The organism is Tissierella sp. (assembly GCF_031460495.1).
Classification (GTDB): domain Bacteria; phylum Bacillota; class Clostridia; order Tissierellales; family Tissierellaceae; genus JAVKTS01.
The window spans coordinates 57,672-288,357 of the sequence record NZ_JAVKTS010000004.1 but is presented as its reverse complement, the minus strand read 5'-3'; the positions used below and the strand labels follow the sequence as shown (position 1 = coordinate 288,357).

The 230,686-nt window shown below is 30.8% G+C and carries 234 protein-coding genes, 1 tRNA gene, 2 other RNA genes, 1 riboswitch and 2 other annotated features (2 of these 240 only partly in view); of the genes, 35 read left to right on the top strand and 202 right to left on the bottom strand.

Annotation, left to right across the window (positions count from 1 at the left end):
• Both RIN63_RS12000 and RIN63_RS11995 read left to right on the top strand, forming a co-directional pair.
• Positions 1-1,240: the 3' portion of an ABC transporter ATP-binding protein gene (locus RIN63_RS12000; RefSeq protein ID WP_310444971.1), read on the top strand. It extends 512 nt beyond the left edge of the window; the window shows 1,240 of its 1,752 coding nt (coding positions 513-1,752); its start codon lies beyond the left edge, outside the window; the stop codon is at positions 1,238-1,240.
• 11 nt (positions 1,241-1,251) lie between these two features.
• Complete coding sequence (locus RIN63_RS11995; RefSeq protein WP_310444970.1) at positions 1,252-3,270, top strand: ABC transporter ATP-binding protein; 2,019 nt, start codon at positions 1,252-1,254, stop codon at positions 3,268-3,270.
• A gap of 88 nt (positions 3,271-3,358) precedes the next feature.
• Here RIN63_RS11995 and ssrS read toward each other — a convergent pair.
• The 3 genes from ssrS to RIN63_RS11980 form a co-directional block, all read right to left on the bottom strand.
• Positions 3,359-3,535: non-coding RNA, 6S RNA (ssrS, locus tag RIN63_RS11990), on the bottom strand.
• Positions 3,536-3,597: 62 nt separating this feature from the next.
• Complete coding sequence (locus RIN63_RS11985) at positions 3,598-5,343, bottom strand: ATP-dependent metallopeptidase FtsH/Yme1/Tma family protein (RefSeq protein ID WP_310444969.1); 1,746 nt, start codon at positions 5,341-5,343, stop codon at positions 3,598-3,600.
• Between the two features lie 131 nt (positions 5,344-5,474).
• A complete protein-coding gene (locus RIN63_RS11980; protein ID WP_310444968.1) occupies positions 5,475-5,759 on the bottom strand; it encodes a hypothetical protein in 285 nt (94 codons plus the stop codon).
• 130 nt (positions 5,760-5,889) lie between these two features.
• Between RIN63_RS11980 and RIN63_RS11975 the strand changes: the two genes are divergently transcribed.
• The gene (locus RIN63_RS11975; protein WP_310444967.1) at positions 5,890-6,525 is read left to right on the top strand and encodes a hypothetical protein; all 636 of its coding nucleotides are present in this window, start codon (positions 5,890-5,892) and stop codon (positions 6,523-6,525) included.
• Between the two features lie 4 nt (positions 6,526-6,529).
• On the opposite strand, the gene RIN63_RS11970 is transcribed toward RIN63_RS11975, so the two are convergent.
• A complete protein-coding gene (locus tag RIN63_RS11970; protein ID WP_310444966.1) occupies positions 6,530-7,432 on the bottom strand; it encodes an RluA family pseudouridine synthase in 903 nt (300 codons plus the stop codon).
• A gap of 103 nt (positions 7,433-7,535) precedes the next feature.
• Here RIN63_RS11970 and RIN63_RS11965 point away from each other — a divergent pair, with 103 nt between their 5' ends.
• Positions 7,536-8,348 carry an NAD(+)/NADH kinase gene (locus RIN63_RS11965; RefSeq protein ID WP_310444965.1) on the top strand — a complete coding sequence of 271 codons (813 nt, stop codon included), beginning with the start codon at positions 7,536-7,538 and terminating at the stop codon, positions 8,346-8,348.
• A gap of 43 nt (positions 8,349-8,391) precedes the next feature.
• Here the strand turns inward: RIN63_RS11965 and pepF are convergent, their stop codons facing one another.
• From pepF to RIN63_RS11945, 4 genes are read right to left on the bottom strand one after another with little or no spacing between them, the layout of a single operon-like run.
• A complete protein-coding gene (gene pepF / locus RIN63_RS11960) occupies positions 8,392-10,194 on the bottom strand; it encodes an oligoendopeptidase F (protein ID WP_310444964.1) in 1,803 nt (600 codons plus the stop codon).
• A 14-nt stretch (positions 10,195-10,208) separates the two neighbouring features.
• Entirely contained in the window at positions 10,209-11,615 is a 1,407-nt protein-coding gene (locus RIN63_RS11955) for a penicillin-binding transpeptidase domain-containing protein (protein ID WP_310444963.1), read from the bottom strand.
• Positions 11,599-12,846: an FtsW/RodA/SpoVE family cell cycle protein gene (locus tag RIN63_RS11950; RefSeq protein ID WP_310444962.1), complete on the bottom strand. Its 1,248-nt coding sequence runs from the start codon at positions 12,844-12,846 to the stop codon at positions 11,599-11,601. Before RIN63_RS11950 ends, RIN63_RS11955 begins: the two co-directional genes overlap by 17 nt.
• 9 nt (positions 12,847-12,855) lie before the next feature.
• Positions 12,856-13,287: an FHA domain-containing protein gene (locus RIN63_RS11945; RefSeq protein WP_310444961.1), complete on the bottom strand. Its 432-nt coding sequence runs from the start codon at positions 13,285-13,287 to the stop codon at positions 12,856-12,858.
• A 170-nt stretch (positions 13,288-13,457) separates the two neighbouring features.
• On the opposite strand from RIN63_RS11945, the gene RIN63_RS11940 reads away from it, so the two are divergent.
• From RIN63_RS11940 to RIN63_RS11915, 6 genes are all read left to right on the top strand, one after another.
• Positions 13,458-13,859, top strand: coding sequence for a PspC domain-containing protein (locus RIN63_RS11940; protein WP_310444960.1), 402 nt, complete (start codon positions 13,458-13,460; stop codon positions 13,857-13,859).
• 154 nt (positions 13,860-14,013) lie between these two features.
• Positions 14,014-15,021, top strand: coding sequence for an alpha/beta hydrolase (locus RIN63_RS11935; protein WP_310444959.1), 1,008 nt, complete (start codon positions 14,014-14,016; stop codon positions 15,019-15,021).
• A 17-nt stretch (positions 15,022-15,038) separates the two neighbouring features.
• Positions 15,039-16,052, top strand: coding sequence for an alpha/beta hydrolase (locus RIN63_RS11930; protein ID WP_310444958.1), 1,014 nt, complete (start codon positions 15,039-15,041; stop codon positions 16,050-16,052).
• The gene (locus tag RIN63_RS11925) at positions 16,033-16,650 is read left to right on the top strand and encodes a RecX family transcriptional regulator (protein WP_310444957.1); all 618 of its coding nucleotides are present in this window, start codon (positions 16,033-16,035) and stop codon (positions 16,648-16,650) included. Before RIN63_RS11930 ends, RIN63_RS11925 begins: the two co-directional genes overlap by 20 nt.
• An 8-nt stretch (positions 16,651-16,658) precedes the next feature.
• A complete protein-coding gene (locus tag RIN63_RS11920; RefSeq protein ID WP_310444956.1) occupies positions 16,659-16,898 on the top strand; it encodes a GIY-YIG nuclease family protein in 240 nt (79 codons plus the stop codon).
• Positions 16,899-16,937: 39 nt separating this feature from the next.
• Positions 16,938-17,501 (top strand): glycerol-3-phosphate responsive antiterminator, encoded by a 564-nt coding sequence (locus RIN63_RS11915; protein WP_310444955.1) that lies wholly within the window; start codon positions 16,938-16,940, stop codon positions 17,499-17,501.
• A 1-nt stretch (position 17,502) separates the two neighbouring features.
• Here RIN63_RS11915 and RIN63_RS11910 read toward each other — a convergent pair whose 3' ends face one another.
• The 7 genes from RIN63_RS11910 to RIN63_RS11880 all read right to left on the bottom strand — a co-directional run bounded on the left by RIN63_RS11910 (position 17,503) and on the right by RIN63_RS11880 (position 24,733).
• Positions 17,503-17,799: a hypothetical protein gene (locus RIN63_RS11910; RefSeq protein ID WP_310444954.1), complete on the bottom strand. Its 297-nt coding sequence runs from the start codon at positions 17,797-17,799 to the stop codon at positions 17,503-17,505.
• An 11-nt stretch (positions 17,800-17,810) separates the two neighbouring features.
• A complete protein-coding gene (locus tag RIN63_RS11905) occupies positions 17,811-19,316 on the bottom strand; it encodes a hypothetical protein (protein ID WP_310444953.1) in 1,506 nt (501 codons plus the stop codon).
• Complete coding sequence (locus RIN63_RS11900) at positions 19,313-20,713, bottom strand: ATP-binding protein (protein WP_310444952.1); 1,401 nt, start codon at positions 20,711-20,713, stop codon at positions 19,313-19,315. Before RIN63_RS11900 ends, RIN63_RS11905 begins: the two co-directional genes overlap by 4 nt.
• 17 nt (positions 20,714-20,730) lie before the next feature.
• Positions 20,731-21,420 carry a response regulator transcription factor gene (locus RIN63_RS11895; protein WP_310444951.1) on the bottom strand — a complete coding sequence of 230 codons (690 nt, stop codon included), beginning with the start codon at positions 21,418-21,420 and terminating at the stop codon, positions 20,731-20,733.
• Positions 21,421-21,439: 19 nt separating this feature from the next.
• Entirely contained in the window at positions 21,440-22,393 is a 954-nt protein-coding gene (locus RIN63_RS11890; protein WP_310444950.1) for a polysaccharide deacetylase family protein, read from the bottom strand.
• Positions 22,394-22,622: 229 nt separating this feature from the next.
• A complete protein-coding gene (locus RIN63_RS11885; RefSeq protein WP_310444949.1) occupies positions 22,623-22,943 on the bottom strand; it encodes a hypothetical protein in 321 nt (106 codons plus the stop codon).
• Positions 22,944-23,008: 65 nt separating this feature from the next.
• Entirely contained in the window at positions 23,009-24,733 is a 1,725-nt protein-coding gene (locus RIN63_RS11880; protein WP_310444948.1) for an ABC transporter ATP-binding protein, read from the bottom strand.
• Positions 24,734-24,866: 133 nt separating this feature from the next.
• On the opposite strand from RIN63_RS11880, the gene RIN63_RS11875 reads away from it, so the two are divergent.
• Positions 24,867-26,009, top strand: coding sequence for an MFS transporter (locus RIN63_RS11875; RefSeq protein WP_310444947.1), 1,143 nt, complete (start codon positions 24,867-24,869; stop codon positions 26,007-26,009).
• Between the two features lie 2 nt (positions 26,010-26,011).
• Here the strand turns inward: RIN63_RS11875 and RIN63_RS11870 are convergent, their stop codons facing one another.
• From RIN63_RS11870 to RIN63_RS11835, 8 genes are all read right to left on the bottom strand, one after another.
• A complete protein-coding gene (locus RIN63_RS11870) occupies positions 26,012-27,814 on the bottom strand; it encodes a hypothetical protein (RefSeq protein WP_310444946.1) in 1,803 nt (600 codons plus the stop codon).
• A 15-nt stretch (positions 27,815-27,829) separates the two neighbouring features.
• On the bottom strand, positions 27,830-28,033 hold the full coding sequence (locus RIN63_RS11865) for a hypothetical protein (RefSeq protein WP_310444945.1): 204 nt from the start codon (positions 28,031-28,033) through the stop codon (positions 27,830-27,832).
• Between the two features lie 17 nt (positions 28,034-28,050).
• On the bottom strand, positions 28,051-31,326 hold the full coding sequence (locus tag RIN63_RS11860; protein WP_310444944.1) for a UvrD-helicase domain-containing protein: 3,276 nt from the start codon (positions 31,324-31,326) through the stop codon (positions 28,051-28,053).
• Positions 31,326-34,430: a PD-(D/E)XK nuclease family protein gene (locus tag RIN63_RS11855; protein ID WP_310444943.1), complete on the bottom strand. Its 3,105-nt coding sequence runs from the start codon at positions 34,428-34,430 to the stop codon at positions 31,326-31,328. The genes RIN63_RS11860 and RIN63_RS11855 overlap by 1 nt, the downstream gene beginning before the upstream one ends.
• A gap of 24 nt (positions 34,431-34,454) precedes the next feature.
• Positions 34,455-35,687, bottom strand: coding sequence for a beta-N-acetylhexosaminidase (nagZ, locus tag RIN63_RS11850; RefSeq protein ID WP_310444942.1), 1,233 nt, complete (start codon positions 35,685-35,687; stop codon positions 34,455-34,457).
• 124 nt (positions 35,688-35,811) lie between these two features.
• A complete protein-coding gene (gene glsA / locus RIN63_RS11845; RefSeq protein WP_310444941.1) occupies positions 35,812-36,726 on the bottom strand; it encodes a glutaminase A in 915 nt (304 codons plus the stop codon).
• 14 nt (positions 36,727-36,740) lie between these two features.
• A complete protein-coding gene (locus RIN63_RS11840; protein WP_310444940.1) occupies positions 36,741-38,405 on the bottom strand; it encodes a nucleoside kinase in 1,665 nt (554 codons plus the stop codon).
• Between the two features lie 16 nt (positions 38,406-38,421).
• Positions 38,422-39,390, bottom strand: a complete 969-nt coding sequence (locus RIN63_RS11835; RefSeq protein WP_310444939.1) for an RluA family pseudouridine synthase — start codon at positions 39,388-39,390, stop codon at positions 38,422-38,424.
• Positions 39,391-39,488: 98 nt separating this feature from the next.
• On the opposite strand from RIN63_RS11835, the gene RIN63_RS11830 reads away from it, so the two are divergent.
• On the top strand, positions 39,489-40,001 hold the full coding sequence (locus RIN63_RS11830; RefSeq protein ID WP_310444938.1) for a hypothetical protein: 513 nt from the start codon (positions 39,489-39,491) through the stop codon (positions 39,999-40,001).
• Positions 40,002-40,072: 71 nt separating this feature from the next.
• On the opposite strand, the gene RIN63_RS11825 is transcribed toward RIN63_RS11830, so the two are convergent.
• On the bottom strand, positions 40,073-40,627 hold the full coding sequence (locus tag RIN63_RS11825; RefSeq protein WP_310444937.1) for a DUF6648 family protein: 555 nt from the start codon (positions 40,625-40,627) through the stop codon (positions 40,073-40,075).
• Positions 40,628-40,675: 48 nt separating this feature from the next.
• Positions 40,676-41,392 carry a pseudouridine synthase gene (locus RIN63_RS11820; protein WP_310444936.1) on the bottom strand — a complete coding sequence of 239 codons (717 nt, stop codon included), beginning with the start codon at positions 41,390-41,392 and terminating at the stop codon, positions 40,676-40,678.
• Positions 41,393-41,525: 133 nt separating this feature from the next.
• Here RIN63_RS11820 and RIN63_RS11815 point away from each other — a divergent pair, with 133 nt between their 5' ends.
• On the top strand, positions 41,526-41,693 hold the full coding sequence (locus tag RIN63_RS11815; protein WP_310444935.1) for a DUF1540 domain-containing protein: 168 nt from the start codon (positions 41,526-41,528) through the stop codon (positions 41,691-41,693).
• Positions 41,694-41,736: 43 nt separating this feature from the next.
• Here the strand turns inward: RIN63_RS11815 and RIN63_RS11810 are convergent, their stop codons facing one another.
• From RIN63_RS11810 to RIN63_RS11715, 20 genes are all read right to left on the bottom strand, one after another.
• On the bottom strand, positions 41,737-42,171 hold the full coding sequence (locus tag RIN63_RS11810; RefSeq protein WP_310444934.1) for a hypothetical protein: 435 nt from the start codon (positions 42,169-42,171) through the stop codon (positions 41,737-41,739).
• A gap of 79 nt (positions 42,172-42,250) precedes the next feature.
• Positions 42,251-43,204: a TIGR01212 family radical SAM protein gene (locus RIN63_RS11805; RefSeq protein WP_310444933.1), complete on the bottom strand. Its 954-nt coding sequence runs from the start codon at positions 43,202-43,204 to the stop codon at positions 42,251-42,253.
• A 120-nt stretch (positions 43,205-43,324) separates the two neighbouring features.
• Positions 43,325-43,732 carry a DUF1292 domain-containing protein gene (locus RIN63_RS11800; RefSeq protein ID WP_310444932.1) on the bottom strand — a complete coding sequence of 136 codons (408 nt, stop codon included), beginning with the start codon at positions 43,730-43,732 and terminating at the stop codon, positions 43,325-43,327.
• 84 nt (positions 43,733-43,816) lie between these two features.
• Positions 43,817-45,271, bottom strand: coding sequence for an aminoacyl-histidine dipeptidase (locus RIN63_RS11795; RefSeq protein ID WP_310444931.1), 1,455 nt, complete (start codon positions 45,269-45,271; stop codon positions 43,817-43,819).
• Positions 45,272-45,361: 90 nt separating this feature from the next.
• A complete protein-coding gene (locus RIN63_RS11790) occupies positions 45,362-45,859 on the bottom strand; it encodes a GAF domain-containing protein (protein WP_310444930.1) in 498 nt (165 codons plus the stop codon).
• A gap of 14 nt (positions 45,860-45,873) precedes the next feature.
• Positions 45,874-46,344, bottom strand: coding sequence for an anaerobic ribonucleoside-triphosphate reductase activating protein (nrdG, locus tag RIN63_RS11785; protein WP_310444929.1), 471 nt, complete (start codon positions 46,342-46,344; stop codon positions 45,874-45,876).
• A gap of 10 nt (positions 46,345-46,354) precedes the next feature.
• Positions 46,355-48,682, bottom strand: a complete 2,328-nt coding sequence (locus tag RIN63_RS11780; RefSeq protein ID WP_310444928.1) for an anaerobic ribonucleoside triphosphate reductase — start codon at positions 48,680-48,682, stop codon at positions 46,355-46,357.
• A gap of 110 nt (positions 48,683-48,792) precedes the next feature.
• A complete protein-coding gene (locus RIN63_RS11775; RefSeq protein ID WP_310444927.1) occupies positions 48,793-49,686 on the bottom strand; it encodes a radical SAM/SPASM domain-containing protein in 894 nt (297 codons plus the stop codon).
• Between the two features lie 44 nt (positions 49,687-49,730).
• Positions 49,731-50,207, bottom strand: a complete 477-nt coding sequence (gene msrA / locus RIN63_RS11770; RefSeq protein ID WP_310444926.1) for a peptide-methionine (S)-S-oxide reductase MsrA — start codon at positions 50,205-50,207, stop codon at positions 49,731-49,733.
• A gap of 107 nt (positions 50,208-50,314) precedes the next feature.
• Positions 50,315-50,806 carry a ferritin family protein gene (locus RIN63_RS11765; RefSeq protein WP_310444925.1) on the bottom strand — a complete coding sequence of 164 codons (492 nt, stop codon included), beginning with the start codon at positions 50,804-50,806 and terminating at the stop codon, positions 50,315-50,317.
• Between the two features lie 55 nt (positions 50,807-50,861).
• Complete coding sequence (locus RIN63_RS11760; RefSeq protein WP_310444924.1) at positions 50,862-52,628, bottom strand: DUF4153 domain-containing protein; 1,767 nt, start codon at positions 52,626-52,628, stop codon at positions 50,862-50,864.
• 75 nt (positions 52,629-52,703) lie between these two features.
• Positions 52,704-54,050 (bottom strand): (p)ppGpp synthetase, encoded by a 1,347-nt coding sequence (locus RIN63_RS11755; RefSeq protein WP_310444923.1) that lies wholly within the window; start codon positions 54,048-54,050, stop codon positions 52,704-52,706.
• A 110-nt stretch (positions 54,051-54,160) separates the two neighbouring features.
• Entirely contained in the window at positions 54,161-55,261 is a 1,101-nt protein-coding gene (locus RIN63_RS11750; RefSeq protein WP_310444922.1) for a 2Fe-2S iron-sulfur cluster binding domain-containing protein, read from the bottom strand.
• 11 nt (positions 55,262-55,272) lie between these two features.
• The gene (locus tag RIN63_RS11745) at positions 55,273-55,863 is read right to left on the bottom strand and encodes an Rnf-Nqr domain containing protein (protein WP_310444921.1); all 591 of its coding nucleotides are present in this window, start codon (positions 55,861-55,863) and stop codon (positions 55,273-55,275) included.
• Entirely contained in the window at positions 55,860-56,495 is a 636-nt protein-coding gene (locus tag RIN63_RS11740; RefSeq protein ID WP_310444920.1) for an NADH:ubiquinone reductase (Na(+)-transporting) subunit D, read from the bottom strand. The genes RIN63_RS11745 and RIN63_RS11740 overlap by 4 nt, the downstream gene beginning before the upstream one ends.
• Entirely contained in the window at positions 56,496-57,101 is a 606-nt protein-coding gene (locus RIN63_RS11735) for an FMN-binding protein (RefSeq protein WP_310444919.1), read from the bottom strand. It abuts the gene before it with no gap.
• Positions 57,098-58,081, bottom strand: a complete 984-nt coding sequence (locus RIN63_RS11730) for an RnfABCDGE type electron transport complex subunit D (protein WP_310444918.1) — start codon at positions 58,079-58,081, stop codon at positions 57,098-57,100. Before RIN63_RS11730 ends, RIN63_RS11735 begins: the two co-directional genes overlap by 4 nt.
• Positions 58,082-58,234: 153 nt before the next feature.
• Positions 58,235-58,984, bottom strand: a complete 750-nt coding sequence (locus RIN63_RS11725) for a peptidylprolyl isomerase (protein WP_310444917.1) — start codon at positions 58,982-58,984, stop codon at positions 58,235-58,237.
• A 125-nt stretch (positions 58,985-59,109) separates the two neighbouring features.
• Positions 59,110-59,307: a cold-shock protein gene (locus RIN63_RS11720; protein WP_310444916.1), complete on the bottom strand. Its 198-nt coding sequence runs from the start codon at positions 59,305-59,307 to the stop codon at positions 59,110-59,112.
• A 239-nt stretch (positions 59,308-59,546) separates the two neighbouring features.
• Positions 59,547-59,981: a methylglyoxal synthase gene (locus RIN63_RS11715; protein WP_399324848.1), complete on the bottom strand. Its 435-nt coding sequence runs from the start codon at positions 59,979-59,981 to the stop codon at positions 59,547-59,549.
• Positions 59,982-60,216: 235 nt separating this feature from the next.
• On the opposite strand from RIN63_RS11715, the gene RIN63_RS11710 reads away from it, so the two are divergent.
• Positions 60,217-60,714, top strand: coding sequence for a hypothetical protein (locus tag RIN63_RS11710; RefSeq protein WP_310444914.1), 498 nt, complete (start codon positions 60,217-60,219; stop codon positions 60,712-60,714).
• A 34-nt stretch (positions 60,715-60,748) separates the two neighbouring features.
• On the opposite strand, the gene RIN63_RS11705 is transcribed toward RIN63_RS11710, so the two are convergent.
• From RIN63_RS11705 to RIN63_RS11690, 4 genes are all read right to left on the bottom strand, one after another.
• Positions 60,749-61,492 (bottom strand): acyl-ACP thioesterase domain-containing protein, encoded by a 744-nt coding sequence (locus RIN63_RS11705; RefSeq protein ID WP_310444913.1) that lies wholly within the window; start codon positions 61,490-61,492, stop codon positions 60,749-60,751.
• A 32-nt stretch (positions 61,493-61,524) separates the two neighbouring features.
• Positions 61,525-62,877 (bottom strand): MATE family efflux transporter, encoded by a 1,353-nt coding sequence (locus RIN63_RS11700; RefSeq protein ID WP_310444912.1) that lies wholly within the window; start codon positions 62,875-62,877, stop codon positions 61,525-61,527.
• 145 nt (positions 62,878-63,022) lie between these two features.
• Positions 63,023-63,295: a hypothetical protein gene (locus RIN63_RS11695; protein WP_310444911.1), complete on the bottom strand. Its 273-nt coding sequence runs from the start codon at positions 63,293-63,295 to the stop codon at positions 63,023-63,025.
• 222 nt (positions 63,296-63,517) lie between these two features.
• Complete coding sequence (locus RIN63_RS11690; protein ID WP_310444910.1) at positions 63,518-64,888, bottom strand: sodium-dependent transporter; 1,371 nt, start codon at positions 64,886-64,888, stop codon at positions 63,518-63,520.
• Between the two features lie 259 nt (positions 64,889-65,147).
• On the opposite strand from RIN63_RS11690, the gene RIN63_RS11685 reads away from it, so the two are divergent.
• Positions 65,148-65,459 (top strand): hypothetical protein, encoded by a 312-nt coding sequence (locus RIN63_RS11685; RefSeq protein WP_310444909.1) that lies wholly within the window; start codon positions 65,148-65,150, stop codon positions 65,457-65,459.
• Between the two features lie 59 nt (positions 65,460-65,518).
• On the opposite strand, the gene RIN63_RS11680 is transcribed toward RIN63_RS11685, so the two are convergent.
• The 12 genes from RIN63_RS11680 to RIN63_RS11625 form a co-directional block, all read right to left on the bottom strand.
• Positions 65,519-66,205 (bottom strand): P-II family nitrogen regulator, encoded by a 687-nt coding sequence (locus RIN63_RS11680; protein ID WP_310444908.1) that lies wholly within the window; start codon positions 66,203-66,205, stop codon positions 65,519-65,521.
• A 5-nt stretch (positions 66,206-66,210) separates the two neighbouring features.
• Positions 66,211-67,674 carry a DUF1538 domain-containing protein gene (locus RIN63_RS11675; RefSeq protein ID WP_310444907.1) on the bottom strand — a complete coding sequence of 488 codons (1,464 nt, stop codon included), beginning with the start codon at positions 67,672-67,674 and terminating at the stop codon, positions 66,211-66,213.
• 147 nt (positions 67,675-67,821) lie between these two features.
• Positions 67,822-68,895 (bottom strand): DNA polymerase IV, encoded by a 1,074-nt coding sequence (locus RIN63_RS11670; protein WP_310444906.1) that lies wholly within the window; start codon positions 68,893-68,895, stop codon positions 67,822-67,824.
• 7 nt (positions 68,896-68,902) lie between these two features.
• Complete coding sequence (locus RIN63_RS11665; protein WP_310444905.1) at positions 68,903-69,727, bottom strand: metallophosphoesterase; 825 nt, start codon at positions 69,725-69,727, stop codon at positions 68,903-68,905.
• Positions 69,728-69,888: 161 nt separating this feature from the next.
• A complete protein-coding gene (locus RIN63_RS11660) occupies positions 69,889-70,593 on the bottom strand; it encodes an ABC transporter ATP-binding protein (RefSeq protein ID WP_310444904.1) in 705 nt (234 codons plus the stop codon).
• Positions 70,587-71,369, bottom strand: a complete 783-nt coding sequence (locus RIN63_RS11655; RefSeq protein WP_310444903.1) for an ABC transporter ATP-binding protein — start codon at positions 71,367-71,369, stop codon at positions 70,587-70,589. Before RIN63_RS11655 ends, RIN63_RS11660 begins: the two co-directional genes overlap by 7 nt.
• The gene (locus RIN63_RS11650) at positions 71,347-72,297 is read right to left on the bottom strand and encodes a branched-chain amino acid ABC transporter permease (RefSeq protein ID WP_310444902.1); all 951 of its coding nucleotides are present in this window, start codon (positions 72,295-72,297) and stop codon (positions 71,347-71,349) included. The genes RIN63_RS11655 and RIN63_RS11650 overlap by 23 nt, the downstream gene beginning before the upstream one ends.
• Before the next feature lie 13 nt (positions 72,298-72,310).
• Positions 72,311-73,195 carry a branched-chain amino acid ABC transporter permease gene (locus RIN63_RS11645; protein ID WP_310444901.1) on the bottom strand — a complete coding sequence of 295 codons (885 nt, stop codon included), beginning with the start codon at positions 73,193-73,195 and terminating at the stop codon, positions 72,311-72,313.
• Between the two features lie 71 nt (positions 73,196-73,266).
• The gene (locus tag RIN63_RS11640) at positions 73,267-74,439 is read right to left on the bottom strand and encodes an ABC transporter substrate-binding protein (protein ID WP_310444900.1); all 1,173 of its coding nucleotides are present in this window, start codon (positions 74,437-74,439) and stop codon (positions 73,267-73,269) included.
• Positions 74,440-75,020: 581 nt separating this feature from the next.
• Positions 75,021-75,500, bottom strand: coding sequence for a superoxide dismutase family protein (locus tag RIN63_RS11635; RefSeq protein ID WP_310444899.1), 480 nt, complete (start codon positions 75,498-75,500; stop codon positions 75,021-75,023).
• A gap of 152 nt (positions 75,501-75,652) precedes the next feature.
• Positions 75,653-76,051: a hypothetical protein gene (locus RIN63_RS11630; RefSeq protein WP_310444898.1), complete on the bottom strand. Its 399-nt coding sequence runs from the start codon at positions 76,049-76,051 to the stop codon at positions 75,653-75,655.
• Positions 76,052-76,135: 84 nt separating this feature from the next.
• Positions 76,136-76,450 carry a hypothetical protein gene (locus RIN63_RS11625; RefSeq protein WP_310444897.1) on the bottom strand — a complete coding sequence of 105 codons (315 nt, stop codon included), beginning with the start codon at positions 76,448-76,450 and terminating at the stop codon, positions 76,136-76,138.
• A gap of 456 nt (positions 76,451-76,906) precedes the next feature.
• Here RIN63_RS11625 and RIN63_RS11620 point away from each other — a divergent pair, with 456 nt between their 5' ends.
• The 4 genes from RIN63_RS11620 (at position 76,907) to RIN63_RS11605 (ending at position 80,574) form a co-directional block, all read left to right on the top strand.
• The gene (locus RIN63_RS11620) at positions 76,907-77,629 is read left to right on the top strand and encodes a LysM peptidoglycan-binding domain-containing protein (RefSeq protein ID WP_310444896.1); all 723 of its coding nucleotides are present in this window, start codon (positions 76,907-76,909) and stop codon (positions 77,627-77,629) included.
• A gap of 377 nt (positions 77,630-78,006) precedes the next feature.
• Positions 78,007-79,572, top strand: a complete 1,566-nt coding sequence (locus RIN63_RS11615; RefSeq protein ID WP_310444895.1) for an FAD-dependent oxidoreductase — start codon at positions 78,007-78,009, stop codon at positions 79,570-79,572.
• A gap of 313 nt (positions 79,573-79,885) precedes the next feature.
• Positions 79,886-80,362, top strand: a complete 477-nt coding sequence (locus tag RIN63_RS11610) for a DUF2975 domain-containing protein (protein ID WP_310444894.1) — start codon at positions 79,886-79,888, stop codon at positions 80,360-80,362.
• Between the two features lie 35 nt (positions 80,363-80,397).
• Positions 80,398-80,574 carry a helix-turn-helix transcriptional regulator gene (locus tag RIN63_RS11605; protein ID WP_310444991.1) on the top strand — a complete coding sequence of 59 codons (177 nt, stop codon included), beginning with the start codon at positions 80,398-80,400 and terminating at the stop codon, positions 80,572-80,574.
• Between the two features lie 179 nt (positions 80,575-80,753).
• Here the strand turns inward: RIN63_RS11605 and RIN63_RS11600 are convergent, their stop codons facing one another.
• From RIN63_RS11600 to mraZ, 39 genes are all read right to left on the bottom strand, one after another.
• Positions 80,754-81,707 carry an acyl-CoA dehydratase activase gene (locus RIN63_RS11600; protein WP_310444893.1) on the bottom strand — a complete coding sequence of 318 codons (954 nt, stop codon included), beginning with the start codon at positions 81,705-81,707 and terminating at the stop codon, positions 80,754-80,756.
• Positions 81,688-82,785 (bottom strand): acyl-CoA dehydratase activase-related protein, encoded by a 1,098-nt coding sequence (locus tag RIN63_RS11595; RefSeq protein WP_310444892.1) that lies wholly within the window; start codon positions 82,783-82,785, stop codon positions 81,688-81,690. Before RIN63_RS11595 ends, RIN63_RS11600 begins: the two co-directional genes overlap by 20 nt.
• Before the next feature lies 1 nt (position 82,786).
• A complete protein-coding gene (locus RIN63_RS11590; RefSeq protein ID WP_310444891.1) occupies positions 82,787-83,677 on the bottom strand; it encodes an acyl-CoA dehydratase activase-related protein in 891 nt (296 codons plus the stop codon).
• 180 nt (positions 83,678-83,857) lie between these two features.
• Complete coding sequence (locus RIN63_RS11585) at positions 83,858-84,679, bottom strand: DegV family protein (RefSeq protein ID WP_310444890.1); 822 nt, start codon at positions 84,677-84,679, stop codon at positions 83,858-83,860.
• Between the two features lie 259 nt (positions 84,680-84,938).
• The gene (leuS, locus tag RIN63_RS11580) at positions 84,939-87,350 is read right to left on the bottom strand and encodes a leucine--tRNA ligase (RefSeq protein ID WP_310444889.1); all 2,412 of its coding nucleotides are present in this window, start codon (positions 87,348-87,350) and stop codon (positions 84,939-84,941) included.
• 85 nt (positions 87,351-87,435) lie between these two features.
• Positions 87,436-87,640, bottom strand: a binding site (T-box leader).
• Positions 87,641-87,723: 83 nt separating this feature from the next.
• Positions 87,724-89,787, bottom strand: a complete 2,064-nt coding sequence (locus RIN63_RS11575) for an S-layer homology domain-containing protein (protein WP_310444888.1) — start codon at positions 89,785-89,787, stop codon at positions 87,724-87,726.
• A gap of 429 nt (positions 89,788-90,216) precedes the next feature.
• On the bottom strand, positions 90,217-90,339 hold the full coding sequence (locus tag RIN63_RS11570) for a hypothetical protein (protein WP_310444887.1): 123 nt from the start codon (positions 90,337-90,339) through the stop codon (positions 90,217-90,219).
• 77 nt (positions 90,340-90,416) lie between these two features.
• On the bottom strand, positions 90,417-91,805 hold the full coding sequence (asnS, locus tag RIN63_RS11565; protein WP_310444990.1) for an asparagine--tRNA ligase: 1,389 nt from the start codon (positions 91,803-91,805) through the stop codon (positions 90,417-90,419).
• 56 nt (positions 91,806-91,861) lie between these two features.
• Positions 91,862-92,094 (bottom strand) — a binding site (T-box leader).
• Positions 92,095-92,259: 165 nt separating this feature from the next.
• Positions 92,260-93,915 carry a M20/M25/M40 family metallo-hydrolase gene (locus tag RIN63_RS11560; protein ID WP_310444886.1) on the bottom strand — a complete coding sequence of 552 codons (1,656 nt, stop codon included), beginning with the start codon at positions 93,913-93,915 and terminating at the stop codon, positions 92,260-92,262.
• An 84-nt stretch (positions 93,916-93,999) separates the two neighbouring features.
• A complete protein-coding gene (locus RIN63_RS11555; protein ID WP_310444885.1) occupies positions 94,000-95,304 on the bottom strand; it encodes a replication-associated recombination protein A in 1,305 nt (434 codons plus the stop codon).
• Positions 95,305-95,456: 152 nt separating this feature from the next.
• On the bottom strand, positions 95,457-96,521 hold the full coding sequence (gene orr, locus RIN63_RS11550) for an ornithine racemase Orr (RefSeq protein ID WP_310444884.1): 1,065 nt from the start codon (positions 96,519-96,521) through the stop codon (positions 95,457-95,459).
• 21 nt (positions 96,522-96,542) lie between these two features.
• Complete coding sequence (locus RIN63_RS11545; RefSeq protein WP_310444883.1) at positions 96,543-97,904, bottom strand: GlmL-related ornithine degradation protein; 1,362 nt, start codon at positions 97,902-97,904, stop codon at positions 96,543-96,545.
• Complete coding sequence (oraE, locus tag RIN63_RS11540) at positions 97,894-100,110, bottom strand: D-ornithine 4,5-aminomutase subunit OraE (protein ID WP_310444882.1); 2,217 nt, start codon at positions 100,108-100,110, stop codon at positions 97,894-97,896. The genes RIN63_RS11545 and oraE overlap by 11 nt, the downstream gene beginning before the upstream one ends.
• Positions 100,110-100,475, bottom strand: a complete 366-nt coding sequence (locus RIN63_RS11535; RefSeq protein ID WP_310444881.1) for an ornithine aminomutase subunit alpha — start codon at positions 100,473-100,475, stop codon at positions 100,110-100,112. The genes oraE and RIN63_RS11535 overlap by 1 nt, the downstream gene beginning before the upstream one ends.
• A gap of 14 nt (positions 100,476-100,489) precedes the next feature.
• Positions 100,490-101,908 carry a 2-amino-4-oxopentanoate thiolase subunit OrtB gene (ortB, locus tag RIN63_RS11530; protein WP_310444880.1) on the bottom strand — a complete coding sequence of 473 codons (1,419 nt, stop codon included), beginning with the start codon at positions 101,906-101,908 and terminating at the stop codon, positions 100,490-100,492.
• Positions 101,909-101,910: 2 nt separating this feature from the next.
• Positions 101,911-102,216 carry a 2-amino-4-oxopentanoate thiolase subunit OrtA gene (gene ortA / locus RIN63_RS11525; protein WP_310444879.1) on the bottom strand — a complete coding sequence of 102 codons (306 nt, stop codon included), beginning with the start codon at positions 102,214-102,216 and terminating at the stop codon, positions 101,911-101,913.
• A 159-nt stretch (positions 102,217-102,375) separates the two neighbouring features.
• On the bottom strand, positions 102,376-103,425 hold the full coding sequence (ord, locus tag RIN63_RS11520; protein ID WP_310444878.1) for a 2,4-diaminopentanoate dehydrogenase: 1,050 nt from the start codon (positions 103,423-103,425) through the stop codon (positions 102,376-102,378).
• Between the two features lie 199 nt (positions 103,426-103,624).
• Positions 103,625-105,037 (bottom strand): sigma 54-interacting transcriptional regulator, encoded by a 1,413-nt coding sequence (locus RIN63_RS11515; RefSeq protein WP_310444877.1) that lies wholly within the window; start codon positions 105,035-105,037, stop codon positions 103,625-103,627.
• 15 nt (positions 105,038-105,052) lie between these two features.
• Positions 105,053-105,790 (bottom strand): peptidoglycan editing factor PgeF, encoded by a 738-nt coding sequence (gene pgeF / locus RIN63_RS11510; protein WP_310444876.1) that lies wholly within the window; start codon positions 105,788-105,790, stop codon positions 105,053-105,055.
• Complete coding sequence (gene nrdR, locus RIN63_RS11505; RefSeq protein WP_310444875.1) at positions 105,787-106,263, bottom strand: transcriptional regulator NrdR; 477 nt, start codon at positions 106,261-106,263, stop codon at positions 105,787-105,789. The genes pgeF and nrdR overlap by 4 nt, the downstream gene beginning before the upstream one ends.
• A 63-nt stretch (positions 106,264-106,326) precedes the next feature.
• On the bottom strand, positions 106,327-106,572 hold the full coding sequence (locus RIN63_RS11500) for a YlmC/YmxH family sporulation protein (protein WP_310444874.1): 246 nt from the start codon (positions 106,570-106,572) through the stop codon (positions 106,327-106,329).
• A gap of 261 nt (positions 106,573-106,833) precedes the next feature.
• Entirely contained in the window at positions 106,834-107,607 is a 774-nt protein-coding gene (gene sigG, locus RIN63_RS11495; protein WP_310444873.1) for an RNA polymerase sporulation sigma factor SigG, read from the bottom strand.
• 97 nt (positions 107,608-107,704) lie between these two features.
• Positions 107,705-108,421: an RNA polymerase sporulation sigma factor SigE gene (gene sigE / locus RIN63_RS11490; protein ID WP_310444872.1), complete on the bottom strand. Its 717-nt coding sequence runs from the start codon at positions 108,419-108,421 to the stop codon at positions 107,705-107,707.
• A complete protein-coding gene (locus RIN63_RS11485) occupies positions 108,411-109,298 on the bottom strand; it encodes a sigma-E processing peptidase SpoIIGA (RefSeq protein ID WP_310444871.1) in 888 nt (295 codons plus the stop codon). Before RIN63_RS11485 ends, sigE begins: the two co-directional genes overlap by 11 nt.
• A gap of 169 nt (positions 109,299-109,467) precedes the next feature.
• On the bottom strand, positions 109,468-110,568 hold the full coding sequence (gene ftsZ / locus RIN63_RS11480) for a cell division protein FtsZ (RefSeq protein ID WP_310444870.1): 1,101 nt from the start codon (positions 110,566-110,568) through the stop codon (positions 109,468-109,470).
• A 62-nt stretch (positions 110,569-110,630) separates the two neighbouring features.
• The gene (locus RIN63_RS11475) at positions 110,631-110,993 is read right to left on the bottom strand and encodes a small basic family protein (RefSeq protein ID WP_310444869.1); all 363 of its coding nucleotides are present in this window, start codon (positions 110,991-110,993) and stop codon (positions 110,631-110,633) included.
• Positions 110,977-111,702, bottom strand: a complete 726-nt coding sequence (locus RIN63_RS11470) for a DUF881 domain-containing protein (protein WP_310444868.1) — start codon at positions 111,700-111,702, stop codon at positions 110,977-110,979. Before RIN63_RS11470 ends, RIN63_RS11475 begins: the two co-directional genes overlap by 17 nt.
• A gap of 14 nt (positions 111,703-111,716) precedes the next feature.
• Complete coding sequence (locus tag RIN63_RS11465; RefSeq protein ID WP_310444867.1) at positions 111,717-112,445, bottom strand: DUF881 domain-containing protein; 729 nt, start codon at positions 112,443-112,445, stop codon at positions 111,717-111,719.
• Between the two features lies 1 nt (position 112,446).
• Positions 112,447-113,208: an FtsQ-type POTRA domain-containing protein gene (locus RIN63_RS11460; RefSeq protein ID WP_310444866.1), complete on the bottom strand. Its 762-nt coding sequence runs from the start codon at positions 113,206-113,208 to the stop codon at positions 112,447-112,449.
• A 49-nt stretch (positions 113,209-113,257) separates the two neighbouring features.
• Positions 113,258-114,511 (bottom strand): UDP-N-acetylglucosamine 1-carboxyvinyltransferase, encoded by a 1,254-nt coding sequence (gene murA, locus RIN63_RS11455; RefSeq protein WP_310444865.1) that lies wholly within the window; start codon positions 114,509-114,511, stop codon positions 113,258-113,260.
• Between the two features lie 66 nt (positions 114,512-114,577).
• On the bottom strand, positions 114,578-115,690 hold the full coding sequence (murG, locus tag RIN63_RS11450) for an undecaprenyldiphospho-muramoylpentapeptide beta-N-acetylglucosaminyltransferase (RefSeq protein WP_310444864.1): 1,113 nt from the start codon (positions 115,688-115,690) through the stop codon (positions 114,578-114,580).
• 4 nt (positions 115,691-115,694) lie between these two features.
• Positions 115,695-116,822 carry a putative lipid II flippase FtsW gene (ftsW, locus tag RIN63_RS11445; RefSeq protein ID WP_310444863.1) on the bottom strand — a complete coding sequence of 376 codons (1,128 nt, stop codon included), beginning with the start codon at positions 116,820-116,822 and terminating at the stop codon, positions 115,695-115,697.
• Between the two features lies 1 nt (position 116,823).
• Entirely contained in the window at positions 116,824-118,185 is a 1,362-nt protein-coding gene (gene murD / locus RIN63_RS11440; protein WP_310444862.1) for a UDP-N-acetylmuramoyl-L-alanine--D-glutamate ligase, read from the bottom strand.
• 18 nt (positions 118,186-118,203) lie between these two features.
• Complete coding sequence (gene mraY / locus RIN63_RS11435; RefSeq protein WP_310444861.1) at positions 118,204-119,169, bottom strand: phospho-N-acetylmuramoyl-pentapeptide-transferase; 966 nt, start codon at positions 119,167-119,169, stop codon at positions 118,204-118,206.
• A 21-nt stretch (positions 119,170-119,190) separates the two neighbouring features.
• A complete protein-coding gene (locus RIN63_RS11430; RefSeq protein WP_310444860.1) occupies positions 119,191-120,651 on the bottom strand; it encodes a UDP-N-acetylmuramoyl-L-alanyl-D-glutamate--2,6-diaminopimelate ligase in 1,461 nt (486 codons plus the stop codon).
• 90 nt (positions 120,652-120,741) lie between these two features.
• Positions 120,742-122,904 carry a penicillin-binding transpeptidase domain-containing protein gene (locus tag RIN63_RS11425; RefSeq protein WP_310444859.1) on the bottom strand — a complete coding sequence of 721 codons (2,163 nt, stop codon included), beginning with the start codon at positions 122,902-122,904 and terminating at the stop codon, positions 120,742-120,744.
• Between the two features lie 12 nt (positions 122,905-122,916).
• Positions 122,917-123,384, bottom strand: a complete 468-nt coding sequence (locus tag RIN63_RS11420; RefSeq protein ID WP_310444858.1) for a hypothetical protein — start codon at positions 123,382-123,384, stop codon at positions 122,917-122,919.
• A 1-nt stretch (position 123,385) separates the two neighbouring features.
• Complete coding sequence (gene rsmH, locus RIN63_RS11415) at positions 123,386-124,345, bottom strand: 16S rRNA (cytosine(1402)-N(4))-methyltransferase RsmH (RefSeq protein ID WP_310444857.1); 960 nt, start codon at positions 124,343-124,345, stop codon at positions 123,386-123,388.
• Between the two features lie 15 nt (positions 124,346-124,360).
• Positions 124,361-124,792 (bottom strand): division/cell wall cluster transcriptional repressor MraZ, encoded by a 432-nt coding sequence (gene mraZ, locus RIN63_RS11410; RefSeq protein WP_310444989.1) that lies wholly within the window; start codon positions 124,790-124,792, stop codon positions 124,361-124,363.
• Between the two features lie 291 nt (positions 124,793-125,083).
• Here mraZ and RIN63_RS11405 point away from each other — a divergent pair, with 291 nt between their 5' ends.
• Both RIN63_RS11405 and RIN63_RS11400 read left to right on the top strand, forming a co-directional pair.
• Positions 125,084-125,761, top strand: a complete 678-nt coding sequence (locus tag RIN63_RS11405; protein ID WP_310444856.1) for a helix-turn-helix domain-containing protein — start codon at positions 125,084-125,086, stop codon at positions 125,759-125,761.
• On the top strand, positions 125,719-126,645 hold the full coding sequence (locus tag RIN63_RS11400) for an IS3 family transposase (RefSeq protein ID WP_310444988.1): 927 nt from the start codon (positions 125,719-125,721) through the stop codon (positions 126,643-126,645). The genes RIN63_RS11405 and RIN63_RS11400 overlap by 43 nt, the downstream gene beginning before the upstream one ends.
• A gap of 119 nt (positions 126,646-126,764) precedes the next feature.
• Here RIN63_RS11400 and lgt read toward each other — a convergent pair whose 3' ends face one another.
• From lgt to RIN63_RS11335, 13 genes are all read right to left on the bottom strand, one after another.
• On the bottom strand, positions 126,765-127,502 hold the full coding sequence (gene lgt, locus RIN63_RS11395; protein WP_310444855.1) for a prolipoprotein diacylglyceryl transferase: 738 nt from the start codon (positions 127,500-127,502) through the stop codon (positions 126,765-126,767).
• Positions 127,503-127,565: 63 nt separating this feature from the next.
• Complete coding sequence (gene yfmH, locus RIN63_RS11390) at positions 127,566-128,855, bottom strand: EF-P 5-aminopentanol modification-associated protein YfmH (RefSeq protein WP_310444854.1); 1,290 nt, start codon at positions 128,853-128,855, stop codon at positions 127,566-127,568.
• Positions 128,856-130,136: an EF-P 5-aminopentanol modification-associated protein YfmF gene (gene yfmF, locus RIN63_RS11385; protein ID WP_310444853.1), complete on the bottom strand. Its 1,281-nt coding sequence runs from the start codon at positions 130,134-130,136 to the stop codon at positions 128,856-128,858.
• Between the two features lie 117 nt (positions 130,137-130,253).
• The gene (locus RIN63_RS11380; RefSeq protein WP_310444852.1) at positions 130,254-130,715 is read right to left on the bottom strand and encodes a YhcN/YlaJ family sporulation lipoprotein; all 462 of its coding nucleotides are present in this window, start codon (positions 130,713-130,715) and stop codon (positions 130,254-130,256) included.
• Positions 130,716-130,787: 72 nt separating this feature from the next.
• Complete coding sequence (gene deoC / locus RIN63_RS11375; RefSeq protein WP_310444851.1) at positions 130,788-131,450, bottom strand: deoxyribose-phosphate aldolase; 663 nt, start codon at positions 131,448-131,450, stop codon at positions 130,788-130,790.
• A gap of 28 nt (positions 131,451-131,478) precedes the next feature.
• The gene (pduL, locus tag RIN63_RS11370) at positions 131,479-132,051 is read right to left on the bottom strand and encodes a phosphate propanoyltransferase (RefSeq protein ID WP_310444850.1); all 573 of its coding nucleotides are present in this window, start codon (positions 132,049-132,051) and stop codon (positions 131,479-131,481) included.
• Positions 132,052-132,114: 63 nt separating this feature from the next.
• A complete protein-coding gene (gene aroA, locus RIN63_RS11365) occupies positions 132,115-133,365 on the bottom strand; it encodes a 3-phosphoshikimate 1-carboxyvinyltransferase (RefSeq protein WP_399324795.1) in 1,251 nt (416 codons plus the stop codon).
• Between the two features lie 22 nt (positions 133,366-133,387).
• A complete protein-coding gene (gene aroB, locus RIN63_RS11360) occupies positions 133,388-134,413 on the bottom strand; it encodes a 3-dehydroquinate synthase (protein WP_310444848.1) in 1,026 nt (341 codons plus the stop codon).
• Between the two features lie 4 nt (positions 134,414-134,417).
• The gene (gene aroC / locus RIN63_RS11355) at positions 134,418-135,539 is read right to left on the bottom strand and encodes a chorismate synthase (protein WP_310444847.1); all 1,122 of its coding nucleotides are present in this window, start codon (positions 135,537-135,539) and stop codon (positions 134,418-134,420) included.
• A 104-nt stretch (positions 135,540-135,643) separates the two neighbouring features.
• Positions 135,644-136,204, bottom strand: coding sequence for a folate family ECF transporter S component (locus tag RIN63_RS11350; protein ID WP_310444846.1), 561 nt, complete (start codon positions 136,202-136,204; stop codon positions 135,644-135,646).
• A 68-nt stretch (positions 136,205-136,272) separates the two neighbouring features.
• Positions 136,273-136,366, bottom strand: a riboswitch (THF riboswitch).
• A 30-nt stretch (positions 136,367-136,396) separates the two neighbouring features.
• Positions 136,397-136,999 (bottom strand): hypothetical protein, encoded by a 603-nt coding sequence (locus RIN63_RS11345; protein ID WP_310444845.1) that lies wholly within the window; start codon positions 136,997-136,999, stop codon positions 136,397-136,399.
• Positions 136,956-137,642 carry a TIGR01906 family membrane protein gene (locus RIN63_RS11340; RefSeq protein ID WP_310444844.1) on the bottom strand — a complete coding sequence of 229 codons (687 nt, stop codon included), beginning with the start codon at positions 137,640-137,642 and terminating at the stop codon, positions 136,956-136,958. Before RIN63_RS11340 ends, RIN63_RS11345 begins: the two co-directional genes overlap by 44 nt.
• Positions 137,643-137,742: 100 nt before the next feature.
• Positions 137,743-137,916 (bottom strand): hypothetical protein, encoded by a 174-nt coding sequence (locus RIN63_RS11335; RefSeq protein WP_310444843.1) that lies wholly within the window; start codon positions 137,914-137,916, stop codon positions 137,743-137,745.
• Positions 137,917-138,137: 221 nt separating this feature from the next.
• Between RIN63_RS11335 and RIN63_RS11330 the strand changes: the two genes are divergently transcribed.
• From RIN63_RS11330 to RIN63_RS11315, 4 genes are read left to right on the top strand one after another with little or no spacing between them, the layout of a single operon-like run.
• Complete coding sequence (locus tag RIN63_RS11330) at positions 138,138-140,483, top strand: xanthine dehydrogenase family protein molybdopterin-binding subunit (protein ID WP_310444842.1); 2,346 nt, start codon at positions 138,138-138,140, stop codon at positions 140,481-140,483.
• Positions 140,470-141,306, top strand: coding sequence for an FAD binding domain-containing protein (locus RIN63_RS11325; RefSeq protein ID WP_310444841.1), 837 nt, complete (start codon positions 140,470-140,472; stop codon positions 141,304-141,306). The genes RIN63_RS11330 and RIN63_RS11325 overlap by 14 nt, the downstream gene beginning before the upstream one ends.
• Positions 141,306-141,776 carry a 2Fe-2S iron-sulfur cluster-binding protein gene (locus tag RIN63_RS11320; protein WP_310444840.1) on the top strand — a complete coding sequence of 157 codons (471 nt, stop codon included), beginning with the start codon at positions 141,306-141,308 and terminating at the stop codon, positions 141,774-141,776. Before RIN63_RS11325 ends, RIN63_RS11320 begins: the two co-directional genes overlap by 1 nt.
• A complete protein-coding gene (locus RIN63_RS11315) occupies positions 141,776-142,351 on the top strand; it encodes a nucleotidyltransferase family protein (RefSeq protein WP_310444839.1) in 576 nt (191 codons plus the stop codon). Before RIN63_RS11320 ends, RIN63_RS11315 begins: the two co-directional genes overlap by 1 nt.
• A 77-nt stretch (positions 142,352-142,428) precedes the next feature.
• Here RIN63_RS11315 and RIN63_RS11310 read toward each other — a convergent pair whose 3' ends face one another.
• The 3 genes from RIN63_RS11310 to nadE all read right to left on the bottom strand — a co-directional run bounded on the left by RIN63_RS11310 (position 142,429) and on the right by nadE (position 145,022).
• Complete coding sequence (locus tag RIN63_RS11310; protein ID WP_310444838.1) at positions 142,429-143,328, bottom strand: DMT family transporter; 900 nt, start codon at positions 143,326-143,328, stop codon at positions 142,429-142,431.
• Positions 143,329-143,487: 159 nt separating this feature from the next.
• Positions 143,488-144,225, bottom strand: a complete 738-nt coding sequence (locus RIN63_RS11305; protein ID WP_310444837.1) for a YebC/PmpR family DNA-binding transcriptional regulator — start codon at positions 144,223-144,225, stop codon at positions 143,488-143,490.
• A 71-nt stretch (positions 144,226-144,296) separates the two neighbouring features.
• Positions 144,297-145,022 carry an NAD(+) synthase gene (gene nadE / locus RIN63_RS11300; protein WP_310444836.1) on the bottom strand — a complete coding sequence of 242 codons (726 nt, stop codon included), beginning with the start codon at positions 145,020-145,022 and terminating at the stop codon, positions 144,297-144,299.
• A 122-nt stretch (positions 145,023-145,144) separates the two neighbouring features.
• On the opposite strand from nadE, the gene RIN63_RS11295 reads away from it, so the two are divergent.
• Complete coding sequence (locus RIN63_RS11295; protein ID WP_310444835.1) at positions 145,145-145,504, top strand: sulfite exporter TauE/SafE family protein; 360 nt, start codon at positions 145,145-145,147, stop codon at positions 145,502-145,504.
• Entirely contained in the window at positions 145,495-145,851 is a 357-nt protein-coding gene (locus tag RIN63_RS11290; protein ID WP_310444834.1) for a TSUP family transporter, read from the top strand. Before RIN63_RS11295 ends, RIN63_RS11290 begins: the two co-directional genes overlap by 10 nt.
• A 28-nt stretch (positions 145,852-145,879) precedes the next feature.
• On the opposite strand, the gene RIN63_RS11285 is transcribed toward RIN63_RS11290, so the two are convergent.
• From RIN63_RS11285 to hflX, 4 genes are read right to left on the bottom strand one after another with little or no spacing between them, the layout of a single operon-like run.
• Positions 145,880-146,281: a CoA-binding protein gene (locus RIN63_RS11285; RefSeq protein WP_310444833.1), complete on the bottom strand. Its 402-nt coding sequence runs from the start codon at positions 146,279-146,281 to the stop codon at positions 145,880-145,882.
• 50 nt (positions 146,282-146,331) lie between these two features.
• Positions 146,332-146,979: a YigZ family protein gene (locus tag RIN63_RS11280; protein WP_310444832.1), complete on the bottom strand. Its 648-nt coding sequence runs from the start codon at positions 146,977-146,979 to the stop codon at positions 146,332-146,334.
• Between the two features lie 51 nt (positions 146,980-147,030).
• On the bottom strand, positions 147,031-147,474 hold the full coding sequence (locus RIN63_RS11275; protein ID WP_310444831.1) for an NUDIX hydrolase: 444 nt from the start codon (positions 147,472-147,474) through the stop codon (positions 147,031-147,033).
• Between the two features lie 46 nt (positions 147,475-147,520).
• Complete coding sequence (hflX, locus tag RIN63_RS11270; protein WP_399324845.1) at positions 147,521-148,780, bottom strand: GTPase HflX; 1,260 nt, start codon at positions 148,778-148,780, stop codon at positions 147,521-147,523.
• A 258-nt stretch (positions 148,781-149,038) separates the two neighbouring features.
• Here hflX and RIN63_RS11265 point away from each other — a divergent pair, with 258 nt between their 5' ends.
• Positions 149,039-151,984, top strand: coding sequence for a PBP1A family penicillin-binding protein (locus RIN63_RS11265; RefSeq protein WP_310444829.1), 2,946 nt, complete (start codon positions 149,039-149,041; stop codon positions 151,982-151,984).
• Between the two features lie 9 nt (positions 151,985-151,993).
• Here the strand turns inward: RIN63_RS11265 and spoVAE are convergent, their stop codons facing one another.
• From spoVAE to gpr, 54 genes are all read right to left on the bottom strand, one after another.
• A complete protein-coding gene (spoVAE, locus tag RIN63_RS11260) occupies positions 151,994-152,350 on the bottom strand; it encodes a stage V sporulation protein AE (RefSeq protein WP_310444828.1) in 357 nt (118 codons plus the stop codon).
• 11 nt (positions 152,351-152,361) lie between these two features.
• A complete protein-coding gene (gene spoVAD / locus RIN63_RS11255; RefSeq protein ID WP_310444827.1) occupies positions 152,362-153,381 on the bottom strand; it encodes a stage V sporulation protein AD in 1,020 nt (339 codons plus the stop codon).
• Between the two features lie 4 nt (positions 153,382-153,385).
• Positions 153,386-153,835 carry a stage V sporulation protein AC gene (gene spoVAC / locus RIN63_RS11250; RefSeq protein ID WP_310444826.1) on the bottom strand — a complete coding sequence of 150 codons (450 nt, stop codon included), beginning with the start codon at positions 153,833-153,835 and terminating at the stop codon, positions 153,386-153,388.
• Positions 153,836-153,848: 13 nt separating this feature from the next.
• Positions 153,849-154,262 carry a stage V sporulation protein AB gene (locus RIN63_RS11245; protein WP_310444825.1) on the bottom strand — a complete coding sequence of 138 codons (414 nt, stop codon included), beginning with the start codon at positions 154,260-154,262 and terminating at the stop codon, positions 153,849-153,851.
• Positions 154,263-154,276: 14 nt separating this feature from the next.
• Entirely contained in the window at positions 154,277-154,900 is a 624-nt protein-coding gene (locus RIN63_RS11240) for a stage V sporulation protein AA (protein WP_310444824.1), read from the bottom strand.
• Positions 154,893-155,057 (bottom strand): hypothetical protein, encoded by a 165-nt coding sequence (locus RIN63_RS11235; RefSeq protein ID WP_310444823.1) that lies wholly within the window; start codon positions 155,055-155,057, stop codon positions 154,893-154,895. The genes RIN63_RS11240 and RIN63_RS11235 overlap by 8 nt, the downstream gene beginning before the upstream one ends.
• 64 nt (positions 155,058-155,121) lie before the next feature.
• Positions 155,122-155,880 (bottom strand): RNA polymerase sporulation sigma factor SigF, encoded by a 759-nt coding sequence (gene sigF / locus RIN63_RS11230; protein WP_310444822.1) that lies wholly within the window; start codon positions 155,878-155,880, stop codon positions 155,122-155,124.
• Between the two features lie 5 nt (positions 155,881-155,885).
• Positions 155,886-156,323, bottom strand: a complete 438-nt coding sequence (gene spoIIAB, locus RIN63_RS11225; RefSeq protein WP_310444821.1) for an anti-sigma F factor — start codon at positions 156,321-156,323, stop codon at positions 155,886-155,888.
• Between the two features lie 13 nt (positions 156,324-156,336).
• A complete protein-coding gene (gene spoIIAA / locus RIN63_RS11220; protein ID WP_310444820.1) occupies positions 156,337-156,672 on the bottom strand; it encodes an anti-sigma F factor antagonist in 336 nt (111 codons plus the stop codon).
• A gap of 123 nt (positions 156,673-156,795) precedes the next feature.
• Positions 156,796-157,641, bottom strand: a complete 846-nt coding sequence (locus RIN63_RS11215; protein ID WP_310444819.1) for a bifunctional 5,10-methylenetetrahydrofolate dehydrogenase/5,10-methenyltetrahydrofolate cyclohydrolase — start codon at positions 157,639-157,641, stop codon at positions 156,796-156,798.
• 111 nt (positions 157,642-157,752) lie between these two features.
• Entirely contained in the window at positions 157,753-159,249 is a 1,497-nt protein-coding gene (locus RIN63_RS11210; RefSeq protein WP_310444818.1) for a Na+/H+ antiporter NhaC family protein, read from the bottom strand.
• Positions 159,250-159,423: 174 nt separating this feature from the next.
• Positions 159,424-160,458: a C40 family peptidase gene (locus RIN63_RS11205; protein WP_310444817.1), complete on the bottom strand. Its 1,035-nt coding sequence runs from the start codon at positions 160,456-160,458 to the stop codon at positions 159,424-159,426.
• A gap of 337 nt (positions 160,459-160,795) precedes the next feature.
• Positions 160,796-161,041 carry a TIGR03905 family TSCPD domain-containing protein gene (locus RIN63_RS11200; RefSeq protein ID WP_310444816.1) on the bottom strand — a complete coding sequence of 82 codons (246 nt, stop codon included), beginning with the start codon at positions 161,039-161,041 and terminating at the stop codon, positions 160,796-160,798.
• A 63-nt stretch (positions 161,042-161,104) separates the two neighbouring features.
• A complete protein-coding gene (locus RIN63_RS11195) occupies positions 161,105-162,982 on the bottom strand; it encodes an Eco57I restriction-modification methylase domain-containing protein (RefSeq protein ID WP_310444815.1) in 1,878 nt (625 codons plus the stop codon).
• Positions 162,983-163,107: 125 nt separating this feature from the next.
• Positions 163,108-163,447, bottom strand: an RNA gene (gene rnpB / locus RIN63_RS11190) — RNase P RNA component class A.
• A 57-nt stretch (positions 163,448-163,504) separates the two neighbouring features.
• Positions 163,505-164,209 carry a C4-type zinc ribbon domain-containing protein gene (locus RIN63_RS11185; protein ID WP_310444814.1) on the bottom strand — a complete coding sequence of 235 codons (705 nt, stop codon included), beginning with the start codon at positions 164,207-164,209 and terminating at the stop codon, positions 163,505-163,507.
• An 18-nt stretch (positions 164,210-164,227) separates the two neighbouring features.
• Positions 164,228-165,022 carry a Nif3-like dinuclear metal center hexameric protein gene (locus RIN63_RS11180; RefSeq protein WP_310444813.1) on the bottom strand — a complete coding sequence of 265 codons (795 nt, stop codon included), beginning with the start codon at positions 165,020-165,022 and terminating at the stop codon, positions 164,228-164,230.
• A complete protein-coding gene (locus RIN63_RS11175) occupies positions 165,012-165,707 on the bottom strand; it encodes a class I SAM-dependent methyltransferase (RefSeq protein ID WP_310444812.1) in 696 nt (231 codons plus the stop codon). The genes RIN63_RS11180 and RIN63_RS11175 overlap by 11 nt, the downstream gene beginning before the upstream one ends.
• A 73-nt stretch (positions 165,708-165,780) precedes the next feature.
• Positions 165,781-166,908 carry an RNA polymerase sigma factor RpoD gene (gene rpoD / locus RIN63_RS11170; protein WP_310444811.1) on the bottom strand — a complete coding sequence of 376 codons (1,128 nt, stop codon included), beginning with the start codon at positions 166,906-166,908 and terminating at the stop codon, positions 165,781-165,783.
• Positions 166,909-166,914: 6 nt separating this feature from the next.
• Positions 166,915-168,765 carry a DNA primase gene (gene dnaG, locus RIN63_RS11165; RefSeq protein ID WP_310444810.1) on the bottom strand — a complete coding sequence of 617 codons (1,851 nt, stop codon included), beginning with the start codon at positions 168,763-168,765 and terminating at the stop codon, positions 166,915-166,917.
• An 81-nt stretch (positions 168,766-168,846) separates the two neighbouring features.
• The gene (locus RIN63_RS11160; RefSeq protein WP_310444809.1) at positions 168,847-169,863 is read right to left on the bottom strand and encodes a deoxyguanosinetriphosphate triphosphohydrolase; all 1,017 of its coding nucleotides are present in this window, start codon (positions 169,861-169,863) and stop codon (positions 168,847-168,849) included.
• 129 nt (positions 169,864-169,992) lie between these two features.
• Complete coding sequence (locus RIN63_RS11155) at positions 169,993-170,820, bottom strand: pyruvate, water dikinase regulatory protein (RefSeq protein WP_310444808.1); 828 nt, start codon at positions 170,818-170,820, stop codon at positions 169,993-169,995.
• Positions 170,821-170,833: 13 nt separating this feature from the next.
• Positions 170,834-171,478: a helix-turn-helix transcriptional regulator gene (locus tag RIN63_RS11150; protein ID WP_310444807.1), complete on the bottom strand. Its 645-nt coding sequence runs from the start codon at positions 171,476-171,478 to the stop codon at positions 170,834-170,836.
• Between the two features lie 34 nt (positions 171,479-171,512).
• The gene (glyS, locus tag RIN63_RS11145) at positions 171,513-173,591 is read right to left on the bottom strand and encodes a glycine--tRNA ligase subunit beta (protein WP_310444806.1); all 2,079 of its coding nucleotides are present in this window, start codon (positions 173,589-173,591) and stop codon (positions 171,513-171,515) included.
• Entirely contained in the window at positions 173,584-174,471 is an 888-nt protein-coding gene (gene glyQ / locus RIN63_RS11140; protein ID WP_310444805.1) for a glycine--tRNA ligase subunit alpha, read from the bottom strand. Before glyQ ends, glyS begins: the two co-directional genes overlap by 8 nt.
• Before the next feature lie 306 nt (positions 174,472-174,777).
• A complete protein-coding gene (gene recO, locus RIN63_RS11135) occupies positions 174,778-175,518 on the bottom strand; it encodes a DNA repair protein RecO (protein ID WP_310444804.1) in 741 nt (246 codons plus the stop codon).
• 13 nt (positions 175,519-175,531) lie between these two features.
• On the bottom strand, positions 175,532-176,416 hold the full coding sequence (era, locus tag RIN63_RS11130) for a GTPase Era (protein ID WP_310444803.1): 885 nt from the start codon (positions 176,414-176,416) through the stop codon (positions 175,532-175,534).
• Positions 176,409-176,828: a cytidine deaminase gene (locus RIN63_RS11125; RefSeq protein WP_310444802.1), complete on the bottom strand. Its 420-nt coding sequence runs from the start codon at positions 176,826-176,828 to the stop codon at positions 176,409-176,411. Before RIN63_RS11125 ends, era begins: the two co-directional genes overlap by 8 nt.
• 94 nt (positions 176,829-176,922) lie before the next feature.
• Complete coding sequence (locus RIN63_RS11120) at positions 176,923-177,963, bottom strand: DUF3048 domain-containing protein (protein ID WP_310444801.1); 1,041 nt, start codon at positions 177,961-177,963, stop codon at positions 176,923-176,925.
• A gap of 12 nt (positions 177,964-177,975) precedes the next feature.
• On the bottom strand, positions 177,976-178,680 hold the full coding sequence (locus tag RIN63_RS11115; RefSeq protein ID WP_310444800.1) for a diacylglycerol kinase: 705 nt from the start codon (positions 178,678-178,680) through the stop codon (positions 177,976-177,978).
• Positions 178,681-178,684: 4 nt separating this feature from the next.
• Entirely contained in the window at positions 178,685-179,149 is a 465-nt protein-coding gene (gene ybeY / locus RIN63_RS11110) for an rRNA maturation RNase YbeY (protein ID WP_310444799.1), read from the bottom strand.
• A complete protein-coding gene (locus RIN63_RS11105; protein WP_310444798.1) occupies positions 179,149-181,203 on the bottom strand; it encodes an HDIG domain-containing metalloprotein in 2,055 nt (684 codons plus the stop codon). The genes ybeY and RIN63_RS11105 overlap by 1 nt, the downstream gene beginning before the upstream one ends.
• Before the next feature lie 19 nt (positions 181,204-181,222).
• On the bottom strand, positions 181,223-182,194 hold the full coding sequence (locus tag RIN63_RS11100) for a PhoH family protein (protein WP_310444797.1): 972 nt from the start codon (positions 182,192-182,194) through the stop codon (positions 181,223-181,225).
• A gap of 2 nt (positions 182,195-182,196) precedes the next feature.
• A complete protein-coding gene (yqfD, locus tag RIN63_RS11095) occupies positions 182,197-183,399 on the bottom strand; it encodes a sporulation protein YqfD (RefSeq protein ID WP_310444796.1) in 1,203 nt (400 codons plus the stop codon).
• Between the two features lie 11 nt (positions 183,400-183,410).
• Entirely contained in the window at positions 183,411-183,689 is a 279-nt protein-coding gene (gene yqfC, locus RIN63_RS11090; RefSeq protein WP_310444795.1) for a sporulation protein YqfC, read from the bottom strand.
• Positions 183,690-183,761: 72 nt separating this feature from the next.
• Positions 183,762-184,235 carry a hypothetical protein gene (locus tag RIN63_RS11085; protein ID WP_310444794.1) on the bottom strand — a complete coding sequence of 158 codons (474 nt, stop codon included), beginning with the start codon at positions 184,233-184,235 and terminating at the stop codon, positions 183,762-183,764.
• 13 nt (positions 184,236-184,248) lie between these two features.
• Positions 184,249-185,232 carry a flotillin-like protein FloA gene (gene floA / locus RIN63_RS11080; RefSeq protein ID WP_310444793.1) on the bottom strand — a complete coding sequence of 328 codons (984 nt, stop codon included), beginning with the start codon at positions 185,230-185,232 and terminating at the stop codon, positions 184,249-184,251.
• Positions 185,233-185,235: 3 nt separating this feature from the next.
• Complete coding sequence (locus RIN63_RS11075) at positions 185,236-185,952, bottom strand: NfeD family protein (RefSeq protein ID WP_310444792.1); 717 nt, start codon at positions 185,950-185,952, stop codon at positions 185,236-185,238.
• Between the two features lie 114 nt (positions 185,953-186,066).
• Positions 186,067-186,510: a GatB/YqeY domain-containing protein gene (locus RIN63_RS11070; protein ID WP_310444791.1), complete on the bottom strand. Its 444-nt coding sequence runs from the start codon at positions 186,508-186,510 to the stop codon at positions 186,067-186,069.
• 16 nt (positions 186,511-186,526) lie between these two features.
• A complete protein-coding gene (gene rpsU / locus RIN63_RS11065) occupies positions 186,527-186,709 on the bottom strand; it encodes a 30S ribosomal protein S21 (protein ID WP_310444790.1) in 183 nt (60 codons plus the stop codon).
• Between the two features lie 109 nt (positions 186,710-186,818).
• A complete protein-coding gene (locus RIN63_RS11060; RefSeq protein WP_310444789.1) occupies positions 186,819-187,160 on the bottom strand; it encodes a histidine triad nucleotide-binding protein in 342 nt (113 codons plus the stop codon).
• Between the two features lie 73 nt (positions 187,161-187,233).
• Complete coding sequence (mtaB, locus tag RIN63_RS11055; protein ID WP_310444788.1) at positions 187,234-188,538, bottom strand: tRNA (N(6)-L-threonylcarbamoyladenosine(37)-C(2))-methylthiotransferase MtaB; 1,305 nt, start codon at positions 188,536-188,538, stop codon at positions 187,234-187,236.
• Positions 188,539-188,548: 10 nt separating this feature from the next.
• Positions 188,549-189,283 (bottom strand): RsmE family RNA methyltransferase, encoded by a 735-nt coding sequence (locus RIN63_RS11050; RefSeq protein ID WP_310444787.1) that lies wholly within the window; start codon positions 189,281-189,283, stop codon positions 188,549-188,551.
• Positions 189,284-189,292: 9 nt separating this feature from the next.
• Entirely contained in the window at positions 189,293-190,228 is a 936-nt protein-coding gene (prmA, locus tag RIN63_RS11045) for a 50S ribosomal protein L11 methyltransferase (RefSeq protein ID WP_310444786.1), read from the bottom strand.
• Between the two features lie 93 nt (positions 190,229-190,321).
• Positions 190,322-191,443, bottom strand: a complete 1,122-nt coding sequence (gene dnaJ, locus RIN63_RS11040) for a molecular chaperone DnaJ (RefSeq protein WP_310444785.1) — start codon at positions 191,441-191,443, stop codon at positions 190,322-190,324.
• Positions 191,444-191,527: 84 nt separating this feature from the next.
• Positions 191,528-193,345, bottom strand: a complete 1,818-nt coding sequence (gene dnaK, locus RIN63_RS11035) for a molecular chaperone DnaK (protein WP_310444784.1) — start codon at positions 193,343-193,345, stop codon at positions 191,528-191,530.
• Positions 193,346-193,369: 24 nt separating this feature from the next.
• The gene (gene grpE, locus RIN63_RS11030) at positions 193,370-193,894 is read right to left on the bottom strand and encodes a nucleotide exchange factor GrpE (RefSeq protein ID WP_310444783.1); all 525 of its coding nucleotides are present in this window, start codon (positions 193,892-193,894) and stop codon (positions 193,370-193,372) included.
• A gap of 29 nt (positions 193,895-193,923) precedes the next feature.
• Positions 193,924-194,970, bottom strand: coding sequence for a heat-inducible transcriptional repressor HrcA (gene hrcA / locus RIN63_RS11025; RefSeq protein ID WP_310444782.1), 1,047 nt, complete (start codon positions 194,968-194,970; stop codon positions 193,924-193,926).
• A 129-nt stretch (positions 194,971-195,099) separates the two neighbouring features.
• Positions 195,100-196,236, bottom strand: coding sequence for a radical SAM family heme chaperone HemW (gene hemW, locus RIN63_RS11020; protein WP_310444781.1), 1,137 nt, complete (start codon positions 196,234-196,236; stop codon positions 195,100-195,102).
• An 89-nt stretch (positions 196,237-196,325) separates the two neighbouring features.
• On the bottom strand, positions 196,326-198,137 hold the full coding sequence (gene lepA / locus RIN63_RS11015) for a translation elongation factor 4 (RefSeq protein ID WP_310444780.1): 1,812 nt from the start codon (positions 198,135-198,137) through the stop codon (positions 196,326-196,328).
• A gap of 39 nt (positions 198,138-198,176) precedes the next feature.
• Positions 198,177-198,476, bottom strand: coding sequence for a hypothetical protein (locus tag RIN63_RS11010; RefSeq protein ID WP_310444779.1), 300 nt, complete (start codon positions 198,474-198,476; stop codon positions 198,177-198,179).
• A gap of 50 nt (positions 198,477-198,526) precedes the next feature.
• The gene (gene lepB / locus RIN63_RS11005; protein ID WP_310444778.1) at positions 198,527-199,075 is read right to left on the bottom strand and encodes a signal peptidase I; all 549 of its coding nucleotides are present in this window, start codon (positions 199,073-199,075) and stop codon (positions 198,527-198,529) included.
• 64 nt (positions 199,076-199,139) lie between these two features.
• The gene (gene spoIIP, locus RIN63_RS11000) at positions 199,140-200,198 is read right to left on the bottom strand and encodes a stage II sporulation protein P (protein WP_310444777.1); all 1,059 of its coding nucleotides are present in this window, start codon (positions 200,196-200,198) and stop codon (positions 199,140-199,142) included.
• 98 nt (positions 200,199-200,296) lie between these two features.
• Entirely contained in the window at positions 200,297-201,271 is a 975-nt protein-coding gene (gpr, locus tag RIN63_RS10995) for a GPR endopeptidase (RefSeq protein WP_310444776.1), read from the bottom strand.
• Positions 201,272-201,394: 123 nt separating this feature from the next.
• On the opposite strand from gpr, the gene rpsT reads away from it, so the two are divergent.
• Positions 201,395-201,667 (top strand): 30S ribosomal protein S20, encoded by a 273-nt coding sequence (rpsT, locus tag RIN63_RS10990; protein WP_399324769.1) that lies wholly within the window; start codon positions 201,395-201,397, stop codon positions 201,665-201,667.
• 39 nt (positions 201,668-201,706) lie between these two features.
• On the opposite strand, the gene holA is transcribed toward rpsT, so the two are convergent.
• Both holA and RIN63_RS10980 read right to left on the bottom strand, forming a co-directional pair.
• On the bottom strand, positions 201,707-202,738 hold the full coding sequence (gene holA / locus RIN63_RS10985; protein ID WP_310444774.1) for a DNA polymerase III subunit delta: 1,032 nt from the start codon (positions 202,736-202,738) through the stop codon (positions 201,707-201,709).
• Positions 202,735-205,164: a DNA internalization-related competence protein ComEC/Rec2 gene (locus RIN63_RS10980; protein WP_310444773.1), complete on the bottom strand. Its 2,430-nt coding sequence runs from the start codon at positions 205,162-205,164 to the stop codon at positions 202,735-202,737. The genes holA and RIN63_RS10980 overlap by 4 nt, the downstream gene beginning before the upstream one ends.
• 208 nt (positions 205,165-205,372) lie before the next feature.
• Between RIN63_RS10980 and RIN63_RS10975 the strand changes: the two genes are divergently transcribed.
• Complete coding sequence (locus RIN63_RS10975; protein WP_310444772.1) at positions 205,373-206,575, top strand: DHHA1 domain-containing protein; 1,203 nt, start codon at positions 205,373-205,375, stop codon at positions 206,573-206,575.
• A 27-nt stretch (positions 206,576-206,602) separates the two neighbouring features.
• Here the strand turns inward: RIN63_RS10975 and RIN63_RS10970 are convergent, their stop codons facing one another.
• Both RIN63_RS10970 and RIN63_RS10965 read right to left on the bottom strand, forming a co-directional pair.
• On the bottom strand, positions 206,603-207,664 hold the full coding sequence (locus RIN63_RS10970; RefSeq protein WP_310444771.1) for an ATP-binding protein: 1,062 nt from the start codon (positions 207,662-207,664) through the stop codon (positions 206,603-206,605).
• A gap of 174 nt (positions 207,665-207,838) precedes the next feature.
• Positions 207,839-208,324 (bottom strand): pyridoxamine 5'-phosphate oxidase family protein, encoded by a 486-nt coding sequence (locus RIN63_RS10965; protein WP_310444770.1) that lies wholly within the window; start codon positions 208,322-208,324, stop codon positions 207,839-207,841.
• 480 nt (positions 208,325-208,804) lie between these two features.
• Here RIN63_RS10965 and RIN63_RS10960 point away from each other — a divergent pair, with 480 nt between their 5' ends.
• The 4 genes from RIN63_RS10960 (at position 208,805) to RIN63_RS10945 (ending at position 210,679) form a co-directional block, all read left to right on the top strand.
• The gene (locus RIN63_RS10960) at positions 208,805-208,927 is read left to right on the top strand and encodes a hypothetical protein (RefSeq protein ID WP_310444769.1); all 123 of its coding nucleotides are present in this window, start codon (positions 208,805-208,807) and stop codon (positions 208,925-208,927) included.
• A 207-nt stretch (positions 208,928-209,134) separates the two neighbouring features.
• Entirely contained in the window at positions 209,135-209,287 is a 153-nt protein-coding gene (locus tag RIN63_RS10955; RefSeq protein ID WP_310444768.1) for a hypothetical protein, read from the top strand.
• 293 nt (positions 209,288-209,580) lie between these two features.
• Positions 209,581-209,709, top strand: a complete 129-nt coding sequence (locus RIN63_RS10950) for a hypothetical protein (protein WP_310444767.1) — start codon at positions 209,581-209,583, stop codon at positions 209,707-209,709.
• 622 nt (positions 209,710-210,331) lie between these two features.
• Positions 210,332-210,679: a YmaF family protein gene (locus tag RIN63_RS10945; protein ID WP_310444766.1), complete on the top strand. Its 348-nt coding sequence runs from the start codon at positions 210,332-210,334 to the stop codon at positions 210,677-210,679.
• 153 nt (positions 210,680-210,832) lie between these two features.
• Here RIN63_RS10945 and RIN63_RS10940 read toward each other — a convergent pair.
• From RIN63_RS10940 to RIN63_RS10915, 6 genes are all read right to left on the bottom strand, one after another.
• Positions 210,833-210,929: transfer RNA gene (locus RIN63_RS10940), tRNA-Sec, on the bottom strand.
• Positions 210,930-210,989: 60 nt separating this feature from the next.
• Positions 210,990-211,682, bottom strand: coding sequence for a response regulator transcription factor (locus RIN63_RS10935; protein WP_310444765.1), 693 nt, complete (start codon positions 211,680-211,682; stop codon positions 210,990-210,992).
• 26 nt (positions 211,683-211,708) lie between these two features.
• Complete coding sequence (gene selB, locus RIN63_RS10930) at positions 211,709-213,619, bottom strand: selenocysteine-specific translation elongation factor (RefSeq protein WP_310444764.1); 1,911 nt, start codon at positions 213,617-213,619, stop codon at positions 211,709-211,711.
• Positions 213,620-215,044 carry an L-seryl-tRNA(Sec) selenium transferase gene (gene selA, locus RIN63_RS10925; protein ID WP_310444763.1) on the bottom strand — a complete coding sequence of 475 codons (1,425 nt, stop codon included), beginning with the start codon at positions 215,042-215,044 and terminating at the stop codon, positions 213,620-213,622.
• Positions 215,045-215,063: 19 nt separating this feature from the next.
• A complete protein-coding gene (gene selD / locus RIN63_RS10920) occupies positions 215,064-216,098 on the bottom strand; it encodes a selenide, water dikinase SelD (protein WP_310444762.1) in 1,035 nt (344 codons plus the stop codon).
• A gap of 13 nt (positions 216,099-216,111) precedes the next feature.
• Entirely contained in the window at positions 216,112-216,738 is a 627-nt protein-coding gene (locus RIN63_RS10915; protein WP_310444761.1) for a helix-hairpin-helix domain-containing protein, read from the bottom strand.
• A 154-nt stretch (positions 216,739-216,892) separates the two neighbouring features.
• Here RIN63_RS10915 and RIN63_RS10910 point away from each other — a divergent pair, with 154 nt between their 5' ends.
• A complete protein-coding gene (locus RIN63_RS10910) occupies positions 216,893-218,155 on the top strand; it encodes a D-alanyl-D-alanine carboxypeptidase family protein (RefSeq protein WP_310444760.1) in 1,263 nt (420 codons plus the stop codon).
• Positions 218,156-218,217: 62 nt separating this feature from the next.
• Here RIN63_RS10910 and RIN63_RS10905 read toward each other — a convergent pair whose 3' ends face one another.
• From RIN63_RS10905 to minD, 18 genes are all read right to left on the bottom strand, one after another.
• The gene (locus tag RIN63_RS10905; protein WP_310444759.1) at positions 218,218-218,598 is read right to left on the bottom strand and encodes a RidA family protein; all 381 of its coding nucleotides are present in this window, start codon (positions 218,596-218,598) and stop codon (positions 218,218-218,220) included.
• A 13-nt stretch (positions 218,599-218,611) separates the two neighbouring features.
• Positions 218,612-218,959: a ribosome silencing factor gene (rsfS, locus tag RIN63_RS10900; protein ID WP_399324843.1), complete on the bottom strand. Its 348-nt coding sequence runs from the start codon at positions 218,957-218,959 to the stop codon at positions 218,612-218,614.
• A gap of 16 nt (positions 218,960-218,975) precedes the next feature.
• The gene (yqeK, locus tag RIN63_RS10895) at positions 218,976-219,545 is read right to left on the bottom strand and encodes a bis(5'-nucleosyl)-tetraphosphatase (symmetrical) YqeK (RefSeq protein WP_310444757.1); all 570 of its coding nucleotides are present in this window, start codon (positions 219,543-219,545) and stop codon (positions 218,976-218,978) included.
• A gap of 10 nt (positions 219,546-219,555) precedes the next feature.
• Complete coding sequence (gene nadD / locus RIN63_RS10890; protein WP_310444756.1) at positions 219,556-220,155, bottom strand: nicotinate-nucleotide adenylyltransferase; 600 nt, start codon at positions 220,153-220,155, stop codon at positions 219,556-219,558.
• A gap of 71 nt (positions 220,156-220,226) precedes the next feature.
• Entirely contained in the window at positions 220,227-220,517 is a 291-nt protein-coding gene (gene yhbY, locus RIN63_RS10885) for a ribosome assembly RNA-binding protein YhbY (protein WP_310444755.1), read from the bottom strand.
• 15 nt (positions 220,518-220,532) lie between these two features.
• A complete protein-coding gene (locus tag RIN63_RS10880; RefSeq protein WP_310444754.1) occupies positions 220,533-220,715 on the bottom strand; it encodes a hypothetical protein in 183 nt (60 codons plus the stop codon).
• Between the two features lie 18 nt (positions 220,716-220,733).
• Positions 220,734-222,005, bottom strand: a complete 1,272-nt coding sequence (gene obgE, locus RIN63_RS10875; protein WP_310444753.1) for a GTPase ObgE — start codon at positions 222,003-222,005, stop codon at positions 220,734-220,736.
• A 218-nt stretch (positions 222,006-222,223) separates the two neighbouring features.
• Positions 222,224-222,517 (bottom strand): 50S ribosomal protein L27, encoded by a 294-nt coding sequence (rpmA, locus tag RIN63_RS10870; protein WP_310444752.1) that lies wholly within the window; start codon positions 222,515-222,517, stop codon positions 222,224-222,226.
• A gap of 3 nt (positions 222,518-222,520) precedes the next feature.
• Positions 222,521-222,868 (bottom strand): ribosomal-processing cysteine protease Prp, encoded by a 348-nt coding sequence (locus RIN63_RS10865; protein WP_310444751.1) that lies wholly within the window; start codon positions 222,866-222,868, stop codon positions 222,521-222,523.
• Positions 222,869-222,873: 5 nt separating this feature from the next.
• Complete coding sequence (gene rplU / locus RIN63_RS10860) at positions 222,874-223,185, bottom strand: 50S ribosomal protein L21 (protein WP_310444750.1); 312 nt, start codon at positions 223,183-223,185, stop codon at positions 222,874-222,876.
• Positions 223,186-223,313: 128 nt separating this feature from the next.
• Positions 223,314-224,549: an Rne/Rng family ribonuclease gene (locus RIN63_RS10855; RefSeq protein ID WP_310444749.1), complete on the bottom strand. Its 1,236-nt coding sequence runs from the start codon at positions 224,547-224,549 to the stop codon at positions 223,314-223,316.
• 15 nt (positions 224,550-224,564) lie between these two features.
• Positions 224,565-225,263, bottom strand: a complete 699-nt coding sequence (locus RIN63_RS10850) for a TIGR03936 family radical SAM-associated protein (protein WP_310444748.1) — start codon at positions 225,261-225,263, stop codon at positions 224,565-224,567.
• On the bottom strand, positions 225,260-227,107 hold the full coding sequence (locus RIN63_RS10845) for a TIGR03960 family B12-binding radical SAM protein (RefSeq protein ID WP_310444747.1): 1,848 nt from the start codon (positions 227,105-227,107) through the stop codon (positions 225,260-225,262). Before RIN63_RS10845 ends, RIN63_RS10850 begins: the two co-directional genes overlap by 4 nt.
• Before the next feature lie 132 nt (positions 227,108-227,239).
• Positions 227,240-227,536, bottom strand: coding sequence for a hypothetical protein (locus RIN63_RS10840; protein ID WP_310444746.1), 297 nt, complete (start codon positions 227,534-227,536; stop codon positions 227,240-227,242).
• Positions 227,537-227,595: 59 nt separating this feature from the next.
• Positions 227,596-228,648 (bottom strand): FAD:protein FMN transferase, encoded by a 1,053-nt coding sequence (locus RIN63_RS10835; RefSeq protein WP_310444745.1) that lies wholly within the window; start codon positions 228,646-228,648, stop codon positions 227,596-227,598.
• 57 nt (positions 228,649-228,705) lie between these two features.
• Entirely contained in the window at positions 228,706-229,509 is an 804-nt protein-coding gene (locus RIN63_RS10830) for an FMN-binding protein (RefSeq protein ID WP_310444744.1), read from the bottom strand.
• A gap of 96 nt (positions 229,510-229,605) precedes the next feature.
• Positions 229,606-229,884 carry a cell division topological specificity factor MinE gene (gene minE, locus RIN63_RS10825; RefSeq protein ID WP_310444743.1) on the bottom strand — a complete coding sequence of 93 codons (279 nt, stop codon included), beginning with the start codon at positions 229,882-229,884 and terminating at the stop codon, positions 229,606-229,608.
• Between the two features lie 10 nt (positions 229,885-229,894).
• Positions 229,895-230,686, bottom strand: the 3' portion of a protein-coding gene (minD, locus tag RIN63_RS10820; protein ID WP_399324841.1) for a septum site-determining protein MinD. 6 nt of this gene lie beyond the right edge of the window; 792 of the gene's 798 nt are visible here — the last part of the coding sequence; the start codon falls outside the window, past its right edge; it ends in the stop codon at positions 229,895-229,897.

The following is a 230,686-nucleotide window of genomic DNA, read 5'->3' as shown; positions in this document are numbered from 1 at the left end:
TTTTTTATTTGTAAGTAAGTTTGGAAAGATAATACATAAGAGATTTAGAATTGTTCAAGAGTCATTTTCTGACCTTACAGATACAACTCAGGAGAGTTTTTCTGGTATTAGAGTTATAAAATCTTTTGTTCAAGAGGAATTAGTACTGAATAAGTTTTCAGAAGTAAATAATGACAATTTAAAGAAGAATCTAGATTTAGTCCTAGTTTCAGGAACCTTTCATCCATTTATACAATTTATATCTTCAGTTAGTTTTCTCTTAGTTATTTTTTTTGGCGGTAAAGAAGTTATATTGAATAGGATTACTTTAGGCGATTTTATTGCTTTTAATTCATACTTAGGACTGTTAATTTGGCCAATGATGGCATTGGGATGGGTCATTAATATTTTACAGAGGGGTTCTGCATCTATGGAGAGAATTAATACTATCTTAAATGAAGTATCAGATATACCAGAACCTATAAATCCTATTTCCTTAGATAAGGCTAAAGGAATAGTTAAATTTGAAAATGTTAGTTTTAAATATCCAGGTTCAGAGACTTATGCCCTTGAAAATCTAAGTTTTTCCATAGATCAAGGAAAATCATTAGCAATAGTGGGTAGAACCGGTAGTGGGAAAACAACCATTGTAAACCTATTATTAAGACTTTATGATATTGAAGATGGGAGTATATCATTTGATAATATTGATATTAAAGAAATTTCCCTTAAATCCCTTAGAGAAAATATTGGCTATGTACCTCAAGATAACTTCCTGTTTTCCTCAACAATTGAAGCTAATATAGGATTTGGTTTTGATGAATCTACATCCTATGATAAAGTCATTGAAGCAGCTCAACTAGCAGAAGTCTATGATAATATCATAGAGTTTCCCAACCAATTTCAAACTATATTAGGTGAGAGAGGTGTTACATTATCTGGCGGCCAAAAACAAAGAACCTCCATTGCTCGTGCAATAATTAAGGAACCTTCAGTTCTTGTACTAGATGATAGTTTGTCAGCCGTAGATACAGAAACTGAGGAGAATATACTTAAGAATTTAGGTAAGATCATGAATACAAGAACTACAATTATTATAAGTCACAGAATATCTACTGTAAAAAATTGTGATGAGATAATTTTCTTGTCCGATGGAAAGATCGTTGAAAGAGGAACTCACTCTTACCTTCTAGCACTTAATGGTCTATACGCGGATTTATACGAAAAGCAACTACTAGAAGAAAAACTAATTAATGATTAAGGAGGATTACTATGAGCAATGATTTTCATGATGATGAGATATTGGGTAAGGCTTATGATTCAAGACTTATGAAGCGACTATTAAAATATGCTAAACCCTATTGGATTTACCTTTCAATAGCTATCATAATGATGGTTGTAGCTACGGGTCTAGAGCTTTTAAGACCTTATCTAGTTAAGATTACTATAGATGAGCATTTAACAGGATATAAAAAATCAATGTATGAAATGGAAATAGATTCACCCTATGAAGGCGTTATCTTTAATGGAAATAATTATGTAAGAGTTGATACTATAGATGAAAACCATCGAAATTTGATAAATTCTTACCCTTTGGTTAATATTGTTCAAGAAGATGGTGACTATTACTTAGGTTCCATTAATGAAGAATCCATATCAAATAGAATTCTACTGGACAATGAATCTTATATGAATTTTAGAGAATTAGATATTAAAGGTATAAATAGTGTATCTATTATATTTTTACTTTCTATCATACTAGCCTTTATATTTAACTATTTACAAGTACTCATACTTAATTATACTTCGCAAAAAATAGTATTCAATATAAGACAAGAGGTATTCTCACATATTCAAAGCCTCTCTATTTCTTATTTTGATAGAAATCCAATTGGCAGACTTGTTACTCGAGTAACAAATGATACAGAAACCCTTAATGAAATGTATACTGGTGTATTGGTAAACCTCTTTAAAGATCTATTTATTTTAGTTGGTATTGTTTTCGTTATGATTAATATGGATGTAACACTGGCATTACTGTCTTTTGCCTTAGTCCCTTTTATTTTAATAGCATCAATAATATTTAGAAATAAGATTAGAGTTATTTATAGAGTAGGTAAATCTCAATTAGCTAAAATCAATTCCACATTGAATGAAAATATTACTGGAATGAGAATTATTCAAATCTTTAAAAAGGAAAATAAGATGGCATATCAATTTGATAGTATAAATGCAGATTATTTAGATACATCCAAAAAAGAAATAACTTTATTTGCTATCTTTAGACCTTCCATTGAAGTGGTGCGTTCTTTAGGTATTGCAGTTCTAATATACTTTGGAGGCGGAAAAGTTATATCTAATGCTATTGAATTTGGAGTATTATATGCATTTATAGATTATCTACAAAAATTCTTTGAACCAATTCTTGATCTAACTGAGAAATATAATATACTCCAGTCAGCTATGGCATCTAGTGAAAGAATTTTCAGTGTACTAGATGATAATAGTATAATAGAAAATCCAAAAACTCCAATTAATATAAATCATATGAAAGGTAAAATCGAGTTCAAAAATGTTTGGTTTGCATACGACTCTGATAATTGGGTATTGAAAGATATTAGCTTTACAATTAATCCAGGGGAAACTGTGGCTTTTGTTGGTGCAACAGGCGCAGGAAAATCTTCTATTATTAATCTTATTACTAGGTTTTATGATATACAACGAGGAGAAATATTAATAGACGGTATTAATATTAGAAATTATGATAAATTTCAGTTAAGAGAGAATATTGGAGTTGTATTGCAAGATGTATTTTTGTTCACAGGTACAATAGAAGAAAATATTCGTTTAAACAATTTGGAAATACCTGATGATAAGGTAATAGAAGTATCAAAACATGTAAATGCTCATTATTTTATAGATAAATTACCACATAAATATAAGGAGCCAGTTATGGAAAGAGGCTCTACTTTATCCTCTGGTGAAAGACAGCTTCTTGCATTTGCACGAACACTAGCATATAATCCTGCTATATTAATATTAGATGAAGCTACTTCCAGTATAGATACAGAAACTGAACTATTAATACAAGATGCTTTACAAAAATTGATTAAAAACAGAACCACTATTGCTGTTGCCCATAGGCTTTCAACTATACAGCACGCAGATAATATTATTGTCTTAAGTAATGGGGTCATTAAGGAAAGTGGTAATCATCAAAGACTGCTAGCTCAAGAAGGAATGTATTATGATTTATATAAACTTCAGTACAAAGAAGCATTTCAAGAGTAGCTTTTACTAAGCTAATATTATTTAACAAATTGATTTGAAAAATAAATATCTAATAAAAAATCCTCTTAGGGTTAACCTTAAGAGGATTTAAATATCCATAATGCCGTCATCTAATCTAATTCATGCCCGCCTTTTTTAAAAGGGGGGTTCCTGTTATTATCTTCTAACTTCCCCTAAAAGGGGCTTGTTATCCAATAATAAACTCAGACACCCATGTCTGTTATGTCGGTTGAATTATCATAGCCAACGCACACCACAGAATCTTTATAATTCTATTATACACTTTTTTATTTGATTTTTCAAGTTAATATAAGTTGAATTTTCATACTATATCTTGGAAAGTATGTTGTTTATTTCTTCCTCATTTAATACTTCTTTTTCTATAAGATTGATTGTCAATGACTCTAGTTCTTTTCTATGATTCATTAAAAGAGTGATTGTTTCTGAGTAAAGATTATCTAAAATTTCTTTAGCTCTGATTAGCAATGCTCCATCATCAAGATTTTTATTAGATAATACATTATAGTTCAAGAGTCCTATAGTCTCATCCATTCCATATACTCCAATCATGGATAAAGTCATATCTGTAGCTTTTTCCAAATCAGATGAAGCACCTGTAGTTATATCTTCTTTACTATATATAATCTCTTCGGCTGCCCTTCCACCAAGTGCTATCATTATACTTGATATTATGTCTTTCTTGGTTTGATACATCTTATCAGGAGGAATATTTAAGCTAAATCCTCCCATTCCCCTTGTACTAGGTATTATACTCACCTTAGTTACCCTATTGTCTTTTGCTATTAGTTTGGCAACTAAAGCATGTCCAGCTTCATGGTAAGCTGTTATTTCTTTATCTATATGGCTTATTCCAGATCTATCTTTCTTTTCATCCCCGACTAAAACAGAATAATAGGCTTTGTTAATATGATCCTTTGTTATTTCTTTTGATTTTTCTTTTACTGCAATAATTGCAGATTCATTCATTAGATTTTCTAGTTTAGCACCACTAAAATATATAGTCTCCAAAGCTAATTTTTTCAAATCTACATTCTTTGCAACAGGTTTATTCTTACTATGCAGTTCTAGTATTTTAAATCTACCATTAACATCTGGTAAAGAAACTTCCACTTGTCTATCAAATCTCCCTGGTCTAAGTAAAGCTTCATCTAGTATGTCTATTCTATTAGTTGCAGCTACAACAATTATACCATCATTTTCATTAAATCCTGACATCTCTGTTAACAAAGCATTTAGAGTTCTATCCCCTTCTTCACTACCTGAAGGATTATCACCGGATTTTCTCTTTTTCCCAAGAGAATCAATCTCATCAATAAAAATAACTGATTTACCAGTTTCTTTTGCCTTCTTAAATAGTTCTCTTATACGACTAGCACCAACTCCTGCATATACTTGTACAAAATCTGAGCCTGATACAGCATAAAATGGTACTCCTGCTTCTCCTGCCATAGCTTTCGCTAAAAGTGTTTTTCCTGTTCCTGGTGCTCCATATAGTAGTACCCCTCTAGGCAATCTTGCTCCATAGTTATTATATACTTCTGGATTCTTTATAAAATCAACCATATCCATTAAAGATTCTTTAGCCTCTTCGTTCCCTGCCACATCTTTGAAATTTATTGTAGTGGAGGAATTTAACGCATCCATCTTTGACATATCTGACATTTCTTTTTCAGCTTGCTTAGATGTATTTTTATTTAGATAATATGCCATTAAACCCATTCCTGCTACTAGTAATATAATAGGAATCCCTTCATTTAAAGTAATTTCATTCTCTATGACTTTTACATTATATAATAGCAGTTCCTCTTTAAAATTCTCAGTTCTAGGGTTATCAGTGATAATATCGTTCCCATTCTTAAGTTTTACCTTTATCTTCCCGCTATTGGATAGTAAAACTTCATCAACCAAGCCCTTTTCTACATGATTTAGAAACAATGGATAGCTAATCTCTTCAGCTTTGCTCTTAGCTTTGAAAAAGTATAATCCAACTAATAATATTACTATTGAAATAATTATACATAAAAGTATTTTAACTTTACTATTAAATTTCATAAAAACCTCCTTAGGTTTACATAATGTATATAAATTATAACACCAATATAGCTTAATGTCCATTTCCTACATTTGTAAATTAACCTAGAATAATTTAAAAAAATGGATCTTAAAAGATCCATTTTTTTAAATTATTTGTTATTATTCAGCATTTCTAAAACCTTATCCAATTTTTCATTCTGTTCATCTGATAACATTGGTCTAATACTATCTAATTTGCTAAGTATTGTCTCAAATTGTTCCTCACTAATTTGATCCTCCATTTCACTCTTTACTTTTATTATCTCAACAAATATATCTTCTTCCGATTTATCTTTGTACTTATCTGCAAAATTGCCAATCATTAATACCTCCGCTTCACTAGGATTATACTCCTCAATATTATCAATTATTTTTTTTATATGTTTATCTTTCACTATATTACCTCCTCTCTTTTATCTTTATTGTATGAAGTTATGAGTAAATATATTACTAAATCAAGGGGTAACTATTACTTCGCTTTAGCATATACTAAATATTATATCTTATAATTTAGGGGGGCTAATATTGGAAAACAAATTCTTGATAATGATGATAATACTTTTCATGGGAAAAAATAAAGACATTGAATTCTCTAGCTTAAATACATTTGGAAAGTTTATAAATACTATTGAACTAAACCCTAAGTATACTGTTGAGAAAATTAATGTTGTAAAAAAAATAGGACCTTATTTTCCCGAAGATTACATACCTTTGATAAATAAATCAATATTATTTACTGAAAAATTAATTAAAATTAATGAATTGGTTAATTTTATGCAAAATGATGAGTATAGATATGTGGAAAAACCTATCCCTGTTGCAAACAATAAGGAAAGAATAAGTAAAATAATAGGAACTATACAAAAGGAAGTACCTAAATCAGATGTAAATAATGTAGGAACAGTAATAGATTTAATTATAAATATGGATAAGTACAAAACTATGTTTACTATGCTTAACTCTGTCATGAGCAACCAAGAAGGCTTAAAAGATCCAAATTCTCTGATGAACTTAATTGGTCCACTAATGAGTAACGACAATAAAATGGATAATGATAAAATAAAAGAAATGGCTAAAATGATGGAAATATTTAAGGCACTGAATACACCTAAGAAGGAAAATAATAAAATTGAAATTATAGAAAAACCAGCTAAAGAATAAGTATTTACTTATTCTTTAGCTGGTTAATTAATTCTTTCATATCTTTTGGTAACGGAGCAATAAACTCCATAAATTGTCCTGTTCTTGGATGTTTTATTTTTAAATAATATGAATGAAGAGCTTGCCTATTAATATAAGGGCTTTCTTCATTATACAAAGTATCACCTATTATTGGATGACCTATATACTCTAGATGAACTCTTATTTGGTGAGATCTACCTGTAAATATTTGAACATCAAGGAAAGAAGCATTGTTATATCTTTCTATGAGGGTATATTTAGTTAAAGCCTCTTGACCATTTTCTATTACTGTTTTTCTAATACTCCTATCTTCTTCTCTACCAATTGGAAAATTAATAAAAGCCTGCTCCTTTTCTACAGCTCCTGAAACTATTGCCTGATACTTTTTTTCTACTTCATTAGATTCAAATTGCAATGCCATCTGTTGATGGGCAAAAGGATTCTTGGCAACTATTAGTATACCGGTAGTGTCCATATCTAATCTGTTTACAAATCTAATTTTCTTTTTTATTCCCTTTTCTTGAAAATAATAGGCAATACCATTGGATAAGGTATTTTCTTGGTGGGACTTCGTAGGATGAACTACAATATTCGGTTGCTTATTTAATATTAAAAGGTCAAAGTCTTCGTAAACAATATCTATATCCATTTTTTCAGCTGTGGTATTCTCTATTTCATCATCCATATAAATGGATACCAAATCTCCTATATTAAGTATACTACCCTTTCTCACAAATTTACCATTAACATAGATTTTTTTTTCTTTATATAACCTTCTAATTAATCTTCCAGATAACTCTTTGCTTATAAGAAAGTTTTCCAAATCTAACTTATCTTCTTTAACTTTGAAAATAACAGTACTTTCATTTTCTTCAAACAAATTCATAATTTCCTCCAATTTTATGTGCTTTTATTATATAATATACCTAAGCTAATTATATCAGATTATATAATTTTTAAAAGTCCAAAACCAATTGGGGGGTTAATTTGTGAATATTACCAACAACAGAATAATTAATGTAATTTCAAACAGCAATTTTGAATCAAGAAAAACATCACAGCTATTAATTGAAAAGCTTAAAAATAGAGATTTCACTATACCGGAGAAATACAGCTATGACGCAGAACTTAATATTTGTGTAGGCGGTGATGGTGCCTTTCTAAGAGCAGTTCATCGAAATAGATTTCCAAGGATTCCTTTTGTTGGAATTAATACTGGTCATTTAGGTTTCTTTCAAGAGATACTGCCAGAACATATTGATGAATTTATTAGTAAGTATATTGACAAGGATTATGTGGAAGAGAAAATATCTCTAGTCAGTGCAACTATTTACACTAAAGACAAATCATTTTTCTTGACTGGTGTTAATGAAATAGTAGTTAAAGGTATAAAATCTAAGGTAGTTCATCTGGAAATTTTCTTAGATAACAACCATCTTGAAAGATTTAGCGGTGATGGAGTTATAATATCAACTCCTGTTGGATCTACTGCATACAACTTTTCCAGTGGTGGAAGCATTATATATCCCTCCCTAAAGACTTTACAGCTTACTCCACTCTCACCTATTAGTTCTAAGGCTTATAGATCTTTGCCAAATAGTGCTGTAGTTCCAGGAGATATTGTAATATCTATTAGACCAGAATTAAGATATGAAAATTCAATTTTATTAATAAATGACGGAATTGAATTTAAATACAATAATATAAAATCTATTGACCTCAAGTTATCAGATAAAACTATTACTAGATTGAACTTTGATAAGGACATGTACTGGAATAACCTAAAGAGTAAATTCTTATAATAACTAAACCCCATTATATCTACCATAATGGGGTTATCTAAATCTATATTAACTTATCCATCTCATCAACTAGTTTGCTAAATAATTTCATTGCATTATTTACTGGTTCTTCTGTCGTCATATCTACTCCTGCAGTCTTCAACACATTTATAGGATAATCTGAGCTTCCACTCTTTAAAAAGTTAATATATCTATCTACTGCTGGTTTGCCTTCTTCTAATATTTTTTCTGATAATGCAACTGCTGCTGAGAAACCTGTTGCATATTGGAATACATAGTAATTGTAGTAGAAATGAGGTATTCTCGCCCATTCCATTGAAATTTCTTCATCTACAACTATATTCGGTCCATAATAAAGTTCATTTATTTTTTTGTAAGTTTCGCATAAATAATCTGCTGTTAATGCTCCTCCAGCTTCGAGATATTCATTTATTATCATTTCAAATTCTGCAAACATAGTTTGTCTAAATACTGTAGTTCTAAAGCTTTCTAGATAATGATTTAAAAGATATAATTTTTCATTCTTATCTTTTACATTCTTCAACATATAATCTATTAGTAAAGATTCGTTTGCTGTAGATGCAACTTCTGCAACAAATATGGAATAATCTCCATAAACATAAGGTTGAGTCTTTCTAGTAAAATAACTATGGATTGAATGCCCTAGTTCATGAGCCGTTGTGAATACATTATCTAATGTATCATGGTAGTTTAATAGAATAAATGGCTTAGAGTCATATGATCCACCGGAATAAGCACCAGATCTCTTTCCTCTATTTTCATAAATATCTATCCATCTTGAACTGAATCCTTCTTCAACTACTTGCATATATTCTTCACCAAGTGGAATTAATGCTTTTTTGACTAATTCTACTCCTTCTTTATAAGGTATCTTAAAATCTGCATCTTTAACTATTGGAGTATATAGATCATACATATGCAATTCTTCTACTCCTAAAGCTCTCTTTCTAATATCCATGTACTTATACATACTATCTAAGTTATTATGAATGGATTTAATTAAGTTATCATATACAGACAATGATACATTATTTCTATCTAAAGATGCTTCCCTACTTGATTTATAATTTCTTACATTTGCATTAAAAATGTTCTTCTTTAAATCTCCATTTAAGGAAGCTGCAAAAGTATTTTTGAATCCTTTATAGGTAGTATATAGAGCTTCAAATGCAGCTTTTCTTACATCCCTATTAGGGGATTCCATAAGTGGAATAAAATTGCCATGAGTAATCTCAACATCTTTTCCATCTGCATCTTTAATTGTAGGGAACTTAATATCTGCATTATTTAACATTGAAAATATCTTTTGTGGTGAGTTTTCTACTTCTCCTAATTGAGCTAATATAGATTCTTCTCTAGCAGATAAAACATGAGCTTTTTGTCTCATAATATTGTCAATATGTTTTCTATATATATTTAATTTTGGTTCTTCTTCATAATATTTTTCTAATGTACTTGCTTCCATTGTTAAAATCTCTGGTTCAACAAATGAAACCTTCTCCCCTACTTCTACATATAAGCCCAATCCTCTATCTGATAAAGCTTGAGAACTTCCCTCTCTTGTATCCTCATCTAATTTCATATGAGCATATGAATACAGATGCTCAGTAAGTCTAATTAACTCACCCATATCTGTTAAAGTTTTATAAAGACTTTTACTACTAGATACTACTTGTCCTTTATAGGATTCGAAACTTCTAGCCATTTCTTTAGCTTTATTAAATGATTCTTCCCATTCACTGAAATCAACAAACATTGACTCCAAATCCCATTGTTGATCTTTTGGGACATCTTTTCTTTCAAGTATTTCATTGTTACTTGCCATCTTATTACCTCCCTTTAATCATTGATATTATTTATTACATAATTCATAATATCCTTAGCAATTGGAGCCGCAGATTTCCCACCTGTGGATCCTTCTTCCTCTAATATAACCGCAACTGCTACCTTAGGTTCATCAGCAGGTGCAAATCCAACAAACCAAGCATGGGATTTTCCAGAAGTATTTTCTGCGGTACCAGTTTTACCTGCTACTTTTATATTTTTAATCTTTGCATTTGTTCCTGTTCCCACATTAATAACTTCTACCATCATATCTTTTAATTCATTAGCTGTTAAAGCATCAGTAGCCTGAGAAAGTGTTTGTTGTAAGTTTGATTTTGTTATTTTTCCATTCTTTGAAATTACCTCTTTTATAAGGGTTGGTTCAACAATTTCCCCTCGATTTCCTATTGCGGAAACCATAAGTGCCATATTTAATGGTGTAACTAATACCTTTCCTTGACCAATTGCAGAAGCTGCAATATCTGTTTCACCCATGTTTTCTTTGTATGGAAATTGTGACTTTTTAGTAGGTATATCAAAGGGTATAGTATGGTTTATCAGAAATTTTTCAGCTACACTACCTAAATTATCTTTACCAATTTCTATAGCTTTTTCGGTAAAGTAAGTATTACAAGATTTAACCAATGCTTGAGTTAAATCAATACTACCATGAGCTTTACCTTGATAGTCATTAAATATATATCCATTAATATTTGTGTTACCAGTACATTCATAGGATTTATTCAATTCTTCCATATTAAGTGCAGCTATTGTAGGTATAATTTTAAATATAGAACCTGGAGGATATAAGCCCTGAGTGGCTCTATTAACTAGAGGGCTATCTGGACTTTCAGATATTGCCTTCCAGTCTTCCCTTAAATTTGATGCATCAAAATCTGGTAAGCTTACCATAGCATATACTTCCCCTGTAGTAGGGTTCATAGCTACTATTGCACCCTTTTTCCCCTTTAGCAAGGTTCTAGCCTTGGCTTGAAGTTCATGATCTATTGTTAACTTAATACTATTACCTTCCGTTGTAGGAGCTACTATATTTTTTATTTCATTAATAGCTGCATTTTCATTTATGTTTAATAAGGTATTGTTATACTGAAGTTCTAGACCAGTCTTACCATATTCACGATAACTATATCCTATGACATGACTGTATAACCTTCCAAATAAATAATATCTGTTATATAAATCATCCTTTTTCTCGCTATATACTAAAACCTTTCCATTCCTATCTAATATAGAGCCTCTTAAAATTGACTCTTCATTAATCCATAGTCTTTTATTATAGCTATTATTTTTTATTGTATTGGCTTGAAATACTTGAAAATAGCTTATATAAACAATCAAAGAAATAAACATAAAACAAAATCCAATTAAGACAACGATTATTCTTTTAGTCTCCTTGCTCATTGCTAACCTCCTTAATCTCTATTTCCTCAGAGCATCTTTGTAATATTCCAAGGGCAATAAAGTTTGATAGCATTGAGCTACCTCCATAACTAATAAAGGGCAAAGTAAGTCCAGTAAGAGGTATCATTTTAAGTACACCACCTAAAATAATAAAAGCTTGTATCCCAAATAAAGTGCTTATTCCTAGAGCAAGATTCTTATAAAATAAATTATCTTGAGAAATAGCGATTTTAAAGCCCCTATATACTAAGATCATAAATAACATAATAATTCCAATACCTGTGAATATGCCCATTTCTTCACAGATAGCTGAAAAAATAAAATCTGTGTAAACCACAGGAATAAAATCTGGATGACCTAACCCAAGCCCCTTACCAAAAAAACCACCTTCAGCTATTGCAAATAACGATTGTGTTATTTGATACCCTTGACTTTGAATATATTCCCATGGATTAAGCCAAGATTGAAATCTAATCTTAACATGATCAAATATTAAATATCCTAATGTACCACCTATGGCAAATAAACCAATATTCATTAACAAAAGCCTTCTATTTTCTTCATAAATAAATTGCAATACAATAAAAATAGCATAAAAAATCAAAGCAGTACCTAAGTCTCGCTGTAAAAATAATAGAATAATATAGGAATAGATAATTCCCATTAAATAATAGGATGAATTTTTAATCTCTTTCATCTTTGTCCCGTTAGAATAATATGCACTTAATAAAAAAATTATTAAGAGTTTTGTAATCTCAGCAGGTTGAAAAGAAATCCCTCCTATCTCAATCCAATTTAGAGCTCCTCCTTTTCTACTGGCTAGAGCAAATGTCAATAGAAATAGAATATATGCTCCTGATATATAAAGATAAATCCAATTTTGCCAACCTTTAATATATTTTAAAAGAAAATATGTAGTAAAATAAACAATAATACCCACAGATATCCATATCAATTGTTTAATACCTAGCCCTTCATCAATCCTATAAATCATAATAATTCCTATTGATAAAAGCATGGTAACAATCAAAAATATATAGTTATCTCCAGATGAAAACTTAATAAGGATATAATTAGAAATATATATAATTAGCACTAGGCCGATACCTGTCATTAAAGTAAATTTATCTAAGTTCTTCCCTTGATAAACAAAAAGTAGTAGTAAGCCTAATACTTCAAAAATAAACAACAAATTTATTGGGGATTTACCAATAAAATTCTTTCTCAACATGAGTTATCCCTACCCTCTATCTACAAATAAAAATTCAATCTGCCCAACCCTAATTATATCTCCATTTTTCAACTTCATTATGTCATATATCTTATCAGAATTTAAATATGTGCCATTAGAACTGTTAAGATCTTCTAAATAGAATTCACTTTCATCTTCAATAATCTTAAAATGTTTTTTTGATATAAATGGATCTTTAATCACAATATCATTATCTCCATGTCTTCCTAAACTTATAGCCTCATCTATTGAATAAGATTCTTTCATTTTAAAAGGTAATGAATCTTTTCTGTTTATTAACTTCAGATATGTTGCATTATCTAAATTCATTCCATCTATACCTTTTATATCTAAGTAAATCAATCTAATAATGCTAAAGATAAATAGATATATAATAATAATGAATAAATATTTAAATAATATTGCTAACAGATTATACATAATATTTACCTCCATATTCTACCTTAATAAGTATGTTATCATAAAATATATCCATTGTGAATTAAATTAACCCTTGATATCAAATAAATTTGTAATATTTAACTAATTAATGTATTAATATATAAATATATCTGATAAAATATTAATACAACATATTTGGAGGTGTTTAGTTGAATAAATTACAACGTTCAAAAAATGACAGAGTCTTTTCCGGTGTATGTGGTGGTTTAGGAGAATATTTTAAGATTGATCCAACTATAGTTCGTATTGGTTGTGTTTTCTTGGGTTTTTCTTCTTTTGGTACTGCATTTATAGTTTATTTAATATGTAGTTTTGTTATACCTGAGGATGACGGAGTTATCTATAGTGACGAATATAATGAAAGAAACGAAAAGATTCGTCGAAATACCCCTCTAATTATAGGTGGAGGATTAATAATTTGGGGTGGGTTTCTATTAACCAGGACCATTTTCCCTTGGTTTACATTACGAATATTAAATTTAGGTAGGTATTGGCCTGTATTGTTAATATTACTAGGGTTATGGATTTTATTTAATCAGAAAGATAACTAAAAATCTTGGAATTTCAAGAAAAGCTTCACTTAATTTTAAACGCTTCTATAGAAGCTTTTTTTGTTATAATATTTATAATAATTATTGTGAATTTTTACTTACTTTGATGTCTATGATATAATAATACCATTAAAATTGTAAGAAGGGATTAAATTTGAAGATTAATTTTAGTTATAATAAAAGAGAAATTAAAACTGTATCAGGTTATATATTTAAAGGAAGAGAATATCGCTGTAGTTATATCAGGTATGATTCATTATATGAAAATCCTGCACCAGGCACAGAAAAGGTAGAGTTTTATAATTTCCAACCTAAAGGTAATATTAGAGCCTCTACATTAATACTCCATGGACTTGGAAGTAGGAATATTAAATTTTTATTGTGGCTAGGTCCACATTTAGCATCTGTTGGTGTAAATACGAGTATTTTAATACTACCTGGTAATTATACCCGTGTAGAAGATAATTCTACAAGTGGTAGTTCCTTTCTATATCCAGATGTAGACAAAATGTTTAGATTCTGGGAACATAGTGTTGTTGATACCCTGTCAACTATAGATGTGCTGGAGCAACTGGGACATTGGAAATCAAATAATATACTGTTGGGGTATTGTTTAGGTGGTATGATCAGTACTATGGTTTCTACATTAGATAATCGAATATCTCATACATTGTTTATGACAACAGGCGGTCATATTCCTAAAATATTACATGAGTCTCCAGCCACAGCTTATGTTAGAAAAATATTTGCTAATGGAACTAAAGATAAATATGACTTATACGATAAAGATAATCTATATAAAATATATGAATCTCAATTTCCACAGGTACAGAACATGTCTTTAGATGAAATAGTGAACTCACAAGATATACACCCATTGTTTAAAATAGATCCTATTTCTTATGCTCATCTATTAGATATGAAGAAGGTTACTTTTGTAGATGCGCTTTTTGATACTACATTGCCCATAGCATCAAGAAATATATTGTTTAAAGAAATGGAAGGGTCTAATCGTAAAGTTCTTCCTATCTCTCATGTAAACTGGCTACCTTTCTCTTATTTGTTAGCTAGATATATGTTACACAAGGTAAATATAAATGATAAAGAATCGAAAAAATCCTTGTTAAAGTCTGAAAAAATAGAAAACCCTTTACACAAATAACAATAGGATGGTATATAATGGACAAGAAAAAGGGGAAATTTAATAAATCATTTTTCATAGTCAACAAACTTTATTTATTTGTTATTTTTATTGGATTAACAATACAGGATATTACATTGGGTTTTTATTACTTTTTAATGTCTGCCATAATATATATATGGAAAGTTTTAAACTCTAAAGTACCTATAGATATTAATAAGGAATTTGATAAAATAACTTGTACCTATAAAAAGGCAAATAATAGAGAATTGAAAATGGATATATGGTTTCCATTAGAGAAACATAAGAAATCTCACTCTTTGGTTTATTTTTGTCATGGAGGTGGATGGATTTCAGGTTTTCGAAATCAGCCAAATAATGTTTCTTGGTGTAAGTATTTAGCCGCAAAAGGATTTATAGTAGCTAGTATTGACTACAGATATGGATATAAAAACACTATGATAGATATTTTGTCTGATTACTCAGATGGACTTGATTTCATTAAAAAGAAGCGCGAAGAATATAATATAGATATATCCAATATTATATTGATGGGACTTTCTGCAGGAGCTCATCTCTCACTTTTGTACTCTACTTATAATACATTAATGAAGAACCATCAAGCAATGAATGGTATAAGATCTGTAGTTGCATATTATCCACCTACTAATCTAAAGGATATATTTATATCAGATAATAAATCTTTGTTTGCTAGATTTGCAACTATTAAGACAATGAAGGGCAATCCACAAGAATTGGATAAAGTTTATGAATATTATTCTCCTATAAATTACGTAAGTGAAAGTATGATACCCACTTTAGTTGTACATGGAAAAAATGATAATACAGTTCCCTTCCAATCTTCAGTAAATTTTGTAAAAAAGTTAAATGAATATAAAGTCAAATATGAATTCTTAGTTCACAAAAAGGCTGATCATTCTTTTGATACTAAATTGAAGGATTATGCTACTGTGAATATTCTGGATAAAACAGTACGATTTATGAAAAAATCTGTTCATAGGAGGGATATACATGAAAATAACAAGCATTGAACCACAAAGAAATAAAAACAGGGTTAACATTTATGTAGATAACCTCTTTTCCATAGGTATAGAGGAAGAGTTAAGATATAAGTATAAATTAGAAGTGGATATGGAAGTAGATGATGATTTTATAAAGGAAGTCCTTAAATCTGAGGAGCAATATAAGGTTACCAATCATGCCCTTAACTTATTATCATATCGTCAAAGATCTGTAAAAGAGATTTATAATGCACTTAAGCGTAAAGGATTTGAAGAATCTTATATAACATATACCATTGATTATTGCATTGAAAATAATTACTTAAATGATAAAGCTTTTGCAATGTCCTTTATTAATGATAAAATCAATCTTAATAAGTTAGGTCCTGAAAGAATTAAATATGAATTGCTATTAAAAGGTATTAGCAAAGATATTATTGATGACCTTCTATTTATAGACCGTGATGAACAGTTTGAATTAGCCATGGAGCTGGCTATGAAAAAACTACCATCCTATAAAAAAGATACTGAGAATGCTAGATATAGAAAACTAAGTAGCTTTCTTCAAAGAAAAGGATATTCTTTTGATATTATCTCTAAAGTAATGAGAAATATTTTAAAGGATTAGGTGAGAAAATGTGCTATGTATATATATTACAATGTAGTGATGATACTCTATATACTGGTTGGACAGTTGATTTAGACAATAGAATACATCAACACAATTTGGGTAAGGCATCTAAATGTACTAGAGCTAGATTACCTGTTAAACTCATATATTTTGAAAAATTCGAAGATAAAATTGCTGCTCAGAAAAGAGAATATGCAATTAAACAACTTTCTAGAAATGAGAAATTAGAACTTATTAAAGGATAGTATTTTTTTCAATCTATAATATGATTTAGGAGTGAGATTATGACAAGTTTTTATGACAGAGTCAGCCGTAATCCAATAATTGCTGCAGTGAATAATTTAGACAAATTAGAACTAGCTTTAGATTCTCCCTGTGAAATTGTTTTTATTTTATCTGGAAATATTTTTAACCTAAAAGAAATATCCAATAAGGTAAGGCTAAAAAACAAGGGTCTTTATATTCTTATAGACTCTATAGATGGTTTTTCTAAAGATACTTGGGGTTTAGAATATATAATTAAAAATATATATCCTGATGGAATTATAACATCTAAAAGCAATTTAGTGAAACTTAGTAAGGATATGGGTGTATTTACTATACAAAGACTGTTTATTCCAGATTCTGATTCATTAAAATCTGGCATTGCTTCTATTAAAAATATTCGACCAGGTGCTATTGAAATACTCCCTGGAATAATGCCAAAAATAATTAAATCTTTTATTAATGAGACAAAAATATCCGTAATAGCTAGTGGACTAATTACGGATAAAGTTGATTTGGAATCCAGTCTGAAAGCCGGAGCATCTGCAATATCTACATCTCATAAAGAAGTTTGGTATATATAATTTATTCCTTACCTTTTCTAAAAACTCCAATAATAAGCCCTGTTGATATACCAACAAACCCCGAGATCATTGTAATTGTAACTATAAGTAATCTATTAACACCATCTAAAGAAGATGACTGGCCCCCTAGATATAATAAATTATACAGACCAATAATAATGAAAATAATACCTGGAATATATCTTACTACTCTATTCTTTTGGAATATAAAATGTGTTATTACAGTAAAAATCATAACTCCAACTGCTACAAAGCCTAATATCTTGGCAAACTCCAAATGTTCTATAAACCTTTCCATTATATCATCCCCTAGTACTTAGTTATTTGACTGCCATTCTTTAAAACTTCTTCTTCCCAAAGGATTGTATATCTACCTGTAGCCCACTCTGCCATAACAATACTATCAGAACTAGCTAATTTTATTCTTCCTATTTCTTGATTAGAAATCTCATGGTCATAAATTGAATAGATTAGTAGATTATTTCTTGTAACAATAATTATAATATCTTCATTGGGTGAAGTAAATGCATCTATAGCTTCAGGTACTTTAGATTTAATAATACTCCAAGGTATAGATAAATCGTCGTAGCTAATTAATTCTTTAGGTGGTATAACCTTAATATTATAGTCCTTATAAAGTTCCTCTTCATTATCTTGATAATTAATTCTTCCCTTAATAATCCAATACCCATTTCGCCTAGCTAGACCAAAACTCTCTTCATCTAAAAAGATATTGGAACTTACTTTGGTTAAATTTTGGGCCCCTTCTTTAAATATCCTAAGTCCATCCTCTCCTATTATATCTGAAATTTCAATACCTTTTTCTTCTTCAAGGTAATCAATAGGATAAACTTGTAAGATTTTTTTATTTTCCGAATCATTTATTACCTCAGTAGAGACATAGTCATTACCAATATATAAGATACTCTTTAGTATGGAAGGATTCACTTTGTCTTGTGACATCTTAGTAGAAAATCCCATTAACCCAAAGGTAGATTCCTCTATTAAATCTTCTTTTAATTTCCCTTTCTGAATAGCTCTTATTTGATCTTTCCAACCTCCATCGTTCTTTTCTCTATTTACATCAACTAACCAAAATCCTTTTTTCCTAGGAACTAGTAAATTATTCATTTCATGAGCAGATGCTATTGAACGATTGTTAAACCTTATCCATATTGTTTTGTAATCCCATTTGCTTAATTGGGTGGATTCATCATAGGAATTAGATTTAACACCTAACAGCACTCCAGAGCGTAATGTATCTACTTCTTCTACATTAGATATTCTCATGATTTTATTCTCAACATTAATGTATCTATCTATTTCTTCCTTACTTATTTGTTCAATATTCTTTTTTAAGAAATAAAATCTATCATCATCAAAAACAATCATTTCTTCATCATTATATTTTATGAATTCATAAAAGTACTGATTATTACTAAGTATAGTCACAATTTGTGCTTCATCTTCTACAAGCTCTAAATGTTCTGGATCTATTTTATATTTATATAATATATAGTCAGAAAGCTTTACATTCTTCAATTTATATCTTGGTTCAATTGCATAATTACCACCTACTACGACTGCATCCTTGTGAAACAAAACTTCTTTCCCTACCATAGTTTCAGATTCTTCATCTACTGCTTTCCTATTAGGACTATCTATAGATTTTTCTACAATCCATTTTCCTTGTAAGGGAGGTAAATTATTTTTAGGTGCAATTATTCTATCTTTTGTATCGAATTTATCAATGCTGCAGGATGTTAATAAAACCATCAACATTATTATAATAGATATCACATAGTATCTCTTCATATGTTTGCCTCCTTCAATGGAAATTTAACTATTACTGTAGTACCTTCATTAATATTTGATAATATTTCCATAGAACCATTATGAAGTTTTACAATTTCGTCGCAAATAGATAGCCCTATCCCACTGTGAGATTTACTATCCTTGCCTTTATAGAATTTTTCAACTACTTTAGGTAAATCATCTTCTGAAATACCTGATCCATTGTCTATGACTTCTAATGTTAATATATCATCTTCTTTATAAGCATTTAAAACTACCTCTCCACCTTCAGATGTAAATTTAAAAGCATTATCCAAAAGGTTTATAAGTACTTGCTTTATTCTATTTTCATCACCAACCATATATCCTAGGTCTTGATCTATTTTTTTAATAAAGTTAATCTTATTATTTACTGCACGAGGTGTTAATTGCTTTCCTATCATTTCAATAGTATCTCTTACTTGAAACACATCTTTTTCAAGATTTATCCTACCAGAAACAAACTTGGAGAAATCAAGAAGCTCCTCTACCATAATACTAAGCCTATCACTTTCTTTTTCTATTATATCTAAGCCATCAAGAATAATTTCATTACCCTGTAAGTCTTCAGATTTTAATGTTACTGCCCATCCCTTTATAGATGTTAGGGGTGTACGTAGTTCATGGGATACGGAAGATATAAAATCATTCTTTATTTGTTCTTTTTTTATTAGTTCTTCAGCCATATAATTTAATGTGTTAGAAAGCTTACCAATCTCGTCCTGTAAAGTGATATCACTTCTAACCTTCAATTGTCCATCAGCCATCTTTTCAGCAACTTTTGTCACCTCTTGGAGAGGTTTAACAATAGAGTTTGCGATTAAGATGCTTACCATACCTGAAAATAAAACAACTATAATTCCAATCCATAGTAATATCAAAGAAATTGACCATATTATATGATTTGTTTCATGTAATGATGTGATGAATCTAATAATACCGATTACTCTATCCTGATCTTTAATTGGCATTGAAACTGACATTACTGGATCTTCATAATAATCAACTGTCCCTCTCCAAACTCCCTTTTCTCCATTAATAGCTTTTGTGATATCAGGCAGTAATCTAGTATCATCATTATTAGCTCCTAAAGAATCCATTAATAATTTTCCATCAGAATTAAGTATTTGCACCTGGGCATTGGTATGTTGCCAAAATACATCTACATCATCTATAACAATATCTTCTAAGGTTTCTGAAGAAAAATATCTTAAATAATATCCAATGGAAAACTCTATTTGGCTACTTAATATATCTTCAACATTTTTATAATAATAGTCCTTAACACCATTAATGAGAACTACCTCTAAAATTACAACTGTGATTAAGATAATTAACATAAAGCTTTTAACTAACCTGGTCTTAATACTTTTTTTCATTTATCTTCCCTCTAGTTTTAGTCTTTCCATCTATATCCGATTCCCCAAACTGTTTCAATATAAAAAGGATTACTTGAATCATTCTCTATTTTCGATCTGAGTCTTCTTATATTTACATCAACAATCTTTGAATCTCCCACAAAATCATATCCCCACACTAAATTTAATATTTCATCTCTCTTAAAAGCTTTGCCTGGATTTTCAACAAATAGTTTAGCAATAGCATACTCTGTAGGAGTAAGCTCAATTTCACTATTGTTTTTAAAGAATTTACGAGAATAGGCATCTATCTTAAAAGGTTCAGAAATTAACATGTTGTTTTCATCTATGCCTTCAGGTATTTCTATTCTTCTGGCTAAAGACTTCACTCTCAAGACTAATTCAGTAGGATTAAAGGGTTTAGTCATATAATCATCTGTTCCATATTCTAACCCCATAATCTTATCTATGTCTTGAGATTTGGCCGTTAACATTATTATACCAAGGTTAGGGTATTCTTCTCTTAGTACTTTACATACTTGAAATCCATCAATACCAGGTAGCATAAGGTCTAAGATGACAATGTCAATCTTTTCTTTTTTTGCAATTTCTATTCCCTCTTCACCAGTTTCTGCTTCTAATACAATAAAGTCATTTCTCTCAAGGTTTATTTTTATAAATTTTCTTATAGATCCTTCATCTTCAACTATTAATATAGTTTCTTTCACTAAAATCACATCCTGTATTTTATTCTTGACCTAATGGTTTAAACTCATATCCCTCTTTTATCAAGTACTCAATTGTTTCTGGTAAAGTTTCAGCAGTATTTTTTTTAGTATCAGTATCATGCATCAATACAATAATTTCTTTCTGTTTTTTTATGGTAGATTTCAATCGTTTAACCAAATACTCATTTGATAAATCTGTCCCTTCTGTATCTCCATTTAATGCATTCCAATCATAATTTAGATACCCTTCTCCTATTGCTGCCTTTAAAAATGTGTCCTTATATTTACCAAAAGACCCACCTGGTAACCTTAACAGCTTAGTTTCAAAATCTTCCCCTAAGAGCTTTTTAAACATTTCATTGTTTTTCTCTAAATCCATTAAAAAATTATCAACATTATTATAAATGTAACTATACTTATGGCTATAAGTATGGTTTCCAATAGAATGACCCTCCTCAAAAACCCTCTTTAATACATCTGAATTAACTTCTGCCATTCTACCTATTACAAAAAATGTTGCTTTTATATTATAATCATCTAATATATCTAAGATTGCAGGTGTGATATTTTTAGAAGGTCCATCATCAAATGTTAAATAGGCTATTTTTGGATTTTTCGCCCTTTCTTCTGCTATTCGTTTCTCCTCTTCTGCTTTTATCTTTTCCTCAGCAATTCTCTTTTCCTCTGCTACTCTCATTTCCTCTAAAATTCTTTTTTCTTCTGCAGCCTCTTTTGCTTTTATTTCAGCTAAAATTTTATCTTCTTCTATCTGTTTAATCTCTTTATATAAAACTTTGTTAATTGGACTATTCTTACCTATTATGTCTAAGGTATCTGAGATAGACATAGCTGCTACACTATTACTTGGTTCAATGAAGAACCTAGCTGAGGTAGTGCCAATTAGAAAAAATATAATAGCAAGTACAAAAATATATCTCTTTTTAATTACAATAGTTTTTTTACTATCTTCCACAGATGTCACCCCTTTGTTAAATGTCTAATGACTTAAACTTATTAATTTCTAGTATCTAAGATTAATTCTAGCATATTATAAAAACTAATTCCATTGGTTACAAATAAATTAATAAATGGTTACAAAGATTTTACATTATACTTCTCTCTGCATATATTTCCACAATATTAATATTCAAACAAAATAGGCTTATATAAGCCTATTTTCTTTAATAAATGTAAAAGTTTTTTTACAGTGGATAAAACGATTGATTTCTTCTTAATAATTCTGAAATCAAGAATATAGTTATTAAATCTCTTGTAATCCTACTTCTCCCATAGAAAATTCTTTGTTCAGATCTAACTCTACTAGATCGGTATCTTCTTTCATATGGGTCTTCATGTATTTCTGGGCATTCCCGCACCATCTTAATATATATGTCATCTACCATCTTTTCCATTTGTTCATCTGTGATTTGCTCCAGTGAACAATTTTCATCCAAATGCTCATTTACAGCTAAAATAATCTTTGGATAAACTCTGTAATATAGTTCTGGATAATCATAAGACATAAAAACACCTCCCCTTTATATTCCTCTAATATAATATGAAAGGCGAGGTGTTTTTGATACTATTCCTATGATAAATCCTTAAACTGTGATTTATATAACCTTGCGTATAACTTGTCTTCTGCTAATAAATCTTCATGTTTTCCTCTTTCTGCAATTCCTTCAGAAGTAAGAACTACTATTTCATCTGCATTTTTTATTGTTGATAATCTATGAGCTATTACCAAAGTGGTTCTACCCCTAGATAAATCTTCTAAAGAGCTTTGTATAATCAATTCAGTTTCATTATCTAAGGCAGAAGTAGCTTCATCTAATATCAATATTGGTGGATTCTTGAGAAACAATCTAGCAATAGAAATTCTTTGCTTTTGCCCACCTGATAATTTTACGCCCTTCTCACCTATAAATGTATTATATCCATCTGGTAAAGTCATTATGAAGTCATGTATACTTGCTTTTTTAGCTGCTTCAATTACAGAGGCTTCATCAGCTTCAGGATCTCCATATATAATATTGTCTCTGATAGTGCCAGTAAAAAGAAAAACATCTTGCTGCACAAGCCCTATATTTTTTCTCAAGTTTTTAATTTTAATATTCCTAATATCAATATTATCTAATAAAATCTCACCATCTTTTATCTCATAAAACCTAGGTATAAGATGACATAATGTTGTTTTCCCCGCTCCAGAAGGTCCTACTAAAGCAATTGTCTTACCAGCTTCTATCTCCATATTCAAGTTAGAAAGAATGGTATCTTCACCGTTATTATAGCTAAATGAAGCATTCCTAAATTCTATATTTCCTTGTACATCCTTTAATTCTATAGAGTTCTCTGAGTCCTTTATATCAGATTCAATGTCCATTATCTCAACAAATCTCTCAAATCCTGTCATTCCATCTTGAAGTTGTTGTGAAAACTCTGCAAGTCTTCTAATTGGCTGCATAAAGAAATTTACATAAAGTGTAAATGAAAATAAGTCTCCAAAATTAATTATACCTCTATAAACAAAATATCCTCCTAGACTTATAACTAGTAGATTCAGAATGCTTGACATGATTCCTATGCCTGAAGCAAATTCTGCCATTACTTTATAGGATTCTTTTCTAGCATTACTGAAGCTTAAATTTCCTTCATTAAACTTTTCTATTTCAAATTCCTCATTAGTAAAGGATTTTGCTACTCTTGCTCCAGAAATACTATTTTCAAGTTGTGAATTTACATTTGCGATTTTCTTTCTTACTTCTCTAAAAGAATTTGACATTCTATTTCGTTTTGCTATTACAAACCAAATCATAAGAGGAACGAAGGCAAATAAAATTATAGTAAGTCTCCATTCAATTTTGACTAAAACTGCAAATGAACCTATTAACATCACAGAGGAAATAAATATATCTTCTGGCCCATGGTGAGAAAGTTCCGTAATATCCCTTAGATCATTTACTATTCTAGACATAATATGTCCTGTTTTATTATTATCATAATAACTAAAAGGCAATGTCTGTAGATGAGAAAATATATCTCTCCTCATATCATGTTCAATTCTAACTCCTAATAGATGACCCCAATAAGAAACAATATAATTACTTATATATCTTAGTACAAATAAAAACACCATAAATATTGTCCATCTCAAAAGCAAGTCCATTCTTCCATCGGGGATAATCTCATTAATCAGTTTTCTAGTAAAGATTGGAAAGACCAAATCAGATATAGATATAAGCAGTGCAAAAAACATATCTATAAAAAACAGTCTTTTATGTGGTTTATAATACGATATAAATCTCTTTAGCAAATATAGCCCTCCTCCTATTCTTTTAGTAAATGTTTCGAGTCACGAATATTATATACTATTTTTGCTTTTATTTCAATTCTAATGTATTATATAATGATATATATTAAATATAAATACTTTATTGGAGGACATAATGAATAATCTACTAATGTTTGTAACAACATTTTTAATTCAATTAATCATCTCAACTGAAATGGGAATAATAGGTCCACTAGCTCCCTTTTTATCTAGACATTTTCTTATTAAAGAAAACATGGTCATATTGTTTCACCTTGGATATTCTTTTGTAGGAATACTGGTACCATTTCTAGGTGTTTTTGCTGATAAATATGGTAAAAAGAAAAGCATAGCAATTTCATTAGTTTTATTTATATTTGGATCAGTAACTGCTAGCTTTGCAAAAAGTCCCTTAATTTTTGCATTTTCTAGGATATTTATTGGATTTTCTTATTTTTCTTTAAGTGCTACAAACTTATCTTATGTTTCTGAATTTATATCCTATAAAAACAGGGGTAAGGTCTCAGGACTACTTAGAACTGCCTTCGGTATAGCAACCCTCCTAAGCCCTATTTATGCCTCTTTTTTAGTGAATAAATATAGCAATATTTCAATCATATATCTTCCATTAGCTTTAATTGGAGTTTTGTCCTTAGGATTATTATCTAGGATGCCCGAGACAAAAAAATCAGATGATGTGAAATTAGATAAATCCGAGTTTTTATCTTTATTAAAAAACCCGCTGATAAAAAAAATGTTAATCTTAGTATTTCTCATACTTACTGCTCCGTCACTAATGTTAAACTACTTAAGTATACATCTATCAAGCAGTTTTAAGGTTTCTCAATTGAATATTGGTGTCTACTATACTATAATTGCAGTTGGAACAATATTGGGTATTGTTTTTGCTGGAATCTTCTCCGATAGAATCGGTAAACACAAATTAGCTAAAAGTCTATTTGCAATTATGCTACTAGCCTTAATACCTATTAATTTTATTAATTCTCTGATTCTATTATTAATTCTAGTTACATTATTGTCTTTTGGTTTAGATGGAGGATGGACAGCTTATCAAGCTCTTTGCTCTGAAATCGTACCAGAGAAAAGAGGAACATTTATGAATTTAGTTTATACTTTTAACGCTATGACAATAACTTTTTATAGTTTAATCGGGCCTATTATCTATAATTTAGGTGGATTTAGGTTGATTGTAATGATCGCTACTATAACAACAGGATCTGCAGTATATTTTATATCAAGACTACCTATAAAGGAGTAAAATTATTCAATACCAATTCTATTAATAAAATCAAATATTAAATAATGCATCATATATATAAAAGTTATAACACCAGTATCATTTATTGCAAAACCTATTAAAGAAGTGATAATCATTATTATCGCTTCTTCTTTTATATCTTTACTATACTTCAATCTCTTATATAGTTTTTTTAATATAATAAATTGAAAGATTAGTACAATTGAAAAGGGTGGAGATAGTGTTAGTTTAATAAGCTCCCTAGCTTTAAATGTTGCCATTGATACAAATTCTCCAATTCCATTTTCCTTAATTCTATAAAAAAATTGTATTGCATGAGATTTTCCCTCATTAATGTTATCAAGATACATATTCAAACAAAATATTAATGCTCCTATAAATAGCAATATAACAATATTTTTCAGACTAATCTTTTTATTTAAAAATAGTATATACATCATTATCCCAAATAAAGCTATGGATGTAATAAATCCTCCTGTATTTGCTCCATATCTTGTAGAAAGCACTACAATATTTAAAACGAATATTAATAAACCTACAAGTCTCTTTATATTTGCATTTAATATAGTCTTGGTAATATTGAAATAAGTTAATATTGAAGTAGCTAATAATACTCCCATTATTCCATTATTAAGTCCATAATACCTTGCTCCATACACTAAATTGTTAAATCCCATATAAGAATTATATATCATCTTTGGATAAAAAATCGTTCCAATAACTATTAATAGATATGTTAAAATACTAATATGTTTTACAAAATCATAGTTCTTCTTTACTACAGACTTTGCAATTATATAAGCTATTGGAATAATAATAATCAAATATAAAAACAGATTCTCATGAAATTGAAAAAAACCTAGTATTAAAGAGATACAAATTATAGTAGAAGTAAAAGCATAGACTATGTTCAGCCATTCCCTTGATTCTCTTCGCCTTAATATCCATATACCTAATAGACCCTGTGTTAAATAAGTAAGTCCATGAAATATAAATGCTATTATTAGCAGATTCATTGTGTTGGTATATATATCCTTTATTTCTTTTAATGGCTCGTTTTCTGATACCATTAGAAACTCATTTCCTATATTTGTCTTCTTGCTATATCCATAAGTATTTTTTATTTGAACAGAAATATCTTCTAAAGTTATAAATCCTTCCCGATTAGTAGATAAACTTGTTAACACTCCTGAATCCTGCTTATTTATATATATAATTGGTACTATATAATTGTTTATAAGATTTTTATCTTCTACAGCTGCTTTTTTAGGTAGAATAATTATTCTATTGTCTTTATATTTTTTTAAGTAAGAACTTAATATATCTATTCTATTTGATTCATCTTCAAAATTATATCCCAAACTTAATAAATTCGATTTACTCAGCATATTATCTGTGTTTTTTACTAACCATTCAAGATCATATATTAAGGTGTCTTCCCTATAATTAACTTTCTTGGCATTATTCACAACTACTAAATCCTCTTTACCTTCTCCTATATAAGAAACCTTCTCTTTCTCTAAGATATCTCCTATATATTCAATACCAGAATTTTTTTTCCCAACTTCAGCTAAACTTAGTTTTCTACCTGTATTTATGGATAAATACAATCCTTCTTCTGAGTATGATGACCTTGTCTTTAAATTTACTAGACCTATTCCATACTTCTCTAAAGAAAGCTTCTCAACTATGTTGAATGGTAATTCATCAACGATAACTAATATTGTTTTTATTTCCTCCGCCAAGGAATTGGCAGGTAAAAATATAATTAAAATTAAAAATATAATGGTAAGAGTTTTTCTCATAATAATTAGGCCACCTTAATATATAATTGAATTAATAATCCTATATATTCCTAGCAGTAAAGAAAAAATACACACTAACATATTGTACTTATATTTTAGATCCTTCTTGCTTTTATCCTTTTTATTAAAGACTTTTTCTCCATCTACAATATCTATATCATAGTTTTCTCTTATATATATAAATATACCTATGGCAACAAATCCTATTCCTATTATCAATATTGCACCTCCTAATTCTATGTTAAACTACAAATAGATTTATGTTCACAAAAATTACAATTTCTATCATTCTTCATATAATTTAAAATATTACTATTATTAGATACAAAGTCTATAAAACTTTCTATACGAGAAATATTTTCTTCCAGACTTCTTTCATTAATTGATATTTTAACAAATTCTCCATCTTCTAAGAATAGTATTCCTACGCTATCTAATTCTATCTCCATTACCTCTTTGACAACATAGGCATATAACTGTAATTGAGGTAAATAATGATTTATTAGTTCATTTTTATTTGTTACTCTATTGGTCTTAAAATCAATAATTTCAGCTTTACCATTTTTTATATTTACTCTATCAATTACTCCGGTGATAAAACTATCCTTAATTTTTAAATAAAATGGTTTTTCAATATATATTTGATCATAATCTTCATTATATTCCTTTAGGTAATTATTAATGTAGGGTGTTAATTTCTCATATATACTATCATTATAGTTTGTACCAAATGATTTACATACCTTTTCCAACAAAATCTTTTGATCCATTCCTAATTTATAGTGTTCAATAAACTTGTGTATAATATTTCCTTTCTCTAAACCTGTTAGGTAGGAATCATTATTAGATTTTTCATTTGGTTCTTCATAGGTAACAATTTTTCTATAGTAATCCATATAAAATTTTCTGTTACAATCTATAAAGCTTAAATACTGACTTATACTAAACCGCTCTAGGGTCTTCTTATTATGATCAGAAATCTGATACAATAGGGGTAACTGTACATTCGTACTTTCTCTGTGATTAACTAATTCTTTATTAATCAAATTAACTGAAGAATACCCTTCCATATCCATATCAATATCCGATATTATTTTGCATTGATCGGGATTTATCAAATCTTTTATCATCTTTTTAAAGCCACTGTCCTTACCTTGATTCCCTAAAATAAGCATCTTCTCTGCCCTTGTCATTGCAACATATAGAATTCTCTCTCTTTCCTCTTTATCTTTTCTATCTGCTTCTTTGCGTATACTGTCATATAAGGCTCTAGTGCTTCCAAATTGGACACCTATTCCTATGTTTTTATCAAATAGTATATTTGGATAATTACCTCTACCAGATGTGGACATTTCAGGAACTATAACCACTGGAAATTGTAATCCCTTTGATTTGTGTATAGTTAGTATCTTAACCACATCTGCATTCTCTGATTCAGTTTTACCTTGTGATTCATCTCTTTCCTTTGATTCCTCAAGGTAATCAATGAAATCTTCCATAGTAGCAATATTTCTTTTTTCATACTCCTTCACAATATCTCTAAACTTATATACATTAGCTACAGATTGTTTTCCTCCCTGTTTTAAAAGTAAAGATTGTATGAAATAGGTTTTACTAATCAAGGTATCTACTAATTTTGATAAGTCATATAAGTTTTTCATTAAATATAATTCATCAATCAAACTTCTTGCATCTATTATAGACCTTTTCTCCTCATCACTTAAGTAAGAATTGTTTTCTACTTCTACCAAGGAATTATATACTGTAGAGTCCTTAGACTTAAGTATCCAATATATAATTCTATCGGAAAGTCCTATTAAAGGCGATCTTAAAAATCCTATGGTTGCAATAGTATCATAGGGGTTACTGATAGATTTTAATGCATTAATTAAATCCAATATTTCTTGTTGTAGAAAAAATCTCTTACCTCCAGAATTGTAATAAGGTATACCAAAGTTCTTTAAAGCATCTTCATATATATGATTTCTTGTTGTAGCTCTAAACAATATTGCAAAATCACCATATTTAAACTTTTTTGATATTACTAATTCCTTTATTCTTTTTGCAATGAGTTCTGCCTCAAAATGTCTATAATAATTGTTTTGATTCTGACCTATTGGTACCTGAAGATTAATATTTTCTAATATTTCCACATCTATTTGATTTTCTGATATATGAAATTCTTTTAACGGTGAATATTTATTTGGCATTAACTGTCCAAATATATTATTTATAAAACTAATTACCGTACCTACAGTCCTATAGTTTTTTTGTAAGGTAATTGTATCTTCATTAGAAATAAGTTTAATATCTTCTATTACATCATAAAAAACATCTAAGTCTGCTCCTCTAAATCCATATATAGATTGTTTTGGATCCCCTACAACAAACAGATTTGATTTATCTAATTTTTTATTAACTGTTGCTAGTTTATAAAATATGTTTTTTTGTAGTTCATTTGTATCTTGAAACTCATCAATCATTATATATTTAAACTTATCTTGATACATATTTCTAATAAATTCGTTATCTAGTAGTTTTAAAACCATTATCTGAAGATCATCATAATCTAATCCCCCTATTTCTCTCTTTTTTAAATCATAGTTAATATTTATATCTATAAGCAAATCTAAAACAGTATTATAGTAATTAATATTATTTACTTCTGAACCTAGAAGGGTTTTTGCCATAGTTTTTTTCAATAGGTCAATCTTCTCTGGTTCTTTTGTGCTTGTTCCAATATTATCGTAAAGATATGCTAAAATCTTAGGCAATTCATTTTCATCATAATCTCCTTCTATAAATCTTATCCAATTTACATCTTCCCTTAATTTATATATCTTTGAATTCTTCGGAAGCTTATCTATTAGATAATGGAAGGTTTCTTTTATGATTATTAAATCAGATTCTTCTATTTTAAGCTTTTTAATATAATCTAATGACTTCTCCTTCAACTCTTCGAAAGAGATACCTACAGTTCTAATTTTGTTGTAGACATCGTAGAAATCATTTACTATAAAATCAGTACTATTTTTCTTGAATAATCTCAACAACTTATATACTTCTTCATCTTTTTCTATACCATTATTTAGAACTTCCCTAATAGATTCTTTGAGAAGTTTAGTTGATACACTATCTTCCAAAACTTCAAATAGAGGGTCTAATTTTGCTTCTATTGGATTTTCTCTTAGGATTTTTGCGCAAAAACTATGGATAGTAGAAATATTTGATTTGTCCATATCCCTATAATACATTCTCCATTTAGAACCTTTACTAAAATTCTTTCTAATTTCTTTTCTAATTCTATCAGTCATTTCTTGTGTAGCCTTTTTGGTAAAAGTAATAGCTACAATGGACTCTATCTCTTTTCCATCCTCAAGATTCCCATTTTCTAATATGTGTACAAATCTTTCCGTTAGAACCTTTGTTTTTCCAGTACCTGCTCCAGCATTAACAGCCACATTCTTATCTATTGTATTAATTGCAATTTGCTGAGGATCATTGAGACTCATTACTCCACCTCCAATTGTTCTTCATATCTACAAATATCTTTGTAGATGCAATAAGGAGAACATTCCATAGGATTAACTGAAAAATCTCCATTGAACATTCCTGTTACGAATCTATTTATATTAGCCTTAGTTGTCTCCATTAGCTTGTCCCATTCTTCAGTATCTAAAGCTCCTTTGTTTCTACTATTTATCATTTTTGTTTCTTCTAGCAAACCTAATTTAACCTCAAAATCTCCATTTGCTATTATTCCGTATAGACCTGCTACTACCTTTTTATCTTCTTGAGACAAGATATAAATAGGTAATTGTAATGATATACCCTTTTCCATACTATCCACATCATAAATTCCATAGGAACTACTCTTATAGTCCATTATTGTATATTTATCTTCTCCTAAAATCTTGTCAATTCTATCTATCTTCCCTCTAATTTCTATCTTTCCATTGTCTAAATCAAGAATAAACTTATTATATCCGCCAAATTCTACCTCAAAGCTATGGGGCACTAGCTTTTCACTAGAATTTGTTATCCTTATTATATCCTTTTCTATGAATTCTCTTAATCTGTCATAGGTATTTTCAATGATTAGTTGACTATGCTTGTTTTGTGAGTTCAAATCATGATTTCTAGAATATGTTTCTACAAGTTCCATTAAATAATCCAAAGAATCTTCTACCAAGAATAGTTTTTCTCCCGCGACATGCTTAGATATATCTTCTTTGTATGCATGATAGTAATGTCTTAGAACATCATGATAAATATTTCCTACATCCATAGGGCTATATTCTTCAAAACTTCTTTCCATTTCCTCTACATTAAGTAAATTACTCAGTAAAAAGTAATATGGGCATCTACCATAGGCTTCCAAATAAGTATTTGAATATACTTTGTCTTTTAATAATTCTTTTATGTCCTGAATAATTAATTCATCGCTAATCATTCCACTATATTCATTGAATGTTTCCTCATGCCTTTTATATTCACTAAAGACCTTATGATTAATATCTTCGAATCGCTTTCCATCAATGGAATTATGAAGAGAAAAATATCCCAAGGATTGATTTGACATATCATTATGGTGATTTAAAACTAAATAATTAGACAGTTCTTCTATAGTCGTTATATTTTCTATAGAATCCTTAAGTAAATAATCTATATCGATATCAATTGATTGTATTTTTTCCTCTGTATTTTCTCCATTAAACATACTTAGTACTTCATCTAAAAACATAGATGGGAGACTGGTTTCAGTTGAATCTCCACTATATGATAAATATGCTCTATCTATACAAGAAGATATTAATGCTGCAAACTTTATTGCTTCGTTATTTAACCTTTCATGATAATTTTTATAATCCAATCCGATTTTTCTTAATTCATGGCAATTATCATCATTTATAAAAAAATCATTCCTTTGTATTACAGGATATTGCTGTTCTGACAAACCAGTAATAAATACAATATCGTGGTTAAATCCTCTACTGTTTATTAAATTAAATATTTTTACGCCATTTAGATTTCCATCTTGATCTAAAACGGTCTCATCTTGAATTAATCTAGTTAAAGCTTCATAATAATCTTCAATTGAGATCTCTGCCATAAGCATAGAAATTTGCTCCATACTATCAATTATTTCGTGTAATTTTTCCAAAGCTGATTTATCCCTATAAAACAAGTTGAAATCTTTATCCTTACTATATCTATCTGCAATTTTATCATTTAAACAATAGTACTCAATCCTCGCCTTAAAAATACTATTATAATTCAGTACAGAGTTGCTGTCTGCAATCAACTTCATTTCATCTAAAATTATATCTATTACTTCACTAATAGGTTCTATACTGTCGGCAGAGATATTTAAACTGTTTTCATTGGCAAATAACCCTATTAATTCATCAAGATTGCTGAAATTTAACTTTCTTAAAATAAATTCTAACTTATCTTTCAATTCATTATCCACTATATTAAAATAATGTGATTTAATTCTATTGACTACAGTAGTTTTACTAAGATTACTTACCTTAGTATCAATTATATTTAAAAATTCTTTGATTAAAGGAATTTCAATTAGTGGAACTTCCTTTTGTAAACTTATAGGTGTATTTTCTTCCTTAGCTACTTCGAAGAGTATATCTTTATATTCTTCATTTAACAGTACTATAGACATTCTATTTAATTCTCTTCCATCTCTATGAAGTCTTTTTATCTCCTCAAAAATCCTTTTTAATTCAATATAGATTGAAGGGGAGTTAATTAGAGTTAAATTATTATTATATTCTAAGGATATTGTTTCTTCGTTAAAAAAGTTATAGCCTATTAACTCAAAGTCTGTCATCTCATCTTTCTCTATATATTCTATATCAAATTTTAGCCCACTTAATGTCTCTATTGTATCTTTAATAGTTGATAACTTAGACTTCATATCAAAGGGGATGTTTATGTATATATCTATATTAGACTTGCATAATTCTTTTATTATATCAATTTCAATAGGTCGAAAATCATAGAATTCATCAATAATTATATAATCTAAGTTATTAAAATAATTGTTGTTATTCTTTAATTTTTCTATTGCTTTGAAATAAGCAGCTTCTCTATCTAATAAATTTAACTCATCTAGACAATTCTCATATCCAGAGTATATAAGTCCTATTTCTTTATAATTTATTTTACTAGGACAATTATTTAGATAGTCCTTTGGATAAACTAATGACCTTTTTATCTCACCTATTATACTAGATAAAGTCTCTATAAATCCTTCCATAGAAATAAAATCCTTATAATATATGATTTTCCCTTCATCTTTTAGTTTATTAATTACCTTTTTTATGATTAAATCCTTCATAGCATCATTTATAGTTAAATAAATTTCATCTCTTAATATATCTTTGACTACATTATCAAAAGTAAATAAATTAATCTCAAATGATTTTTCAACATGGTTTATGAATTTCCTTCTATAATCTGTTAGTAACTCACCATTTGGCAATAAGTAGTAAAACTTATCACCGTCCTTGCTTTTCAAGCTTTTTAATGCTTTATTTATTAAATCATCTTTTTTCTTATTATTAAAAGGTCCTAAATATACAATTCTATCAGACATCATATTCTCCCCTTTTATTGTCCATTATCTATTAATCTCATCAATTAATTTAGTAGTATTATGATTTATTTCTTGTAAATCTAGTTTGTCTATTACGCTATCTTCCAAATTAAATTTATCTTTAAGCTTTAATATTCTATAGACTTTCTTATCTATATCTTCTTCACTTAACTCTCCACTATTTACTGCATCAGCTATTTTTTCTACAGCCTTTCTTGGATTATCTTTCCCGTGGCAAATCAAAGCAATATCTCCACCTGACTTGATAAACTGTAGTACACCATCCTCTAAAGTATAATTTTTAACTATAGCTCCCATGGTCATATCATCAGATACTATTACACCATCATAACCTAATTCATCCCTTAAAGTTCTTTGTATTACTTCAAAAGACATAGTGGCAGGGTAGTCCTTATCTATCTCAGGGTATAATATATGTGCTACCATAATCATCTCTACATCTTCTTCAATAGCTGATATAAAAGGCAATAGTTCAAAGAATTTTAATTCATCCATATCTTTGCGTACTATAGGTAAATTAATATGAGAGTCAATATTTGTATCTCCATGTCCTGGAAAATGTTTTACTGCTGGGATTACTCCACTTTCTCTTATTCCCTTCATGACCTGAATACCACTAGATACAACTTGATTAACTTCAGTTCCAAAAGCTCTGTTTCCAATTACAGGATTATTGGGGTTAGAGTTAATATCTAATACAGGTGCAAAATTCGTATTGAATCCCAATGCTTTTACTCTGTCTCCTAACATCTTGCCAAAACCATAAGAAATTTCTTCATCATTTTTATTTCCTACTGTCATTGCATCTGGTAGCTTTACAAATGACTTAGGTAATCTACTAACCATCCCGCCTTCTTCATCTATAGATAATAATAATGGGATATCATTATTAGAATTAGCTTCTTTAAGATTGTTTAACAGTCCTAACACCGAGTTTTCATCTATTATATTTCTTGAAAATAATATAAATCCTCCAACCTTTAGATCCTCAATAAACTCAATTGCCTCTTCATTTATGCTACTTCCGTCAAATCCTACCACTATTAACTGACCTATTTTTTCTTCTATTGACATTGATTTAATTCTATCATCTATTGGAACCATGTGGTCATTTTCAATATGTCCAATATCATCCTTACTTGAATTATTATCCTCATCTAAAGATTTTTCTTGACACCCTACAAATAAGAAACAACTCAAGATAAATAAAATAATAACACTTTTTTTATATGTCATTCAATCACTCTTTTCTTTAGGTAACTCAATTTTATTATAGTTTATCCATGTTTACAAGAAATAACGATACTGTAAATTAATATAAGTGGAAGGTTTAGGTTTAGCTTTCCCCCCCACTTACATTTTAAAATATACTTAAGTTTAATTCTTTAGATAAATCTCTAATAATGCCAAATCCTGCAATGGAATTTCCATATTGGTCTAAGCTTGGGCTATATACCCCAATCCCCATCTTATATGGTATAGTCCCTAAAATACCTCCTCCTACACCACTTTTTGATGGTATGCCTACATTTGCGGCATATTCACCACTAAAATTATACATCCCACATGTAGCCATTATTGCAGTTACTATGGATGCTGCTTTTTCATTGGACACCATACTATTTTCTTTAAGTAGAGGGCATCTATTCCCTATAAATAATCCAATCTTAGCTATATCAACAGTATCTACTTCTATGGAACATTGTTTGAAATAAGTATCTAAGATTTCATCTACATCTCCTTCAAGAAACCCTCTGGACTTCATTAGATATGCCATAGCTTTGTTTTTATCTCCCGTTCCTTTTTCAGACAAATAAACTTCTTCATTGTAATTAATATTAGGATTCTCAGTAACTTCTCTAATGAATTCAAGTAATCTATTAAACTTTTCTTCCCCTTTTCCTTTAATCAAGGATGTGGTTACAATTGCACCAGAGTTAATCATAGGGTTAGTAGGTTTTAAAGTATTTGGTAAATCCAATTTGAATAATGTATTAAAAGGCTCTTCTGTAGGTTCATAATCTATTTTTTTAAATACATACTCCTCACCATTATCCTTTAAGGCTAATAGAAGGCTTAATACTTTAGATATACTCTGTATAGTAAATTTTGTATTATAATCTCCAGTTTTATAAACATTCCCATCTGTATCCATTATACAAATTCCTATTTCATTTGGGTCTTTCTTGGATAATGCTGGTATATAATCTGCTACCTTACCTTTTTTTATCATATATCTATTGTTTTCTACGACTTTATCTAATATTTCTTTCATATCATCCCACCTCATTAATGAATGTCAAAATAAGTCTTTCCAACAAATTCTCGTAGTATTGAATTAGGAGGAATAATACTCTCATCTTCGATTTCTTTAAAATAATTAAGGAATTTAAGTAGTTTTTTAGCTTCACCATAATAAATACTAGTATTGTCAATTTCCTTTAAAAGTGGTGAAATATGCTTTTTCAGCACTGCTAATTCATATACTAATGCGGAATCAAATAATATATCTGCCTCTTCTTGGAATGGGAAAATATATCTCTCCTCACCCTTTCTAACCCCTGACCACATCTCCAAGGTTCGCAAAGCGTCGTTTCCCCTGTACTTAATATCTCTGACAATCCTTCTTATCAACCTTGTATCTGTAGTCGGAATACGATTATGTGCATCTATATTAAGTTGAGTTAAAGCTGAAATATATATCTTGTACTTATTTTTTTCTGGTATATGATAAGTCATTTTAGGATTCAAACTATGAATCCCCTCAACAATAATTGGATGATCTTTATCAACTTTTATTATTTTGCCTGATTTTTCTCTTTTTCCTGTAGTAAAGTTGAACTTAGGTAATTCTACCTCATTACCTTCAATGAGCTTCACTAAATCCTCATTTAAACTTTCTAAATCAATAGCATCAATAGATTCAAAATCATAAGTACCATCTTCATTTAGAGGAGTTTTTTCTCTATCGACAAAATAATCATCCACTGAAATAGTCACTGGTCTTTTACCATTTACTTTTAATTGAACTGCCAGTCTTCTAGAGAAAGTTGTTTTTCCTGAAGAAGAAGGCCCAGCAATTAAAATTAGGTGAAGATCTTCATCTTCACAAATCTTATCTGCAATTTTGGCAATTTTCTTTTCATGAAGGGCTTCAGATACCCTGATAACTTCTGCAATACTTCCATCCATAATTTTTTCATTTAGAGATCCTACATATCCAAGATCTAAGATATCACCCCAATCATTTACCTCTTTAAAGACTTTAGATAGTTTCTTTAATTCTTTAAACTCAGGTATTTGATGATTAGATGTCGTACTTTGAAATAAAATTATAATTCCTGGATAATAATATTTAAGCTCAAACTCCTCTATATAACCAGTGGATGGAGCTAGATAACCATGATATGTATCTATATGGTCACCAATGGTATATACATGTATTTCTTCTCTTTCTAGGGTATTATGAAGTCTAATCTTATCATCATAGTTGTTTTTTTTAAAAAGTTCCATAGCTTTATCCTTTGGTAACTTTTCTCTACTAATAGAGTAATCAGTTTCTATTATTTCCTTCATCTTCTCTTGGATTTCTTCTACTTCTTTGAAACTAAAAGAAAAACCTTTCTCAAAACATGCATAAAGACCTTTGCCGAGGAAATGTTCAATTCTAACAACCCTATCAGGGAAAATAGCTTTGCAAGCCATTATAAAGACTGCAGAAATAGTCTTAGTATATATTCTATAACCATCCACATCTCTTATATCTATAAAACTAATATTTGCTTCTTCATGAATAGTTTTATTTAGATTAAATACTTCATTATTAATTCTTGCACCTAAATAGTTTTTATAGTCTTTGTCAAATACCTTTTTAGATATATCCTCAAGTCTATCTCCATGATTGATCAGTACTTCCCCTACGCCCTCTACATAAACCTTTAACTCACGATTCATTTAATCACCCCTTCGATTATTTAAATAAATCTTCTTCTATCTTTGCAATTTTCCCTGCTATTTCACTAATAAAAACTTTACTATTTAGATAAGAAAATTCACCTTCTAATCCGTTGAATTCAACCTTATATCCGTGTAGCCATTGATTATCTAGTCCATAATTCTCATTAAATGTATTGTTTATTTCTCTATAACCATATTTCCTATCTCCAATGACTGGATATCCTAATGAAGATAAATGCCCCCTTATCTGATGTGTTCTTCCAGTGATCAGTTCAATTTCAAGTAAGGAATATTCATTATTATTTCTAAGTGGTTTTATATTTGTAACAACTTTTTTTGATCCATCAAAATCATCTTCATATACCTCAACTCTGTTCCTATCTTCATCTTTAGTTAAATATCCTTCTGCAGTAAATTCTTTCTTTATAATTCCCTTAACTATGGTCTTATAAAATCTTCTTATATGTCCATTTTTTACTGCCTCATTTATACTTTTAAGTGATTGATAATTTTTAGCACCTATTATAATTCCTGAAGTATTTCTATCTAGTCTATTGCATATTGAAGGTGTAAAGGTTTTTTCTACCCTAGGTACAAAGTCTCCTTTTTGAATTAAATAAGAAATCATACTATCAACTATGTTTTCTTCAAATTCTTTGGAAGCACCATGAGATAATATACCTACTGGTTTATTTATCAAAATAATATTATTATCTTCATAAATAATATTGGGTATAATCTTTGATCTAATCTCACCCTTTTTTGTAATAAACTTCTCTATAGTCTCATCAGACAAATAAAGCTGTATTGTATCCCCTTCATAAATGGTAGTTTCTGGGTTAGCTTTTGCTTCATTTACCTTTATGTTCTTTTTTCTAATCATCTTAAATATAAATCCTTTTGGTGCTTCTCCAAAGTATTTTTTTAGAAATCTATCCAATCTTTGGTCGCTCTCATTTTTATCTATTAATATTTCTTTCAAAGTTTTCTCACCTTTTCCTAGTTCTTATGTTATAATATATTATACACTACTTAAGAATTAAAAACTCTATTTTTTTAAAGTTCTTTAACGAGGTGAAAATGTTGAAAAAAATACTAGAAAGCTTGAAAGATATTTTATATGACTCTGTAGATTACATAATTATGATTGGAATAATAGGAATAGTTGTATTCATAATCGGATGGAGATTAGATCTTTTGTTTGCAAATGATGCCTTAGATTTACCTCCGAAAAACCATGCTATTGTAGAAGATGATTCAGCTAAGGACCCTGATCCTATAGTAGATGACCAAGAAGAGCAAGATATCGAGGAGCCTATTGTAGAAGATGATATAGTAGAAAATGAACCTGATGAGCCTAAAGACCCAATAGTTGAGAATCCTGTAGGTACAATTATCAAAATTGTTATCCCACCTGGATCTCTACCATCTAAAATAGGTAATATTTTAGAATCAAATGGACTAGTTACAAGCAAAGGGGATTTTGTTCAAAAGTCACAAGAATTGAAACTTGATACTAAGTTGAAATCTGGAAGCTTTGAAATTGAGGTTGGTAGTTCATTAGAAGAAATAATAAAATTAATTGCAAAATAATAAAATAATATAACAGAACATTTTATTCCTTATAAAAAAGTCTTCCTTTCGGAAGACTTTTTTAATCTTAATTAATAAGTTTCATTAATATATTCATCTATTAAAGAATCTTTCTTTTCTTCAATAAAAATTCCTTTTTCTTTTAATATGTCCAATAACCAAATTGCCTTAGAATGAAATATTGCTTCCTTATAATCAAGTAATACAATCTCATAAAGTTTATCATTTAGGGATCTTGAATTCACATTAATGTAATAGGCATCAATCCCTTTGAATTCTAAGTACTTGAGTAAATTAAGAGCTGCTTTATCCTTTTCATGATAATAATTATTTCCCTTGTTTAAATAATAATTATAATACTTATTATGTTTTTTAGTATTTTTTATATCCTTTGCAAGAGCAGTAAAATATTTTGCTAATACATTATAATATTGGTAATTGTACATACCCATTTCATAGCTATCTATCCTTAAGAAAGGTTTCAAGTTCATTCTCTTTACTAAATCATAGTTATACTCTAAATACTGTTTTTTACTTATATCGCCTCTTTTGAATTGGACTATTAAAGAAGATCTGTTTTTAAAAAATGTTTCAAAAATACTACTTTTATCACTGTAAACACTCAAATTATACACCCTATCTAATTTTAAATTTAATTATATTATATCATAGTTTTATCTATTTTTTAATAAAATAATTTCTTCCTCTGTTAATTCTCTATATTCTCCAAGATTTAAAGACTCATCTAATATTAAGGGTCCCATTGATACTCTCTTTAAAAATATAACTTTCATACCAATACTTTCAAACATTCTCTTTACTTGGTGGAATTTACCTTCTTGTATAGTTAAAAATATTTCTGAAATTATATTTGCATTTATAATCTCTAAATCCGCCGGTAAAGTCTTGTAGCCATCATCTAATATGACTCCTGATTTAAAAGCTTCAATGAATTTATCTTCCACATATCCATCTATCTTAGCATAATACTTTTTATCTACTCCCTTTTTAGGAGATAATAGTTCGTGAGCTAATTTACCATCATTACTTATCATAAGCAAACCCTCTGTATCTTTATCTAATCTGCCAACTGGAAATGGTTTATATATTAGATATTCCTCTGAAAGTAAATCTAATACTGTTCTAGTTCTAGGATCATCTGTTGAAGAAACTAATCCTTGAGGCTTATTCATCATTAAATAGATAAATTCTCTATATAAAACCTTTTCTCCATTAAAAAATATTTCATCTTCATATGGATTTACTTTAAGCTCATTATCATAAATAATGGAGCCATTTACTTTCGCTCTACCATCTTTAATAAATCTTCTAACTTCTTTTCTGCTTCCATAACCCATGTTTGCAAGTATCTTATCTAGTCTTTCTTTCATCTCATCACCTTTCTCTTCTCATATACTTATTTTACACTATTTTAATTTATATTTAAATAATTCTAGTATAATAATTTCTGAATTAGTAAAACTAAACCCATGAAACAAAATATTTGTGTGAAAGGAGATTGACATGCATAACGAAAAGATTACTGAAGGAGTAAAATGTGTAGTAAACAGCTGTCATTATTACAAATCTGGGGATTTATGCTCAGCAGGAAAAATAGAAATACAACCAAGAGATGCCAAATCATCCGATCAAACTGATTGTGGCACATTTAGACCAGATAGTATGAGTTAATTGATTATTTAAAAAAGGCAGGATTTTTAATCCTGCCTTTTTTCTATACTGCATATTGTGTTTCTAATTCTATGCAATATTCTTTTAAATCATCTGGTATTTGATCCATGGTATAATCAACATTAATAAAGAAATCTATATTATATTTCTCTTCAATTTTAGATAAATCATATAGTATTTTTTCTAAATCAGCGATATCTAGCTTCATAATCTTATAAATACTATCTACATAAATTTTTTCTATGTCATAATCCATCCCAATAATCCCACACAAAAAGCCATAGAAAGATTCAACATTTAATATATTGAATTCCATGGCATTAATTAGTCTCACATTATAATTTAGTGTAAATATATGGTCGTCATCCACATCAATAAAAGCAATATTTCCATTGCCCTCCTTCATATCTTTGTTAGCGTTGTCTATAAGCCATTTTGTCTTCCCAGTACCCTTCTCACCTAAAATGAATTTAACCATGAACAACCACCTAGCCTTTCATATATTTATTATATTATACATTCGACATAAAACCCAATTATCCTTTTTGTTTTCAAAATTATTCGAAATTTCTTATTCCTTTTCCATTTAAGTAATCAAACTTTACACCTTGTTTGGTATTTCTTGCTTCCATTAAAGAAACAATTTCATCCCTTATTTTCCACCAAGATTCACTCCAATTAACAAATAGTAAGTTTTCCTCTGGAGCTCTCCCAATTATTCTTTGTATAACAATTTTTGGATCTAAATATTCTAAAAAAACAATAACTCTTTCCATATATTCCTCTTTAGAAATCAGTCTCAATTCTCCAGATTTGTAAATTTCAGCTAATTGAGTTCCTTCAACAATATATAAAGCATGAAGCTTTATCTCATCTATCCCTAAAGCAGATATTACCTTTGCATTTTCAATAACATCAAGTTCACTGTCCCAAGGAAAATTGAGAATTAAATGGGTGCAATTTCTCAAACCATATCTTTTAATCTTCAAGCTTGCATCTATATATTCTGCTAGAGTATGACCCCTATTTATTTTGCTTAGGGTCAGATAATTCACCGTTTGAAGTCCTAGCTCTATGGTTATATCCACATTGTAATTTTCTTTGATACCAGATAAATATTCTAAATATCTATCATTTATACAATCTGGCCTTGTAGATATGGATATGCCAACTATGTCTTCTACTAAAACCTCTTCTATAGCGAATTTAAACTCCTCAAAGGGAAGATAAGTGTTTGTAAAATTCTGGAAGTAAGCAATAAACTTTTTTGCTTTATATTTTTTCCCTATATATTCTTTATTTCTTTTCAATTGATCTTTAATTTTTATTGATGAAGGTAAGTTTTCAAAAGAACCTCCTTCTTCACCACAAAATATACATCCTCCACTACCTATAGTTCCATCTCTATTTGGACATGTGAGGGGTAAACTTATAGGTAATTTATATACCTTTTCTCCAAATCTATCTTCTAGATACTTTGAGTAGGTATTATATACAGTAATTTGATTCAATTTTTTCCTCCTTTCTTTAGATATCTAATACCCTTTTTAATTGAAAATCAACAATTGATTTTTATTATATTATTATTTGTAAAAAGCACTTCGCTAGAATAGCAAAGTGCCTGTACAAAATTATTCCTTATCTTCTTCTACATCATAGTTTTCATATTCAACAAATTCATCTTCATCATCTGAAAATAGAGCATAGAAAGCTTCTGATACAGTTTCAAATTCTTCTTCATTTTCTATTGGTAATAAGTCAAAATCTTCTTCCTCTAGCTGAACATATTTGTATAGTAATACTTCATCTTCTCCAATAGGTAATAATGCAATGTATTCAACATCTTCAACTTCAAATATACCTAGAACTGTACACTCTAATTCAGTATCATCATCAAGTGTAAGATACATTATTTCATCTTCATCATCTTCAAACATCATGTGATCGTGATCATGTTCTTCTCCACAATCTGTTCCACATCCACATCCACCACAATGCTCATCATTGTATTCAAAAGTTTCATCTTTTTTCTTGTCCATGTCAATTCTCCTTTATCTATAATTTTATTAATTATATGCTAATAATACCTTATTTAACCATAGAAGTACATATGTTATTTAAAATTATTTTATTTTTTCCAAGACTTTTAGTAATAACTCATAAGTTCTTTCAGTTGAAGATATACTAAGTTTCTCCCCAGGCGCATGAACCCCATGCATATTTGGTCCAAATGATACCATATCCATTTCACCAAACTTCTCTTTAAATAGTCCACACTCAAGTCCTGCATGAATAGCTGCAATCTTTATTTCTTCCCCAGAAATTTCTTTATATGATTTTTTGAAAACTTCTCTTATATAGGAATCTCTGTTATATTCCCAAGCTGGATATGAAGAAGAACTCATCCATTTAGCACCTATGTTTTCTGCAATTATCCTTATCTGATCTGAAATATAGGATTTTAATGTTCCTACGGATGATCTCATGGCAGACTCAATGGTTACTCCATCTTCTGTAGTTTTAACTACACCAACATTATTAGAACTCTCAACCAACCCTTCTATGTCCATACTCATAGTTTGAACCCCATTTGGCAATATCATTAAAGCAGTAATAATTTTCATCATAATGTCTTTATGAAAAACTCTATTTATTTTTTCTTCAGATTTTTTAAAAATCAATTCAATACCCTTATCAGAAGAAGCTAACTCAGCTTTTAATTCATTTTCTATCTTTGAAACAGTATCTTTGACCACTTCAACTTTATCATTTGAAAGAGAAATAATTGCTTTAGCATATCTAGGTATAGCATTGGATTTAGATCCACCTTCTATAAAAGATAAATCCATATCTGTATCCATATTTATTCTATGAAGTACTCTAGCTAATATTTTGTTGGAATTTCCTCTATATTTATTGATTTCCATACCTGAATGTCCACCTTGTAATCCTGCAACAATAATCTCATAGGCATCTTTTCCTTTAGATATTTCACTCCAATTAATTGGAATAGTAATAATATTTCTCTCTCCTCCCGCACAACTAACAAGTATCTTACCTTCTTCTTCGGAGTCGATATTTATTAGAATCCTACCATCTATATTTTTTATATCTAAAGCATCTGCTCCAGACATGCCTGATTCCTCATTAGATGTAACTAAGACTTCTAGCCTTGGATGAGGTATATCCTTGGACTCTAGTAATGCCAAACACATGGCAACTGCAATTCCGTTATCTGCTCCTAATGTTGTTACCCTTGCTAATATATTGTCTCCTTCAATCTCAAGCTTAATTGGATCTTTGGAAAAATCGTGATCTGAGTCATCAGTTTTTTCTCCTACCATATCCATATGTCCTTGTAGTACAATAATTGGACTATTTTCATAACCTTTATATGCTAGCTTCTTGATGATTACATTTAGGGCTTCATCTTGTATTACCTCTAAACCTAGGTTCTTTCCAACTTCAACCAAATAATCGCTAATCCTCTTTTCATCGTATGAACATCTAGGTATTTTAGATATTTCCTCAAAGTAATACATTACTCTTTCTGGTCTAATTCCATCCAATATTCCCATTATTATCATCCTTTCAATTATTTATTCCTATCTATTTTTAATTTAACTCAAATTGTTATACATTAATATCAGTATTGATATTAATAAGGACTAGATGTTTTCCCAATCTATATACTCATTTAATATATCTACAAGCTTTATAAAATAACCTTTTTCTAATTCGGTAAATCTATTCTTTATAGGACTGTCTAAATCTAGAACTCCATAAACCTTATTATCCTTAATTATTGGAATAACTAATTCTGAATTCGATGCATCATCACATGCTATATGACCTGGAAACAAATGTACATCTGCTACTAATTGCACCTCTCTAGATTCTACAGCTGTACCACAAACACCTTTGCCAATGGCAATCCTATTACAAGCTGGCAACCCCTGAAATGGCCCTAGAACCAATTCATTATCTCTTAGAATATAAAACCCTGCCCAATTTATTCTATCCACGCAGGCCATTATTATGCCTGTTACATTTGAAATATTAGCTAAACTATCTTGTTCAGAACTAATTTGGCCTTTCAAAAGTATTAGCATATATTTAAGTCGTTCTTCTTGATTCATGTTTTTAATAGCATCTAATTTAAACATAAATTATTTCACCCCTACTTACCTAAATATTTTTTTACATCTATTATTCTTTGATTTTTAGATCCCCTAAATTGTAACATTAAAGATTTCTCTGCTATATCAAATTTTCCATCTATTAAGATATCTGTCTGAAATAGTAAAGATCTAAATTTATCACTAGCTAATATCTCTTCAAATCTATATCCTGTATAAGTAACCACATTTAAGCCTAATTTCTTTACCTTCATTGCCAAAACACTACATTCATAAGCTTGTTCAAATGGCTCTCCCCCACTAAGAGTAATTCCATCTAGCAAGGGGTTTTGCTTAATCATATTAATGATATCGTCTATATCAATTAGCTTTCCCCCACGAAAAGAATGGGTCTCAGGATTATGACATTCGGGACAGTTGTGATTACATCCCTGTGTAAATATTACCATTCTAATACCTGGTCCATCTACAATAGATTCTTCTTCTATACCTGCTATTCTTATTTCTTCCATAGTTTCATACCTATTTGTTAGTACAAGAGAAATGTTTTACTCTATCTCTTTCCTCTGCCTTTTTAGCATCGTTGAATCTATCTAGAGTACCTACTAAATATCCAGTAATACGACGAATTCTTTCAAATTTTATATTTCCTTCTTTCCTTCCACATTGGGGACATACGTCTCCAATTACTCCTGTATAACCACATACTGGATCTCTATCTACAGGGTGATTAATTGAGCCGTATCCAATTCCAGCTTCCTTCATAGCTCTAACTATTTTTTCAAAAGCTTCAATATTTTGCAATGGATCCCCATCTAATTCTACATAGGTTATATGTCCAGCATTTGTTAACTCATGGTAAGGTGCTTCAATATTAATTTTATCTATAGCTCTAATCTTATGATAAACAGGGACATGAAAACTATTAGTATAATATTCCTTTGTAGTAATGTCCTCAATATCTCCAAATACTTCTCTATCTATTTTTATAAATCTACCAGCAGTACCTTCTGCTGGAGTTGCTATTAAAGTAAAATTCATTTTGTATTGTTTACTAATATCATCCATTCTATCTCTCATATGTTTAACAATTGCTTTTCCAAGATTTTGTGCTTCTGTACTTTCGCCATGATGCATTCCTATTAAAGCTTTTAAACATTCCGCCAAACCTATAAATCCAATTGATAATGTACCATGTTTTAATACTTCTCTAATCTCTTCATCTCTAGATAATTTATCTGAATCCATCCAAATACCTTGTCCCATTAAAAATGGATAATTGTTTACTTTCTTGCTAGCCTGAATCTCAAATCTCTCTATCAATTGTTCAATGACTAAATTAATAGTTTCATCTAATTCCTTATAGAATCCATTGATATTCCCTTTGTTTCTAATACCTAACCTAGGCAAATTGATTGTTGTAAAACTTAGATTTCCTCTTCCATTTACTATTTCTCGGGAAGGATCATAGACATTTCCAATTACTCTAGTTCTACATCCCATGTAGGCAACCTCCGTTTCTGGTTTACCTTCTTTGTAGTATTTAATGTTAAATGGAGCATCAATAAATGAGAAGTTAGGAAACAATCTTTTTGCGCTTACTTTGCATGATAACTTGAATAAATCATAGTTTATATCATCTTTATTATAATTAATTCCCTCTTTAACTTTGAAAATTTGAATAGGAAATATTGGAGTTTCACCATTTCCAAGTCCCTGCTCCGAAGATAAAAGCAAATTTTTAATTACCATTCTACCTTCTACAGATGTATCAGTTCCATAATTTATAGAGCTAAATGGAATTTGTGCTCCGGCTCTAGAATGCATAGTATTTAAATTATGGATCAAAGCCTCCATAGCTTGAAAAGTTCTTTTATCTGTATCTTTATAGCTGTTCTTCTCAGCAAATTTCTGTATCTTTCCAATCATTTTATTATCATTTAATAGTTCTGTTAAATATTCAGCCTCTTTCACCTTATATTCTTCACTATCACATAATGTAGGTACTAAATTATATTCTTCTTCTAAAATCTTAAAAACATTTTCTAAATTATCATCTAAATCTATATCTTCAACTAATAACTCAATAGCTTTTCTTAAGTTCTGTCTATATTGTTTTATATAAGTCTTTCTAACTCCTGGCGCCATTCCAAAATCAAAATTTGGTATGGATTGACCACCATGTTGATCATTCTGATTTGATTGAATAGCAATACAAGCTAAAGCCGAATATGAATGTATATCATTTGGTTCCCTTAAAAAACCATGTCCCGTACTAAATCCATTTTTAAATAACTCAACAATATCTATTTGACAACAAGTAGTAGTCAAAGTCAAAAAATCCAAATCATGTATATGAATATCACCAGCCTTATGAGCTTTTGAATGTTCAGGATTTAGTACAAATAAATCGTAAAATTGCTTTGCAGATTCCGAACCATATTTAAGCATAGTTCCCATGGCAGTATCTCCATCAATATTTGCATTCTCCCTTTTAATATCCACATCTTTAGCTTCTTTAAATGTCAAATCTTCGAATACCTTCATAAGTCGAGTATCCATTTCTCGTACTCTGTTTCTTTCTGCCCTATATAATATGTACTCTTTAGCAGTCTTAGCATGTCCTGATTCTATAAGAACTTTCTCAACCATATCCTGCAAATCCTCTACTCCAGGAATTTTACCCTGAAATTTTCCATCAGTAAGCATTATAACTTTTTCTGCTAATGCCATGGATATTTTATAATCCTGCCCACCAGCCGCTTGAGCAGCTTTAAATATAGCATTAGAAATCTTCTCAATATTAAAAGGTACTTCCCTACCATCTCTTTTCTTAACTTTTGTAATCATTAATTAGCCTCCTTGCACAAATAACTCTACATATTGTTAATCCATTCTATCAAACCTCTACATATAGTGTCAATATCTCACAAAACAATTAAACCCTTGACTTTTTGTCACTAATTAATCTTAGTTCTAAAACCACACCTTTTACACATTTCTTCAACTATTATTCTTCTAGAAAATCCATCATAAATTTTTTTTGCCCGTTTTCCAGCTATTATTTCAGAGAACATAGTTTCAAATATATTTCCTAAGTCTAACTTCCCTTCACCATCTAAGCAACATGGAATCACAGTACCATCTACTAGAATACCAATTTGATCTCTTAATCCATAGCAAAATCCTTCATCCTCAAATATCTCATTATTTAAATCTGGCCATACGAACTCTGATTCGTGGTTTAAATATATCTTCTCTCCTATCCTAATTCCTCTTTCTAGATTTATTTTATCCTCTATATCAAATTCTAAATTGAACTCAGCTTCAATTCTATTTAGGATTTCCCTATTTTTACTAGGTTCTTTATTAATCAAATCATCCTTAGACAAGTTCCAAAGTCTAAGGGCAATTATCAGCAACTCTATATCCTTGTCCACCTTTGAGTCTCTAGATTCCCTAATAAATCTAAAAATATTATCTAAATAACCACTTTTATCTTCCATTCCCTTGTTTCCATCAAAGCTATGTAAAGATATGTTAATTTGTCTCAATGCAGGCTTGTTTATTAATTTTTCCTTTACTTCGTTAATTAGTGTCCCATTGGTAGTTATATTTACTTTAAGTTCTTTATCATGGGCAATATCTAAAAATTCACCTATTCTAGGATGTACAAGGGGTTCACCTTTTACATGAAAATAAATATGATCTGTAAATTCTTTTACTTGATCTAAAATATAATTGAATTCCTCTATGGTCATAAATTTAGCTTTCCTAGCTGTCTTAGGGCAAAATTCACATTGAAGATTACATACATTAGTTATTTCTATATATACTTTTTTAAACCTCTTCATTTTCTCAATCCTCACACAATAAAAGAATCCCTTTAAGGATTCCTTTAGATATTTAAGTTAATGTGGCAATAACCACCTGGATTTTTCTTCAAATAATCTTGATGATATTCCTCTGCTTCATAGAAGCATTTCAGTTCCATAATCTCAGTTACTATTGGTTTATCATATTTATTTTTCTGTTCTTCTAAAGTTTTATTTATTGGTTCTAAGTCAGTTTCATCAATATAGTAAATCCCAGTTCTATATTGATTTCCTATATCTGGACCTTGTCTGTTTAATATAGTAGGATCTACTATTTTCCAAAACTTATTTAATATTTCTTCTAAAGTTACAATCTTATCATCAAATTTTACATAAGTAGTCTCTGCATGACCAGTAATACCTGTACATACTTCCTCATAAGTTGGGTTTTCTTTGATCCCATTTGCATATCCTACAGCTGTATCCACAACTCCATCTATCCTTGACATATATTCTTCTACACCCCAAAAACATCCTCCAGCCAAATATATCTCTTTCATATATTCTTTTCCTCCCCATAAATCTTATAATAATATTAATTATTTACAATAGTATTATACTACTATATTCACATAAAAAACAGGGGTTATCCCCTGTTAGCTATTATCTAAAAAGGTGCAAAACTTTGGTCAGACCACCAATCAGTCTTATGCTTGTTATATTGTTCAGTAAATTGATCTAGGTGGACTCTTTCCCATTTAATCAGTAAATCAAATAGTTTCCTACCCTCATCAAAATTTGTCTTTGATTTTGCATCTTCATAGAACTCTATAGATGCTTTCTCCATCTGAATCCCTATCCCAAAAACTGACATGGCTAATGAAGTATATTCTTTATCTACCTTATTCCATTTATATATGTTGGGTGAAGGTGGAGATGTTTCTAATGCTAATCTTATATCATCCTCATTATTATCTTTAATTTTATTAAATAATGCTTTTAAGTATTCTATGTGTTTTAACTCCTCATTAGCTAATTCTAAAAAAGCTTCCTTACTATCTGCAGTTCCTATTTGATTTGAAGCCATCTTATAAAATTCATAACCTTCAATCTCATTTATAATTGCTTGACTTATTATATCTAGTTCTTCCTTATACATTTGACTTATCCCTCCTTGTATTTTCATTTAATACTTACCCAACTTTTTTAATCTATCACTTATTACTAATCAATAATATAAAACTTGCATTTTCGATTACAAAGTTATTATTTTCATCTATTCTCAGATTTATCTCTGTAAATATGAATTTCAGGTCAATATTATGGGAATCACTATTAATTGCCACGCTATAACTCATATCCTTATAATCAACCATGGTTTTCCCTTCATTTGGACTTTTAGCTTCCTGTTTTTCATAAATATCTTTTACAAAATCAGTTATATCTTGTTCTAGTATATCTATCTCATCACTAGATATAGTCAGAGTATTGTTTGCTCTATTATATTTTAGAATTAAACCATCAACTTCTCTATTGTTTTCATTCCACGAATTCATATTTAGATAATAATTATATCCGCTTATATCAATAACATCCTCTGCATTATTAGTACCATAATAAAAATATTTACTCTGCTCATATGGATAGGAATAATATGGCTCATATTTAAATCCAAATGTACTCTCCATTTTATCTAAGTCAAAGTCCTTTGGCAGAATTTTAATGTCTTCTAACTTATGATTATTGTTAAAATAACTAATTATATTACTAATCTCTCTCTTATCATCAGTTGAAATACTATCATTTTTAGCAATCTCACTAGCAGATAACATATTGTTTTCCTGTAATATGCTTTCAAATCTTTTATTTTGACTATATTTGGATATAGCAAAACTACTGAGGGGTCCGAATACTGAATTTAACATTATAATGGATAAACTAATAGGTATAATAATATTTCTTAAGGGTTTCTTTAATGAAAAATATATCATTATTCCTAAAACCCATAATCCAAGAACTACTAAGTAATATCTATTTTCTGTTATGCCATATTGATTTATTCTTTGGTAAATAGACATAAACATCATAAAAAGAATTGGTAATATTATTTTTGGAAACCAAAACTTAAACATCTTTGCTACTTTATTTTCCTCTAAAATTGGAGTAATTAAAAATATAACTCCAACAGATATGGTGGAATACCATAATACTAGATGAGATACTAACCCCCTAGGCCATTCTCCAGTAATAAGTATTTTTGCAAAATACACATAGAGAATTGTAGTATAGATTGTTATCAAAGGAATAACTATATAGGTCAAAAGTATCTTTAAGGGTTTTGTATATTCTACACCATGGTACTCTTCGCCTACAGATGGTAATTTTGACAAAAATAAAGAAATGGCAAATATCAAAGATACTACTAAAAACATATAATAATAAATTTCACCATTTATATTAGCATCAAACAATTGGTTGATAGTAAATAATATTGCTACTATACCAAAATAAAGAATGAATGAATATATAAAGGTTAAAGCAAAACTAGAATATACATCCATTACATAGTATTCATATCCATCTTTCCTGCCAATTCTAGATGTATAAAGAAATGCCAAAATCAAAGAAATCATAGTTGCTAAATATCTAGATATGGCTACTATTCCAGAAGTCTCAAGAAAGGCAAAATAATATAGTATTAGAAAAGCAATCCCAACCATATATAAAGCCATTGATTTATGTCTATCATTTCTAAAAAATCTTTCTATTAGCAGTCCAATACAAAGGGATAAAGGTATGCCAAGTCCTAGAACTAAGTTTATCTTCTGTAAGGTTTCTCTACTGTTACCTATTATATGACTTTCATTTAAATAAATAAGAATGATAACCAAAATTGTAGATACAGCTACTGTTATTGGAAATCTTTCTATGCTTTTTTTTATGCTTATTAAAGTTAATTTTACTCTGTTAAATAATTGCATGATCTCAACTCCTTATTTTTACTTACTATATTTTTACCCAATACCAAAAAAAGTATTTGAAATCATTCAAATACTTTAAAAATCATGGCATAATATTAAATCTAAAATTTCTTGTTTACTATTCTTCCAATCCTCAAAGGATAGAATGTTTTTAAAATTCTTTTCGATCTTTTGATTTAATGATTTAATGCTACAATCACTTAAGAAATCAACCTCTATTTCTTTGGAAAATGCAGTTGCTATATTATCCAATATGCAGTTGACAATTTCTTCCTTATCAGATTCTTTCATGTATTTATCTTCTAGTATAATCATTAAATTTTCATGAAATCTATATCTAATAAATATCATAAAACCTTCAAAGTCTTCAGCATTATTGCCCTCTTCTATTTCAAATATTATTCTGAAGAATAAATTCCATCTAAAGTCCTTATTAATGATTTCAAGAATATTACTCCCTACTTTTCTTGTAAAATTATCATTGAAGAATATATCCCTCTCAAATTTTATATATCTATTAAAAGGTATACTGTTTTTCCCTATTTCATTTAATCTGTTTAGTATTCTAAGGAAATTTACACTATAATTTTCTGATTCTTCTGGTCCACCTTTCATAAATATGTAATTTACAATCACATCTGTGGATTTTTTAAAATCTACTACAAATCCTATTTCTTGCCTTATTTTAACTATATATATATCATGTATAATCTTAGATAACAAAGCTTGTAATTGAGTTTTTTTTGTCAAGGAATTGCTTGCATCCATTCCGTTTAGATGATTATATACTAGCATTAATTGCCTATCAATCATGGATAAATTATCTTTAATTGAAGACATTATATCTCTAAAAAAGTCTTCTGTTAACATGTAATTAAAGTTTTTGTACAAAATTCTATGATCTATTTCTCCCCAGAATACATTAACAAGGGATTTTATTTGTAGCTCAAAGTTAATGCATACTCCATCTTTGCAATGTTTCCCATCTATTTTATATATTTCAAATCCGTTTTTTTGCTTTTGAGGCTGTTTTACATCTAATTGCAACATTATATTTGAATTTAAAGGATTTGTGTAAAATCCATTATCACCTTTTATTTTAAATAACTCTACAATATCTCTATAAATCTTATCTTCATCTTCAATAAACCTACATTCTATCCTAAATCCTATTAGGTCCGATAGATTATTTAATAAATTTTCTGGTGTTTTATACTTAATATAAAAGCTATGACGTAATATTTTTTCTCTTAAGCTCTCAGGAGATTTAATTCTATAATTAACATTCAAAAAGTGATCATTAATGAAAAAACTATCAGTAAAAAACTTCTCCAAAGAATCAGCTACATTTTCTATGCTTTCCTTTCTTTCTTCTATGAGCTCTAAAGTTTCATCAATAAAGTCAAATAACTCTAGCTTCATTCCTCATCCCCCTAAGGATATTTTATTCAATAATGTTCTTATTTAATTATATCATAAATTGTAAAATAATAGTCCACAAAAAGAGAAATCCAAAGGATTTCTCTATAATATTAAAATTCATCAAAGTAAATCAACTCATCTTTCAATCCTTTTGCTTTCAAGGATTCCATCACAGATTGTATCATAGGAGGATTTCCACAAAGATAAGCCTCTTTATGTTCTGTATCAGTTAAATACTTATCCAAAGCATTGTTAACTCTTCCCCTTTCCCCGTCCCAATTATGTCCTTCAGTTACTCTTGAAAGTGTAGGTATGAATTTAAAGTCGTATAATGTATCTTCTAAATCTTTAAAATAATCTAATAGGAACAAATCACTTGGAGTTTTTGCTCCAAAGTAAAATCTTGCCTTTCTCTGAATGTTTTCTTCTTTCATGTGATTAAGTATTGAAAAGATAGGCGCTATACCAGTTCCTACTGCAACTAAAATCATTTCCCTGTCGTTATCATCTTGATAATAAAAATGACCATATGGTCCATTAATCCTGACCTCATCACCTACCTTTAGATGTTGATGTACATAGGTAGTAGCTTTTCCACCAGGCACATACCCTATAAATAATTCTATATGAGTTTTGTCTGCAGCTGAAGATGCTATAGAATATGCCCTATAAACTTCTTCATCATTACCATCATATATAGGAGCCATTAGTTGAATAAATTGCCCTGGCTTAAAGCTAATTTCCTCACCTTCTGGTAGTTTAAGTTTCAATCTTTTTATTACATCAGTCATATTTTCCATTTCTTCAACTGTTGCAATATATTCTTTAACATTAAATAGTTCCTCTGGAATCTCGATACTTATCTCTTGCTTAACTTTACATTGACACGATAGTCGTACATCACTTTTCAGCTCTTTTTCTGTAAGAAATGGTGTTTCTGTAGGTAAAACAGGTCCACCACCAGAATGAACTTTTACCTTGCAGTATCCACAAGTCCCCTTTCCTCCACAAGCTGATGGAATAAAAATTTTCTCATCAATTAAAGTGGATAAAAGTGAACTACCACCACGAACCGTAAATTCCTTATCATTATTTATTAGTAGTTTTACTTCCCCATAATCACCGATAGTCCTATCGGCAAGAGTAAGCAAAAAAGCAAATACTGCTGAAATTGCTGTAACTGCAATAGTTGTTATAATTATCTCTTTCATCTTTCGCCCCCCTATTGGATTTGGACTATGCCTGAAAAGCCTATGAAGGCTAATGCCATTAATCCAGTAATGATTAAGGTTATACCTGGACCTTCAAGACCCTTAGGAACAGAAGCTTTTTTTAGTTTCTGACGAATACCAGCTAGAGCTACAATAGCTAATGTCCATCCAATTCCAGAACCAATACTAAAACCAATTGATTGAAGCAAGTCATATTTACGAATTATCATAAACAATGAAACTCCTAAAATTGCACAGTTAACAGTTATCAAAGGTAAAAATATACCAAGTGCATAATATAGATTTGGCAGGTATCTTTCTACTATCATTTCTAAAAGTTGTACAAATGCAGCTATACTAACAATAAAAAGTATAAATCTTAAGTAATCTAAGCCTAAAGGTAACAAAATATAATGGTATATTAGATAATTTATTATGGTTGTACATGTTAAAACAAAAGTAACCGCCTGACCAAGTCCAAGGGAAGTAGGAATCTCCCTTGAAACAGCTATGAACGAACACATGCCTAAAAAATTGCTAAATATCATATTGTTTGTAAATATTGCTGCAAGAAATATTACGAAAGGATTAAGTTCTATCATGAGCTAACCACCTCGCCTTTCTTTTCATCTTTCTCTTTATCCTGAATATTTTTAGTTACCCAAATAACAACGGCTAGTATGAAAAATGCAGCTGGAGGCATTATCATAATTGTCCAAGGTGTCCACCATTCTCCTAACACCGGAATACCAAAAATCGATCCAAACCCCATCAATTCCCTTATGAATGCGATAATTAGAAGAACTATGGTATAACCTAGTCCTGAAGCCAATCCATCTAAAAATGAAGCAATAGGGGGATTCTTTTGTGCATAGGCTTCTGCTCTACCCATAATTATACAATTGGTAATAATAAGTCCTACATAAGGTCCCAACGCTTTACTCATTTCTGGCATATAAGCTTGCAAGAAAATATCAACTATAATTACATAAGCAGCTATAATGAGTACTTGAACCATCATCCTAATATGTTTTGGAGTGAAAGTTCTAATCAATGATACTGTAAAAGATGAAAATGCAGTAACAAACATTAACCCTACTCCCATAATCAAAGAGTTTAACATAAGATTAGTTACAGCAAGAGCAGAACAAATACCTATTATCTGAACCAGAACGGGGTTATCCTTCCAAATCCCCATCATGAAAATCTTTTTAGGGCTATCGCCTTTCATCATCTATTCCCCCTTCCTCAACCTAATAAAATTATATATATCATCATTTACAAAATTGCTTACGGATTTAGATGTTAGAGTAGCCCCAGCTATAGCATCTACATTTCCTCCCGATGCTGGTTTATATATAATATACTCTCCATTCTTTGCCGCGGTTATATCTATGCCCCTAAATTGCTCCCTAAACCACTCCTCAGATATTCTACCACCTAATCCTGGTGTTTCACTATGAGATGTAAAATCTAATCCAAGTATTGTTGAATAATCTGATGAAATCCCAACAAACCCCTCTATGCTTCCCCATAGACCAGATCCATTTATTGGGACAGCATATCCTAGAACTTCTTCATTTTCTCCATGATGTACATACAAAGGCTCATCATCAAAGGGTATAGATCCTATATTATCCATAAAGGCCTGGCTAATTTCATCAGGTTCTCCAGAGGATGGAGTAATATCAAAAATATAAAGAAGTTTCTTATTTAACTCTAATTCTTTATTAAATGATATTTTATCAGCTGTACTATAATTAAGAAAAGCCAATATAAAAGTAAAAAAAGCTGTTAGTATGACCATAAAAATTATTGGAAAGCTAAAGGATTTCTTCATATTGCCACCTCTTTTTCCCCAGACTTATCTTCTTTTTTTCGTTTTTTAAAATAGTTAACTCCTTCGTCTATAATTGGAGCAAAGGTATTAGCTATAAGTATGGCAAACATCATGCCTCCAGCAAATAGAGCATATCCCCTAATGATTACTGTCACAATACCTATGAGAATGCCATATATCCATTTACCAGCCTTTGTCTTTGGAGCAGATATAGGATCAGTGGCCATAAATACAGTTCCAAATAATAATCCTCCTGCAAGAATTCCAAAAATAGGAGTAGGAATCTGACTATTACCTAATAAGTACAAGCTACTACTTAACCCAGTGAATCCTATTAATACTCCTGCCATGATTTGCCAAGAAGCAACCTTTTTATATATTAGATAAATAGCTGCAAGAATTATTAAAATAGAACTTGTCTCACCTATGGATCCTGAGACATTTCCTATTAGCAAGTCCATAATTGAAGTTAATTTACCTGTATCTCTAAATAATAGCATTGGAGTTGCTTGAGATACTGCCTCTATTCCCTCTGTAACATAAGTACTAAATCCACCTGGGAAACCTATTGCAGCCTTTGACCACTCTATTGTAAGTGGTGTAGGGAAAGATACATATACGAAGGCTCTAGCAACTAAAGCAGGATTGAAAACATTCTTCCCAAAACCTCCAAATACTTCTTTCCCAAATACAATTCCAAATATAATTCCTACTACTGCTATCCAGAATGGTGTTGTTGAAGGTAATGTCATGGTATAAAGAATACAACTAACAAATATTGCCTCTGAAATCTTTCTATTGTATTTCCTTCCAAAAATCCATTCTGTCCCTACCCCGAAGACTGTGACAATTCCTAAAAGTGCCAAGGTTCTCCATCCAAAGAAATATACGGATGCAAATATTATTGGTATTAAAGAAATAATAACAGTTCTCATCATCTTCTGCTTAATAAAATACTTTGGGAAATTCTCCTTGAACAAAATACCACCTCCAAATTACAATTATTTTATATAAGTAATATATTCCCTATTATTGGCGAAAATAACATCCATTACCATTTGAATATAGTTATCTAACTAAAACACCATTTTTTAATGGAAATAAAAACAGAGATCGAAAGATCTCTGTTTTTATTACATATTATTTACTACCTCATATTTTTGCTTTAATTCATTCGTTTTATTTAAATATGCTTCTTGTTGTTTCATTCCTGTCACTTGCTGAGTTAATTGATCTTTAACTTCATCAAATGTACTAAGGGATTCTTCATTTTTAGCTATTAATTTAATTATATGATATCCAAATTGAGTTTTCACTGGATTTGAAATCGTATCAACTTCCATAGAAAAAGTAGTTTCTTCAAACTCTGGAACCATTTGCCCTCTAGTAAATTCTCCTAAATTTCCGCCTTGTTCCTTAGATGGGCAGGAAGAATATTTTGTAGCTGCTTCTTCAAAAGCAAGTCCTTCATTAATCTCTTTAATTATTTCATTAGCTTTTTCTTCAGTATCGATTAATATATGTGAAGCTATTGCTGATTCTGGCTTTTGAAACTTCTCTTTATTTTGATTGTAGAAATTTTCAATTTCATCTTCTGTAGCAGTAATATTTGATAAAAGAGAATTTAACGCATATTGCTTAATTAAACCTTCCTTAACTCTTTCTAATTCTTTAATAAAATTATCATCATTATCTAAACCCTTTTCTAATGCATCTAAATAAATAACTTCTTGGTTTATTAACTCATCTACCACTCTTTTAATTCCTTCTGGCGATTTAAATTGCATTGCCATTTGTGGACCTAAATCATTCAGAAACTTTAATACAGTATCCTCTGATATTTCTTTACCATTAACTACAGCCAGCACTTTATTTTCTCTCATATGTACTCTCCTTTATATAAATTTTAGAATATTTACTTCTAATAAGTTATCATATAGCATTTTTGTTGTCAACAACAGAAAACCTCTTAGAGATTAATCTCCAAGAGGTTTGAGTATCTATTTAACTAGACAATTTCTATGTTTTCAGCTTGTAGACCTTTAGCGCCTTCAACAACGTTGAATGAAACTTCTTGGCCTTCTTCTAAAGTTTTGAATCCATCTTTGTTAATTTGTGAGAAGTGAGCGAATACATCGTTTCCTTCTTCTGTTGTAATAAATCCAAATCCTTTTTCTGCATTAAACCATTTTACTGTACCTTTCATTGCATATACCTCCGAAATTTTATTTCTTTAATTCTCTGTAAAAATACCAACAATAAAATTTCTTCACTATATGCAGATAAACTTCTGAACCTATAGAAATTATTGTGTATTAATTATTTACTTCTGAATTAAAGCTACAACCATATACTATCATACTTTTTTCCAGATTGCAACTATATTTTAAAAGTTTTTTTAAAATAAGAAATAATTTTATTAATAATCAGATTATTTTTAAACTTTTATTTTGAATCGTCTACTTGGGTGAAACCAAGGATGATTTCCCTTTCATAATCCCGTTCCATATATGGAGAAGATAAAATAAAGCTGGCAGATGATCTATTGTGTGCAACAGGAATGTCGTATAGAACTGCAATTCTAAGTAATGCTTTGACATCTGGGTCATGAGGCTGTGCTTCAAGAGGATCCCAAAAAAAGATCATCATATCAATATTTCCCTCAACTATACGAGCACCTATTTGTTGATCTCCTCCTAAAGGTCCTGATTTAAAAGCTCTAACTGGTAAATCTACACCTTCAGATATTATCTTCGCAGTAGTGCCAGTTCCACACAAAAAATGTTTTGATAAAATATCTTTATTTTCTTTTACCCAATCTAGTAGATCATCCTTTTTATTATCGTGAGCAATAAGAGCTATACGCTTTTGTCTTTCCATTTTGATTTTCACCATTCAGCCTCCCTATTTATAATAATATTATTAATAATTATTATATTTTCATTTATTAATTCTTTAATATATTTATTTTATCATAAATTGGGTAGAATTATATAGAGTATTATAGTTTGTTTGAAATATAACTAAACTTTCATTTAGATTCTGTTAATGGTATTATAATAATGCAAAATAAACTTATATCATTAATCAAAATAATTAATAAGGAGCGATTAAATTGAATACAATGATTCAAAAGTATGTAACTCAAGAGTTTATGACAGAAGCAGAAGGCAATTTTATTGAAGAAGCTATTAATAGAAAAGAATCAATTATAGTGTCTGGACATAGATCTGCAGGCATTAGGCCTTTGATGGCTACTTTAATGGCAGTAGCAAAAGGTAGTTTTAAGTCATTACAGGTAAAAGGATTTGATGATTTAAATAATGATGTTGAATATTTTCTTATCCCTGGCTTAGATAATTTAGATTTCGAAAAACTAATTGGTGAAGCAATGGCAAAACCAAATACATCCTTTGTAACTCTAAAAGAACCAGAGCATCCATATTCAATTTTAAAATTACTAAGAGATGTTTATAAGCAAACAGGAGATACTTCAAAAGTATACCACTTATTAGAATGTGCTAAAATTAATGATGTACCAAAGTTAACTAAGGTTACAACAATGAGTTTAGATGAAAAAGGTAAAGTAGTTAAAGTGGATTTTAAAGGATAATATAAAAAAGTTAGGTTAAATTACCTAACTTTTTTTATATTATCCACTTAGTCATACCCATAGCATGATTTTCGTTAATATCCCTATCCATAATACTATGCATAAAATGAGGCTTATCTATTAAATCATCTAGCTCCTTACAACCTGATAATATAGTATTACCATATATTGCTTCTTTCTTATATAATATTTCAAACTCATGAAGCCTATAATTTTCAAAAACAAAGTCTGGAATGCTTTCTATCATCCATGCTAAGTACTTGGTATTATTCACATGGTTGTTATAGTCGATATCAGATCGCCTCACATGAAAATCAATGTAATCAGTAATGTTCATATCAATTTTAAAATCAGTAAAATTATTAAAGGCTCTTTCTTCTATAGGATTTGCAGCCTCATAAAACTCAGTTGGAATTCTTATGGGCCTTTTCTTAGATATATCAATGAATATCCATAGTGAAGATGCTCGACCGATCTCTATATCATTGTTATCATATATAATGAACTCTCGAGTAGCAAAAAACTTATCTATACCCGATGTCCATGTTTCAATTATAATTTTCTCTTTTACCTCTGGATATCTATCTATTCTTACTTTCCATCTATTTAGCATCCATCCATAATTTCTACTTTGTAGATTATCTATATCAAATCCCATATTATCTGTATGAGCTCCTGAGGTTTCTCCTAGATAGGTTAATATAGATAATGGTGTAGCTTTTTTATTTTTATCGGATTCATAAAATGTTATTTCAAAAGATTTTCTAAATTTGCTCATTATCCTATCAACTCCTTACTTCTCGATTGTAATTATGTTACATTTCTTATCCACTTTTTAGATTTGACTCTTGGCAATCCCAAGATTGCCTTAACTACTTCTTCAAAAGAAACTAATATAAAAACAATATGGACAGGGAAATGGAAAAACAGAGCTCCCATAAAAGCTAATGGTACACCGACTAACCATACTGCTCCCATCTCTAAATACATAGAGAATGTTGTATCTCCCCCACCTCTAAGTACACCTACTATTAAAGTCGAGTTAAATGTCCTTACAAAGCAAAATAATCCTCCAACAATTAATAGTTTTTTTGATAAATTATATACATCTGGCTCTAAACTTATAAATAATTTCAATGTTAAATCAGGAGTTAGGATCATAATTGTTCCTAATACTAAACCAGCTATAGTTGACATAGTTAGAAATTGAATAGCATAATTATATGCCTCTCCTTCATCTTCACCACCTATTTTATTGCCAATCATAACAGTACATGCATTTGCCAGTCCCCTTACAAGTACAAAGAAAACATTTTGTATAGTAGTGGCAATTTGTACTGCTGCCGTTGCCTCCTCTCCTATCCTTGCATAAGCAACTGAATACATTACTTGCCCAAGAGCCCATAATGTTTCATTAATTATTACTGGATAAGTAGTCTTAAGATATCTAGCTATAAATTCCTTTGACCAATCCGTTAATTCTTTAAATTTAGCTGCTAGTGGTTCTATATCCCTATATACAAAATAAAGAATAAAGCAAATTTCAACTATTCTTGCTATAAGTGTACCATAGGCAGCACCCCTTATACCTAATTCCGGAAATCCAAACTTACCAAAGATAAGCAAATAATTAAAAACTCCATTGGTTGCAAAAGAAATTGCTGATACAATCATTGGCATTTTTGCCTTTCCTATACTTCTGGCTGCTATGCTATATGCAAATCCAACACCAGTTATTATATAAGAAAGAGACACAATTCTAAGATATTCACTACCTAATTTTACTACCACAGCCTCTTTAATGAAAAACCTCATTACTGTCTCTGGATAGAAAAGTGCTATTATAGTAAATACTAAACCTACTACAGCACTTAGACTTACTGCTAACCCTAAAATTTTCTTTATGTTTGCAGTATCTTTTTTTCCCCAAAATTGAGAAATAAAAATTGATGAACCACTATTAATTCCAAAAATTATTAAGGCATAAAAAAAGAATAGTTGATTTGCAAGTCCTACAGCAGCTATACTTGATTTTCCTAATCCTGATATCATCAATGTATCCAACATGTTAAGTGAAGAAGTTATTAGATTTTGTAATGCAATAGGAATTGCTATTCTTAGCATGTCCTTTAAAAAATTCTTGTCCTTTAGAAGTTGTTTCATCTGTGACCTCCATTATGTTATCCTAGAAATATTGAATTTATCCAATATTACCTCTTGTACATTATACATTATTTCTTCTTTTAATGATATATTTTATTACAATGATAAAGGTACTCAAGATTATGAGTACCCTTGTTTTTTACTGTTAATGTATTCCATATCCAGTATGATCATTGCCCAAATAATTGATGTTTGCATAAATCCTTATAATATCACTATTATTTTCATGCTTAATTTGAACATCTGATGCTCTTCCGTCATCACCTCTATTGACTAGATGATATTTTATAATTTCTGTTGCTACTTCATTATTATATTCATCAAAAACCTGATCATAATCCTTGGCTGAAATCTCCAAAACTACACTATGCTGACCTCCATTTACTGCTCTCTTTTCTATAATATTGTTATATAACATATACAGACCTCCTTTAAATTCTTTCGAAGTAGAGTCTACTCTCTTATATTATCTTCTCTATAAAGAAGTTTTTTATGTCATATTAGTAAAAATGATTTTCAAACTAAGGGTTTACATTTTTTCCCATATGTGGAGGTTTATATTATTGATTAAATAAAAACAGATAGAAGGATAATCCAAATTCTATCTGTTTACAATTTACCTATTTAATTATTAATTAAATTATTCGCCTAAAAATTTATCTAACCATCCTAATGAACTTGCCAATACTATAAATACAGCAATAGGTGCAACATATTTAATTAATATTACCCAAAGTTTTTCAAGTTTGAATTTTACTCCTGGGCTTTTCTTTATCTCTGCAATTGCTTCATCTACACCCCAAATATACCCTATGAATATTGCCATCAATAGCCCTCCAACAGGCATCAATATATTGGATGTAAAGACATCTAAAGTATCAAAAATACCTTTGTTAAATAGCGGCACCTTAAAGTCTGCCATAGGTCCATTTGATAAAGAAGCAAATATACCTATTATAAACATTAGGGACGAAAATATGGTAACTGATTTAGTTCTAGACCATTTACGTTGATCAATACCATAAGAAGTAGCAACTTCAAGTAATGAAATAGCTGAAGTAATTGCTGCGAAGAACACTAAAACAAAAAAGATAACACCAAACACAGCCCCAAAAGGCATGGCATCAAATACTGCTGGTAAAGTTACAAACATGAGTCCAGCACCTTGAGTAGGTTCAAATCCAAAAGCAAATACTGCTGGTAAAACAGCAAAACCTGCTAATAATGCTACTGATGTGTCCAGTGCAGGTATTATTAAAGCATTTCTCTCTAAATTTTCGTCACCTTTTAGGTAACTACCATAGGTAATCAATGCCCCCATACCTAGTGATAAGGAGAAGAATACTTGCCCTAAAGCATCCACTAGAACCCTTGCGTTAAACTTACTAAAATCAGGTTTTAAATAATAAGATAAACCTGCTGAAGCTCCAGGAAGAGTTACTGATCTTATAGCAACAATTATGAGCATAATGAAAAGTGCTGGCATCATTATCTTACTTGCCTTTTCTATTCCACCAGATATTCCTTTAAATACTATAGCTACTGTTAAAATCATAAATATTCCATGATAAACCAAAGGTTCAATAGAACCGCCTATAAATCCAGTAAAGTATGCAGCTTTATCTGCTCCAATAGATCCTAATAATGTTGCTACGATATACTTGATAACCCATCCACCTACTACAGAATAAAAAGATAAAATTAAAAATGCAGTTAAAATACCAATTGAACCTAAAAAACCCCAGTTTTTGTTTAATTTCTTATATGCCCCATAAGGATCTAATTGTGTTTTTCTACCAATGATCATTTCGCCTAACATCATAGTAAATCCAACAAATACAACCATCAAAAGGTATACTACAACAAATACAGCACCACCATTTTTACCAGCTAAATAAGGAAACTTCCATAGGTTACCTAATCCAACTGCTGAACCTGCTGCTGCCATAATAAATCCAAAACTCGACCCCCAAGACCCCCTGTCTTCTTGACCTCTAGTCTTATTATCCATAATGCCCCTCCTTTATTTTTATAATTTACTTATGGGTTTAATAAATTATACTACATCCATATATTAAAGTAAATGAATATTTTGATTATTCGAATAGTTTTGTTTTTATGCAATTCTACTCTATGATTATTACTATAAGATATGAGTTACAATATAATATTTATTACATTCTTTATATTTTTATAATATATAATCATCCAAATGGTAATAATATTAAGAAACCACAAAATCCCTACTCTATATAGAAAGGATGATACTTATGAATATTGACAAATACTTAGTTTGCCCTAAATGTAATGGAGTACATTTCGAAGTTAAAAGAGAGGCTACTTTTTTATACTCATATAAGCTGAATACTCCCCTCACTAATGAGTTGAGTTGGGAAACCGATGTGCTACCTTTCCTATTTGATAATAGAGAACAACTTAATAGTAAGGAATATATTATATGTGAAGAGTGTGGAGCAAAATATCCATGTGATTTAAATAGTAATAATACAAAATTTCAATTTACAATTTTACAAAAATCTATACGATCTGATCTTGTTCAAAACCCTGAATTCCTTGGATAGCATATTTCATTTAAAAAACAGCCAGGATAAATTATCCTGGCTGGCTATAAGTATAAAACTTAGTTTAAATCTTCATCTTTATATAGTCCTGAAACTTTATTAACATCCATGGAAAATAATATACCTTTTCCAGGCTCATCTATATGCATAGTATCTTCTATAGCATTAATTATCTTGTCTGATTTTTCTTTCTCAATTATTATCATAACGATTTCTTTCTCTGGTTCAATATTCATTGAGAAGAACATACTGCTTTCATGAATACCTGATCCTCTTGCGTTTATTATAGTCGCTCCTCTTGCTCCTGCTGAAGTAGCTGCATCTACAACTTCAGCACCTAAGCCTCTCTCAACGATAGTATATATCACTTCATATTTCATATCATTCTTCCCTCCAATTATTGAATCGCTATCATTCGTAGGATTGCTTCTCACACCAAGTGTCCTACTTATAGGTTTAGAAAACACTATTCCATGATTCGGCTTGTCTAGATGGAATTTTTCCGTTATAACTTCATGAATTTTATCTTCTAGTTGTTTTTTTGCAATCATTATTACAATCTCTTTTTTTGCTTCATCTAATCCTAATAACTCTAAAATATGATTCTTAACAGTTCCTCTTCCTAAAAAAATAGTTCCACCTGCTACCCCTATTTTTTTTAGTTCTTTTAAAACCTTGCTTCCTATACCTAGGTTAACAATTACTACAGAAAGAACTTTGTCCGTATTTAACATATCTGAATTCATCTATATCAACTCCTTTTCGCAGACTTACGCTCATATATTAATCCTAATATCTGTATTGCAATTAAAGGTGTTAACGCTACCATAGATATTACTCCAAAAGCGTCCATTAAAACATCTGCTCCCTCAACAGCTTCCGCTACACCTTGAGCAAAAGCTAGTATAAATGTAGCTGTCATTGGTCCAGAGGCTACGCCACCTGAATCAAAGGCGATACCCACAAATATCTTAGGCGCAAAATATGATAAAATTACTGCTAATAAATACCCTGGGACAATATAATGCCATAATTTAATACCAGGTATTAATATTCTTACCATAGAAAGAGCAACTGCAACGGCAACTCCTATTGATAATGTATATAATATTACTTTCTTCTTAATATGTCCAGAAGTAACCTCTTCTATCTGCTCATTTAATACATACACTGCTGGTTCTGCAAATATTACAGCAAATCCTAAGATAAATCCAATAGGAATAACAATCCAGTTGTTATCAAGAGATGCTGCAACATAGCCTATTGCAGACCCTGCTTCCATAAATCCTGCATTTACACCAGTTAAAAATAGTACAAATCCAATAAATGTATAAAGTAACCCTTTGAAAATCTTATTAAGTTGTTTTTTTGTTAGTTTGAAAAATATGATTTGAAATATAATAAACATTATTATTAATGGAATCATAGCCAATGTAACTTCTATTATCAATGTAGGAATTTGTTTTAAGAAAGGAATTATTATACCACTTGTACTAGCAGCATTATATGGCAAACTCCCTGTTAAAGATTTTATACCAGACAATAAACTCATGATAAGAACTGCAATCATAGGTCCTGTAGAGGCTACCCCCACTAGTCCAAAGCTGTCTTCTTCAGATTCTTTTCCCCCTTGAGTTGATGATACTCCTAATCCCAAAGCAAGAATAAAAGGTACTGTCATAGAACCAGTTGTAGCTCCACCTGAATCAAAAGCTATACCTAAAAATGCTCCAGGCGCCAATAGTACTAACAAGAATATTATCCCATATAATACTGTCAAAAGCTTATTTAACGGTACTCTAAATATTATCCTAGTTAATCCTACTACAACTAATAAGCCTACTCCAATTGAAACTACAACTACGATGCTAGTTTGAGGCAGTGCTCCAGAAGTAACTTCGCTTACCTGTCTTGCTAAAATCAACAAATCTGGTTCTGCAACATTAATAAGAAATCCAAGAAGAAATCCAAATACAATTATCATCCATAATCTTTTCTTTCTTGTAAGAGATGAACCCATAAGTGCACCTATAGGTTGAATTCCTAAATCAACTCCAAATAAAAATATGGACAATCCCAATATAATAAATATGGCTCCAACGACAAACTTCCACATTAAGTTTGCTCCTATGGGAGCTACTGTGAAATTCAGTATTAGTACAATGATAGTAATTGGAAATACTGCTAGTGTTACATCTTTAAATTTTTGTATCAAAATGTTCAAATAATATCAGCATCCTTTCTACGATTAATTTATATTTTGGTTTGATTATATTATAATATATAAGCATACTTAAAGTAAATAATTTATTTAGCTTCTCTAATTAATTACCCCTGTGCTAGGACTATATATCTAATTTTTCTAATCAAATAAAGAAAGCTGTTCTAACTCGGAGTCCATAAGATTTGAAGCTGTTATACCAATTAGTCTAATCTTATTATTTGTTTCAATTTCCTCTAATAGTTCCAAAGATATATTAAAAATTTGAGTAAAATCGTTGATGTACTCATTTAGGGTTTTACTCCTAGTTTGAGTCGTAAAATTTTCATCTTTTATTTTTAAAATAATAGTTCTACCCTGTATACCTCTATTCTTTAAGTCAGTTGATAATTCCTCAGAGAACTTTTCTAAATACTTTTTCAAGACATATTTATCCTTTGTAGATTCATCAAATGTACGCTCAACCCCCAAGGATTTTCTCTCTCTAGTAGTATCTACTTTTCTATGATCTATACCACGAATTCTACTATATATCTCCACACCAGACTTGCCAAACATCTCCATAAGAAACTCTTCTGATAATCCTAATAAATCTTCAACTGTATAAATCCCTATACCATTTAACCTATTATTAGATTTGGGACCTATTCCATGTACTTTTCTAACTGGAAGTGGAAGTAATATATCAGGTACCATATCTTTAGTTATAATCTTTATACCACTGGGTTTATTCCATTCTGACGCAAGCTTTGCTAAAAATTTATTATATGAAATTCCTATAGACATGGTTAAACCTGTATTTAACGCTACTTTTTCTTTGATCTTCATGACTAGTTTCAAAGGTTCTATATTTGTCTTGGAAATATCCAAATACGCCTCATCAATAGACACCTTCTCTACTAAGTCTGTAAATTCATATAAAATATCAAATATCTGCTGGGAGACTGACTGATATCTTTTCATTCTAGGATATATATAGCAACCCTTTGGACATCTCTTTTTTGCCATAAATATAGGCATAGCAGAGTGAATTCCATATTTTCTAGCTTCGTAATTGGCAGTAGTCACAATACCATGATTACTTAAACCACCTACTATAACGGGCAACCCTTTAAGTGTAGGATTGTCCTGTTCTTCAACAGATGCATAAAATGCATCCATATCTAAATGTATAATATTCAATTCCTTATCTTGATTAAATTTATCTATATCCATATTTTCATCACTTCTTTGGTTCGATTGTAATATTTGAAAATTGAACGGGATTAAAGGCTCTCAGTGGTGCAAGGCTATTCCCAAGTCCACTATCGATATAAAGGACTAAGTTACCTATTTTAAAAATACCTTTATCATGCTTAGGAAATAAACCCTGCCCTGGTGCTACTATTGACCCTATTATTGGCAGTCTGATTTGTCCTCCATGGGCATGCCCTGATAATACCAAATCTGCTTTACTATCAGAAAGGTTTTCAATATTATTTGGAGAATGCAATAATAAAACATTATAATAATCTACATTTAAATTCTTAGTGGCTTCTTGATAATTTGTAGCTTCTTCATATGCCCTAGACCCTGGAGTAAAATTAAGTCCAGTAAAATTTATTTCTTCTCCATTTACCATAACTACTTTAGAATCATTCTCCAAAATAATTATACTTAATCTTTCCATCTCATTCTTTAAGTCCTTATATAAGCCGTTCCTCATTTCATGATTACCTTCTACAAAATAAATATCTTTATCTAATTTTGATATACTCTCAAGCATTTTTGTTACTATATCTAATTCTGTATCTTTGTGATCTATTATATCACCTGTTAATACTATAAAATCTGGATTAAACTTTTCTATTTCCATTCTCATTTTATCTATATCTATTAAATGATTGGAATGAAAGTCGGTAATCTGGGTTATTTTTATATTATTTTTTATCTTATGGGATTCTATTTTTATATCTCTTACTCTAAATTTGCTTACTTGATTAAAATTATAAAGATATATAAGTGCTAAGACAGCTGCAATAATAAGTAAAACTTTTAATAATTTCATCTTATTCCTCCTATTACTGGAATTAATATGTCTATAATGTACTAATTATATCATAAAATGAAAAATATATAGACTCTAACTTAGATGCTAGAGTCCATATTAATATTGTTCACTTTCATCAATTGATCATAAGCTCCTGTTCTTTTGGAATTTAAAAAAGCTTATCCTTCTAGATAAGCTTTTTTAATCCTTTCATCTTTTACCAGATCTTTTGCATTACCTTCCATTTCAATTTCTCCATTTTTAATTATATAAGCTCTATCTGCAGCATTAAGTGCCATATACGCATTTTGCTCTACCAATAGTACCGTTGTACCAGTCTTGTTTACATCTTTTATAATATTGAATATTTCTTTTACTATAATGGGTGCAAGACCCATTGAAGGTTCATCTAGTAAAAGAAGTTTTGGCCTTGACATAAGGGCACGACCAATTGCTAGCATTTGTTGTTCTCCTCCTGACAAAGTTCCTGCCATTTGCTCTTTTCTTTCTAGAAGTCTCGGAAATAAAGAAAAAACTTTTTCATAATCCTTCTTAATTTCCATTTTATTAGTTCTTATAAATGCACCCATTTCCAAATTTTCCATTACACTCATATTTGAAAAAACCCTTCTGCCTTCAGGAACATGGGATATACCCAGTCTAACAATCTCCGGTGCTTTGAAAAAAAATATATTTTTATCATTTAACCTAATTTCTCCAGTCTTAGGCTTTTTCATACCAGATATAGCTTTTAATGTTGTGCTTTTTCCTGCTCCATTTGCCCCAATAAGAGTAACTATCTCTCCTTCTTCTATCTTAAGGCTTATATTTTTAAGTGCATGAATAGAATCATAATATATATTTACATCTATGAGTTCTAACATTCTACCACCTCATCCCCTAAATAGGCCTTAATTACTCGAGGGTCTTTTTGTATCTCCTCAGGCACTCCATTAGCTACTAAATGACCATAATCAAACACAAATATTTTCTCACATATATTCATTACTAAAGACATATCGTGTTCTATTAAAATAACTGTAAGATCAAATTCTTTTCTTGTCCATTTAATGAGTTCCATAAGTTCTGCTGTTTCTTTAGGGTTCATACCTGCAGCAGGTTCATCCAAAAGAAGCAACTTTGGTTTTGCTGCTAAAGCTCTAGCAATCTCAAGTCTTCTTTGATCTCCATATGGAAGATTTTTTGCTAGCTCATGCTTTTTATCTAATAAATCAAACTTATCAAGAAGCTTTGATGTCTCCTCATAAGTATTATTTTCAATTTTATAGTAGGAGGGTAGTTTAAAAAAAGCAGTTGCTACTCCATATTTTAAACTATTATGAAAGCCTATAAGCACATTATCAATTACTGACATATTTTTAAAAAGTCTTATGTTTTGAAAAGTTCTAGAAATTCCATAATGAGTTATTTTATGAGGCTTTAAATCTTTTGTTGTTACTTTTTTGTTTAAATTATACACGATTTCACCTGAAGTCGGTGTATATATTCCAGTTAACAGATTAAAAAAAGTTGTTTTTCCTGCTCCATTTGGCCCGATCAAACCAACTATTTCTCCCTTTTCTACTTCTAAGCTTACTTCTGTAACTGCTTTAATTCCACCAAAAGTCTTTGATAGATTACTTACTTTCAATGCTGGCATTTGTTTTAACCTCCTTCTTAAATAACTTAATCTGATCTCTGCCCATAATTCCTGTTGGCCTATATACCATTATAAAGAAAAGAATAAGTGCATAAATTATCATTCTAAGCTCGGGTATAGTCTGAAGGAACAAGGATATCACTGATAAAGCAATTGCTCCAACAATTGACCCTGCAATACTACCCATACCACCAAATACAACGATTACTAATATATCAATAGATTTCATAAAACCAAAAGAATCAGGTTTGATAAAATAGAAATAATTAGCATAAAGTGATCCTGCTATACCAGCAAAGAAAGCCCCAATAGCAAAAGCTAAAACCTTATAGTAAGTTGTGTTCACACCCATTGCTTCAGCTGCTATCTCATCTTCCCTAATAGATTTACATGCCCTACCATGGTAAGAGTTTATAAAATTTTTTACCAAGATTATTGTAACTACTGTCATAGTAAAAATCCAAGTCCAATTTGTATATTGAGGTATATCATTGAATCCTATGGCTCCACCTACAGCGTCAGTATTTAATATTAAAATTCTTACTATCTCACCAAATCCAAGTGTAGCTATGGCAAGATAGTCTCCTTTTAATCTAAGTGTTGGAATCCCAATAAGAATTCCTGCCACTGCAGCCACAACTCCTGAGACAAGTATAGCTACTATAAAAGGTTGACCTAATTTTGCTGTAACCACTGCTGATGTATATGCACCAATTGACATAAATGCTGCATGTCCTAATGAAAACTGACCTGTAAATCCTGTAATTAAATTTAAACCAACTGCTAGTATAATATTAATTCCAATAAGAGTAATATTAAGTTGCAAATAGGAGTCAATGATGCCCTTATCTATTAATACTAATCCCAATAAATAGGTTAGACTCAATGCAAGAAAGGCTATAATATTTTTTTTGCTAATCTTTTTCATTTCATTTTTCCCCCTATACCTTTTCTTTTACAGTCTTACCTAAAAGTCCATTGGGCCTTACTAAAAGAACAAGGATTAATATTCCAAAAGAAAGCGCATCTTTAAATATAGATCCTCCATAAGCAGTCACTACAGTTTCTATCATTCCAAGGAAAAATCCTCCAAAGGCTGCTCCAGGAATTACTCCAATTCCTCCTAGTACTGCCGCTACAAAGGCCTTAAGCCCAGGACCAGCTCCCATAAGAGGGTTTATAGTATTATAGTAAACTCCGACAAGAACTCCTGCTGCACCTGCTAGGGCTGATCCCATAGCAAATGTATATGATATAGTTTTGTTTACATCTATTCCCATAAGCTCAGCAGCATCTTTATCAAGTGATACAGCTCTTATTGCTTTACCTATCTTGGTTCTATGAACTATATATTGAAGACCAATCATTAATATTATTGTAACTGCAACGATATAAATATTTTTTACATCTAAGATAACCTTTCCATCAAAGAAAGTTAATATTTTACTTTTTAAAACTGTTGGAAATGTTCTTGTATCTGGTTTTACAAAATACATCATTGTATATTGTAAAAACAGTGATACAGATATGGCAGTTATAAGAGCTGCAATTCTTGTAGAATTACGTATAGGCTTATATGCAATTTTTTCTATTAAGATACCAAGTATGCTACAAACTAGCATAGAAATTATTAAAGCTGGTAAAAAACCTAATCCTAGAAAGGTTGTTAAGGCAAATCCAACATATGCACCTACCATATAAATATCACCATGAGCAAAATTTATTAATCCTATAATTCCATATACCATGGTATATCCAAGTGCTATTAAAGCATATATACTTCCTAGGGATATTCCATTTATCAATTGTTGTAATAATTGTTCCATTTTATTAACCTCCTTTCTGTTTATATAATGTCTTTAAAGGAATGTTCCTTTAAAGACATTATTATTTAATCTTATTTGGGATCCAACTTCTTTAAGAATGTTGGAACTCCATCTTTCATTTCTATTATAGTTACAGATTTTACTGGGTTATGATTTTCATCTATTGTAACGCTTCCTGTTACACCCTTAAAATCTTTAGTTGAAGCTATAGCATCTTTTATTTTTTCTGTGTCAGCTTCTCCTGCTCTTTCAATGGCATCTTTAGCAAAGTAACCTAAGTCATAACCTAATGCATTAAAAGCATCCGCTTCTTTACTATATTTAGTTTTAAAACTTTCATTAAATTTAACTACTTCAGCTGAATCATCCATTGAAGAATAGTGAGATGAATAATAAACATTATTTAAAACACCTTCACCTGCTATTTCAGTAAACTTTGGAGATTCATATCCATCGCCACCTAATATAGGTACATTTAATCCAAGTTCTCTTGCTTGTCTAACTATTAATCCCACCTCTTCGTAATATCCAGGTATAAATAATACATCTGGGTTTTTACTCTTAAGACTTGTTAGAACTGCTCTAAAATCAGTATCTTTTGCTTGGTAAGCTTCTTCAGCTAAAACTGTTCCACCTTGGCTTGTAAAAGTCTCTTTAAAAGCTGTTGAAAGTCCCTTAGCATAATCTGATGTACTATCTCCTAAAATTGCTGCATTTTTAAATCCTAAATCTTTTAAAGCAAACTCTGCCATCATAACCCCTTGGAAGGAATCGCTAAAACAAGTTTTAAAAATATATTCTCTTACTTTCCCATTACTATCTATTGTCACATCATCTGCTGTAGCAGAAGCTGATATCATAGGGACTTTGTTTTGCATTGCAACTGGAGAGGCAGCTTTTGTATTTCCAGATGTTGCTGCTCCTAGTAATAATACAACATTATTCCTAGTAACTAGTCTTGTAGCAACGTTAGCTGATTCTGTATCTTCTGATTTATTATCAACCTTAATAAGTTCAATTTGCTTTCCAAGTACTCCACCATTTTTATTTATTTCTTCAACAGCTAATTCAACACCTGCTGCTAAATTTTGCCCATAAGTAGCAACTGATCCTGATAATTCATAGTTTACTCCAACCTTTATTGTATCTGATTCTAGGCTGTTACTTGTACCTTTCGTCGTACAACCTGCAAGAAGGCTTAATGTAAACACTAATGATAATACTAATAATATATTTTTTTTCATAAAAACACTCTCCCAATTTTAATTTTTATAACAATATTTTTTACATATAATACCATCTTCATCTTGATCTATATTAATCAATAATAATTCCCCCTTTGAAAAAAAACATTAAAAAGGCCTCTACATGTATGCAAATACATGTAGAGGCTCATCAAAGCGTTACCACTCTACTTTATAATTATCTCACGATAATTAACTTATCAAGTTCTATAGGTTAGCAAAAAAATTGCTTCATTCCTATCTTAAACCCTGGCCTTTTAACGGGGCCTATCGATATGACTTACTTAGTTCAGTCATATAACTCCGAAGTGATTGTTCCCTATTTAAATCATGACTGGTTCTCATCAACTCCAGCTCTCTGTACTAGATTTTATAAAATAGTTCACTCTTCATCTTAGTATTTATATATAGTTTTAATAACAAGATTGCAATCTGTTTTGTATTAAGAAGTAATATATCATGATAAAGTATAGGTGTCAATGTTTATTTGAAAATATTTTTATAAATACTTTCAATTTACAAAATTATTTATATATTCTATTTAATTAACACTAGAGTTGTGGTTATCAAATTCTTAGTAATTATTTTGCAGCACATATTACACCACAAGCTATTCTCTTCCCCGAGTTCCCCGCAGGTTGGGTTCTATAGTCATCAGGGTTCTGATGAATTATTACTGACCTATCTACGACATCTTTAGGTTTAAACTTATCTGTAAAAAAACACATCCTCGCATATCCATTATTTGAGAACAATACTGGGAAATCTCCTACATGATTACCATGAGGTTGATTAGTAGGATTATAATGTCCTCCTGCTGATTCAAATGGATTTTCTGGATTAGTTGTTTCACATATCCCATTTTGATGTAAATGAAATCCCAAAGGTCCTATAGGCTGATTGTTTCCCTCAGCTGGCTTATACAAAGGTAATCCCCATACTTCTACACTTACCTCTGTACCACCTTCTACATCATCAAAGAATACTACACCATGTATGTTTGGATATAAATTCCCTCCTTTTATTTTTGCATATGCTTTCGTTCTATTTTCATGACACATACTCATTCCTCCCTTCTGTATATAATATGAAATGAGGAGTGAGTATGTGTTAGATAGAGATGTTCTTAAATAAAAAGAATAGATTATTGCTATATTAGAATTTCCAAAATCAGCTTATATGTATTGACAAAAAGGATTCTTTATAGACATTACTATTTGTTTTTATTGTACTCCAGGCACTTTTTTTGTTCCCTTACTATCATTAACAAGGTGCAAAAGATAAATATTAATAACATTCCATTATTTAACGAGAATGCTGTCATAATTATCAAAAACAAAAAAGAAGCAACTACTTTTTTTAGAATTTTTTGATTATAGTTTTCATTCGAATACTTAATATTATATGAACACCAAAACAACGAGGCTAATCCAATTCTTATGATTAATCCTGATATAGTTCCTATTATGAACATGAAGAATACTAATAATGAATCTTCACTATAACTGTATCGATAATATGAAGTAGCAATATTTAATATGGTAGTAGCAGATAATACAATTGCTAATATAAATAAAGATATTTCAACTGATTTTACTTCTTTTATTTTCATAGTCCACCTCATAAATGAAAGTAATTTTAAGCCCAATACATTAATACAGTATTTTAAATATCAAACCTTCACTTTTAAATAATATCAACCCAAAAAATAAAGGAAATAAATTACGGTAAAATTTATTACTGGTAGTAAACTAAATAAAAATGCTTTTTTATATGATTTTAATCTGAACAAAAATAATAATGATGTTACTACAGATATTAAGATAACTATTGGCATTGAGAAAGTAGAGTAGAAAAATATATTTGTATAAAAGTCTTCAGTTGATCCTGGAGCATCAAACACCATTGGAGAAACTATTGCTCCCACAACACTTAATGGAAATATTAAGCAAAATATAGTATTAATGATTATTGTTATATTCTTAATAATTTTATTTTCTTTTAGAGTCATTAATTTTCTCCCCTAGGATGATAATATGTTAGCCATATTCTACTAACCTAATTATTCTAACAAGAAAATTATACCATATTTTCTATATTATTATATCAAATTTCTATTTTAATACCGTATTATTCAGTTTTCAATGTTCCATATTCGCATCTTCATTTTGATGTAACTGGAATCCCAAAGGTCCTATAGGACAACACCATGTATATTTGGATATAAATTCCCACTTTTTATTCTTGCATAAGCTTTAGTTCTATTTTCACGAATTTTACTTCTCAATAAATGACTTACAGCCCAACAACAATTGTCTTATAGCCTTCTTAATTAAGGTCTTCTATATAAACTTTTATATTCAGTTCTACATTAAGATAGTATCCTATCAGTGAATTTGTTTAGCACCCAAGCCTATACCTGCATATTATATATAGTAACAAATATTTTAAAGAAAGGATGAACATTATGAATGAAAATTATCAAATAGAACAAATATGCCCACCTGGGAGCTTTCAATATACAATAATGGCTGGAGATACTTTGTTTTCAATTGCTCAAAGATTTAATGTAACTGTGCAGGCTATCATCAATGCCAATCCAGGTATTGATCCTAATAGATTGCAAATAGGCCAAATTATATGTATACCGAGAGTGACACCTCCATGTCCTAATGGATTTCTTTATACAGTAGTGGCTGGAGATACTTTGTTTTCAATTGCCCAAAGATTTAATGTAACTGTGCAGGCTATTATTAATGCCAATCCAGGAATTAATCCAAACTTTTTACAAATAGGGCAAGTAATATGTATACCAAGAACTACTCCGCCAACACCTCCATGTCCTAATGGATTTCTCTATACAGTAGTGGCTGGAGATACTTTGTTTATACTTGCTCAAAGGTTTAATGTAACTGTGCAGGCTATTATTAATGCCAATCCAGGAATTGATCCTAATTTTTTACAAATAGGTCAAGTAATATGTATTCCAAGATCTACACCACCAACACCTCCATGTCCTAATGGATTTCTTTACACGGTAATGGCTGGAGATACTTTGTTTTCAATTGCTCAAAGATTTAATGTAACTGTGCAAGCTATTATTAATGCCAATCCAGGTATTAATCCTAACTTTCTACAAATAGGGCAAGTAATATGTATTCCAAGAAGATGTGTTGTTGTTTGTTTTTAAGTGCTTTTATCTTTATTATGACCCCTGTCCTATAAGTTCTATCTATATTTACCTCACGCTGTATAGTTTTTATCAATAATGAGAAAACTATAGACAGGAGGTGACCATATGGAAATGAGATTTATGAAGGGTGAAGAATATATTATTATTAATCGTCACTCAGGTGAGGTTAATTACTGAGTTTCTGATGAAAAAGGCTTTTTCTCAAAGTGAGCCGAGAAGCCATCTGCAGTTGGCAGATAAAAAGTTTATTTAAAAGTTAGAAAAGACTGTTGGATATTATCCAATAGTCTTTTCTATGATCGAATATCTGAATATTTTGTATTGAATAGGTCAAAATACATATATTGAAAATATTATGTATACGGAGGATTAGTATGAATCTTAATAATCAAAAGCATTTTCACGATCAACCTCTTTCTTATTGGATTGCATCAACAGATGTAATTAATTACCCTACTTTACAGGAAGATATCAATGTAGACATAGCTATAATAGGTGGTGGATTATCAGGTATTCAATGTGCCTATCAATTAGAAAAAGAAGGCTTAAGCATTGCTGTTCTTGAATCCAATCAAGTTGGTCATGGTACTACAGGGCATACGACTGCAAAAATTACATCACAGCATGATCTTATTTATAGCAAGATTCAAAATCAGATGGGAGCAGAATTATCACAGCAATATGCTATTGCTAATGAAACAGCAATCAAAGAAATAAAAAAGATTGCTGAAGAAAATAATATTGATTGTGATTATATCTCTCAATCAGCATTCGTATATGCTCAAGAGGAAGAGTATCTACAAAAAATTCATCATGAAGTTAAAGCTGCATCAAGCTTGGGAATCTCTGCTTCTTATGTAGAAGAAATCCCTTTCCCTATATCTATCAAAGGAGCCATTCGATTTGATAATCAAGCCCAATTTCATCCACTTAAGTATTTGTCTTCTTTAGCAAAGGTCATTCATGAAAAAGGAGTTCTTATATTTGAACGAACTAGGGCTGTAGATATTGAAGAAGATAATGGTTATATTATTACAACTGACCAAGGAAAAAAGGTTACAGCTGAGAAGGCTATTATCGCATCTCATTATCCTTTTTATAACAAACATGGCATGTACTTTGCTAGAATTTATCCTGAACGATCTTATATTGTTGGTATTAAAGCAAAGGAAAAATATCCTGGTGGAATGTATATAAATACTGAAGAGCCTACCCGTTCATTAAGACATCAAAGCACATCTGATGGTGAACTAATACTTGTAGTTGGGGAGAGTCATAAAACTGGTCAAGGTGAAGATACAAATAGACATTATAAAGCATTAATTGATTATGCAAAAGATATATTTACTGTGGAAGACATTCCCTATAGGTGGTCTACTCAGGATTGCATGACCTTAGATGGATTGCCGTATATTGGTCATTTTACTTCAAATACGCCAAACCTCTATGTAGCAACTGGCTTTCAAAAGTGGGGAATGACAAATAGTACAGTCTCTTCTATGATTCTTAGGGATCTTATTATCAAAGGCGAAAGTCCATGGCAAGATGTTTATAATCCATCACGCAAGACTATTGCTGCATCTGCTAAAGACTTTGTAGTAGAAAATGCTGATGTAGCAAAACATCTTTTAAAAGGTAAACTTTCTCCTTTAGATGAGAATGTTCATATCCAAAATGGTGAAGGAAATATAATGGAAATAGACGGAGAAAGAGTCGGAGTATATAGGGATGAAGAAAGCAAACTTCATATAGTAAATACTACATGTACACATATGGGATGCGAATTAAATTGGAATTCTGCAGAAAAGTCTTGGGATTGCCCTTGTCATGGATCTAGGTTTAGTTATGAAGGAAAGGTAATTGAAGGACCAGCAGTAAAACCTCTAAAAGCTGGTTATGATGTGAATACTATAGAAAAACTGTTTACAGATGACTTTTAATATTTGTTAACCATCCTTTTCAATATTGAAGATAGCAGATAGATGGTAATGCAAAACAAGCTATTCTTTTGTGAGAATAAATGCTCTTTTCTGGCAAGAATCTAACTAAGATGAAAACCAGAAAAGAGCATTTTTTATAAGTTCATTGTCAAAAGAAGTATTAAGAGAAATGATTGCATTTTTACACAAAATAAATTGCATACTTTTATTGTTTATTGTATATTATATATTGTTTTGTAACTATTTATTATTGACAAACAATAATTTATATTGTATCATATATAAAATATATTGAAGGGAGTTGCTATTGATTATGGAGTATGTTAAGAGAGTAAAAGTTTTGAAAGGATTATTAAATGTCATAGGCAGTTTTTTTCTTCTATTACTTTTTTTATCAATGATTTCTACTATCGCAGCAATTGATAATAATGGAATAAAGAATACTGTTTTATCTTTTATTTTCTCATTACTATTTTTTGGTTGTTATTTTATGATTATACTTGCCTTAAGAAAAGTTCTTAAATCAATTGAAGAAAAAAATCCTTTTACAACTGAGAATATTATACACTTTAAAAAAATTGGATATTATATTCTTTCTGTTGGAGTTATAGATGCCATAAGCAATTATTCAAAGCCAAATTATACTGGTATTGACTTAATCGGTACTCCTTCTGGCTCTTTAAAACCAATGTCCCTCTTTTACATCATCCTCTGTCTTTTAGCTTTTATATTGGCTGATGTTTTTAAAATGGCTATAGACATAAAGGATGAAAATGACTTAACTGTATAGGAGGAATTAAATTGATTACTGTAAATCTTGATGTAATGATGGCTAAAAGAAAGATCAGCTTGAATGAATTGGCAGAACGAGTTGGTATTACAAATTCAAATTTATCAATTTTAAAAACTAACAAGGCAAAAGCCATTCGATTTTCTACATTAGAAGCTATTTGTCGTGAGTTACAATGTCAACCAGGAGATATTTTAGAATATTCAGAGTAGAAATATTGATCAAAAATTTATATACCCATCATTTTCAATCAATATGACTATTTTTAGCAAGCGATGATTCTGCTTATGGAAACGGCCAATCCCTGCCAGTAGATGGAGGATGGACAGCATATTAAAAAACTCTACATGTAAACAAATACATGTAGAGTTTTTTATTCTTAGAATTTTAATTATGCAATCTTGTTACTCCATTTTCCACACCGATCTCCAAAACAACCTACGGTATGATCATTTTCATTTATCTTAACAACTTCGCATCTATTGGTACATCCTTCACATTCGAAGCTAATAGAATTAAATTTGCTATCAGCAAGATTAAATCCTTTGAAATTTGTTTTTCCTGATTTTTCTACTGCGGATTTAGAAATTATTGCTGCACCTATGGAACCCATTACATTAAAATTTTCTGGAATCATTACCTCAAAGCCTAGTGCATTTTCAAAGGCTGCTTTTATACCTTTATTTGCTGCAACTCCTCCTTGAAAAAATATCTTTGGAGTAATTTCTTTTCCCTTACCAATATTGTTAAGATAGTTTCTAACTAATGCATCGCAAAGCCCTTTTATTATATCCGACTTATTATACCCAAGCTGCTGTTTGTGTATCATGTCTGATTCAGCAAATACTGCACATCTCCCAGCAATTCTTATTGCTGTATTAGATTTTAGTGCATAATCTCCGAATTCTTCAATAGGAATTTCCAGCCTTTCTGCTTGCCTATCAATAAATGCACCAGTACCTGCAGCACATACTGTATTCATTGCAAAGTCAGAGACAACTCCATTTCTAAGTATTATTATTTTTGAATCCTGCCCCCCTATTTCAATTATTGTTCGCACATTTTTATCAATTTCAAGAGCTGCAACTGCGTGAGCCGTTATTTCATTCTTTACTGCATCTGCTCCTATTAATGTTGAAGCAATCTGCCTTCCACTTCCTGTGGTTCCAGCACCACTAATCTTTATTCCATTATAATTATCCTTGAAAATTTTTAGTCCTTCCTGAACTGCCTTAATAGGATTTCCTTTTGTCCTCAAGTAAATCTTATCTATTACATTGGCTTTATTATCTATAAGCACCAAATTAGTACTTACTGAACCTACATCAACACCTAGATAGTACATTAACCTTTCTCCTTTCAAGCAAATCTATAAATGCTTCTATTCTAGTAATATATCCTGCTTCCCCAGTCATTTCATCTACTACAAGGGACATTATAGGAAAGTCTTTATCCTTTGATATCTTTGGTAGTATTGATTTTGAAACAATTTCAGGCATACATCCCATTGGAAATATTTGAATAGCTCCATCAAATCCTTCTTCGTAGGCTAAAATTGCTTCACCTATACATTCTCTTGCATGACCACCTACATTAAGTGGTAGATATTCTTTGGATCCTCTTTTCAAATCAAGCGAATTTAATCCAGTAGGGAGCAAAGTAGTATTCTTAACCCACCAGCTAGGTGTTATCCTTCTTTTAGTTGAAACTCCATAATCCATAAGTTTGTCTTCGATATATAGATTAGAAAATGGCTCAATTATTGTATATATTTCACCTATTATAGCTATTCTAATAGGATTTTTATTTCTGTCTATCTTTACATTGTTTATTTTCCCTCTATATTCCAATAGCAATCTGATCATTTCGTTCGGATCATTACATTTTAAAGCTTCTCTCTTACAATCATTTAATATGTTTTTACATTTACCTTGTATGATTTCATAGCCTGCAAGATAATGAGCCTTTGCCTCTATATCATCAATCAAATTCATAACCTTAATTGAATTAGATAAAGCTCTTATCTTTTCATATTTTAGCTTGCTACTATTAGATGATATCTTATTTATCCTATTAAATAATTCTTTAATCCCAATATCCGATGGAGAATCTATCACTATAAACTCTAGGTTTAATCCAAGCTTTTTCAGTACATTCATTTGTATTTCACAGTATTCACCAAACCTGCATGGACCACAGGATCCTGGAAGTATTATTGTATCTGCTCCCGTTTCTATTGCTTGTAAATAATTTCCTATCATTATTTTAAAGGGCAAACACATTTCCTCAGGAGAATGTAAAGAGCCCATTTCTAAAGCTAACTTATTATTTAATGGTGGGATAACATAATCTATTTCAAGACCATCGAATAATGCTTTCGCTGCTAGATAAGTATTTCCCAAATGTGGGGCTGTTATCTTCATTTTAACAAATCCTTTCTAGCATATCTACGAAAGCCTCTACCCTTGTATCAAGACCAGCTTCACCAGTATGCTCATCTAACTTTAAAATCATAAATGGAAAATCATTTATTTTATCTTTAATAAGCTCAACTACCACAGAATCTATTCCACATGCAAATGATGATATGTATATAACTCCGTCAATTAATTTTTTCTCAGTTGCATGTGCTGTAAAACCGTAAGAATTTCTTGCAAATGTCCAAAAAGGTTTTTTATAAAGATTAGCAACTTCTGAATCAATTGAATCCTCATCTACATATTCTTCCGTCATTACTCCTACTCCTAGTTTATTAAGTTTATTAACTATATTCATATTGGTAAAGGTATCATAAATATTATAAGGATGACCTACTAAGCCAATATTCAACTTATAATCTTTGTCCTTTATTCCAGTTGAATAATCTTTTTGTATATCTATAGCTTTATTAAATGCCTTCTTAATCTTAAGTTTATCTTTTGTTATTATGCTACCTGTCACTTCTGCCCAATTATATAGCTGCTTTCTTGATGTGGCATAAATAGGCTCTGTAATAGTCCTTGGCATATCCGGAATACTATTGATAATCATTTCTGGCAGTCCACAGAATTTTGGGCATATATATTCCCTGTTTCTGAGCTGCATTATTCTCGGAATTACAATCATATCGCATTTATCTTTTAAAGAAAAAACATGGCCATGAAATATTTTAACAGGCAGACAAGCATCATCTACACAGTGTTTTACACCTTCATTTAATATTTCTTTGTTAGTATCATCTGATGTTATTATCTCAGCTCCAAGCTCCCTAAAAAATGTTTGTAGAAATGGATGATATTTATAATATAAAAGTCCCTTTGGAATTCCAACTATCATTTTTTCCTCCTTATGTAAACTTGATTACATCAATATAGTATTACCAAAGGTATAGAAAAGTATTCTAGATCTTACAATATCTTAAATAAAAATTCCCTATCTAAGGTTATTCTTAGATAGGGAATTTTTTGAGATATTAGAATATTTTAAGCTTACAATTCTATCATTTTGAAATTAATATTAATAAAAACAAATACCTATACCGCCAGGTCCTAAGTGAGAACCCACAACTGGCCCTAATTCATCTATAGTAATCATTATTTCTGGGAACTTGTCTTCTAAAGCAAGTTTCAATTTCTCCGCTTCATTCTCAACTAATATATGGCATATACTTATCTTTTGAACATTCTTAGGAACTTTATCTATTATTGCTGATATTGCCTTATTTTTGCTCCTTATTTTTTCTAATAATTTTAGTTCACCATCTTTTAGCTCAATTACAGGCTTAATATTCAATAAATTTCCAACCATAGATTGTACTGATGAAACTCTTCCACCTCTACTTAGATACTCTAAGATATCTGTGGTTAACAAAACTTGCATGCCAAGTTTTTTAGAGTTTACATGGGTTCCTATTTCCTCGGATGTTTTTCCTTCCTTAGCCATTTCAACTGCATCTTCCACTAAAAATCTTAGGTTTGAAGCTGCCATCTCAGAATCAATAATAGTAATCCTTTTATTCTCTAACATATTCTTTGCAAGTACTGCACTATTGTAAGTGCCACTTAGTTTAGAAGATAAAAGAATTGCTATTATTTCTTCATATCCATCATCAAATGCTTTGTTAAATACAGTCAGAAATTCACCTGCTGAAGGTTGAGATGTTGAAGGAAATAACTTTGTACTACTTAGTTTGTTGAAAAATTCTTCAAATTCTCCCGGATATTTCTCCTTCCCATTCTCTTCTCCGAAAACATAGTTCAATGGAACAATATCTACATTCTCTTTTTCAGCATATTCCTTACGAATATAACTAGTACTATCTGTTATTATCTTTATCATTATACTACCTCCTTTTAATGAAATAATTCTGCTAATATTATACTAGCAGAATTATTATATTATTTCATATTCTAATCTATTTTACAAGATAATCTTTATTGCAGTATTAGTTAGTATGATCATAAGCCCCTTTATATAATAATTTACTTCATTGTTAGTAAATTTCTCCATAGAGCTTATTATCAATTATGAGTATATTTGTTATGATATTGTTTTAGAAAAACAAACCCCATCTATGATGTGGTTTGTTTTCATTACATTATTTAACTACTATATTATATATCCTGCCTGCAACGAATATTTCCTTAACTATTTGTTTTCCTTCTAAGAATTTATTTACATTTTCATCTCTTTGAGCTTTTGCTCTAACTACTTCTTGTGAATCATCAATGTTAACCTCTATAGTACCCCTTACCTTACCATTGACCTGGACTGGAAGAGCTATTACTTTATCTTTAGTTTTTTCTTCATCATATTTTGGCCATGTAGTATCGTGTAGATATCCTTCTAATCCTAATATTTCCCATAGTTCTTCCGTAATATGAGGTGCTACTGGATTTAGTAGTACAATGTATGTCTTTAGGTCTTCTTTTCTTATACTGCCATGGTCATTAAATTCATTTAATAAAGACATTAAAGCTGCTATCCCTGTGTTATATTTCAATGTTTCAAAGTCTTCAGATACCTTTTTTATAGTCTTGTGGATACTTGATTCCAATTCCTTAGTATATCCTTCACCATCAACAAGAATATCTTGAAGTTTCCAAGCTCTTTCAAGGAATCTTCTACAGCCTTTAACTCCATTTTCTGACCAAGGTACAGACTTCTCAAAATCTCCAATAAACATTTCATAGGTCCTTAAAGTATCTGCTCCATAATCTCTTACTATTTCATCAGGGTTTATAACATTTCCACGGGATTTAGACATCTTTTCGTTATTATCTCCTAGTATCATACCATGAGATGTTCTCTTTGCATAGGGTTCAGCTACAGGCACTACTCCTATATCATATAGGAATTTATGCCAGAATCTTGAATAAAGTAGATGAAGAGTAGTATGCTCCATGCCGCCATTATACCAATCTACTGGTAACCAATATTCTAATGCTTCTTGAGAGGCAAATTCTGCTTCATTGCATGGATCTATATATCTTAGGAAATACCATGAAGATCCAGCCCATTGTGGCATTGTATCAGTTTCTCTACGAGCCTTGCCACCACATTTTGGACAGCTGGTCTCTACCCAGTCTTTAATATTTGCCAATGGTGATTCCCCATTGTCTGTAGGTTCATAGTTTTCTACATCTGGTAGCATAATAGGTAGCTCTTTTTCTGCTACTGGTACCCATCCACATTCATTACAATGAACTAGAGGTATTGGTTCTCCCCAATATCTTTGTCTAGAGAATACCCAGTCCCTAAGTTTGAAGTTAACCTTTTTAGTACCAAGTTCCTTTTCTTCTAACCATTTGATCATATGGTCTTTTGCTTCTTTTACTTCCATTCCATTAATAAAATCAGAATTTACAACTATCCCTTCTGCAGTGTCTGTATAGGCTTCTTTTTCTATATCTCCACCTTTTATTACTTCTACAATAGGAAGATTAAATTTCTTTGCAAATTCCCAATCACGAGTATCGTGTCCTGGTACTGCCATAATTGCACCAGTACCGTAAGTCATTAGTACATAGTCAGATATCCAAATAGGAACTTCTTTTCCTGAAGCAGGATTTATAGCTTTTATACCTTTTATTTCAACTCCTGTTTTATCCTTTGATAATTCAGTTCTTTCAAAATCTGATTTTTTGCTTACTTCGTTTTGATACTCCTTAATTTCTTCTAGGTTCTCTATAGCATCTTTATATTTTTCTATTAAAGGATGTTCAGCTGCTATAACCATATAGGTTGATCCGAATAATGTATCAGGTCTAGTTGTAAATACTCTCAACTTATCCTCTTTTCCAGCTATTTGAAAGTCTACTTCTGCACCTTCAGATTTACCTATCCAATTGGTTTGTTGAGCCTTTACCCTATCAATATAATCTACCTTGTCTAAGTCTTCAATTAATCTATCTGCATACTCAGTTATCTTCAACATCCACTGATTCTTAACCTTTCTAACTACCTCTCCACTACATCTTTCACAAGTACCTTGAATAACTTCCTCATTTGCTAGACCAACTTTGCAAGATGGACACCAGTTTATAGGCATCTCTTGCTTATATGCTAATCCCTTTTCAAATAATTTCAAGAATATCCATTGAGTCCATTTATAGTAATGTGGATCTGTAGTATTTACTTCTCTTGACCAATCAAAGGAAAATCCTATGGATTGCAATTGTGCTTTAAACCTAGCTACATTTTTCTCTGTAACTATTGCTGGATGAATCTTGTGTTTTATTGCATAATTCTCTGTTGGTAATCCAAATGCATCCCATCCCATTGGGAATAAAACATTATATCCTTCCAGTCTTCTCTTTCTAGATACAATATCAAGTGCAGTATAAGGCCTAGGATGCCCTACATGTAGTCCTTCCCCTGATGGATATGGGAACTCTACTAATGCATAAAACTTCGGTTTGTCACTACTGTTTGATGCCTTAAATGGCTGTCTTTCTTCCCAGATACTATGCCATTTCTTTTCGATTTCATTTGGCTTATATTCTCTCATATTCATTCCTCCTTATTTTCTGACGATCAAAGGTCGCCCCTACATTAAGTTTCTTGCCCAAAAATAAATAAAACCTTTCGTCTCTAATAGAGACGAAAGGTTAGTTCCGCGGTACCACTCTTGTTGATATTGCTATCCACTCAAAATATAACGGCATTAAACCGACTAAGACTACTAGATTCACCTTAGTTACTCAAGGACGAGTTCAGTCTTCATCAATACTGTCTTTCACCAACCGACAGCTCTCTACAAAAGATATCCAACCTAATACTTCCATTCATAGTATTTATTAATTTAAAATCTATTATATCCAACAAAACATATAAAATCAAGACTATTTTAAAATATTTGTAATTACTTCTATCTCAAAATTTTAATTGTCTCTATTTAATATATTGTATATTAAAACTACTGCTTCTTCTCTTGTTAAATTATCCTTTGGTCTAAAGTTTCCTTCACCACTTATAAACCCTAATCCTTTAGCTATTGCTATATGTCCCTTTAAATTAGTTGATATTTTATCTGCGTCCTTATATTCTACCTTATATATATCACCTAAATTATCTAGGGGTTCCTGCCCAAAAACTCTAACTATATATTTTACGGCTTCTTCTCTTGTTAGTTTTGCTTCCATATCTTTTTCTTCTTCTTTTAGTATGCCGTCTCTAATAAATCTTTCATACATATAGTTTTCGTCTTCAGGTATATAATATATATCTTTGGTTTGTACAAGTAATTTTAGAAACTCTTTCTGTATTATTTCTTGTTTGGGTTGGAATTCTTCACCTTCGAATAAAATAATATAATCTTGTAATTTGATTATTTGATTTTTAGCAAAGCTATTTTGTATGTCATTATATTCTTGTTTTTCTGTTTTTCCTAATAATTCTTTTCTATTATCTATTACTTCTCCTTTTTTAGCATCTACCACTAAATATTTGTCTTCAAAATCATATACTAGCTTAACATTCTCTTTTTCCTTGTTTTCTATTTGATATTGTAAATCTAATTCTCTATCTTTTAATAGTATTTCTTTAGCTTCATTTTTGTCTATAATATTCTGTGGAGATTCAAATTCTAAATCATTCCAGTTATAATCGTATGATAATACATTACCTGTTACATTACTTAAAGATATCCTAAATCCATTATTTTCTACCTTAATATCGTTAACTTTTCTTATAAAAACAAAGTTTGATGTATTTTCTCGATCATAAATTAAATCTTCATTTTTGTCTTCTACATATTCTACCTCTTCATAATTTTCAGCATTGCTATTTTTTATAAATTCTTTTGCTTTTGCAAGTAATTCTCCTTTATTATATTTTGATTTTTCTTCTTCCTGTTCCCATGATCCAGGATCATAAAAACTTATTATCTCTCCAGTTTTAGCATTTACTCTTGATCCAGTACCGCTAGCACTGTTTCCAACACGTTTCATCACCATTACTTCCCATACATATATATCTTTTTCTTTACTACCTATTAGTGTATAATCATCTACTTCATATCCTTCTCCTAGTTTAAATGTATCTACTAGTTTTTTACCTGCTTCTTTTCTACTTATAATCTTTTTAGAATCTATTAGCTTGTTTTCTTCTTCTATTGATATCTTTGCCATAATTTTATTGAATTGAGATCCATATACTGAATACATGTATTTATATGAAGTAATCAATACATCTTTTGTTTTAGCATCTACTGTTTTATCTGTGTCTATTATATTATATCCTAAGTATGATTTTGTCTCTTCATCTGTATCCTTTACTTTATATACTAATTCTAAATCTATATTATCCTTATATATTTCTTTTGCTTCATCTTTTGATATAGTGTCCTTTGTATCTACAAATTTTAAATCCTTTTCCCAATTAATACCGAAATTTCTTACTTCTCCAGTTTGAGTATCTACACCAATATATACATTATTTCCATTGTAGAACATATCATTTTCTACTCTTGTAAAATTATATGTATATTCTCTTAAGTTTTCTCTACTATATAAACTGTAACTATTAGCTTCAACATTAATTTCGATTTTTTCTAATATCTCAGGATATAATTTTTTTATAAATTCTTTAGCTGTTTTTTCTCCATCTTTTTTTGTTGTTTTAGGAAATTTATAAACTCTTGCATTTCTACCATTATCATATTCATCTTTGTAATAACTTATTATATTTCCTTCTTCATCAATTGTCACATTTAAGTGTTTATTTTGACCACTCCAAGATAGATTAGTTTCATAATTACCATCGGACCTATCATATTTACTATTATTAAAATGCTCATATTCATCTCCTATATTAAATAGAGATTTAATCTTTTGAATATCCTTACTTAAATCCTCTTCTTTTGCAAATCCTTTTAGCGGTATTCCTGTGATTATTAATGTAAATACCAAAATAATTACTAAGGACTTTAAATATCTTTTTTTCATAATCTCTCCTCCTAATATAATATATTTACAGTTTAATAACTGTATTTATTTTCTATTACACTTCTTACATCCATATGCGGATGTTATAGACTTTATCTGTTAATATTCTAAAAGTAGGCGATTTTATGTCAAAGGTCTATTTATATTTAATATTGATCATTTTTCTCAATTTTCATATTATATCTACTATATCATATTTCCCTAAAGTTGCCAATTTTAAACCAGCTATAGTTTATCCCTATTTATATCCTTCAAGCATTATGTTTTGTTATGAGATGTAATATAGTCTTTTGATAGGATTTTAACTTAGCTATTTTAACTTTTCTGCGATAAAATCTGTCCTTAAGAAAAACTCTTGTCTTTCATCTTCATCCACTATATTTTCAAATCCTAATTGGTAAACCGTTGGATTGGTATTAGATTTTACAGTTAATAGCTTATGTTTTGAATCACTGGCAAATCCTTAGAAGAATTAAAATCATTGAGATCATCTAAGTCTATAAGTTTATTTAGTTTTCTAACATGAGATTCAAAGCCTGGTGAATTGGTCATTACATCATATTAGTTGTTTTCTTAGAATTTATGTGGGTAAAAAAGGTAGTGCAGAATCTGCACTACCTTTTTCATATTTAAAATTCTGCAGACCCTACTGTTCTTGGGAAAGGAATTACATCTCTTATGTTTGTCATTCCTGTTATATACATAACAGCTCTCTCAAATCCAAGACCATATCCAGCATGTTTTGTACCACCAAATTTTCTTAACTCTAGATACCACCAGTAGTCTTCTTTATCTAATCCCATATCAATTATCTTTTGTTCTAATACATCAAGTCTTTCTTCCCTTTGAGATCCACCAATTATTTCCCCTACTCCTGGAGCTAGTAAATCCATTGCGGCTACTGTTTTATTATCTTCATTCATTCTCATGTAGAATGCTTTTATTTCCTTCGGATAATCAGTTACAAATACTGGTTTTTTAAATATTTTCTCTGAAATATATCTCTCATGCTCAGTCTGTAAATCCATGCCCCATTCTACTGGAAACTGGAACTCTTCTCCTGATTTCTTTAGTAGTTCTATGGCTTCAGTATAGGTTACCCTTCCAAATTCTGAATTCACTACATTCTCTAGTCTTTCAATTAATCCCTTATCTACAAAGTTATTAAAAAACTCCATTTCCTCTTTTGCATTTTCCATCACATAATTGATTATATATTTCATCATATCTTCAGCTAATTGCATATTATCTACAAGATCAGCAAAGGCTATCTCTGGTTCTATCATCCAAAATTCTGCTGCATGTCTAGCAGTGTTAGAGTTTTCTGCTCTAAAGGTAGGCCCGAAAGTATATATATCTCTATATGCATGAGCAAAGGCTTCACCCTCTAGTTGACCAGTTACAGTTAATCCTACTTCTGTACCAAAGAAATCTTTTGAATAATCTATCTCTTTGTTTTCAGTTAGCGGTACATTATCAAAATCCAAAGTGGATACTCTGAACATTTCTCCTGCACCCTCAGCATCAGATGCTGTGATGATTGGAGTATGCACATATACAAATCCTCTATCTTGGAAAAATTTGTGTATTGCATAAGCAAGTACTGATCTTACTCTAAATACTGCATTGAATGTATTACTTCTCGGTCTTAAATGAGCAATAGTTCTCATATACTCAAAAGTGTGTCTTTTCTTTTGTAATGGATAGTCGGCAGTTGAATATCCTTCAACTTCAATTTCACCAGCCTTTACTTCAAAGGGTTGTTTCGCTTCTGGTGTTGGCACTAATGTACCTCTAACTATAATAGATGAACTAAGGGCTAATTTTTCTATTTCCTTAAAATTCTCTAATCCTTCTTCAAAAACAATTTGAATGTTTTTAAAGAAGGTTCCATCATTTAGCTCAATAAATCCAAAGGTCTTTGATGATCTTGATGTTCTTATCCATCCACTAAGTTGAATTTCTTGATTTAAATATTTGTCCGTGTCATTATAAATACTTCTAATAGTTGTTTTCATTTTCATTCTCCTTTCATTTTTCATTCATTTCCTCAAAAAATAATAAAACCTTCGTCCAAAAGGACGAAAGTTTATCTTCCGCGGTACCACCCTAATTGCTAATAGCCACTTTAACACACAAATATATGTGCTTCACTTGTAACGGTGTGATTCCGTCTAAGCCTACTATCTTAAGATTTCGGTTAGAAACTCCGGGCTGTTCTTCAATACAAGCTTCGTGCCGATGTCTCACTATTATCGACTCCCTTTAACTACTTCTTGTACCTACTCTTCCCATCTTAGTTCTTTTCTACTTTTATATTATTATAGTTATATTATTTGCTATTGTCAATGAATTTAAATAATAATCTTTATTTTTTGTTATCCATAAGAAATTTCTAGCTTTATTATATCCATTTTATCATACTTATAGTATAAGGAATGTCCTACAAGGAAGATTCTTTTATAATTTAACTTAACTAGACTTTAAAAGATTCATTATAGTTTTATACACTAATATAGGTGCTACTTCAAAGGAATATTTCTTCTCAATTCTTTCTGTAAATTTATGAGCATCCTTTCCAAATGCTCCTATATCTAATACTGGTAAATCTAGCTTTTGCATATCTTCCAATGGTAAATTATATTTTGTACCAAAACCAGGCATATTATCCTTTAAAGCTGCTATAATTTTGGGATCCTTTGGTGCTGCTCCATAACTCAAATCTGAAATATAAGGGAAGAACTTTTTATAAACCAAATTATAGTCTGATTCAGTTGTATTTATAGCATTTGCCACCGCATCAAGTAATGCTTTTTCTTTTGGTGCTTTTCCCTCTACATAAATATGAGGATAATATGGTGGAGTATAATATACTATGACAACTGGTTCTCTATCAGACCATAATCCATGGACTGCTTCCACTAGCTTTAATGAGAAATCTCTTTGGTCAATTAATTCATCATTTAGCATTTCCTCTGTAATTTTTGCAATTCTTTCATCAAGCTCATTTCCTATCTCTGATTTTACTGCATTGTATAATTCTTCATATGATAACACTCTTGCTTCAAAAGGAAGTTTTTTATATTCTCTACCTGCCAAGCTACAAAACCTTTCATATTGTACATTTAAGTTATCAATAGTGAATTGGAAAGCTTCTTTAGCAGCATTTTTCATTTTTACCAGTACTTCATCTGGTGTACTCTTATGTGTTGCATAGTTAAAGAACAAAGTAGATGTTTTCGCTATTTGCACTGAATACTCTGGCTTCAAATCTCTTTGTTTTAAAGTAATTGGAGGAAGCGAAACCTCCCCTTCAGCTACATCACAAAAATCAGCATTTAAATTGATTCTATTGGTAATAGAAGAAGCTATTTGGTTTGGATCTATTCCCTTAAAGGCTTCACCTACATGAGTTTCTTTTCCCACTACATAAAATGATGGCATTAACTTGCCTACTGTTCCTATATAAACATATTTATTTTCGTCACCTTCAAACTCTGATGTCATATAATCTGTATCTAAAAGTGCTAGATATTCAAGATCTTCTTGTTCCTGTATCTTAACTAGTTCTGGTACTAGAGATAGCATACCACTTGAATTTCCTTCTTCATCACAGACAGCACCAAAAATTAGATTACCCTCAAAATTTTCAATATCCTTTGATATTTCTTCCATCAAAGCTATTATAATAGCATCACCTATTTTCATATCGAAAAGTCCTCTACCAAATAAGTATTCTCCTGACTCCAAGTCTTTTCTTACTTCTTCTGGTAATGTAGACGCTATTTCATTAAACTTTTCTGTTAGCTCATAGGGTTTATGTGCATATTCTTTTAAACTACCATAATCAGAAATACCAACTGTATCTGTATGACCTATCATTAGTACAGTTTTTTTACTATTTCCTTTCTTTCCCTTTAACATTGCTAAAACAGATTTTCTGCCAAGTTTATCATTAATTGCATCTACAAATCTTAAATGCTCAGGGTTTTCTTTATAATAATTCATTTCTGAAAATATATCATAAACTTTTTGTACGGAATCTAACTCTCCCGGCGTATCAACTACACTAAGTTGGTTTGTTAATTCCACTGCAACTTGCTCTATTCTTTCCGCAATCCTGTTCATAATTTGCCTCCTAGAATATCCTACTGAAAACGTAATATTAATTTAATTTACAATTCTTATAAAAGCAATCTATTAAATCTTAGGTTATTGTAATCTTTTTCTTATTTCCTTCTCATATCCATTTTCTGTAGGTTCATAGTATTTTTTACCTACGAATTCATCAGGTAGGTATTGCTGTGGTATATATGCTCCTTCATAGTCATGGGGATATTTATAACCTATACCATTTCCCAAGTTTTTTGCTCCAGGATAAGATCCATCCCTTAAATGTGTTGGAACCTTACCTATTTCTTTAGATCTGATATCCTCTAAAGCTTTATCAATACCTAAATACGCAGCATTGCTCTTTGGAGCTGTGGCTATATATACTGCAGCTTGAGCTAAAGGTATTCTTCCTTCTGGCATTCCAATTAGATTCACTGCATTAAAAGCTGACACTGCAATATTTAATGCATTAGGGTCTGCATTCCCCACATCTTCTGATGCACATATGATTATTCTTCTGGCAATAAACTTAGGATCTTCTCCAGCATTTATCATCTTTGCCAACCAGTATAAAGTTGCATTTGGATCAGAACCTCTCATACTTTTTATAAATGCAGAAATAGTATCATAATGTTCATCCCCATCTTTATCATAGCTTGCTGTTTTTATTTGGATAGATTCCTTTATTGTTTCTAAATCTATTTGTATTATTTCTTTTTCATCTGCAGGAGTTGAAAGCACTCCAATCTCCAAGGAGTTAAGTATAGTTCTACCATCTCCCTCTGAAATTGTAATAAGGTAATTTATAGCCTCATCTGATAAATTAATCCTATATTCACCTAATCCCTTTTCTGTATTATTTAAAGCATTACTGATGAGTTTTCTTAAATCAACTCTAGTCAAGGATTCTAATTTTAACACCATAACCCTAGATAATAATGCTTTATTTACTTCGAAATAGGGGTTTTCAGTTGTAGCACCTATTAATATAATTATTCCTCTTTCTACGAAAGGAAGTAATGCATCCTGCTGTGATTTGTTAAATCTATGAATCTCATCTACGAATAATATTGTTCTTTTATTATATAGTTTTAAGCTTTCTTCTGCTCTCTCCATGACTTCCCTAATATCTTTAACTCCTGATGTCACAGCTGATAGTTTTTCAAATATCATATTTGTTGTATTAGCAATTATCATAGCTAAAGTAGTTTTCCCAGTGCCGGGAGGTCCAAAGAATATCATGGATGTAATTCTGTCTGCCTTAATAGACCTATATAGAAATTTCCCCTCACCTAATAAATGATCTTGTCCTACAAATTCACTGATTTTAGTAGGTCTCATTCTATCAGCTAAAGGCGCATTTCTTTTCAATTTTTCTTCCATACTTAAAGTAAATAAATCCATATTATCACCTAATTAATTTAGTCATTTATTATATTATACTATATTAGATAATTGAATTAGTCAATTTAAAACAAGTTCCATTTTAACACATAAGATTTTAATAAAAAGCCCTGGTGATTCATATCTCCAAAGCTTATTTAGTCTACTCCTAATTATTCAATTATGTCTTTTCCAATATATTGAGAAGTCATGCTTCTTAGTATACCAACATAAGACATCCTAAATTCTATAATATCTCCTACTTTATAATCCATCTCACTATCAGACCCATCTAATATAAGGTGATCTGAACTACCACCAAGGATAATTATTCCTTCGTCTAAGGGATAAAGAGATCCAAATTCAACATCTTGCTTTCCCACAGCACAAAGGATTCTCCTACGAATTCCCCTATCTGTAAATGTGGGTATATTTCCAAAGGCATCTCTACCTATGTTTCCAGTAGGAAGTGAAGGTTTCTCTTTAACCTCAATAATCTGCACTTGAAGTTTAAATGCGTTATTTTTTGTAGCTTCTAATTGCTTGCCATATGCAGATTCAGTCCCAAGAACTAAAGACTCACCTAATCTTAAGTTATTTAATCCACTAATTTTATTATCTTGTAGTAGATGAACGGTACTAGAATTCCCTCCAGAAAGTATCTCTAATTCAATATCAAATCTTTTTTCTATTTGTTTTTCTAAAGTACTTAGTCTCTCTAGAGTTTCTTTGGTTGGTATAATTCCACCATAGCAGGTCAAATTTGTGCCTAGCCCTATGATTTTAACTCCCCTTAACTTAAGAATCTTTTCAATATCTTCAAATAGAGATTCTTCTTTGTAGTATCCTTCTCTCAAATCACCAAGATCTACCATTAAAATAATCTTATGGACTTTGTTTTTTTCCAAGGCTTTTTCTGATAATAATGTAATGGTCTCTACTTCTGAATTAAGAGATATATCTGCATATTCAACTATTTTTTCTACTTCTGATACCATAGGAAGTCTAAGCATTATCTTAGGTATATCTAATTCCTTCAATCTAATTAAATTCTCAATTCTAGAATCTGCTAAATAACTTACTCCACCATCAATATATGCTTTAGCTATTTTTGGATCTCCACAAAATACCTTTGTAACTCCTGCTACTTTTATATCTTGAGTATTGCATAGCCTAACTACAGACTTTACATTATTACGAATAGTTTCTAAATCAATGGTCATCCTAGGATAGCTCATTTCTTTCCCCCCTCAGTATTGTTACTCTTTTAGACTATTTTCTAAAAGCTTTAATGCTAATTCTGGATATCTTTTAGACATTACTCCTAGAGATGCCATAATATAGTGATTATCTATTAATATTTTAGCTTCTGTGTTTGGAAGTAAGTCATTTCCTTTATTTGAAAGTGCAATTTTCTTCAATATCATTTTTCTATTAGGCAGCCTTGTTAGTGCACCACCTGTTCCTATAATATACTTCGTTTGGGTTAAGTCCTTCCCCTCAGCGACGGTCTTCTTACCACCTGGTCCATATAAATGTTTTAGCCCTCCCGCATGCCTTTTAATTGCTATTATAGTTGCATATAAAGTCATTTTTTCTACAAATTGTTTTTCTAAATCTGTTTCTGGAATTGGCTTATGGTGGGAAATTAAATCCTCCAGTTCTTCCATTGAAATGTCAAGTTGCTTAACTAACTCTTCTTTTCCTACAAGATCTACAATGTTTATCATATTAATATAAACTCCAAGATCACCTTCAACAGTTCTCTTAGCCTTAGGCTCTGGGTTTAATAGAATTCTTGATATTTCATCACTATCTTCTGCAACAGAATGAACATCTGTTGTAGCTCCGCCTACATCTATTGTAACTAAATCACCTATTTTATCATATAAAAGATGAGATGCAGCCATTACTGCTCCTGGTGTTGGCATAATAGGCCCAGTTACCATTTCCCTTACATGTTCCATCCCTGGTGCATGGATTATATGTTTCTCAAATACTTCTTGAATTACTTTCCTAGTAGGTTCTACATTTAATTCATCTATTTTAGGATAAACATTATCAACAATATAAAGTTCTGATTGTTTTTCTCTAAATACATCCTTCACATCTTCATGATTTTCTATATTTCCAGCATAGATAACTGGAATACTCAAATTCATTTCTGCAATAAGTTGACAATTGTAAAAGGCTGTATCTCTTTCACCATAATCTACTCCGCCAGCAATCAATATGATATTCGGTTTTATTTCTTCAATCTTTTTTAAATCAGATTTTCTAAGCTTGCCTGCAGTGATGAACTTTATGTTAGCTCCTGCGCCTAATGCAGCCTCTTTAGCCGCTTTAACTGTCATATCATAGACTAATCCATGAACAGTCATCCTTAGACCTCCTGCAGCAGAACTAGTGGCTATAAGCTCATTATACTCGATAAACTCTACGGATAGATACTTTGCTAAGTCTTCAATGGCTCCTTTTAAGCCTATATTAACATCACCTTCTAATACAGATGTAGCAGATTGACCCTGCCCGATAAATTTCGGGCAGGTGCCTAAATCATTGAATGCATTAACTACAGTTGTGGTACTTCCTATTTCAGCAACTAATAGATCAATTTTCATTGCTCATCGCTCTTCTCTTTTCAACTAAGAATGTAGCAACATGTTCTCCTTTTGTACCTCTTCCAAATCCAGCATCCATACCAGATTCTATAGCTAGTTCATTGGATACTTGAGTTCCTCCAGCAATAAGTATGATCTTATCTCTTATTCCTTTTTCTATACATAAATCATTTAATTTTTTCATGTTTTTATAGTGAATATCATCATGTGAAATTATTGTTGATGAAAGTATAGCATCTGCATTAAGTTCAATAGCAGCATCAACTAATTTTTCTACAGATATTGATGTACCTAGGATATGGCATTCAACACCATATTTCTCTATTCCACCATGTTTAATATCTATAATTTCTCTGATTCCAACGGAGTGTTCATCTTCACCAACAGTTGCTGCTACAATCTTCATTGGTTTCTCTTTGATATCTCCTCGTATCTCATCTTCTGTTAATATCTTTGGTTTAGGTGGTATAACTAAATCATTAATATCAATACTAAATGCTACCTTTCCTTTTAATTCAATACGAGTTCCTTCTGAAGCTTGCATTACTTCTTTGTGGATTACTTCTACATCCTCTAAGCCCATTTTCTTTCCTATTTCTATGGCAGCAAATTCTGCTATTCTTTCTTCAGTAGGCAAGAATAATGTAATTAAAATTATTCCATCTCCCATCCATTGTACTTCAGGTTTGATTTTAGATGTATTTGTTAGGTCTTTAACTTCTTCTAGTCTTACATTAACATTGTCATTTTCATCTAACTCATCTATGAATATAATTTTAGAAGGATCTTCAAAGGTTCCTCCGCCGATTAAAGCAGCTGGATTTTCTACTAGACTCTTATCATATTGCTCCACATTGTTATATCCAAAATGTGCAGTTACTGGAGCCAAATAGTCATTATCTCTTTCATATACAGTTCCTTCTCCTACTCCTGCATTAGCTTTTCTTATTATGCCATCACTATTTCTTTCAGGATAATAACCAGAATCAACGAAGAATCCAGCTTCTACTGCATTAAAATATCCACCAGTTTCAATTATTTCTTCCATAAATAGGATAGCTCTTTCTTTTAATTCCCTAACCTTATCAGCTAATTCACCTTTATCTCTTTTGATTTCAACCATTGTTCCAAGTCCATCCATACCTGAGAAAGCTTGTTTTGCTGTATCTACTGCCTCAATGTTATATATATGCCACGGTACATTTCTTCCTTCATCAGGAGTAATTGTAGATTGAATATCCGCTCTAGTCAGTTGTGAAATCAACAGATTCAATACATGAGTAACAGTGGCTTCCCTGGCTGAAGATTCCATGTACTTAGTATTTTGTTGTGCTCTCATTTTATAGTCTTTAAATAATTCTCTTAAAGCTACAGCATAAGGTAAATCCAATCTCATACAAGGAGCTGGTGGTGCTGTTGGTGGTACAGTTGAAAGACAAATATTCTCTTTCTTCATTCCAACTTTTACAGAAAACATGGAATTTATCGCATGTTGCACCATAAGCTCAGGCATTACTTTCCAAGCTTCTCTTGCAGTTGCATTAGCATTGTGAGCACCATCTATTTGAGCAATATCTGCCCATGCCATAACACTCTTTGCTTCTGCTGCATCAACAAAGGATCTAACCATATTAATATTTCTATAAAGAACATTATATTGAGGATCTTGGTGAGCTCCATTTACACCTTCCTCTGCAAACATAACTGCAATTTCTGGACCAGCTACACCTGATACATAGGAATGGTAATTAATTGGTCTACCAACTTCATCTTCTATAAAATCTAGGGCTTTTCTTTGAGCTCTAACTTGTTTTCTTGTGATAGGAATCCCACCTACTCCTTGTGGAGTTCCTTCAATTAGACTTTCAAAATGAGATTGCCCTGCAGTCCTAATAACCATTATATGATCTGCACCATGCCAAGCAGCCATTCTCATACGTCTTATATCATCTTCAAATCTACCTGAAGCAATTTCAGTAGTAATTACTGGCTGTGGTTGTGGATCTATGTTGTCAAAATATTTAGCTGCAGGTAGTGGTTGACTTTTCTCAAGTGGTTCTGACATATCATAATATTCAAATTTACCAATTTGTCTATTTTCTCCTACTCCCTCTCTCCAGTGCCAACCTCTTCTTCTTGGTCTATATTTATCTAAATCTTCTAAAATTAATTTAATATCCAATTTTTCATTTGGTTTTAATTCCATTAGTTGGCACCTCCTTTAAATAAAGTTGCAACATCATCCCACATTTGTCCTTCACCTAATTTTAGTCCTGCTTCCCTTATTGTCATATTCTTTTCTTTAGCCAGTTTATAGACTATATGCCCTGCACCTTTACCTATTATCCCTCTGTCAATGGCACCATCTACTATGGATTTAGCTTCTACACTTGAGAAACCCATTCTTAACAATACTGATCTTTCAATAGATGGAGATGTATTCTTTCTAGCCAACTCTACTATTGGATTAACTACTTTTTCAGCTAATTCCCAAAACTTGTTTTCCAATTCTTCTTCTGATAAATTAGCTAAATGCTTTCTTCTATCTTGAAAATCATCTTCTCGACTCATTCTCCAACCTCCTATTAATAGCTTACACCTAATTCATTTAATGTTTCTTTCACAAATTCCATATTAGATTTAGTCTCTTCAACTAAAAACTCCAAATCTTCTTTTGTTACCTTAGTAGCATGTATATGATTAATAGCATTTCTTATTAATGATTTTCTGTTCTTATTCATATCTAATTCTTCTATCTTAATGTAGGATGGATCCTTTGGAAGTATTATATTCTCTCCTGGTACTTCTTCTGATGGGTCACCTATTAATATTTTTATACCATTTTCCCTAGCAAAAGTAAGTTGAGGATTGATATGTTTTCCTGCTCCAGTATATTCAGTTTCCTGTACTACAATTATTTGATCTTCATCCATTTCTTGAGCCAGTTTAAAAGCTGCAGTTAAAGCAGTATTTCCTGCTGGTCCTCTTTCAAGTCCTTCTATTTGAGCTAGAAGTTCTGTCATATAAAATACTGAACCTTGATTCATAGTTACATATCTATCTATATATCTAATTGGTCTAGCAGCTGATCTAGGTACATCAGATCTATCTGGCCAAGTAGCATATGGTATTCCAAATCCAGTGTGTCCTGTTGTAAATGATTTTTTGTTAAATTGAGTATCTGATGCCATGTGAAGTCCTTGTAAACTAACACTTGCACCTACAATTTGAGTATGTGTTGCTCCAGCCTTAATTAATCCTCTAGCAGTACCGGTTAAGTTTCCTCCACCTGCATTTGTAATAACTACTACATCTGGATCCTTTCCTTCTCTTTCTCTAAATTCCATAGATAATTCATATCCAAGAGTCTCAACTCCGGCTATACCAAATGGGGAATATAAAGAAGCATTAAAATAACCGGTTTCTTCTAACAATACCAAAAAAGTGTAGAATAGCTCTGGTCCTACTGATAATTGAACTACTTCTGCACCATAAGCTTCACAAGCTCTAGCTTTTTCGATTATCTCTGGTTGACCTACTCCCCTAGAATCATAACATTCTTGAACTATAATACATTTCAAACCTTGCATTGCTGCTTGAGATGCTACTGCAGATCCATAGTTACCTGATGTAGCAGCTATGACACCTTTATAGCCTAACTTTTTCGCATGATAGCATGCTGTGGCTGCTCTTCTTGCTTTGAAGCTTCCTGAAGGATTGCTTGCTTCATCTTTAACAAATATTCTTGCACCTTTTCCTTTTGGCGCAAATTTCCTTGCTAATTCAGTTAAATTTCTTAACTCAAGTACAGGTGTATTACCAACTCCTGTTTTCCCTTGAATTTCTTCAATTTCATTTAGACTATATCCAGTCTCTCTCATCATCTTTTCATAATCAAAGGCTACGCTACCTGATTCAAATAATTCATAATCTATGCCTACTGCTTCTTTCATTATCTCTGGTCTTCTAGCCATAACTGCATCATAACTCATATCTCTAGTCATTATTATTCACCATCCTTTGCTAATAATTCTCTTGCTTGACGACCTATATATAAAAGTTCCGGAACAAATTTTCCAAAGTCATGTTTATAATATGGATTAACTTCTAATAAATTACCTTCTACTGTTCTTCCAATATAAGTTTCTATCTTTACCTTATCACCAATATTTGCACTTTCGTCTAGCAAAAATCCTTTTACCCACATTTCTAGAGGTACATTTTGTGTATCCTCTGGAATACTTGTAGATCTTTGTCCGACTTCCAATACTACATTACGAATTCTTACCCAATCTCCACGTTTTGCATCCATTTATATCCCTCCATTTAAATTCAGTGAATGGTGAATAGTGAATAACTAATATTTAAAAAACAAGATTCTTTACTGCATTCAGAATTACAACACTATGCTTATCCAAAAGCTTTACCTAAAATTATTCACTATTCACTTTTAGTTATTCACTATCTTTTATTAGTCTTCTATAAGGTCTCTCATATCTCCCATGATTGCTCTTGGCACCGGTAGGTCTATCATAGTCTTTAGGCCTGGTCTTGCGTTGATTACATTTGGAATCATGTTAACAGTCATAGCTATAGTTCCAATACCACCAGGGATTTCAGGCGTTATTTTCATATTAACATTTGGTGTTCCTGTTATAGTTATATAATCACCAGTTGTACCGCCTTCTAATTGTGGCTCTACTTGTTGTGGATGAAGCATTTCAATTTTTAATTCTCCGTCTACATAACCGAATCCCTTCATATTACATCCTGCTACATCCCCAGCTTGTACTTCAGCATATGGAGCTTTTCTATATACAGATGAAACTATAGGTGCTCTATCTAATTTAATTTCATCGCTTAATTTCCATCCTAAAGCGTCTGATATCATAGTAATAGACTCTGGGAATCCTACATGGCCATCCAAGTTATTTTCTGCTACTCTTTTGTTAAATTCATCTACAGTGATACCTACTCCTTGACCATGCATTACTGCTGGACCAAATGGAGAAAGGTTATTGATTCTTTCAGCTTTAATCTTTTCTACATCTATACATGCTCCAGTAAGTGTAATTACTAGTAAATCCATTATTAATCCTGGGTTGATTCCTGTACCCAATACAGTAACTCCGTTTTCCTTTGCTATTCTATCTAATTTTTTAGATAGCTCTGGTTGTTGAGCTTGTGGATATGCCATTTCTTCTGCAGTTGATACTACATTGATTTTTCTTGTTAGGCAATACTCCATCTTATCAAAGGACTCTTTTGTAAAAGAATCAGTAGCTATTACTACAATATCTGCAGCGCCTTCCTTTATTACATCTTCATAAGAACCTGTAAGTAAATCTTCTCTCTCTCCTCTTTCCATATCTAAGAAATCATACATGGATTTTCCTATTTTATCTCCTCTTACAACTGCTCCTACTACATCTACACCCTTTTTGTTTAAGAGCATCTCTGCTATACCTTTGCCCATGGATCCTAATCCCCATACTATTACTCTTACATTATCTTTTCTCATCTATATTCCTCCTTAAACTAATTTCAGTTATTATATATGCAATATCTTTGCCAACTAACTAACATATTATTTAATAAATGTCAAACCTAGTCTTTATAAGGATTACAAGACAATAACAATAGTCAAATTTACATATTAAATGAAAGCTTTACATAAATATATGCAATAAATTTTGCATCCAGCTGCAAATTTTATTGCATTAAATGTTATATTTTTTTAATTTATGTTGCAATGTTTGTCTTTTTATTCCCAATTCTTCAGCTGTTTTAGATATATTGTTTTGATTTTTTTTTAAGGAATTAAGTATTAAATCCTTCTCCATAGTTTCTAAAATTACAGGTAGAGGTTCTTTTACCTCTTTAAATATTGTCGCATTACTAAGAGGCTTATCCTGTACAATATGTATCGAAGAAAGAAAGTCTTCATTTTCTAGAATATTATTTTCTACATCTACTATATTCATAGCTCCTTCAATTACATTTTCCAATTCCCTAACATTTCCTGGCCATGGATACTCCATAAATGAATTAAGTACACTATCAGATATTCCAACTGCTTTTTTCCCAAGTATTTGATTATATTTATTAATAAAATGTGTGGTTAGTATAGGAATATCATCTTTTCTCTCTTTTAAGGATGGTATAGGTATGAAAATTACATTTAATCTATAATATAAATCTTTTCTAATGGTTCCATTTTTTATGCTATCTAGTGGATTTTCATTGGTTGTAGCAATTATTCTAACATCAACAGGTATGTCCTTTATTCCTCCAACACGCCTTATATATCCCTCTTGTAATACCCTAAGAAGTTTTGCTTGTAAAGGTAAGGACATTGAATTAATTTCATCTAACATTAATGTTCCACCATTAGCCTGTTCAAATATTCCCTCTCTTTCAATGGCTCCTGTAAAACCACCTTTATCTGTGCCAAATAATATTCCCTCAAGTAAAGCTTCTGGGATTGCTGCACAATTTTGTGCAATAAATGGTTTACTAGCTCTTATTCCTCCATAATGAATGCTTTGAGCAAATATCTCTTTTCCTGTTCCCGTATCCCCATATATAAGAACAGAAGATGCAGATTTTGTAGCTTTCTCTGCAACTTTCTTAGCTAGTATTAAGCTTTGGTTTTCTCCTACAATATCTTCAAATTTATACCTTCTAATCTTATTTTTAATACTATTTCTATCTGATTTAGTTGATTTTAATTCATTTTGTAAATCTATTAATTGATCAGATAAATTCTTAATATGTGTGATATTGTTTGCAATTTCTAAAGCTCCCACTATGCTTTCATTAGCATAAAGGGGTATAGTGGAGTTTATTGTAGTTATCCTCTTCCCTTTAAAATTAAGATAAGATTGAGTACTATTTAATATAGATTCTCCTGTATGAAGTACTTTGATTAGTGTTGATGTGTCTTCATTTAGGGTAGGAAAATTATCTAAAATATCCTTATATAATACTTGATTAACTTCTAATCCTTCTAATGAAGCCATTACATTGTTATAGAATATAGTCTTTCTATTATCATCAATAACATGTATACCTATGTCAGCGTGATGCAAAATATTTTGCACTAGTATTTTATTTATATCTACTTTACTCATATTATCATCCCTAGTTTATTGATTTAACATTATAGCGGCTATCATTCTACTTTTAATACCCTTTTCTTTCCTATAAGAGTATAAAGTATTTACATTGCAAGATGTACAAAAGTCACTGTAAATAATGTTAGTTTCTTTAACACCCAAATTAATTAGATTTATTTTATTTATCTTCCAAAGATCCAAATAGATTTTATTATCTTTATTTATTATTATATCTAATTCTTTTGGGTACTTCTCTCTAAAAAGAGCTTCTACATCATATCCAATTTCATAGCAACAAACTCCAATAGATGGACCTATGGCTACTATTATATTCTCTGGACTAGAATTAAACTGTTCGATCATACTATTTATTATGACATTACTGATGTTGTTTAAAGTACCTTTCCATCCTGCATGAGCTAGTCCTATTACTTCATTGACTTTATCATAGTAAAAAATTGGTACACAATCTGCGTGGCTAGTACAAAGAGCGATGCCTTTTTTATTTGTTATAAGGCCATCTTTCTCCTCAATAGATACAGATTTATTATTTTCATCTCTAATAACCATTACTTCTGTTCCATGAACTTGCCTTACTCTATAAATATCATCTTCAGGAATATTAAATATTGTGCTTAATTGCTTATATAGATTATTCTGTTCCCAACCAATTCTTGTTGAAAAAAGATGATTTATATTATTATCTAAGTTAAATCCTTCTATTTCATAGTATAAGATATCATCTTTATATTTTCTTAATAAACTCATATTTTCTTCCTTTCTTCATTGGTTTCACCTAATATCTTCTTCAGCTCTTCCATAAATGAATTTAAATCCTTAAAATGTCTATAGACTGATGCGAATCTTACATAGGCTACTTCATCAATATCCTTTAATCTATCCATTATCATCTCTCCAATTTCTTCAGATGTTACTTCTTTTTCTAAGGAGTTTGATAGGTTTTTTTCAATTTCATCTACTGCTTTTTCAATGGTGCTAATTGACACTGGTCTTTTTTCACAAGCCTTTATTATTCCATTTAACAACTTATTCCTGTTATATACTTGTCTATTTCCATCTTTTTTCACCACAATTAAGGGGATCTCTTCGATCTTTTCATATGTTGTAAATCTTTTATTACATTTTATGCATTCTCGTCTACGTCTAATTGCTTGTCCCTCATCAGTAGGTCTTGAGTCCAATACTCTTGATTCAAAATATGAACAAAATGGACATTTCATCTTTTTCACCTCACCATATAATTCTACACATTCATTATATTATAACGGATTTAAAATGTCTAACTAGATATTTTCAGTGATGTAGTCAATTAATATAGTGTCTCTACCTATTTTTACTATTTTATTCCATGGAATGACTGTATCTAGAGACTTCCCAAAAATTCCTAGGACTTTACCTGTACCTAATAGTACTATTGCTTCAATCTGACCCTTTTCAATATTTAACTCAAAATCATAAACATATCCCATTCTTTCTCCATTATTTATGTTAATTAGTTCCTTCTCTCTTATATCTGATATTTTTAACATAACTCCACCTCCTAATATATATTTCATCTTTATTATGTATATAGCATAGTATGGTGAAATTATTACTACAATTTAAGGGAAGTTAAGAAATTTAATAAAATCAATTTAAAGCATGAGATTGTGAAGTACTATGGTACAAAAATAGATTTGCAAGCTGACTATTACTAATGCTTGCAAATCTATTAATTATCTCATTAGTCAAATACTTTAAAAACCCTTTAGTTGAAGCTCTTATTTATATAAATTGATTAAATTACCCTTCTAAACATATTTTCTCATTTGCCTTAATGCATTTTTTTCAAGTCTAGATACTTGAGCCTGAGAAATACCTATCTCGCTGGCTACTTCCATTTGCGTCTTACCTTCATAAAATCTCAAATTTAATATTTGTTTCTCTCTAGTATTTAATTTTGCCATTGCTTCTCTAAGGGCAATCTCCCTCAGCCATATTTCATCCTCAGCTTTTTCATCTTTTACTTGATCAACTACAAATATTGCATCTCCACTATCGTGAAATATAGGCTCAAATAAAGAAATTGGTTCTTGAATTGCCTCAAGAGCAAATACTACATCTTCTTTTGGTAAATGCAATTCTTCTGCTATTTCATATATAGTTGGCTCCTTAGAATTTCTATAGATTAGCTGCTCTCTAGCATGTAAGGCCTTGTAAGCAATATCTCTAAGTGATCTTGAAACTCTAATGGAATTATTATCTCTCAAATATCTTCTTATCTCACCTATGATCATTGGAACAGCATAAGTTGAGAAACGAACATTCTGACTTAAATCAAAATTGTCTATGGCTTTGATTAGACCAATACATCCTACCTGAAATAAATCATCAACATGTTCTCCTCTCCTATTGAATCTTTGGATAATACTAAGTACTAGTCTCAAGTTTCCTTGAATGAACTCCTCTCTTGCCTTCAAATCTCCTGCTTTTATCTTAATAAATAATTTCTGCATTTGGTCATTGGTTAATACTGGAAGCTTTGAAGTATTGACTCCGCATATCTCTACTTTCGATACATGCATCTATTTTCATCCTTTCATGCTGTATTGCCCCTTTCGTATAAAATTATTGCCTCTATTAATATTTTTATTCAGAAAAAACAAAAAGTAGATTTCCAATTTACATCAATTTTACCATTTCTTTCTTTAGTCTTTTAATTATCCTTTTTTCCAATCTTGATATGTAGGACTGAGAGATACCCAGTAAGTCTGCAACTTCTTTTTGAGTCTTTTCATTGCCATTTTGAAGTCCAAATCTTAATTCTATTATGGTCTTTTCTCTGCCTGATAACTTATCTATAGCCTGCTTTAACAAAGTCTTATCTACTTCAGATTCTATATCTTTAAATATAATATCACCATCAGTACCAAGGATGTCTGACAATAACAATTCGTTCCCATCCCAATCAATATTTAAGGGCTCATCAAAAGATATTTCAGATTTCATTTTGCTAGTTCGCCTTAGATACATCAATATTTCATTTTCTATACACTTAGATGCATAGGTAGCTAATTTAATGTTTTTATCTGGATCAAATGTATTAACTGCTTTAATCAGCCCAATAGTGCCTATGGAAATAAGATCTTCTATTGAAATTCTTGTATTTTCAAATTTTCTCGCTATGTAAACTACAAGTCTTAAGTTTCTTTCTATGAGAACTGTCCTTACACTTTCATCTTTCCTTAACAAGGACAAATAATATGCTTCTTCATCTGGTTTTAATGGAGGTGGCAAAACTTCTCCACTGCCTATATAGTGAACTCCTCTTATTAGATTTAACTTGTTTAAGATTTTATATATGAATATTTGAAATTTCACCCTAACTTTAATTAACATATGAATTCCCCCTATTTAATATCTCTAAGTTCAATAACCCTTTATATTGATCATCTGTAGAAAGTTTTGTATTAGATATCCCAATTATTAAGTGATCAGATGTGAACACAGAGCCATTGTCTAATATTTCAATATAGCTTGGTTTGAAACCTATTAGAAATCTATCCTTAGATCCTACTGACTTAAATGGTATAAGTTTAATCATCATTTCATCTTTTATGCTTTCCATTACATCTACTAGGGCTGTAAAATCATTATCTCTATTATTATCAAATATTTGCCTTAGTTTTTGTGGCAATATATTTTTAATCGCTGTGTATTCTACAACTAGAACTGGAAATTTTGAAATAGGTTCTATTAAAGAATTTCCTGTGTCTATTAGTGAAATAAAGTTTGACGTGTTTTGATTAAAGCAAACAGTAACCTCCAAGAGTTTTTTTTCCTTAGATAGCTTTTCATGATAGTAACATAATATATTTCTTATCATTATCCCCCCTAATAATATCCCTAACAACACATATCTTATAGGAAATCCTAAATTAATATTAGGCCTTATTAGAATATTCTTGTAATTATTAGTGAAATAGTACATCCCTATACTTGCTCCTGCAAATAGAAATGAAATAATATAAAATCCAGATAATTGCTTTAAAAACAAAGATAAGGACTTTGAATTAAAGGCCAATTTTACTATTAAAATGGATATAATAATTTTCATAAAAAAATTAGTAAGAAACATTAGTGAAGGAAAAAATATGATAAAAGAATATAGTGCTGATATTATAGCAGTAATAAATATTCTAAATTTACCCACTTTAGTTCGAGTAATTATCTTTGTACTTTGTAGTATAATAAAATTAATAATGAAATTTTCCATGAAAAGATATTCTCCAATTATGTACAGAGGAATCCCTCCCTTGATTTTCTAGGCATTTATACTATTCTTTAATATATATTATAGGACATAAAACATAAATATTTTGTCATTTTATAAGCAATAAAAAAAATGTATCTCAGCAAAAAGATACATTTTCTATCATTAATATTTATTTTTTATCTCGTCTTCTTAAAAAGATAGGAATATCTAATTCATCTTCATCATCCTTAGATACTGCTACTTCTTCTACTGATTCTTCTTTAACACTATTACTATTATTGTGGTTCTTGATTGCAGCTATATTATTAGGTAAAGCTCCTATGTCAAATCCTGTTGCAATTACTGTTATTTTTAATTCATCTTTTAGGCTTTCATCTATTCCAGCACCAAATATTATATTTGCATCTTTATCTACTGATGCTCTAATCAAATCTGCTGCTTCATTAACCTCAAAAATACCTAAATCAGAACCACCTGTAATATTTAATAGTACTGACTTAGCTCCTTCAATGGAAGTTTCTAACAAAGGTGATCTAATAGCTTGTTTTGCTGCCTCAGTAGCTCTATTATCACCAGAAGCATGGCCAATACCCATATGAGCAATTCCCTTATCATGCATAATTGTCTTAACATCAGCAAAGTCTAAGTTAATTAAATTTGGAACTGCTATTAAATCAGAAATTCCTTGAATACCTTGCTTAAGTACTTCATCAGCCATAATAAAAGCTTCCACCATAGTAGTCTTCTTATCAGCTACTTGCAAAAGTCTATCATTTGGAATAGTTACTAAAGTATCTACCTTAGCTTTTAATTCCTCTATTCCTTGTTCTGCATGTTTCAATCTCTTAGGACCTTCAAAAGTAAATGGCTTAGTAACTACTCCAACTGTAAGAATACCCAATTCTTTTGCTATCTCAGCTACTATAGGTGCAGCACCTGTTCCAGTTCCTCCACCCATTCCAGCAGTGATAAATATCATATCAGCACCTTTGATTGACTCCATAATTTCATTTCTATTTTCTTCAGCAGCCTTAGCTCCAATATCAGGGTTTGCTCCTGCACCCAATCCTCTGGTTAATTTTTCACCTAATTGCAGTTTTATTTCAGCTTTTGATGAATATAATGCTTGTCTATCAGTATTCAACGCAATAAAATCAATACCTCTTACTCCAGAATCCACCATTCTATTTACTGCATTGTTTCCTCCACCACCAACACCAATTACTTTTATTTTAGCATATTGATCTACATCAACATCAAAATCAAACATTTAATCTCCCCCTCGTCTAATTAGTAGCTAGGCCACTAGCATTTTATTCTAAAGTCATTTGATTAATTGGATTCTTTTCTTTTAGATAATAAATTCCTTCTAATTTTAGCAAAATTTTCAAAGAGTCTACTGCCAAAAGTAAATATAGCTGCATAATACAATGGTACTCCTAATCTATCACCTAAGTAAGCGAGGAAAGCAGCTAAAATAGCATTTCCAAAAAAACCAGAAATAAATATTTTGATATTAAAACTTTTCTCTAAATTTGACCTTATTCCACCAAATACAGAATCTAAGCAAGCTAATATTGCTACAGATACATAGAGTGAATAAGATGTATTATAAGTATAAGGTATTAAAAAACCTATTACTGCTCCAATTAAAATTCCAATAAGTGCAAAAAACAACCTAATCACCCTTTCCATATGGTTTAGCATAATTAAAGTTAAATGACCTTGAATATGCAGGTATTATCAATGAATCTGCCGATTCTAGCTCGAATCCTATGTTATATAAATTTTTTAATATATCTCCATAAGTTCCGGGTGCATCAACAGAGGCATATAGTAATTTTGGATCTCCAATTGCCTTTATAACAAATGGAGTTGCTGAACTTCTCCCGTTTATTCTAATAGTTGGCCCTGCACATTTGATTTCAGATGTGCTAAGTACTCTTTCATCATTTATACTTATGGCTTCTGCACCTGCTATCTTTAAATCATTTAAGATGTTTAAAATATCCACATCATGTATAATGTCATTATTGATATCGAATCCAGGCATGCGTTCTTCTGGATTGTCATACATGGTAATAATGATGCCAGGTCCTTCTAAAGCTGTTTGTCCTGAATGTGCTTTATTTGTCTTAATATCAAGATTAAATATATCAATAATATTATCGTCACCCTTGGCAATACTTTCTAATAATTGTAATTCTTCTTCCTTCATTTTTATGATTTTATTTAATTGAGATATTTCATTATTAGTAGCAGTAATTTCAGCTTTTGTAGTTTGTAATGCCTTAAGCGTAACGGGAGAATGTATTTCAAGCTGCATTTTTACCTGAGTTGCTATAAACACTCCTATAATTATACTAAAAAGCATAAGAATTAACTTAGGATTATCTTTTCTCATAGTAATAACCCCCATTAATTAATTTTTTCATCAGCTGGAACAGAATAGATAAATTCCTTAATTTTCTTAGATTTTGGAATAACAATACTTTGCTCCTTGTTTACTTGGACAAGATAATCAAAATCTCTAAGAAGTTCAACTATACCGCCTTTTAGATTTAAAGCAGATTCTAATGTCTCCGGCTTACCAATAGCCTTAATAACTATTGGAGTATTAGTAGATTTTCCATTGATTTCTATATGATTACCAGCCCTCTCTATTTCAGTAAAGGATGTATATCTTTGATCATTAATAGATATTGCTTCTGCATCAGCTGCATTTAATACTGAAATCGCTTGAAGTATTAAATCCAATTCATCTATTATACTATAATATGTTCCAAATTCCAAATCTACTGGGGGATCATTAATTTCCATTGTAATCCCTGGTCCTTCTAAATCTAAATATCCTGCTAACATTCTATACTTCATTGTATCATTATAAAGATTTTCTGCATATACATTTTTATCAGCTTCTGCCATTTCATATTGCTCAATTTTTTCTTCCATTTCGTCAATTAGGTTATTTTGAGCATCTCTTTCATTTTGAGCCTTTTTTAATTCTACAGCAAGTTGCTGAGCTCTTTGAGTTGGTAAGATTCCTTCTCCAACAGTTTTATTAACAGTTTTAAACTGGATGGATAAAATCAAACCAAGAAAAATGGACACTAAAGTTAAAGCTAGATACTCTTTTATTCTTTTCATTCTATCCCTCCTCACTATCATTAAGTACAATTATAGGATTGTCTCCTTTATTCATTAAAATCATTTTACATGATATTTGTTTCTTTTCAATATCCTTTAATATTTCATTTAATAAGTTCAATTTATATTTTACATCATCAAGGGTACCAAAGGCAACAATAATACTTTCATTTAATAAAAAATTCACATTGTTAGTATCTACCAAATCAATTGATTTCATTTTTCCTAATAGACTTAAGTTATTTCCTTCTAAGATAAAATCAATTATTCCTTTGTTCTCTTCTTCCGAAAAAATATTGTCTCCAACCTTATTATCTCCTATATCATAACCATTTATCAAAGGTAAAATATGATTTTCAGTGCTAACAATATCTAATATATACCCATCTATATCAATTAATGCAAAAGAAGATAATTCTTTAATCTGAAATAACTCCTTGCGTTCAATAATTTCTATTATAATTCCTTTTGGAAACTTTCTTTTTATCTTCACTTCTTTTACATATGGTATTTTATCAATATTCTTTTCGCCATCACTTGTACTTATTTTAAATTGATTCTCACCAATGGTTATTGATGATGCACTAATTATAATATCTTTAGATGTTTTATTAGATCCTAATACCTTAATATTATCTATAATAAAAAAATCTGTATTTAGTGCTAGCACAAACATAGTAACAATTAGTGCCATTAATAATAATAGTCTAAAAAGAAATCTTCTTCTTCTCATTTTCTTTTCTACTCGTGAAAGCTTTTTCATTGTTTCACTCCTAAGCTTGTCCTTTTAATTAACTAGCAGTAAATATCTGCTAGTCTATCTTAATTATATCTGCACCTAGACTTTGAAGAGTCAAGTGTAAATCTTCATATCCTCTTTCAATGTGAAAAATATTATGCACTTCCGTAGTACCCTTTGCTACAAGTCCTGCCAACACCAAAGCAGCTCCACCTCTTAAATCTTTTGCTGTAGTCTTAGCTCCAGTCAGTTCCTTTACACCTTTTATAACAGCTACTTTGCCAAATGATTTAATATTTGCACCCATTCGGCTAAGTTCTTCTGCATGCTTGAACCTATTTTCAAATACGGTTTCGGAGATTATACTTGTTCCACCAGCAATTGATAGAAGGGACATCATTTGAGCCTGCATATCCGTTGGAAATCCAGGATAAGGCAAAGTCTGTAACATTTCAATTGGATTTATTTTCTTGGGTCCAGTTACTTTAATGGAGCTACAATTACTATATACTAACACTCCAGTTTCTCTTAATTTTGCAGTAATACCTAAGAGATGATCTACAATTATATTATTTATGATTATGTCTCCTCCAGTTATTGCAGCTGCAGTCATTAATGTTCCTGCTACAATTCTATCTGGTATTATACTATGTGTTACATTATTTAATTTTTTAACTCCTTCAATTGTAATAACAGATGTTCCAGCTCCAGAAACTTTCGCTCCAGCCTTATTTAAGTAGTTTTGTAAATCAATTATTTCTGGTTCTCTTGCTGCATTTCTAATTACTGTTTTTCCTTCTGCCTTGACTCCTGCCAAGATTATGTTCTCAGTAGCACCTACAGACGGGTAGTCTAGTTGTATATCGCAACCCTTAAGGCCTTTTGTTTTGCAATGTAGATAACCATGGGATTCTTCAATTTCTGTTCCCATATCTCTTAGGGCTTTAAGATGCAGGTCAATAGGTCTAGGTCCAATTTCACAACCACCTGGGTAAGAAATTTCAACCTCACCACATCTAGCAAGCATAGCTCCCATCAATATAATTGATGACCTCATTTCTCTTACTAACTCGTCAGGTACTTTAGTTTTGTTTAGTGGGCCTGTATCTATTACCATCATATTACCCATCTTTTCTACATTGCATCCTAAAGATAATAATATACTCTCCATTATTTCAACATCTCTAAGATTAGGGATATTCATAATTGTACTCTTGCTTCCACCTATAACAGTAGCTGCTAAAATAGGCAATACTGAGTTTTTCGCTCCTGTAATAGACACCTCACCTGTTAATTTGCCCCCACCATTAATAATATACTTTTCCACACAACCACCTCCACATAGGATCATAATAAGTATATATGACCATATTATGCATTGTGGTTTATGAGGTTACTGTTTTTCCTTAAGTAGCATATTAACTAGTTCATAAATTTTCTCTGCAGCATTTATTTTTCCAAGTTCCTTGCTATGTTTTTTCATGATTTCTAATTCTTTCTTATTATTGATTATGTTATATACTATATCATATAATGTGTCATCTTTTAAATCCTTCTCAAGTACTAATATTGAGGCTCCCTTTTCTTCAAAAGCTCTAGCATTATACTCTTGATGGTTTTCGGCTGTATATGATTTGGGTATTAAGATACTTGGTACTCCTATGGCTGATATTTCTGCTAAAGTAATAGCTCCTGCAGATGTAACCACCATTGTAGCAATGTTAATTGCCTCAGGTATCTGATACATATAGGGCAATACCCTTATATTATTACTTAATACTATGGATTCTTTCTTCAATTTATCTATAAATTCATCATAAAACCTTTTTCCTGTTACATGGATTATTTGAATATCACTTTTATTATTTGATTCTTTTATAAGATAGTACATTGCATCGTTAAGCTTTTTCTGTCCACCAGATCCTCCAAAGGATAAAACAAATGGAATGTCTTTATCTATTTTTAATAGCTTATAGGCTTCTTCTTTATCAATATTTAATATTTCCTTACGAATAGGATTGCCAGTATTCACTACTCTATCTGGATATTTAAAATACTTTTTAGATTCATCGAAGGTAACTGCTACTTTATCAACATAGCGTGATAATATTTTGTTAGTAATACCAGGAAAAGCATTTTGCTCATGTATCAAGGCTGGAATTTTTTTCTTTTTTGCCACATACACAACAGGGCCACATACATATCCCCCTGTTCCTATTACAAGATCAGGCTTGAATTCATTTATAATCTTTCTAGCATCATTTATGCCATGAAGAAGTTCATTAATAGCTATGAATGATTCTTTATTAAGTTTCCTTGGCATTCCATTAACTCTTATAGTCTTAAATAAAAATCCTTCCTTTGGCACTAATTCAGCTTCTAGTCCCTTTTTAGTACCTACATAGAGGATGTCTGCATTTTTATCTTTATCTTTTATTTCTTTTGCAATGGCTAAGGCTGGATAAATATGACCTCCAGTTCCACCACCTGTAATCAAATATTTCACAATATCAACTCCTGTCTAAATCTGCATATCTGGAGATATTAAGAAGTATCCCTATTGCAGACATATAAATCATTAGTGAAGTACCTCCATAAGAAACAAAGGGTAATGTTATCCCTGTGGTTGGTATAGATGATGTAACAACTGCTATATGAATCAAGGATTGTATAGTTATCAATGCAGTAATTCCCGAAGCCAAATAACAACCAAAAGTATCCTCTATACTAAGTGCTATGCGTATTCCCCTCCATATAACAAGTAATAATATTAATGATACAGCTAATGTCCCTAGGAATCCCAATTCTTCTCCTATTATTGAAAAAATAAAATCATTATAAGACTCTGGTATATATGAAAACTTCTGCCTGCTTTTACCTAACCCCAGACCAAATAATCCACCAGAACCTAGCGCATACAATGATTGTACTGCTTGCCATCCTATATCAAGCTTATATGCAAATGGATCCCTAAAAGCAGTTATCCTGTTTCTTCTATATGCATTTTCAGGCCCTGATAACATTAAAAAACCTAATCCTGCAATAGGTAAAGCCATTAATAAAATATGGCTTAAATTCATGCCTGCAATAAAAAACATTGCCATTAAAGTACCTGCTAAAGTAATAGTAGTACCTAAGTCTTTTTGTATATATATAAATCCACAAGATATACCTATAATAATTAGGGCTGGAATTGTACCTTGTTTAAGTGTCTTAATATTATCTTTTTTATTTGAAAGAAAATTTGCGAAAAAGATAATTGATCCAAGTTTAATGGCATCAGAAGGCATAAATGTAGTAAATCCAAGGTCAATCCATCTTCTAGCTCCCTTTGCTTCCATACCTAAAGGACTGAAAATCAAAGCACCAGTAATCAAAGCCAGTAAGTATATCCAAAATGAATACTTTTTCCAAATTTTATAATCTACATTCATGCAAAATAATAGACCTATCATACCAACACTAGCTGCTATTATTTGTTTTTTTAAAAATAGATACCCATCTCCATATTTTTGTAATGCTTCTGGCCAAGATGAACTAAATACCATTATTATCCCAATAAATACTAGAGTCAAAGTGCCCATAAGCAAACTAAAATCAACAGCTTTTTTCTTTTCTATCTTTTTCTTTTTAGGCATTTTAATCCCCCTCTAAACCATTGACTATGTCTTTAAAATCTCGACCTCTTTCTTCAAAATTATTGTACATACCCCAAGAAGCACAGGCTGGAGATAGTAAAATATTGTCATTAGGATTTCCATGACTATATGCTAATTCAACTGCTTCTTTCATATTTTCTACTAAATGTATATTGTCAAAATTATATTTTTCAGCAGTTTCTTTAATCTTTTCTCTTGTAGCCCCTAATAGTATTAATTCTCTAACTTTCTCATTAAAAGCTTTAATTAACTCATCAAATGTAGAACCCTTGTCATATCCACCTGCTATTAATATAATAGGTGCATCTATAGCCTCAATTGCCTTTATTGTTGAGTCAGAATTTGTACCTTTGGAATCATTATAGAATGAAATGTCCTTAATTGTATTTACAAATTCTATTCTATGTTCTACTCCTTTAAACTCTTTCAGAACTTCTGCTATAATATTTACTTCTATCCCCATAGCCCAACAGACCCCTACAGCACCAAGAGCATTCTCTAAATTATGCTTGCCTAATAGCCTTAAATCCTTAATTGGTAATATTTTAGTTGTTATTTCTCCATCTTTTATTACTATATAGTTATTTTCAACATATACTCCCTTTTGTAAAATTTCACTTGAACTAAACCAAATAATATTAGAATTAATCTCATCTTTCATTTTTCTTATTATCTTATCATCATAATTGAGTACTGTATAATCCTCTTCATCTTGATTATTAAATACCTTTTTCTTAGCATTATAATAGTTGTCAACTGAACCATGCCAGTCTAAATGATCAGGAGTTAGATTGGTTATTAGACTTACCTTAGGTTTAAAATAGGTAGTACTCTCTAACTGAAAGCTGCTAGCTTCTATTATAAAGACATCATTTTCTTTGGAATTAACCATATCCCACAGTATACCTACTCCAATATTGCCAGCAACATAAGAATTGAAATTAGCCTTTTTAAAAACCTCTCCTATTAAAGTAGTTGTAGTGGTTTTTCCATTTGTACCAGTTATGGCAATGATATTTTCAGTAGGAGAAATCCTATATGCAAGTTCTATATCTGTGATGATTTCAATATTTCTAATTCGTGCTTCATGTAAAATAGGTACAGATAATGGAATTCCTGGACTTTTAACTATTAAATCTATATTTTCTAAAGGTACATCAGTAGTACTTAAATACTTTTCAACATATATATCCTGTATTTTATCAAAAAAATCTTTTAATTCTTCTTCAGTTTTAGAGTCAGATACTACAATTTGTGCATCAAGTTTATGAAGGGCTTTAACAGTTGATAATCCCGAAATTCCCAAACCCAAAGCTAAAACTTTTTTGTTCTTTAGATACATATTACCAACCTACTTTCTCTAAATTAAGCTATAAATTCCTATTAAGCAAAGAATAACTGTTACAATCCAAAATACTGCTACTATCTTAGTTTCTTTCCACCCTTTTTGTTCAAAATGATGATGTAATGGTGCCATTAAAAACACTCTTTTTCCTGTTAACTTAAATGATGTTACTTGGATAAGTACAGATAAAGTTTCTATAAAATATATTCCTCCCACTATAGGAATGATTAAAGGAATATTTAAAAGTATGGCTATAGCAGAAACAGCTCCTCCCAAACCTAAAGATCCAGTGTCCCCCATGAAAATTTTAGCTGGATGAGCATTATGTATCAAAAATCCTAAGCAAGCACCTGCTAATGCAGTGGAAAAGAGAGATATGGTTCCCATCCCCCAATATAATGCTATTAATCCAAAAAACGATAGAACTATCAAAGTAACTCCTGATGCTAATCCATCTAATCCGTCAGTTAAGTTTACGGCATTTACTGTAGCTACTACTGTAAATACAATAAATGGAACATATAGAATACCTAAATCTAAATACTGATTGTTCAAAAATGGTATAATTAGCTTTGTGCCTAAAACAGAAGTAGATGACTGATAAATTGCTAATACAGTAGCTAGGGATATTTGACCTATTAGCTTTTGATAAGCTTTAAGACCTAATGACCTTCTTTTAACTACCTTAATATAATCATCAATAAATCCAATCAACCCAAAGCCAAATGTAGAGATTAGCAGTACATACATGTCTCTGTTTAACATTCCTGATGTTGTTACAGTAATTACTAAAGCGATAAATATGATAATTCCTCCCATCGTAGGAGTTCCTGTTTTCTTAAGATGGGTCTGTGGACCTTCTTCTCTAATACTCTGACCAATCTTTAACCTTCTTAGCATCGGTATAATAATTGGACCAAGTATCAAAGTTATTGAAAATGAAATAGCAATAGTTCTAATAATATCTATATATTCAATCATGGATTTTCTCCTCTCAGGTATCTAATGTTCTTTATTATTTAAATAGTCAAGGACGATTTGCTTTTCATCAAATTGAATTGTTTTATCCTTAACTATAGTATAAGCCTCATGGCCTTTTCCTGCCAATAATATTATATCTTTAGGCATCGCATTATCTAGGGCGTATTTTATAGCTTCTGCTCTATCTACTATCTTAACATATTTGCCATTGACTTTCTTTGTCCCGACTAAAACATCTTCAATTATCATCTCTGGATCTTCATTTCTTGGATTATCTGATGTGACTATGGATAGATCTGCATGTTTGCCTACTGTCTCACCCATTTCTGGCCTTTTGGTCTTATCCCTATTCCCTCCAGCACCAAAAACAACAATCTTTCTACCTTCTGCAAATTGATCAATAACTGTAAGGACTTTATCAAGACCATCAGCAGTATGAGCAAAATCAATAATAACTGTGTAGTCCGTATTTGTAGGTACTACTTCAAATCTTCCCTTTACACCCTCAACAGATTCTAACCCATCTTTTATAGTATCTAAGTCAATATCATAAGCATATGCACAACTTGCAGCGGCTAGGCCATTGTAAACACTGAACTCTCCAGGTACATTTAGGAGAATATTTCTACTACCCTTAGGAGTATTTAGTGTAAATCTTACCTTAGATAAAGTAAATTCTATATGAGATGCATAAATATCTGCTGTATTTTTTAATCCATAAGTCAATATAGGAACTCTATTTCCTACCACATCTATAATTTTCTTTCCATAGATATCATCCATATTTATGATATTACATTTACTAGTTTTATAAAAAAGTTTTAATTTACTATTAAAATATTTCTCCATTGTTTCATGGTAATCAAGATGGTCCTTTGTAAGATTTGTAAATAATCCTACTTGATAATTTATGTATTCTACTCTTTTTAATTCAAGGGAATGGGATGAGACTTCCATTATACAAGTATCTGAATTTGCATCCACCATTTCTTTAAGTAGCTCATGGATTGTTAAGGAATTTGGTGTTGTGTTTTTTATGGGAATTAGCTCCCTGTCAATAACCGCACCTATAGTTCCAATAATACCAACTTTTTTCTTGTTTTTTTCAAATATACTTTTTATAAAATAAGTAGTAGAAGTCTTTCCATTAGTCCCAGTTATACCTATCATCTCTAGTTCATTCCATGGTTCTTTATGAAAGATTCCAGAAAATTTTGCTAGAGCATTTACTGAATCTTTAACCTTAATGACAGTAATATCTTTATCTACTGTAATATTTTCTTCAACAACTATAGCTCTTGCTCCATTTTGAATTGCCATATCGATGAAATTATGACCATCTACAGTAAATCCTTTTTGGGCAATAAATAGATTCCCTTTTTCTATTTTTCTTGAATCATCTTTTATACCAGTAATATTAATATCTATACTTCCTTTAATTAAATCAAACTCATAATCCGTTGTAATATCTCTTAAATACATATTTCCACCTACCTTTTATCCTTACTTTTTATCCTAATAAAAATTAACTAAAAGGCAACTTTAATTAAGTTGCCTCTAACTATATTACTCTTATGTCTCACCAAATTCAACCTCAATTTTTGTGTTGATATTGATATGTTCACCAAAAGTTGGATTCTGTCTTATAGCCTTACCTTCACCTTTTAGCTCATAATTCAAATTCAGTTCATTTAGGATGCTTATTACTTCTGTCTTATCCTTTCCAATTAGGGATGGCATTATAATCATCTCTTCATCTTTGTCATTTAGATATAAATCTATGATAGAGCCTATTTGAACTTCCGTTCCTGGCAATGGAAATTGATCCAATACTTTAGATTCACTAGTTAAATCTACATACTCTGTAGTATATTTTAGACCAATTGCTGTCAATGCTTTACCTGCCTCTCCTATTTCAGTATTTCTCACATCAGGTACAATAACATTTTCAACAACTAGTTCTTTTTCTTCTTCTGTAAAAATTGTTGGTACTTCCAAATAATTCAATGTCTCTTCTAAAACGGTTTTAGCAACAGGTGCTGCTATAGTTCCACCATAGTAAGCTCCTGCACTTGGTTCATCTATTATGACTAGTATTGCTATTTGAGGATCATCAACAGGTGCAACGGCTGCAAAGGATGCAATGTATTTACCTTGGACATATCTACCATCAATAACTTTTTGAGCAGTTCCTGTCTTGCCACCTACTCTATATCCAGGAATATAAGACTTTGACCCAGTTCCTTCAGAAACTACAGATTCTAACATATTCAGCATTGTTTTTGAAGTTGTTTCAGATATGACTTTTCTCTTTACTATTGGTTCATAAGTTTCTACTATATTGCCATCAGCATCTATTAATTCCTTTACAAGTCTAGGTTCCATAAGATTTCCCCCATTTGCAATAGCAGACAATGCATTAACTAATTGCAATGGTGTAACTGCGATTCCATGGCCATAGGACATAGTAGCTAGACCAACTTCCTTAATTACATCTACGCTTTGTGGGATAATCCCACCTTGTTCACCATTTAAATCTATACCTGTGTTTTCTCCAAATCCAAATCCTTTTATGTATTTATATAAATTTTCTTTTCCTAGTTTTCTACCAGTATTTACAAAGACAATATTACACGAATTATTCATACCTTCTAAAAAAGTTTGATCTCCATGGGGATTATACCAGCTGGAACATTTCAGTGTTACACCTTTAATATCTTTAATAAATCCATTACAATAAAAATGTGTATCCGGTTGCACAACATTTTCTTCAATAGCAGCTGCTGCAGTTATTATTTTAAATGTAGAACCTGGTTCGTATGCATCATTGATTGCATAGTTTCTCCACATATCATACCAACGCTTCTGAAGCTCTTCCTGTGGTAAGGCAGCCCACTCTTCTTTAGTCTTATCATCTAATGGTATCCTCGGCTCATTTGGATCATAGTCCCCTTTGTTAGCCATAGCCAAAATATCTCCTGTTTTGGGATTCATCATAATAATAGAAACTGTCTTAGCTTGATTTACTATCATTGCCTCCTCTGCAGCTTTTTCTGCAAAATGTTGTATTATTTCATCTATAGTTAAAACAAGAGATAATCCATCAGATGCTTCATATATTTTTTCTCCATCAAAAGGTAATTGCCTACTAGCTGCATCTGTTGTTTTAATCCATTTCCCTGGTGTGCCAGTTAGTTTTTTATCATATGTTTGCTCTATACCATATAAACCATTATTGTCAGTATTAGTAAAACCTAAAACAAAAGATGCAAAATTTCCATATGGATAGTATCTTCTGTTATCATCTACAATATCAATCCCTTTAAGTTTAAGCCTCCTTAGTTCAGTAGCTTCTTCCTTTGTTACCCATTGTTTTATCTTCTCATACCCGATTTTTTTAGTAAGCTTTGCATAAACAGCTTCTTCGTCTAAATCCAGTACCCTTGCAACTTCTTTTGCTGTATTTCTTGCATCTTTTACATCTGCAGGGCTTACCCACACTGTAGATGCACTAACGCTTACAGCTAATTTCTTACCGTTTCTATCATAAATTATGCCTCTTTTAGATTTTATTGTAATTCCTTTTGTCCATTGTTCTAAGGCACCTTTTTTCAGTTCTTCACCTGTAACTACTTGTAAATAAGCTAATCTCCCAATTAATGCAATAAATACCACAACAATAATTCCTAAAGCTACTAATAATCTTTTTTTAGATGAATAACTGGGTTTCGCCAAAACTAATACCTCCTAAAACAAGTTTGTAACCATACTAAATATCTTAATTATATTTTTTCCAATACTAGCTTTTTGAATTTGATCTACTGGATTTTCCTTAACAGAAATATATACTATCTGTCCTTCCGTTGGATAATCCATTCCTAACTTCAAAATGGCATCTTCTGTAATTTTTACAGAAGATTTTACTCCCTCTAGATCTGCAATTAAATCCTGTCTAGTTTTCTCAAGCTCAACCTTTTTACTTTCAAGCTTAGTTATATCAAGTCTCACAGCAGTGATTTTAGCATAACCAAATAAAACGGATAAGGATATACCTAAGATGATTAATGGAAATGTAAGATACACTAGCTTAGGTACGCAGCTCTTCTTCTTATTTTTCTGCTTATTATTAGATTTTTTAATTTCTCTTATTGGTTTTTCTTTTATTTCTAAGGTTTCCGTAGGATAATAACTTAGTTCAGATCTAGCTACTAACAATTTATTCTCCCCCTTTTGTATTTAGAACATTAAGTTTTTCTGCTATCCTAAGCTTTGCGGATCTAGACCTAGGATTAGTTTCTATCTCAACATTGCTTGGTAAAATTGGCTTTCTAGTTATAATTTCTATTTCTCTATACTTATCACACACACATTGTGGTAAATGTGGTGGACAAATACAATCTTTGTACAGTTCTCTAAAAGCTTCTTTTACAATCCTATCTTCTAGAGAATGAAATGTAATGATTACAAGTCTTCCTCCTGGATTTAAAAGATTTACCATACTAGGAATCGATTTAGTTAATACATCAAGTTCCCTGTTTACTTCTATTCTAATTGCTTGAAATGTTTTTTTGGCTGGATGATGTCCATCTTTTCTAACTTCCTTTGGTATTGCTTTTTTAATGGCTGTAACAAGTTGAAAAGTTGTGTCAATGGGTTTCTCTTTGCGTTCTTCAATTATAAACTTTGCTATTCTCCTAGCCCATCTATCCTCGCCATACTCCCAAATTATCTTTTCTAATTCTCTTTCTGAATACTTATTTACTACATCCCATGCTGTAAAAGGATTACTTTCATCCATTCTCATGTCAAGTGGTGCATCTTTATTATGTGAAAAGCCTCTAGTCTCTTCATCGAGCTGATGAGATGAAACTCCTAAGTCAAGTAGTATTCCATCTACCTTCTCTATCTGCAAGCTTTCTAAAACTTTATCTATGTTTTCATAATTATTGTGTACTAGGATTACTCGGTCACTATAATCCTTCAATACTTCTGAAGATTTGTTTAGGGCATTTTGATCTTGGTCTATACCAATTAATTTTCCTGTTGTAAGCCCTTTTACTATCTGTGATGAATGTCCAGCACCACCTAAAGTGCCATCTACATATATTCCATCTTCTTTTATATTCAATCCTTCTAGTACTTCATTCAGCAAAACCGATATATGTTCAAAATTCATAAACTAACCCCCAATCTATATCCCTAATGCTGCCATTTTTTCAGCAATGCTATCATAGGACAAATTATCATCCTCATTGTAAGAGGTCCATTCTTCTTTACTCCAAATTTCCATTCTAGTTGATACACCTATGACAACTGCATCTTTATCTAATTTGGAATGTTCTCTAAGGTTTGGAGGAATTAAGACTCTTCCCTGCTTGTCCAAGGTACATTCACTAGCTCCAGCGAAAAAGAATCTAACAAATGCCCTTGCATCACGATTGGTAAGTGGTAAGGTTTTAAGTTTTTCTTCTAAAATAATCCATTCTGATTTAGGGTACACAAAAAGACAGTTATCAAGACCCTTGGTCATAACAAATACCTCTCCTAATTCATCCCTGAATTTAGAAGGCATTATCACTCTTCCTTTGTCATCTAAAGTATGTTGGTATTCTCCAATAAACATACTAATCACTCACTTTATATTTGTTTTGTACCACTTTCCACCACTTTCTACCACTATAATACTATTTTACACTAAATAGAAAAACTAATCTACCCTTTTTTATTTTTATTTAGGGATATCTTTAGGACTTTAACCCTATTTTTCTTCGTTTTTCTACTTTAGCACGATAAATCAAACAAATTCAGACAAAATTTTAATAATAAAATAAAAGCTGTTGACAAAATTTGATATGCTCCCCTTAATGTTGACAGTTGAAATAATAAAAACTGTTAATGTAGGGGGAGTATTTTTATGTCAAAAAGAATAAAGTTTACAGGAGAGCAAAAGCTAGCAATATTAGAAGAATTAAAAATAGAAGCTTCTACTTCAAAGATTGCAACTAAATATGGCATTAGCGCAGAAACCATCAGAGTTTGGGGACTAAAGTATGACTCTGGTGGAATAGATGAGCTAAATCATTCTAAAACCTGGAAAAGATATTCAGAGGAATTAAAATCCCAAGCGGTAGAAGCATATTTAAATGGTGAAGGCTCTCAAATGGAAATTTGCATAAAATATGGAATTAGTACCCACGGTCGGCTTCAAGATTGGATTAAGAGGTATAATAATGGTAAAGGATTAAAATCCACACCAGGAGGTACTTCTAAAATGACTAAGGGACGCAAAACAGCATATGAAGAAAGAATAGAAATTGTTAACTACTGTATAGATAATAGCTTAAATTACAAGCAAACCGCTGAATTGTATGGTGTAAGTTACCAGCAAGTATACACATGGATTAAAAAGCATGAAAAAGGTGGGGAAAAAGCACTTCTAGATCTTAGAGGTAAGGCTAAAGAAGAACCACAGTTAACAGAATTAGACAAATTAAAAATAGAGAATCGAAAACTTAGAAAAGCAAATGAAAACTTAGAACTGGAGAACAAATTCTTAAAAAAATTAGAGGAACTAGAGAAGAGATATCACTAGGCCTAGTTCCTGCCTTCATGCTCCACCAGGCTATTTATGAATTACACGAAGAGGGTCACTCTATCTCATCTTTGTGTAAAATAGCAGATATATCAAGACAAGCCCACTACCAATACTTGAAAAGAGATCATAGTCAAAAGGAAGAGGAATTTGAAAAAATTACTTCTCAAATTGCAGAAATCTATGAAGAAGTAGATGGAATCTATGGCTACAGACAGATGACACTTGCCATAAACAGAAAGTGCAAAACAAAATATAATTACAAACGCATCTACAGATTAATGAAAATTATGGGGATTAAATCAGTCACTAGAATCAAGAAAAAGGTATACACGAAAGTTAAGGCTGAGCATATTGCTGAAAACATCCTAAATAGAGAATTCTCAAGCAATAGGCCAAATGAAAAATGGTTAACCGATGTTACAGAATTTCATACTCTTGAAGGGAAAGTGTATTTAAGCGCCATTCTTGACCTTCATAGTAACAGGATAGTAGACTGGAATTTTGGAATATCAAACAATAATAAATTAGTATTTGAAAATTTTAAAAATGCCTTAAAGAAGAATCTTAATGCAAAACCTCTTATCCATAGTGACAGAGGGTTCCAATACACATCATTTGGATTTAGGAAGATATTAGAGTCAAGGGAAATAAAACAAAGCATGAGTAGAGTCGGAAAATGTATAGACAATGGACCAATGGAGTCTATTTGGGGAAAGATTAAATCAGAAAGATATCATTTAAAGAAGAATCAGAAACCTTATCAAACAAGAGAAGAATTAGTAGATGATATTGAAGAATATATTTATTTTTACAACGAAGAACGACCACAGAAGGTACTAAAAGGAATGACGCCACTAGAGTGCTATTTGATGGCGGCATAAAAATTCCCACTAATAATATTACTAGTGGGAACAAAAATAAATATTTCTATTTTTTTACCTGTCAACTTGACAGGGGGCAGTTCAATTCCCTTTGTCAACAGCTTTTATTTTATTTATCTCTAGATATCAATCTTTTCTTTTCTTCTCACATAAATGATGATTGCTGGAATCAGAATTCCTATAACACTTACTATTTGAGCTACTCTAATGGATCCAAGCATCAAACTATCCGTCCTAAGCCCTTCTATAAAGAATCTAATAAATGAATATAGTATTAAATATAATAGAAATAATTCTCCTCTAACTTTTTGCTTATTTCTTCCATACCATAAAAGGAATAAGAACACTAAAAAGTTCCAAATTGATTCATAGAGAAATGTTGGATGGACCTTTACTCCATCTATCATAATACCCCAAGGTAAATTAGTTGGCCCTCCATGTGCCTCTTGGTTAGTAAAGTTTCCCCATCTACCAATAGATTGACCTAATATTAAACTAGGTGCACATACATCTGCAATCATCCAAAAATCTATTTTCTTTATTTTAGTAAAAATCACTGCCACAATAATAGCTGTAATTATTGCACCATGGATTGCTAAGCCACCATTTCTAATATTTAATGCATCAATCGGATTGTGTCTATATACATCCCATTCAAATATTACATAATATACTCTTGCACCTACTAAGCTTAGTGGAATCACCCAAATTAAAAAATCTATTAAGGTCTCTTCATCAAGCCCTATTCTCTTTGCTTGTTTTATTGCTATAAGTACACCTATTAGCACACCTGTAGCTATTAATAGTCCATACCACATAACATCTAAACCAAATATACTAAATGCTACTCGATCCATAATACAACCACCTTTCTGCATTCTTCATTGGATTAGTATACCATAAATATAAGTAATTTCCTATTATGATAATGGATTAATTATAGAAAGAACTACATTATCCTTAGTAAAATGGGATTTAAATCTTTCAATTATATCTTTATATTCAATGGACTCCAAAAGGTCTAAATAGTCTATTAAAAGAAAATCATCAAAGTATAAATCAATAAAGTTGTTTGCTATAAATTCAATAGAATTAAAGCCCATTAACACTTCTCCAATACCTTTTGATTTAATTCGATTAAAATCTTTTTCTAATAAAATTGATTCTGTTGGCTTATCTATTAGAGAAATTATTCTATTATATACTTCTTTAGGATCTTTGGATTCCCCTACAACTAAGGAATGACCATAGGATTTCTTACCAGTAAAATACGAACCAAAGCTACTATCGATTAAACCTTCCTCATAAAGATCATTATAAAATACTGAGCTAGATCCAAAAAGCATATCCAGTATTAGATTGCTTACAAAATCCTTCTTAACTTGTTCTTCTCCTATTAAATTACAATCACTATCTTTAAAACCCATGTAAAATAAGGGAATAGATACCATCATGTTTTCTTCAATAAGTTTTTCTTTTACTTCTGTTGGCTCTGCTGGAAAAATTCTAGTAATTTCTTCAGCTTCTTTGTAGTCTTTTCTCTCAGATTTATCTACTACTTTGATTATTTCATCAAATAAAAGGTCTCCAACAACAAATAGAACCATATTTGATGGATTATAGAAAGTATTATAACATTTGTAAAGCAAATCTTTGTTGATTTTTTGGATACTGTCTACTGTACCAGCAATATCTATTCTAACAGGGTGCTCATTATACATGGCTTTTAAACAATTAAAAAACACTTTCCAATTTGGATTATCTCTATACATATTTATTTCTTGGGTAATAATTCCCTTCTCTTTCTCAACATTTTCATCAGTAAAAAATGGATGCTGTACAAACTCCACTAGTAATTGAAGATTCTCATAGAAATTCTCTGTAGATGAAAACAAATAGGCAGTTTGATTAAAATTGGTATAGGCATTTACATTTCCACCAAATTTAGAGAATTTATCAAAAATATTTTGCTCAGGTTCTTCAAAAAGTTTATGCTCTAAAAAATGTGCAATACCTTCTGGAACTTCTATGGAATCTTTCTCACCGATTGGAATAAAAACATTATCAATGGAACCATAGTCAGTAGCAAATATTGCATATTGTTTAGTATAACCTTGCTTAGGTACAAAATAGACTTTTAATCCCGACTCCATCTCTTTATAATATAGTTTTTCTCTTATTTTCTCGTTTTCGTATATTTTAATATCCAATTATTTATCTCCTTTCTCTGAGTTTTTCATAAAATATATAGTATCAAGGGCAACCTTAGACATAGCCTCCTTAATTTCTTCTTTAGTAACACCATCAAGGTCAGCTAGTATTTGATTTAGAGATCTATTATCTCCAGATAAACTTTGGCTAAAGAAAAATTCAGATATTAGGAAGATACTATCTTTTATAGATTCCGTTGATGATTTTATAGACTTTTTAGATATCTGAATATCTTCATCAGTAAAATTACCTTTTTTAATATCTTCTATTTGTTCTTTTACTATATCTATTGTCTTCTCAAAATTGTCAAATTCAATGCCTCCATCTATTAACATGATTGACTTATATTTAAGAACTGAAGTCGATATATAATATGCTAAACTTTCTTTCTCCCTTACATTTCTAAATAATTTAGAATTAGGTCCCCCTCCTAGAATGTCAGATGCTAATACTAAACCATTATATAGCCTATCTTCGTATGGTATGCCCGTTCTATAACCTAAGACTAATTTCCCTTGGTTTACATCTAATTCTTCAGAAATCATATTTTTAGTGCTAACACTAGAGATTATTTGCTCTCTAGGTATATTTAGAACATTATCCCTCTTAATATTCTTAGTGTCTTTTATATATTCAACTAGTTTTTCATCGTATTCACCAACATAAAATATCTCTATAGGAGATGACCGTATTACATCTTGATAATGGCTGTATAATACATCCTCATTAATATATTCTAAATCATTAATATTGCCTAAAGGATATATACTAAATTTTTCATTTTTGCACATTTCTTCTATACATCTATCTAGTGCATATGACCTTTTATCATTTATTCTTCCTTCTATTCTTCGTTTTAAGTTTTCCTTTTCCTGCTCTACATAATCTTTTTTGAAAAAACCTTTTTCAAGGACAGGATTATATATAATTGAATTCAACAAATCTATTACATCATAAATATAATCTCTATCGCCTACATAACCTCCATTGACAGTTTCTATTGTAAATCTTAATACATGCTTCTCTCCTCTTTTATTGATTGCTATACTTAGATTTGCACCATAATTCTCTTCTAATTTCCTTTGTATTTCAAGGTTTGTAGTATATTCATCTGTTCCTCTTTTTAATACTAAAGGCAATAAAGCATTTTTAGTGACTTCATCCTTTGATAGAGGCCTCATAAAATAATAGCTCAATAAATTTGATTTAAATTTGTCTGTTTTTATTAAATTTAAGTTAACTCCATTCCCCAAATTCATTCTTTCTGATTTCAATGTCAATTCCATTCCTCCTCCTTATAGATATACAACTTTACTATACCCAAATTTTTAATTTGTTACTTATATTAATATTAAGGATTTCAGTAAAAAATACAAAAACCCAATCTTTCGAAAGGGTTAATTTTTTTTGTTTGATTTCTCTATCATCTTGCTAATCTGATCTACATGATTATCATAAGGAGAGCCATTCATTAGTTCAGAAATTACCTCAATAACTTCAAAGAATGTCTTTTCATCCTGGGATATTAGTACTTGATTTATTCCAGCATCTTTCTCCATTACCAAATCATTTATTAGTTCTTTTGTGTCTTCTGTAAGTTCTTTATCATATGCCATTACAACTGTGACTAATGCAGTATCATTAAAAATAATGGTAGCAGCATCATCTACTCCAAATAGTTCAACAACAAAATCTGATAAGTTCTCTGACCTATCAATAATCTCCTTATCTTCTGATGATACTTGAATTGAGCTAGTATTAGGCTCTTTAGTTTCAACAATTTCCTTATCAATATCTGTTCTGCATCCAACTTGAGTTGTTGCTAAAGCAATAATAATTAAAATTATATATTTTTTCAATATATCCCTCCTCTTACTATAGTTTTGCTTTTTTTGCAAATTTTATAACAAGAAAGGGAAATAATTATTTATTTATTTATTTCTGCTTATTGACTCTGCTATATTAATTCCTGAACTAGTACCAAGTCTAGTTGCTCCAGCTTCGATCATTTTCTGTGCAGTACCTAAATCTCTTACTCCACCAGAAGCCTTAACTTCAAGTTTATCACCTACTACAGACTTCATGAGCTTTACATCCTCATATGTGGCACCACCAGTTGAAAATCCGGTAGATGTCTTTACAAAATCTGCTCCTGCTTCCATGGATAATTCACATGCTTTTTTCTTCTCTTCATCTGTTAACAAACAAGCTTCAATAATTACTTTAACCAAAGCTTTGCCTTTAGCTGCTTCTACTACACTTTTTATATCCTCTTTAACTATTGTATAGTCTTTATCCTTTAATGCCCCGATATTGATTACCATATCTATCTCATCAGCACCATTTTTTATTGCTTCTACAGTTTCAAAAGCTTTTACTTCTTTTGTATTTGCACCTAGTGGAAAACCTATAACAGTAGCTACTTTTATATCAGAACCATTTAAGATTTCCTTACAATAACTTACATGATAAGGATTTACACACACAGCAGCAAAATTATATTCTATTGCTTCATTGCAAAGTTGCTTAATCATCTCTCTTGTAGTTTCTGGTTTTAACACTGTATGATCAATCATCTTCAATATATTTGTCATATAGCTAACCTCCATTTATCAAATGTAATTATTTTATTAATTCAACTAAATCTCCATTTTTAGCTCCTGAAGCATTTCCCTCTTCTATATCGATATGCATCTCTAATGCGTAGTTTTCATGCACTCTAATTAGCACATTATTAAATACTAATCCCCTTGGTCCATCTAGCTTGATGCTAACCACTTCTTTGTCAACTACTCCAAATTCTTCTGCATCAGATGTATGCATATGGATATGTCTTGCAGCTACTATCAATCCTTCTTTGATTTCAACTTCGCCCTTAGGCCCAACAAGTTTAGCTCCTGGAGTATCAGCTATATCACCTGAATTTCTTATAATAGCTGGAACACCAAGCGTGAATGCATCCATTACAGATATTTCAAATTGAGTATTCGATCTAACTGGACCTAATATCCTTACTCCCTTTATAGTATTTTTTACTCCTACTACATCTACTTTTTCTTCACAAGCATATTGTCCTGGTTGGGACAAATCCTTTTTCTTTGTTAATTCATAACCTTCTCCGAATAATATTTCTAGATCCCTTTGACTTAAATGTATATGTCTATTGGATAATGCTATTGGTAATTGTTTTTTCATTTGGCTTCCTCCTATAATTAACTATATTGCTATTATAAGACTTTATTGAGAAAAAATCAAAATTTATTCAAATAAATCTAATATATTACTATAAAAACTTGGAAAAGAAATATTCACACATTCACTATTTTTAATTTCTGACACTCCTTGAACATTTAAGGCTGCTATGGATAGAGCCATTGCTATCCTATGGTCCTTATAGGTATCTACAATAGAAGGTTTAAGTTCTTTTTTACCATGAATAATCAAACCATCTGGTAACTCATCAATATCTGCACCCATTTTTTTTAACTCATTTACCATAGCTTTTATTCTATTTGTTTCTTTATATTTTAATTCCTCTGCATTTCTGATTATTGTAGTACCCTCAGCAAAAGCTGCCGCAACAGCTAGTATTGGAATCTCATCAATTAATCTTCCTATTAAGTTTTCATCTACATTTACTCCCTTTAGCGATGCATATGCTACATCAATATCAGCCATTGGTTCATTATTTACATTTCTGACATTTTCTATAGAGATATTCCCACCCATTTCTCTAAGTACATCTATAATTCCATTTCTTGTAGGATTTATATTTACATCCATTATTCTAATTGATGAACCTTTAATTATAGAAGCTCCTACAATAAAAAATGCTGCAGAGGAAATATCCCCTGGCACATAAATTTCTTTTCCTATAAATTGACCTTCACCAAAGTACTTTAGCATTCTTTCAGTATGGTCACGTGTAACTTTTTTTTCAATAATATTGCTTTTAGACTTACTATATATAGATGCAAGGATAATAGCTGATTTTACTTGGGCACTGGCTACTGGTAATTCATATTCTATTCCTCTTATCTCTTTTGAAGGATAAATATGTAATGGTGGATATTTGTCATTTGCTCCTTTTATATTTCCTCCCATTTTTGTTAGTGGAATAATAATTCTATCCATTGGTCGTTTGGATAAAGAAGCATCTCCTACTAAAGATGAAGAAAAGTCTTGTCCTGCTAATATGCCCGATAAAAGCCTCATTGTTGTACCTGAATTTCCACAGTCTAAATCCTTAGTAGGTTTCTTTAATCCATAAATCCCACTTCCTATTATCCTTGCTTTATTGTTAGTCTTATCTACATCTATTTTAACTCCCATCTCCTCAAAACATTCTATTGTTCTAAGAGTATCTTCAGATAGTAAGATATTTTCAATATTAGTTTCTCCATCTGCAAGTGATCCAAACATTACCGCTCTATGGGAAATAGATTTATCTCCTGGTATTTTTATTTCACCCTTTAATTTATTTATTCCTTCTATCTTCAATTTCTCCACCTCCCTATTGTTTTGAACTATGCTAAAAATCACTTAAGAAGGATTTCCTTATGACTTCTTCATCAATGTCATAAAATATATCTACTTTACCTTTTCCAATAGGTAAAACAAATGCAGTTTTATTATCTTTATTCTTCTTATCATTTCCCATATAGTTTAATACAAGCTTTATATCTTCATCGGTAAAAGATACTTCTTCTACTAAAGGTCTTAGTATGTTTATTATCTCTCTATAATACTCTTCGTCGATAAAATTCCTATCATATGCAATTTTGCTTTCATATATCATTCCAAGTATTATAGACTCCCCATGATTATATCTTTCACAATTGAAAAGAGACTCTATACCATGTCCTATGGTATGTCCAAAATTCAACTTTTGTCGGATTCCTAAATCTAATTTATCTTCCTCAACAAAAGATAATTTTATCTCTATAGATTTCTTAACAACATGTTGGATTATTCTCATATCCCTCATATAAATCTTTTTAATATTTTTTTCTATATATTTAAAAAAATCATAGTCTTTGATTAAGCCATATTTTATTATCTCTCCTAGTCCACAGGTAATTTCTCTTTCTGGCAAGGTGTGAATGAAAGAAGTTTCAATTAAAGAAACTATTGGAAAATAAAAGCTACCTACAATATTCTTGTACCCTTGAAAATCAATGCCAGTCTTTCCACCAATACTACTATCCACTTGAGATAATAATGTAGTAGGGACTTGAATGTAATCAATACCTCTTTTATATGTGGATGCTGCAAAACCTACTAAATCACCTACTACTCCTCCACCAAGACTTAAGATTATACCATTTCTATCAATTTTATTCTCTATTAAGACCTCGTATATATTCATTAATTCTTCGTGAGTTTTATTTGTTTCTCCTGAAGGCATAATGTATATACTTGTTCTTCCATCCATTAAATTATCTATATCTTCTTTATATGCATTATATACATTCCTATCAGTAGCTAAAATAAAGTTTTCTTTAATTATATACTTTTTTAACTCTTCCCAAATATTATCTGCCATCTTAAAGTCCATATTATTACCTACTTTCCAAGTATTTAAGATAATTATCAAAGTTTACCTTAATTTCCTCTATAAAATCCCCTCCAATTTTTTTCAATAATTCATCTGCTAATATATATGCTATCATAGATTCAGCAACAATGCTTGCAGATGGAACTGCGCATATATCTGATCTTTCAAATTGAGCTATTGCTGCTTCTTTAGTAATCATATCAACAGTGGTTAATGGTTTTCTAAGAGTTGGAATTGGCTTCATTGTTGCCCTTATTACTAAATCTTCTCCATTAGTGATTCCTGCCTCAATTCCTCCAGAATTATTTGTTTTTCTCTTATATTTATTTTCAAATAATATTTCATCTTGAAACTCTGACCCTTTTCTTGATGCAGCCAAATGCCCAAGTCCAAATTCAACTCCCTTAATTCCTTGTATACCCATTATTGCAGCAGCTAGTCTTCCATCAATTTTTGTATCCCAATTAGTGTGACTACCAAGACCAACAGGGACATTTTGCACAATAACTTCTATAACTCCACCTAAAGTATCTCCTTCTTCTTTTGCTTCTTTAATTTTTTCAATTATTATTTCTTCAGATGTTTTATCAATAACTCTAATACTAGATTGATCAGCATGTCTTAAGTCTTCCATATTTAATCCATTATAATAGTTAATATTTGAGTCTACTCCCCCAATATTTATTACATGACTAAAGATTTCTATATTAAATGTCTTTAATAATATCTTACAAATACTGCCCATTGCAACACGCATAGCTGTTTCTCTGGCAGAGGCTCTTTCTAGAATATTCCTTCCACCCTTTTGATTATACTTCAAGGCACCTACCAAATCTCCATGACCTGGTCTTGGTTTTGTAACTTCGACTAATTCTATGTTTCTCCCTCTATTTGCTATAGATAAAGAAATAGGATTTCCAGTAGTATAATTTTCATTAATACCGGATAAAAATATAACTTCATCACTTTCTATTTCCATCCTAGCTGATCTACCATAACCCATTTGTCTTCTTTTTAGCTCTCTATTTATAAAATCTATATCTAAAAATAAATTTGCTGGTATTCCATCAATTATACCTAAAAGCTTTTCACCATGAGACTCTCCACCCGTTAAAAATCTTATCATAAATATACCTCCTTATGTAAAAGACTTCTGCCTAAAAAGGAAGAAGTCTTCAAAATCTAATTATTATGTCTCTATATATCTTTTAAGTTTATTAATATAATATCCTATTGATATACTATCATAGTTTTTAAATATTTTATTAAAGTAGCGATAATATAAGATTGAATAGGAATATTAACAAAAGCAGATATGGCTCTTCCTGGCAACAATATCATATATCCTTTACCAAGCATTATTGATAACCAATAGGTATTCAAACCTATTGAAATCACTAAAATTGAAACGCATACTACTAGAAAAACATTTTTAAAAGAAAAAGGGTTTTTACCTTGTCCTTTTCTCTTAAAATAAAAACTAAATATTCCTGGTATTACACCCCACAAGATAGAACTAAGAGTAAAGCCCGGAAAATATGGACCTTGTGGTAATACCACAACCCCAATTAAATCTGCAGCTAATCCAGATATGCCACCGATAATAGGTCCAAATAATAAACCAGATATCATTAGTGGAATTTCACCAAAACTAAGTCTTAGTGTAGATGGAAGTCCTGCAACTGGTACCATAATAGCTAAAAATCTTGTTAAAACAATAGAAAGAGCTACTAAGAAACCAGCCTGAACGAGAGTTTTTGTACTGATTTTACCATTACTAAAATTATTCACTTTATTCCTCCTTTCTTTTGTTAATGACAGGCAACTGTCACAATAAAGAAGAGAGAATTCTTTAATGATTCAGCGGACGCGGTAAAGAATCGCAGACAAACATCCTTCGTTTAAGGGCAACTTCCCATCCCTTAACACTTAACGCTCTTTACCTACTCTGTCTAACTAACAATTATATTATATAGTAAGTTACTAATTAAGTAAATCCTTATTCTCTTTTTCTCTTATATATTCAGTAATATTATATGCACCTATAAAAGATGCTGTTGCAAAACACAAAACAGCCATTATCTTATAATAGATTTTATAACTTGTAAAATACGATATGACATAAAAAATCAAAAACAAAAGATATAGCTTAAATACCTTATCTTTACTGAAAAAATTAACACTTGACTTTATTTCAGTTTTTTTTTCATAGTATCTATTTACTATGTAGTCTTCTATATCTTCATCATGGAGTAATACCTTTTCTTCTTCTAGTTTTAACTTATAATCATTTTTTATTTGTTCTATTTTCTTACATCTTGTTTTTTTATTTAATTTCATTACATAATATCCCATTAAAACTGAAAGCATAAGACCCAAAATCATAGATATAATAAAGCTGCCTATTATCTTATATAATAATAAAAACATAAATATAGTAATTACTATTCCTAGAGATATTTTATCTAATATATCCGCTCTAGTAGTTTTTCCTTTTTTCATTTGTTTAGTATAAAAATTATCTAATACTCTTTGTCTTTCTTTAATCTTTCGAATCTCTTTTGAACCATTTGAATTTTTTTTCACTATTACCCTTCTCCTTCCTGGCTGTAGCATATCCTATACCTTGTATTGTTGCCACAAAACCAAGAAAAGATAACATAATACTTATTGCCATGGAAATAAAAAATTCTTCTGGTAACATTTGAATAAGAAGATCTGTTTCTGGATTTAAAAGCCAAAGATCATTACTAAAGAATATTTTATGAAAAATAGTAAAGTATTTATCAAAATTAAAATACACCATTAATCCTAAGATTCCCACTAAAATCCAATTAGCAAATAAGCCTTTATACATGTATCTACCAACAATCTTGACATCTCTCTTTATTCTAAAATAAATTATTATTGCAAGAGCTAAAATAACAGATACGTATTTTAATATAAAACCATATTTGAACAATACCTGTACATCCCTCATATGTAGTATTTCTCGTTCATTGAAATTAGGTTCTAGAATTTCGTCCCCTGACTTACCCCTTAAGTATTCAAATAAATCATTTGTGATATCCCCTAATTCTCGAAAGCTTTTTCCAGTTACATCCATTGTGTCATGCTTGTCAAAGGAATTTAGATATTTCTTAAGATCAAATGTATTTGCTTCTGTTGCTATTAAAAGACAGGCTAGTGATATAGAAAAAACTAATAATATTAGCAATGTTTTTTTCAAATAATATTCCCCCTAATAATCTTATTTAAACTATAATATCATATTTCCCACTAAATGATAAAGGATTGAAAGAAATATTATCCTTCAATCCTCATAGAATTTAATTCATAGCTTTTTCTAATTTATCTAGATATTTAATGGGAAAAACACTCAATAATTCTTTATATTGTTCCACCGATAAACCCTGTACTGTAGTGTAAATTTGAATCTTAGTATCTAAATCTGCAGCTATGAATCTGTCCTTTATTTCGTAGAAATTTTCATTTGCTTCCATGTTTTACCTCCTTAATTATATATCTACTCTTATTATGTTTAATAGTAATACTTTTATACGAACATCTTATTATGAATTTCTATTTTAAATTACATCACTTGATTCTCTTGAATACATACAATTTATATGGAAACAATATGATAATATACTTAATTATAATTTTTACCCACATTTAGAAATAAGGGATAGTCTTTGTGTCATCTCGCTAAGGAGGAGAATTTATGAATGATATAAGAGGAGTTGGAGTAAGTGTCCTAAGGAAAGAAGCTTGGGACAAGGTAACAGGTGCTGCGAAATATACTGGTGATTCTATAACTGCTAATACCTTGCATGCCAAAACCCTTACAAGCACTCATGCCCATGCAATTATAAAATCAATTGATGTAGAAGAAGCATCAATATCAAAAGGTGTTCAAACAATAATCACTGGTGACTATTTTCCAGTTTTAACTGGTTCAGTAATACAGGATAGGCCTCCTATAGCGATAGGGAAAGTAAGATATTATGGTGAACCTGTAGCAGTAGTAGTTGCAAATAGTGAAGAGGAAGCAATGAGAGCTATGAAGCTTATTAATGTTGATTATGAACCTTTGCCTATAGTCAATTCAATTTCAGATGCTATTAAGTTAGATGCTACATTAATTCATGATAACGTATCTCTATATCATTGCCCTAATACTGAAGTGAATCCACAGCATAACTCAAATATTGCGGGCCATGTAAAAATTAGAAAAGGAGATATGCAAAAAGGCTGGAGTGAATGTGATGTAATTATAGAATCATCTTTTTCGATGCCTCAATCTGATCATCTTGCTATGGAGACTCGAAATTGCCAAGCACAAATATTACCAAATGGAACTGTATTAATTGATACTGCCTCCCAAGGTCCCTTTGCAGTTAAGGAGGAATTGAGCAAAGTTTTCAGTATACCCGAGGGTAATATTATTGTAAGAACTCCTTTAGTTGGGGGTGCATTTGGGGGAAAGGCCACTGTTCAGCTAGAATTTATAGCATACTTAGCCTCTAGAGCTGTTGGAGGAAAGCCTGTTCGAATTGCAAACTCTAGGGAAGAAGATATCTTTGCTTCTCCTTCTAAAATAGGCGTCGAATCTAAGCTAAAAATAGGTGCAACAAAAGAAGGTATAATAAAAGCCTTAGAATGTACTTATTTTGTAGAATGTGGTGCATATTCTGACACTGGTACTCGTATGGCTAAGGCTATTGCTAGTTCTTGTACTGGCCCATTCAATATTGAGAATGTTTATTGCGATTCTTTTACTATCTATACTAATCATTCTTATGTTACATCATATCGTGGTTTCGGTCATGTAGCATCTAATTTTTCCATGGAGAGAATACTAGATAAATTAGCGGCAAAATTAAAGATTGATCCTATGGAATTAAGAATAAAAAATGCTATAACTGAGGGAAATACTTCACCAACACAAAACAGAGTCACTTTTAGTAGTATCGGAAACTTACAAAGTTGTATTTTTAAGTTAAAAGAAGCAATAAACTGGGAAGAAGGTCAAATAAAAGAAACAGAAAAAGGTACAATAAGGGCGAAAGGAATCTCTTGCTTTTGGAAAACTTCCAACTCTGCTTCAAATGCTACATCAGGTGTTATCTTGATGTTAAATTCTGATGGCAGTGTAAATCTTAACTTTGGTGGTGTAGAAATTGGCCCTGGGATGAAAACAGCAATAGCTCAAATAGTTGCTGAAAAAATGAAAATGGATGTTGAGAAGGTTCATGTATTTATGGATGTAGACACTCAAATCACTCCTAAGCATTGGAAAACGGTGGCAAGCATGACAACATTTATGGTTGGAAATGCTGCTATCAAAGCAGTTGAAGATATATTAAATCAACTTCGTTTAATTTGTTCAATAGTTCTTAGATGTACTCCAGATGAATTAGATGTAAAAAACCAAGTAGTATACTTAAGAGATGATCCTACAACATATATTCATTTTAGAGATGTAGCTCATGGATACAAGTATCCTGATGGCCCATCTATAGGTGGCCAAATAATTGGTCACGGCAACTATATCATGAAACATTTACGACCATTAGATAATAAATCGGGAAAAGGTAAAACTGGAGAATCATGGACTGTAGGTGCTCAAGCAGTAGAAATTGAGTATAATCCTACTAATTATTCCTATAGATTGTTAAAAGCTGCAACAGTTGTAGATGCAGGTAGAGTTGTAAATCCCAAGACTGCCGCCGGAGTCATAATGGGTGGCATGAGTATGGGTTTAGGTTTAGCTACCCGGGAAGAATTTTTATATAATGATGATGGCATATTAGAAAATACTTCCCTCAGGACATATAAGTTAATAAGATATGGTGAAAACCCTGTATATATAGTTGATTTTATAGAAACACCTCAAATAGATGCTCCATTCGGTGCTAGGGGTATAGGTGAACATGGAATTTTAGGAATACCTGCTGCTTTTGCTAATGCCCTATCATTAGCTGCCAAAGATGATTTTGATACATTACCAATTTCTCCTGAATTAATATGGAAAACCAAAACTGGAGGTAAATATGATACCCTTTGATTTTGAGTATTATAAACCAGAAACTTTAGATGAAGCTATTAACTTATTCAATAGATTAGAATCCGATGGAAAAAAACCTATATACTATGGTGGTGGAACTGAATTTATATCCATGGCAAGGATGAACAATAGGTATACGGAGGCAGTGGTAGATATTAAAGCTATCCCAGAATGTAATATTTATAAGATTATAAAAAATGAATTAGTATTAGGTTCTGCTATTACCTTAACACAAATAGCTGAAGAAAATCTTTTTCCACTTCTTAGTATGACAGTCCAAAGAATAGCCGACCATACCATACAAGGAAAGATCACTTTAGGTGGTAATTTACTTGGCACTATAATATATAAAGAAGCTTTACTGCCACTTCTATTATCTAATAGTGAAATTTTATTAGCTAATAAAGACGGGAAAAAACGAGTCTCATTGGATAGTATATGTAACAAGGGAATCCAACTTGAAAAGGGAACTATGATTGTTCAAGTTATTATAAATAAGAAATTCCTCTCCATGCCCTATCTCCATATGAAACGAACAAAGAATGAAAAGATAGACTATCCTTTACTTACAATAGCAGCTCTAAAAGATAATGATAAGATTTCAATTGCTTTTAGTGGTTTGTGTGAATATCCGATTAGATCTACTCAAATTGAAGATATTTTAAACGATAATTCATATTCAATAGATAATAGAATCAATAAAATAATTCAAAATCTCCCATACGAATTATTAAATGATATTAGTGGCTCCTCTGAATATAGAAAATTTGTACTCAAAGGTACTCTATTGGAAGTCTTTGAGAAATTTGGGGAGGTAGTTTAATGCTTGAAATATTGAATACCACAGTGTTAACTCTGAATATAAATGGTGAAGATAGGGATATAGTTGCAAAACCTTCAGATATATTATTATTCACATTAAGAAAAGAACTTGGTTTAACAGGCGCAAAGCCTGGATGTGAAAATGGAGATTGTGGTGCATGTACTATTTTAGTAGATGATTGGCCTATTAAATCCTGCTTAATGCTCACTGTAGAGGCTATCGGGAAAAAAATCATTACTGTAGAGGGACTAAAAGATGCACCAATTCAAAAAGCATTTGTTGAAAATTGGGGATTTCAATGTGGTTACTGTACTTCTGGGTTTCTAATGGTTTGCCATGCACTTTCTAAAATTCACCCCGATGCTGATGATGCAGCAATAGAAGAATGGCTTCAATCAAATCTATGTAGATGTACAGGATATGCGGAGATTGAAGAAGCAATAAAATCCATATTAACAGGTAGTATATAATGCAAAACAAAAAGATTGAAGGAATAGTTTTAGCTGCCGGACTATCATCTAGGTTTGGAATTAATAAATTGATAGTAGAAATCAATAGAAAAACTGTAATTGAACAATGCATTCTTGGTATGAACGATTTATGTTCAAGAATAATAGTTGTAGGTGGATATAGGATTAAAGATATAGAAGATATATTAGCCAAATACCCTAAGGTTGAATTAGTGCATAATCCTAAATTCTTAGATGGAATGTTTAGCTCAGTAAAAACTGGTCTAATGAACATTAGAGAAGAAAGATTCTTTCTAATACCAGGCGATTATCCTTTGATAAAGAAAAAAACATATGATGAAATGCTGAATATAAATAAGGACATTGTTATTCCAATCTATAATGGAAAAAGAGGTCATCCATTACTAATGAAATCCTATCTGATTAAAGAACTTATGGAAGACACTTCTTGTAATACCCTAAGGGACTTTATACACAAACAAAATATATTCTTATTGGATATTGATGATCCAGGGATCCTAATGGATATAGACACTATTGAAGATTATAATAATATTCTATCATTAACCACTTAAATATCCATTTTCCTCATCATAAGAAAAAGATGCAAAATGAATGGTTCATTTTGCATCTTTTAAATTGCTCCACCTTTTTAAAATAGAAATAATACTGCTACACCAACAACAGTTGTTATAGCTCCTAATATTTCTTTTAGTCTAATTTTCTCTTTAAAAACTAGTATTGATATTGGGATTATAGTAACAGGAACTATTGATGTAATGGTAGATGATATTCCTGCTGAAATATGCTGTAATGATATTAAGGACAATGATACTCCAACAAAGGGACCAAATATAGAACCTATGGTAATGCCAAACATAGCTTTCCTATCCTTGAATGCTAATTTCAAATCATCCCATTTATTCAAATATATAAACAATATTGTAAAACTGATAAATCCAGCTATTATACGTATCTGAGTTGCTGCGAAGGGATTATATCCCCCCATACCTATCTTACTGAATATTAGACCTACTGATTGTCCAAGAGAGCCTAAAAATGCATAGATAAGTCCCTTTAATGAATGTGCAACTTTTATTTTTTTATCCTCAGGATTTTTGCTCAGTATAACTATTGCAATACCTAAGAGAGTTATTATCATTCCTAGGATACTAATAGTGCGTAATTTCTCACCAAAAATAAGAAACCCAAGTAATGCTGTAATAGGCGGAGATGTAGCCATTATTAACATAGATACTCTTGAACCTACCTCTAAATAGGATTGAAATAAAAACAAATCACCTATAAAAAAACCTATTAAACCAGATATACTTAAAAATGTCCAATTTTCTATTGTTGCATCAATAGGTAAAAAATATCCCCTAGTAAAAAAAGTAAATATACTAATGAATATAAATCCTGTAATAAGCCTAATGTAATTTACTGATAATGACCCTACCCTTTTTCCTGATAATTCAAATGATGTAGCACTTAATGACCAGCAAAAAGCTGTGGCTAGTGCGGCTAATTCTCCTATGTTTGATTCAAGCATATTCGTCCCCTCTTTCTCCAAATCTACATATATTATTTGGTCAAATATCTAACTCCCTTCATATATAAGCCCTCTTATATATGTATTTGCAAACTAGAAATACCCTTCTCATATGTTTTTTCATTCATATAAAAAGGGCATTTAGAGTCGACACCTCGATTACTCTTCCTCTGGCATCTCCCAGTTGTGATACACCTCTTGAACATCGTCATGGTCTTCAAGCATATCTATTAATTTCTCCATGTTTTTAATATCTTTTTCATCTGTTAATTCTATTGTGTTTTGTGGAATATAGCTTATCTCTGCCATAGCAAAGGTATATCCTGCCTTTTCTAAACCGTCTCTAACAGCATTAAAATCTTCTGGAGTAGAGATTATTTCAAAGCCTTCATCCTCTGATATAAAGTCTTCTGCTCCTAATTCAATAGCTTGCATAGTTAGTTCATCTTCATCAATTGAATCAGCTCTTTCTATTGCTATGACACCTTTTCTATCAAACATAAATGTTACTGATCCTGATTGACCTAGATTTCCGCCACATTTATCAAAAGCATGTCTAACATCTGGTGCTGTTCTATTTCTATTGTCAGTCAAACAAAGTGCAAATACAGCTATCCCTGATGGTCCATAGCCTTCGTATATTATCTCTTCGAAATTGTCAGATCCTAATTCACCTGAGCCTTTTTTAATTGCTCTTTCTATATTGTCATTTGGCATGTTTTCTGCCTTTGCTTTATCTATTGCTGCCTTTAATGCTGGGTTGTAGTCTGGATCTGCTCCACCTTCTTTTGATGCAACCATAATATATCTACCTAATTTTGTAAAGATTTTTGCCCTTTTGGCATCTTCCTTACCCTTTTTATTCTTAATATTATTCCATTTGGAATGTCCTGCCATGTAATTTCACTCCCTTTATAGTATTGCCTTATATATTTTAGCACAAGATTATATTTATTTCATCTACTTTATTAAATTTTCAATTCAAAGATTGGGGGATAAATTCTTTTGTGTTTACTAATTGAATTCATCCTTTGAATTTTGCCTACTATTTCTTCAGGGCCTTCACCTGTTTTTATATATTTATCCAATACATCATAGGAAAATCCCATTTCTTTTTCATCAGTTTGGTTTGCCCATAGACCTGCTGTTGGTGGTTTTTCTATGATGATTTCTGGGATTTCCAAAAATCTTGCTAATTCATAGATTTCAGATTTCACAAATGAAGCTAAAGGCAATAAATCAACTCCACTATCACCATGTTTAGTAAAATATCCTACTGTTAATTCAGATTTATTGCTTGACCCTAATACTAAATAATTATTATTTTGAGCATAATAATATAGAGTCATCATTCTAAGTCTTGGCTTTAAATTTGATATAGCCATTTTGTTCTTATTCTCTTCTGCCATGGATTCAAGCAGTACATCAAAGGAATTAGATAAATCAACTTTATCAGTTTTTAAATTTAACTTTTCAGCCACTAAAACCCCATGCTCCTCATCTATTGGGTCACTATGACATGGCATTATTATACCTATAGAATCATGAGGAAATGCTCTTTTGGCTATGCCAGCGATAACAGCTGAATCTATTCCTCCACTTAATCCAAAAACTACGCCCTGTGCATTTGCCTCTTTTACTTTTTCTTGTAACCAGTTTACTAATTCATCACATACAAGATCTATCTTTTGCATTTTTACAATCCTCCTATGACTACCTGAAAATTATCTGTAGTTTTTATTTAAATCATCTTATGTATATCTTCTTTAGAATTGGTGAGATTAATCATAATGATTATAACATAAAGGAGTAATCTATGGATAAAAATAAGTTAAAATTATTAACAATAGGTTTAATAACTGGATTAATAAATGGGTTGTTTGGATCAGGAGGCGGAACTATTGTAGTGCCTGCCTTAGTTTTTATATTAGGGGTAAATGATTACAAAGCCCATGCCACTGCAATATCTATTATTCTACCCTTATCCATTATAAGTACTATTATATACTTTACAAAGGACTCTATTCCCTTTAAAGTAGTTATTCCTGTAATACTTGGTGGTGTAATAGGGTCTTATATTGGAGCAAAAATTTTAAATAAAATACCTATTCACATATTGAGGAAAATATTCGGTAGTGTAATTGTTTATACTGCTATAAGGATGATATGGAAATGATTCTAGGATTAATTGGTTTTTTATCAGGAATAATTAGTGGTATGGGCATAGGTGGAGGTACTATCCTTATTCCCTCTTTAGTAATATTTTATAGCCTAGAGCAACAAAAAGCACAAGGAGTAAATCTAATGGTATTCCTTCCTGTTGCTATTGTAGCCTTAATCACCCATTATAAAAAGGGTAATATTGATTTTTCATTTGCTAAATTAATTATCTTGGGAGGTATAGGTGGGGCTATAATAGGATCATTTATAGCTCTAAAAATTGACCCATTAAAGCTAAGAAAATACTTTGGATTTTTTCTATTAGTTGTAGGAGCTATTGAATTATTCAAAAAGAAAGAATAGGCCTATAGTTCAGACCTATTCTTTATCTTTAATGACTTTTTCTTAAAGTAGCATAAACACAATCATCATAAAGTATTTTAAATTCAAGTTCTCTTGCTTTACTTAGAACTTCCTCATTATATGTGCCTGGTTGGAACCATATATACTCAATCCCAGCTTCTTTTGCCTCATCCAGAATGTGAATAGCTATCTTTGGAGCTACAACCATATCTAGTACATCAACTTTTTTAGGCAAATCCTTAACTGAAGGATAAATCTTATCCCCTTCAAGTTCTTCATAGTTTGGGCTTACACCATATGTTTCATAATCAAATTCCTTCAATGTTCTCCATATTTTATAACCAAATCTATCTTTCTTACCAGTAACGCCTACTACTACCCATACTTTTTTACTAAGCATTTCTTCTTTTATTTTTGCCATATCTTCCATATATATCACCCCTATAAAATTATACCCCGAAAGTCCCTTCTTAACTCATACTAGGATAGTCTTTTACCATCTTTAATAGGAATATACTCTTCATCCATATTTTCAAATGTAGAATTTCCATTTGTTAAATCAGTTACAATTTTAATAAATTCATCTATCTTTGAATCTTCTATATATACATAAATATTAACAGCTTCATCAAATATTGATTCATCTACTATATAACCCTCTGTCATAAGGTAATGTTCTACTTTGCCATATAAAGTATAATCAACTCTAATCTTTATCTTGGCATGAAGTACCATATCAACTATTACTCCCGAGTCTAAGCCTATCTTTGCTCCTTTAGTATAAGCACGAATGAGTCCACCTGCACCAAGTTTTGTTCCACCAAAATATCTTGTAATGACTACTACAACATTTCTTAAATTCTCTTTTTTAATGACTTCCAAAGCTGGTATTCCTGCTGTTCCTGAAGGTTCTCCATCATCGCTAAATCTTTGAGTATTGCTATCTTTACCAAATACATATGCATATACATTGTGAGTTGCATCTCTATGTTTTGTTTTGATCTTATCTATAAACTCTAGAGCTTCTTCCTCAGATTTTATAGGCATAGAATAACCAATAAATCTAGATTTATTGATGATAGTCTCAGCTTCACCATAAGCAAATGTTGTCTTATAAATCTTATCCATAATTATTTCCCTCATTTTCAAAATAATAAGGAGATATAATCTCCTTATTATTTAAGCAAAGTTTACTCTTTGTTGATAATCTTTGAATTCTAGATATCTATTATAGGATAATCTTACAAGGGATTTATCTTGGCTATAAGTAATCATATCAACTGCTTGTTCAACTGGATAAAATCCACCCTCTGAAAAGCCCTCATCTTTGTTTATTAAATGCTCTTCATTAGTAGACTCCATTATATACCATGTGATTTTATTACATACTGCTTGATTCCTAGAAAATGAATAAAATTCATAAGCAGTTTCTCCCGCTGATGATACTATCTTTGGATTATCAATACCTGCTTCAAACTCTACTCTGTAGACAGCAGTTTCTGGTGGAAGTTGTTCTTCTCTTATCTTTCCTTTTGGTAACACCCATTCATTCTTGTCATTTTTTAAGATAAAGACCTTTTTATCGTTAAATACAACTCCACCAGCACAATTTCTAATTATCATTAGTACCAACTCCTTTTATATAGAATGTTTTTATCAAATACTATTATTAAATAATATATTCACCATATTTTTGCAAATCTATATGATTTATCGTAAGTGAAAGTAAAGACCCATCTTCAATATATTCAATATTTCCAACCTGATAATTTTCCATGAAATAATTGACTATACTTTGCTTGTCATAAGGTATCTTAAGTGTTACCACCTTATATTGCTGAGGCAGTAAATCTTCTATATCCACTAATAATTTATCTATATTCTCTCTATTTTCTGCTGATATAAATATTTTATTATCTACATATTTATGATCATAGAAAAGATTTTGAATATCTACTTTATCCATTTTGTTAAATACTGTAATAATAGGTTTATCTAAAACATCTAAATCCTTTAATATATTGTAAGTAGTTTTAATCTGTATATCCAAATCCTTGTTTGAAGCATCTACAACATGAAGCAATAAATCTGCATATTTTACCTCTTCCAAAGTTCCTTTAAATGCTTCAACTAACCTAGTAGGCAATTTTGATACAAATCCTACTGTATCCGTTAATAAAAACGCCTGTCCATTAGGGAGCTTTGCTCTTCTTAATGATGTGTCCAATGTAGCAAAAAGCATATCCTTTACAAATACTTGCTTTGACTCTTCATATTCATCACTTAATTCTATTATTTTATTTAGTAATGTAGACTTCCCAGCATTGGTATATCCAACTAATGCAACAATAGGAAGATTAGAATCTTCTCTTTTTCTTCTTTTAATATCTCTATTTTGTTCCACTTCTTTCAGTTGTTTTTCAATATTGTCTACTTCTCTTAAGATATGTCTCCTATCCGTTTCTAATTTTTGTTCACCAGGCCCTCTAGTTCCAATACCTCCCCCTGTTCTAGATAAATAGTCTCTAAAACCTATTAATCTTGGAAGTCGATATTTTAATTGGGCAAGCTTTACTTGTAATTTACCTTCTCTTGAATCTGCACGATTTGCAAAAATATCTAGTATTAAATTCGTTCTGTCAACAATCTTTCTATCAATTATTTTTTCTAAATTCCTAAGTTGTGCTCCAGATAATTCATCATTGAAAACTACTGTTGAAATATCTAACTCATCGCAATAGTTTTTAATCTCCTCAGCCTTTCCTTTACCTATAAAAAAAGCTGGATTAATAGAATCCTTTCTTTGTATTAGTCTTGAAACAACTATTCCTTCTGCTGCTCTCACTAGTTCTTCTAATTCATCTAATGAATTTTCAATGTCAATGGTATCTGTGTCTAGCTCTACACCTATAATTAGTACTCTTTCCATGTCTTTCTCTTTTTGATTCAATTTATCACCTACCAATAGATCATTAGAATTTTTTTACTTCTATTTATTATATCACTAATTCAATATTTTATCTAATATAATGTATTAAGCTTCCTAATTAGGACACAATTATTAAAATATATTTCTAGTATTTTGTAACCATATTGTAATAGCTTTCTTCTATGAAATATTAACATTCTAATTTTTTTGTGGTATAATAAATAAGTTATAGCCTTTTCTCAATTAAGGAGGTAAATCATGCAAAATAATAATGAAGATAAAAGGAAGAAAAAGAAAGAAAAAAAGCAATCCACTGGGCAGATTATATCAAAGTCTTTAAAGATATTTTTAATTATATTTTTAATGCTATCTGTAGTTGTTGGGGGTGTTGTAGTTGGAGCAGTCCTATCTATTCTTAAGGATGTACCTGAGGTTGACCCTTCAGATGTAACTGCTAGCTTAGATCAGACATCAACAATAGTTGACGCAAATGGCGAATTGATTGAAAAAATTCAAACCCTAGAGTTTAGAACAATTGTAAAATTAAATCAAATGCCTAAACATCTGAGAAATGCATTTATAGCAATTGAGGATGAAAGATTTGAAACCCATATAGGTGTTGACCCTCGTGGAATAGTTTCTTCTGCTATAGATAATTTAAAGGCTGGAACAATAGTTAGAGGTGCTAGTACAATAACCCAGCAGCTAATGAAGGATGTCTATCTAACAAGAGATAAAGATTGGGATAGAAAGATCAAAGAAGCTTATTTAGCGATTCAAATGGAAAAATTACTTACAAAGGATCAAATACTAGAGGCATACTTAAACAGGGTTAATTTAGGACAGGGTGCCTATGGTGTACAAGAAGGTTCACAAACTTATTTCTCTAAGAATGTAGAGGATCTTAGTATTGCTGAAGCTGCATTGTTCGCAGGAATAGTCAAGTCACCAACTAAGTTTGCTCCTTATAAAACTGTTAGCCCTGAAAACTTCGATAGTACAAAACATTTTGAGGTTGGAAGACTAGAAATTTTAGGACAAAAATATATTGCTGTATATAATGAAGAGGCTGTAAATAGACAGAAACTTGTATTAAAACAAATGCTTAAAGTAGGAAAAATCACTGAGTCTGAATATGAAACTGCATTAAATGAAAGTATTAAAAACAATCTACAACCAGGCCAAAAGAAAATTGAAGGTATATCTTCCTATTTCACTGATTATGTAAAGACTCAAACAGTGGAAGCATTGGTAGAAAGGTTAGGATATACTAAAGAAGAAGCTCAGGATGAGCTATTAACAGGTGGACTTACTATTTATTCAACTATGGATGTTAAGCAACAAAAACTATTAGAAGATGTATATAATAATTTTACTGAGATATTAATAGGTAATACAGAAAAGATAAAAGGTCCTGTTTTAGTAGATTGGCGACTAAGTAAAGCTAATAATATATTAGACGATAAGAATAATATTATTTTTTATCATCGTGATAACTTATTTGATGAAGATTTTAATCTAAAGCTAGAAAAAGGAAGCTATGAAATCACTGATGGTAATCTATATATCAAAAATAAAAAATTATCACCTTATCCTAAACATATAGATGTAGCTGACTATTATCGTGTAGATGATAACAAAAATCTTGTTACCCATACTGTTGGTTCTATTGTCTTACCTGAAAATAAGTTTAGTATATCTGATACTAAAGAAATTACAATTAGTAGCTCATACTTAAGTGAAAATAAAGACTTCTATAAAATTGATGAGAATGAAAATTTATTAATCAATGATAAGTACTTTTTTAGGTCGCAGGATGGTGTTGTTCAACCACAATCTGCAACTGTAGTATTAGACTATTGGACAGGTCAAATTAAAGCTTTAGTTGGTGGTAGGGATATTGAAGGAGCAAGGATATTAAATAGGGCTACTGCTTCTCAAAGACAACCTGGTTCTGCTATGAAACCTATTGCGGCTTATTTACCGGCCTTAGATAATGGTTATAATGCTGCATCAATTATAGATGACATTCCCTTCTATGTGAATGGTGACTTATGGCCTAAAAACTGGTATAAAGATAGATATAGGGGTATCCATACCCTTAGACGATCTGTAGAACAATCAGTTAATGTAAACTCTGTTAAAATGGTAGAATCAGTTGGTGTCAGTACTTCTATGGCTTATCTTGAAAAACTAGGAATAATTAGCAAAACTGATCCTGATAATGATAGCTTTGTTACAGCTAAAGAAAATAGAGTTACTAATGATGAAACTTTAGCAGCATTAGGCTTAGGTGGAATGACTTCTGGTCTAACACCATTAGAAATAACTGCAGCTTATGGTGCAATAGCAAATGGTGGAGTATATATAGAACCTATAGCATTTACAAAGATTTTAGATAAAAATGGTAATGTTTTAATCGATAATATACCAAACGAAAACATTGTTGTATCCCCTCAGGTTGCTTATATAATGTCAGACATACTAAGGACAACAGTATCTAATGGTATAGCAGGAAGAGCAAAAATATCTGACATGGCAGTAGCAGGTAAAACTGGTACAACACAAAATCAAGCTGATATTTGGTTTGTAGGATTTACACCATATTATGCTACTAGTGTTTGGATAGGAAATGATTCTCCTAAAATTACTCTTACTAATAGTAGTGGAACAGCTGCCCAGTTATGGCAACATATAATGACTAAAATGCATGAAGGTCTAGAAAGCAAAACTTCATTCAATAAACCTGATAATATTGTATCGGTTAATGTATGTACTCAATCTGGAAAGCTACCAACAGAACTTTGTACTCTTGATCCTCGTGGATCTACAGTAAGATCAGAGATGTTTGTAAAAGGAACTGAGCCTAAAGAATATTGCGATGTTCATGTAGAAGTAATTGTTGATAAAACTAATGGAAAAATCGCCAATGAATATTGCCCTACAGAAAATCTAGAAACAAAAGTGTTTATCGAGCGTACACCACCTTATAATCCAAGTGAACATAATGGCATTGTACCAACAGATTTTCAATATACAGCTCCTACAGAAATCTGTGATGAACATAATGAAAACACCATAGTACCAGATCCTCTTGAAGAAGAATTTTTACCTTCATTCCCATGGGACTGGGATTGGGACTGGGATAACGATGATGATGATAGTAACAATAATGATAATAATGGAAATAGAAACGGAAACTAAGGTTAAACCTTAGTTTTTCGTTTTTGGGCTAGAAATTAATGCCATAATATAACCAAATAAAATAGCTGCTGCAACACCTCCAGCTGTTGCTTCTAGTCCTCCTGTAAAGGCACCTATTATACCCTTTGCTTTTACTGCCTCTATGGCTCCCTTGGCTAGTGAATTACCAAAACCACTAATTGGAACTGTAGCACCTGCTCCAGCAAATTTTACAATTGGCTCATATAACCCAATGCCGCCTAAAATGACCCCCGCTGTAAGAAAGGAGACAAGTATATGAGCTGGTGTTAATTTTGTATTATCTAATATCACTTGCCCTATTACACATATTAATCCTCCTACTACAAAAGCTCTAATATATTCCATTGCTTTCACTCCTAACTCTTATTTCTATCTATTGTCACTGCATGGGCTATTCCTGGGATAGACTCCCCTTGCTGAGTCATAATTGTAGAATGAAGAGCTCCTGTTGCCATAATGAGTATTCTTTTAAAAGTGCCCTTCATCATCTCCTTATATATATATCCATTTAATACAACTGCTGCACATCCACACCCTGATCCCCCTGCATGGGTGTCTTGAGCCTCACCATCGAAAATCTCTGCTCCACAATCTGTATATATGCCATTTAAATCATAGCCTTCCTTCTTCATTAAATCCAACACTATAGCCTTTCCTACTCTACCTAAATCACCTGAAGCTATTAAATCATAATCAGAAGGAGAATACCCTGTATCTTTAAAATGTGTAAGCAATGTATCAACAGCTGCTGGAGCCATGGCTGCACCCATATTAGTTGCATCCTTTATTCCCAAATCAATTATTTTACCAGTAGTAACATAGGTTATATATGGTCCACTACCATATGAAGTAAGTATAGTAGCACCTGAACCGGTCACAGTCCATTGGGCTGAAAAGTTTCTTTGATTCCCATATTCTAATGGAAATCTAAATTGCCTTTCTGCTGAACTAAAATGGCTGGATGTTGCGCATACCACATTGTCTGCAAACCCACCATCCACAAGCATGGCTCCTAAAGACAATGATTCTGTCATAGTGGAACAAGCACCATATAGTCCAAAATAAGGTATACTCAATTGTCTAGCTGTATAAGTGGAAGAAATTATTTGATTTAGTAAATCACCTGAAATCAAGTAATTTATTTCCTGATTAGTTAATCCACCATTTGATATTGCATTTTTTATGGCTTCTTCCTGTATTTTTGCCTCAGATTTTTCAAAGGATTCTTGCCCCCATTTGTCATCTTCTAAAATCATATCGAAATATTGTTTTAAGGGTCCTTCACCTTCCTTTGGCCCTACTATTGTATAGGTACTTAAAATGGAAGGCGGATTCTTAAATTTTACTGTTTGCATACCTAATCTTTTAACTGCCATAATATTATCTCCCCTTCGTAAATAATAAATATAATATTCCCACTATTACTGAACTACCTACTCCATATACTAAAACAGGTCCTGCTATAATAAACATCTTAGACGCAACTCCAAAAATGAAGCCTTCTGTCTTAAATTCCATGGCAGGTGATACCATAGCATTGGAAAACCCAGTAATTGGAATCGCTGCTCCTGCACCACCTACTTTACCAATTTTGTCATATACACCTAAGCCAGTCAGAGAAGCACCTAAAAATATCAATATTATTGATGTAGCAGTTGCAGCAGCTTTATTATCAAATCCACTTTTTGCTAACCAATTTAATATAAGCTGTCCAACTGTACATATTCCTCCTCCTACAAGAAACGCTAGTAAAATATTCTTCAAATATGTAGGTTTGGGAACTTTCTTCTCTGCATATTTCTGATAATCCTTTTTATTCATTTTGTCCATATATAACATCTCCTTATTTTATAAATATCCAGAAGTATAAGGACCCAGCTACCTTGCCTAGCATCAAGGTCCATATAATGTATTTCAAATTATCTTTTATTTTTAACTTTTTTGATAAAACTGGTATTACATTTAATACCTCTGCAAGTGCTGACGATACCATTCCTATGAATATTCCGCAGACAAAGCCCATTGGTATTGTAGTATGTTTGCTTAAACTTAGATGGAAATCTGAAAAGTATATTATAGTAAATAAAATAAAACTAGCAATTATCATATATTGATAAACTTTAATATATTCATTTGACTCACTAATCTTAATTAGCCTAGGCATTATTTGTAGTATAGTAATAAATGCTGCTGCTGCACTACCAACTGTTACGCCACCCCCAAATGCTGCTATTACTGGAATTAAGTATTTACCCATGATTACACCTCTGTTTATAGTTCTTTATTTTTTTTGACTTCATTAGATATTTGTGTTTCCATACTTTGGTCATAAAGATAGAGTTCTATCTCCATAGGGCCTGGTTCCATTTTTCTTCTCTTGCTAGAACTAATCATTCTGTTGAAAAATACAATTACCCCCACCCCTATCCCTATGGAATAAGGTATATTCATAATCAAAGGATTCTCTTCTTTTTCACCCGTTAATGTAAAATATAATTTTTCCATTGATGCCTTAGTATTCACATCTTCATGAAAATTTGTAATGGCTAAACCTGCACCAAAGAATAAAACTATACAAATTAATGTTATTTTAACAAACTCTAAGAAAGTCTTTTTAGTTTCTTGAGATTTATATTCCAATAAGATTTCTGGCTCTCCTAGCATATCTAAATCAACATTAGAGTATTTCCCTAAAACCTTTTCCGCTATTTGTATTGCAGTAATATTATCCCAATCTTCCTCTCCATTCCTGTTCTTAATAACAATGTTACTAATTGCTAATTGTAGTTCCGCCCTCGTACAAAATACTTCCCCTAGATCTTTAACTAGTACATCACTTTCAATATCAATAGAAGCTTTCTTTTTTACAGAGATATATACCTTGTCTTTATCCATATATTTTGCTCCATTCTATTTTTCTTTCAACAAAATTTGCTCTCTTAGGGATTACCTTATTTGTTGTTTGCTCTTTATACCAAAAAAGCCCAACAACTCCGATTAATCCAATAAGCAATATAATAATTATTCTTCTATAATTTAACTGATATGTCATTTAATCACCCCACTTAGATTATTATCTTCCATAATTAAAATTTAATACAAAAAAAAGGCATATATTATGCCTTTGCTAAATTTTTTCTCATTTCTTCTATTATTTTTTTTTCAATTCTCGATACCTGAACCTGAGAAATACCTAATTGATTGGCTACCTCAGTTTGAGTTTTATCCTTAAAATATCTAAGAATAATTACTTGCCTATCTCTTGGTTTCAATTTTGTTAACATATCTTTTAATATTATATTATCCACTAAATCTCTACTATCCTCTGACTCATTACTAATTTTATCTATTAAATATAGAGGTGAGCCATCATTTTGATGTACGATATCATAAAGATATTCTGGATTATATGAAGCTTCAAGGGCCATTACAATTTCTTCCTTATCTATTCCAATTTCTTCAGATATTTCATGAATTGTAGGCTCCCTTCCTAATTTTTTATATAGGCTCTCTTCTGCACCCTTTGTTCTTGCAGCAGTTTGCTTAAGAGATCTACTTACTTTAATTAATCCATCATCCCTTAGAAATCTTTTTATCTCCCCAATTATCATAGGCACTGCATAGGTTGAAAATCTAACATCAAAGTTTGAATCAAACTTATCTATTGCCTTAAGTAAACCTATACTACCTATCTGAAACAAATCATCTACCTCATATCCTCTATTCATAAATCCTTTCAATACAGATCTAATTAATCCTAAATTAGATGATACCAACATCTCCTTTGCTTCCTTACTACCTTCTTGCGCTTCTTTAATAAGCTTCATTGTTTCTTCATGGGATAATAACGCCTTTCTTTCACTACTTATACTCATAGTATCTACTCCTTATCTGAAAGGCTATTAAATCTTTTTGTCATCCTAACTATTGTTCCTTTATCTTTTATGCTTTCTATTTCCAAGCTATCCATAAAAGTTTCCATAACAGTAAATCCCATACCTGATCTCTCTAGATTTGGCTTTGATGTATAGAATGGTTCTCTAGCTTGATCTATATCTGTAATTCCTTTACCCCTATCTTCTATGATTATTTCTATCTCATCTCCACTAATCTTAGATTCAATGAAAACCAAACCTTCACCAAATTCATATCCATGTATTATTGCATTTGTTACAGCTTCAGAAACTGCTGTCTTTATATCTGATAATTCTTCGATAGTAGGATCTAATTGAGATGCAAATGCAGCAACGACTACTCTAGCAAAAGATTCATTACTTGATTTGCTTAAAAATTCTAATTTCATATAATTATTCTCCATTTTTCCATCTCCTCTATAAATTTTCAGCTGCAGATTCAATTGTTGTATAAACCTTGATTATCTTTAGTAGCCCTGACATATTAAGCATCTTATCTACATAAGAATTATCACTTATTATTGCAACTGTACCTTTTTTTTCTATACAATTTCTATATCTTCCCATAATAAGCCCAATACCTGAACTGTCCATAAATGTTAAACCCCTTAAATCCAAAATAATATTTTTCAGTCTTTGGTCAAAATATTGTTGATCTATCTTTTGCCTTAGATTTTCAGTAGTATGATGGTCTAACTCACCTTTGAATTGTACTAACAAGTTATTTTTATATTTTTCTACTGATAGATACAAAAAAATCCCCTCCTGTCTATTTTCCTTATTTATATATTCTATATAAAGAGGCGATTCTCCTTCAATGAATAATGACTATTTTTGTCATTAAATGAAAAAAAGAGTCTAAAAGACTCTTTTTCTTTACATTCTTTTGCATGCTTCTACTACATGAGAAAGAAGAAGTGATGTAGTTACTGCTCCAACTCCACCTGGAACAGGTGTAATCATAGAAACCATTTCTGATACTTCTGGATAGTCAATATCACCACTTAATTTTCCTTCACTATCTAAGCTAACTCCTACATCTATACAAATTGAATTTTTATTAAAATATTTTGCATCAAAAAATTTAGCCTTACCTAGAGCTGTAACAACTACATCAGCCTTAGATGTTATTTCATGCAAGTTTTTAGTTCTAGAATGGCAGATGGTCACAGTTGCATTCTTTTCTAATAGCATCATTGCTAAAGGTTTCCCTAATACCATTGATCTATTGACAACAACTACATTTTTCCCCTCTAATTCCACATTGTTATATAATAATATCTCCATAGCTGCCTTTGGAGTACAAGGCGTAAATCCACTCATGTCCCCTTCAAATACCTTGGCTAAATTTAAAGGATGCATACAATCCACATCCTTAGCAGGAGATAATGCTCCTCTTATCTTTGCTTCATCTATATGCTTTGGTAATGGTCTAAATACAAGTACACCTGAAATAGTATCATCTAAATTTAACTCATTCATAAAGTCTACTAGTTCTTCCGTTGTCATGTCTAGATTCTTTTCAAAAACCTTTGAATTCACACCTATTGCATCACAATTCTTTATTATGCTTTTTTCATATGAAATATCATCAGGATTATTTCCTAATCTAACAATCCCTAATGTAGGTACCTTACCAGTTTTAGAAAGTTCTTCAATATCATTTTTCATTTTTTCTTTGATACTAGCTGCTACAACATTACCTTTTAAAATCTCTGCCACTTAACAACACCTCTTTCATAATTATCTAAAGTAACTTTAATTCAAATTATAACATAATCACCTTTAATTTCAAGACCATTTAAAAAAGCACCCAAATTTGGGTGCTTTAATTTACTTAGCTTTTGAAGTTTTATTAAGATTTTTCTTTAATTGCACATCTGGTTCAGATGGCAAACCGAATAGAGGAATAAATCTGTCCCAACCAGTTAATGTCAATAACAATATTGAGACTACAGCAACTATTGCCATATAGTTATACTTCATTATATCGAACTCAACAAATTGATGTATTGGATAAATAGAATTAGCAATACCTATAAAAAATCCAATATATACATGCCATGGAATAAGTTGTGATCCAAATACTCCAAGAGCATCTGAGAATGTAGCATTTCTAAGACGAAGTTTATACATATCCTCTTCACTTGCCTCTACATTTTCATCAGTTAAATCCTTGATTATTGGTCCGATAGTAACTATTTGAGCCATTTCATCTGCTAAGGCAGCATTACCTAATATGGATAAAATACCGTTAGCAAACATTAATTGTCTTACATTTCTTACTATCTTGGAAACTAAAGTGGAAAGTGGTTTAAATGCATGCATCTTAGCCATTATACCACCAAAGGCTCCTACCCACATCATCATAACTATTACCCATGAACCTGCATCTGAAAAACCTGTTTCAATAATTCCTAAGAATGCAGTTGTGTTTTCTACTGTACCTGCTAATAAACCAAGAACATATGAGAAAATAAGTCCAAGTCCTAGACAAGCTAGTGTAGGTATTCCCTTTATAGCTGCTAATAAAACAATTATTAGTGGTAATATCATATAGAATGGTACGCCTTCTTTTACCTGATTAAGTAAATCTACTGCAGCAGGTCTTTCCTCTGATAATATAGTCCATACACTTTCTGGAATTTGGTCTATTGCATCAGCAGCACTACCAACTTCACCTGGTAAACCTAAACTAACTACAACAAATAAAATAGCTGCTAATACTAAACACATTATTGACCAAACACCTTGATGTCTAACTCTGTGTATAACTTCTACCTTTTGAATACCAGAGCTTACTACAGTAGTATCTGAAATAAGTCCAATATTGTCTCCGAAACATGCTCCACCTGCTATTGCTCCAAGGGTAATTACAGGGTCTCCACCTACTATATGGCTTAACCATAAGAAAATAGGTGCACAGGCAGCAAATGTACCCCATGATGTTCCAGTAGCCACTGATAATATACAAGAAATAATAAATGCTGTTACAGCAACAGTTTTAGCTGTAATACCAAATCCTAAAGCCATATTAATAATTGCAGCGCCAACTCCTGTTGACATAAATGCTTCTGCCATAGCATAAGCAAGCATAAGAATGAAAAATACCAATTGCATTTCCTTAACATTTTCTACTGCAGCATCTACAATATCATTGAGTTTGTACTTCTCAGTTATAGCTGCAACTATTGCTGCATAGACCGTTGCTATAGGCGCAATAACTAAAATGTCTAATGATATTCCTAAAGAACTAAATGCTTCAATATTGCTAACCATCATAAGCCCAGCTAACAATAAGATTGGTGAAAGCTTAAATAAAGCAATCATTTGATATCCTCCTTTAATTTGATTGATAAATTTTTAATAATATAATTAAAGTATAACATGATACTTAATTATCAACAACTAGTATTTCAACTACAAAATTTGGATATAACATTATACTAATCCCTACAAATACATTGGTTAATAGCTTGTCTACAAATCATAAATAATTACTTATTAATTATTTATGATTCTTCTAGCAGTTACATATCTAGCTTTATAATAAGATTCATCTAAGGAGGAAATCATAACCTGTCTTCTACCTGAAGAAGCATGTATCATATTATTATCTCCAATATACAAGCCTACATGCCCAATACCTTTTCCAGATGTTCTGAAAAACACTAAATCACCAGGTATAAGATCAGCCTTTTGTATTTCTACACCATTTTTGGCCTGATCTCGAGAAGTTCTATTAAGTTTTGTACCTAATTCATTTAAATATATTGAATAAGTAAGCCCTGAACAATCATAGCCTTTGCTTCCAGTACCACCCCCAACATAAGGCTTTCCTAATGCGTTATATGCTGATTCAATAACTCTAGTGACAGAAGATGCTCTTCTAGATACATTAGATCTAGTAGTTTTATCTTTTGTTTTCCTTAGATCTATATATGATTCATTTGCTTTAAATTCATTTCCATTTTCATCTATAATTATGTAAATATCATCTTTAAAATCTTTTATAGCTACAACTTCACCTTTAACTAAAGTATAAAAAGATTTATCATCTTTTATAACTTTGTCAACTTTTGAAGTACCATAAGATATAGATTCAGTAACTATAACCTCTACATTGTCTAATTCTATATAGCCGTTCAAACCATCTTCTGTATTGAATAATCCATAATTATTTTCGTAATTAAGCACTTGTACGATTTCTCCTATAGTTAATAATCTAAGGCTCATTCCCATAGGCTTGTCTAAAATGCTTGCTTCCTTAATAACCTTATATTTTTGAGTTGTTTTTGTTGTCCTTATCATAGCATCCAAAGGTATTTGATAAGACTTTCCTTCTTTTTCAACTATATAGTTATCTCCATTTTCCCTAATAACATTAATGCTTTCTTGTTTAATAAATTCTCCCTGTGTACCATCATCTTTTATACTAATGTAGTCTTTAACAAATATACCTGTATCTTTGAATCCTACTAAGGCTACAAGGCAGATTCCAAGAATTACAGCTGGCAGTTTGTGTTTTCTATTGTGCAATATGAACACTCCCTTAGATAAATTTATTACATATATTATTATATTCTATTGTATTAGATGGTGCAAGCTATTTATTACAAAATGATTACAAAGCTTATTGACTGTTTATGGAGATTAACCAACAAATCTATAGTTAATTCTTATGACTTTGATGTTTTGAATAATATTTTTCTATACTTGTATTTTCAGCTGAATTTTGTGATATATTTTTATATAAATAACAAACATAAAAAATTACTTAAAGAAAATTATTAAAAAACTATTACTTAAATTGTAGAATCGCTCTCTTATATAAAGAAATAAGACCTCTTACTGGGCAGAAGTCTTATTTCTTTTTTTATTTACTTGTAAAATTAGCTAAAGCTTTTGATAATTGATCTGGACATGAAGTTTCCTTATTGCCACACTTTATACCAGCTAATTTCTCTATAAGTTTGTCCACTTCCATGCCTTCAACAAGACTAGCGATGCCTTGTAAATTTCCATTGCATCCTCCGTTGAAAAACACTTTCTTTACTATGCCATTCTCTACATTAAACTTAATATCCTTTGCGCAAACTCCAGTTGTTATGTATTCCTGCATTTGTCTATTTCCTCCTTGTAGTCAAGTTTCAAGATACATTATATATCAAAACCGCTGTAAATACTAGAATCTATTCAAAATTCCTTTTATATAGTTTATCTCATTTTCGTTTATTCCAAGGTAAGCTGCAATAATCTCATCTATTTCTCTTTCTAGTATGTTTATCTTTTCATCTATTGTCTCTTTATCCTTGTCTACTATGACTAATAGCTCCATTATTTGTCTTACCCTAGCTTCTATATCATCAATTATATCCTCAGTTATTATCATCATATCAAGAACAGAATTAGGATAATAATCGTACATCCCTTTACCTATTTTCTTTGCATACAACTTAAAATAGAATTCATATATACTTGAATTAAGTAAGCCTACAAGATATTCTAGTGACAATTTATCTCTATATTCATTCTTTATGATTATTGAATATACATCTGCACTACAATAGACATTATTATAATCCAATGCAAATCTATTGCTACCTGCCTTATAAGGAAATAGAATCTTAGGCTGCTCAAATAATTCCATCTCTCGACCCCATTGTAGTTCATACCATTTTCTTATTCCATTCTTACATTCCCTTCTATTCTCCAATCGCTGTCTATAATTTCTAATAAATCCTATACTATAAGGATAATCATTTTCCCCTTGAATTAAATCTGAATAGATTAGATATAAATCTGTATCCACAATCTGATATCTTCTTACATTTTTATTTTTAACCCATTTTTTTAATAAATTCTTTTCAATATTAGATTCAATCATCATGTCTTGTGTCAATATAAATGCTTTATCACAACCAGTTATAACTCCTTGAAATGATTTAGCTATATCTCCTAATCTATATTTAGTTTTTCTTTGGATTTTAATATATATATTGAGACTATCATTGGATATGATTACCCATCTATTTATATCTAAACTAGATTGACTAATTTTAAACCTTTCAAAAATATTCTTCTTTATAATTTCTCCCAAGCTCTGTGAATTATCAAGGCGATACCCATCATCTAATAACTTATGTACAAGAATTTCATTATCATTATTTTCAAATTTGCTATTCTTAAAAATGTATATAGCCGTAGCAACTCCAATTCCTTTAAATACTTCTGCTCCATAAAAATCTAATATTTCTATGAAATGTACATTGCCTTGTAAATAAGATCTCAATTGCCTACCCGTTGGACTTTCCATAAAATATCTTGATGTAATGATTCCGCAAATACCATCTGGAGTTAGGATTTCATTTATTCGCTTAAAAAAGCAAAATGAAATATCCGATTTGTCTTTAAATACATCTCCGTATTCCTTAAGCAACCACTCCTTATATTGCAAGTCCAATTGTTTATGTCCTATATAGGGAGGATTTCCAATTACATAATCGTATTTCTTGCTCCAAAATTCCATCAGTCTTTTATTATCCTGAGATTCTTTCTGAAATATATTTTCTGCTTCCCATCTTATAAGACTATCACATTCTAGGACATTAACATGGCATATTTCAATATTTGGATTCTTTGCCAAAAGCCCTATTTTAGTCAATTCTACACCCATATTATCTTTGTCCGCTCCATATATACAATGAGTTAATATATGGTAGTGAATATTCTCAGCTTTCCAATAATTATTACCACATACTTCTGATATCTGTCCATTTTTTTCTACTATATAGATATCATCTCTATATACATCTCTTAATTTATCTATATTTAACTCAAACTTTTCTTTTAAAATATCATAAGCCATCATCAAAAAATATCCTGCTCCACAGGAAATATCTATAATGCTAATAAATGGGTTCTTTACAATATCTGCTTTCCCCATTGTATTTTCAAGAATATATTCAATGATAAAACCTGGAGTATAGTATTGTCCTATTGCTTTTCGTGTTTCTTTATCATTACTACTTTCATAAGCTTCACCTAATATGCTGTGCTCCATTTTATCACCTCATTGAATTCTTTATTTAATCATATCTTTCTATATCCCAAAATGCAAGCCATTATACAATGCCCCTGAAGCACATAAAAAAACATAACCTAGAAAGGTTATGTTCTCTTTTATGTACTACGAGTAAATCTATAAGCCGTGTTCTGTTTAAATGGTCATCTATCTAGACCTATTGTTACCAATAGGTTCATGCGACCTACCTTTGGAACGGCAGCGGGCTACCACCTTTTTGTGTTCCTTTTTGGTCTTGCTCCAGATGGGGTTTACATAGCCACTTAGTCACCTAAGCGCTGGTGAGCTCTTACCTCGCCTTTCCACCCTTACCTAGTTGCCTAGGCGGTATATCTCTGTTGCACTATCCTTAGGGTCACCCCCACTGGACGTTATCCAGCATCCTGCCCTATGGAGCACGGACTTTCCTCATGCGCTAGCGCACGCGACCACTCAACTTACTCGTAATTCAGATTATAATATACCATAAATTATCATCATTTGCAAAGTTAATATTTTCTATTACTTATATAATATTCTACCACAAGATTCACAATATATTATTTCATTATTATTATTTAATTTATCAGCCAAAAATGTAGGTATCATCATATTACAACCACCACATACTAGCCCCTTTACTTGAACAATACCAGTACCCCTGTTATTTCTTATTGCTTTATATTGATTCAAAATAACTCCATCAACTTTTTCTTCTATTGATTTTATCTCGACTACTTCAATCTGAATATTGTTTTTTAAATCATCTGCTAAAATCTCGTATTCTCTTTTTAATTGAAGATTATTATCTTTCATAGATTTTAATCTCTTGTCTAGCTCTATTATTTCTTCATCCAGACTCTCCATATCATCCATGAACTCCAATATCCCAATTTCTGTTTCATTTATTATTTCCTTTAACTTATCTTTTTCCTCACTTAAATATTCTAGTTGCTTTGGATTGCTAGTACTTCCATCATATAGATTCTTTTCTACTTCTTCAATCTTGTAGTTATATTCTTTTAGCATTCGATTTGATTCTATAAGCCTTTTTTTACCTTCTCCTTGATTAAGCTTAATCTTATCCGATCTTTTATCTATATCCATTATCTCTTTTTCTGTATCCATAATGGATGATGAATTTTGTAAATTAGATAATTTTTTCTTGTAAGCTTCCAGTGAATTATGGTGTATCTCTAAATTCCATAGTAGATCTAGTTGTTCCATCTCTTCACCCCTCTTAGATTAATATAATTTATATATTGGACTAGGGTTATCCCATATCTCAATACATAGATTATCATTACTTTTCTTCTCTATATATTCCTTTATAACTGGTAATATAGCCTTTTCTGTATGATAATGCCCTGCATCTATGATAGTGAGGTTTAGTTCATTTCCTAGCTGAGCATCATGATATTTAATATCTCCTGTTATATAGATACAGGCATTTTCCTCGTGAGCATTTTGTATGAAATCTGCACCGCTACCTCCACATACAGCTACCCTTTTCACTCTTTTGTCCTGTTCTCCATATATGACTAAGTGGCTTATATCTAATTTTTCTTTAACAAAATCCAAATATTTGTATAGGTCTATTTCTTCAATGTCTCCTACTTTTCCATAGCCGTATTCTGATTGAAATCCCTTTAATTCATTTTTTATTAGTGGTACACAATCTTTAAGTTCCAACAATCTGGCTAACTCATCACTGACTCCTCCCTGAGCTTGATCTAAGTTTGTATGAGCATTAAATACAACTATCCCACTTTTTATTAAATTGTATATAAGTCTTTCCTTTGCCATTGATGTAGTTATAGTACTAATAGGCTTAAATATTAAGGGATGATGGGTAATTATCATATCGAATTTTTTTTCATTGGCATATTTGTATACATCATTATCAAGATCTAAAGCAATCAATATCCTATTTATCTCTTTTTCTTCTTCACCTATTTGGAACCCAGTATTGTCCCAATCTTCAATTAGATTTGGTGGTGCCCACATATTCATGAACTGAATTATATCTTTAGCTCTCAATATATTCTAACACCTCCTTATATTCTTTTATCAAATTAGCTAACTCCATGTATCTTTCTTTTGACTTCTCAGTATCTATCCCTTGTAACTCTTCCTTAATATTCTCAGATGAATTTATCTTAAATTCAATAAACTCCCTTAATAATGGATGCTTATCTGATATTAATATTGGACTAATTTCATAGTAAATCTCTTTCTCAACAAAAGACTTACCCTTTTTTGCATAAATTAATTCATAGTATTTATTATCCTCTTTTATTAATTCTTCTTTTATTATTTCAAAGTTGTTGCTAATAAGATACTCTCTTAATTCTTTTGTTGCAACCATAGGCTGTAGTATAAAGTTAATTATGGAGTCAGACACTTTCTTGCTTTTTTCTAGTATATCTCTAATTAACAATCCACCCATTCCTGCAATTATTACAGTATCTACTTCATAAGGTTTTATTACTTCTAATCCATCTCCTAGTCTAGTATCTATTCTATCTTCAAAACCTAATTCTTTAACATATTCTATTATTTTATCTAGAGAACCTTTGGATATATCGGTTCCTATAACCTTTTTTGATATATTATTTTCTATTAAATATGCTGGAACAAAGCCATGGTCTGTCCCTATATCACCCACTATGGAATTATTGGGCACTAGTCTTGCTATTGACATCATTCTATTAGATAATTTCATCTTTCTTCTTCCTCTCTACAAATTACAAATTGTATCAATAGTATAATAAAGATTCGCATAAAAGCGAATCTTTTTATTCTAGAAAATCCTTAAGTTTTTTAGATCTACTTGGATGACGCAATTTTCTTAGGGCTTTAGCCTCAATTTGCCTAATCCTCTCTCTTGTAACTTCAAATTCCTTTCCCACTTCTTCAAGTGTTCTAGCTCTACCATCATCTAATCCAAATCTAAGTCTAAGTACTTTTTGTTCCCTAGGAGTTAATGTATCTAATACATCAATTAATTGTTCTCTCAACATGGTAAATGTGGCTGCTTCTGCAGGGGCTAGTACTTCATCATCTGGTATAAAGTCACCTAGATGACTATCTTCTTCTTCTCCTATCGGAGTCTCTAAAGAAACTGGTTCCTGTGCTATTTTCATTATTTCTCTAACTCTTTCTACTTCCATACCCATTTCATTACCAATTTCCTCAGGACTAGGGTCTCTTCCCAAAGATTGAACCAATTGCCTTTGTACCCTAACTAATTTATTTATTGTTTCCACCATATGAACTGGAATTCTAATAGTTCTAGCTTGATCTGCAATGGCTCTTGTAATAGCTTGACGAATCCACCATGTCGCATAGGTAGAAAATTTAAAACCTTTTTTATAGTCAAATTTCTCTACTGCCTTCATAAGTCCTAAATTGCCTTCCTGAATTAAATCTAGGAAAAGCATACCTCTGCCCACATATCTCTTGGCAATGCTCACTACAAGCCTAAGGTTAGCCTCTGCTAGCTCTCTTTTAGCCATCTCATCTCCATCTTGCATTCTTTGGGCTAATTCAATTTCTTCATTACCTGTTAACAAAGGTATTTTCCCAATTTCTTTTAGATACATTCTAACTGGGTCATCCACATTAATACCTTTTGGTACTGATAAATCTTCTTTAATATCCTCTTCTTCAGTATCATCCTTATCAATATCATCTTTTTCTAATAATATGTCCTCTTCTTTATCACCAATAACTTCTATTCCCATATCTTCAAGATTTTGATATACTTCTTCTATTTGCTCTGTATCAAGATTAATCTCTTCTAACCCATCTATTATTTCAGTATAAGTGAGTACACCTTCTTTTTTTCCCTTAGTGATCAATTTCTTAACTGCTTCAACTTTTGACTTTTTTACTTTATCATTGTCCTTATTGTTTTCTGCCATTGTATTTTACCTCCCTTCCTCATGTCTAATGAGGTTTAGTTCTTTATTCAAATTAATTAGTTCAATGCACAGTTTAAGAAATTCATCCTCTTCATCAGAGTTTCTATTATCTTTCATTTCCAGTACTTCTATTTCTTTTTTAACAGTGTTTCTTTTAGATTCTAATTTACTAATCTTTAATTTGCTTATTAAATCTCTTATCATCTGTTCAATATTTTCTGGGAGAAAATTGATACGCCTTTCAGAGACCCTATCTATTAATTGATTGTTAATATCGGACACTTCCTTTACTTTTTTATATAGAAAATCTTCATCTATTGTTTCATCTTCCTCATATAATTCCTTTATAATCTTTAAAAGTTCTCTACATTCATGATTCTCAAATTCCTCTAAGGAAACTTCTTTGCTTATAATTTCAAAATAATCCTTATCAAAAATCATCAACTTTATTAAATCAATCTCCGCAGTAAGACTACCTGATGGTAAAAATGTTTTAATAGGAGATATTAATTGTCTTTCTTTAAAATTATTATTACTTGGAATTCTTATAGTATTGCCAAAAATCTCTTTCTGTATTGCTTCTTTTGATATATTCATATCTTTTGATATCTTATTAATATAAACATCCTTTTCTATGGGACTTTTTAAGGTCTTTATTATCTTAGCTATCTCTATAGTAAATTTAATTTTTCCTTCTGCTTCACTTAAATTATACTTTTGCTTGTTAATATAAATTCTATAGTCGATATGATTTAGGGCTTCATTTAATTTAGTTTCAAAATCACTTAGGCTATTCTCTTTTAAGAAATCATCAGGGTCCTTATAATCTCCTAGTAATATGATTTTAGGATCTACATCTTCATTTAACAACATTTGTATTGCCTTGTTTGTAGCATTTATCCCAGCCTGATCAGTATCATAACAAATATAAATATTTTCACCATATCTTTTCAAAAGCTTTGCTTGCTTGTCTGTTAATGCTGTACCTAGGCTTGCAACTGCATAATTAATACCTTTACTAAATAATGAAATTACATCAATATATCCTTCAACTAATACTATTCTTTTTCTATCTGAAAATTTGTTTAATAAATTCAAACCATAAAGATTAGTTCCCTTATTGAAAACTAAAGTTTCTTTAGAATTTAAGTATTTTGGCATTGTATTATTGAATACTCTTCCGCCAAAACCTATTACTCTTCCTTTTACATCAATAATTGGAAAAATTATTCTGTCCCTAAACTTATCAAAATATCCTTCACTACTGGATTTCTTGCCAATCAATCCTAGTTTTTCAATTTCCTCACTTCGATATCCTTTTGTCTTGAGATGATTATATAAAGCATCCCATTTATCTAAAGAATAACCTAATCCAAATTGCTTTATTATTTTATCTGGAATATTTCTTTTATATAAGTAATTTAAGGCATTTTTATTTTTTGTCAAATTGCTATAAAAAAACCTAGCAGCCTCTTTGTTTATCTCATATCCCCTATTTCTTTCTTGAGATATCTTATCATTTTTTGGCTCTATTTCTTCTATGGCAATTCCCATCTTATCTGCTAAATACTTTATTGCCTCAGGGAATCCTAAATTTTCCCTTTTCATTATAAAAGTCACAGCATCTCCACCTTCTCCACATCCAAAACAATGAAAATATTGCTTCTGTTCAGATACTGTGAAAGAAGGTGTTTTTTCATTATGGAAAGGACAAAGTCCTACATAATTCGAGCCTGACTTTTTTAAAGAAATATAATCTGAAATAACATTAACTATGTCCAAAGTATCTCGAACCTTTTCAATTGTCTCATCATTAATAAATAACGTCATATTATCACCTAGTATCTCACCTACCATAAACTATTAATATTTTGATACTATAAGATATATTCGACATAAATATCAAAATTCCTTCTTTTTTTTCAATATTTTTTGATATTAATATTTTTGCCATGGTTTTGGTATGAAAATATTATTAAATAAATTAACAACATATCTATCAGTTGTACCAGCTAGATAGTCACAAATAATATCTTCTATCTCACAATCCATATTCTTATAGATTTTTAAATGTTCTTCAGGTAGGAAGTTTATATTTTTTAAATAATATCTATAAAGTTGTTCTAAAACATATTCTGCTTTAGACTCCTCAGATTTCGCATTTTTATTTAAATATACATTTTCAAACATATAATCCCTTAAAGCATTTGTGACATTTGCAATCCTTGGGCTCATGGATACACTATTTTTCCCCATACTATTTTTAATTATGTCTAAAATCATGGTATTTATTCTTTCTCCATGGGTGTTTCCCAAAATTTCTATACATTCTATGGGTAAAGTATCTTTTTCTATAACTCCAGCTCTTATAGCATCGTCAATATCATGATTAATATATGCTATCCTATCTGCAAATTTTACTACTTGTCCTTCTAAAGTCTGAGATTTAGTGCTTCCAGAATGGTTTCTTATACCATCTCTAACTTCGTATGTTAAATTTAATCCTATCTTATTATCTTTATGTTCTAAAAAGTCTACTATTCTTACTGATTGTTCATTATGCCTAAATCCTTTAGGATGCAATTGATTTAATACTCTCTCACCAGTATGACCGAAGGGAGTATGTCCTAAGTCGTGTCCTAATGATATTGCCTCGATTAAGTCTTCATTTAGTTGAAGTGATCTCCCTATTGTTCTACCTATTTGAGAAACTTCCAAAGTGTGAGTAAGTCTTGTCCTGAAATGATCTCCTTCTGGAGCAATAAAGACCTGTGTCTTATGCTTAAGTCGTCTAAAGGATTTAGAATGTATTATCCTGTCTCTATCTCTTTGAAAATCAGTCCTTATGGTGCATTTCTCTTCAAAATCCTTTCTACCTTGAGAATCTTTACTTAGCTTTGCATATTGAGATAAAAAATCTTCTTCTGTCTTTTCAGTTCTAATTCTTATATTCATATATATACCCCTTATTTTCATAATAAATTCCTATATTATATATATACAACATAAGTTTCAATAATCCTTCTTTTAACGTGAATTATTTAAAATATTATACAGAAAAAAAGAAGTGCAAAAGCACCACTTCTATTCAATGATTTTATCACCAAGGTTTTTTTTCATATGTTCAATAACAATAGCTGCTGTTTCTTCAATAGCTTTATGTGATACATTTATTACTATGCATCCAAGTTTTTCCATTATTTCTTTAGAATATTCTAACTCTAAGTTTATTCTCTCTAGGTTTGCATAGCTTGCATTATCATCTAGCCCTAAAGCTTTTAGCCTTTCCTGTCTTATCTCATTTAATTTCATTGGATCTGCAACTAGACCTATTATTCTTCTGTTGTCCTTTTGAAATAATTCAACAGGTGCAGGAACTTCAGGGACCAAAGGTACATTTGCTACTTTAAAATTCTTGTGAGCTAAATACATACTCAAGGGAGTTTTAGAAGTTCTTGAGATGCCTACTAGAACAATATCTGATTTCTTTATTCCTCTTGAATCCTTTCCATCATCATATTTTACAGCGAATTCAACAGCTTCTACCTTTCTAAAATAATTCTCATCTAATTTCCTAATTAATCCGGATTCTCTTTTAGGTTGATATCCAAGTACAGATTCAATAGCATCAAGAGTAGGAGTCATTAAATCAACAGTAGGAATATTTAGTTCCAATCCTTTGGATATAATAAAGTTCTTCAAACTTTCTATTACTAAGGTATAAACCACTACACTCTGCTGATTTTTAGCTTCTTCAAACATTTCAATTATTTGGTCCTCAGCAGTAATAAAAGGGAATCTTTTAACTTCATATTTGCCTGAATTAAATTGGCTTAAAGCTGCACGAGATAGTAATTCTCCCGTCTCTCCTATAGAGTCTGATAATACATAAATAGTTAAGCTATTATCCACAAATTTACCCCCTTCAATCATTTTTGCCAAGTTCCACAAATAGTCTTGTTATAGTAGTCTTTGTAATCCTACCTACCACTTTATAGTTTTTTTCAGTAGTAGTAGCTACTTCTTCTACTACTGGTAAACTATCTATTTCATGTTCTATTAGTTTTATTGCTGCAGTTAATACGCTATCGTCTGCTTCAACATAGATTATATTTGGCATTCTAGTCATTATCATTCCTATGGGTGCCTTGTTTAAGTCCATACCCCCTATGGAATTTCTTAAGAAATCCTTCCTTGAAACAACACCCGCTAGGTATCCATTATTTGTTACATAAACTGAACCTACATCTTCCAAAAACATTAGTACAATTGCATCATATAAAAATGTAGATTCATCTGCTACCACTGGTACTGACTTTACATCTGATACCTTAATACTTTTTATCTCTTCTGAAATGTAAGATAGGCTTGTCTTCCCAGTATAGAAATATCCCACTTTAGGCCTTGCATCTAATATTCCGGACATAGTTAATATAGCCAAATCTGGCCTTAGGGTTGATCTTGTTAGGTTTAATTCAGACGCGATAGACTCTGATGTAATAGGCTGACTTCTCTTAACTATATCAATAATCTTTTCTTGTCTCTCACTTAATTGAAGAATGGACTTCACCCCCCTAAGAACATTTATGAACACATATTGAATCCTATTTATTTACTATCTTAGATAAATCACAGATTTGCATCATAGAATCATATATCTTTTTCAATAAACCAAGTCTATTGTTTCTTATTTTTTCATCATCTACCATTACCATAACTAGGTTAAAGAAATTATCTATTGGCCCTTTTAATGTGACTAAATAATCTAATGCTTTATCATATTCTTTCTTCTCAATTGAACTCCTAATTTTATCTTCAACATTGTTAAAGCTTTCATATAGTTCAATTTCATCTTCAGTTAACAGATCTCTAAACACTTCAGATGATGTTGTTTTCTCTGCTAAATTGGAAACCCTATTAAATGCTGATAATATTTCTGAAGATTCTTCTTTTTTAAGCCATTCGTTTAATTTATTGGCTCTAATTTTCATGTCATAGATATTATCCACATTGGTGCCTAATACAGCATCTACAATATCATATCTAATTCCAATATCCATGAACATATTTCTTATTCGTCCAATAAAGAAATCCATAATCTCATCTTTAACTTTGTTATAATCAAATGCTAAGCCATTTACATCTACATACATATATAGAGCTGTTTCTACAATTTCATTAATTGATAAATCAAGCTTTTTATCAAGTATTATATTAATAATACCCAAAGCTTGCCTTCTCAAGCCAAATGGATCCTGAGATCCTGTTGGATGAATATTAATAGCGAATAATCCTGCAATAGTATCTATTTTATCAGCAATACTAAGAACAGAACCAGCGGTTGTAGTTGGAAGTTCATCTCCAGCAAATCTTGGTAAATATTGCTCAAATATAGCTAAGCTTACTATTTCATTTTCATCAGATGCCTTTGCATATTCCATCCCTATTTTACCCTGTAGCTCTGTAAATTCACTAACCATTTTTGTAACTAAATCTGCTTTAGCTAAATATCCAGCTCTCTCAATGTTTTTCTCAGTCTCTTCTCCAACTTCAAGATAACCACCAATTTTATACGCTAATTTTTGTACTCTCTTAGTTTTATCAAATAAAGATCCTAATTTCTCTTGAAACACTATGTTCTTTAAGTCCATTACATAGGACTCTAATGGTTTTTTTATATCATCCTTAAAGAAAAACTTTGCATCTTCTAATCTAGCACCTAGAACTTTTTCATTTCCTTTTATAACGACTTCTATAAAATCTTCATTTCCGTTTCTTACAGTGATAAAGTATGGTAAAAGTCTTTTTTTATCATCTAGGACAGGGAAAAATCTTAAATGTTCTTTCATAGGCGTAACAACCACATCTACTGGTAAAGATAGATATTCTTCTTTAATCTTACCAATGATTGGAGTAGGATATTCAACTATATTAGTTACCTCATCTAAAAGATTATCATCCTGAAGTAAATTCCCGCCTTTTTCCTTGGCAAGTCTTTCTGAGCCATATTTTATAATCTCTTTTCTCTCTTCTTGATCTACTATTACATAATTCTCTCTCAATTTATCCATATATTCATTTACATTATATATCTCTATACTACTACTTCCTAAAAATCTATGGCCTTTGGTAATGTTAGATGCTTCAATACCTTCTAAATCAAATGGTACTACTTTATCATCTAATAATGAAATTAACCATCTAATAGGTCTTGCAAATTTAATGTTTTTCCCGCCCCATCTCATGGACTTAGGAAAATTAATTGATTTGATAATATTAGGCATATTTTCACTTAATATATGCTCTATGGTTTTCCCTTCTTTTACAACATCTGCATATACATATTCTTCCTCATTAAATACTTCTACATAAATGGATGCTATATCTATTCCTTGCCCTCTCATAAACCCTAATAATGCCTTAGTAGGATTGTCATCTTGATCAAAAGCAATTCTTTTAGTAGGTCCCTTTACTTTTTCCTTCAAATTTTGTTGTATATCTTCTAAGCCTTCAATTATTAAGGTTAATCTTCTTGGTGTGGAATATAGCTTTATATTTTCATAACAAATTCTTTCTTCTTTCATTAAATCCTTAGTATTGGATTTCAATTGTTCTAGAGCATCCCCAACAAGCCTTGCTGGAAGTTCTTCTACACCTATTTCAAGTAAATAACATTTACTCATTATCATAACCCTCCTTTTTTATTAGAGGATATCCCATTTCTTTTCTTTGCTCAATATATTTTGATGCTACCAACCTAGCTAAATTTCTTACTCTTCCTATATAATTTGTCCTCTCAGATACGGATATGGCACCCCTTGCGTCTAGTACATTAAATGTATGAGAACACTTAAGTACATAATCATAGCTTGGTAGCACAAGATCATCCTCTAGTGTTTTTTTTGCTTCTTCTTCATAAGTGTTGAATAATCCCTTAAGAACATTAACATCTGCCCTCTCAAAACTATAAACTGAATGCTCATATTCAGCTTTATTAAAGATGTCCCCATAGGTCAAATTCTTGTTCCATTTTATATCAAATATATTATCTACATCTTGTAGATACATTGCTATTCTTTCTAATCCATAGGTTAGTTCTGCAGACTCCAGTTCACAGTTAATGCTACCCACTTGTTGGAAATATGTAAACTGTGTAATTTCCATACCATCTAACCATACTTCCCATCCTAAGCCCCAGGCGCCCAGAGTTGGTGCTTCCCAATTATCCTCAACAAATCTGATATCATGTTTTAAAGGGTCTATACCTATTGCCCTTAAACTATCCAAGTACATTTCTTGAACTTCATCTGGCGAAGGTTTAAGAATAACTTGAAGTTGGTGATGTTGATAAACACGATTTGGATTTTGCCCATATCTAGCATCTGCAGGTCTTCTTGAAGGCTCTATATATACTACCTTCCATGGTTCTGGTCCAAGGGACCTTAGAAAAGTATGTGGACTCATAGTTCCAGCACCTTTTTCCGTATCATAAGGTTCTAATATAGTGCATCCTTTACTTCCCCAATAATCTAGTAATTTCAGCATTAAATCCTGAAAATACATATAAAAACCTCCCTATTATACAATTTGTGGAAACAAAAAAACCTCTACATCCCTATAGGGACGAAAGGTTACTTCCGCGGTTCCACCCTATTTAATACCTTATTACAAGGTATTCGCTTAATAAAGTATACTCCGAAGTGCCTTTCATCTATAATAATTATATCCAGCTCTCACCATTCTAGACTCTCTTTAATAATTACATATGATTTTTTCTTCATCATCGTATGTTAATACATTTTATCTGTGAATTATAATTTAGCAAAATTTGATTTTTTTGTCAAGTATATAGTACTTAAATATATTATACTATATTAGATATTTCATTAGATTTAGTGAATTAAACATTTTTCTATCTATGTTATATAATATATATTCTACTATGATATCATGCAATTTAAGCAATGATTCTTTTGCAGCTATTATTTCTCCAGCTTTTTCTAAAGGTGTATATAATAAATCATACATTATTTTAACCATAGCTGTATTTATATAGGTACTGTTGGAACTCATATCAATACAATTAGAACAAACTATTCCACCCTCTAATATGCTAAACTTAATTTTTTTTAAATCTGTATTTCCACATATTACACATCTGTCTAAATATGGTTTATATCCTAAAAAAGATATAAATTTCAGCTCGTATGCTAAGATAAATTTTAGATAATCTTTATCTAAAGTGCTGAGAACTTCTAACCCTTTTTTAAAGAGCATAAAGAGTTTTAGGTTTTCTTGTTCTTCTGGTATTGATTTATCAACTAGCTCTAGCATATAGGAACCTAATGTTATTCTCTCCATATTTTCTCTAATGGAATAAAAAGAGTCGATTATATCTCCCTGATTAAGGTAAAAGAAACTCTTACCTCTATATAGCTGATATTCATTATAAGAAAATGGTTGTGTATTAGCTATTATTCTAGATCTGGGTTTATATGCTCCTCTTGCTAAAATCGTAATTTTACCATATCTATTTGTATATACATTTAATATTTTAGATGTATCCTTGTATCTCATTTCTTTGAGTACTATTCCTTCAGTTTTTAACATATCTTTACCCTAATTATTTATATCCAAAGTATTTTACTTTATTGTCACGTTCTCTCCAGTTTTTCTCTACCTTAACCCAAAGCTGAAGATTTATCTTAGTATCCATCAATGCTTCTATATCTTCTCTTGCTCTTTGTCCAATTTCTTTTAATTTTGCTCCGTTCTTCCCAATTACTATACCCTTATGGGATTCTTTTTCACAATATATATTAGCAAATACATCTATAATGTTTTTGTTAGCTCTTTCTTTTACAGCATCTATTTCTACATATATTCCATGGGGAACCTCTTCATCTAAATTTAAGAGTGCTTTTTCCCTTATTATTTCAGATATAATAAAACGTTCTGGTTGATCTGTAATCATATCTTCAGGAAAATATTGAGGGCCTTCTGGTACCATAGCTCTTAGGACTTCAATATATCTATCTATATTGTCATTATTCATGGCAGAAATAGGTATTATCTCTTTGAATAAATCCATTTTATTATATTTATCAATTAACTTTAATATCTCCTCTTCATTAAGTCTATCGGTTTTATTAATCAATAGAACAATAGGAGTAGATATTTTTCTAATATCTTCAATTATCATACTATCCATTGCTCCAATTTCTAAGCTATCATCAACCATAAATGTAACTACATCAACCTCTTCTAATGTACTCCTTGAAATCTTTAGCATATACTCACCTAGTTTATTTTTAGGCATTTGTATACCTGGTGTATCAAGAAATACTATCTGGCAATTTTCTTCAGTATATACTAACTGGATTTTATTTCTTGTAGTCTGTGGTTTGTCTGAAATTATTGATATTTTTTCCCCAATTACCTGATTAAGCAAAGTGGATTTTCCTACATTGGGCCTTCCTATAACTGTTACAAATCCTGATTTATACATTCTCATCGCTCCTAGTATTATTAAGATCTAAATCCTCTGGTCCAAAACTATGTGGCAGTAGTTCTTCTAATTTATACTCTCTATAGTCATCTTCTGAATTAGCAATAATAACTGTAGCATCCTTGCCAAATTCCCTAATCACTTGTCTACATACTCCACAAGGATAAGTAAAATCTGAATCCCCTACAATTGCTATAGTTTTAATTTTTTTATGACCTTCTGATACTGCCTTGAAAATCGCAGTTCTCTCTGCACATAAAGTAGGAGAATACGATGCTATCTCTATATTACAACCAGTAAATACTTCATCTTCATCTGTGATTAAAGCAGCTCCAACACGAAACTTAGAATATGGAACATATGCCATCTTTTGAGCTTCTAATGCCTTTTTTATTAATTCTTTTTTATTCATAAAATACCTCCTCCTGCATGGGATTAGCCCACAAATTTTAAATTGAAAATTAGAAGAGAAATTTGAATTCTTAATTATGTTGGCTTATTGATAACTATTCAAATATAACTTCTGTTTTTGGCTCTATTACTTGTATCCATGTAATACCTGGATTTAATATTAGTTCTTCACCATCTAGAGTCTTATATATAGTTTTTGCTTTTCTTGATTCTTTTACCCATTGAATTTCTGTTACTTTTCCATGGGTTATGTATTTCCCTTTCCCCTCTCCTATTAATTGAATTTCTAACCTGCCTTCCTTATCTAATACTTTAGTCTTTGCTTCTTGGATTATAATATTCTTAGCTATAATTGGAGTTGAATCTATCTCATCTATATGCAATTCTCCATCCTTAGTCCTTGTATATATTTTCTTCTCTTCATCATAGTTATACTCAGTTGTGTTGTTTTTTCTATATATAATTGTAAGTTTATTAGCTATATTACCTTCTATGGGAGATTCATCTTCTTTGAATTTAAAAGGAATATAATCACCAGTATCTTTGAATTTTCTTTCTTCTTGAGTCTTTCTCAGAGCTTCTGTACTTGAATATAAGTTATTAGGAGCCTTTTTATGAGACTTTCTCCAAAATACCTTGTTGGAGCTACTTAATCCGTCAATATCAGCAAGTTTTAAAGATTTTACATCCGATAAAGCCTGGGCGCTTCCTCCCACATGTACATAAATTCCATCATATTCTAATGCCGTAGTGATAAAATAAGGTCTAGCAGATCTAATAGGTCCAATGGATTCTGGTTCATTTACAAGATATATACCCATATATCTTGTGTAAGGAGCTTCTACTAAAAATTCATATACTATTTCAGCATCTTTTAAGCCTGCTTGCCATCTTGCACGATGATGATTGTCAAACATAATTGCAATTGGCCTCCTATTGACTTTTGCTTCAGGAGAATAAATTCCACTAAGAGGTGACGGTATACCTTCTTTCACAGGTAATTCTTCTATAACTATTTCTTCCTCTACTTCTGTTTCCTTATCTACTACAACTGGTTCATCTACTGAGTCCTTTTTACAAGCTGTTCCAATTATTGCTATTAAAATTGCTATTATTATAATTGACTTTAGTTTCAATTTGCTGCCCCCTTATCCTATGATTTGAAACACTAATATACCTATTAAACTACCTAATATTCCACCAGATAATACCTCTGGAAAAGTGTGAATTTTTCCCTCGATCCTACTTTCTCCAACTAGAACCGCTAATCCATAGCTTAATGTGGTGACTAAAGTATTCTTTGATAAAAAAGATATTATTGTTGCCACACAAAATGCTAATGCTGAATGACCACTTACTGTCCCACCCTGAAAATGAGTCCCTCTACCTTTATAAAATACTGCCTTAAGACCTACAGTTAATATAATGACTATTAATATAGCAACGAATGTAAGGTGGGGAGGTGAATTCCTAATCTTAAATAATAGCAGCCCAGAAAAAGCATTTAATCTATCAAAGAAAAGAAGATATCCCACTACTATAGAGTTTATAGCTGCAATAAGAACTGCTCCAGCAGCTACATCCTTTACTAAACGAGCTAATGGATGATATTCTTCAGTGATTAAATCCACTACCCTCTCAAGTGCAGTATTTATCATTTCCGCTACTACAACTAAGGATATAGCAAAAAGTAAAAGTAAAAACTCTGTTCTAGAAAAATCAAATAAAAGACTTAAAGCAATAACTAGTAGAGCAATCAGATAATGTATCCTCATGTTTTTTTCTGTTTTTAGTGCAATGATAATTCCTGATACTGCATAGTTAAAGCTTTCTATGAGATTTCTTTTATTCATTCTTCTACTCCTCCTTAAAACCTTTGAATATCCCTATTGTCTTCATGATTTCTTTCTCTTTTTCTCTCATCAAAGTTTTTTCTTCATCCTCCATATGATCATATTCTAATAAGTGAAACATACTATGAGCTGTTAAATAAGCTATTTCTCTATATAAAGAATGACCAAAGTCTTCAGCTTGCTCTAAAGCCTTTTCAACTGAAATGATTATATCCCCTAGTAAAACAGGACCCATTTGAAAAAAATCATTATCCATAGGAAATGATAATACATCTGTTTCTCTATCAACATTTCTATAATCTCTATTTAATACTGTAATTTCTTCATTATCAACAAAAGAAACGCTTACTTCACAGTCTAAGGATTGATTTTCAAAAATTAAAACTTCTTTTATAACTTTTTCTATTATAACACTAATTTCTTCATCAATAACTACTTTATTTTGTCTATTATCAATGTAAATTTCCATTATTCAGATGCCTCCGATTTAATTTCAATATTTGGATATTCTATTCTATCATGGTATATTCCAGTTAGTACATTAATAAAGGATTTAATGATTATTTCAATCTCTTTCAATGTAACATTGCATTCATCTAACTGACCATCCTTTACTTTACCTTCTACTACTTTCCTCACCATATCCTCAATTTTTTCCTTTGTAAGGTCTTTAATTGACCTTACTGCTGCTTCTGATGAATCTGCCAACATAACTATTGCCGCTTCTTTGGTCTGTGGCTTCTTGCCTTTATACCTAAATTCATCCATTGACATATTTATATCATTATCTAATTCCTTAGCCTTATAATAAAAATAGGCAACAGGTGTATCCCCATGATGCTGATCTATAATATCTAGTATTTCTTTTGGTAATTTTCCCTCTTTTCCCAGTACAATTCCATCAGTTGTATGTGATGTTATTATAGCAGTACTTTGCATTGGCTGTAGCTTATTATGAGGATTTTCCATGCCAAATTGATTTTCTGCAAAATAATATGGTCTAATTGTTTTTCCAATATCATGATAATAAGAGCCCACTCTAGTAATAAGAGGATTGGCTGATATTGCCTCTGCTGCTGCTTCAGATAAGTTGCCTACTAATATACTATGGTGATATGTCCCTGGAGCTTCTAGAAGTAATTTCTTTAGCAAAGGTTGGTTTGGATTTGATAATTCTAATAATTTTAATGGAGTTAATACAGAAAATATATTTTCCCAAATTGGTAAAGAACCTAAAGTTATCATGGCAGCTATAATACCATTTAACAAGCTGTAGTTCCCTTCTAAAAAGGAATTTATTCCTCTTGACCCCTCTGCTAATCCAACAGCTCCTAAAGTCAACAAATTAATTACTCCAATTATTAAACCATTTAGTAAAATATAATGTCTTTGTTCTTGTCTAATAGCAATAATAGCCCCAATGCTACCTGATACAATATGCATAATAACTATACTATTGTCCAATTTGAGAACAAAACCCAAATAAAAGGACAAGAATATATTAACCAATAATGCTAACTTTGGATCAATAAGCATAGATATTAATAGTGATGCTGCTGCTACAGGCATAATATAAGGAGATAGGGAATATAATGCCTTGGATATTATGATAGTTAAAATAACTATAATTAACATAATTAATAAACGATTATTATATAATATTTCCTTGTTAAAGAAATATATATATCCTATGATAATTGATAAACCTAGTAATAAGAGTAGTATTATTCCAATAATCATACTTATAGGAAGGTTATTATCACCTTTTAACAATCCAGCTTCATCAATTAAGTGAAGTTCTCTCTCTGTAATTACTGAACCTTGGAATGCTATGATTTCATCTTCATTTATAATTACTGTTTCTATTTTATTTGCAGCTTCTTCTTTCTTTCTTTGGGTTTCTGTCTTGTCCAAAAACTCATTTGAATTTATAGTAGCGTTAAATAGTGCTAAACCTAGTTCCTTTTCTTCTTTTTTCATATCTAAAGAATCAAATGTTTTTACTAGGTTTTCCTTCTCATATTCAAGTTCAGTTTCTTTGATTCCATTTCCCATTACTTGATTAATTAAATCCCATAAAATATTTTCAAAACTGTTTAAAGCTTTGTAGTCCATTTTAAGTGCAATTGAAACTTCTTTTGACTCAAGTCCAAGACTTTGATTTTCCAATAACAGCTCTGCCTTTTTATTGAAGCTAATACTATCTTGAGCCTTGATATCTCTTGTTGTATCTAAGAAATCCTTAATGTTATTTTTCATAACCATCTGTATAGAAGGAGATATCCTATATATTGGCTCTATTTTATTCATTGCCTCCGCCTTTAGTTTTTCAGTAATATGTTTATCTTCTAATTCCTTTGTAGACCTAATGGTAGAAGGCGCAATATCTCCAATCCTTAGGCTTAGTTTATTGGTCTCTAATTTATGAATTGTTATAAAAAAAAGGATTGCTGTAAAAAACAAAATCAACAACCCATTATATAGTCTTTTATTTCTTGTAGATATTAATTTTTTAAAATCCATAGGTCTCCCCCCTTATGGGTTACACTTTAGTATTTTCAAACTTGTCGTAGGCTTCAATAATTCTTTGAACTAAAGGATGCCTTACTATATCATTTTTCATTAAATATATAAAGTCTATGCCTTTTACATTATTCAATATCTTTGTTATAGTTTTTAACCCTGATTCTTTTCCTTTAGGTAGATCAACTTGTGTAATATCTCCTGTTATAATTGCTTTTGAACCAAAGCCAAGTCTTGTTAGAAACATTTTCATTTGTTCATTTGTAGTGTTTTGTGCCTCATCCAATATAACATAGGCAGAATCTAATGTCCTCCCTCTCATATATGCTAATGGGGCTATTTCAATCATACCTTTCTCCATATACCTTAAATATGATTCTGTACCTAGTATATCGAATAAAGCATCATATATAGGTCTTAGATATGGATCTACCTTTTCTTGTAAGTCCCCAGGTAAAAATCCCAAGCTTTCACCAGCCTCTACTGCAGGTCTCGTGAGAATTATCCTACTTACTTCTCTATTTTTAAATGCCTGGACTGCCATAGCCACAGCTAAATATGTCTTTCCGGTACCTGCAGGTCCAATTCCAAATACTATATCATTTTTCTTTATTGCATCTAAATATCTTTTCTGACCTAATGTCTTTGGCTTAATACTCTTGCCAGATGCTGTTACACATACTACTTCCTTTAATAATTCTTTTACATAATCTCCTTGACCTTCTAAAATCAATTGCATAGAATACCTTAAGTCTTGTTTGTCAAGTTTTTTTTGGGTCTTAACTATCTCTATTAAATTATAAATCAGTTTTTCTCCTAAGTCTATAGATACTCTCTCACCATATAGTTTGATTTCCCCTTCTCTAATTGCAATGTCTATATTTAATTCATCCTTGATTAAATTTATATTCTCATCAAAATCCCCAAATATTTCTCTAACTATATTTTCATTTTCTATTACAATGCTGTTTTCTTCTATATTATTAGTCAAACTTAATCCTCCCCAGTTACTATGATTTGCTTTCTTCCAATATCCTCTATAGTTTCTACTATTACTTGTGTTATTAACAAGTTTTCATCTACTTGATGTCTAGTGTTTTTAGATTGTATTTCAGCATTTGGTGGTAATTCTTTGCTTATCTCTTTAGTAGCCTCTATTTGGGTTGATTTCTTAAGAAAGTCTATATTTTGTTTTACTTCTTTTACTTCAACCTCTCTATATTCATATTCAACTATTTTTATAGGAAAATCAATCTCATACTTTTCCAAGTTAATCAAAGCTTTTTCAATTACAAATTCCTTATAATTATCATATGGCACTTCTCCCTTTAAAAGTTTAATACCTTTATCCTTAATCTTTATACCCTTTTGTTTATATATTCTTCCAGTATATTTTTCCTCATACTTTATTATTGGTTCTTTTATAATATGGCTATATCTAGTTAGAGCCAATACTTCACCTTCTGCATGTACTAATATATTTTCATTTAATCCTTCATTTGTTAGTATACCCGTAATTAATATATCTCCTTCATTAACTATTTCACCTTTTTCTACAAAAACCCTTCCATTTTTAGGAACTATCTTTACTATTACGCCCTTTTTCTTGGCAACTACATGGCAAGGATAAGATTTGTCTATTTCTTCTGGTGGAAGATCCTGTTCCTTAATTTCTATGACTAGCTTAGTTCCTTTAATATTTACTGATATAAAGGAAAGATAATCATAGTTATCAATCATAAGATTTTTTATAGTTTCCTTTTCAAAGAAATATTTAATTTTACCAATAGATATATCATTTTCCTTGAGCATTGAAATTATTTCTTCTCTTGGAGTTTGTTCGTTACCAATTATTTCTATCCTCCAAATCGTTGAAGTTAGCAATAATGTTGTAACTAAAAATAGTAAAAATCCTATTGCTAACATCTTTCTTTCTTTAATCCTCATTAATAAAAATGGAAATCCCATTTTTTCTTTAATTTCGACTCTACATCCAACTTTTTTCACTATATTTTTTAATTCTTTAAACCCTTTAGTTGTAGACTTCATTTCAAGGACAATATTGCTTTCTCGTTTTACATCCCATAAATATATATCATATGTTGCAGCAAGATTTAACATCCTCTCCAATGTCAGTCCCTCAACCCTAATAATAACATATCCCTTAAAATAATTCCATATCTTTATAGCTAGCATACCAACACTCCCTAGCTGATTATTTCTATGCTTTCTATTAACCCAACAATAATTATTTCTTCGGAAAGTATGGTCTTAATCTCTAAATCTTCTCCTTTAATCTTGAAGACTCCAGATTTGGTATTTATCCTAATTATTTCTTTTGTATATTCAATAATTCCCTTATGATTAAGTAAAGAAGCCTCTATATTTCCTATCATAGTTAATCTTGGAAAGTCCATCATGATATCTATGGGTAGTTCTAAGGCTTCTGAGATACTGTGTTTTGCACTTTCAATCTGTCTCTTCATAACTATCCCTCCTATTAATTCTATGTATTAAATATATGGACTATTCCACACACACACAAAAAGCTCGTATATTTACGAGCTTTTCCTTTGATTTTGAATAGATTTCGGTTCAGATAATATTTCTGAAAATATTATTCCCCTTAAAACATCTTGTTTTAAATTTTTTATACTATTATCTACTTGAGATGCAGAAGGATTAGGTGTTTCATTGAATTTTTTCTCTTCTGTTTTTATATCCCAAGATTGCGTTTGTATATTTACATCTTTATGTTCTTCTTTCTTCTTTACTACTTGAGCTTTAGACTTTGATGCTTGACTTTCTATAGGTGTACCTTGCCTTCGAGCAATTTCTCTTTGCTTCTCCTTCATAACTTCCTCTTCTAATAGTTTCCGAAGGTCTGCCAATGGCCTTTGCTTTGTAGGCTGTTTTTGTATTTCTTCTGTTCTATTTTGCCTTGATTGTTCTATCTTTTTTTTATCCTTTACAGATTTTAAAACTAAGTCTATTACAATGACAAATATAAAGAATAATAAAGGATTGGGCATATATTATCCCTCCCTATTTCTTTTTCTTGTCGTCATCGGCTATTTTAGATATTGAAGACCTCATATCAGTATCCGCTAATATATTTCTCATATTATAATAGTCCATAACTCCAAGTTTTCCTTCTCTCAAAGCTGCTGCCAATGCTAATGGTACCTCTGCCTCAGCTTCTACTACCTTAGCTTTCATTGCTTCAACTTCAGCTTTCATTTCTTGCTCTTTGGCAACTGCCATTGATCTTCTCTCTTCCGCCTTTGCTTCTGCAATTCGTTTATCAGCTTCGGCTTGGTCCATTTGAAGTTTAGCCCCTATATTTCTTGCTATATCTACATCAGCTATATCAATGGATAATATTTCATAAGCTGTTCCTGAGTCTAATCCTTTTCCTAGTACAGTCCTTGATATACTATCTGGATTTTCTAATACATCTGAATGTGATGGTGCACTACCTACAGTGGTGACAATACCTTCACCTACTCTAGCAATAATTGTTTCTTCTCCAGCTCCACCTACTAATCTTTCAATATTAGCTCTAACGGTAACTCTAGCCTTAACTATGACTTCAATACCATTTTTTGCTACTGCTGAAATCTGAGGTGTTTCAATTACCTTTGGATTAACAGATACTTGAACAGCTTCTAGAACATTTCGACCTGCTAAGTCAATTGCAGCTGCTCTTTCAAACTCAAGAGGAATATTAGCTCTTTGTGCTGCTATTAAAGCGTCTACCAAAGTATTAATATTACCACCTGCTAAGTAATGTGCTTCTAATTCATCGATTTTAATATCAAGCCCTGCTTTTGTAGCCTTTATCATTGGATTTACTATCCTAGAAGGAGCTACTCTTCGAAGTCTCATACCTATTAAAGTTGTTATTTTTATTTTGACTCCAGAGAAAAAAGCTGTAACCCATAGTCCTACTGGTACAAATGTAAAGAAAAGCATTAATAAGATAATAATTAATAAAGCGATACCTAACGGAAAAATTAATGGACCCATATTCTAAAACCCCCTAACAAATATTTTTGAACCTTCAACCCTTACCACTTTTATTGGAGCATTCTTTGGAATCAAACCACTATCAGATAAAGCATCTAGTTTTTTTCCATCTATATCAATAAACCCTGAAGGGCGAAGTTCAGTTAAGCTTGTTCCTTCTCTACCTATATATTCATCCATAGAATCAGTGGACAAATATCCACTTTCATCTTTTTGTTCCGTATTTAATATTATTTTATCTAGCATACTGCTCTTAAATCCCATTTTAACAAGAACTACTGTTACTATAGTAGTGATTATTATTGCAATGCTTAGGGATAAAAGGGCTACTGATAATGAACTCATAGCTAATACTGTACCTAATCCTACTAGTATAACCCCGCTAATACCTGGTAATCCAAATCCTGGTATCATACCCTCTACCACCAATAGTATTAGTCCAATAACAAATAATAGCAGTGAAGTCCAGTGAGAATTACCTGCAAGAATATTTCCTCCAAAATAAAAACCAAACCCTATTATACTAATAGTACCACCAAGACCAAATCCAGGTGTTAAAATTTCAATGACTAATCCCACTAAGCCTAATGTCAAAAATATACTACTAACATAAGGATTTGAAATAATTTGGACTAATTTATTGCTCTCAGCGTATCCAATGTTTGATAAAACAATTACCATTAAAAAGGCAAAAATCACAATTATACTTTTTCTTTTCATTTAAGCACCCCCTGTTTTATTGATAAAAATTTGTCTTTCTCAATACTATTACCCATAATTCTGTAAAATAACTAACAAAATTAAAAATATCAAAAAACCTGGGTTTTACCCAGGTTAATTAAAAACTTTTTTAATGATTTTATTCACCATATTACCATCAGTTTTTCCTTTTACTTTTGGCATTACGGCTTTCATTATATTACCTATATCTTTCATAGATGTAGCATTTATTTCTTTAATAGTTTCAATCACAATTATTTCAACTTCCTCTTCAGAAAGCTGTTTTGGTAAGTATCTTAAAAGAATTTCAATTTCTTTTTCAGTTAGCTCAACTAAATCTTGTCTTTGCCCTTTTGTAAACTCATCTATGACAGTTCTTTTTTCCTTTAGTTGTTTAGATATAATGTCTAAGATGTCATCGTCAGACAAATCTATTCTTTCATCTACTTCTCTTTGTTTTATTGCTGCCCTTACCATAGTGATAGTATTTTTCTTAATTGTATCTTTACTTTTCATGGAGTCTTTTAAATCCTCCATGAGGGTTTCTTTAAGGGACATTTGATCACCTTCTCAACTAAAACTTAGAAAATTTCTTCTTTCTAGCTTCTTCAGATTTCTTTTTACGTTTTACACTTGGTTTTTCATAGTGTTCTCTCTTTCTAGCTTCACCTAAAACGCCAGAGCGCGCACACTGTCTTTTAAACCTTTTTAAAGCGTTATCAAGAGATTCGTTTTCTCCAACCTTAATTTCTGACATCGATTTCTCCCTCCTCTCTCTACTGCAAGAGTACTTCTATACTATCCCTATAAAGGGTGTACAACACTAGATTATTATACATTATAAATAAAAATATTTCAACTAGTATTTAACCTGGTGGCCACAACAATGTCCTTTCACCTAAAATATGAAAATGTAAATGGTCTACAGTCTGTCCTCCATCCTTGCCGCAATTGTTAACTATTCTATACCCTGAATCCAGTTTTTTGTCTTTAGCTATTTTAGATGCTACTATTAATATATGACCTAATAGTTCTTTATTGTCCTCATTAATATGAGCCATGGATTGAATATGTTCTCTAGGAATTACAAGGTAATGAACTGGAGCCTGTGGATTTATATCTTCAAAAGCAATAACTTTTTCATCTTCGTATATTAAATTACTAGGTATATCACCGTTAATTATATTGCAAAACAAACAATTAGTCAATGAAATCACCTCCTGTTAAATACTATTTATATTATACTATAGATATTCTATTTTTAGTTATTCTATTTTTTCATTAAATAATTATTTCTCCAATTAAATGTTCCCCTTCAGTAGAAATAATTTTTAAATCAATTATTTTACCAATGATATCTGACTCTAATTTTGACTTTACTCTAATATAATTAGTTGTATAACCCTCTATCATACCATTTTCATTCTTGCTTTCCTCTTCAAACAAGACAGATAAACTAGAACCAATAAACCCTTTATTAAACTTTAACATTAGTTCATCACCTAAAGATATTAGTTTCTCAGATCTAGTATTTTTAATATTACCATCCACTTGATTCTTGGACTCTGCAGCTGGTGTTCCCTTCCTTGGAGAATATTTGAATACATGTATTCTCGAGAACCCTATTTCCTTAACAAATTCACAAGTTTCATTAAACTCTTCTTCGCTTTCTCCTGGAAATCCAACTATAATATCCGTTGTAATTCCAGCATTAGGCATATATTCTCGTATAAGATTTACAATATTTCTATATTCATCAGATGTGTATTTCCTATTCATCCTCTTTAAAACTGTATCAGATCCAGATTGTAATGAAAGATGAAAATGATCACATACCTTACCAGTTTTTATAATTGATTTCATGAACTCATGATTAATTAAAGTAGGTTCTAAGGAACTTAGTCTAATTCTATCTATTCCCTGAACATTAGCCACTTTGTCTAATACTGTTGTTAATGGAGTATTATTCATATCCTTGCCATAAGAAGCTACATGGATTCCAGTTAGGACTACTTCTTTAAAGCCAGCTTTACCTAATTTCTCAGACTCCATAATCACATCATCTAATTCTCTGCTTCTTATAGGCCCTCTAGCATATGGGATAATACAATAGGAACAAAATTGATTGCATCCATCCTGTATTTTTATATAAGCTCTTGTCTTAGATTTTATATCATCAATATTTATTGTTTCAAACTCTTTTTCAGTCTTAACATTTCTAACAATATTAATTTTTTCATTTTTTTCTTTGGCATTCTCACATAGTTCTAAAATTCTATTCCTATCAGTGGTGCCTATTACTACATCTACACCTTCTATCTCAGATACTTCATCTGGCGATACCTGGGAATAGCATCCAACTACGGCAATTATAGAATCCTTATTTAATTTTTTTGCCCTTCTTATAAATTGTCTAGATTTCCTATCAGATAAATTTGTTACTGTGCAAGTATTTATCACATAAATATCTGCAATTACTTGATCACTAACTATATTATAACCATTTTTCTCAAATATTTCTTCCATAGCCTCTGTTTCATATTGATTTACTTTGCATCCCAATGTATGAAAAGCTACTGTATTCATTAAATCACTCCTAAATATCCCCATGTTCATAAAGTACTATTGTAGATGCTACTATTCCTGCTGTTTCTGTCCTAAGTATTCGTGGCCCCAAAGTTACAATTTCTCCACCTATTGATTTTAACTTTTCAATCTCATAGGGTTCAAATCCACCTTCAGGTCCTATTATAATATGAATCTTTCCATCCCTAATTGTCTGCAATTTAGATTTCATTGTATTTGCTTTTTCATCCTCATAAGGAACGATAATATTTTTTTCATTCTTTAACAAATCTATAATCTCATTAAAAGAAATTATATTTTGTACTTTAGGTAAAATATCTCTTTTACTTTGTTTTGCGGCTTCATCTGCTATACTATTCCATCTTTCAACCTTAGATTGCTCTTTTTTAATGTCCTTAATCTTAACAATAGACCTATGGGTTGCCACAGGGTAAAATTCCTTTATTCCTATTTCTGTACATTTTTGTATGATCATGTCCATTTTGCTACCTTTAGCAAGTCCTTGATATAGTATTATATCAATAGAAGACTCATGAGTTCCTTTTGTTTTGTCTATTATCTTTGATGTAATTCTATCCTTTGAAATTGATTCTATCAGACAGGTATATGTAATTCCTTCTGAAGAGACTTCTATATTCTCACCAATTTTTAATCTTATTACATCTTTAATATGCTTTACATCATTTCCAATAATCTCAATTATTGAATCCATTACTTGTTCTTTTTCCACAAAAAATCTATGCATATTTAACTCCTATGAAATGTTAGTGGCTATAATACAAGCCCAATCGTTTTTCTTCATGATATCAAGAATTTTAAACTCATTTTCCAGTAAAGCTTTTTCTACTAGCTCTATCTTGTCAATAATAATCCCTGATGTAATAAATATTCCATTGTTATTCAGATATGATTTCAAATCCTTTGTCATACCTGCAATTACCTCTGCTATAATATTAGATACGATAACATCTGCTTTACCTTCTACTACATCTAAGAGGTTTCCATTCTTTATTTCTACAATATCGTCTACATGGTTTAGAGTAATATTCTTATTGGATATATTTACACATAGCTCATCTAGGTCTACTCCAACTACTTTTCTAGCGCCTAATTTCGCCGAAACTATACTAAGTATTCCACTACCACAACCAATGTCATATACTGTACTACCTGGTACAAGATACTTCTCTAAAGCTTCTGTGCACATCATAGTAGTCTCATGGGTTCCCGTACCAAATGCCATACCGGGGTCTAATTCTATCATTATATCAGTTTCTAGTAAATTATAGTTTTCCCATGAAGGTTTAATGATGATATTCTCTCCTATTCTAATTGGCTTGTAATACTTTTTCCAAGATTCAGCCCAATCATTATCATCTAAAACATTTGTGGTGACAGTACATTTACCATTGCTTAATTGAGGATTATTATGAATTCTATCTTTTATTTCTTTAATTATGCTCTCTAAATCCTCTGATTCCGAAAAATATGCTTTAATTAATATTCCATCTAAATCAGGATCCATAAGACTGGAATCAATGAAATCCCAATCTCTCTTGGATTTCATTAAATCTAAGACATCTTTTGGATCTTCAATGGCAAGACCATTAGCTCCTACATCATATAAAATTCCCGATACTACATCTTCTAATTCAGAAGTTGCCTTAATTTGAACTTCAGTCCAATTCATAAATACACATCCTTTAATAATATAGAATAATTATACCCTAAGAATAATATTATAACTAGTACTTTTAAAAAACAATCACCCAAAGAGTGATTGTTAATTAAAAGCATCCTTAACTTTTTCAAAGAATCCCTTTTTATTTTCTTTATAGTTATGCCCAGTTTCCTTAGCAAAATCTAATAACAGCTGTTTCTGCTTATCTGTTAGTTTTGTTGGTACTTGCACTTCTAAAGTAAAGAATAAATCCCCACTTCCATGACTTCTAAGATTTGGTACACCTTTACCTTTAAGCCTAAATTCTGTACCTGTTTGAGTCCCTTCTGGAACATTGTATTCTATTGTCTCATCTAAAGTAGGTACTTCAATTACTGCACCTAAAGTTGCTTCTGTAAAGGAAATTGGTATTGTTAAATATATGTTATTCCCTGAGCGCTTAAATACAGGATCGTCTTGAACACTTATATAGATATATAAGTCTCCGCTTGGACCTCCCTTTTCTCCAGCTCCTCCTTCTCCCCTCATGGAGATAATGGAATCAGAATCTACTCCTCCTGGAACTTTAACTTTAATCTTTTTAGTTTTATTTTCAGTACCACTACCTTGGCAAGTAGTACATTTTTCTTTTATTATCTCACCAGTTCCACTACAAACATCACAGGTAGAAGTTCTAACAAATTGTCCAAAGGGAGATTGTTGTACATGCCTTACTTCTCCCCTACCATTACAAGTAGTACATGTTTCCTTGCTAGTACCTGGTTTTGCTCCAGTTCCATGACAAGTATGACAATTTTCTGATCTTCTAATTTGAATCTCTTTCTCAACACCAAATACTGCCTCTTTAAATTCTAGATTCATATTATATCTTAAATCCGCACCTCTTACTGGACCATTTCTTCTAGAACTTCTGCTAAATCCTCCACCAAATACATCAAATAAATCTTCGAAAATATCACCAAATCCACCAAATCCTTGACCATATCCTCCTGCTTGTGGATCAACCCCTGCATGACCAAATCTATCATACTTAGATCTTTTATCAGTATCAGATAATATTTCATATGCTTCAGTAGCTTCTTTAAACCTTGCTTCAGCATCTGCATTATCTGGATTTAAATCAGGATGGTATTTTTTTGCTAAGGATCTATATGCTTTCTTTATATCACTTTCAGATGAATCTTTATTTATACCTAGTACTTCATAATAATCCCTCTTTGACATCTTTTCACCAGCCTTTAAAATTGCTATAACAATTATATCAAATGTATGAGCTAAATCAAATGATTTAGCTCATTATATTTTATATTATTCTTCATCTACTACTTCGTAATCTGCATCTACTACATCATCTTTAGCTTGAGAAGTACTATCTCCCTCATTGCCTTGTGCATTTTGATCATACATTTTTTGTGATATTGCATAGAAGGCTTCAGTTAACTCTTCAGTCTTTGTTTTAATTTCTTCGTTGTCTTCTCCTTCTAAGGCTTTTTTAAGTTCTTCTAATTTTCCTTCAACCTTAGTTTTCTCATCTTCTGTTACTTTACCTTCTAAGTCTTTAAGAGTTTTCTCAGTTTGATAAACTAAAGAATCCCCATTGTTTCTTATTTCAATACCTTCTTTTTTCTTCTTATCTTCTTCTGCAAACTTCTCTGCTTCCTTTACTTTTCTTTCTATTTCGTCATCAGAAAGCTTAGTAGAAGCTGTAATAGTTATTCTTTGTTCTTTCCCTGTACCTAGGTCTTTTGCACTTACATTTACGATACCATTAGCATCTATATCAAATGTTACCTCTATTTGTGGAATTCCTCTTTGTGCAGGTGGTAAGCCTGTTAATTGGAATCTACCTAAGGTTGTATTATCATTAGCCATTTGTCTTTCACCTTGAAGTACATGAATATCTACTGAAGTTTGATTATCTGCAGCTGTAGTGAATGTTTGGCTCTTTTTAGTAGGTATAGTAGTATTTCTTTCAATTAGTTTAGTAGTTACTCCACCTAGAGTTTCAATTCCAAGGGATAATGGTGTAACATCAAGTAATAATAAGTCTTTAACTTCACCTGACAATACTCCACCTTGAATAGCTGCACCTACTGCAACACATTCATCTGGATTGATATCTTTTTGAGGTTCCTTACCAGTTAGCTTCTTAACTGCATCTTGAACTGCTGGTATTCTAGTTGAACCACCAACTAAAAGAACTTTTTCTATTTCAGATGCTTGTAATCCAGCATCTTTTAATGCTGCTTTAACAGGTTCTAAAGTACTATCTACTAAAGATGATGTTAACTCATCAAATTTAGCTCTTGTAATATCCATATTTAAATGTAGTGGACCTGATTGAGTAGCTGTTATAAATGGCAGATTGATATTTGTTGATAAAGTAGAGGATAATTCCTTCTTAGCTTTTTCTGCTGCTTCCTTTAATCTTTGTAAAGACATCTTATCCTGTTTTAAATCTACGCCATTTTCCTTTTTAAATTGATCAGCTATATAATTAACTATTAATTCATCAAAGTCATCTCCACCCAGATGGTTATTACCACGAGTAGCTAATACTTCAAATACTCCATCTCCAAGTTCAAGTATAGATACGTCAAAAGTACCTCCACCTAAGTCAAATACCATTATTTTATGTTGCCCTTCCTCTTTATCCATTCCATATGCCAATGCTGCAGCAGTTGGCTCATTAATAATTCTCTTAACATCCAACCCAGCTATTTTCCCTGCATCCTTCGTAGCTTGTCTTTGACTATCAGTGAAATAAGCTGGAACTGTGATTACTGCCTCTGTAATAGTTTCACCTAAGTAGCTTTCAACATCCATTTTGATTTTTTGTAAAATCATAGCTGATATCTCTTCAGGAGAATAATTTTTACCATCTATATTAGTCTTGCTATCAGAACCCATTTTTCTCTTTATTGAACTAATTGTTCTATCAGGATTTGTGATAGCCTGTCTTTTTGCAGTTTCTCCTACAAGTCTTTCTCCATCTTTTGTAAACGCAACTATGGACGGAGTTGTTCTATTTCCTTCTAAATTCGCTATAATTGTAGCTTCTCCACCTTCCATAACTGCTACACATGAGTTAGTAGTACCTAAGTCAATTCCTATTATTTTTCCCATAATTAATTCCTCCCTAATAAATAGTTATTTTGCAACTTTGACCATAGCTGGTCTAACAACTTTATCCTTCAAGATATATCCATTTTGTAAAACCTCTGTAATCTTTCCAGACTCAAATTCAGAGTTCTCTTCCATAAACACAGCATGATGGAAATTTGGATCAAAATCTTCACCTAAGGATTTAATTTCATCAACTCCATTATCATTTAAAACTTTTATTAGTTGTTGATGTATCATCTCTATGCCCTGATAAAACTTATTTTCCTTAACAATTTCAGATTCCATTGCTCTTTGAAAATTGTCTATTATAGGTAAAAGATTGTTAACAAAAGATTCTAATGCATAAGCTATTGTACTTTCTTTATCTTTTTCAGTTCTTTTTCTAAAGTTCACAAAATCTGCCTGAAGTCTTAATAACTTATTGTTTAACTCTTCTATTTCTCTATCCTTAGATTTTAAAATTTCATTAACTTCTTCAACATCTTCTTCAATAATCGGTTCATCTACTAAATCTTGATTTTCATTGCTTTTATCTTTTTTGTTTACCACAAAATCACCTCTTATTTCTTGTTATATATTTAAACCAATTTGCCTAAGAATATATCTATAATCTCTGTAATATTAGTAGAAAATAGCTCTAATGTATTAATTATTTTATAATAGTCCATCCTAGTTGGACCTATTACACCAATTTTTCCTATAGTTTTATCACCTAGCCTATAGGTTGCTGTAATTAAGCTACATCCTTTTATTGGCTCATATATATTCTCATTACCAATGGTTATCTCCATATCTTGATTAAAAGTATTGTTTAATAAAAGATCTACTACAGAATCTTTATCCTCTATAAAATGTATAAAGGATTTTGCTTTTTCAAGATCCTTATACTCAGGAAAATTCAATATTTTAGTTACTCCATCGGAATATAAATCAATATTGTCTATATCATCCATTGATTGATTTATTACTGGAATAATCCCCTCCATAATAGTCTTATAATCATATATTTCTTTCAAAATTCCATTAGAGATCTCTGCATCAATCTCTTCCACTGTTAATCCTTTTAATTTAGTATTTAAAAAATTAGATATTATTGAAATCTGATTTTCTGGTACTTCTCTATCTAATCTAAATACAGTATTTTTAACTACACCAGAGTTGCTAACTAAAACCATTATAATTTGCTGATTATCAATTGGAACAAGTTGAATATGCTTTAGTTTAGACCCTTTAATCTGTGGAGATATGGCAAGAGCAGTGTAGCTAGTCAATGCTGATAATATCTTAGCAGAATTCTGTAGCAACTGTTCAATCTCTCTAGACTCATTAATTAAAATTTTTTTTAATTGATTTTTTTTGTTTAAATCTATACTAGGTCTATGTCCTTTTAAAATTTCATTTACATATAATCTATAAGCTTTATCAGAAGGAACTCTTCCAGCAGAGGAATGAGGCTTATTAAGATATCCTAAGTCCTCTAAATCAGACATTTCATTTCTTACAGTGGCTGAACTAACCCCTAAATCAAATAATTTAGTTATTGTTCTAGATCCAATTGGCTCAGCGCTTGATATATAAGCATTGATTATTGCATAAAGAACTTTAACTTTTCTCTCATCTAACATTTTTCATCACCTCTTATAATAAACATATATTAGATGTTGTTAGCACTCTATCCTTTTGAGTGCTAATCCTTACGATTTTAAATTATCACTCCTTGAACAATTTGTCAATAGTTTTTTCGAAATAATTTGTTATCTTAAAAAATCAACTTCAACTAAATTTGATAAATCCAAGCCTTTCTTTGTTAAAAAAATATAGTCAGTATTACTTGATATCAATCCATTACTCTCATGCTTATTTATTATGTCCTTATAAATTGTTTCTATTTTCATTCCAAACCTATTCTCAAACTCTATTTTATCAATTCCCTTTATCTTTCTAAGACCTAGTATGGAAAATTCACCTATTTCTTCATCTAAGCTTATTATCTCTTCTCCCTCTATTGGCAAAATTTGATTATTTAATTTTTCAATATAGTTGTCCATATCAGATGTATTCCAATATCTTCTTCCCTCAATATTAGAGTGACTACTTAGTCCCACTCCAATATATGGCTTCACATCCCAATAAACCAAATTGTGCCTACATTCATAGTTTGCTAATGAATAGTTAGATATTTCGTAATGATTATATCCATTTTTTATAAGGTATTCCCTAGCTCTATGATACATTGCTCTCTCAAGATCTTCATCTGGTAAATATATTTTTTTTTCATTATATAGCTTATTTAAATATGTTCCTTCTTCAAGAATAAGTCCATAATATGATATATGTTCAACTCCTAGATCAATAACTTTTTTCAATGAATTCATTACATCAGCTAAACTTTGGTCTGGAAGTCCAAAGATTAAATCCACATTAATGTTTTTAATACCACCTTGCCGTAAAATTTCATAACTATTGTAGAAATCTTCTAGGCTATGAGATCTTCCAATTGATTTTAGTAAATTATTATCTAAAGTTTGAGCACCCATACTTACTCTGTTTATTCCGGACTCTTTATATATATGAACCTTTTCTTTATTTAATGTCCCAGGGTTTGCTTCCACAGTTATTTCAAACAAATGACTAGTATTGAAATTTTTATATATGAATTCAAGTATCTGATTTACATATTTTGCATTTATACTAGATGGAGTTCCTCCTCCTATGAAAATAGTCCTAATACTATATTCTTTTATCCTTTCTTTATATAAGCTTAATTCGGTTATCAAACTATTTACATAGCTATCAATCTTATGATTTTTATTAGCAAAGGAGGAAAAATCACAATAATAGCATTTGCTTACACAAAAAGGTATATGAATATATAATGATATTTCTTTCATTCTTACCTCCAAATAAGGAAGAGACTGTAACATTATGCGGAACGACACCGAGGTCGCTCCCTACAAATTGTTACAGCCCATTCTAGATATTATTTTTCATCATATTTTAATACTGTTAGAAAAGCTTCTTGAGGAACTTCAACTGATCCAATTTGTCTCATTCGTTTTTTACCCTCTTTTTGCTTCTCTAATAATTTTTTCTTTCTTGATATATCTCCACCATAGCATTTAGCAAGTACATCTTTTCTTAAGGCTCTTATAGTTTCTCTGGCTATAACCTTAGCTCCAATAGCGGCTTGTATAGGCACTGCAAATTGATGTCTTGGTATTACATCTGTAAGCCTCTCCGCAATATTTCTTCCTCTTTCATAAGCCTTCTCTTCATGGACAATTAATGAAAAAGCATCTACTAATTCTCCATTGATGAGTATATCTAATTTTACTAGCTCTGATTGTTGATATCCTTTTAAATCATAATCTAAGGATGCATAACCTCTAGTCTTTGATTTCAGAGCATCAAAGAAATCATAAATTACCTCATTTAAAGGCAAATCATAGTGAAGTACTACCCTTGTTGATTCTAAATATTCCATGTTGATAAAAGACCCTCTTTTGTTTTGACAGAGTTCCATTATTGCTCCCACATAATCTGTAGGTGTCATAATATTTGCCCTTACTATGGGCTCCTCCATATATTCTATCTCAGTAAGGGGTGGAAGATTTGATGGATTTTGTATCTGAAGCACTTCTCCTGTAGTCTTTGTTATTTTATATATTACAGAAGGTGCTGTAGTTATAATATTTAAATCAAATTCTCTATCTAGTCTTTCTTGTATTATTTCCATGTGTAAAAGTCCTAAGAATCCACATCTAAAACCAAAACCTAATGCTACTGAAGACTCAGGTTCGAATACTAATGCTGCATCATTTACTTGTAGTTTTTCTAATGCTTCCCTAACTGTATTAAAATCTTCTCCTTCAGCAGGATATATACCGCAATATACCATAGGTATAACCTTCTTATATCCTGGCATTGCTTCCTCTGTAGGTTTATACTTGTCTGTTATTGTATCTCCTACTGTGGCATCTTTGACATTTTTGATACTAGCAGTAACAAAGCCTACTTCTCCAGGTCCTAGTTTGTCCAAAGAAATATGCTTAGAGGTATTTACACCAACCTCCACTACTTCGTATGATTTTCCAGTAGCCATCATCTTAATTTCCATACCTGGCTTTATTGTCCCATCAAAGACTCTTATGTAGCAAATTACCCCTTTATAACTATCGTAATATGAGTCAAAAATTAATGCCTTTAATGGTGCATTAGGATCACCTTTAGGTGCAGGTACATTTCTAACTATTGATTCTAATACTTCTTCAATATTTAGTCCTTCTTTCGCAGAAATAAGGGGTGCATTTTCGCAATCTATTCCTATAATGTCTTCTACTTCATTTTTCACTTCATCCGGTCTTGCACTTGGTAAATCTATCTTATTAATAACTGGAACTATTTCTAAATCCTGATCTAGAGCAAGATACACATTAGCCAAAGTTTGAGCTTCAACTCCTTGAGTTGCATCTATTACTAAGATAGCACCTTCACATGCTGCCAATGATCTAGAAACCTCATAGGTAAAGTCCACATGTCCTGGGGTATCTATGAGATTTAATATATATTCTTCGCCATCCTTGGCATTATAAACTAGTCTAACAGCTTTCAGTTTAATAGTTATACCTCTTTCTCTCTCCAAATCCATATTATCTAAAACCTGATTTTGCATTTCTCTTGAGGTTAACATACCTGTTTTCTCTATTAATCTGTCGGCTAAGGTAGATTTCCCATGGTCAATATGGGCAATTATTGAAAAATTTCTAATATTATCTTGTTTATTTCTTTGCATACTTTTCCTCCTCATGAAGATTCAAAACACTCTAGCTAATTATAGCAAATAATTACAATTATGTAAAACTAAAAGACCAGAAAGCTGGTCTTTAATAAATTTCTTTATAATACTCAAATCTATTACATAAGATTTCCCAAAAAAGTCTAATTCCATTTTTTTAATGTCAAATCTAATTATGTTTGGATTTTCAAAACAATTTAAATCAACAATATTTTGATTTACAATCTCTATACTTAGTAATAAAATTGCAAATAACAATAATATGCAGAGTTTCTTCATCCTGTTAATGCGTTTAGATTTGCTTAATCTCTTATTTCTCTCTAATCTTGTTTCCATAATTATCACCAAGATTAGCTTATCCATTTAAATTGCTTTATATACTTTCCTTAATCAATTTTACCAAATCTATTATCTATTGGAAAATATCTAAAACCTGTAATGCCTTTTATTGTCTTTAGAGGAATGGTGCCAAAATATCTACTATCTTTACTTGCCCCTTCTTCTCTATTGTCTCCTAATACAAAAACATGATCCTCTGGTACTATCCAACTCTCATCATCGTAAATATGAGTATATGAACCACTATTTAAATATTCTTCTTCTAAGATAGAGCCATTCAGATATACCTTGCCTTCTTTAATCTCAACTAAATCTCCTTCTAAACCTATTACTCTTTTTATATAATCTTTATCCGGAGTGTCCGGAGCCTCTAGCACAATTACATCTCCCCTAGATGGTCCTGAAAAAAACAATGAAACTTTATTTGCAAAAAGTCTATCTTTTTCATGTAAAGTTGGGTACATAGAATTACCCAATACATAAGTTGTATTAAAAATAAAGGTTTTAATTACTATTGCAATAACAATTGCTGATGCAATGCTCTTAATCCATTCTATAGTTTCTTTTTTTATATCCTTATCATTATTTTCTTCCACAATATTACCTCCCAAATAGTTACGATAGTAAATATTATATCACTTAAATAATATTTAGCAAAGTTTATTCTTTTATTATACTATTTAAAGCCAAAGATAGTATTTCCCCTACTAGTTTAGCACTTTCATTGGATTCTTCTGAAGTATTGAAATTATATCCTACTTCAATCAAAGCGGAATAATCAGACATATGTTGATTATATTTTCCTGTAGGCTTTATTATTATTCCTCTACACAATCCAGGATACAGAGTATCGGAAACTGCTTTAATATATTTTGCAAAATTAAGTACCTGGTCCTTATTAGGTGAATCTGGCCCCACAACTAAAGAAAAGGTAGCAACAGATTTCCCTTCTATATCTATTTTAGACTTTGCTTTTATGTTTTCTATATTTTTATTATTATCTAATACAGCATCTCTATGGATATCTAGTAAGACTTTCAAGTTATCAGATTCCTCTTGTTTGTTCTTAATAGTATTAAGGCTTCTATAATAGGATTGATTATATGAAGGTAAATCATGAATAGTATCAACATGATTTACCCTATGCCCATTAGCTTCTAAAATCGTTGACATTATATTGCCTATGCTTATCATATTATGTTGTGTATCAGAAGTACGATAGTTATCTGCTTTTTTAAGTATATAGGATTCTGTAGCGTGAGTATGATATAGCAAAATATATGGATTTTCCTTGTTGACCTTAAGGTTATTTATCATAAAGGGCTCAGGAATATTTTCTACTGTATGCGTTCCATCTGAGTCTTTTACTATTATCAAACTCTCATATTCTTCTAATTTATCTATAATTATATCATTCTCTGTGCTATAATTTTCATCTGCCTCAGTAAACTCAGGTGCTGTTGCTATTATACTATCTTCATTATGATCAACTTCCACTTTTGGAAATATAATGTTTATGGTTTTATCAATTAAGCCCTTAATATTTAATGACTCTTTTATAGAGTTAAAGGATATATTAACTAAGCTAAAATCATTTTTATTTGAATAAGTAGATTCTTTAAACAGTGAATATCTCCCAATAGCTATAGCACCTATATTTAAAGCTATCATACATATTAATGCTAAGATAATATAATCTGACTTCCTAGTTTTTTTCATTCTAACACTCCCTAATAAGCTTTTGTTATAATTTAAAATAAACTTTCTGTTCGTTATGAAAATTATATTCTTATTAGAGATAAAATATACTTAATCTATTATCTTATATACCTATTTACATCCTTTAAATCTATCCCAGGATGTAAGGCAATATTAAGGCCATTGGCTACTATAATGGATAAGTCATCTATCAACACATCTATGTCAGTAGGTGTCACAACTACATTTTTCATATAAGGATTAAGTACATCTTGGATCAAGGTGTATTTCTCCTCTGAGGATATCTCTGAAAGCAAATTATAGAATTCTGTCCCAACTGTTGCTTCTGACTTTAGTGAATCTATGATTAAATCCAATGTGTCATTGACTATGGTCGCAGCATCTACTACTGTAGGAATACCAATAGCAATCACGGGCACTCCTAATGTTTCTTTATTAATCTCCATTCTATTGTTTCCTACTCCTGCCCCTGGATTTATTCCTGTATCTGATATTTGAATGGTGGTGGATACTCTGTCCATTTTTCTTGAGGCTAAGGCATCAATAGCTATAACTAGATCAGGTTTTACTTTCTCTACTACTCCTCTCACCAACTCCCCTGTTTCAATCCCAGTAATCCCCATGACCCCCGGAGATAGAGCTGCAACATTTGCAACGGTTTCATCTATTTCCTTGTTAAAGTTAACAAAGAATTGCCTAGTAACTAAGACTCTTTCCACCACCTTTGGACCTAAGGCATCAGGAGTAATATTCCAGTTTCCAAGCCCAACTATTAAAATTTTGCTATCCTCTTTATTCTTACCTAGACTTTTTATCTCTTTAGCCACTACCTGAGATATTTCATCCTTTAAATCTTCATCTGTTTTATTAAGGCCTGGTACATCTATGGTTATATAAGTTCCAATTGGTTTTTGAAGATTTTTACTACCCTGATTATCTAGTACTTTTACCTTTGTTACGGTGTAGTTTTCCTTCTCTTCTTTCTCTATTTCAATACCTTTTGATTCTTCATTTCTCTCAATCTTATATAATTCTCTATTCTCTATAGCTAAATCTGTTCGAACTTGAAACAATATAATTCTCCTCTCATATTCCAATTTTTTTCCTTCATTTTATATTTTTGTCCAATATAATGTTAAATATCCTTGCATTTTATAGTTCTTCGTGATAAAATATTTTTTGTTAGATTAGAGGAGGTGAAACTATTGGCAAATATTAAATCTGCTGAAAAAAGGATTCTTATTACTGAAAAAAGAACAGCTATGAATAAAGCTAAAAAATCAGAAATTAAAACATATATGAAGAAGTTTGATAAAGCTATCGAAGCGGGAAATGTTGAAGAAGCTAAGGCTTTACTTAAAACTATTGACAAGAAGTTAAAAAGAGCTGCTCAAAAGAATGTTATTCATATGAATAATGTATCAAGAAAGGTTAGTCGCTTAACGAAGAAATTGAATAAAGCAATATAAGTAAAACTTCGGGAGGCCGAAGTTTTTTTCTGACAATTTTTATTTAGAATAACATAAATTTATAATTAACATTTCTAAGGCTAGTTTTTCATCATGAGAACTAGTCTTCTGCTTTACATCCAATTCAAGTATATAATCTAGCCCATTTCTTAGATGAAGTTCAGAAAAGCTTTGGGCTTGACTTGATATCTTCTTGAATTCATATGGCTTAATTTGGAGTTTTTCTTGTATTGCTCCGTCATTGTAACCCTTTTCCTTATAAAGCTTATATCCTAGCATAAGTCTTAGTTGTCTAATTATCATAAACAGTATCCTCTGAACAGGCTCATTGGATATATACATTTCGTTAAAAATTCTTAATGCTGAATCACCATCCCTTTTATTTATGCTGGATAGTAAATTAAAAATATTAGTATCTAAGGTCTTGGTTAAAGTCAGATCTATGTCCTCTTTTGAAATTTCATTACCTGTAGAAAAATTAATCACTTTTAAAAGCTCATTTTCTAAATCGTATAAGGATTTTGTGCTATTATACTCAGTATAGGTTGATTGTTGAAGGAAATAACTTAAGTTTCCATTGGATATTTTCTTATTATATTCTTTTAACTTTTTCTCAACTCTTAAATTCAACTCCTTTCCCTTAAGTTTTGTGAACTCAACTACTCCACCTAATTTGTTAAGAGCTTTATAGAGTTTGCTAGTTTTCTTTAACTTATTTGACCTATCCATTATAATAAGACAAAGATAATCATCTAAACCTTCTATATAAGATCCCATTATTTTATCCACATCATTTTCATCATTTTCTATGATTTCACTAATATCTTTTATTACAACTATTTTCTTGGATGACATGAAAGGAAGTGTTTCACAAGCATTTAATATATTGTCAAATCTTGCATCTTTGCCATCTATGACGATGTAGTTTATGGCTTCAAATGAAATATCAACAAATTTATGCTTTAAAATGTCAATGACTTCGTGCATTAGATATTCTTCTTCTCCTGTAAAAATATATGCTGGTATTAGTTTATTACTTTTTATTATATCTAAAAACTCATTATAATTCACAATTCACCCTCCTTATATAAATAATGTTTTGACAAAATGTAGGAAAATAAACAAAATGATATATAGAAAATAACATTTAGTAAATTTTCATCTAAGAATTGAATTAATCTTAAATCTTCATTAACAAAAGAAGTTAAGCTTATTTCATCTTTATTTAATTCTAGCTTTATCATTCCCATAGTATCTGTTCTATATATTTTTGTACCTAATTCTTCATATCTGTCTAGTACATCCTTTCCTGGGTGTCCATAGAAATTATTCCTACCTACAGAAATTATACCTATTTGTGGTTTAATTTTATTAAGAAATTCCTCGCTAGATGATGTATTACTTCCGTGATGAGGTATCTTAATTATGTCTATATTAGATTTAAATTTGTCCACTATTTCCAGTTCAGCTTCTTTTTCAATATCTCCCGTAAAAAGTATTTGCTTATTATAATATGATAATAAAAATGCTAAGGATAAATTATTGCTTACCTCTCCCCTATTGAATAAATCTTTATTTGGGTTTAAAACTTCTATTAAAGTATTATCATCTAAAAATAGTTTATCTTTTTCTTTGAGAATTGTAATTGCTACTCCAGAATCTTTAATCTCATTATATACTTCATTGTCCCTATCCTCATATGAAATTAAGATATTTTCAATATTTAAATTTTCTATTAATAAAGGTAAAGCTCCACAATGATCAGCATCAAAATGAGTAATAAACACTCCCTTAAGCTTGCTTACCCCCAGTTTCTGCAGATAAGGCAAAGTAATGCTTTCTCCAACATCAAAGGAATCCAAAATACTTCCACCAGTATCTATTAAATAGTCTCCCTTTAATGTCCTTATAAGAATACAATCCCCTTGACCTACATCAACAAAATGTAATTCAATGGACTTATGATTCATTAATGTGACTGAGCTCCATATTGTCATTAAAATTAAATAATATATAATAACTTTTTTAATATTAAGATGCAGTTTTCTTACCTTAATAACTTTAAATACTATAAGTATGAAAATATAATATAAAATAATTTCCCATATACTTGGTGAAAATATTTTAATCACTCCAAATGGTATGGAATATAAAAAATCCACTAAATAAAAATTAACTGATAAAATTAAATCTAATATAAGACCCGGTATAGAATTTAAGCTAGGAATCAAATGAGATAATCCTACCATAATCCCACCTATTATCAATGCCAAAGATAGTATTGGTGCAATAATTAGATTGGAAATTATGCTTATTACAGATATATTATTAAAATAATATGCTTGTATAGGTAATAGTCCTATTTGTACAGCTAGTAGTCCTGATAGGGAATAAGTTACCTTATTCTTGTAAGGATAGAATAACTCTTGAAACCTTGGAGTAATGTAAATTATTGAAAATGTAGCTAGAAAGGAAAGTTGAAATCCAAGGTTAAATATCCACATTGGGTTAAAAAGCAACAATACAAACATGGCCAAAAATAAACTATTAATGGAATCATAGGGTTCTGCTAATATCTGAGCATAGAAGAGGATGCTAAACATTATATTAGCTCTAAGTAAAGAAGGTGGGAATCCAATGAGATATCCATAAAACCAAATAATGCTTAATGAAATAATAACATTAGCTTTTCTTTTTACTCCTAAATGAGATAATATATAAATCAAAAATCCTGCTATAATCCCAATATGTAATCCTGAAACTGCTAGTATATGAGCTAGTCCTAATTCTCTATATTTTGAAATATTTTCTTCATCTAAATAAGAATATTCTCCTAAAATTATGCTTTTCATCAATGAACTATTGTCTATACTTAAATTATTATCAAATACACTCTCTACATGTTCTCTAAATTTGGACTTTAATTTATATTTAAAGGCTTTATTAGTATTTTCAATATTTATAATCGAATAATCATTTATGGTTATGGAGGTATATATCTTGTTTGATAAAAGACTTAGCCTATAGTTAAATAGATTTGGATTAGTATTCTCCAGGGGAATTTTTAGCACACCTGAAAATCTAATTTTATCTCCCATTTCAAGTTTTGTATTACCTAAGACCTTGAGTACAGTTTTTTCCTTCACTGTCCTTTGAAGTAAATTCTCTTCGATGCTATTGATTATAATTATATACTTTCCTTGATCCTCTTCTTCCCATACTACTTCATCTACAATACCATTTAATACAAGATTTTTATCTGCTTTGCTATTTAACTCGCTACTATTTAAATTATAATTATTAATTATAGCCCCCAAAAACAAACAAATAAAGAACAAAATCCAAGAATTAGACTTCCCCTTTATAAGGTTTAATATATAAGCAAATATTGATAATATAATAAAAATTATGATTAGAAGCATATCAAAGTTAAAATAATATGCAAAAATTATCCCAAATATTAACGGAATTGTCATGAAAACAAAAGGTCTCTCCATGGAAGCCTCCATTTATTTTTTTCTATGCATTCTATTTAAACTCCAAATCATAATCAATAAACCAAAAATAACTAAGAAGCTACCATCTACCATTACAATTCACCCCTATATCATTTATTAGATTATAACATAGAAAATTCATTTTTAAGTATTGTTTTTATGTATTTAATGATAAAATAGATTGTAGAATATTAAAGGGGCTGAATACATGACTAATAAACTTTATTTAGATAATCCTTATGTAAGGGAAATTGATTCTCGAATTGTAGATAAAACTTATAAAGATGGTAAATATTATATAAAACTTAATAGAACTATTTTTTATCCTCATCTATCTGGTGGACAACCAGGGGATAAAGGAACTATCAATGGCGTAGAAGTCTTAGAAGTATATGAAGAGAATTCAGATATAATCCATGTAGTTAAAGATAATATTCAAAGCGATAAGGTAACCCTAAGTATTGATTGGGAAAATAGATTAGATAATATGCAGCAACATACAGGTCAACATCTATTATCTGCAGCTTTCTATAAATTGTATAATGGTGAAACCATTGGATTTCATTTAGGTCGCGACTATGTCTATATCGATGTAACTTTACCTGATTTTAGTGAAGATGAAATGGATAAAATTGAGATATATACAAATAGAATAATATCTTCTAATTTTGAAATAAAATCCTATTATGTAGAAAAGAATGAAGTAAATAAAATTCCTGTAAGAAAACAACCAACTGTGGATTTAAATATTCGAATAGTAGAGATAGATAATATAGACTTCTCTCCTTGTGCTGGTACTCATCTACGAAATACTGGTGAAATAGGGATTATCAAAATAAGAAGATGGGAAAAATATAAGGGTAATATTCGAATTGAGTTTGTTTGTGGCAATAGGGCTCTCTTTGACTATAGATGGAAAAACAAATATATCAAAGAAATCGGTGTATTATTATCTTCTAAGGATACTGATGTCTTGGATAAAGTCCATACATTATTTAATCAAAAAGAAGAGTTGGAAAAAGAAAATAGAAGTATTAAGGCTGAACTTGTTAGATACGAAGGAGAGGAATTATTTAGAAATGCTATAAAGATAAAAACTACTCCTCTTGTATATAAATTATTTGATGATAAGGAGCTTAAAGAAATCAGTTCTCTAGCATCCTATTTAAATAATAACTATAACTTAGTTCAAATGTATGGATCTAGACATGAAAATATTGGACAATTTTTCATAAGTGTATCTAAGCAACTTAATATTAATTTAAAAAACATTTTTAAAGATATTAGTGAAGAGTTTGATCTTAAAGGAGGAGGCACCCCTGAAACTGTACAGGGTAAATGTTCTATTGAAAATTTAGAAGTGCTACTTAATAGATTCTCCGAGAAGATAAAAAAAGAAATAGACTTATAGGTTAGAGGATTAACTCTAACCTTTTTTTTATTTGTAACTCATTATCTCTTTACATATTTTTTCTTTAACTTCAGCTAGCTTTGAATAGTCAATAGATGGTTTATATGATCTTTCAAGAATAAAGTGATTTTCCTTTGCATTATTTAAACTTTCAATTCCTTTTTCTACTAGTTGATTAAAGATATTATAATCTTCTTTATTTAATTTACTAATATCAAAATTACTATTTAAATCTATTTTTGCTTTTCCTAGTTTATCTCCATTTAGGTTTGATGTTATTGCAGTATCTATTTCTTTTATAAATACTGTCTCTACTTTATTTGGTATTAAAGAATTATAATATACTTCCGTTTGATAATTTCTATTTTGTGCTTCCTCAAGTACCCTATTTAGTATAATAGATTTTCCAGTACCTATTTCCCCATTAATAAAATATATATCCTCTATCCACTTTAATATTGAGTCTGTATAATCTACATACCCATCTGGAGTATAGGCTGTGGAAAATAGATGCCTACTTTGAAATCCATTTGATTCTATATGAATCTTTTCTTTTGAGAAAATCTTTTCTATCAGTAAATTACCTTGATTGTTGATTTCCCTTATATCTATATTTGATTTATTATCCTCTTCTATTCCTTTATAGAGGATGCCTGCTGCTTTCAAATAACTAAATGCTTTTCTATAGGCTTCTTTGTTAGCTATTTTAGCTCTTATTATGTCTTCTTTGTTGCCTTTTAATATACTAGAGTCTATAAATTCAGCTAAATCTATTATTGTATCTGTTAGACCTGGGTACTCTGGATCCATTGTATGAGGAGCAGTACCATCTAGCAATGCTATTTTCAAGTCTTCTATTAAAACAGCATCTACAGATTCAGGATCTGATGGACAATGATGATATTCTACATTATATCCTGCAGTTATCATCCTTTCTCCTACTAGCTTCATTAGTGAAGACTTCCCTCCTCCAGGCATTCCTTTAAATATATATAGTTTGTTTCTATTATTAGATATTATATTGCTGTGCAAGGAGTAAAATCCTTGAGAAGTATTGCCTCCTGGAAACATTCTTCTTATTTTTGCCATAATAAAACCTCCTAAAAAATGTATATATCTATTTTATTCTAGTTGTACTATTATGTGCATGATGCTAAGAAAGAACTCCGCAGTAAGAAAAAGTTGTTTTATAAATTTATTAGACTGCGTGGTATATTGCTAACTTCTGATTAATAACTCTTAAATGTAAGTTAATAGCATGATTTACTTCTTTTCTCTTACATATTCGATAGCTTCCTTCCCAGTTATATGCTCTATATCAATTGCAATAATGTGAGATTGTGTACATCCATTTATTTCTTTCTGGTTGACTTCTTTCGGTTGATCTCCAGAATATTTCTCTACTAAAGCCTCAAAAGCCTCAAACCATTCATCACCTTCAACAATCCTTGCTTTACCAAAAGCAATAACGCTGCGGAAATAAGTAGTATATTCTTTGCTTACTACAGTGTCTTCATCTATTACTGAAAATGAAACCTTAGGATTTCTTATAATAGATTCAACCTTGTGTCCAGCTTTTGCAGAATGAAAATAAATCTTGTCATTGAAATAAACATAACTAACGGGAACTGCGTAGGGGTAATCACCATCACCAATACATGCCAATACACCATTAGTACATCTATTCATTACAGCTACTGTATCCTCCATAGATAATAATTGCTTGCTTCTTCTCATTTTTCTAAACATATATTTTCTCCTTTACTATTGAAGTTCTCATCTACCGGCCTTTTAACTTTTTTCCATATATCAAATATATTTTGATTCTCTAATTTAACAACTTCCAATTGTCATACTTGATGAAATTATACCTCAAAACACTGTAGCTAACAAGTAGTTTATGGCATAATAATTATACTTTTCAATACAGTAATATTCAATTTTTAACATTCAATATTGGTATCTTATTTTTGATAGTTATATCACATAAATAACAGACATCCATCTTTTGAATATATTTTTTTGGTGGTGATGATCTATTCGGTGACTTCTTTGGTAGCAAAAGGTGGTAGATTTCACATCAGTCGGGGCATGTCTCCGATTCTGTTTTTATAAGTCTTCTATCTATATATCTGTGCCAAATTTGCTTTAAGTAATTAACACTTTCTTATCTACCTTCATATACTTATATTAGAGCTAAAGCTCTCAAATAAAAGCGAGGTGTTAACCATGAGTAATGAATTATTTGGTGGAGAAAGAGATAGAAGAAGAGAATGTCATGGAATCGATGATTCCCTATTATTTTTCTTTTTAATATTAGTAATCATCTTCTGTAACTGCGACATATTTTAGCTTTAGTGGATTATCACAAGATGACGATACACTGTATGAATCGGGGCATGTCCCCGATTCATTTATATTAAACTTATCATCTAACTCTATAATGCACATAAGTTACATAATATTCAATTACTTTTTAAGTTAACACTTATCTGTTAATTTTCATATTGTATAGTAAGAGCTATAGCTCTTAAATTTAATTGAAATGAGGTGTTCATTGTGGATGAATTGTTAAGTGGCGGAAGAGATAGGGATAGAGATCGTGATCGTGATAGAGATAGAGATAGAGATAGAGACAGAGATCGTGGTATTGACGATTCTTTATTGTTCTTCTTTTTATTATTGGTAATTCTTTTCTCTAGCAATTTTTGATTTTAGATATCAATATATCTCGAGAATTGGGGTTCACCCCAATTCTTTTTATATATAATCCTCTGCATCCCTCTACTTTAATATTTCCAAAATCCTAAAAAGATAAGCAAGGCTATCTGCTTATCTTTTTCACAAAGTACGTGGATATGCAACTTCCAGTATCTATCTTAAGAAACCTTTCCATGAGGAGCTGCTTTCTTAATAGAGTTTAATAATAATATTAACACTTTATTCCTATCTCTCATATTCTAATATGAGAGATATAGCTCTCAATTATATAGGAGGTGTTTTTTGTGAGTGATAATGTATTAGGTAGAAGAGATTGTAATCAAGTGGATGACTCACTATTATTTTTCTTTTTACTATTGGTAATTCTTTTCTGCAATGGAGATATACTTGGCGGATTTGGTAGAAAGTGTTAAACCCTAGTAAAACAGGGATAGTCCTTCTGTGCTAATTTTAGCACAGAAGGACTATCTATTTGTGCTTTATAATGATGGATAAATGTTGCTAATATAATACTCATAATATTTTCTATATCTATAACTTTTCTTATAAATTTATTAACACTTTATGGCTATTCTTCATATTGTATTAAGAGAGCTCTAACTCTCTTAATACAATAGGAGGTGCTTACTGTGGGTGGATTATTAGGTGGAAGAAGAGAAGGTTGTAATGATATAGATACCTCATTACTATTTTTCTTTTTATTATTAGTGATTATTTTCATGAACTGTGATATGTTTTAATGTCACATCAGTCGGGGCTCGTCCCCGACTATTTTTCTGTTTTTCTTCCTGCTAATATCTGAATACAATTCACCTGATATAGTAAGTTCAGGAAGTCTTTCTAAGAGCTTTTCCCAAAAACTTCTAAATTCTATTAGTAGTACATTCTCTATTCCCCATACTATACTTTGATTATATTTTTATCTGTATCAGAAACAATCATACTCTAATATAATGTAGTGTAAGCTATATACAAGCCTAACAAGCATTAATTGTGTATATATGTTTGCAAATAATAAATGAGGATGTGTAATAAATGAATAACACTAATTATAATGATCGTGAAGAATTCGAACTAGGTCATGTGCATGAGTTTGAAGGTAGTACAATGTTAGCAGAAGAATGTGATGATCGACACAACCATCGTTTCGCTGGTGTTACTGGTGAGCCAATCTTTACTTCTGGTGGTAGCCATAGACATGAATTGTTTACTAATACTGATTTTTTCGATAACCACCATCACCAGATTGAAAAGTTAACTGGTCCAGCTATAGATGTCGGTAACGAAAAACACGTACACTTCGTGAGAGTAAGAACTACAGTAAATGACGGTCATTTTCATCTAGCTCAATTTGCTACCTTAATTGAAAATCCTTTAATATAAACATCTGGCAATTTATCTTATATAAGGTAAATTGCCTTTATTTAATCACCTTCAATGATAAGTCCGGATATTTGTACTCAAATAATTCATGTTTTAAAAGAAATATTAACAGTACAAAAAACAAAAAAGCGACTATCAGTCGCTAATTTACTATGGCGGGGATATGTGAGAATCGAACTCACCTAAGAAGCTATTAACCCCTCACGCTGGTTTTGAAGACCAGAGGGCCCACCAGAACCCATCTACCCCCATATTGACAACAGAATATATTATATATCTTTTTTGGATATTTTTCAAGCCTTTTCTTAAATTAGGAAGTAAAGTTATTAAAATAATATCCTTCTCCCCATTTAGTCATTATATACTGTGCTACTGAAGTTTCCTCTATTTTCTCTCTAATTCTTCTTATATGAACATCTATAGTCCTTAAATCACCATAATAGGCATATCCCCATACTAACTCTAGCAGTTCTTCTCTTGTAAAAATTTTACCAGGGTTAGAAATTAAAACAAAGAATAAATCAAATTCTTTACCCGTTAAATTCACATTTTTGTCTCCAATAGTGACTTTTCTACCTACTGTATTGATGGTAAAGTCTTGAATTTTTATAACTTGATTATTAATTTCTACAGCTTTATAGTTCACTCTTCTTAATATTGCCTTAATTCTTGCCTTTAATTCCAAAATGTTAAAAGGTTTAACAATATAGTCATCAGCTCCATATTCTAAAGCTAATATTTTGCTAATATCCTCATTTTTAGTAGTGACGATTATAATTGGTATCTGGGAAATACCCCTAATGGCTTGACATAAATTCAAGCCATTAGAATCTGTTAATATTAAATCTAGAAGTACTAAATCATAATCATATTTGTTCAATCGTTCCAATACTTCTTTTCCACTATGAATTATATCAATTCTATAATCATCTTGCTCAAGATTGTATTTCAAACCCTTTACAAATGATTTGTCACTATCTACTACAAGTAATCTTGTCTCCATATTTTCACCTCATATTTGGTCCTTTATCATTTGTTTAGTACTCTGATATCCTTATCTCTCTTTGTTATCTTAATTAAATCAAAATACTCAAGAAGTCCTAGGGCTACCTTCCTATTAGTATTCAGTAGGTCTCTATATTCTCCTATGGAAATAGACTTATTACTCATTATATACTCTTTTAATTTAACTAAAGCTAATCCGTAGGAATCTTTAGATAGATATACATCCTCATTTAATTTAACTAAATAGCCACTATTAAGCAAAGATACAAATACTTCATCTATTTCATTTTTGTTTTTCCCAATTAATTCTTCTAATTCTTCTCTTCTAGGTGGTTGATAAGGATTTTTATTAAAACTATCTAAAATGTCTTCTTTGATTTTTAACTGAATTTCATTCATCTTTATTTCAAATCCCTTAATCATAACATTTTCAAGCTTTTGCTCTAAATATCCATTTTCTATTAACAATTCAATAAACTTATCAGCTACCTTTGGCTTTGCCTTGTTTAAAAATTTGCTTCTAATTTCTTCCTTAGGTTTACCTTCTCTTAATGGGTATTTTGAATGAAAATCCTTTAAATCATCTACTATCTTATCTCTAATATTATTAATATATTTGATATGAATAATATATAAATCTTTTGTTAATGTAAATAGTATTACTTTCTCATTTTCCTGTAGTTTGTTCACTTCTTCTTTTATATTATCCTCAAGCATTGAAGTAAATACAGCTATTTCCTTTAGTGTAGGAAAATCTTTAGATTTATCCTCTATAATTTTTTCTATAATATCAGTGGATGATCCCATTTCCTTTATTTCAAGTTCTTTTATGGCGTTATCATCAAATCTCTTTTTCTTCTTTGGATTTGGTTCTAATATCTCTCCACCACCAATTGTAAACATGGGAGAATAAAATCTTATAATAAATCTATCCCCTCTTTTAGCTACCACTTCTTCTTCTAGTCTAAGCTGCGCATAGGCTTCTTCACCAGGTCCCAAATCTTCTTTATCAAGCAATACAATGCGACACAGTACTTCCTTAGTTCCAATATATAATCTTAATCTAGTTCTATTATCAACGGTTTTGTTCATATTTTTAATAAGCTTAATCTTTACATCAAGCATCATTGTATCACTCATAGAATTAACTGGTGCAATAGTACTTCCTCTATCTATATCATCTTTTTTTAGTCCTGCTAAATTTATTGCAACTCTTTGCCCACCATAAGCAACTGATGCGTCTTTATCGTGGACTTGCAGTGTCCGAATTCTTGCTGTCTTTTCCCCGGGAAATATTTGTACCTCATCACCTATATTTAGTTTCCCAGATAACAAAGTTCCTGTAGCTACAGTGCCAAATCCTGATATTGTAAATACTCTATCTACTGGAAGTCTAGGCATATCATATACATTCTTGTCTTCTAAATCTTGAGTTATTGTATCTATAAGGTTAATTATAGCATCTATACCAACCTTAGTAGTAGAAGATGCTCTTACAATCGGAGAATTTTCAAGGAAAGTTCCTTTTACTTCATCCCTTACTTCCTCTTCTACCATATCAATCCATTCGTCGTCTACTAAATCTGATTTCGTAAGAACAATAAATCCTTTTTTTATGCCTAGCAAATCTAGTATAGATATATGCTCTGATGTCTGAGGCATAATACCTTCATCTGCTGCCACAACTAACAACACAATATCTATACCCATTACTCCTGCAAGCATATTTTTTATAAATTTTTCATGTCCTGGTACATCAATTATTCCAGCTCTCTGTCCAGAAGGTAAATCAAAGTAAGTAAACCCCAATTCTATTGATATTCCTCTTTCCTGCTCCTCTTTCAATCTATCAGTATTTCTTCCGGTAATAGCTCTAATTAAAGTTGTTTTGCCATGATCTATATGGCCTGCTGTCCCAATAATTACATGTTTCATCTAGTTTGCTCCTTTAACCTTATTTAAAGCAAAGTGTAAGCCTTCTACAACAATATTAAATTCTTCATTCTTAATAGTTCTTAGGTCTAAGTAAACCCTATCCTTATATAATCTTGTGATGATTGGTATATGAAATTTTCGTAAATTGTTTTCAAATTCTTGAGTGCTATAGTTGTTTAGAGTTAACACTATACATTTTGTTGGCAATTTCTCTAAGGGAAGTGAACCTCCACCAACTTCTGAAAAATTATCTTCTATATTAATCAATAAATTATCATCTGATATCTTCTTATGAATTTGTATCTTTAATTCTTCTGCTTTTTTTTCTATTTCCTCTAGGCTCATGGATAGCATAGCCAATGTAGGAATCTCTTTAGCAGCTACTCCTTCATCAAGATAATATCTCAATGTTGCCTCCAAGGCTGATATTGTAAATTTATCTACTCTAAATGCTCTAGTTAATGGATTCTTTTTCATAGCTTGAATATATTCTTTTTTTCCTACAATAATCCCTACTTGTGGACCTCCTAAAAGTTTATCTCCACTAAAGGTGATAATATCAACACCTTTTCTAAGGGATTCTTGAACTGTAGGCTCATATTCAATGCCATATTTAGATAAATCAATCAATACCCCACTACCTAAGTCTTCAACCAGTGGAATATTGTATTTATCCTTTAATTCAAACAATTCTTCAGAATCAACATTTGATGTAAAACCTAATATTCTATAATTACTTGTATGAACCTTTAGTAGAGCTCCTGTGTTTTCGTTGATTGCGTTTTCAAAATCCCATAAATGGGTCTTGTTCGTCGTACCTACTGATACTAGATGTGCGCCACTTTCTTCCATTACATCAGGTATTCTAAAAGAACCACCAATTTCAATTAGCTCTCCGCGAGATACTATTACTTCTTTATTCTTTGCTAGAGTACTAAGTACCAGTATTACTGCAGCTGCATTGTTATTCACAACCATTGATGCTTCTCCACCTGTAATTTCTGTTATTATTTCTTCTAGATGACTATATCTAGAACCTCTATTTCCTGTTTCTAAATCATACTCTAAATTTGAATAGTTAATGGCTATCTCTTTTACATTATCCATTATTTTTTCATTTATCAAAGACCTACCTAAATTAGTATGAATAACTACTCCTGTAGCATTAATAACTCTTTTTAATTTATATGAGTTCTTTTCTTCTGCTCTCTTTTGAATTTTTACATCTATATCTTCTATTTCTTTTAATATATCTTCCTCTGATATATCCTTTGATTTGATTTGGCTTCTTATTACTTCTATTTCTATTCTAATGGAATCTAGCACTGTCTTCCTAGGTATATATTTTAATAATTCTTTTGTATTATCTCTCTCTAATATTTCATCTACTTTAGGTATTAAAGTAAATAGATTCTTCTCTGCCATAAGATCCCTTCCTTATCTTTTATTCAACTATTATATAATGTTCTTGTTTTTCTATTACTTCTCCTACTAAAGCAAACTTTGTAGGTGTGGATTTTAATTCTTCAAGCAGTAGTTCTGCTTTTTCCCTTGGAATTGATATTAATAACCCTCCTGAAGTTTGTGGGTCAAATAATATATCTTCAACACTCTGTGGTACATCTTCATTGAATATAACATTTTCTCCTATATGTCCTCTATTTGCATATGCTCCTGCAGGGACTAATCCCATTTCAGCATATTCTAAAGCATTAGTTATTATTGGAATACTCTTATGATTAATCTTGATAGTCACAGAACTGCCTGTGGCCATTTCTAAGGCATGACCTAATAAACCAAACCCTGTAATGTCTGTAAGGCTATTAATGCCTCCTACGCGGTCCATGGCCTCCTTAGCATACTTATTTAATGTAGACATAACAAATACTGTCTCATCATAGGTAGCCTTGTCTGCAATTTCCCCTTTTATAGCTGTGTTTATTATTCCAAGCCCTAAAGGTTTAGTTAGAATCAACACATCTCCAGGCTTAGCATTGCTATTTATTAATACCTTATCTGGATGTACAAATCCAGTTACAGAAAGCCCATATTTAGGCTCGTCATCCTCTACAGTATGACCTCCTACAGTTATAGCTCCTGCTTCCTTGACTTTATCATATCCACCCTTTAGTATCTCTGTTAATACACTAGGATTTAGACAATTGGGAAAGCAGACTATATTCATAGCCAATTTAGGTTCTCCACCCATTGCATAGACATCAGATAAGGAATTAGCTGCAGCTATTTGTCCAAATGTATACGGATCATCTACTACTGGAGTGAAAAAATCTAATGTTTGAATCATTGCTATATCATCATTTATTTTATATACAGCAGCATCATCAGAAGTCTCTAGACCTACTAATAAGTTTTCATCATAGGATTTTGGTAAATGACACAAAACTTGTGCCAATATATCGGGACCGATTTTAGCTGCTCATCCTGAACTTTTAGTCAATTGTGTTAATTTTTTTTCCATCTGCTACACCTCTTTATTTAACTATTATTAACTCCTTTATGCCTTCAAATTTTTTATCTCCTAAACCTGATACATTTTTAATATCTTCTATAGTGCTAAATTTATTAGTTAGCCTATATTCAATGATTCTATCAGCTATAACATCACCTATACCAGGTAAATTAACTAACTCTGCTTTGCTACATGTATTTATATTAACTTTTCCTGTACTAGTAGTATCATTGCTTATTGTTGTAATGGATAGATCAACCGATATTTCTTCACCAATTTTAGGGATATATATTTTTTCTTCATCTACTAATTTCTTTGCTAAATTGATTCTATCTAAGTCTGCTTCTTTTTTCAATCCCCCAGCTAATTCCACCGCATCTGTTACTCGCTTTCCTAATTCAAGCTCTATTATTCCAGGATTATATACTTGTCCACTTATGTGCACCATAATAATTTTATCTTCCTCATATATTATATCAGGTTTTTCATCGGATTCCGAAGATATTATCTCTAAATCCTTTATAATATCTATATTTTCGTTCCTTGGTTTAATTATATCCTTGATTACAAATTTGAAACCTAAAGTAAATATAATTATCAAAACAATTACTAGTATACCTATTTGCTCTCTTTTTGTAAAGGAACCCATGAATAAACCCCCTATAATATATTCTTATATCTTATTATTCGACTTAATTATATTTTTTCCTTCTTTTTCCTTGAAATATTTTTTCCTATTTATACTTAATTATTTAGCTGATATCTGTTATAATTTTATATATTAGATTAAGGGGGTATTATTTTTGAAAAAGACTTTGATTTTACTTGTTTTTATATTACTATTTAGTACATATTCTTTTTCCTATGCTGGAGAATTATCCTTATCAGGAGAAGGAGCTGTTTTAATTGATGTTGATACCATGGACATTTTATATGAAAAGAACGCTCATATAAAGTTATATCCTGCAAGTACTACGAAGATAATGACGGCAATACTTGCAATTGAACTTGGAAAAATGGATGATATAGTAACTATAGATCAAGAAGTTGTGAATTTAACTGATGGAACTCACATAGCTTTAGAACCTGGAGAACAACTAACTTTGGAAGAATTGCTAAATGCATTGTTAATAGAATCTGCAAATGATGCTGCTCTAGCTATTGCAAAGCATGTAGCTGGTAGTATTGATGGATTCTCTAAACTTATGAACGAAAAAGCTAAATCAATTGGTGCACTGAATACCAATTTTCTTAATCCTAATGGATTACCTGATGAAAATCATGTAACCACTCCATATGACCTAGGATTAATGGCTAAATATGCAATGGAAAACGATATATTTAGATCAATTGTAAATAATTATACATATACAATACCAGTGACAAATAAGAAAACTGAGCCTAGATATTTAAAGTCAGGTAATAAGCTACTATATAGCACTGCAAAGGTTGATGTAGATGGTGTAGCTACTCCCATTAAATACGATGGAGTAAATGGAGTAAAAACTGGATATACTGTAGCAGCTCAGCAATGTCTTGTAACATCTTTCGAAAAAGATGGTCATAATCTTATTGCCGTAGTATTAAAATCCAATGGAAATAATATTTACTCTGACATTCACAAGCTTTTGAATTATGGAGTAAATAATTTTGAAAAAGTACAAGTTGGTTTCGCCAATAAATTCATTGATAACTTTAATGTGGAAAATGGTCTTATACCATTTGTAGCAGGTATTACAAAAACTAATTCTTTCTATATTATAAATAAGAATGATAACGAAAAGATTGTGCAAAGGATAATTATAGAAGAGCCTTTAGAAGCTCCTATATCCGAAGACCAAGTAATAGGCAAAGTTCAATATTTATTAAAGGATAAAGTCATTGCTGAATCCCATATCATCTCTACTATGGAAGTTAATAAAATAACAGAACCAAGTTTATTAGAAAAACTAATTAGTAAATGGTATCTTATTGTTTTCCTAATGTTGATATTAGCTAGAATTTCAGTACTTAGTAAACGAAAAAAAGTACGAAGACGTAGAAGATCTAGTTTATATAGAGCCTAAAATCTTTTTACTTTTATATTGATACTAAAAAACCTAGTTCGATTTTGAACTAGGTTTTATTATTATATGATTGCTATTGCTTCTATTTCTATGTCTGCATCCTTTGGTAGTCTTGCTACTTCTACTAAAGATCTAGCAGGTTTATGATCTCCAAAGAATTCTGCATATGCTTCATTGATTGTAGAAAAATTGTTCATATCCTTTACAAAAACTGTTACTTTTATTATATTTTCTATAGAAGCATGACCTGCTTCTAGAACTGCTTTTACATTTTCTAAACATAATCTAGTCTCTTTTTGTATATCACCCTTAGATAATTCTCCTGTAGTAGGGTCTATTGGTAATTGGCCAGATGAGAAAATTATATTATCTGCCTTTACTCCTTGTGAATATGGACCAACTGCTGATGGTGCCTTCTCTGTTGATAAAAACCTTAATGCCATTTTATTTCCTCCCTTATACTAATTTATCTCTTTCTCCATTATCAGACCAAAGTCTTTCAAGATTATAAAAGTCTCTATCTTCTTTATGGAAAACGTGAACAATTATATCATTAAAGTCTAACAGTATCCATCTACCATTTCGATATCCTTCTTTGGATACTTCTTCTTCATTTCCTGCTTCAAGGACTTTACTCTCTACTTCATCAGCTATTGCTTGAACCTGAGATGATGAGTTACCACTTACTATTACAAAATAATCTGCAATTGGTGTTAACTTTCCTATGTTTAAGACTTTTATGTCTATACCCTTTTTATCTTCGCAAGCTTTAGTTATTATAGATAGTTTGTTTTCTAATTCCAGCATTAATTCGCCTCCTTTAATATTTATTTGATTCTATTATCAAATAATTTCTCGCCTTTATGGTATTGGGATGAATAAGTTTATTATTTTTAATTAAAAAACTGATAGTTTTTTCCATGGCCATAATAATGCTTTGATTTATATCTGAAAATGCCATATCTCTGACTTTTTCCACACCCTCAAAATTCCTCTTTGGTTCTATATAATCAGCAATATAAATTATTTTATCAAGGGTACTCATATTCTCTCTACCTGTAGTATGATAATAAATAGCATCTAGTATTTCTATGTCTTCTATTCCATATTCTACTTTTGCTATTTCAGCCCCAAGAGGTCCATGTATTAACTCATGATTATACTCCATAGATTTATCTAGAATTATACCAAAGTCATCAGTTCTTTTCAACAAATATGTTTCATTTCTTATCTTACCACAATCATGCAAAATTCCTGCAATTCTTGTTTTCTCTAAATCTACATTATATGTCATTGCTAACTTTACTGCAGTTTCCATCACTCTTAATGAATGAGAATATCTGTTTTCACCAATAGTCTCAATCAATTTGTTTTCCCAGTTTATATACATCAATACTCCCCTAGCTATATAAATTATGATCTAAAATATATTTTTCTAAAGTCTCTGGTACTAAATACTTTATACTTAACTTATTCTTAATTCTGTTTCTAATTTCTGTAGAAGAAATCTCTATCATCGGAGAATTAACTTTCTCTATATGAATATTATATGAGAACTTTAAGGATTCAATTCTTTTATTAATTTCTTCTTCATTTTTTCCAGGTCTACTAAGTAAAACAAACTTGCACAAAGTACTAAGCTTTTCTATATCTTTCCACTTATCAATTTCAAAAATTATATCAGACCCAAAAATAAAATATAATTCATCATCTTTATATTTGTCTTTCAACTCAATTATAGTATCTATAGTATAAGTAGTTCCAACCCTGTCAATATCCAGTGATGATACTTCAAAATATTTATTGCTCTCTATGGCTAATAAAATCATATCTATTCGCAGATTAGATTCTGATATTCCTTTATTATCCTTAAATGGATGTATTCCTGAGGGCATAAATATTACTTTATCAAATCTTAAGGAAGTTCTAGCATATTCTGCAATTATTAAATGTCCATTGTGAATTGGATCAAAAGTTCCACCTATTACTCCAATTTTCATGATTTGTTTTCTCTCCCTTATTTAACAATTAAACTTCAGAAATATTCAATTCTGAAGTTTAAATTACCTTATTATGGTAGTTCAATCTTTTTGTTTTCTTTAGATTCTTTGTATAAGACAAATTTGCTTCCAATACTTTGCACAAATTCTGCATCTATTTCTTCAGCAATTTCATTAGCCACATCTGTAGCATCTAACATGCTATTATTCAATACCTTAATCTTAACTATTTCTCTAGTCTCTAATGCATCTTCCACTTGTTTAATGAAGCCCTTAGTTACTCCATTCTTTCCCAATTGAAAAATTGGATCTATTGTATTAGCTTTACCTTTTAGAAATGCTCTTTGTTTTCCAGTTAGCATTTTTCACACCCCTTACTAAACTTCTATTTCTTTCTTCAATGACCTTCTATGCTTTTCGTAATCTGTAGAACCTTTCTTCCAACCAGTTCGTGATCTTTCTTCAGGTACATAATTTTCATTTATTACTACCTCATCTTTAGCTAGACAATAATATGTTGGTTGATTTACTTTACAGTTATCACAACTTAAGCAGTCCATTTTAGTACTTAACCTCCATTAATCAAAGAATTCAAATTCATAACCACATATAATAACATTATCATATTCCTGAATACCTAGTTCTTTCAGTTTATCTATGATACCCTTCTTTCTAAGCATATCTTGGAAATATCTTAATGAATCTACATCATCAAAAAATGTTGAATTTAAAAGCCTTTCTACAAACTCACCTTCTACAACATAATCTTCATTTTCTCGTCTAACAATTATGGAATCTTCAGTGCTTTCCTCTACATGGACAAAATGATCATCAAAGGTTTCATAATCAATTTCTGTGTTATTAAGTAGTTCCCATATTCCATATTTTAGATTTTCAATACCTTCTAAAGTTGCAGCTGAAACTTGGTATATCTTATAACCTTTAGGTTCAAACTCAGCTTTTATCCTAGCTAATCCTTCCTCAGCTCCAGGGATATCCATCTTGTTAGCAACAATTATCTGCGCCTTCTCACCTAACTTTAAATTGTATTGACTTAATTCTTCATTAATCTTGTAAAAATCTTCTACAGGGTCTCTATCTTCACTACCTGATATATCTAAAACATGGACAAGTACTCTAGTCCTTTCAATATGCTTAAGAAAATCATGTCCAAGTCCTGCACCTTGGTGAGCTCCCTCTATTAATCCAGGAATATCTGCTATTACAAAGGATTTCTCTTCAGCCACCCTAACCACTCCAAGATTTGGCCTTAATGTAGTAAAGTGATAATTAGCAATCTTTGGCTTTGCAGCTGATACAGTAGATAATATAGTTGATTTTCCTACATTAGGAAATCCTATTAATCCTACATCAGCAAGAAGCTTTAATTCTAAAACAATATTTCTTTCTTGACCTTTTGTACCTGGCTCAGCAAAAGCTGGTGCTTGTCTAGTAGGTGTAGCAAATTTAGCATTGCCACGACCTCCTCTACCTCCTCTGGCTATTATAAAGGATTGGTCTTTTTCTTTTAGATCTACAATTACACCGCCAGTAGCTTCATCCTTCACTAAGGTTCCAACTGGTACCTTTAAGACAATATCTTGTCCTGCCTTACCATACTGTTTTTTAGATCTTCCGTCTTCGCCATGTTCTCCTACATATGAACGCTTATATCTAAAGTCCATTAAAGTTCTGATACCCTCATCAGCCTTTAGTACTATACTTCCTCCATTACCACCATCTCCACCATATGGTCCCCCTGCAGGTTCAAACTTTTCTCTTCTCCAAGATACAGAGCCATCTCCACCTTTACCAGCTTTCACTGATATCTTCGCTACATCAATAAACATTGTCATCATCCTCATTTTTTACTTTCCCAATTACCAACTTAATACTCCAATAAATTTATTATATCAATTCTATTTTACCTGTCAATCACTATCTATTATCTCATTTATTTTATTCAAATATTAGATTTTTATACTATACATGATAAATACAGAATTGGAATATATTTAAATCTATATGTGAAAAAAGTATAGGCTTACCATAATGGTAAGCCTATAGTCTATGCTAATTCTTCTTCTACAGAGTAAACACTAACTTGTTTTTTGTCTCTGCCTTTTCTTTCAAATTTAACAACACCATCAACTGTTGCAAATAAAGTATCATCGCTTCCTTTACCTACATTGTTTCCAGGGTGTATTTTTGTTCCTCTTTGTCTAACTAGAATGTTTCCAGCTAAAACGAATTGTCCGTCTCCTCTTTTAACACCTAGTCTTTTAGCTTCACTATCTCTACCATTTCTGGAACTACCTACTCCTTTTTTAGAAGCAAATAACTGTAAATTTAATCTAATCATCAATTACACCTCCCTATATTCGAGAGTTACATACTGCGGGTAACTTTCTATCACAGAATTTATACCTACTACTAAAGAATTCAATACTATTTGTGTTTTTTCTAATATGGAAATTTCAATATTCTTCGGTAAATTTACATCAAGAAATCCTGTTTTTTCATCAATTGAATATTTAATATCTCTTTCATCTAAGCAGCAAACTTCTACTAATGAAAGTAAAGCTGTCTGCGACAACACAGATATTGCAGCACATATGATGTCCTTACCATGTTCATCATATTTTGCATGTCCTTTTATTGTATATTTCTTGATATAATTATTTTTGTCTTTATATATCTTAGCTATAATCATTATAATTATCCTACAATATTCTCAATTCTCACCTTAGTATATGGTTGACGATGTCCTTGTTTCTTTCTAATGTTCTTCTTAGCTTTATATTTGAAAACAATGATTTTTTTAGCTTTTCCTTGTTCCAATACTACAGCTTCAACTTTAGCACCATCAACATAAGGTTTACCAGCAACCAAATTGCCTTCCTTTGACATAATTAAAACTTTGTCAAAGCTTACATTTGATCCTTCTTCTACATCTAGTTTTTCTACGAAAACTACATCACCTTGTTGCACTCTATATTGTTTACCACCAGTTTCTATTACAGCGTACATATTACATTGCACCTCCTCTAACCCAGTCTCGCCAATACAGGGTGCCATTAAGGCTTAAAACCCAGATTGAGCGGCTCTACACCCAAATATCTTACCAAATATAGATGTAGTTGTCAATACCAAATAATTTACTTCTTAATATTTAAAATACTACCTTTCCCTTCACAGCTAGGACATTTTATATAAAAATCAGTTGATAATGATCTTCTAATTTTCTTTCTTGTTAATTCTACCAAACCAAGCTTGGTAATATCAATGATATTTGTTTTTATTCTATCTTTCCTTAGACATCTTTTTAAAGTTGATAAAACCAAAGATATATCATCATTATTTTTCATATCGATAAAATCTACTATTATTATTCCACCAATATCCCTTAATCTTATTTGTCTTGCTATTTCTTCAGTAGCCTCTATATTGGTTTTCAATATTGTATCTCCTAAAGAGCTGGTGCCAATAAACTTACCTGTATTTACATCTATAGCTGTAAATGCCTCTGTTTCGTCTATGACTATATATCCTCCACTCCTAAGCTTAACTATTCGTTCTAAAGCTTCTTTAATATCGCCTTGTATTTGAAATTCGTTAGCTATTGTAAAATCCTTATTATACTCCATTTTTTCAGAAAAGTGGAATGGATAATGTTCTTCCATTAAAATCAAATTATCATAGACATCTCTATTATTCACAATAATTTTATCAATATTCTCATTATAACTATCTCTAACTATTTGATATCCTAAATCAGGCTCTTTATATATTAACTTAGGGCAAGGTAGGAAATTTCTTTCTTTTTCAATCTTGATATAAATATTATATAGAATATCATATTCTTCCTTCAATATGGACTCATCAATGCCCTCTGATGCTGTCCTGAAGATTATACCCATATCATCCTTTATAATTCTACTTCCAATTTCTTTTAGATTTTTTATCTCAATTGGATTTCCTATTTTTCTAGATATATTTATTCTATCGGAAAAAGGTGTAAAAACTAAATATCTACCTGGTATTTCAATATGAGTTGTTACCTTTGCACCTTTACTTCCTGAGGGTTCTTTTATTACCTGTACTATTGAATCTTGACCAGATTTAATTATTTCGGATATCTTATATCTTTGATGAGTATATAGAAGGTCTCTTGTTAATGCTTCTTTTACATATAAATAGGCATTTTTATTATCACCTATATCTACAAATGCTGCTTCCATGCCTTGTAGTACATTGATGACTCTTCCTCTATATATATTTCCAACTAATTTTTGATTGCTACGTTCTTCTGAATGAAATTCCACAAGTCTGCTATCTTCCACTATGCCTACCCTGTCAAATCCATGGTCAGAATCTATAAATATATAATTCATATGAACTCTCCTATCTTACAAAGGCTTATAAATATTATCATCCTTTTCTGCGTATTGGCTTAGTCTCTTCATCATAATAGAATCTAAATCAATATTAAGATTAGTGTCCCTATTCATTGCTTCAATAAAATCATTCGGTCTTAAATTTCCATTTCCGCCTGATCTTAGGAGTACATCTATGGTGATTTCCTTTTCTTTAACTTGTTTTACAAGTAAATTTCCAATGAAGCTTCTTATATTTTCTTCTTTTTCTATCTTCTTTTTGCCCTTTTTCCTTAATCTAGTGATTATAATTTCTTCTTTTAATAGCCATTGATTAAATATGTTTTCTAATTCTTCCTTGCTATTATTCTCTCTTATATCAAAGGATATTTCATAATATGCCCAGGCAATTAGAGAGGCGATCGAATCCTCTTTTTCAAGATATACACCTTTTATTATTTGTACATCTTTTGGTAATACTTTATTCATCTTTTCCATAAATTCTTCCACTGGAATTTTTTCTTCTAAATCTAAATCCATATACTCTTCATCAGACTCAATCCCAAGGGATAATGGATTAGCTATGGAGAACTTAGGATGAGGATTAAATCCTTCTGAATATTTTATAGGAATATCTGCTCTCCCAAATGACCTATGAAATAATCTCATTAGATCCAAATGACCAATGTATTTTAGATAATTCTTTTTATTAAATATCAATCTTAAAATCACTTATTTCCACCACCTAACATTGTACAGTCCACTATACCACAGCCTCTACATTGTTCCCTACAATCTGATGTGGTTTGTTCCTCTAATGATTTTTTATATTCCCTAATCAAATAATCCTTGGATACCCCTGGTCTAATGAAATCCCAAGGTAAAACTTCGTCTAAGGATCTATTTCTTTGGGCATAAAAGAAACCATCTATATCTAGTTCCTCCATAGACTCCAACCAGGAATCGTATTTAAAATGCTCAGACCATCCATCAAATTTACATCCTTTTTCCCATGCTCTCAATATTAATTTGGAAACTCTTCTATCTCCACGGGCTATTATGGCCTCCAGATAACTAAGCTCTGGATCATGATAATTAAATGTTACCTTATTATCTTTTATGCTATTTTTAACTAAGTATATTTTTCTATAGAATTCATCTATGGTTTCTTGACCCATCCATTGAAATGGAGTAAAAGGTTTGGGTACAAAGCATGAAGCCGAAGCAGTCACTTTCAAATTACCCTTTCTTTCTTCTTTTGGCATTGCAAAGAACATATCCTTAACCTTATAAGCTAATTCCCTTATACCCATTACATCTTCATCAGTTTCAGTAGGCAAACCAATCATGAAGTATAGTTTTATTGTTGACCAGCCTTCTTTGAAAACATAAGAAACTGTGTTGTCTAAATCATCTTCAGTTATTCCTTTATTAATTACATCTCTTAGTCTTTGGCTACCTGCTTCAGGTGCAAAAGTTAATCCAGATTTCCTTACCTTTTCAATTTCCTTTAATACATCTATACTAGAGGAATCTAGTCTTAATGAAGGTAAAGAAACTCCAACTTTTTTGTCTTCGAATCTTTCCATTAATTTAGTAATTAGTAGATGCAATTCAGAATAATCGCAAGAACTAAGGGAAGATAGTGATACATTTTCATATCCAGTACTTTCTATTAATCTTTCAGCTAACTCTACAATTTTGTCTGTTGACTTTTCTCTCACAGGTCTATATATCATTCCTGCTTGGCAAAATCTACATCCATGTGTACATCCTCTAAATATTTCCATACTGACCCTATCATGGACTGTTTCAACAAATGGTACAATCATCTTCTCTGGAGAAAACATGGAGTCTAGATCCTTGATCATTCTTTTTTTAATTATAGTAGGAACTTCGGGATCTAATGCTAGCATTTCTTTTATTGTATTATCCTCGTTATATACTACATCATAATATCTCGGAACATAAATTCCTTCTATTTGAGATACTTCCTTTAAAAACTTCTCTCTATCCCATATGCCCTCTTTATGTCTTTTATATAGATTGAGAATCTCTAAAGTCACCTCTTCCCCCTCGCCTATTACAAAAAAATCAACAAATTCAGCTATAGGCTCAGGATTGTAAGCACAAGGTCCTCCCGCTATTACAAATGGATCCTCGTCAGATCTATCTTTTGACAGTAATGGAATATTAGACAAATCTAATATATTTAATATATTTGTATAACTCATTTCATATTGTAAAGTAAATCCTAAAAAGTCAAAGTTCTTTACTTCTTCTTTGTTTTCAAGGGTATATAGAGGAAGTTTTTCTTTCCTCATTTCTTCTTCCATATCTATCCATGGTGCAAATACCCTTTCGCATACAAAATCTTCTTCTTCATTAATTAGATTATATAATATATGAAGTCCTAGATGAGACATACCTACCTCATATACATCTGGAAAAGAAAAAGCAAATTTTACCTTAATATTATTTAAATCTTTTATTACAGAATTTTGTTCCATTCCAATATATCTAGCTGGTTTTTCTACCTTTTTAAGAATCCCATCTAGAATTTTCTTGTCTATCATTAGTTTCCACCTTTCATAAATACTTCAAATACTATATTAACACTTTTATACCAATTTTAGTAGGATAAATTTTTCTTCTAGATATATCATAAAATTTAAACCTCGGGTAGTTCCCGAGGTAAGAATTTAGACTTATTGTGAATTTTTATTTATCTTCAAATTTAACTCTTCTAAAGTATCTTTAGAGTTATCTACAGCTTTTATTAGATAATCTTTAATCTTATTTCCATCCTCTTTTAAACTAAAATCATAATATATATTCTTTTCAATAATTTTTATAATACTGTTTGTAGTAGTATTATTAACCATCTTAATAATAAGTATAATTAATAAAGTAAATAAAATAAATACAATCCTATTTAAGAGCTTGTTATAGTATTTATTAGAAAAGCCAAAATATCTTTTTTCACCATTCAATCTTTTAATCATATTATCACCTACCCTAGTTAATAATATAATATTTCCTAAGAGTAGATTTTATACCAAAATTAATAATCTCTTACGGTAAAACCTGCGTTTACATTTGATAAAATGAAACTATCCTTTATTCCCTCTGATAAATATATGGTCTTGTCCTTTGCTATAAAGATTGCTTCTGCTCCTTCTATTGAATTAATTAGCTCCATTCCCTTATCAAGTCCTAAGGCAAATAATGTTGTTGAGAGACAATCTCCATCTATAGACTTTTCTGATAGTATGCTTACTCCCATTATTTCATTATCTACTGGGTATCCTGTAGTAGTATCTAATATATGATGATATTTTTTGTCATTATATATAAAATATCTCTCATAGTCTCCAGAAGTAACTATGGATTTATCTTTTACTTGAAGTATTCCAAGAAAATTTCCTGTATACTCTAAGGGATTTTGTATTCCAATTTTCCAACTTGAGTTATCAGCTTTAACTCCATGGGCAAAGATATTGCCCCCTAAGTCAATCATAGCTATATTTACATCATTTTCTAGTAAAATCCTTCTAACTTCATCTGCTGCATATCCCTTTACTATACTCCCAAGGTTAATCTTCGTATGTTTTTCTTTTAGGAATATTTTATTGTTTTCTAGCAATTGTAGATTCTTATAATCAACAAGAGGTTTTATTTTTTCAATCTCTTTATCTGTAGGAATTTCATCCCTTTCAGTTTCACCCGATTTAACTCCCCACAAATCAACCAATGGAGCTATTGTAGGATCATAAGCTCCATCAGAAATCTCTGCATAGTATATTGCTTTTTCTATAACAAAATATGTGTCTGGATGAACTGTAACTGGTTCTATACCAGCATTTTCATTAATCTTATTAACATCACTAGATTCAATTGTAGCACTCATTTTAGATTCTATTTCCTCTAATCTGCTGAATACTTTATCTAGAGTTTTTTCTTTTTTATTGTCATATATTCTAACAGTCATTACAGTATCCATTAAGAACTCTGTCCTAGATAGTGGTTCGCCTGAGTTAACTCCTTGATTATTCTTACATCCTGTCATGATTAAGACTAATAATATTATAGGAACTATATATTTTTTTGATTTCATATTATCAACTCCAAATTGTTTTAAAAAACCCCAACTATAAAGTTAGGGTTTTCTATATTATTTAGCTGTGCTTAAAGCTTCGTTAACTAGTTCTAACATGCCATCTCTAGTATTTGTTGCACCTGCAATACCATCTACATTAAGATTTTCTGTTCCATTGTTGTCAATGATTAACTTTTGAACTGCTGGAACTACTTCAAATGGAGCTGCATATGAATAGTTTTCTGCAGTTTTTGCATCTCCTACTTTAACGCCTTCAGATTCTTCTACTGCTAATTCAACATAATCAACACCAACGATTTGACCATCTTGAACTTTTACAGCTACTTGTGCTAACCAACCATGACTAGCTTCTTTAGCTTTTGCTTCATAAGTACCATCTTTGTATACTGGTGTATAAGCTTCACCTTTTTCAGCTTTTTCAAGTAAAGAAGTAGTTATTTCTTTGAAAGTACCTTTTGTACTAGTTGCCCCAGATACTGCATCAAAATCTACAGCATTAAGATCTTTTTTCTCATTGAATTGAGCATTCAAATCTTTGATTACTGCAATACCATCAGCATATGGATAGTTTGATTCATTTTTTGCTTCTCCTGATCCTGCTAAATACTCATTATAATTTAATGAGGATACTTGTCCATCTTTTACTACTAATGTTGCCATTGAAAAATTAGCATGGTCACTAACTTCTGTCTTTACTAAATAAGTTCCATCTACTAAGTCACCTTTTGCTACATCTGTAACTGCACCTGGCTTGCTTTCATCAACTGGTGCTGGCTTTGCAGCCTCTTTTGTACATCCTGTAAAAACTGCAGCAGCAAGCACTAAAACTAATGCTAATACTAAAAATTTACTTTTCATTTTCTTCCTCCTGTTAATAAAATAATATTTTTCTTTAGTTTCATACACTAAATTATTATACTTGATAGATTAAAAAATATCAATACCTAATTACTTTTAATTGTTATCTTTTACTCTAACTATAGGAATGTTTGCAACTAAGGCAGATATCGTAGTACTATCCACATCTCTTTTCATTCTTGTCAGTTTTATATCTAATCCTTCTTCATCAATATCAGCGTATTGAGATATTACCCTAATGATATCACCTTTAATCATATCTAAGAATTTAGGTGAGAGATCTGCTCTATCATGTACTAGTACAAGTTTTAGTCTTTCTTTTGCAACATTTTTACTTTTCTCTTCTTTTCTATTAAAAAGTTTAAAGATATCCATAATCTCCCTCCTATTTTCCGAATAGTAATTTCATTATTTTGCTAAACTTTCCTTCTTCTCCAATGGATAAATCTAATAATTCTACTTCTTCTCCTGTTATCCGCTTTGCAATATTCCTATAAGCTTTTCCAGATAAAGCTTTTTCATCTGTTACAACTGGTTCACCTTTGTTGGTAGATATAACTATAGCTTCATCGTCTGGAACTATTCCTAGTAAATCAATGGCAAGGATATCTATGATATCTTCTATATTCATCATATCTCCTCTCTTAACCATCTCATGCCTAATTCTATTAATTATTAATTTGGGTTTATGTATACCCTTAGATTCTAGCAATCCAATTACTCTATCTGCATCTCTTACTGCAGAAATCTCAGGCGTTGTTACAATAATAGCCATGTCAGCACCTGCTATTGAATTTTGAAATCCTTGTTCTATTCCTGCTGGTGAATCAATAATTATAAAATCAAATTCTTTTTTAAGCTCATTTACTAAATCAAGCATTTGCTCAGGGCTCACAGCAGACTTGTCCTTTGTTTGAGCAGCAGGCAGAAGATATAGTTTATCATATCTTTTATCTCTTATTAGGGCTTGCTTTAGTCTACAATTTTTATCTACAACATCTACTATATCATAAACTATTCTGTTCTCAAGTCCCATAACAACATCAAGGTTTCTAAGTCCAATATCTGCATCTACAATTACAATAGAATTCCCTAGAATAGCTAAGCCTGTCCCAAGGTTTGCGGATGTAGTTGTTTTACCAACGCCGCCCTTCCCTGAAGTAACAACTATGGCAGT

Bases quoted from the DNA above. Each gene is read 5' to 3' on its own strand.
- RIN63_RS11995 (WP_310444970.1), top strand. From the start codon at position 1,252: ATGAGCAATGATTTTCATGATGATGAGATATTGGGTAAGGCTTATGAT.
- RIN63_RS11985 (WP_310444969.1), bottom strand. From the start codon at position 5,343: ATGAAATTTAATAGTAAAGTTAAAATACTTTTATGTATAATTATTTCA.
- RIN63_RS11970 (WP_310444966.1), bottom strand. From the start codon at position 7,432: ATGAATTTGTTTGAAGAAAATGAAAGTACTGTTATTTTCAAAGTTAAA.
- pepF (WP_310444964.1), bottom strand. From the start codon at position 10,194: ATGGCAAGTAACAATGAAATACTTGAAAGAAAAGATGTCCCAAAAGAT.
- RIN63_RS11955 (WP_310444963.1), bottom strand. From the start codon at position 11,615: ATGAGCAAGGAGACTAAAAGAATAATCGTTGTCTTAATTGGATTTTGT.
- RIN63_RS11950 (WP_310444962.1), bottom strand. From the start codon at position 12,846: ATGTTGAGAAAGAATTTTATTGGTAAATCCCCAATAAATTTGTTGTTT.
- RIN63_RS11945 (WP_310444961.1), bottom strand. From the start codon at position 13,287: ATGTATAATCTGTTAGCAATATTATTTAAATATTTATTCATTATTATT.
- RIN63_RS11930 (WP_310444958.1), top strand. From the start codon at position 15,039: ATGGACAAGAAAAAGGGGAAATTTAATAAATCATTTTTCATAGTCAAC.
- RIN63_RS11925 (WP_310444957.1), top strand. From the start codon at position 16,033: ATGAAAATAACAAGCATTGAACCACAAAGAAATAAAAACAGGGTTAAC.
- RIN63_RS11920 (WP_310444956.1), top strand. From the start codon at position 16,659: ATGTGCTATGTATATATATTACAATGTAGTGATGATACTCTATATACT.
- RIN63_RS11915 (WP_310444955.1), top strand. From the start codon at position 16,938: ATGACAAGTTTTTATGACAGAGTCAGCCGTAATCCAATAATTGCTGCA.
- RIN63_RS11910 (WP_310444954.1), bottom strand. From the start codon at position 17,799: ATGGAAAGGTTTATAGAACATTTGGAGTTTGCCAAGATATTAGGCTTT.
- RIN63_RS11905 (WP_310444953.1), bottom strand. From the start codon at position 19,316: ATGAAGAGATACTATGTGATATCTATTATAATAATGTTGATGGTTTTA.
- RIN63_RS11900 (WP_310444952.1), bottom strand. From the start codon at position 20,713: ATGAAAAAAAGTATTAAGACCAGGTTAGTTAAAAGCTTTATGTTAATT.
- RIN63_RS11885 (WP_310444949.1), bottom strand. From the start codon at position 22,943: ATGTCTTATGATTATCCAGAACTATATTACAGAGTTTATCCAAAGATT.
- RIN63_RS11875 (WP_310444947.1), top strand. From the start codon at position 24,867: ATGAATAATCTACTAATGTTTGTAACAACATTTTTAATTCAATTAATC.
- RIN63_RS11870 (WP_310444946.1), bottom strand. From the start codon at position 27,814: ATGAGAAAAACTCTTACCATTATATTTTTAATTTTAATTATATTTTTA.
- RIN63_RS11860 (WP_310444944.1), bottom strand. From the start codon at position 31,326: ATGAGTCTCAATGATCCTCAGCAAATTGCAATTAATACAATAGATAAG.
- RIN63_RS11855 (WP_310444943.1), bottom strand. From the start codon at position 34,430: ATGTCTGATAGAATTGTATATTTAGGACCTTTTAATAATAAGAAAAAA.
- nagZ (WP_310444942.1), bottom strand. From the start codon at position 35,687: ATGACATATAAAAAAAGTGTTATTATTTTATTTATCTTGAGTTGTTTC.
- glsA (WP_310444941.1), bottom strand. From the start codon at position 36,726: ATGAAAGAAATATTAGATAAAGTCGTAGAAAACAATAGATATATGATA.
- RIN63_RS11840 (WP_310444940.1), bottom strand. From the start codon at position 38,405: ATGAATCGTGAGTTAAAGGTTTATGTAGAGGGCGTAGGGGAAGTACTG.
- RIN63_RS11830 (WP_310444938.1), top strand. From the start codon at position 39,489: ATGTTGAAAAAAATACTAGAAAGCTTGAAAGATATTTTATATGACTCT.
- RIN63_RS11820 (WP_310444936.1), bottom strand. From the start codon at position 41,392: ATGAAAGAAAGACTAGATAAGATACTTGCAAACATGGGTTATGGAAGC.
- RIN63_RS11815 (WP_310444935.1), top strand. From the start codon at position 41,526: ATGCATAACGAAAAGATTACTGAAGGAGTAAAATGTGTAGTAAACAGC.
- RIN63_RS11810 (WP_310444934.1), bottom strand. From the start codon at position 42,171: ATGGTTAAATTCATTTTAGGTGAGAAGGGTACTGGGAAGACAAAATGG.
- RIN63_RS11800 (WP_310444932.1), bottom strand. From the start codon at position 43,732: ATGGACAAGAAAAAAGATGAAACTTTTGAATACAATGATGAGCATTGT.
- RIN63_RS11795 (WP_310444931.1), bottom strand. From the start codon at position 45,271: ATGGGAATATTGGATGGAATTAGACCAGAAAGAGTAATGTATTACTTT.
- RIN63_RS11790 (WP_310444930.1), bottom strand. From the start codon at position 45,859: ATGTTTAAATTAGATGCTATTAAAAACATGAATCAAGAAGAACGACTT.
- nrdG (WP_310444929.1), bottom strand. From the start codon at position 46,344: ATGGAAGAAATAAGAATAGCAGGTATAGAAGAAGAATCTATTGTAGAT.
- RIN63_RS11780 (WP_310444928.1), bottom strand. From the start codon at position 48,682: ATGATTACAAAAGTTAAGAAAAGAGATGGTAGGGAAGTACCTTTTAAT.
- RIN63_RS11775 (WP_310444927.1), bottom strand. From the start codon at position 49,686: ATGAAGAGGTTTAAAAAAGTATATATAGAAATAACTAATGTATGTAAT.
- msrA (WP_310444926.1), bottom strand. From the start codon at position 50,207: ATGAAAGAGATATATTTGGCTGGAGGATGTTTTTGGGGTGTAGAAGAA.
- RIN63_RS11765 (WP_310444925.1), bottom strand. From the start codon at position 50,806: ATGTATAAGGAAGAACTAGATATAATAAGTCAAGCAATTATAAATGAG.
- RIN63_RS11760 (WP_310444924.1), bottom strand. From the start codon at position 52,628: ATGCAATTATTTAACAGAGTAAAATTAACTTTAATAAGCATAAAAAAA.
- RIN63_RS11755 (WP_310444923.1), bottom strand. From the start codon at position 54,050: ATGAAGCTAGAGTTATTTGACTTTATTGATGAAACTTTAGAGCTCATA.
- RIN63_RS11750 (WP_310444922.1), bottom strand. From the start codon at position 55,261: ATGAAAGAGATAATTATAACAACTATTGCAGTTACAGCAATTTCAGCA.
- RIN63_RS11745 (WP_310444921.1), bottom strand. From the start codon at position 55,863: ATGATAGAACTTAATCCTTTCGTAATATTTCTTGCAGCAATATTTACA.
- RIN63_RS11740 (WP_310444920.1), bottom strand. From the start codon at position 56,495: ATGATGAAAGGCGATAGCCCTAAAAAGATTTTCATGATGGGGATTTGG.
- RIN63_RS11735 (WP_310444919.1), bottom strand. From the start codon at position 57,101: ATGAAGAAATCCTTTAGCTTTCCAATAATTTTTATGGTCATACTAACA.
- RIN63_RS11725 (WP_310444917.1), bottom strand. From the start codon at position 58,984: ATGAGAGAAAATAAAGTGCTGGCTGTAGTTAATGGTAAAGAAATATCA.
- RIN63_RS11720 (WP_310444916.1), bottom strand. From the start codon at position 59,307: ATGAAAGGTACAGTAAAATGGTTTAATGCAGAAAAAGGATTTGGATTT.
- RIN63_RS11715 (WP_399324848.1), bottom strand. From the start codon at position 59,981: ATGGAAAGACAAAAGCGTATAGCTCTTATTGCTCACGATAATAAAAAG.
- RIN63_RS11705 (WP_310444913.1), bottom strand. From the start codon at position 61,492: ATGAGCAAATTTAGAAAATCTTTTGAAATAACATTTTATGAATCCGAT.
- RIN63_RS11700 (WP_310444912.1), bottom strand. From the start codon at position 62,877: ATGAAACAACTTCTAAAGGACAAGAATTTTTTAAAGGACATGCTAAGA.
- RIN63_RS11695 (WP_310444911.1), bottom strand. From the start codon at position 63,295: ATGTTATATAACAATATTATAGAAAAGAGAGCAGTAAATGGAGGTCAG.
- RIN63_RS11690 (WP_310444910.1), bottom strand. From the start codon at position 64,888: ATGGATAATAAGACTAGAGGTCAAGAAGACAGGGGGTCTTGGGGGTCG.
- RIN63_RS11685 (WP_310444909.1), top strand. From the start codon at position 65,148: ATGAATATTGACAAATACTTAGTTTGCCCTAAATGTAATGGAGTACAT.
- RIN63_RS11680 (WP_310444908.1), bottom strand. From the start codon at position 66,205: ATGAATTCAGATATGTTAAATACGGACAAAGTTCTTTCTGTAGTAATT.
- RIN63_RS11670 (WP_310444906.1), bottom strand. From the start codon at position 68,895: ATGGATATAGATAAATTTAATCAAGATAAGGAATTGAATATTATACAT.
- RIN63_RS11665 (WP_310444905.1), bottom strand. From the start codon at position 69,727: ATGAAATTATTAAAAGTTTTACTTATTATTGCAGCTGTCTTAGCACTT.
- RIN63_RS11660 (WP_310444904.1), bottom strand. From the start codon at position 70,593: ATGTTAGAACTCATAGATGTAAATATATATTATGATTCTATTCATGCA.
- RIN63_RS11655 (WP_310444903.1), bottom strand. From the start codon at position 71,369: ATGCCAGCATTGAAAGTAAGTAATCTATCAAAGACTTTTGGTGGAATT.
- RIN63_RS11650 (WP_310444902.1), bottom strand. From the start codon at position 72,297: ATGAAAAAGATTAGCAAAAAAAATATTATAGCCTTTCTTGCATTGAGT.
- RIN63_RS11645 (WP_310444901.1), bottom strand. From the start codon at position 73,195: ATGGAACAATTATTACAACAATTGATAAATGGAATATCCCTAGGAAGT.
- RIN63_RS11640 (WP_310444900.1), bottom strand. From the start codon at position 74,439: ATGAAAAAAAATATATTATTAGTATTATCATTAGTGTTTACATTAAGC.
- RIN63_RS11635 (WP_310444899.1), bottom strand. From the start codon at position 75,500: ATGTGTCATGAAAATAGAACGAAAGCATATGCAAAAATAAAAGGAGGG.
- RIN63_RS11630 (WP_310444898.1), bottom strand. From the start codon at position 76,051: ATGAAAATAAAAGAAGTAAAATCAGTTGAAATATCTTTATTTATATTA.
- RIN63_RS11625 (WP_310444897.1), bottom strand. From the start codon at position 76,450: ATGACTCTAAAAGAAAATAAAATTATTAAGAATATAACAATAATCATT.
- RIN63_RS11620 (WP_310444896.1), top strand. From the start codon at position 76,907: ATGAATGAAAATTATCAAATAGAACAAATATGCCCACCTGGGAGCTTT.
- RIN63_RS11615 (WP_310444895.1), top strand. From the start codon at position 78,007: ATGAATCTTAATAATCAAAAGCATTTTCACGATCAACCTCTTTCTTAT.
- RIN63_RS11610 (WP_310444894.1), top strand. From the start codon at position 79,886: ATGGAGTATGTTAAGAGAGTAAAAGTTTTGAAAGGATTATTAAATGTC.
- RIN63_RS11605 (WP_310444991.1), top strand. From the start codon at position 80,398: ATGATGGCTAAAAGAAAGATCAGCTTGAATGAATTGGCAGAACGAGTT.
- RIN63_RS11600 (WP_310444893.1), bottom strand. From the start codon at position 81,707: ATGTACTATCTAGGTGTTGATGTAGGTTCAGTAAGTACTAATTTGGTG.
- RIN63_RS11595 (WP_310444892.1), bottom strand. From the start codon at position 82,785: ATGAAGATAACAGCCCCACATTTGGGAAATACTTATCTAGCAGCGAAA.
- RIN63_RS11590 (WP_310444891.1), bottom strand. From the start codon at position 83,677: ATGATAGTTGGAATTCCAAAGGGACTTTTATATTATAAATATCATCCA.
- RIN63_RS11585 (WP_310444890.1), bottom strand. From the start codon at position 84,679: ATGATAAAGATAATAACAGATAGTACTAGTTATATTCGTAAGGAATAT.
- leuS (WP_310444889.1), bottom strand. From the start codon at position 87,350: ATGAGAGAATATAAGCCAAATGAAATCGAAAAGAAATGGCATAGTATC.
- RIN63_RS11575 (WP_310444888.1), bottom strand. From the start codon at position 89,787: ATGAAAAAAAGATATTTAAAGTCCTTAGTAATTATTTTGGTATTTACA.
- RIN63_RS11570 (WP_310444887.1), bottom strand. From the start codon at position 90,339: ATGACCAATTCACCAGGCTTTGAATCTCATGTTAGAAAACTAAATAAA.
- asnS (WP_310444990.1), bottom strand. From the start codon at position 91,805: ATGAAAACAACTATTAGAAGTATTTATAATGACACGGACAAATATTTA.
- RIN63_RS11560 (WP_310444886.1), bottom strand. From the start codon at position 93,915: ATGAACAGGATTGCGGAAAGAATAGAGCAAGTTGCAGTGGAATTAACA.
- RIN63_RS11555 (WP_310444885.1), bottom strand. From the start codon at position 95,304: ATGGATTTATTTACTTTAAGTATGGAAGAAAAATTGAAAAGAAATGCG.
- orr (WP_310444884.1), bottom strand. From the start codon at position 96,521: ATGAGCTATCCTAGGATGACCATTGATTTAGAAACTATTCGTAATAAT.
- RIN63_RS11545 (WP_310444883.1), bottom strand. From the start codon at position 97,904: ATGAAAATTGATCTATTAGTTGCTGAAATAGGAAGTACCACAACTGTA.
- oraE (WP_310444882.1), bottom strand. From the start codon at position 100,110: ATGGAATTAAAACCAAATGAAAAATTGGATATTAAATTAATTTTAGAA.
- RIN63_RS11535 (WP_310444881.1), bottom strand. From the start codon at position 100,475: ATGAGTCGAGAAGATGATTTTCAAGATAGAAGAAAGCATTTAGCTAAT.
- ortB (WP_310444880.1), bottom strand. From the start codon at position 101,908: ATGACTAGAGATATGAGTTATGATGCAGTTATGGCTAGAAGACCAGAG.
- ortA (WP_310444879.1), bottom strand. From the start codon at position 102,216: ATGGATGCAAAACGTGGAGATTGGGTAAGAATTCGTAATGTAGTATTG.
- ord (WP_310444878.1), bottom strand. From the start codon at position 103,425: ATGAGAAAAGATAATGTAAGAGTAATAGTATGGGGATTAGGATCCATG.
- RIN63_RS11515 (WP_310444877.1), bottom strand. From the start codon at position 105,037: ATGAGTAAAGTAGATATAAATAAAATACTAGTGCAAAATATTTTGCAT.
- pgeF (WP_310444876.1), bottom strand. From the start codon at position 105,790: ATGAGTTTATTAAGAAAATATAAAGATGATATCTTATACTATGAAATA.
- nrdR (WP_310444875.1), bottom strand. From the start codon at position 106,263: ATGAAATGTCCATTTTGTTCATATTTTGAATCAAGAGTATTGGACTCA.
- RIN63_RS11500 (WP_310444874.1), bottom strand. From the start codon at position 106,572: ATGTTAAAAATATCAGATATAAGAGAGAAGGAACTAATTAACATAAAT.
- sigG (WP_310444873.1), bottom strand. From the start codon at position 107,607: ATGCATGTATCGAAAGTAGAGATATGCGGAGTCAATACTTCAAAGCTT.
- sigE (WP_310444872.1), bottom strand. From the start codon at position 108,421: ATGTTAATTAAAGTTAGGGTGAAATTTCAAATATTCATATATAAAATC.
- RIN63_RS11485 (WP_310444871.1), bottom strand. From the start codon at position 109,298: ATGGAAAATTTCATTATTAATTTTATTATACTACAAAGTACAAAGATA.
- ftsZ (WP_310444870.1), bottom strand. From the start codon at position 110,568: ATGTTTGATTTTGATGTTGATGTAGATCAATATGCTAAAATAAAAGTA.
- RIN63_RS11475 (WP_310444869.1), bottom strand. From the start codon at position 110,993: ATGGAAAGGGTGATTAGGTTGTTTTTTGCACTTATTGGAATTTTAATT.
- RIN63_RS11470 (WP_310444868.1), bottom strand. From the start codon at position 111,702: ATGAGAAAAGATAATCCTAAGTTAATTCTTATGCTTTTTAGTATAATT.
- RIN63_RS11465 (WP_310444867.1), bottom strand. From the start codon at position 112,445: ATGAAAAGAATAAAAGAGTATCTAGCTTTAACTTTAGTGTCCATTTTT.
- RIN63_RS11460 (WP_310444866.1), bottom strand. From the start codon at position 113,208: ATGAAAAAGCTTTCACGAGTAGAAAAGAAAATGAGAAGAAGAAGATTT.
- ftsW (WP_310444863.1), bottom strand. From the start codon at position 116,822: ATGCCTAAAAAGAAAAAGATAGAAAAGAAAAAAGCTGTTGATTTTAGT.
- murD (WP_310444862.1), bottom strand. From the start codon at position 118,185: ATGTATCTAAAGAACAAAAAAGTTTTAGCTTTGGGTTTGGGAATTTCG.
- mraY (WP_310444861.1), bottom strand. From the start codon at position 119,169: ATGATTGAATATATAGATATTATTAGAACTATTGCTATTTCATTTTCA.
- RIN63_RS11430 (WP_310444860.1), bottom strand. From the start codon at position 120,651: ATGTATTTAAGAGATATTACAACGGATTATGAGTTTGATTTAATTAAA.
- rsmH (WP_310444857.1), bottom strand. From the start codon at position 124,345: ATGAATTTTGAACATATATCGGTTTTGCTGAATGAAGTACTAGAAGGA.
- mraZ (WP_310444989.1), bottom strand. From the start codon at position 124,792: ATGTTTATTGGAGAATACCAACATACTTTAGATGACAAAGGAAGAGTG.
- RIN63_RS11405 (WP_310444856.1), top strand. From the start codon at position 125,084: ATGTCAAAAAGAATAAAGTTTACAGGAGAGCAAAAGCTAGCAATATTA.
- lgt (WP_310444855.1), bottom strand. From the start codon at position 127,502: ATGGATCGAGTAGCATTTAGTATATTTGGTTTAGATGTTATGTGGTAT.
- deoC (WP_310444851.1), bottom strand. From the start codon at position 131,450: ATGACAAATATATTGAAGATGATTGATCATACAGTGTTAAAACCAGAA.
- pduL (WP_310444850.1), bottom strand. From the start codon at position 132,051: ATGAAAAAACAATTACCAATAGCATTATCCAATAGACATATACATTTA.
- aroB (WP_310444848.1), bottom strand. From the start codon at position 134,413: ATGGACTTTAAGATGGCAGATAATATTTGGGAAGAGTTAAAAAAGTAT.
- aroC (WP_310444847.1), bottom strand. From the start codon at position 135,539: ATGATAAGATTTTTAACGGGTGGAGAGTCTCATGGTGAAAAGCTTTTA.
- RIN63_RS11335 (WP_310444843.1), bottom strand. From the start codon at position 137,916: ATGGAAGCAAATGAAAATTTCTACGAAATAAAGGACAGATTCATAGCT.
- RIN63_RS11330 (WP_310444842.1), top strand. From the start codon at position 138,138: ATGAATGATATAAGAGGAGTTGGAGTAAGTGTCCTAAGGAAAGAAGCT.
- RIN63_RS11325 (WP_310444841.1), top strand. From the start codon at position 140,470: ATGATACCCTTTGATTTTGAGTATTATAAACCAGAAACTTTAGATGAA.
- RIN63_RS11320 (WP_310444840.1), top strand. From the start codon at position 141,306: ATGCTTGAAATATTGAATACCACAGTGTTAACTCTGAATATAAATGGT.
- RIN63_RS11315 (WP_310444839.1), top strand. From the start codon at position 141,776: ATGCAAAACAAAAAGATTGAAGGAATAGTTTTAGCTGCCGGACTATCA.
- RIN63_RS11310 (WP_310444838.1), bottom strand. From the start codon at position 143,328: ATGCTTGAATCAAACATAGGAGAATTAGCCGCACTAGCCACAGCTTTT.
- RIN63_RS11305 (WP_310444837.1), bottom strand. From the start codon at position 144,225: ATGGCAGGACATTCCAAATGGAATAATATTAAGAATAAAAAGGGTAAG.
- nadE (WP_310444836.1), bottom strand. From the start codon at position 145,022: ATGCAAAAGATAGATCTTGTATGTGATGAATTAGTAAACTGGTTACAA.
- RIN63_RS11295 (WP_310444835.1), top strand. From the start codon at position 145,145: ATGGATAAAAATAAGTTAAAATTATTAACAATAGGTTTAATAACTGGA.
- RIN63_RS11290 (WP_310444834.1), top strand. From the start codon at position 145,495: ATGGAAATGATTCTAGGATTAATTGGTTTTTTATCAGGAATAATTAGT.
- RIN63_RS11285 (WP_310444833.1), bottom strand. From the start codon at position 146,281: ATGGAAGATATGGCAAAAATAAAAGAAGAAATGCTTAGTAAAAAAGTA.
- RIN63_RS11280 (WP_310444832.1), bottom strand. From the start codon at position 146,979: ATGGATAAGATTTATAAGACAACATTTGCTTATGGTGAAGCTGAGACT.
- RIN63_RS11275 (WP_310444831.1), bottom strand. From the start codon at position 147,474: ATGATAATTAGAAATTGTGCTGGTGGAGTTGTATTTAACGATAAAAAG.
- hflX (WP_399324845.1), bottom strand. From the start codon at position 148,780: ATGGAAAGAGTACTAATTATAGGTGTAGAGCTAGACACAGATACCATT.
- RIN63_RS11265 (WP_310444829.1), top strand. From the start codon at position 149,039: ATGCAAAATAATAATGAAGATAAAAGGAAGAAAAAGAAAGAAAAAAAG.
- spoVAE (WP_310444828.1), bottom strand. From the start codon at position 152,350: ATGGAATATATTAGAGCTTTTGTAGTAGGAGGATTAATATGTGTAATA.
- spoVAD (WP_310444827.1), bottom strand. From the start codon at position 153,381: ATGGCAGTTAAAAGATTAGGTATGCAAACAGTAAAATTTAAGAATCCG.
- spoVAC (WP_310444826.1), bottom strand. From the start codon at position 153,835: ATGGACAAAATGAATAAAAAGGATTATCAGAAATATGCAGAGAAGAAA.
- RIN63_RS11245 (WP_310444825.1), bottom strand. From the start codon at position 154,262: ATGGGTAAATACTTAATTCCAGTAATAGCAGCATTTGGGGGTGGCGTA.
- RIN63_RS11240 (WP_310444824.1), bottom strand. From the start codon at position 154,900: ATGGATAAAGACAAGGTATATATCTCTGTAAAAAAGAAAGCTTCTATT.
- RIN63_RS11235 (WP_310444823.1), bottom strand. From the start codon at position 155,057: ATGACATATCAGTTAAATTATAGAAGAATAATTATTATATTGCTTATT.
- sigF (WP_310444822.1), bottom strand. From the start codon at position 155,880: ATGAGTATAAGTAGTGAAAGAAAGGCGTTATTATCCCATGAAGAAACA.
- spoIIAB (WP_310444821.1), bottom strand. From the start codon at position 156,323: ATGGAGAATAATTATATGAAATTAGAATTTTTAAGCAAATCAAGTAAT.
- RIN63_RS11210 (WP_310444818.1), bottom strand. From the start codon at position 159,249: ATGATTGCTTTATTTAAGCTTTCACCAATCTTATTGTTAGCTGGGCTT.
- RIN63_RS11200 (WP_310444816.1), bottom strand. From the start codon at position 161,041: ATGCAGGAATACATAACAACTGGAGTTTGCGCAAAGGATATTAAGTTT.
- RIN63_RS11195 (WP_310444815.1), bottom strand. From the start codon at position 162,982: ATGGAGCACAGCATATTAGGTGAAGCTTATGAAAGTAGTAATGATAAA.
- RIN63_RS11185 (WP_310444814.1), bottom strand. From the start codon at position 164,209: ATGGAACAACTAGATCTACTATGGAATTTAGAGATACACCATAATTCA.
- RIN63_RS11175 (WP_310444812.1), bottom strand. From the start codon at position 165,707: ATGAAATTATCTAATAGAATGATGTCAATAGCAAGACTAGTGCCCAAT.
- rpoD (WP_310444811.1), bottom strand. From the start codon at position 166,908: ATGGCAGAAAACAATAAGGACAATGATAAAGTAAAAAAGTCAAAAGTT.
- dnaG (WP_310444810.1), bottom strand. From the start codon at position 168,765: ATGGTAGGTGAGATACTAGGTGATAATATGACGTTATTTATTAATGAT.
- RIN63_RS11160 (WP_310444809.1), bottom strand. From the start codon at position 169,863: ATGAATATAAGAATTAGAACTGAAAAGACAGAAGAAGATTTTTTATCT.
- glyS (WP_310444806.1), bottom strand. From the start codon at position 173,591: ATGAGTAAATGTTATTTACTTGAAATAGGTGTAGAAGAACTTCCAGCA.
- glyQ (WP_310444805.1), bottom strand. From the start codon at position 174,471: ATGTATTTTCAGGATTTAATGCTGAAATTACTAGATTATTGGGGAAGT.
- recO (WP_310444804.1), bottom strand. From the start codon at position 175,518: ATGTTAAAAACTGAAGGAATAGTACTCAAAGAAATGAGATACAAGGAT.
- era (WP_310444803.1), bottom strand. From the start codon at position 176,416: ATGTATAAATCAGGATTTGTAACAGTTATAGGAAGGCCCAATGTAGGA.
- RIN63_RS11125 (WP_310444802.1), bottom strand. From the start codon at position 176,828: ATGAATAAAAAAGAATTAATAAAAAAGGCATTAGAAGCTCAAAAGATG.
- RIN63_RS11115 (WP_310444800.1), bottom strand. From the start codon at position 178,680: ATGAATAAAAGAAATCTCATAGAAAGCTTTAACTATGCAGTATCAGGA.
- ybeY (WP_310444799.1), bottom strand. From the start codon at position 179,149: ATGGAAATTTACATTGATAATAGACAAAATAAAGTAGTTATTGATGAA.
- RIN63_RS11105 (WP_310444798.1), bottom strand. From the start codon at position 181,203: ATGGATTTTAAAAAATTAATATCTACAAGAAATAAAAGACTATATAAT.
- yqfD (WP_310444796.1), bottom strand. From the start codon at position 183,399: ATGCTAGCTATAAAGATATGGAATTATTTTAAGGGATATGTTATTATT.
- yqfC (WP_310444795.1), bottom strand. From the start codon at position 183,689: ATGAAGAGACAGATTGAAAGTGCAAAACACAGTATCTCAGAAGCCTTA.
- RIN63_RS11085 (WP_310444794.1), bottom strand. From the start codon at position 184,235: ATGCCCAATCCTTTATTATTCTTTATATTTGTCATTGTAATAGACTTA.
- floA (WP_310444793.1), bottom strand. From the start codon at position 185,232: ATGGGTCCATTAATTTTTCCGTTAGGTATCGCTTTATTAATTATTATC.
- RIN63_RS11075 (WP_310444792.1), bottom strand. From the start codon at position 185,952: ATGAAAAGAAAAAGTATAATTGTGATTTTTGCCTTTTTAATGGTAATT.
- RIN63_RS11070 (WP_310444791.1), bottom strand. From the start codon at position 186,510: ATGTCCCTTAAAGAAACCCTCATGGAGGATTTAAAAGACTCCATGAAA.
- rpsU (WP_310444790.1), bottom strand. From the start codon at position 186,709: ATGTCAGAAATTAAGGTTGGAGAAAACGAATCTCTTGATAACGCTTTA.
- mtaB (WP_310444788.1), bottom strand. From the start codon at position 188,538: ATGAATACAGTAGCTTTTCATACATTGGGATGCAAAGTAAATCAATAT.
- RIN63_RS11050 (WP_310444787.1), bottom strand. From the start codon at position 189,283: ATGCATAGATTTTTTGTGGAAAAAGAACAAGTAATGGATTCAATAATT.
- prmA (WP_310444786.1), bottom strand. From the start codon at position 190,228: ATGAATTGGACTGAAGTTCAAATTAAGGCAACTTCTGAATTAGAAGAT.
- dnaJ (WP_310444785.1), bottom strand. From the start codon at position 191,443: ATGTCAAAGAGGGATTATTATGAAGTACTAGGTATAAATAAAGATTCA.
- dnaK (WP_310444784.1), bottom strand. From the start codon at position 193,345: ATGGGAAAAATAATAGGAATTGACTTAGGTACTACTAACTCATGTGTA.
- hrcA (WP_310444782.1), bottom strand. From the start codon at position 194,970: ATGTTAGATGAGAGAAAAGTTAAAGTTCTTTATGCAATAATCAATGCT.
- hemW (WP_310444781.1), bottom strand. From the start codon at position 196,236: ATGAAAGAAATATCATTATATATTCATATACCTTTTTGTGTAAGCAAA.
- lepA (WP_310444780.1), bottom strand. From the start codon at position 198,137: ATGCAAAGAAATAAACAAGATAATATTAGAAATTTTTCAATAATTGCC.
- RIN63_RS11010 (WP_310444779.1), bottom strand. From the start codon at position 198,476: ATGGAAACAAGATTAGAGAGAAATAAGAGATTAAGCAAATCTAAACGC.
- spoIIP (WP_310444777.1), bottom strand. From the start codon at position 200,198: ATGAAAAAAACTAGGAAGTCAGATTATATTATCTTAGCATTAATATGT.
- RIN63_RS10980 (WP_310444773.1), bottom strand. From the start codon at position 205,164: ATGGAGAGACCTTTTGTTTTCATGACAATTCCGTTAATATTTGGGATA.
- RIN63_RS10975 (WP_310444772.1), top strand. From the start codon at position 205,373: ATGACTAATAAACTTTATTTAGATAATCCTTATGTAAGGGAAATTGAT.
- RIN63_RS10970 (WP_310444771.1), bottom strand. From the start codon at position 207,664: ATGGCAAAAATAAGAAGAATGTTTCCAGGAGGCAATACTTCTCAAGGA.
- RIN63_RS10965 (WP_310444770.1), bottom strand. From the start codon at position 208,324: ATGTTTAGAAAAATGAGAAGAAGCAAGCAATTATTATCTATGGAGGAT.
- RIN63_RS10960 (WP_310444769.1), top strand. From the start codon at position 208,805: ATGAGTAATGAATTATTTGGTGGAGAAAGAGATAGAAGAAGAGAATGT.
- RIN63_RS10945 (WP_310444766.1), top strand. From the start codon at position 210,332: ATGAATAACACTAATTATAATGATCGTGAAGAATTCGAACTAGGTCAT.
- RIN63_RS10935 (WP_310444765.1), bottom strand. From the start codon at position 211,682: ATGGAGACAAGATTACTTGTAGTAGATAGTGACAAATCATTTGTAAAG.
- selB (WP_310444764.1), bottom strand. From the start codon at position 213,619: ATGAAACATGTAATTATTGGGACAGCAGGCCATATAGATCATGGCAAA.
- selA (WP_310444763.1), bottom strand. From the start codon at position 215,044: ATGGCAGAGAAGAATCTATTTACTTTAATACCTAAAGTAGATGAAATA.
- RIN63_RS10915 (WP_310444761.1), bottom strand. From the start codon at position 216,738: ATGGGTTCCTTTACAAAAAGAGAGCAAATAGGTATACTAGTAATTGTT.
- RIN63_RS10905 (WP_310444759.1), bottom strand. From the start codon at position 218,598: ATGGCATTAAGGTTTTTATCAACAGAGAAGGCACCATCAGCAGTTGGT.
- yqeK (WP_310444757.1), bottom strand. From the start codon at position 219,545: ATGTATATAAACTGGGAAAACAAATTGATTGAGACTATTGGTGAAAAC.
- nadD (WP_310444756.1), bottom strand. From the start codon at position 220,155: ATGAAAATTGGAGTAATAGGTGGAACTTTTGATCCAATTCACAATGGA.
- yhbY (WP_310444755.1), bottom strand. From the start codon at position 220,517: ATGCTAACTGGAAAACAAAGAGCATTTCTAAAAGGTAAAGCTAATACA.
- RIN63_RS10880 (WP_310444754.1), bottom strand. From the start codon at position 220,715: ATGGACTGCTTAAGTTGTGATAACTGTAAAGTAAATCAACCAACATAT.
- obgE (WP_310444753.1), bottom strand. From the start codon at position 222,005: ATGTTTATTGATGTAGCGAAGATATCAGTGAAAGCTGGTAAAGGTGGA.
- rpmA (WP_310444752.1), bottom strand. From the start codon at position 222,517: ATGATTAGATTAAATTTACAGTTATTTGCTTCTAAAAAAGGAGTAGGT.
- RIN63_RS10865 (WP_310444751.1), bottom strand. From the start codon at position 222,868: ATGATTATAGCTAAGATATATAAAGACAAAAATAATTATATCAAGAAA.
- rplU (WP_310444750.1), bottom strand. From the start codon at position 223,185: ATGTACGCTGTAATAGAAACTGGTGGTAAACAATATAGAGTGCAACAA.
- RIN63_RS10855 (WP_310444749.1), bottom strand. From the start codon at position 224,549: ATGAATTATATATTTATAGATTCTGACCATGGATTTGACAGGGTAGGC.
- RIN63_RS10845 (WP_310444747.1), bottom strand. From the start codon at position 227,107: ATGATAGACAAGAAAATTCTAGATGGGATTCTTAAAAAGGTAGAAAAA.
- RIN63_RS10840 (WP_310444746.1), bottom strand. From the start codon at position 227,536: ATGATTAAAAGATTGAATGGTGAAAAAAGATATTTTGGCTTTTCTAAT.
- RIN63_RS10835 (WP_310444745.1), bottom strand. From the start codon at position 228,648: ATGAAATCAAAAAAATATATAGTTCCTATAATATTATTAGTCTTAATC.
- RIN63_RS10830 (WP_310444744.1), bottom strand. From the start codon at position 229,509: ATGAAAAGTAAATTTTTAGTATTAGCATTAGTTTTAGTGCTTGCTGCT.
- minE (WP_310444743.1), bottom strand. From the start codon at position 229,884: ATGGATATCTTTAAACTTTTTAATAGAAAAGAAGAGAAAAGTAAAAAT.